194 protein-coding genes, 1 tRNA gene, 1 pseudogene and 1 riboswitch (2 of these 197 only partly in view) are annotated in these 230686 nt (G+C 68.6%); of the genes and pseudogenes, 69 read left to right on the top strand and 127 right to left on the bottom strand.

The features are described 5' to 3' along the window. Both CYFUS_RS19175 and CYFUS_RS19170 read left to right on the top strand, forming a co-directional pair. Nucleotides 1-311, top strand: partial view of a hypothetical protein gene (locus tag CYFUS_RS19175; RefSeq protein WP_095986534.1) — the end only. 2632 nt of this gene lie to the left of the window's left edge; the window shows 311 of its 2943 coding nt (coding positions 2633-2943); its start codon lies off the left edge, out of view; the stop codon is at nucleotides 309-311. 213 nt (nucleotides 312-524) lie between these two features. Next, on the top strand, nucleotides 525-1742 hold the full coding sequence (locus CYFUS_RS19170) for a sensor histidine kinase (protein WP_198316628.1): 1218 nt from the start codon (nucleotides 525-527) through the stop codon (nucleotides 1740-1742). Between the two features lie 21 nt (nucleotides 1743-1763). Here CYFUS_RS19170 and CYFUS_RS19165 read toward each other — a convergent pair whose 3' ends face one another. From CYFUS_RS19165 to CYFUS_RS19140, 6 genes are all read right to left on the bottom strand, one after another. Then, nucleotides 1764-3194, bottom strand: coding sequence for a hypothetical protein (locus CYFUS_RS19165; protein WP_157758525.1), 1431 nt, complete (start codon nucleotides 3192-3194; stop codon nucleotides 1764-1766). Beyond that, the gene (locus CYFUS_RS19160; protein ID WP_157758524.1) at nucleotides 3181-5121 is read right to left on the bottom strand and encodes a hypothetical protein; all 1941 of its coding nucleotides are present in this window, start codon (nucleotides 5119-5121) and stop codon (nucleotides 3181-3183) included. Before CYFUS_RS19160 ends, CYFUS_RS19165 begins: the two co-directional genes overlap by 14 nt. Nucleotide 5122: 1 nt before the next feature. Beyond that, on the bottom strand, nucleotides 5123-6082 hold the full coding sequence (locus tag CYFUS_RS19155) for a FecR domain-containing protein (RefSeq protein ID WP_095986530.1): 960 nt from the start codon (nucleotides 6080-6082) through the stop codon (nucleotides 5123-5125). 77 nt (nucleotides 6083-6159) lie between these two features. Next, nucleotides 6160-8007: a sensor histidine kinase gene (locus CYFUS_RS19150; protein ID WP_157758523.1), complete on the bottom strand. Its 1848-nt coding sequence runs from the start codon at nucleotides 8005-8007 to the stop codon at nucleotides 6160-6162. Nucleotides 8008-8164: 157 nt separating this feature from the next. Next, on the bottom strand, nucleotides 8165-9142 hold the full coding sequence (locus CYFUS_RS19145) for a hypothetical protein (RefSeq protein ID WP_095986528.1): 978 nt from the start codon (nucleotides 9140-9142) through the stop codon (nucleotides 8165-8167). Between the two features lie 31 nt (nucleotides 9143-9173). Further along, nucleotides 9174-9863, bottom strand: a complete 690-nt coding sequence (locus tag CYFUS_RS19140; protein ID WP_232537652.1) for a hypothetical protein — start codon at nucleotides 9861-9863, stop codon at nucleotides 9174-9176. A 216-nt stretch (nucleotides 9864-10079) separates the two neighbouring features. On the opposite strand from CYFUS_RS19140, the gene CYFUS_RS19135 reads away from it, so the two are divergent. Next, the gene (locus tag CYFUS_RS19135) at nucleotides 10080-13157 is read left to right on the top strand and encodes a cyclic nucleotide-binding domain-containing protein (RefSeq protein ID WP_095986526.1); all 3078 of its coding nucleotides are present in this window, start codon (nucleotides 10080-10082) and stop codon (nucleotides 13155-13157) included. On the opposite strand, the gene CYFUS_RS19130 is transcribed toward CYFUS_RS19135, so the two are convergent. Continuing rightward, nucleotides 13054-13962, bottom strand: coding sequence for a hypothetical protein (locus CYFUS_RS19130; RefSeq protein ID WP_095986525.1), 909 nt, complete (start codon nucleotides 13960-13962; stop codon nucleotides 13054-13056). The genes CYFUS_RS19135 and CYFUS_RS19130 overlap by 104 nt on opposite strands. 308 nt (nucleotides 13963-14270) lie before the next feature. Between CYFUS_RS19130 and CYFUS_RS19125 the strand changes: the two genes are divergently transcribed. Together CYFUS_RS19125 and CYFUS_RS19120 are read left to right on the top strand one after the other, a co-directional pair. Then, nucleotides 14271-15869 (top strand): bifunctional metallophosphatase/5'-nucleotidase, encoded by a 1599-nt coding sequence (locus CYFUS_RS19125; RefSeq protein WP_095992109.1) that lies wholly within the window; start codon nucleotides 14271-14273, stop codon nucleotides 15867-15869. An 87-nt stretch (nucleotides 15870-15956) separates the two neighbouring features. Then, nucleotides 15957-16391, top strand: a complete 435-nt coding sequence (locus tag CYFUS_RS19120; RefSeq protein ID WP_095986524.1) for a putative toxin-antitoxin system toxin component, PIN family — start codon at nucleotides 15957-15959, stop codon at nucleotides 16389-16391. A 9-nt stretch (nucleotides 16392-16400) separates the two neighbouring features. Here the strand turns inward: CYFUS_RS19120 and CYFUS_RS19115 are convergent, their stop codons facing one another. The 6 genes from CYFUS_RS19115 to CYFUS_RS19090 form a co-directional block, all read right to left on the bottom strand. Continuing rightward, entirely contained in the window at nucleotides 16401-17027 is a 627-nt protein-coding gene (locus CYFUS_RS19115; protein ID WP_095986523.1) for a DUF47 domain-containing protein, read from the bottom strand. Between the two features lie 179 nt (nucleotides 17028-17206). Next, nucleotides 17207-17755 (bottom strand): nicotinate (nicotinamide) nucleotide adenylyltransferase, encoded by a 549-nt coding sequence (gene nadD, locus CYFUS_RS19110; protein WP_420042708.1) that lies wholly within the window; start codon nucleotides 17753-17755, stop codon nucleotides 17207-17209. 8 nt (nucleotides 17756-17763) lie between these two features. After that, a complete protein-coding gene (locus CYFUS_RS19105) occupies nucleotides 17764-18447 on the bottom strand; it encodes a hypothetical protein (protein WP_095986521.1) in 684 nt (227 codons plus the stop codon). Next, complete coding sequence (locus CYFUS_RS19100) at nucleotides 18444-19637, bottom strand: exo-beta-N-acetylmuramidase NamZ domain-containing protein (RefSeq protein WP_095986520.1); 1194 nt, start codon at nucleotides 19635-19637, stop codon at nucleotides 18444-18446. The genes CYFUS_RS19105 and CYFUS_RS19100 overlap by 4 nt, the downstream gene beginning before the upstream one ends. Nucleotides 19638-19651: 14 nt before the next feature. Beyond that, nucleotides 19652-20893 carry an adenylate/guanylate cyclase domain-containing protein gene (locus CYFUS_RS19095; protein ID WP_095986519.1) on the bottom strand — a complete coding sequence of 414 codons (1242 nt, stop codon included), beginning with the start codon at nucleotides 20891-20893 and terminating at the stop codon, nucleotides 19652-19654. A gap of 60 nt (nucleotides 20894-20953) precedes the next feature. Further along, nucleotides 20954-21652, bottom strand: coding sequence for a tetratricopeptide repeat protein (locus CYFUS_RS19090; protein ID WP_095992108.1), 699 nt, complete (start codon nucleotides 21650-21652; stop codon nucleotides 20954-20956). Nucleotides 21653-21729: 77 nt separating this feature from the next. Between CYFUS_RS19090 and CYFUS_RS19085 the strand changes: the two genes are divergently transcribed. Further along, nucleotides 21730-24132 carry an endonuclease MutS2 gene (locus tag CYFUS_RS19085; RefSeq protein WP_095986518.1) on the top strand — a complete coding sequence of 801 codons (2403 nt, stop codon included), beginning with the start codon at nucleotides 21730-21732 and terminating at the stop codon, nucleotides 24130-24132. A gap of 63 nt (nucleotides 24133-24195) precedes the next feature. On the opposite strand, the gene dbpA is transcribed toward CYFUS_RS19085, so the two are convergent. The 3 genes from dbpA to CYFUS_RS19070 all read right to left on the bottom strand — a co-directional run bounded on the left by dbpA (nucleotide 24196) and on the right by CYFUS_RS19070 (nucleotide 30564). Next, nucleotides 24196-25581, bottom strand: coding sequence for an ATP-dependent RNA helicase DbpA (gene dbpA, locus CYFUS_RS19080; protein ID WP_095986517.1), 1386 nt, complete (start codon nucleotides 25579-25581; stop codon nucleotides 24196-24198). A 120-nt stretch (nucleotides 25582-25701) separates the two neighbouring features. Continuing rightward, nucleotides 25702-29046, bottom strand: coding sequence for a ribonuclease R (rnr, locus tag CYFUS_RS19075; protein ID WP_420042696.1), 3345 nt, complete (start codon nucleotides 29044-29046; stop codon nucleotides 25702-25704). 147 nt (nucleotides 29047-29193) lie between these two features. Then, the gene (locus tag CYFUS_RS19070; protein WP_095986515.1) at nucleotides 29194-30564 is read right to left on the bottom strand and encodes a protease inhibitor I42 family protein; all 1371 of its coding nucleotides are present in this window, start codon (nucleotides 30562-30564) and stop codon (nucleotides 29194-29196) included. A gap of 221 nt (nucleotides 30565-30785) precedes the next feature. Here CYFUS_RS19070 and glp point away from each other — a divergent pair, with 221 nt between their 5' ends. The 3 genes from glp to CYFUS_RS19055 all read left to right on the top strand — a co-directional run bounded on the left by glp (nucleotide 30786) and on the right by CYFUS_RS19055 (nucleotide 33613). Then, nucleotides 30786-32012: a gephyrin-like molybdotransferase Glp gene (gene glp / locus CYFUS_RS19065; RefSeq protein ID WP_095986514.1), complete on the top strand. Its 1227-nt coding sequence runs from the start codon at nucleotides 30786-30788 to the stop codon at nucleotides 32010-32012. 67 nt (nucleotides 32013-32079) lie between these two features. Next, complete coding sequence (ribA, locus tag CYFUS_RS19060; RefSeq protein WP_095986513.1) at nucleotides 32080-32745, top strand: GTP cyclohydrolase II; 666 nt, start codon at nucleotides 32080-32082, stop codon at nucleotides 32743-32745. Between the two features lie 148 nt (nucleotides 32746-32893). Beyond that, the gene (locus CYFUS_RS19055; protein ID WP_232537651.1) at nucleotides 32894-33613 is read left to right on the top strand and encodes an MBL fold metallo-hydrolase; all 720 of its coding nucleotides are present in this window, start codon (nucleotides 32894-32896) and stop codon (nucleotides 33611-33613) included. On the opposite strand, the gene lipB is transcribed toward CYFUS_RS19055, so the two are convergent. The 5 genes from lipB to lpdA form a co-directional block, all read right to left on the bottom strand. Further along, on the bottom strand, nucleotides 33603-34700 hold the full coding sequence (gene lipB, locus CYFUS_RS19050; protein WP_095986511.1) for a lipoyl(octanoyl) transferase LipB: 1098 nt from the start codon (nucleotides 34698-34700) through the stop codon (nucleotides 33603-33605). The two genes, CYFUS_RS19055 and lipB, sit on opposite strands and share 11 nt — an antisense overlap. Further along, complete coding sequence (locus CYFUS_RS51735; protein ID WP_198316626.1) at nucleotides 34697-36052, bottom strand: ClpX C4-type zinc finger protein; 1356 nt, start codon at nucleotides 36050-36052, stop codon at nucleotides 34697-34699. The genes lipB and CYFUS_RS51735 overlap by 4 nt, the downstream gene beginning before the upstream one ends. 33 nt (nucleotides 36053-36085) lie before the next feature. Beyond that, complete coding sequence (locus CYFUS_RS19040) at nucleotides 36086-37354, bottom strand: dihydrolipoamide acetyltransferase family protein (RefSeq protein WP_095986510.1); 1269 nt, start codon at nucleotides 37352-37354, stop codon at nucleotides 36086-36088. A 35-nt stretch (nucleotides 37355-37389) separates the two neighbouring features. After that, complete coding sequence (lipA, locus tag CYFUS_RS19035) at nucleotides 37390-38325, bottom strand: lipoyl synthase (RefSeq protein ID WP_002626257.1); 936 nt, start codon at nucleotides 38323-38325, stop codon at nucleotides 37390-37392. 305 nt (nucleotides 38326-38630) lie between these two features. Continuing rightward, the gene (lpdA, locus tag CYFUS_RS19030; protein WP_095986509.1) at nucleotides 38631-40028 is read right to left on the bottom strand and encodes a dihydrolipoyl dehydrogenase; all 1398 of its coding nucleotides are present in this window, start codon (nucleotides 40026-40028) and stop codon (nucleotides 38631-38633) included. 75 nt (nucleotides 40029-40103) lie between these two features. Between lpdA and CYFUS_RS19025 the strand changes: the two genes are divergently transcribed. The 3 genes from CYFUS_RS19025 to CYFUS_RS19015 are packed head-to-tail and all read left to right on the top strand — an operon-like array spanning nucleotide 40104 to nucleotide 43972. Beyond that, the gene (locus CYFUS_RS19025) at nucleotides 40104-41219 is read left to right on the top strand and encodes a hypothetical protein (protein WP_095986508.1); all 1116 of its coding nucleotides are present in this window, start codon (nucleotides 40104-40106) and stop codon (nucleotides 41217-41219) included. Nucleotides 41220-41244: 25 nt separating this feature from the next. Next, nucleotides 41245-42054 (top strand): hypothetical protein, encoded by an 810-nt coding sequence (locus tag CYFUS_RS19020; protein ID WP_095986507.1) that lies wholly within the window; start codon nucleotides 41245-41247, stop codon nucleotides 42052-42054. A 25-nt stretch (nucleotides 42055-42079) separates the two neighbouring features. Further along, nucleotides 42080-43972, top strand: coding sequence for a ribonuclease R family protein (locus CYFUS_RS19015; protein WP_095986506.1), 1893 nt, complete (start codon nucleotides 42080-42082; stop codon nucleotides 43970-43972). Between the two features lie 10 nt (nucleotides 43973-43982). Here the strand turns inward: CYFUS_RS19015 and hisIE are convergent, their stop codons facing one another. Genes hisIE through hisG form a run of 9 tightly spaced genes read right to left on the bottom strand, consistent with a single transcriptional unit; the run spans nucleotide 43983 to nucleotide 51152 of the window. After that, nucleotides 43983-44597, bottom strand: a complete 615-nt coding sequence (gene hisIE, locus CYFUS_RS19010) for a bifunctional phosphoribosyl-AMP cyclohydrolase/phosphoribosyl-ATP diphosphatase HisIE (RefSeq protein ID WP_198316914.1) — start codon at nucleotides 44595-44597, stop codon at nucleotides 43983-43985. Beyond that, on the bottom strand, nucleotides 44597-45370 hold the full coding sequence (hisN, locus tag CYFUS_RS19005; protein WP_095986504.1) for a histidinol-phosphatase: 774 nt from the start codon (nucleotides 45368-45370) through the stop codon (nucleotides 44597-44599). The genes hisIE and hisN overlap by 1 nt, the downstream gene beginning before the upstream one ends. A gap of 2 nt (nucleotides 45371-45372) precedes the next feature. Continuing rightward, nucleotides 45373-46131 (bottom strand): imidazole glycerol phosphate synthase subunit HisF, encoded by a 759-nt coding sequence (hisF, locus tag CYFUS_RS19000; protein WP_095986503.1) that lies wholly within the window; start codon nucleotides 46129-46131, stop codon nucleotides 45373-45375. 1 nt (nucleotide 46132) lies between these two features. After that, the gene (locus CYFUS_RS18995) at nucleotides 46133-46669 is read right to left on the bottom strand and encodes an imidazoleglycerol-phosphate dehydratase (RefSeq protein WP_002626268.1); all 537 of its coding nucleotides are present in this window, start codon (nucleotides 46667-46669) and stop codon (nucleotides 46133-46135) included. After that, nucleotides 46666-47379: a HisA/HisF-related TIM barrel protein gene (locus CYFUS_RS18990; RefSeq protein WP_095986502.1), complete on the bottom strand. Its 714-nt coding sequence runs from the start codon at nucleotides 47377-47379 to the stop codon at nucleotides 46666-46668. Before CYFUS_RS18990 ends, CYFUS_RS18995 begins: the two co-directional genes overlap by 4 nt. After that, entirely contained in the window at nucleotides 47376-47969 is a 594-nt protein-coding gene (gene hisH / locus CYFUS_RS18985; protein ID WP_095986501.1) for an imidazole glycerol phosphate synthase subunit HisH, read from the bottom strand. The genes CYFUS_RS18990 and hisH overlap by 4 nt, the downstream gene beginning before the upstream one ends. Beyond that, nucleotides 47966-49003, bottom strand: coding sequence for a pyridoxal phosphate-dependent aminotransferase (locus CYFUS_RS18980; RefSeq protein WP_198316625.1), 1038 nt, complete (start codon nucleotides 49001-49003; stop codon nucleotides 47966-47968). Before CYFUS_RS18980 ends, hisH begins: the two co-directional genes overlap by 4 nt. Next, complete coding sequence (gene hisD, locus CYFUS_RS18975) at nucleotides 49000-50301, bottom strand: histidinol dehydrogenase (protein ID WP_095986500.1); 1302 nt, start codon at nucleotides 50299-50301, stop codon at nucleotides 49000-49002. Before hisD ends, CYFUS_RS18980 begins: the two co-directional genes overlap by 4 nt. Continuing rightward, nucleotides 50298-51152, bottom strand: coding sequence for an ATP phosphoribosyltransferase (hisG, locus tag CYFUS_RS18970; RefSeq protein WP_095986499.1), 855 nt, complete (start codon nucleotides 51150-51152; stop codon nucleotides 50298-50300). The genes hisD and hisG overlap by 4 nt, the downstream gene beginning before the upstream one ends. Nucleotides 51153-51629: 477 nt before the next feature. Between hisG and CYFUS_RS18960 the strand changes: the two genes are divergently transcribed. Continuing rightward, nucleotides 51630-52928 carry an HD-GYP domain-containing protein gene (locus tag CYFUS_RS18960; RefSeq protein WP_095986497.1) on the top strand — a complete coding sequence of 433 codons (1299 nt, stop codon included), beginning with the start codon at nucleotides 51630-51632 and terminating at the stop codon, nucleotides 52926-52928. Between the two features lie 74 nt (nucleotides 52929-53002). Beyond that, on the top strand, nucleotides 53003-54001 hold the full coding sequence (gene moaA / locus CYFUS_RS18955) for a GTP 3',8-cyclase MoaA (RefSeq protein WP_095986496.1): 999 nt from the start codon (nucleotides 53003-53005) through the stop codon (nucleotides 53999-54001). A gap of 3 nt (nucleotides 54002-54004) precedes the next feature. Here moaA and CYFUS_RS18950 read toward each other — a convergent pair whose 3' ends face one another. The 5 genes from CYFUS_RS18950 to CYFUS_RS18930 form a co-directional block, all read right to left on the bottom strand. Beyond that, nucleotides 54005-54385, bottom strand: coding sequence for a DUF4870 domain-containing protein (locus CYFUS_RS18950; protein ID WP_095986495.1), 381 nt, complete (start codon nucleotides 54383-54385; stop codon nucleotides 54005-54007). Between the two features lie 131 nt (nucleotides 54386-54516). Then, entirely contained in the window at nucleotides 54517-56397 is a 1881-nt protein-coding gene (gene thiC / locus CYFUS_RS18945) for a phosphomethylpyrimidine synthase ThiC (protein ID WP_095986494.1), read from the bottom strand. Nucleotides 56398-56436: 39 nt separating this feature from the next. After that, a riboswitch (TPP riboswitch) is annotated at nucleotides 56437-56545 on the bottom strand. Between the two features lie 37 nt (nucleotides 56546-56582). Further along, nucleotides 56583-57683, bottom strand: a complete 1101-nt coding sequence (locus CYFUS_RS18940; RefSeq protein WP_095986493.1) for a sensor histidine kinase — start codon at nucleotides 57681-57683, stop codon at nucleotides 56583-56585. 12 nt (nucleotides 57684-57695) lie between these two features. Further along, nucleotides 57696-58340 carry a response regulator gene (locus CYFUS_RS18935; RefSeq protein ID WP_095986492.1) on the bottom strand — a complete coding sequence of 215 codons (645 nt, stop codon included), beginning with the start codon at nucleotides 58338-58340 and terminating at the stop codon, nucleotides 57696-57698. 9 nt (nucleotides 58341-58349) lie between these two features. Then, nucleotides 58350-59504, bottom strand: coding sequence for a protoglobin domain-containing protein (locus CYFUS_RS18930; protein WP_095986491.1), 1155 nt, complete (start codon nucleotides 59502-59504; stop codon nucleotides 58350-58352). A gap of 208 nt (nucleotides 59505-59712) precedes the next feature. Between CYFUS_RS18930 and CYFUS_RS18925 the strand changes: the two genes are divergently transcribed. Beyond that, the gene (locus CYFUS_RS18925) at nucleotides 59713-60612 is read left to right on the top strand and encodes a LysR family transcriptional regulator (protein ID WP_095986490.1); all 900 of its coding nucleotides are present in this window, start codon (nucleotides 59713-59715) and stop codon (nucleotides 60610-60612) included. Nucleotides 60613-60690: 78 nt separating this feature from the next. Beyond that, a complete protein-coding gene (locus tag CYFUS_RS18920; RefSeq protein ID WP_095986489.1) occupies nucleotides 60691-61386 on the top strand; it encodes a pirin family protein in 696 nt (231 codons plus the stop codon). A gap of 47 nt (nucleotides 61387-61433) precedes the next feature. Here CYFUS_RS18920 and CYFUS_RS18915 read toward each other — a convergent pair whose 3' ends face one another. The 5 genes from CYFUS_RS18915 to hmpA all read right to left on the bottom strand — a co-directional run bounded on the left by CYFUS_RS18915 (nucleotide 61434) and on the right by hmpA (nucleotide 65415). After that, complete coding sequence (locus CYFUS_RS18915; RefSeq protein WP_095992105.1) at nucleotides 61434-62003, bottom strand: imm11 family protein; 570 nt, start codon at nucleotides 62001-62003, stop codon at nucleotides 61434-61436. Nucleotides 62004-62017: 14 nt separating this feature from the next. Next, nucleotides 62018-62362: a hypothetical protein gene (locus tag CYFUS_RS50690; RefSeq protein ID WP_157758522.1), complete on the bottom strand. Its 345-nt coding sequence runs from the start codon at nucleotides 62360-62362 to the stop codon at nucleotides 62018-62020. A gap of 314 nt (nucleotides 62363-62676) precedes the next feature. Continuing rightward, complete coding sequence (locus CYFUS_RS18905; protein WP_095986487.1) at nucleotides 62677-63105, bottom strand: CBS domain-containing protein; 429 nt, start codon at nucleotides 63103-63105, stop codon at nucleotides 62677-62679. Between the two features lie 135 nt (nucleotides 63106-63240). Further along, complete coding sequence (locus CYFUS_RS18900) at nucleotides 63241-64143, bottom strand: alpha/beta fold hydrolase (RefSeq protein ID WP_269770249.1); 903 nt, start codon at nucleotides 64141-64143, stop codon at nucleotides 63241-63243. Between the two features lie 90 nt (nucleotides 64144-64233). Further along, on the bottom strand, nucleotides 64234-65415 hold the full coding sequence (gene hmpA, locus CYFUS_RS18895) for an NO-inducible flavohemoprotein (protein ID WP_095986486.1): 1182 nt from the start codon (nucleotides 65413-65415) through the stop codon (nucleotides 64234-64236). 186 nt (nucleotides 65416-65601) lie between these two features. Here hmpA and norR point away from each other — a divergent pair, with 186 nt between their 5' ends. After that, nucleotides 65602-67146 (top strand): nitric oxide reductase transcriptional regulator NorR, encoded by a 1545-nt coding sequence (gene norR, locus CYFUS_RS18890; protein ID WP_095992103.1) that lies wholly within the window; start codon nucleotides 65602-65604, stop codon nucleotides 67144-67146. A gap of 28 nt (nucleotides 67147-67174) precedes the next feature. Here the strand turns inward: norR and CYFUS_RS18885 are convergent, their stop codons facing one another. Further along, complete coding sequence (locus tag CYFUS_RS18885; protein ID WP_095986485.1) at nucleotides 67175-67708, bottom strand: flavodoxin domain-containing protein; 534 nt, start codon at nucleotides 67706-67708, stop codon at nucleotides 67175-67177. Between the two features lie 291 nt (nucleotides 67709-67999). Here CYFUS_RS18885 and CYFUS_RS18880 point away from each other — a divergent pair, with 291 nt between their 5' ends. After that, entirely contained in the window at nucleotides 68000-69292 is a 1293-nt protein-coding gene (locus CYFUS_RS18880; protein WP_095986484.1) for a universal stress protein, read from the top strand. A gap of 61 nt (nucleotides 69293-69353) precedes the next feature. Here CYFUS_RS18880 and CYFUS_RS18875 read toward each other — a convergent pair whose 3' ends face one another. Beyond that, nucleotides 69354-70283, bottom strand: coding sequence for a LysR family transcriptional regulator (locus CYFUS_RS18875; RefSeq protein ID WP_198316623.1), 930 nt, complete (start codon nucleotides 70281-70283; stop codon nucleotides 69354-69356). 103 nt (nucleotides 70284-70386) lie between these two features. Between CYFUS_RS18875 and CYFUS_RS18870 the strand changes: the two genes are divergently transcribed. The 4 genes from CYFUS_RS18870 to CYFUS_RS18855 all read left to right on the top strand — a co-directional run bounded on the left by CYFUS_RS18870 (nucleotide 70387) and on the right by CYFUS_RS18855 (nucleotide 73626). Continuing rightward, nucleotides 70387-70884: a DoxX family membrane protein gene (locus CYFUS_RS18870; protein WP_095986482.1), complete on the top strand. Its 498-nt coding sequence runs from the start codon at nucleotides 70387-70389 to the stop codon at nucleotides 70882-70884. A gap of 21 nt (nucleotides 70885-70905) precedes the next feature. Beyond that, nucleotides 70906-71940 (top strand): polysaccharide deacetylase family protein, encoded by a 1035-nt coding sequence (locus tag CYFUS_RS18865; protein WP_232537649.1) that lies wholly within the window; start codon nucleotides 70906-70908, stop codon nucleotides 71938-71940. 85 nt (nucleotides 71941-72025) lie between these two features. Then, the gene (locus CYFUS_RS18860) at nucleotides 72026-73159 is read left to right on the top strand and encodes a DUF2380 domain-containing protein (RefSeq protein WP_198316621.1); all 1134 of its coding nucleotides are present in this window, start codon (nucleotides 72026-72028) and stop codon (nucleotides 73157-73159) included. Further along, nucleotides 73156-73626: an NUDIX hydrolase gene (locus CYFUS_RS18855; RefSeq protein ID WP_095986481.1), complete on the top strand. Its 471-nt coding sequence runs from the start codon at nucleotides 73156-73158 to the stop codon at nucleotides 73624-73626. The genes CYFUS_RS18860 and CYFUS_RS18855 overlap by 4 nt, the downstream gene beginning before the upstream one ends. Nucleotides 73627-73791: 165 nt before the next feature. Here CYFUS_RS18855 and CYFUS_RS18850 read toward each other — a convergent pair whose 3' ends face one another. The 10 genes from CYFUS_RS18850 to CYFUS_RS18805 all read right to left on the bottom strand — a co-directional run bounded on the left by CYFUS_RS18850 (nucleotide 73792) and on the right by CYFUS_RS18805 (nucleotide 100796). Beyond that, nucleotides 73792-79614, bottom strand: coding sequence for a PKD domain-containing protein (locus tag CYFUS_RS18850; protein ID WP_095986480.1), 5823 nt, complete (start codon nucleotides 79612-79614; stop codon nucleotides 73792-73794). Nucleotides 79615-79774: 160 nt separating this feature from the next. Then, entirely contained in the window at nucleotides 79775-80191 is a 417-nt protein-coding gene (locus CYFUS_RS50685; RefSeq protein WP_157758521.1) for a hypothetical protein, read from the bottom strand. A 5-nt stretch (nucleotides 80192-80196) separates the two neighbouring features. After that, nucleotides 80197-84795 (bottom strand): RHS repeat-associated core domain-containing protein, encoded by a 4599-nt coding sequence (locus tag CYFUS_RS18840; RefSeq protein WP_198316620.1) that lies wholly within the window; start codon nucleotides 84793-84795, stop codon nucleotides 80197-80199. Next, nucleotides 84792-90971 (bottom strand): Ig-like domain-containing protein, encoded by a 6180-nt coding sequence (locus CYFUS_RS18835; protein ID WP_232537810.1) that lies wholly within the window; start codon nucleotides 90969-90971, stop codon nucleotides 84792-84794. Before CYFUS_RS18835 ends, CYFUS_RS18840 begins: the two co-directional genes overlap by 4 nt. 84 nt (nucleotides 90972-91055) lie before the next feature. After that, entirely contained in the window at nucleotides 91056-92531 is a 1476-nt protein-coding gene (locus CYFUS_RS18830; protein ID WP_095986476.1) for a hypothetical protein, read from the bottom strand. A gap of 17 nt (nucleotides 92532-92548) precedes the next feature. Further along, nucleotides 92549-96181 (bottom strand): hypothetical protein, encoded by a 3633-nt coding sequence (locus tag CYFUS_RS18825; protein ID WP_157758519.1) that lies wholly within the window; start codon nucleotides 96179-96181, stop codon nucleotides 92549-92551. Nucleotides 96182-96209: 28 nt separating this feature from the next. Then, nucleotides 96210-97109, bottom strand: a complete 900-nt coding sequence (locus CYFUS_RS18820; RefSeq protein WP_095986474.1) for a transglutaminase-like domain-containing protein — start codon at nucleotides 97107-97109, stop codon at nucleotides 96210-96212. Continuing rightward, nucleotides 97097-97801, bottom strand: a complete 705-nt coding sequence (locus CYFUS_RS18815; RefSeq protein WP_157758518.1) for a rhodanese-like domain-containing protein — start codon at nucleotides 97799-97801, stop codon at nucleotides 97097-97099. Before CYFUS_RS18815 ends, CYFUS_RS18820 begins: the two co-directional genes overlap by 13 nt. Before the next feature lie 555 nt (nucleotides 97802-98356). Further along, on the bottom strand, nucleotides 98357-99442 hold the full coding sequence (locus CYFUS_RS52780; protein ID WP_232537648.1) for an imm11 family protein: 1086 nt from the start codon (nucleotides 99440-99442) through the stop codon (nucleotides 98357-98359). 190 nt (nucleotides 99443-99632) lie between these two features. Beyond that, nucleotides 99633-100796 (bottom strand): AHH domain-containing protein, encoded by a 1164-nt coding sequence (locus tag CYFUS_RS18805; protein WP_232537647.1) that lies wholly within the window; start codon nucleotides 100794-100796, stop codon nucleotides 99633-99635. Between the two features lie 277 nt (nucleotides 100797-101073). Between CYFUS_RS18805 and CYFUS_RS18800 the strand changes: the two genes are divergently transcribed. Then, nucleotides 101074-102093: a LysR family transcriptional regulator gene (locus tag CYFUS_RS18800; RefSeq protein ID WP_232537646.1), complete on the top strand. Its 1020-nt coding sequence runs from the start codon at nucleotides 101074-101076 to the stop codon at nucleotides 102091-102093. A gap of 72 nt (nucleotides 102094-102165) precedes the next feature. Here CYFUS_RS18800 and CYFUS_RS18795 read toward each other — a convergent pair whose 3' ends face one another. Continuing rightward, nucleotides 102166-103071: a LysR family transcriptional regulator gene (locus CYFUS_RS18795; protein ID WP_095986471.1), complete on the bottom strand. Its 906-nt coding sequence runs from the start codon at nucleotides 103069-103071 to the stop codon at nucleotides 102166-102168. Between the two features lie 161 nt (nucleotides 103072-103232). Between CYFUS_RS18795 and CYFUS_RS50680 the strand changes: the two genes are divergently transcribed. The 5 genes from CYFUS_RS50680 (at nucleotide 103233) to CYFUS_RS18780 (ending at nucleotide 105816) form a co-directional block, all read left to right on the top strand. Further along, entirely contained in the window at nucleotides 103233-103400 is a 168-nt protein-coding gene (locus CYFUS_RS50680) for a hypothetical protein (RefSeq protein ID WP_157758517.1), read from the top strand. Next, nucleotides 103388-103516, top strand: coding sequence for a hypothetical protein (locus tag CYFUS_RS53960; RefSeq protein WP_269770248.1), 129 nt, complete (start codon nucleotides 103388-103390; stop codon nucleotides 103514-103516). Before CYFUS_RS50680 ends, CYFUS_RS53960 begins: the two co-directional genes overlap by 13 nt. Continuing rightward, nucleotides 103513-104523, top strand: a complete 1011-nt coding sequence (locus CYFUS_RS18790; protein WP_095986470.1) for an aldo/keto reductase — start codon at nucleotides 103513-103515, stop codon at nucleotides 104521-104523. The genes CYFUS_RS53960 and CYFUS_RS18790 overlap by 4 nt, the downstream gene beginning before the upstream one ends. A gap of 67 nt (nucleotides 104524-104590) precedes the next feature. Continuing rightward, nucleotides 104591-105298 (top strand): putative quinol monooxygenase, encoded by a 708-nt coding sequence (locus tag CYFUS_RS18785; protein WP_095986469.1) that lies wholly within the window; start codon nucleotides 104591-104593, stop codon nucleotides 105296-105298. A gap of 77 nt (nucleotides 105299-105375) precedes the next feature. Further along, nucleotides 105376-105816, top strand: a complete 441-nt coding sequence (locus CYFUS_RS18780) for a cyclophilin-like fold protein (RefSeq protein WP_232537645.1) — start codon at nucleotides 105376-105378, stop codon at nucleotides 105814-105816. 219 nt (nucleotides 105817-106035) lie between these two features. On the opposite strand, the gene CYFUS_RS18775 is transcribed toward CYFUS_RS18780, so the two are convergent. Next, nucleotides 106036-106111: transfer RNA gene (locus CYFUS_RS18775), tRNA-Thr, on the bottom strand. Nucleotides 106112-106408: 297 nt separating this feature from the next. Between CYFUS_RS18775 and CYFUS_RS18770 the strand changes: the two genes are divergently transcribed. Then, complete coding sequence (locus CYFUS_RS18770) at nucleotides 106409-107959, top strand: Glu/Leu/Phe/Val family dehydrogenase (protein WP_095986467.1); 1551 nt, start codon at nucleotides 106409-106411, stop codon at nucleotides 107957-107959. A gap of 111 nt (nucleotides 107960-108070) precedes the next feature. On the opposite strand, the gene CYFUS_RS18765 is transcribed toward CYFUS_RS18770, so the two are convergent. Beyond that, the gene (locus tag CYFUS_RS18765; RefSeq protein ID WP_002626313.1) at nucleotides 108071-108433 is read right to left on the bottom strand and encodes a PilZ domain-containing protein; all 363 of its coding nucleotides are present in this window, start codon (nucleotides 108431-108433) and stop codon (nucleotides 108071-108073) included. Between the two features lie 184 nt (nucleotides 108434-108617). Between CYFUS_RS18765 and CYFUS_RS18760 the strand changes: the two genes are divergently transcribed. Then, nucleotides 108618-109256, top strand: a complete 639-nt coding sequence (locus tag CYFUS_RS18760; protein ID WP_095986466.1) for a DUF6066 family protein — start codon at nucleotides 108618-108620, stop codon at nucleotides 109254-109256. Between the two features lie 14 nt (nucleotides 109257-109270). Here the strand turns inward: CYFUS_RS18760 and CYFUS_RS18755 are convergent, their stop codons facing one another. The 7 genes from CYFUS_RS18755 to CYFUS_RS53955 all read right to left on the bottom strand — a co-directional run bounded on the left by CYFUS_RS18755 (nucleotide 109271) and on the right by CYFUS_RS53955 (nucleotide 116786). Then, entirely contained in the window at nucleotides 109271-110725 is a 1455-nt protein-coding gene (locus CYFUS_RS18755; protein WP_095986465.1) for a trypsin-like peptidase domain-containing protein, read from the bottom strand. A 138-nt stretch (nucleotides 110726-110863) separates the two neighbouring features. After that, nucleotides 110864-111484, bottom strand: coding sequence for a nucleotide exchange factor GrpE (grpE, locus tag CYFUS_RS18750; RefSeq protein ID WP_095986464.1), 621 nt, complete (start codon nucleotides 111482-111484; stop codon nucleotides 110864-110866). 52 nt (nucleotides 111485-111536) lie between these two features. Then, the gene (locus CYFUS_RS18745) at nucleotides 111537-111782 is read right to left on the bottom strand and encodes a hypothetical protein (RefSeq protein ID WP_095992100.1); all 246 of its coding nucleotides are present in this window, start codon (nucleotides 111780-111782) and stop codon (nucleotides 111537-111539) included. 122 nt (nucleotides 111783-111904) lie between these two features. Continuing rightward, entirely contained in the window at nucleotides 111905-113974 is a 2070-nt protein-coding gene (gene ftsH, locus CYFUS_RS18740) for an ATP-dependent zinc metalloprotease FtsH (RefSeq protein WP_095986463.1), read from the bottom strand. A 225-nt stretch (nucleotides 113975-114199) separates the two neighbouring features. After that, entirely contained in the window at nucleotides 114200-115150 is a 951-nt protein-coding gene (locus CYFUS_RS18735; RefSeq protein ID WP_095986462.1) for a hypothetical protein, read from the bottom strand. Between the two features lies 1 nt (nucleotide 115151). Then, entirely contained in the window at nucleotides 115152-115559 is a 408-nt protein-coding gene (locus tag CYFUS_RS18730; protein WP_071904318.1) for a (deoxy)nucleoside triphosphate pyrophosphohydrolase, read from the bottom strand. A 48-nt stretch (nucleotides 115560-115607) separates the two neighbouring features. Then, on the bottom strand, nucleotides 115608-116786 hold the full coding sequence (locus CYFUS_RS53955) for a serine/threonine-protein kinase (protein ID WP_095986461.1): 1179 nt from the start codon (nucleotides 116784-116786) through the stop codon (nucleotides 115608-115610). A 244-nt stretch (nucleotides 116787-117030) separates the two neighbouring features. Here CYFUS_RS53955 and CYFUS_RS18720 point away from each other — a divergent pair, with 244 nt between their 5' ends. The 4 genes from CYFUS_RS18720 (at nucleotide 117031) to CYFUS_RS18705 (ending at nucleotide 120699) form a co-directional block, all read left to right on the top strand. Then, a complete protein-coding gene (locus tag CYFUS_RS18720; protein ID WP_095986460.1) occupies nucleotides 117031-117450 on the top strand; it encodes a helix-turn-helix transcriptional regulator in 420 nt (139 codons plus the stop codon). Nucleotides 117451-117587: 137 nt separating this feature from the next. Continuing rightward, nucleotides 117588-118076, top strand: a complete 489-nt coding sequence (locus CYFUS_RS18715; RefSeq protein WP_095986459.1) for a cytochrome c-type biogenesis protein — start codon at nucleotides 117588-117590, stop codon at nucleotides 118074-118076. Beyond that, a complete protein-coding gene (locus CYFUS_RS18710; protein WP_095986458.1) occupies nucleotides 118073-119005 on the top strand; it encodes a tetratricopeptide repeat protein in 933 nt (310 codons plus the stop codon). Before CYFUS_RS18715 ends, CYFUS_RS18710 begins: the two co-directional genes overlap by 4 nt. 107 nt (nucleotides 119006-119112) lie before the next feature. After that, a complete protein-coding gene (locus CYFUS_RS18705; RefSeq protein ID WP_095986457.1) occupies nucleotides 119113-120699 on the top strand; it encodes a chitinase in 1587 nt (528 codons plus the stop codon). Nucleotides 120700-120738: 39 nt separating this feature from the next. On the opposite strand, the gene CYFUS_RS18700 is transcribed toward CYFUS_RS18705, so the two are convergent. From CYFUS_RS18700 to CYFUS_RS18680, 5 genes are all read right to left on the bottom strand, one after another. Next, nucleotides 120739-121380 (bottom strand): response regulator, encoded by a 642-nt coding sequence (locus CYFUS_RS18700; protein WP_095986456.1) that lies wholly within the window; start codon nucleotides 121378-121380, stop codon nucleotides 120739-120741. After that, a complete protein-coding gene (locus CYFUS_RS18695; protein WP_095986455.1) occupies nucleotides 121377-122510 on the bottom strand; it encodes a sensor histidine kinase in 1134 nt (377 codons plus the stop codon). The genes CYFUS_RS18700 and CYFUS_RS18695 overlap by 4 nt, the downstream gene beginning before the upstream one ends. An 86-nt stretch (nucleotides 122511-122596) precedes the next feature. Next, a complete protein-coding gene (locus tag CYFUS_RS18690; protein ID WP_157758516.1) occupies nucleotides 122597-123256 on the bottom strand; it encodes a hypothetical protein in 660 nt (219 codons plus the stop codon). Between the two features lie 196 nt (nucleotides 123257-123452). Further along, nucleotides 123453-124187 carry a hypothetical protein gene (locus CYFUS_RS18685; protein WP_095986453.1) on the bottom strand — a complete coding sequence of 245 codons (735 nt, stop codon included), beginning with the start codon at nucleotides 124185-124187 and terminating at the stop codon, nucleotides 123453-123455. Next, nucleotides 124184-125278, bottom strand: a complete 1095-nt coding sequence (locus CYFUS_RS18680; RefSeq protein ID WP_157758514.1) for a restriction endonuclease fold toxin-2 domain-containing protein — start codon at nucleotides 125276-125278, stop codon at nucleotides 124184-124186. The genes CYFUS_RS18685 and CYFUS_RS18680 overlap by 4 nt, the downstream gene beginning before the upstream one ends. Nucleotides 125279-125761: 483 nt before the next feature. Between CYFUS_RS18680 and CYFUS_RS18675 the strand changes: the two genes are divergently transcribed. Next, a complete protein-coding gene (locus CYFUS_RS18675) occupies nucleotides 125762-127450 on the top strand; it encodes a GH3 auxin-responsive promoter family protein (RefSeq protein ID WP_157758513.1) in 1689 nt (562 codons plus the stop codon). A gap of 117 nt (nucleotides 127451-127567) precedes the next feature. Further along, a complete protein-coding gene (locus CYFUS_RS18670; RefSeq protein WP_232537643.1) occupies nucleotides 127568-129256 on the top strand; it encodes a GH3 auxin-responsive promoter family protein in 1689 nt (562 codons plus the stop codon). A 22-nt stretch (nucleotides 129257-129278) separates the two neighbouring features. Here CYFUS_RS18670 and CYFUS_RS18665 read toward each other — a convergent pair whose 3' ends face one another. From CYFUS_RS18665 to CYFUS_RS18620, 10 genes are all read right to left on the bottom strand, one after another. Next, the gene (locus CYFUS_RS18665; protein ID WP_095986449.1) at nucleotides 129279-129917 is read right to left on the bottom strand and encodes a hypothetical protein; all 639 of its coding nucleotides are present in this window, start codon (nucleotides 129915-129917) and stop codon (nucleotides 129279-129281) included. Between the two features lie 110 nt (nucleotides 129918-130027). Beyond that, nucleotides 130028-131239: a GNAT family N-acetyltransferase gene (locus CYFUS_RS18660; protein WP_232537642.1), complete on the bottom strand. Its 1212-nt coding sequence runs from the start codon at nucleotides 131237-131239 to the stop codon at nucleotides 130028-130030. Between the two features lie 31 nt (nucleotides 131240-131270). After that, the gene (locus CYFUS_RS18655) at nucleotides 131271-132446 is read right to left on the bottom strand and encodes a DegT/DnrJ/EryC1/StrS family aminotransferase (protein ID WP_095986447.1); all 1176 of its coding nucleotides are present in this window, start codon (nucleotides 132444-132446) and stop codon (nucleotides 131271-131273) included. Continuing rightward, nucleotides 132434-133552: a GNAT family N-acetyltransferase gene (locus CYFUS_RS18650; RefSeq protein WP_095986446.1), complete on the bottom strand. Its 1119-nt coding sequence runs from the start codon at nucleotides 133550-133552 to the stop codon at nucleotides 132434-132436. Before CYFUS_RS18650 ends, CYFUS_RS18655 begins: the two co-directional genes overlap by 13 nt. Before the next feature lie 142 nt (nucleotides 133553-133694). Further along, nucleotides 133695-134768, bottom strand: a complete 1074-nt coding sequence (locus CYFUS_RS18645; RefSeq protein WP_095986445.1) for a gluconeogenesis factor YvcK family protein — start codon at nucleotides 134766-134768, stop codon at nucleotides 133695-133697. A gap of 84 nt (nucleotides 134769-134852) precedes the next feature. Continuing rightward, nucleotides 134853-136238, bottom strand: coding sequence for a sugar transferase (locus tag CYFUS_RS18640; protein WP_095986444.1), 1386 nt, complete (start codon nucleotides 136236-136238; stop codon nucleotides 134853-134855). A 98-nt stretch (nucleotides 136239-136336) separates the two neighbouring features. Continuing rightward, the gene (locus CYFUS_RS18635; protein WP_095992099.1) at nucleotides 136337-137080 is read right to left on the bottom strand and encodes a CpsD/CapB family tyrosine-protein kinase; all 744 of its coding nucleotides are present in this window, start codon (nucleotides 137078-137080) and stop codon (nucleotides 136337-136339) included. A gap of 41 nt (nucleotides 137081-137121) precedes the next feature. Beyond that, a complete protein-coding gene (locus tag CYFUS_RS18630; RefSeq protein ID WP_095986443.1) occupies nucleotides 137122-138540 on the bottom strand; it encodes a GumC family protein in 1419 nt (472 codons plus the stop codon). Nucleotides 138541-138566: 26 nt separating this feature from the next. Then, nucleotides 138567-139754 carry a hypothetical protein gene (locus CYFUS_RS18625; RefSeq protein WP_095986442.1) on the bottom strand — a complete coding sequence of 396 codons (1188 nt, stop codon included), beginning with the start codon at nucleotides 139752-139754 and terminating at the stop codon, nucleotides 138567-138569. Between the two features lie 62 nt (nucleotides 139755-139816). Next, on the bottom strand, nucleotides 139817-140398 hold the full coding sequence (locus tag CYFUS_RS18620) for a polysaccharide biosynthesis/export family protein (RefSeq protein ID WP_095986441.1): 582 nt from the start codon (nucleotides 140396-140398) through the stop codon (nucleotides 139817-139819). Between the two features lie 362 nt (nucleotides 140399-140760). On the opposite strand from CYFUS_RS18620, the gene CYFUS_RS18615 reads away from it, so the two are divergent. Continuing rightward, nucleotides 140761-140958 (top strand): hypothetical protein, encoded by a 198-nt coding sequence (locus tag CYFUS_RS18615; RefSeq protein ID WP_095986440.1) that lies wholly within the window; start codon nucleotides 140761-140763, stop codon nucleotides 140956-140958. A gap of 261 nt (nucleotides 140959-141219) precedes the next feature. On the opposite strand, the gene CYFUS_RS18610 is transcribed toward CYFUS_RS18615, so the two are convergent. From CYFUS_RS18610 to CYFUS_RS18560, 11 genes and pseudogenes are all read right to left on the bottom strand, one after another. Next, nucleotides 141220-141690, bottom strand: a complete 471-nt coding sequence (locus CYFUS_RS18610) for an NUDIX hydrolase (RefSeq protein ID WP_095986439.1) — start codon at nucleotides 141688-141690, stop codon at nucleotides 141220-141222. Between the two features lie 22 nt (nucleotides 141691-141712). Further along, entirely contained in the window at nucleotides 141713-142183 is a 471-nt protein-coding gene (locus tag CYFUS_RS18605; protein ID WP_095986438.1) for an NUDIX hydrolase, read from the bottom strand. Nucleotides 142184-142280: 97 nt separating this feature from the next. Further along, on the bottom strand, nucleotides 142281-142751 hold the full coding sequence (locus tag CYFUS_RS18600) for an NUDIX hydrolase (RefSeq protein WP_095986437.1): 471 nt from the start codon (nucleotides 142749-142751) through the stop codon (nucleotides 142281-142283). Further along, nucleotides 142748-144025 carry a DUF2380 domain-containing protein gene (locus CYFUS_RS18595; protein ID WP_332468395.1) on the bottom strand — a complete coding sequence of 426 codons (1278 nt, stop codon included), beginning with the start codon at nucleotides 144023-144025 and terminating at the stop codon, nucleotides 142748-142750. The genes CYFUS_RS18600 and CYFUS_RS18595 overlap by 4 nt, the downstream gene beginning before the upstream one ends. A gap of 473 nt (nucleotides 144026-144498) precedes the next feature. Then, complete coding sequence (locus CYFUS_RS18590) at nucleotides 144499-145233, bottom strand: immunity 52 family protein (protein WP_095986436.1); 735 nt, start codon at nucleotides 145231-145233, stop codon at nucleotides 144499-144501. Then, complete coding sequence (locus CYFUS_RS18585) at nucleotides 145230-146723, bottom strand: Tox-REase-5 domain-containing protein (protein ID WP_157758512.1); 1494 nt, start codon at nucleotides 146721-146723, stop codon at nucleotides 145230-145232. Before CYFUS_RS18585 ends, CYFUS_RS18590 begins: the two co-directional genes overlap by 4 nt. 530 nt (nucleotides 146724-147253) lie before the next feature. Beyond that, nucleotides 147254-147531 (bottom strand): annotated as a pseudogene (locus CYFUS_RS52765) (hypothetical protein). A gap of 22 nt (nucleotides 147532-147553) precedes the next feature. Further along, nucleotides 147554-148024 (bottom strand): NUDIX hydrolase, encoded by a 471-nt coding sequence (locus CYFUS_RS18575; RefSeq protein WP_095986434.1) that lies wholly within the window; start codon nucleotides 148022-148024, stop codon nucleotides 147554-147556. 22 nt (nucleotides 148025-148046) lie between these two features. Further along, the gene (locus CYFUS_RS18570) at nucleotides 148047-148517 is read right to left on the bottom strand and encodes an NUDIX hydrolase (protein ID WP_095986433.1); all 471 of its coding nucleotides are present in this window, start codon (nucleotides 148515-148517) and stop codon (nucleotides 148047-148049) included. 215 nt (nucleotides 148518-148732) lie between these two features. Then, a complete protein-coding gene (locus CYFUS_RS18565; protein WP_095992097.1) occupies nucleotides 148733-149203 on the bottom strand; it encodes an NUDIX hydrolase in 471 nt (156 codons plus the stop codon). Further along, nucleotides 149200-150477: a DUF2380 domain-containing protein gene (locus CYFUS_RS18560; RefSeq protein ID WP_332468394.1), complete on the bottom strand. Its 1278-nt coding sequence runs from the start codon at nucleotides 150475-150477 to the stop codon at nucleotides 149200-149202. The genes CYFUS_RS18565 and CYFUS_RS18560 overlap by 4 nt, the downstream gene beginning before the upstream one ends. Nucleotides 150478-150786: 309 nt before the next feature. Between CYFUS_RS18560 and CYFUS_RS18555 the strand changes: the two genes are divergently transcribed. The 7 genes from CYFUS_RS18555 (at nucleotide 150787) to CYFUS_RS18525 (ending at nucleotide 159256) form a co-directional block, all read left to right on the top strand. Continuing rightward, nucleotides 150787-151437 (top strand): TetR/AcrR family transcriptional regulator, encoded by a 651-nt coding sequence (locus CYFUS_RS18555; RefSeq protein ID WP_095986432.1) that lies wholly within the window; start codon nucleotides 150787-150789, stop codon nucleotides 151435-151437. A 148-nt stretch (nucleotides 151438-151585) separates the two neighbouring features. Next, nucleotides 151586-153466, top strand: a complete 1881-nt coding sequence (treZ, locus tag CYFUS_RS18550) for a malto-oligosyltrehalose trehalohydrolase (protein WP_095986431.1) — start codon at nucleotides 151586-151588, stop codon at nucleotides 153464-153466. Continuing rightward, entirely contained in the window at nucleotides 153463-155499 is a 2037-nt protein-coding gene (locus tag CYFUS_RS18545) for an amylo-alpha-1,6-glucosidase (RefSeq protein ID WP_095986430.1), read from the top strand. Before treZ ends, CYFUS_RS18545 begins: the two co-directional genes overlap by 4 nt. Nucleotides 155500-155632: 133 nt before the next feature. Continuing rightward, nucleotides 155633-156193, top strand: coding sequence for a sugar O-acetyltransferase (locus CYFUS_RS18540; RefSeq protein WP_095992095.1), 561 nt, complete (start codon nucleotides 155633-155635; stop codon nucleotides 156191-156193). Nucleotides 156194-156202: 9 nt separating this feature from the next. Continuing rightward, nucleotides 156203-157042 (top strand): nucleotidyltransferase domain-containing protein, encoded by an 840-nt coding sequence (locus tag CYFUS_RS18535; RefSeq protein ID WP_095986429.1) that lies wholly within the window; start codon nucleotides 156203-156205, stop codon nucleotides 157040-157042. Between the two features lie 345 nt (nucleotides 157043-157387). Further along, entirely contained in the window at nucleotides 157388-158680 is a 1293-nt protein-coding gene (locus CYFUS_RS18530) for an AHH domain-containing protein (protein ID WP_095992094.1), read from the top strand. Nucleotides 158681-158683: 3 nt separating this feature from the next. After that, nucleotides 158684-159256 carry an imm11 family protein gene (locus CYFUS_RS18525; protein WP_095986428.1) on the top strand — a complete coding sequence of 191 codons (573 nt, stop codon included), beginning with the start codon at nucleotides 158684-158686 and terminating at the stop codon, nucleotides 159254-159256. 285 nt (nucleotides 159257-159541) lie between these two features. Here the strand turns inward: CYFUS_RS18525 and CYFUS_RS18520 are convergent, their stop codons facing one another. The 4 genes from CYFUS_RS18520 to CYFUS_RS18505 all read right to left on the bottom strand — a co-directional run bounded on the left by CYFUS_RS18520 (nucleotide 159542) and on the right by CYFUS_RS18505 (nucleotide 165009). Next, nucleotides 159542-160123, bottom strand: a complete 582-nt coding sequence (locus CYFUS_RS18520) for a type 1 glutamine amidotransferase domain-containing protein (RefSeq protein ID WP_095986427.1) — start codon at nucleotides 160121-160123, stop codon at nucleotides 159542-159544. A gap of 115 nt (nucleotides 160124-160238) precedes the next feature. Beyond that, nucleotides 160239-162785, bottom strand: coding sequence for a putative metal-binding motif-containing protein (locus tag CYFUS_RS18515; protein ID WP_095986426.1), 2547 nt, complete (start codon nucleotides 162783-162785; stop codon nucleotides 160239-160241). 104 nt (nucleotides 162786-162889) lie between these two features. Then, on the bottom strand, nucleotides 162890-163330 hold the full coding sequence (locus CYFUS_RS18510; protein ID WP_095986425.1) for a DUF6918 family protein: 441 nt from the start codon (nucleotides 163328-163330) through the stop codon (nucleotides 162890-162892). Between the two features lie 104 nt (nucleotides 163331-163434). Next, nucleotides 163435-165009 carry a PAS domain-containing protein gene (locus CYFUS_RS18505; protein ID WP_232537641.1) on the bottom strand — a complete coding sequence of 525 codons (1575 nt, stop codon included), beginning with the start codon at nucleotides 165007-165009 and terminating at the stop codon, nucleotides 163435-163437. Between the two features lie 416 nt (nucleotides 165010-165425). On the opposite strand from CYFUS_RS18505, the gene CYFUS_RS18500 reads away from it, so the two are divergent. Together CYFUS_RS18500 and CYFUS_RS18495 are read left to right on the top strand one after the other, a co-directional pair. Beyond that, a complete protein-coding gene (locus CYFUS_RS18500) occupies nucleotides 165426-166310 on the top strand; it encodes an RNA polymerase factor sigma-32 (protein ID WP_095986423.1) in 885 nt (294 codons plus the stop codon). Nucleotides 166311-166373: 63 nt separating this feature from the next. After that, the gene (locus CYFUS_RS18495; protein ID WP_095986422.1) at nucleotides 166374-167054 is read left to right on the top strand and encodes a hypothetical protein; all 681 of its coding nucleotides are present in this window, start codon (nucleotides 166374-166376) and stop codon (nucleotides 167052-167054) included. On the opposite strand, the gene CYFUS_RS18490 is transcribed toward CYFUS_RS18495, so the two are convergent. Further along, nucleotides 167043-168536 carry an amidase gene (locus CYFUS_RS18490; RefSeq protein ID WP_095986421.1) on the bottom strand — a complete coding sequence of 498 codons (1494 nt, stop codon included), beginning with the start codon at nucleotides 168534-168536 and terminating at the stop codon, nucleotides 167043-167045. The genes CYFUS_RS18495 and CYFUS_RS18490 overlap by 12 nt on opposite strands. Nucleotides 168537-168562: 26 nt before the next feature. On the opposite strand from CYFUS_RS18490, the gene CYFUS_RS18485 reads away from it, so the two are divergent. Continuing rightward, nucleotides 168563-169009, top strand: a complete 447-nt coding sequence (locus tag CYFUS_RS18485) for an EVE domain-containing protein (RefSeq protein WP_095986420.1) — start codon at nucleotides 168563-168565, stop codon at nucleotides 169007-169009. Nucleotides 169010-169016: 7 nt separating this feature from the next. On the opposite strand, the gene CYFUS_RS18480 is transcribed toward CYFUS_RS18485, so the two are convergent. From CYFUS_RS18480 to CYFUS_RS18450, 7 genes are all read right to left on the bottom strand, one after another. Further along, nucleotides 169017-169622, bottom strand: a complete 606-nt coding sequence (locus tag CYFUS_RS18480; RefSeq protein ID WP_095986419.1) for a hypothetical protein — start codon at nucleotides 169620-169622, stop codon at nucleotides 169017-169019. A 66-nt stretch (nucleotides 169623-169688) separates the two neighbouring features. Beyond that, entirely contained in the window at nucleotides 169689-171161 is a 1473-nt protein-coding gene (locus tag CYFUS_RS18475) for an amino acid permease (RefSeq protein WP_095986418.1), read from the bottom strand. 100 nt (nucleotides 171162-171261) lie between these two features. Further along, entirely contained in the window at nucleotides 171262-171837 is a 576-nt protein-coding gene (locus tag CYFUS_RS50665; RefSeq protein WP_157758510.1) for a hypothetical protein, read from the bottom strand. A 29-nt stretch (nucleotides 171838-171866) separates the two neighbouring features. After that, the gene (locus CYFUS_RS18465) at nucleotides 171867-172445 is read right to left on the bottom strand and encodes a hypothetical protein (RefSeq protein ID WP_095986417.1); all 579 of its coding nucleotides are present in this window, start codon (nucleotides 172443-172445) and stop codon (nucleotides 171867-171869) included. Beyond that, nucleotides 172442-172993, bottom strand: coding sequence for an RNA polymerase sigma factor (locus CYFUS_RS18460; protein ID WP_095986416.1), 552 nt, complete (start codon nucleotides 172991-172993; stop codon nucleotides 172442-172444). The genes CYFUS_RS18465 and CYFUS_RS18460 overlap by 4 nt, the downstream gene beginning before the upstream one ends. A 133-nt stretch (nucleotides 172994-173126) precedes the next feature. After that, nucleotides 173127-173714, bottom strand: a complete 588-nt coding sequence (locus CYFUS_RS18455) for a tetratricopeptide repeat protein (protein ID WP_095986415.1) — start codon at nucleotides 173712-173714, stop codon at nucleotides 173127-173129. Between the two features lie 237 nt (nucleotides 173715-173951). Beyond that, nucleotides 173952-174749, bottom strand: coding sequence for an NAD-dependent epimerase/dehydratase family protein (locus CYFUS_RS18450; protein WP_095992093.1), 798 nt, complete (start codon nucleotides 174747-174749; stop codon nucleotides 173952-173954). A gap of 160 nt (nucleotides 174750-174909) precedes the next feature. Between CYFUS_RS18450 and CYFUS_RS18445 the strand changes: the two genes are divergently transcribed. From CYFUS_RS18445 to CYFUS_RS18405, 9 genes are all read left to right on the top strand, one after another. After that, nucleotides 174910-176241, top strand: a complete 1332-nt coding sequence (locus CYFUS_RS18445; RefSeq protein WP_095986414.1) for a sensor histidine kinase — start codon at nucleotides 174910-174912, stop codon at nucleotides 176239-176241. A gap of 30 nt (nucleotides 176242-176271) precedes the next feature. Then, a complete protein-coding gene (locus CYFUS_RS18440) occupies nucleotides 176272-177996 on the top strand; it encodes a DEAD/DEAH box helicase (RefSeq protein ID WP_157758509.1) in 1725 nt (574 codons plus the stop codon). Nucleotides 177997-178178: 182 nt separating this feature from the next. Further along, nucleotides 178179-179498, top strand: coding sequence for an ABC transporter substrate-binding protein (locus tag CYFUS_RS18435; protein WP_095986413.1), 1320 nt, complete (start codon nucleotides 178179-178181; stop codon nucleotides 179496-179498). Between the two features lie 57 nt (nucleotides 179499-179555). Continuing rightward, entirely contained in the window at nucleotides 179556-180437 is an 882-nt protein-coding gene (locus CYFUS_RS18430) for a carbohydrate ABC transporter permease (RefSeq protein ID WP_095986412.1), read from the top strand. 12 nt (nucleotides 180438-180449) lie between these two features. Further along, nucleotides 180450-181283: a carbohydrate ABC transporter permease gene (locus tag CYFUS_RS18425; protein WP_095986411.1), complete on the top strand. Its 834-nt coding sequence runs from the start codon at nucleotides 180450-180452 to the stop codon at nucleotides 181281-181283. Between the two features lie 12 nt (nucleotides 181284-181295). After that, nucleotides 181296-182378 carry an ABC transporter ATP-binding protein gene (locus tag CYFUS_RS18420; protein WP_095986410.1) on the top strand — a complete coding sequence of 361 codons (1083 nt, stop codon included), beginning with the start codon at nucleotides 181296-181298 and terminating at the stop codon, nucleotides 182376-182378. 15 nt (nucleotides 182379-182393) lie between these two features. Then, entirely contained in the window at nucleotides 182394-183887 is a 1494-nt protein-coding gene (locus CYFUS_RS18415) for a mannitol dehydrogenase family protein (protein ID WP_095986409.1), read from the top strand. A gap of 14 nt (nucleotides 183888-183901) precedes the next feature. Continuing rightward, a complete protein-coding gene (locus CYFUS_RS18410) occupies nucleotides 183902-184870 on the top strand; it encodes a carbohydrate kinase family protein (RefSeq protein ID WP_095986408.1) in 969 nt (322 codons plus the stop codon). Nucleotides 184871-185092: 222 nt separating this feature from the next. Continuing rightward, on the top strand, nucleotides 185093-185791 hold the full coding sequence (locus CYFUS_RS18405; RefSeq protein WP_198316619.1) for a YcjF family protein: 699 nt from the start codon (nucleotides 185093-185095) through the stop codon (nucleotides 185789-185791). 128 nt (nucleotides 185792-185919) lie between these two features. Here CYFUS_RS18405 and CYFUS_RS18400 read toward each other — a convergent pair whose 3' ends face one another. The 4 genes from CYFUS_RS18400 to xylB form a co-directional block, all read right to left on the bottom strand. Then, nucleotides 185920-186204, bottom strand: a complete 285-nt coding sequence (locus CYFUS_RS18400; protein ID WP_095986406.1) for a hypothetical protein — start codon at nucleotides 186202-186204, stop codon at nucleotides 185920-185922. Nucleotides 186205-186312: 108 nt separating this feature from the next. Continuing rightward, nucleotides 186313-186942 carry a DUF4276 family protein gene (locus tag CYFUS_RS18395; RefSeq protein WP_095986405.1) on the bottom strand — a complete coding sequence of 210 codons (630 nt, stop codon included), beginning with the start codon at nucleotides 186940-186942 and terminating at the stop codon, nucleotides 186313-186315. After that, entirely contained in the window at nucleotides 186939-188192 is a 1254-nt protein-coding gene (locus CYFUS_RS18390; RefSeq protein WP_095986404.1) for an AAA family ATPase, read from the bottom strand. Before CYFUS_RS18390 ends, CYFUS_RS18395 begins: the two co-directional genes overlap by 4 nt. 259 nt (nucleotides 188193-188451) lie before the next feature. Further along, the gene (gene xylB, locus CYFUS_RS18385) at nucleotides 188452-189906 is read right to left on the bottom strand and encodes a xylulokinase (RefSeq protein WP_095986403.1); all 1455 of its coding nucleotides are present in this window, start codon (nucleotides 189904-189906) and stop codon (nucleotides 188452-188454) included. A gap of 128 nt (nucleotides 189907-190034) precedes the next feature. On the opposite strand from xylB, the gene CYFUS_RS18380 reads away from it, so the two are divergent. Continuing rightward, entirely contained in the window at nucleotides 190035-191048 is a 1014-nt protein-coding gene (locus CYFUS_RS18380) for a zinc-dependent alcohol dehydrogenase family protein (protein WP_095986402.1), read from the top strand. 27 nt (nucleotides 191049-191075) lie between these two features. Here CYFUS_RS18380 and CYFUS_RS18375 read toward each other — a convergent pair whose 3' ends face one another. The 3 genes from CYFUS_RS18375 to CYFUS_RS18365 all read right to left on the bottom strand — a co-directional run bounded on the left by CYFUS_RS18375 (nucleotide 191076) and on the right by CYFUS_RS18365 (nucleotide 194133). Beyond that, nucleotides 191076-192713: a sigma-54-dependent transcriptional regulator gene (locus CYFUS_RS18375; RefSeq protein ID WP_095986401.1), complete on the bottom strand. Its 1638-nt coding sequence runs from the start codon at nucleotides 192711-192713 to the stop codon at nucleotides 191076-191078. Between the two features lie 72 nt (nucleotides 192714-192785). Then, nucleotides 192786-193724, bottom strand: a complete 939-nt coding sequence (locus CYFUS_RS18370) for a GGDEF domain-containing protein (protein ID WP_332468393.1) — start codon at nucleotides 193722-193724, stop codon at nucleotides 192786-192788. 133 nt (nucleotides 193725-193857) lie between these two features. Continuing rightward, a complete protein-coding gene (locus tag CYFUS_RS18365) occupies nucleotides 193858-194133 on the bottom strand; it encodes a glutaredoxin family protein (protein ID WP_269770273.1) in 276 nt (91 codons plus the stop codon). Between the two features lie 25 nt (nucleotides 194134-194158). Between CYFUS_RS18365 and CYFUS_RS18360 the strand changes: the two genes are divergently transcribed. After that, nucleotides 194159-195334 carry a DUF4388 domain-containing protein gene (locus CYFUS_RS18360; RefSeq protein ID WP_095986398.1) on the top strand — a complete coding sequence of 392 codons (1176 nt, stop codon included), beginning with the start codon at nucleotides 194159-194161 and terminating at the stop codon, nucleotides 195332-195334. A gap of 9 nt (nucleotides 195335-195343) precedes the next feature. Here the strand turns inward: CYFUS_RS18360 and CYFUS_RS18355 are convergent, their stop codons facing one another. Beyond that, nucleotides 195344-196828, bottom strand: a complete 1485-nt coding sequence (locus CYFUS_RS18355; RefSeq protein WP_095986397.1) for a penicillin-binding transpeptidase domain-containing protein — start codon at nucleotides 196826-196828, stop codon at nucleotides 195344-195346. A gap of 139 nt (nucleotides 196829-196967) precedes the next feature. Here CYFUS_RS18355 and CYFUS_RS18350 point away from each other — a divergent pair, with 139 nt between their 5' ends. The 3 genes from CYFUS_RS18350 to CYFUS_RS18340 all read left to right on the top strand — a co-directional run bounded on the left by CYFUS_RS18350 (nucleotide 196968) and on the right by CYFUS_RS18340 (nucleotide 200968). Further along, nucleotides 196968-197759 carry an ABC transporter permease gene (locus CYFUS_RS18350; RefSeq protein ID WP_095986396.1) on the top strand — a complete coding sequence of 264 codons (792 nt, stop codon included), beginning with the start codon at nucleotides 196968-196970 and terminating at the stop codon, nucleotides 197757-197759. Further along, a complete protein-coding gene (locus tag CYFUS_RS18345) occupies nucleotides 197756-198667 on the top strand; it encodes an ABC transporter ATP-binding protein (RefSeq protein WP_095986395.1) in 912 nt (303 codons plus the stop codon). Before CYFUS_RS18350 ends, CYFUS_RS18345 begins: the two co-directional genes overlap by 4 nt. Before the next feature lie 342 nt (nucleotides 198668-199009). Beyond that, the gene (locus tag CYFUS_RS18340) at nucleotides 199010-200968 is read left to right on the top strand and encodes a DsbA family protein (protein WP_095986394.1); all 1959 of its coding nucleotides are present in this window, start codon (nucleotides 199010-199012) and stop codon (nucleotides 200966-200968) included. An 83-nt stretch (nucleotides 200969-201051) separates the two neighbouring features. Here the strand turns inward: CYFUS_RS18340 and CYFUS_RS18335 are convergent, their stop codons facing one another. Together CYFUS_RS18335 and CYFUS_RS18330 are read right to left on the bottom strand one after the other, a co-directional pair. Next, nucleotides 201052-201438: a RidA family protein gene (locus CYFUS_RS18335; protein WP_095986393.1), complete on the bottom strand. Its 387-nt coding sequence runs from the start codon at nucleotides 201436-201438 to the stop codon at nucleotides 201052-201054. Nucleotides 201439-201566: 128 nt separating this feature from the next. Then, nucleotides 201567-203789, bottom strand: a complete 2223-nt coding sequence (locus CYFUS_RS18330) for a RelA/SpoT family protein (protein ID WP_095986392.1) — start codon at nucleotides 203787-203789, stop codon at nucleotides 201567-201569. Between the two features lie 382 nt (nucleotides 203790-204171). Between CYFUS_RS18330 and CYFUS_RS18325 the strand changes: the two genes are divergently transcribed. Next, the gene (locus CYFUS_RS18325) at nucleotides 204172-204897 is read left to right on the top strand and encodes an FHA domain-containing protein (RefSeq protein ID WP_232537639.1); all 726 of its coding nucleotides are present in this window, start codon (nucleotides 204172-204174) and stop codon (nucleotides 204895-204897) included. Nucleotides 204898-204914: 17 nt separating this feature from the next. Here the strand turns inward: CYFUS_RS18325 and CYFUS_RS18320 are convergent, their stop codons facing one another. After that, a complete protein-coding gene (locus tag CYFUS_RS18320; protein WP_232537638.1) occupies nucleotides 204915-206744 on the bottom strand; it encodes a serine/threonine-protein kinase in 1830 nt (609 codons plus the stop codon). Between the two features lie 138 nt (nucleotides 206745-206882). On the opposite strand from CYFUS_RS18320, the gene CYFUS_RS18315 reads away from it, so the two are divergent. Continuing rightward, a complete protein-coding gene (locus CYFUS_RS18315; protein ID WP_043430024.1) occupies nucleotides 206883-207638 on the top strand; it encodes an FHA domain-containing protein in 756 nt (251 codons plus the stop codon). A gap of 62 nt (nucleotides 207639-207700) precedes the next feature. Here the strand turns inward: CYFUS_RS18315 and CYFUS_RS18310 are convergent, their stop codons facing one another. Further along, a complete protein-coding gene (locus tag CYFUS_RS18310; RefSeq protein WP_002629270.1) occupies nucleotides 207701-208063 on the bottom strand; it encodes a TraR/DksA family transcriptional regulator in 363 nt (120 codons plus the stop codon). A 131-nt stretch (nucleotides 208064-208194) separates the two neighbouring features. Between CYFUS_RS18310 and CYFUS_RS18305 the strand changes: the two genes are divergently transcribed. The 3 genes from CYFUS_RS18305 to CYFUS_RS18295 all read left to right on the top strand — a co-directional run bounded on the left by CYFUS_RS18305 (nucleotide 208195) and on the right by CYFUS_RS18295 (nucleotide 211924). After that, nucleotides 208195-209076 (top strand): DNA integrity scanning protein DisA nucleotide-binding domain protein, encoded by an 882-nt coding sequence (locus CYFUS_RS18305; protein WP_095986391.1) that lies wholly within the window; start codon nucleotides 208195-208197, stop codon nucleotides 209074-209076. Nucleotides 209077-209238: 162 nt separating this feature from the next. Then, nucleotides 209239-210996, top strand: a complete 1758-nt coding sequence (locus tag CYFUS_RS18300; protein ID WP_095986390.1) for a serine/threonine protein kinase — start codon at nucleotides 209239-209241, stop codon at nucleotides 210994-210996. 16 nt (nucleotides 210997-211012) lie between these two features. Then, nucleotides 211013-211924 (top strand): DUF2381 family protein, encoded by a 912-nt coding sequence (locus CYFUS_RS18295; protein WP_095986389.1) that lies wholly within the window; start codon nucleotides 211013-211015, stop codon nucleotides 211922-211924. Between the two features lie 104 nt (nucleotides 211925-212028). Here CYFUS_RS18295 and CYFUS_RS18290 read toward each other — a convergent pair whose 3' ends face one another. From CYFUS_RS18290 to CYFUS_RS18265, 5 genes are all read right to left on the bottom strand, one after another. Then, complete coding sequence (locus CYFUS_RS18290) at nucleotides 212029-212613, bottom strand: head protein (RefSeq protein WP_095986388.1); 585 nt, start codon at nucleotides 212611-212613, stop codon at nucleotides 212029-212031. Between the two features lie 36 nt (nucleotides 212614-212649). After that, nucleotides 212650-212916, bottom strand: a complete 267-nt coding sequence (locus tag CYFUS_RS18285) for a hypothetical protein (RefSeq protein WP_157758508.1) — start codon at nucleotides 212914-212916, stop codon at nucleotides 212650-212652. Nucleotides 212917-213374: 458 nt separating this feature from the next. After that, nucleotides 213375-213998: a hypothetical protein gene (locus CYFUS_RS18275; RefSeq protein ID WP_095986385.1), complete on the bottom strand. Its 624-nt coding sequence runs from the start codon at nucleotides 213996-213998 to the stop codon at nucleotides 213375-213377. Nucleotides 213999-214126: 128 nt separating this feature from the next. Then, entirely contained in the window at nucleotides 214127-214759 is a 633-nt protein-coding gene (locus tag CYFUS_RS18270) for a hypothetical protein (protein WP_095986384.1), read from the bottom strand. A gap of 11 nt (nucleotides 214760-214770) precedes the next feature. Next, nucleotides 214771-215133, bottom strand: a complete 363-nt coding sequence (locus CYFUS_RS18265) for a hypothetical protein (protein WP_095986383.1) — start codon at nucleotides 215131-215133, stop codon at nucleotides 214771-214773. Between the two features lie 217 nt (nucleotides 215134-215350). Here CYFUS_RS18265 and CYFUS_RS18260 point away from each other — a divergent pair, with 217 nt between their 5' ends. Continuing rightward, on the top strand, nucleotides 215351-215650 hold the full coding sequence (locus CYFUS_RS18260; RefSeq protein WP_043430027.1) for a hypothetical protein: 300 nt from the start codon (nucleotides 215351-215353) through the stop codon (nucleotides 215648-215650). A 69-nt stretch (nucleotides 215651-215719) separates the two neighbouring features. Here CYFUS_RS18260 and CYFUS_RS50660 read toward each other — a convergent pair whose 3' ends face one another. The 3 genes from CYFUS_RS50660 to CYFUS_RS18245 all read right to left on the bottom strand — a co-directional run bounded on the left by CYFUS_RS50660 (nucleotide 215720) and on the right by CYFUS_RS18245 (nucleotide 218165). Further along, nucleotides 215720-216298 carry a hypothetical protein gene (locus CYFUS_RS50660; RefSeq protein ID WP_157758507.1) on the bottom strand — a complete coding sequence of 193 codons (579 nt, stop codon included), beginning with the start codon at nucleotides 216296-216298 and terminating at the stop codon, nucleotides 215720-215722. Nucleotides 216299-216963: 665 nt separating this feature from the next. After that, nucleotides 216964-217410, bottom strand: coding sequence for a hypothetical protein (locus CYFUS_RS18250; RefSeq protein WP_095986381.1), 447 nt, complete (start codon nucleotides 217408-217410; stop codon nucleotides 216964-216966). A gap of 17 nt (nucleotides 217411-217427) precedes the next feature. Further along, complete coding sequence (locus tag CYFUS_RS18245; protein ID WP_332468389.1) at nucleotides 217428-218165, bottom strand: pentapeptide repeat-containing protein; 738 nt, start codon at nucleotides 218163-218165, stop codon at nucleotides 217428-217430. Nucleotides 218166-218430: 265 nt separating this feature from the next. Between CYFUS_RS18245 and CYFUS_RS18240 the strand changes: the two genes are divergently transcribed. Further along, the gene (locus CYFUS_RS18240) at nucleotides 218431-220131 is read left to right on the top strand and encodes a dihydroxyacetone kinase family protein (protein WP_095986380.1); all 1701 of its coding nucleotides are present in this window, start codon (nucleotides 218431-218433) and stop codon (nucleotides 220129-220131) included. A gap of 16 nt (nucleotides 220132-220147) precedes the next feature. On the opposite strand, the gene CYFUS_RS18235 is transcribed toward CYFUS_RS18240, so the two are convergent. The 4 genes from CYFUS_RS18235 to dnaK all read right to left on the bottom strand — a co-directional run bounded on the left by CYFUS_RS18235 (nucleotide 220148) and on the right by dnaK (nucleotide 227616). Continuing rightward, nucleotides 220148-220717: a PspA/IM30 family protein gene (locus CYFUS_RS18235; protein ID WP_095986379.1), complete on the bottom strand. Its 570-nt coding sequence runs from the start codon at nucleotides 220715-220717 to the stop codon at nucleotides 220148-220150. Nucleotides 220718-220731: 14 nt separating this feature from the next. Further along, nucleotides 220732-223035, bottom strand: coding sequence for a vWA domain-containing protein (locus CYFUS_RS18230; protein ID WP_095986378.1), 2304 nt, complete (start codon nucleotides 223033-223035; stop codon nucleotides 220732-220734). Nucleotides 223036-223049: 14 nt separating this feature from the next. Next, complete coding sequence (locus CYFUS_RS18225; protein WP_420042707.1) at nucleotides 223050-225581, bottom strand: AAA family ATPase; 2532 nt, start codon at nucleotides 225579-225581, stop codon at nucleotides 223050-223052. Between the two features lie 118 nt (nucleotides 225582-225699). Beyond that, nucleotides 225700-227616 carry a molecular chaperone DnaK gene (gene dnaK, locus CYFUS_RS18220; protein WP_095992089.1) on the bottom strand — a complete coding sequence of 639 codons (1917 nt, stop codon included), beginning with the start codon at nucleotides 227614-227616 and terminating at the stop codon, nucleotides 225700-225702. Nucleotides 227617-227967: 351 nt separating this feature from the next. Here dnaK and CYFUS_RS18215 point away from each other — a divergent pair, with 351 nt between their 5' ends. Beyond that, nucleotides 227968-229059, top strand: a complete 1092-nt coding sequence (locus tag CYFUS_RS18215) for a diacylglycerol/lipid kinase family protein (protein ID WP_095986376.1) — start codon at nucleotides 227968-227970, stop codon at nucleotides 229057-229059. 64 nt (nucleotides 229060-229123) lie between these two features. Here the strand turns inward: CYFUS_RS18215 and CYFUS_RS18210 are convergent, their stop codons facing one another. The 3 genes from CYFUS_RS18210 to CYFUS_RS18200 form a co-directional block, all read right to left on the bottom strand. Then, nucleotides 229124-229882 (bottom strand): SAM-dependent methyltransferase, encoded by a 759-nt coding sequence (locus CYFUS_RS18210; protein ID WP_095986375.1) that lies wholly within the window; start codon nucleotides 229880-229882, stop codon nucleotides 229124-229126. A gap of 79 nt (nucleotides 229883-229961) precedes the next feature. Further along, nucleotides 229962-230279 carry a YbeD family protein gene (locus CYFUS_RS18205; protein WP_095986374.1) on the bottom strand — a complete coding sequence of 106 codons (318 nt, stop codon included), beginning with the start codon at nucleotides 230277-230279 and terminating at the stop codon, nucleotides 229962-229964. A 27-nt stretch (nucleotides 230280-230306) separates the two neighbouring features. Next, nucleotides 230307-230686, bottom strand: partial view of a PhoH family protein gene (locus CYFUS_RS18200; RefSeq protein ID WP_095986373.1) — the end only. Its footprint extends 940 nt past the window's final position; 380 of the gene's 1320 nt are visible here — the last part of the coding sequence; its start codon lies off the right edge, out of view — the gene reads right to left on this strand; its stop codon occupies nucleotides 230307-230309.

Raw genomic sequence — 230686 nt, 5'->3', positions numbered from 1 at the left:
ATGAGGACTTCGCGCTCAGTGCGCGGCAGGTCCTCATCGCCACCGCGCGCTACCGCTACCGCATCATCATCGACCACGGCTGGACGTCCTTCCTCTGGCTGGCGCCGTCCTTCTTCATCAGCCAGTTGGAGGCGGAGGCCTTCGGCACCTGGGCGCGCACGGACGGACGCGCGGATCATCGGGCGGCGGGAGGCGCTCTCTTCCTGCGCACCCGCTTCGGGCAGTCCATCCCAGTGTCGCTTTTCTACCAATACGCCCGGCGCTTCGATGACGGGCTCGGTCACCTCCATTTGGTGGGTATCGCGCTTTAGGCCGGACGCCGGGGTGATTCCCCTTCCAGCAGGGGATATCTCATGTAATTCCTTGATGACATGACAGGCCGGACCGCGCCTGCTCCCTTGCAATCACGGCGGAAGAGCCGCAGCTTGCCCTACCTTCTGGATCTCCAATCCGGGACGGGGACCTCCCCTCCACCCGGGTGGGGGAATGTGATCCAGGAACCCTCGCCACCGGAGGTCCCGCAGATGAGAACGACTCCCAATCCCGCGGCCGAGTCCGTGCTGGTGGTCGATGACGAGCCGACCCTGCGCACCCTCCTGTCCTTCGTGGTGCAGCGCGCGGGAGCCCACCCGGTGCTGGCGCCGGACGCGGCCACCGCGCGCAAGCTCGCCACGGAGCAGTCCTTCGCCTGCGCGCTCATCGACAAGAACATGCCCGGGGAGAGCGGCCTGGAGTTCCTCAAGTGGCTGCGCTCGGCCCAGCCCGGCTGCAACGCGCTCATCGTCACGGCCTACGGCAACGTGGACAGCGCCGTGGAGGCGCTGCGGCTGGGGGCCTTCGACTACCTGCTCAAGCCCTTCGAGGTGGATGCCCTGGAGCACCGCCTCAAGCTCGCCCTGCAGCAGTACCAGATGCGGCAGGAGCGCGAGCGGATGCAGGCCATGCTGGTGCAGTCCGATCGCCTGGCCTCGCTGGGGCTGTTGGCCGCCGGCGTGGTGCACGAGGTGAACACGCCCCTGGCCTACATCCTGTCCAACCTGGACTGGCTGGACGAGGAGCTCCCCCTGCTGCGCCAGGCGCTGCGCGGCCCGCCGACCACGAGCGGGGAGCCGGGCTCGCTCGCGCAGCGACTGGAGATGGTGGAGAGCACCCTGCGCGACATCCGCGAGGGCGCCGAGCGCGTGCGCGACATCGCCCGGGACGTGAAGGCGTTCGCGCGGGACTCGGACGACGCGAGCATGCTCGTGGATCTGCGCGAGGTGCTCGACGCGGCGCTGAAGCTGGCGCTGGTGCACATCCGCTACCGGGCCCGCGTGGTGCGCGACTACCAGGAGGTGCCCCTGGTGATGGCCAACGAGGCGCGGCTGGCCCAGGTGTTCCTCAACCTCGTGGTGAACGCCGCCCAGGCCATCCCCGAGGACGGGGGCTCGCATCAGATCAGCGTGCGGCTGTGGACGGGCGCCAAGGGCGAGGCGTGCGCGGAGGTGGAGGACACCGGCACGGGCATCCTCGCGGAGAACATGGCGAACCTCTTCCAGCCCTTCTTCACCACCAAGCCCCGGGGCGAGGGCACGGGCCTGGGCCTCTTCATCTGCAAGTCCATCATCGAGTCCTTCGACGGCACCATCACCGTGAACAGCCGTCCGGGACAGGGCACCACGTTCCGCATCTCGCTGCCGCCCCACCTGCGCAGCGCCAACACCACCGACGCCCTGGGGCCGATGTCCATCGCGGCCTCGTGAGGCGCGTGGGCGCCCAGGCGCCTACCAGGTGACGGGCACGGCCGAGGAGGTGACGGGGGTGGCCACCACGGGCTGGTCATCCGTCGCATCCCTGCCCTGGGCGCCCACGCGGAAGGAGCACGAGCCCGGCTGTGAGACTCGCAGGTAGGCGGAGAACACCGTGCTCTTCCCCCCGGGCAGATCCACCGCGCTCGGCGTGGGCCCCGAGACGATCCACACCAGGCATCCCTGGCTGCCTTGCGCGAGGCCCGCGCCATCGAGCGCCACGCCCCGCACCTCGGACTGGCCGATGTTCTCCACCGTGGCCTCGACGCCGAACACCTCGTTCACCCGGACACTCGGGGGCAACTGGGTGAAGCGCACCGCCAGAACCCCTCGCTTCAGGACGGTGAAGGGGGACGAGGTGACCTCCGCGAAGGGCACCGCGTTGCCGGTGAGCGCATCGGCGCCGGCCGCCTGGACCTTGAAGAACCCTTCGCCGGCGGTGGTGGCGAGAACGCTCCAGACGAAGTCCCGGCTCTCCTGGGGCTCGAGGTCCACTTGATTGGGAACGGGATTGGAAGGCAGGGCCACGCTCACCCCCTCCACGGAGGGAATGGAGGGCTTCACGTCACTCAACCGCACGTCGCTGTCGTTCGTCACGCGCAGGGTGAGGGTGAAGGGCTGGTTCACGTTCACCACCTGGGACGAGACGAGGAGCGTGCTGGAGGGCCGGGCGCGGACGTCCACCTGGAGTTGCTGGAGGGGAGCCGCCTGGAGCGCCTGCCCGGTGATCTCCTCGCGGCCCTCGAGTTCCAGCGCGAAGTGGACCGTCCCCTCCGCGCGGGCCGCGAGCTTCCACGAGAAGGAGGCGTCTCCCCCCGGTTCCACGTCCAGGGGCTCCGGCTCGAGCGCGGAGAGCAGCTCCACGCCTCCCGCTTCCACCGGACGCAGCAGCGCCCGGACACCGAGCGCACGCGTGCTTCCCGAGTTGTGCACCGTCAACACCAGGTGGGTCTGCTCGTCCGGCCACAGCCGCGGCCGCTCCACGAAGGCCTGGGCGGTCAACGACGCGAGCGGCTGCTCCGAGGCGTAGTACGCCCGCGGCAGCTCCACGCGGCCCCCCAGGGGCGTCACCACCGTCAGCGGGTACCAGCCGGGAGCGAGTCCCTCGGGAATCTGGACCCTCAACGTGTGCGTGTCCGTCCACGAGACGTCGTCGAGAGAGCGCGCGCCCAGGTAGACCTCGAAGTCGGAGTCCAGGGTCACCGCCTCCTCACTCCCCAGGTGCTGGGTGGGGAGGCTCAGGAAGTTCTCGCCCTCGATGACGCCGGACACCGGCGCCGTGGTCAGCCCCCAGCCGGGCACCAGACGGTGCACCCGGGGCTCGTACCCGCCGCCCTGGGAGCAGGAGAGCCCGAGCAGCCCCAGCAGCAACACCCCTGCCCAGCGGATCCGATCAGAAGAGCTCAAGCCGGTACCCCACGTGGAACCCGGCCCCCTGGAGCACGCCCCTCAACACGGGCAGGGCCGGATCATTGAAACGGAAGAAACGCACTTCGGCGAACGGCTGCCCCGGCCCCACCCTCGCCCCCGCGCCCAAGGTCACCTGCCCTCCGAGCACCAGGGTGCTCTGCTCCAGCTCGAGTCCCTCGCCCCAGCGCGCGCGACCCCGCACCCACGCCACGCCCACGCCCGCCCCGGCCCATGCCTGAATCCCGTACTCGCGCGGCGTGCGCAACGCCACCGCCAGCGAGGTGTCGAGGATCCCATTCTCCCCGGAGAAGCCGGGCACCACCGTTCCGCCCGTGCGCGAGAACCACAGGTAACCGGTATCGAGCCACACCCCCACGGAGGGCCACGCGCGCACCGGCCACGCCTCCACGCGCAGCCCCACGGACCCCGCCCGCACGTCCGCGAGGTTCGTCATCACGCCCACGCGCGGCGCCAGGGACAGCACGCTGCGGCGCAACAGCGGCAGCGTGCCGTGTTCGATCAACCCCCCCGCGCGCACCACCACCTCGGACAGCTGATCCATGCGGGACTCGGGCGGCACGTAGCGCAGCTCGTACTGGCCCGGCGCCTTCGCCTGGAGCGTGCCCTCCAGGCCCCCGGTGAGCGAGGCCTCGGGCCGGGAGCCCACGACGGGGTTGCCGAACCGGTCCTCCAGGGAGATGTGCCAGGCCGCCTCCGACAGCCCGTCCGCCACCAGCACGGGCCGCAGCGGCGCCATCCGCACCCGGGCGAGCTCCCCCGCGCACAGCTTCAGGCGGCGTGTCGCCACCGGCTCTCCACTCCCCTCGCGCAACAGCCGCAGCTCCACGGACTCGCGTCCCGCGAAGCGCGCGGGAAGCGTCAGCCGCGTGGCGTACTCCCCCACCCGCTGCTCGACGAGCGTCAGCTCCTCCGAGAGCTCCGACGCGAGCCGCAGTCCAGCGCGCGTGGGATTGCCCACCGCGTCGCGGGCGGAGACCTCCACGAGCACACGGGCCTCCTCGGACGCCACGAACTCGTCGCGATCCAACCGCATCTCGAAGTGCTGGGCCGGACCGGGCCGCGCCTCCACCTGGACGAGCAGGGACCAGCGCGGCTCGCGGCCCACCACGCCTCGCAGCTCCAGCGGGCCCATGGGCCCCGGCGGCACGGTCCAGCTCACGAGGAAGACCCCGGGCTCCCGCTCGACGGGCGCGCTCACGCGGCCGCGCGACACGGAGAAGGAGAAGGCACGGGGCGGCCGCCGGGGCGTGCCCGAGAGGCGCGACAGATGGAGCCACACCTCCACCGTCTCCTCGCGATCGGCCCACACCTCCCGTCGGTTGGGGACGGCATGCACGTAGGGCCAGGGAGGCAGCCCGAGCTCGATGCGTCGGGAGCCGAAGACGGCCGCCCGCACCCCGGGAGGCACGGTGATGGGAACACGCGCCAGCCCCTTCTCATCCGCGGGAATCGGCCCGAAGGTCTGCTCACCCACCCGGAGGGAAACGGGAGCACGGGCCCGGGTGCGCACCTCGGCCTCGCCCTGGCCCCAGAGCGGCAGGACGGTCCACCCCTCCAGATCGCCCCGGGGCCCCCGAGCCCGCGCGACGAGGATGACCTCTCCGGGGCGGCTCTGCCGGGGCGGGACGTAGGTGGCGCGAAAGACGCCCGGTGCCACGGACGTCGGCGAGCCCACCTGCCCCGCGCTCGCGAACAGCTCGAGCCGAGTGGCCTCCGGTGGCAGCTCCACCCGCACCTCCACCTCGCCTCCCCCGCCGAGCACCACGTGCGCGGGCTGGCACACGAGACGGATGCCCTGGGAAGGGAGGCTCGCGGCGTCCGCCCGGGCGGCATGCACGGGGGCCAGCCCCGCCATCACCCCCACGAGGAGCAGCACGCATGGCACCCGGTATGCCCTCATCACGTCAGGGGGCCTCGTTCCAGCGGAACTTCACCGACTCCGCCGGGGGGCTCGCCGGGTTCCGGAAACGGCAGGTCAGGGAGACCTCCCGCGTGGCACCACCCGGCTCCCGCGCGAACACCTTCACCCGCGAGCGGCCCGGGGCCTGGGGCACGTCCGCGCGGAAGCTCCCATCCGCGGACACCTCCGCGGGCTCGTCCTCCACCCAGACCTCCGTGCCCACGCGCACCTTGCCCGAGAGCGACAGGCACAGCGTGTTCGCGGTGGGAGCCCTGGCCACCTTCAGCAGCACGTCCAGGGGAATGGGCTCGGGGTCGACTGGCCTCGCGCCGTCGAACACGATGCCCTGCTGCCCCGCGCCCACCTGGATGTGGGCGCCCGCGGACGACAGGTCCACCGCCCCGCCCCGCGTCACCACCGCCACCAGGGTGCCGCGGCGGAGCATGGTGAAGCGCGCCCCGCGCGTCTCGGCCACCGTGCCGCCCTGGCTCCGCACCCGCAGCACGCGCTCCTGGCTCTCGCGGTAGTCCACGTCGATGCGACCCCGCTCCAGGCTCAGGGTGTGCACGTCGCGCGTGAACTCGCCCACCCGAACCTCGGAGCGCTCGGGGATGGACAGCCGCGACGCCTCATCTCCCACCTCGAGATCCACCCGGGCCCCGGGGCCGGTGCGCACCGCTTCGTCCGAAGCGAGCGAGTCGCCCACCCGCAGCTCCATCCAGGCCTCGCCCCGGGTGCGCTCCACCGCGCCCACCACCTCGATCACCCGGGCGCGCGGCGCCACCTCCACGACTGGAGCCGGAGCGGGAGCGGGAGCCGTGGGCACGACCCCCCCGGGCTCTGGCGCGTCCGGCGCGGAACGGCCGAGGAAGAACCCCCCGGCGCCCAGGGCCAGCAACAGCACCAGCAGCAGGACCAGACTCCACCCGCGGGCACGTCCGAACGGCTCCTGGCGCTGGCTCACGTCCGCGCTCCCCGGAGTCTCGTGGACTGCACCCTCGGCCCTGTCCGCATCACGCCTCCTCGCTCCCGTCCGCCGGCCTACACCAGGTGGGCCTCGGCGCCCACCGCGGGAAGGATGACGGTGATGGTGGTGCCTCGCCCCTCGGCGCTCTCCACCCGGATGCGGCCGTGGTGCGCCTCGACGATGCCGTGCGCCACCGACAAACCTAGCCCGATCCGCCCGGGCTCGTCCTTCGTCGTGAAGAAGGGATCGAAGATGCGCTCGCGCAGGGACTCGGGAATGCCCTTGCCGGTGTCCTTCACCGACAGGCACACCGCGTCGCCCTCCACGGTGCCGAGCCCCACCGACAACGTGCCACCGGCCGGCATGGCGGTGACGGCGTTGCGCAACAGGTGGGACACCACGCTCTGCAACTGCTCCGCGTGTCCCAGCACCTGGGGGATGGGCTCGTTCAACGCGCACGTGAGGGTGATGCCCCGCGAGCGCAGCTCCGAGTCCACCTCATGGAGCGCGGCGCGCACGGGCTGCACCGGATTCAACGGCCGCCCCACCCCGCTGCGCTCCTGCTCCGTGATCTGCCGCATCTGCCGGATGATGGTGCACATGCGGCGCGACTGCTCGAGCGACATCTCCAGGCTCTGACGCAGGGGCGTGCCCTCGGGCACCTCCTCGCACGCCAGGGACAGCAGCCCGAGGACGCCGGTGAGCGGGTTGTTGAGCTCGTGGGCCAGCCCCGCGCTGAACGAGCCGAGCGCCGCCATCCGCCGGGTGCGGGCGATCTGATCCTGCGCCTCGCGCAACTGCCGGGTGCGCTCGTCCACGCGCTGCTGCAACTCCTCGCTCCAGCGCCGCAGCTCGGCGTCGCGCCGCTGCAGCTCGCCGGCCATGTGGTTGAAGGAGCGGGCGAGCTGTCCGAGCTCATCGCGGCCCTGCTCGACGACGCGCTGCTCGTAGCGGCCGGAGGCGAGCGCGGCCACGCCCTCGGACAGCCGGGCGACGGGCTGGCTCACGCCCCGGGCGAGCACGAAGCCGAGTCCGGCCGTGGCCCCCAGCGCCACCAGGGCCCCCAGCACCGTGGAGCGCCGCACCTGCTCGGCGGGCGCGAGGGCGGCGTGGGCCTCGCGTTCCACCACCACGCCCCAGCCCAGCTCCGGCACGGGCGCGAAGGCGGCGAGGTACTCCACCCCCTCCACGCCAGATACGGTGCGCACCATGGACGTGCCCCGGGACAGGCCCTCGCGCACGAGCTGGAGCTCCGCCTCGCTCAGCTCGTGGTGGCCGGGTGTGGCGATCACCGGCTGGCCGTCGGCGTCCACGACGAAGGCGCATCCGCCCCCCTCGGAGATCTCCTCCACGCGCTGGCCCAGCTCGGCGAGCGACAGCTCCGCGAGCAGCACGCGCGAGGCGTCCGTGCCCACGCGCACCGCGAGCGCCACGCGGCCGCCGGGAGACTCGGGGGACTGGTACGGCGGGCCGATGGCCGCGCCCGTGGCGAGCGCGGCCCGCACGGGCGCCTGGCTCGAGAAGAGCGCGAGGCTCGCCTCGGTGACGCGCTGCGGGCGCTCGTCCTCGTCCGGCGAGTACACGGCCGGGGCGAGCGCATGGCCGCGCTCATCCACCAGCACGAGCAGGTTGAAGGCCGACAGCTGGCGCATGGGGATGTCCAGCACCTGGGAGAGCTGCTCGGGTGAAAGCCCCTCGAGGGGGAGGTACCTGGAGGCCAGGCGCAGGTTGTCCACGCCGGACAGGACGAGGTGGTGGCACGAGCGCGCGAAGTCCATGGCGGCCTGCGTCTGGAGCCCGCCCACCACGCGGTGCAGCTCGCGCCGGTTGGCGTGGAAGGACAGCGCGCCGAACAGCAGCACGGGCACCACGCCCACCAGGCAGAGCACGAGCATCAATCGTGAAGCGAAACGCACGGGCACGCGGGCACCCCGGTCCTGCGAGACAGGGGGGGGATTGCACCACAGGGCCGCCCCGGGAAGGGAGACTCCAGGGCAGGATCGACGTCACACCGTGAACGTGCGCGCGCTCCCGACGTTGTGCGGTGGACAACGCCAGGGGAGGAGGGCTCGACGGGCGTCAGTAGACGACGAGCGGATGGGGCGCGTGGTAGCTGACGATGGTGAGCACGGGCAGCTTGGGCGCGTCCTCTTCCTCGTCATCGCCGCTCGAGGTGGTGCGCAACCCATCGAAGCGGGCGAGCACGACGAAGTCCTTGCCGGGAGCGAAGAAGGGATCCGCGCTCGTCAGGCGACCGAGCGCCTCGCGCCCCGTCTCGTCGGAGAGGTTGTCGTAGCGCGGCAGGCTGGAAGCCGTCTGCTCGCTCTCCCGGGTGACGAGCTGACCGCCCAGGTTGGCGCGACCGAACGTGCCCACGTCTCCACCGAGCGCGCCCGAGCGCACCTTCACCGACTCGCGGCGGGTGGTGTAGCCCACGGGCTGCTCGCGAACCACCGAGCCCACCGCCTGCTCGACGAGCCACACCGTGGGCCTGTCCTCGTCGCTGCGCACGTCGGCCACCTGGGCGCGCAGCAGCAGGTAGCGGCCCTTGTAGATGTCCGGCTGGGCGATGGCGTCCGACAACCCGAAGATGGGCACCTTGTGCTCGTGCAGGAGCGACAGCTCCCCCGGCACGCTGCCGCCGCGCAGGGCCACCACGCGGGCGATGATCCGCGCCGCGTCCGGCCGCACCCGCAGATCCTCTTCCCACGCGTCCGACAGGAGCGCGCCCAGGAGGGTGAAGTGGGTGCGCTCCACGCAGGACTTGAGCGCCGTCCAGGCCGAATCGCGGGACGAGGCCTGGAGCGCCCGTGCCGCCGCCTCGCACTGGGAGGGCGTCGCGTAGCGTGCCCCGAAGGACTTCTCCTCCGGACGCACGGGCTCGGGAACGGACGAGGAGCGCTCCGGGAGGGGGCCCGGCTCCGGGGGGATGAACGAGCGGGAGTTCTCGCGCGACACCGCGTGCGAGTGCCCGCCACAGCCCACGAGGGCCGCCGCGCACACCAGGGCCGCGCCCGAGCGCGCCAGGCCCTTCGTCATCTTCTGGAAGGCAGACATGATTGCTTGCTCCGTTGAACCGGTTGCCAACCTACAGCGAGCCCCCGGTCCGGGAGGGCCGCCGGGCCTGTTCCGTGGGCCGGAGTTCCCCGGACGAGGCCGGGCCCGCCGGCATCGTCAGCTCACACGCCGAGCCGCACTGGTTGGACAGGCACGCGAGCGCGGTGGCGCCCAGCTTCTGCTGGGACACGTTCTCATGGCAGTGATCGCCCGCCCCGGGGCAGCCCCGCTTCTGGGCGCACTGGCAGCAGGCGCTGGCCACGGTGGCCATGGTGGAGATGTCCTGCAGCACCAGCGACAACTGGCGGTAGCAGGCACGCGCCTGTGGGGCGAAGCGGCCCTTGGCGTCGATGACGGGCACCTTGCCCTCCAGGCCACAGAAGTCCTGCGCGGCCTCGGAGTAGCGACGCTCGCACTGCGCCACCAGCTCCTTGTCCGGCGCGAGCCCCGAGGACGGCCGGGCCGCCTGGGTGCACAGCGCATGGCCGATGTCCGTGAGCGTGCGCACGTTGCCCGACGCCTGCTCCTTCACGTTGGAGGAGGAGGACACCTCGGACTCGAAGATGCATTCGCGACCCGCTCGCAGCGTGTCCACGGTGCAGGCCCAGGCGGTGGGCAGGGCATTGGCTTGGGGGGGAGCCCCCAGGGCTTCGGGCGGCAGGGCGCCGCCGGAGGCCTCGGGAGTCGAACAAACGAGGGCGAGCAGGACTGCGGCGATCATGTATCCCCCAGCGTAGAACCACTGCGCCCCATACTCAATCGAGCAGGGGTCCTCCAGCAACCAGCTACCCACCTCGTGCTCGCTGGTCATCAATGGCGAGGCGCCAGCGAGCCGTCCCGGGAGGCCACGACGCTCGGCCGCTCCCCTTCCGATCGCCTCGCCCCCGGGTGCTGGCTTCTGGAAATTCCGGTATTGGACGGTTAGGATACCCGACCCGTGGCATCTCCAGAGCCGCAGTCCTGGGGCCAGCGTCTGTGGCCCGCGGCGACCTTCCAGTTCGCCCTCATCGCCGGTGTGACGCAGCTGAAGACGGCTGTGAACGCCCTCGTGTTGTCGCGCTTCGAGTCGCACGTGCTGCCCTACCTGTACCTGGCGGGCGCGCTGCTGGTGGCGACGATCGCGCTCCTGCCGCGTCCCAAGCCCGGGGAGCCGGCCGCGTCGCTGCGGCTGCTCATGGGCCTGGGGGCGCTGGTGGTGGGGGCGCTCGCGGTGGGGGTGTCGCTCGGCCACCGGCTGCCGGCGCTGGTGCTCTACCTGTTCGTGGACGTGTTCACGACCTTCATCTCCCTGCGCTTCTGGGGGCAGATGGCGGCGGCCTTCGACGCGCGCGAGGCGCGGCGGGCCTTCACCGCGCTCAACGGGGTGGGCATGGCGGGAGGCATGCTCGGAGGACTCCTGGTGCAGGGGCTCGCCGAGCGGCTGGGCACCGTGGCCATCGTCGTGGGCGGGGCGCTGTCGCTGCTCGTCGCGGGCCTGGCCTTCCACTTCCAGCCGGAAGAGGCGCCCGCCCCGGTGCGCTCGCGCCACCTCGCCCCGCCCGTGGCGGCGTGGGAGTACCTGGCCACCAGCAGCTACGCCCGGGTGCTGGCGGCCCTGGGGGTGAGCTTCGCGGTGCTCTCCGCCTTCGTCGACTACCTCTTCCGCCTGCGCGTGGAGCACACGCTGAGCGAGGACGGGCTGGCGGCGCTCTTCGGCTCGCTGCAGCTGTGGATTGGCCTGGTGTGCGTCGTCTTCCAGCTCGTCCTGGCCGAGCGGCTGCTCAAGCGGCTGGGGCTGATGGCCTACCTGGCGCTGCTGCCGGGCATCATGGCGCCCCTGGCGGTGGCCTCGCTGGTGACGCAGCAGCTCTGGCCGGTGCACCTGTTGCGGCTGCTGGAGAACGCCGTCAACTACTCGCTGCTGCCGGTGGGCGTGCAGCTGCTCTACGCGGCGGTGCCCGACAGCGAGCGCGAGTCCCTGCGCGCCGCGGTGGAGGGGCTGTTGCGCAAGGGCGGCACGGTGCTCGCGGGCGTGCTGCTCATCGGCGCGGGCCGCTCGGCCGACGGCGTCTCCATGGCGCTCGCCGTGGTGGCCCTGTGCGGCCTGCTCGGCGTGCTGCTCATGCGCCTGCGGCCCGCGTACGTGGAGGCGCTGGGCGAGCAGGTGGGGGCCTCCTCCGAGGAGGACGAGGCGCTGGGCCGCGAGGATCGCCGGCTGCTGGTGGAGGCGCTCGCCTCGAGCGCGCCGGAGCGGGTGCTCAACTCGGTGGAGCTGCTCGCGCAGGAGGGGCTGCCCCTGCGGCCGCACCTGCCCGCGCTGCTGCTCCACTCGCACGAGCGGGTGCAGGAGCGCGCCGTGGAGCTCGCCCTGGAGCTGGGGGCCACGGAGACGGCGCCCCTGCTGGAGCAACTGGTGACGCAGGGCACGCGCCGGCCCCGCGACAGCGCGGTGTGGGCGCTCTCCAAGCTCGCGCCGGAGCGGGCCGAGGTGCTGCTGCCTCCGCTTCTGCAGAGCCCGGACGTGGGGCTGCGCTGCGCGGCGATCGGCGCGCTCTTGAGCACCCGGTGGAACGCGGCGGCGCGCGTGTCCCTGGGGGCGCTGGCGGCACGGGGCTCGCAGGCCCCGGTGGCGGACCGCCGCGAGGTGGCGGGGCTCTTCGGCCGGCTCCGGGACACCACCTACCTGCCCATGCTCACGCCCTTCCTGGGCGATCCGGACAGCTCCGTGCGGCGCGTGGCGGTGCGCTCCGTGGGCCAGGGTGGCTACGTGAAGCTGGCGCCCCGGCTGCTCACCTTCCTCACCTGGCGCGAGGAGCGGCGCGAGGCGCGCGAGGCGCTCGCCGAGCTGGGTGACGCGGTGACGCCCCTCTTGGAGACGACGCTCAACGATCTCTCGGCGCCGCTGCCCATGCGGCTACAGGTGCCGCGCGTGCTGCGCCTCATCGGCACGCCGGCGGCGCTGCACGCCCTGCTCTTCTCCAACGTGCGCGATGACGCCCGCCTGCACTTCCGCATCGGCGCGGAGCTGTCGCGTCTGCGCGACGAGCACCCCGAGCACCCGGTGGATCTGGATCGCGTGCGCGAGGCGCTCATCCGCCGGCGCGACGTGTACCGGGCGCTCGTGGGGCCCTACCGCGACGTGCGCGCGGAGCTGGGAGACCAGGCGCTGCTCACGCGGGTGATGTGCGACCGGTTGGATCAGGCGCTGGAGCTGTCCTTCTTCCTGCTCGGCCTGTTGCACCCGCCCCAGGTGATGCGGCGCGTGCACCAGCACGTGGCGGGACAGGACGCGAGGCGCCGGGCCTACGCGCTGGAGCTGCTCGAGGCGCTCACGGACGACGACGACCGGTCGCTCGTGCGCGAGCAGGTGGAGACGCACCACCGGGATCTGCCGCCGGGAGAGACGGGACAGTTGGAGGCACACCTCGCGTGGTTGTGCCGGAGCGAGGACGTGGTGCTGCGCGCGTGCGCGCGCCAGGTGGCGGGCCGGATTGGCTTGGATCTGCCAGCGGCCCAGGAGTCGGACATGAGTCAGGCAACGGTGCAGAAGCTCTTCCTGCTGGAAGGGGTGCACGTCTTCTCGCAGAACGACGTGGACGACGTGGCGGCGGTGGCGGCCATCGCCCGCGAGACGCGCTTCCGCGCGGGCGAGCGCGTCTACAGCGAGGGAGATCCGGGCGACGCGCTCTACGTCATCATCGAGGGCTCCGTGGACGCCGTCAGCAACGGCGAGCACGTGATGCGCATTCGCGCCAAGGAGACCTTTGGCGACATGAGCCTGCTGGACGGCGCGCCCCGCCCCACCGACGCCGTCGCGATGGAGGACACGCGGGCGCTCGTCATCGACCGGCGCGACTTCCTCGATCTGCTGGCGGACCGGCCGGAGCTGCTCACGGGCTTCTTCCGCGCGGTGAGCCAGCAACTGCGCGCCGTCATCCAGGCGGCCGAGCCCCGGCAGCCGGGCGAGGTGGTGACGCTGGAGCAGCATCCGGCGCAAGAGCCCCCACCGCCGCCAGAGCGGAAGCAGGCGGGTTAGCGCTCCGCGCGGGATGATCCTCCGCCGCGAGCAGGTGCGCGGCGGCCACGGGAATGGTGGGGCGCAGGAAGCACCTCACCAGCGGCAGCGCCGACACGGCCCGCGCCAGCGCGAGCCCCATCAACCCCCAGGGCCGCTGCTCCACGCACGCCGCGGGGGAGAACACCGGGTGGGTGACGCGCGCCCAGCGCCTGCCATAGGCACCCAGCGGCGCGATGCGCGAGCCGAGCCAGTCCCAGGCGCGCAGGAACCAGGGCGCGCGCGCGTTCTCCTGGGTCCAGGCCCGCTCGCTCTTGCCGGCGGTGAAGACCACGAACCACCACGCGCCCCACAGCGAGGCCAGGAGCGGCATCAAGCCCGTCTCCCCGAGCGCATTGCCGTACATGATGCGGCCGAGCCGATCGGCCACCCAGAGCACCGGCACGCCCCAGGCGAACAGCCACAGCGCCCGCCAGCGCTGCTTCAGCTTCTTCTTCAGCCAGGGAATGTTGAGCCAGACCCGGGGCGTGAGCGGCTCATCCTCCGGCTCCAACCCCGTGCGCACACTCGCCTCGCGCGAGAGCACCGTGTGGTGATCCCTCGACAGGGCGATGACGATCCACTGGAAGAGCTGCAACGAGGACAGGATCGCCGCCGAGTACACGAGCCACAGCTCGACCCCCGTGCGCTTGCCCAGCTCGTGCGCGACGTCGTTCTTCCACCTCGAGAACATCACCACCAGCGCGACGATGACGACCGCCTGGGCGATGCCCACCGTCAGGTAGTGCCGCCGCGTCGTTGGATCCGCGAGCAGAACCCGGACCAACTGGAAAGGCAGACAAAACCCCTGAACGAATTGGCCCCAACGACTCGCGGGCGGGGAGGCCACCCGCCAGGGCAGATGATCCGCGTGACGTCTTACGTTGTCCCACACGCTCCACAGCATCTGTTCGTGGGAGGAGTCCTGCTCCGGTCCGCCCCGCGCCGGTGAAGCAGGAGCCTTTTGGTGATGAACGCTCACAGGGCCGACGATAGCACGTGGAGTCCGGAGGCCAGGGAGGCCCCCTTTCTGAGGCTCCGATGCGGGAGGTGTGCTATTCGCGCGATCGCAGCGTCAACCCCTTCGGAGACCGCATGCCTCCAGAGTTCGATTCCAAGCCGGTGTTTCGCGCGATGAAGCCGTGGCGCCGCGCTTCCGGTGTCCTGGCCCTCTCGCTCGTGGGCGCGCTCACCGGCTGCGACGACAAGAAGCCCAACCCGGAGCCGGCCCCGGCTCCCTCGGCTCCGGCGCCCGCCCCCGCGCCCCAGCCGACGACGGTGACGGTGCTCGTCACCGGCAGTGTCAATGGACAGCTCGCCCCCGCGCCCACCGAGGAGGGCACGACGCCGCCGGGCGCGGCGCAGCTGCTCGGCTGGTGGGAGGCCAAGGAGAAGCACTGTCCCGGCCCGCTCAAGGACGGGCAGGCCCCCTGTGAGAACGCCTCCACGCTGGCGCTGACCATCGGCGATGCGTGGAATGGCCCCGCCCTCTCCTCCTTCCTCTATGGCGAGTCCACCGCCACGGTGATGGGCCGCATGGGCTATGCCGCGTCCGCGCTGGGCAACCACGAGCTGGACTTCGGGCGGGAGCAGTTCCAGAAGAACCAGCAGCTCGGTGGCTTCCCCTTCCTCGCGGCCAACCTGAAGGTGAAGGACGCGGCGCTGGCCAAGGGCTGGGAGCTGCCGGGCTTCAAGGTGTTCGAGCGCCAGGGCCTGAAGGTGGGCGTGGTGGGCCTCACCTCGCCCAAGACGGTGTCCACGGCCATGGCCGGCCGCGCCGAGGGCCTGGAGATCATCCCCGACGAGCAGGCGCTGACGCAGGCGGTGGCCGAGGCGCAGAAGGCCGGAGCGGACACCGTGGTGGTGCTCGCGGACGAGTGCCCGAGCGACCTGAAGACCGTGGTGGGCGCGCACAAGGAGTGGAAGGTGTCGCTGGTGGCGGGCGGGCGGTGCCCGCAGCCCACGGAGACGAGCAAGGACGGCGACACCACGTACGTGTCGCTCGGCAAGGGCTTCGGCAAGTACCTGCGTGCTTCCTACACCTTCGATCCCTCCAAGCCCGAGGGCGAGCAGGTGACGGCGGTGGAGGCCACGCTCGTGGACGTGACGGGCGGCGAGGGCGCGCCGGCGGCCAACGCGGACATCACCCAGCAGCTCGCCGACTTCCAGCAGCGCCTGGACAAGGTGCTCGGCGAGGAGATCGGCTTCGTGAAGAAGGCGCTGCCCGCGGACTCCAAGCAGCTCGGGGCCTGGGTGGCGGGCGCCATCCAGAAGCAGCTCGACACGGACGGCGTGGTGCTCAACCGCAAGGGCTTCCGCGCGGGGCTGCCCGCGGGCAAGGTGACCAAGGGCAGCGTGTACTCGGTGCTGCCCTTCGAGAACTCGCTGCTGGTGGTGGAGCTCAAGGGCGAGGATCTGGCGCGCCAGCTCGCCAACCCGGAGGCGGTGTTCTCCGGCTTCACCCCGGCCGGCAAGGGCAAGTTCAAGGACGCCAAGGGCAAGCCGGTGGATCCGAAGAAGGAGTACAAGATCGCCACCGTCGAGTACCTCTACTTCGGCGGGGACGGCTTCGAGTTCGAGAAGCTGGATCCGGAGCCGGGTGAGACGGGTATGTCCTGGCAGACGCCCGTCATCGACTGGACCAAGGCCCAGGCCAGCACCGAGGCCAAGCCGCTGGACAAGGTCATCAAGTAGGCCGCCCGTCCGCGGCTCGACTCCGGGGCCCGGTGGCTCCTCCCCAGGGAGGAGTGCCGGGCCCCCCGCTTTTGGGAGCGTCCCCGAATGAGCCCGTTGCCCCTGGTGCTCGACACCAACGTGGTGCTGGATCTGCTGGTGTTCGACGACCCCGCCCTGGGGCCCCTCGCGCGCGCGCTGGCCTCGGGCGCGGCCACCGCGTGGGCGGATGAGCACACGCTCCGGGAGCTGAAGTACGTGCTCGCCTACCCCACCTTCCACCTGGACGAGGCCGCCCAGCGCTCGGTGCTCGAGCGCTACCGGAGCCTCGTGCGGGAAGTCCCGGTGGAGCCGGGCGCGCCCCTGCCGCCCCTGCCCCGCTGCCGCGACCGGGATGATCAGAAGTTCCTCGAGCTCGCCGCCCGCTCGGGAGCCCGGTGGCTCGTGAGCAAGGACAAGCGGGTGTTGTCCATGGCCGATCGCGTGGGACTGCCCTTCGGCATCCTCTCCTGCCGGCAACTGGTGGCGCGGCTGCCCGGGTGAGCCCGTGCTTCAGGCGTACGTCAGGACGATCCCCTCGATGACATCCGCGGCATCCCGGCACTTGAAGAGCGCGCTCGTGAGGGCGTCGTAGATCTCCTTCCACTTGAGCACGGAGAGGTGATCCATCCCGCTCTTGAAGAGCTGGCCCTTGCCGGCGCGCAGCACTTCCTTCGCCTCGCGTGCCAGCAGCTTGAGTTCCTTGCAGCCCGCGAGGATGGGCTCGGGGTTGCGCAGCGAGCGCAGCGCCCGCACCACCTCGCGCAGCTTCTCGGTGAGCGCCACGAGCAGGCGCGACAGGTGGGTGGCTTCCGGCAGGCTCGCGGGGATTTCGTAGAACTGCAACCGGAGCGCCGCCGCGAGGGTGAAGTCGAGCACCTCGTCGATCCGCGACAGCAGCGCGTGGATGTGCGTGCGCTCGAACGGGGCGATGAAGGCCGAGTGCAACCGCTCGAGCGCGAGGTGGTTCACCGAGTTGCCCTGGTGCTCCACCCGCTGGAGGGCCTCGACCCGGGAGGACACGTCGCGATAGTCGCTCAACAACTCATGGAACAGGCGCGCTCCGGCCAGGGTCGTGGCGCACTGGGCATCGAAGTCGTCGTGGAACCCATCCGCCGTCGGCATCAATCTCTCGAGCATGCAACCTCCGGTTCGCCTCTCCCGATGAATGGCTCAGGGGAACGCGGGGCCCATAAAGCCCTGGGCCCGTTTCGCGTTCGTTACATGTTCGTGACGAAAGATTGTGCACCCCGTTCCGGTCCGGGAAGACCCGGAGTGCGTTTTCACCTGCGGCCACCAGGGATGGGGGGCCCGCGGGCTCAGGGGGCGTACAGGTGGTGTTCGCGCGCGTAGGCGAGCACCGGGGCCGGCACGAGGTCCGCGGGAGGCTCACCCCGGACCAGGCGCTCGCGGATCTCCGTGGAGGAGACCTCGGCGAGCGGCGGCCCCACGGTGCCCTCGGCCGGGTAGCCCGCGCGGTAGAGCACCACCACGCGCGCGAGCCGCTGGATGCGCTCGAAGTCCTTCCAGTACGGCAGATCCTTGAGGATGTCCGAGCCGATGACGAGCGAGAAGTGGTGCTCGGGGTGGCGCGCCCGGAGGAAGTCCAGCGTGTCCACCGTGCGCCCGTCCTTGCCCACCTCGCTCTCCACCCGGGACGTCTTCAGCCAGCCCGAGGTGTCCTCTCCGAGCAGCTCACACATCCGCACCCGGTGCTCGAACGGGACGGACGCCTTGCCGAAGGGATGGCGGAAGGTGGGCATGAACCACACCTCGTCCACGCCCTGGGTGGCGCGGACGTAGTGGGCGGCCATCAGGTGGCCCACGTGGGGCGGATTGAAGGAGCCTCCGAGCAGGGCGATGCGCATGGGTCGCTTCACTTGACGGACATCTTCGTGCGCCGCTCGAGGGGCAGCACCCGGGGCTCCAGCACGGCCCTTCCATCCAATCGCCAGGCGGAGAAGCGCAGGTCGCGGTCCACGCGCTCCAGGAGGGCGCACGTCTGTTCCGCGGCGCCCGCGAGCCGCCCGGGCGACAGGAAGAAGCGCGGGCCGATCTGCACGAGCTTCGGCTCGGACTCGCGGCCGTGGAGGAAGAGGCTGGCGTTGATGAGATCGTCACGCTCCAGGTCGTTCTTGTCGTAGACGAGGCAGCACAGCGTGTCGCCCACCATGTCCAGCACCTTCCGGGGGATGGACGGGTCGCGGTACTGGAGGCAGTCGCGCTCGGGGGTGCGCAGGAAGTTCTCGCGCACGCGCAAGGGATCCGCCGCCTCCTTCTCGAGTTCCTCGCGACTCACCGACAGCGAGCGCGGACGGGGCTTCTTGTCGGAGACGGACAGCCAGCGCTCCACGTCCTCGAGGAAGTCCGTGCCCGAGTACTCCCGCCCGCCCCGGCTGCGCTCGCGCCGATCGAGGATCCACTCGTCCAGGTCGGTGTAGCGGCCGCCGAGAAAGACGAAGCGCTGGGCGCCCTTGGCGCGCAACAGCTCATAGGCCGCATCGAAGGCGGCCAGATCCCCATGGCTGTCGGAGACAATCCCGATGACGTCGTGGCTCACGAACCGCGAGCGTACAGCAGGTGGCGCTCCCTGCGCCGGGCGAACTCCTGGGCCTGGGCGTCGAAGCCTTCCAGCAAACGATTCAGGGGCCAACCCGCCTCGATGCCCCGACGCACCTGGTCCGTCCCACACAGCAGGTCGAAGGCGGGCACGTCGTCCACGAACTCGTAGGCGTCCTCGCGCCAGGCGAATCCCTTGCCCTGCCCCAGCTCATGGAGCGCCTGCCAGATGGCGATGCCCGTGCGCAGGGGGAGGAAGGCGGTGCGGTCCGTGACGTGGATGAAGGCACCGTTGCACGACACGCCCCGGTACTTGTCGAAGGTGGGGGTGAATCCCACCACCCGGAAACGCACTCCGGGTAGCTGCTCGCGCTCGAGCCGGGCGATGAGCGCGTCCGAGTCCACCCACGGGGCGCCGAACTGCTCGAAGGGGCGGCAGGTGCCCCGGCCCTCGGAGACGTTGGTGCCCTCGCCCTGGCACATGCCAGGGTAGACGAGCGCCGTGTCGGCCGTGGGCATGTTGGGCGAGGGCGGCATGAAGGGCAGCCCGGTGTCGCTCCAGAAGTCCTCGCGGCGCCAGCCCTGCATGGGCACCACGGTCAGCTCGCAGCCAAAGCCCTGCTCGTCGTTGAAGAGACGCGCCAGCTCGCCCGCCGTCATGCCGTGGCGGTTGGGGATGGGGTAGAGCCCCACGAAGGAGCGGTAGCGCTCGCCCACGAGGTTGCCCTCGATGGTGACGCCGTTGAGGGGGTTGGGCCGATCCAACACGTAGAAGGGGATCTTCGCCGCGCCCGCCGCCTTCATGGCCAGCGCCATGGTGTAGACGTAGGTGTAGTAGCGGCTGCCCACGTCCTGGATGTCGAAGACGAGCGCGTCCAGGCCCTCGAGCCACTCGGGGCGTGGGGAGAGCGACTCGAAGGTGGAGCCGTAGAGGCTGTGCACGGGGACACCCGTGCGCCGGTCCTTGTCCGCGTCCACGGCGACCATGTACTGGGCCTCGCCGCGCACGCCGTGCTCGGGGCCGAAGAGGGCCGCCAGGTGCACGCCCGGCGTGCGCGCCAGCAGGTCCGCCAGGTGCTGGAAGTTCGAGTCCACGCTGGTCGGGTTGACGATGGCCCCCACGCGCTTGCCCTTGAGCGGCGCGAAGCCCTGCTCCACCCACACATCCAGTCCCGTCTTCACCCGTCTCATCTCGTGCTCCCTCTTCAGCGGCCGAGCTGCGCCAGCGCCCGTTCCGCGGCCTCGCGCGAATTGCACCCGGCATCGAACAGGCTCGACTTCTTCTCTCCGGCCCCGCCCTTCTTCGCGAGCGTCTCCAGCCCCTCGCGGGCGGACGTCAACCGGAGCTCTCCCAACGTATCAGCGACCTTGACGCGCAGCTGACAGTCCGGGTTCTCGAGCATCTCGATGAGCTGCTCGCCAGCCCGCTCCTCGCCGGCCTTCACCGCGGAGCGGTACTGCACCACCGCGATCGCGGGCCGCTGCAGCGCCTCCTCGAGCCGTCCGAGCAGCCACGACCGTTCGCCCGCGGGGAGCTCCTTGTCCTCGGTGATGAGCCCACGGGCCTTTTTCCCCCACTCGGCCCGCTCGGCGGCCGGCAACTCCTTGTTGCCGGCGGCCTTGATGGCGGCCTCGACGGGCGAGTCGTGCAGGAGGAAGAAGCCGCCCACGACGAGCAACACCAGGGCCATCGCGCCGCCCACCTTCAGCGCCCGAGGCGACGGGGGCCAGCGCTGCTGTCGGTGGGTCTTCACGGCGAGGAAGGCCGTGCGGGTGCGCTGGACGATTCGCTCGCCCACCTGGGCCGCGGTGGCGGCGAGGTCCGGGACCGACAGCATCGACTCGGGGACACGCGAGAGGGCCAGGTTGCCGAATGGGGGGCGCTCCGGCGAGGGCTCGGGCGGCGCATCCTGCGCGGGGGCGCCCATGCGGTACGGCCCTCGGGGGACGCGAAAGACGCGAATCTTGCTGGGGATGCCCTTGAGCTCGAAGAGGCCCACCTCGCGCGAGGGCACCTCGGCCTTGTTCATCGCGAGGTAGACGGCCTCGGTGAAGAAGACCTCGCCCGCCTCGGTGATGGACTCCACGCGGGCGGCGATGTTGACGGGCTCGCCGAAGACGTCCTGCTCCTCCAGCCGCACCTCGCCCACGTTGATGGCCACGCGCACGTCGAGCCGCTCGGCCTCCGAGGCCGTCTGGTTGTACTGCCAGAGCCGGTCCTGGATGGCCATGCCGCTCAGGACGGCCTGGGTGGGGGACACGAAGGTGACCATGAACGCATCCCCAATGGACTTGAGGATGCGCCCGCCAAACGCCTTGAACAGGGGCACGAGCAGCTCGCTGTGTACCCGGAGCAGACGCTCGTTCTCCTCGAGCGTCTGCCGGCTGGTTCGCTCGGAGAAGCCCTGGATGTCGGTGAACACGATGGCGAGGTTGGCGGTCTTCAAGGCGGGCGCAGTGTATGCAGTGACACGATCCACGCAATCGCGGAAGCGCGCCCTGTCCTCCTAGCGACGCGACGGGCGCAGCGGACGCATTTTCTTGGGAGGTGAGGCGGGCCCCAGTTTCTCCCGGAGCTGGGCCGCCTGGCGAGGGCGGCCCGTGCGCTCGTAGAACCGGGCGAACTGTTCGACGACGAGCACGTTGCCTGGCTGTTCAGCGTGCAACTGACGCCACTCCTTCTCGGCGTCCTCCAGCCGGCCCTGCTGCTCGATGACGTGGATGAGCTGGAGACGGACCTGGATCCACTCCGGGCGGGCGCGGGCGAGCAGCCGGTAGTGCATCTCCGCCTTGAGCCAGTCGCCGAGGGAGGCCCAGACGCCGCCGAGCCGGAAGCGGGCGTCGTCGTACGAGGAGCGCAGGAAGACGGAGCGCTCGTAGGCACTCGCCGCCCGGGACAACTGGCCGCGCTCCTCCCACAGCAGCCCGCGCAGGAAGTGCAGCCGGGGGTTGTTGGGCGCCGCAGCGGAGGCCACCTCCAGGTCCTTCTCCACCAGCTCCAGGTCCCCTCCCAGCTTGAGCCTCATGCGAGCGGCCTCCAGGCGGGGAAGGGCCTCGGTGGGCCAGAACTGGATGATCTCCTGGACGGCCGCGAGCGCCCCCTCGGTGTCGCCGGCGGCCTCCTGGGTGAGGGCGGGTGTCAGGTCCCCTGAGACGGGGACGTCCGTGGCGGCCGCGAGGGCGCCCGCTACCAGGAGCCAGAGCATGGCTGGCTGATAGCAGAGCGGCACGCGCAGTCCAACCGCACTTCCTCTTGACGGCCGCCCGGCCGCGCATGAAACCCATGACCGTGCAGATCGCTCAGAGAACATTAGAGGACCTTGGCTACGCGGAAGTGCTTCGTGCGCTGGCCCACCGCTGTCGGACCGAACCTGGGAGGGAGCGCGCGCTCGCCCGGCCGTTCCTCGGGACGGAGGAAGAGGTCGCCGAGGCCCTGGCCCTCGTTGCCGAGACGCGGCGGTTGGCCCATGAGCAGTTCTCCCTGCCGCTCGGCGGGGTGACGGACCTGCGGGGGGCGCTGGAGCTGGCGTCGAAGAACGGCCTGCTCGAGCCCCGGCAGCTCATCGCCGCGGCGCAACTGCTGTTCGCCTTCGTGCGCACGCGCGAGGCGCTGGAGGAGCGGCAACACGTGGTGCCCCGGCTGGCGGCCATCTCGCGGCGGCTGCCGCTGCTCGAGCCGCTCGCGGTGCGCATCGACCGGAGTTTCGAGGCGGACGGGGAGATTTCCGACCGGGCGAGTCCGGAGCTGCGCGAGGCGCGCGACCGGGTGCGGGGCCTGCACCGGCGCATCAAGGGGCAGCTCGAGGAGATGCTCCACGACGAGGGCTTCCTGCCCAAGCTGCGCGAGAACTACTACACCATCCGCAATGGCCGGTACGTGGTGCCCGTCGTCTCCAACTACCGGGGCGAGGTGCCGGGCATCGTCCACAACGCGAGCCAGACGGGACAGACGCTGTTCGTCGAACCCGAGGGACTGGTGGGCCTGGGCAACGACCTGGCCATCGCCCAGTCGCTGGTGGCGGAGGAGGAGCGGCGCATCCTCCAGGAGCTGACGAACCAGCTCGGGCGCGAGGCGGCCAAGGCGCTCGAGGGGCTCGAGGCGGTGGCGGAGCTGGACGAGGCGGAGGCAGCAGCGGTGCTGGCCGGAGACCTGCGCGCCTACACGCCGGAGTTCCAGGGAGTGGAGGACCTGTCGCTGGTGCGGCTGCGGCATCCACGGCTGGTGCTGCGTGACACCGAGGTGGTGCCCAACGACGTGGAGATGAAGGGCCAGGCGCGGGCGCTGGTGGTGTCCGGCCCCAACGCGGGCGGCAAGACGGTGACGCTGACGGCGGTGGGCCTGTGCGCGTTGATGCTGCGCGCGGGTCTGCCCATCCCCGCGGGCGAGGGCTCGCGGATGCCGCTGTACCACACGGTGCACTCCACGGTGGGCGACGCGCAGGATCTGTCGCAGGGCCTGTCCACGTTCAGCGCGCACGTGGCGCGCCTGCGGGACATCACCCTCGCGGTGGCGAAGAACTCGCTGGTGCTCATCGACGAGATCGCCGCGGACACGGATCCACGCGAGGGAGCGGCCATCGCCATCGCCGTGCTGGAGGAGCTGCTCGGCAAGGGGGCGGTGGTGCTGGTGACGACGCACCTGGAGGAACTCAAGGCGCTCGCGCACCTGGATCCGCGCTTCCTCAACGCGCGCGTGGGCTTCGATTCCAAGCGCATGGCGCCCACGTACAAGCTGCAACTGGGCGCGGCGGGTGCGTCCTCGGCGATCGAGGTGGCCGCGCGCATGGGACTGCCGGCGCACATCTGCGAGCGGGCGCGCGACTTGTCGATGAACGCGGGTGGCGCGCTGGCCAAGGCGCTGACGGCGGCGGAGGAGGAGCGGCGCCGGCTACAGGACGAGCTGGAGCGGGCCAAGGTGGCGGCGGAGGAGAGCGAGCGGCTGCGCAAGGAGCTCGAGGAGCAGAAGGTGCAGTTCGAGCGCGAGCGCAAGGCACGGCTGATGCGCTTCAACGAGGAAGTGGCGGCGGCGAGCGAGCAGGCGGCGGCGGAGGTGCAGGAGCTGCTCAAGGTGCTCCGGGCACAGTCCAACGAGAAGGCGGCGAGCGAGGCGCGCGCGCAGTTGTTGCAGCGCATGGAGGAGGCCAACCAGCGGGCGAAGGCGGCGCGGGCGGAGCTGTTCCAGGTGGAGGCGCCGGGGCCGGCGGACTTGCGCGTGGGCGCGTGGGCACGGCACTCGGGGCTGAACAAGGACGTGGAGATCCTGGAGCTGCACGGAGATCAGGCGCTGGTGGCGGCGGGCATCATGAAGATGCGCGTACCGGTGTCGGAGCTGTCGGGGACGCGCGCGGGCAAACCCAAGGAGTCGAAGTTCCCCGAGCGCAACAAGCAGGCGCAGCAGTTGCAGCGCGCCAAGGCGGCGGCGCCCGAGGCGGTGCCGTCGACGAACTACCGCTGCGACGTGCGTGGCATGCGGGCCGAGGACGCGCTGGGCGAGCTGGAGTCCTTCCTGGACCGGGGCATGCGCAGTGGAGAGGAAGCGGCGATCATCATCCACGGGCATGGCACGGGGGCGCTGCGGCAGGCCATCCGGGACTACCTGGCGGCCTCGCCGTACATCCGCATGTTCCGCCCCGGAGAGAACCACGAGGGCGGTGACGGCGTGACGGTGGTGGCATTGAGGGCGTGAAGTGCCCTCCCCTTCCCTGTCACCGCTCGGACTCGTTCCCGGCGGTGACAGGGAGGCACGGAGTCAGCGCAACCGCTCAATGTGGTGCTTGCGCCCCTTGATGCGGCCCTGGCTCAGGCTCTGGAGTGCCACGCGCGCGACGCTCCTGGCCACGGCGACGTACGACAGCCGATCCTGGATCTCGATCTTCCCGATGTCCGTGGCCTTGAGCCCACCGGCCTCACCGGTCAGGGCTCCGAGGATGTCACCTGGCCGCATCTTGTCCTTGCGCCCGGCGGAGATGCACAGCGTCTCCCAGGCGGAGCCCAGGGAGCCCTTGCCCGCCGGGTCCTCGGGGGGCAGTGAGTCCACGCGCGCATGCTCCAGCTTGGACTTGGTGGCGTGCTCGATCTCCTCGACCTTGCGGTCATCCTTCGGGGTGACGAGCGCAATGGCGAGGCCCTGGCGTCCCGCGCGTCCCGTGCGGCCGATGCGGTGGACATAGGGCTCGGGCTGTGAGGGCAGATCGAAGTTGAAGACGGCGTCGAGCGCCTCGACGTCGATGCCCCGGCCCGCCACGTCCGTGGCGACGAGCACCCGGGTGCTGTGGTTGCGGAACTTCGCCATGACGCGGTCTCGCTCGAACTGCTCCAGGTCACCCTGGAGACCATCCGCGCTCACCCCGGCCTCGTTCAGCGCGCGGGTCACCTCGACCACCGTCGCCTTGAGGTTGCAGAACACGATGGCGGACGTGGGCTGATAGTGCCGGAGCAGCCGCAACAACACGGCGGTCTTCTCCTCGGGCGCGCAGAGGTAGGCGAGCTGCTGGATGTCGGGAGCCGTGTCGGTCGACTCGACGGTGACGCGCGCGGGCTCCTTCTGGAAGGCGCGGCTCATCGCCTCGATGGAGTCAGGGAACGTGGCCGAGAAGAGCACGGTCTGACGCGTCTTCGGGGTGGCGCCGAGGATGCGCTCCATGTCCTCGCGAAAGCCCATGTCGAGCATCCGGTCGGCCTCGTCGAGCACCACGGTGGCGAGGTGGCGGGTGTCGAGCACCTCGCGTTGGAGGAGATCCAACACGCGGCCGGGTGTGCCCACCGCGAGATGGGCACCCTTCTCGAGCGCGTCGATCTGGGGCCGGATGGGCTGGCCCCCCGCGAGCACGAGCACCTGGAGGCCGGGCAACCTCCGGCCGAGGCGGCGGATCTCTCCGGCCACCTGGGCACAGAGCTCCCGCGTCGGGCAGAGCACGAGCGCCTGGAGTCGCCGGGGTGGGAGCTGGATTTTCTGCAGGAGCGGCAGCGCGAAGGCGGCGGTCTTCCCGCTGCCCGTCTTCGCCTGACCAACGAGATCGCGGCCCTGGAGGAGCACCGGAATGCTCTGGGCCTGAATGGGCGTGGCGGTCTGGAACTTCAGCTCCGCGAGAACCTGCAACAACGGTGGGGACAGGGCGAGTGCGGAAAAGTCCATCGAGGGTCTCGAGCGGCAGAGGTGAGGAGGCGACGCCGGAGCGCCACCACGAGGGCCCCCCAGCACCACGGCTGGTGGGGCCCCCCGCGTGGCTCCGTCTGAGAGGGTCGTCGCCCGCCGCTACGACTTCCTTCCCCGGCGCGAGGCGGCCGTCTTCTTCGCGCCGCCCTTGGCGGGACGCGCCTTGGTCGCCGCCGTGGACTTCTTGGCGGCGGCCTTCCTGGCCGGGGCCTTCTTCGCGGGAGCCTTCTTGGCGGCGACCTTCTTCACGGGGGCCTTCTTGACCGCCGTGGCCTTCTTCGCCGTGACCTTCTTCGCGGGAGCCTTCTTGGTCACCGCGGCCTTCTTGGCCGGGGCCTTCTTCGCGGGAGCTTTCTTGTCGGCGGCCTTCTTCGCGGGAGCCTTCTTGGCCACCGTGGCCTTCTTGGCCGTGGGCTTCTTCGCGGCGACCTTCTTCGCGGGCTGCTTCGCCCGTGTCGGCTTCTCCTCGGCCGCGACGGCGGCCCGCTTGCGCCGCGTGGGCGGCACGGCCTTCACCTTCTCGGGAGCTGGCTGCTCGGAGGGCTGATCCAGGGCCGCGAGGGCACGGATGCGCTCGAAGCCCGCGGACGGCACGGGAACGACCTCGGCGGAAACCTCCGGAGGAGCCGCCGCGGCCACGGCGTCGATGGTCTCCGAGGGAATCTCCATCGTCTCGGGGGCATCGGAGGCCTGGCGCCGCTGGGCCTCCTCGGCCTCGGCGAGCGAGCGCTCGGAACCGGTGTCCACCCGGGGCTTGCCCCACTTCTCCTGGCGCTCGCGCTCACGCCCGATACGGGCCGCCTTCTTGCGCTCCTCCTTCGTCTGGCGACGCCGCTCTTCGTGTTCCTGGCGATCCACGGCCTGCATGGCCTTCACCGTGTGGCCGCCCACCTCGAGGGCCTCGAAGTCGATCCGCCGCAGTCCCAGGTTCACACCGGTCAGCCGCACGCGGGCCTTCTGACCCACGCGCACGCGGAAGCCTCCCGGCAGCAGCAGGGCGAGCAGCGCCTTGTCGAAGCGGGTCCCGAAGCCGAGCGAGTCGGCGCGCACGAGCCCCTCGATGTGCAAGTCATCGAGTTCCACGAAGAAGCCGAACTCGGCGATGCCGGCGACGGTGGCGGCGAACTCCTCGCCCACGCGGTCCTTCACCATGAGGGCCGCGTAGTAGGAGACCACTTCGCGCTCGGCCTGCATGGCGGCGCGCTCGCGATCCGAGCTCTGGGCGGCCATGTCCTCCAGCGCGCGCTCCTCGCGCTCGATGTGGGCCTCCAGCCGCTTCTGGCCCTTGCGGTTCCAGTGCGCCTTGAGCAGCCGGTGCACGAGCAGGTCCGGGTAGCGGCGGATGGGCGAGGTGAAGTGCAGGTAGTACTCGGCGGCCAGGCCGTAGTGGCCCCGATCGCCCGAGGTGTAGACGGCCTGCATCATGGAGCGCAGCAGGAGCTGGTTGAGGGCGCGCTCCTCGGGGTGGCCCTGCAGCTGCGTCATGAAGGTGTTGAGCGCCTTGGGAGAGATGTCCTCGGCGTTGAGCTGGAAGCCGTAGGCCTGGGCCATCTGGGCGAAGATGGCGAGCTTCTCCTCGTCCGGCTCACCGTGGTAGCGGTAGACGCTGGGCAGCTCCCGGTCCGCGAAGAACTTCGCCACCGCCTCGTTGGCGGCGAGCATGCACTCCTCGATGAGCCGGTGGCTGTCCTTGCGCTCGCGCTTCTCCATGCGGGCGGGCAGGCCGTCCTCGCCCATCACCACCTTGTGCTCGGAGAGGTTGAAGTCGATGGCGCCGCGCTCCTTGCGCATCTGGGTGAGCGTGCGCGCCAGGGCCTGGAGCCGCTCGAAGTGGGGCTTGAAGGCGTTGCGGTGCGGCACGTCCTTGCCATCGAGCACGTCCTGCACCTCGTTGTAGGTGCAGCGCGCGTGGCTGCGCATGACGGCCGGGTACATCTCGCTGGAGACGAGCAGACCCTTCCGGTCGATCACCATGTCGGCCACCATGCACAACCGGTCCTCGTCGGGACGCAGCGAGCAGATGCCGTTGCTCAGGCGCTCGGGGAGCATGGGCAGCACGCGGTCGGGCAGGTAGACGGAGGTGGCGCGGCGCAGGGCCTCGGCGTTGAGCGCGGTGCCCTCGCGCACGTAGTGCGTCACGTCGGCGATGGCCACCACGAGCCGCCAGCCGTCGCTCCGATCCTCGGCGTAGACGGCGTCGTCGAAGTCGCGCGCGTCCTCTCCGTCGATGGTGACGAGCGGCAGCGAGCGCAGGTCGCGGCGCTCCTCGCCCCGGGCCTCCTCCTCGGTGACGACGGTGTGGATGCGGTCCGCCTCGTCCATGACCTCGGGAGGGAACTCGTCGGAGAAGCCCTGCGAGTAGGCGATGGAGAGCACCTCCGCGCTCGGATCCCCGGGCTTGCCGAGAGAGCCAGCGACCTCGCCATAGAGGCCCTCGCCCGGCTCCAGCAGGCCGGCGCCGACGCCCAGCCGCACCTTCACCAGGTCTCCGTCGCGCGCCATCTGGGTAGGAGGCACGCGGATGGGGCCCTGCATCTGCAGGTTCTTGTCGGAGGGCAACACCTGGGCGCCGTGCCGGCCGCGCGTCTCGTAGGAGCCCACGACGAGCTGGCGCAGGCGGCCCACCACGCGCACGAGGCGTCCCTCCATGCGTCCGGGACGGCCCCATGCCTCCACGAGCACGCGATCGTTGTCGAGCGCGCGCGCGGCCTCCTGGGGCGGCAGGAAGATGTTGTCCCCCTGTCCCGAGCTCGGGTGGACGAAGCCGTAGCCATCCCGGTGCACGTGGAGCACGCCTTCGACGGAGAGGGTCTCCCGGCCACCGTCGCCCCCACCCCGGTCGCGAGACGCGAAGCGCTCCCCACCAAAGGAGCGCCCACCGGCCGGGGGACGGCGATCCTTGTCGAAGCGGCCCGCCGGAGCTGGCCGGCGCTCATCCCGGGCGAACCGGCCCGGAGGAGCGGAACGGCCCCCGTCCCCTGGACGCTCGGGACGGGCGAAGCGGCCACGAGCTCCGGCGCCACGGTCCTCGAAACGGCCTCGGGGCTGCTCGGCGCGGCCCTCGCGCACGAAGCGGCCGCGCGGCTCGGGGCGGCGCTCCTTGTCGAAGCGGCCCCGGGGAGCGAAGCGCGAGTCGAGCTCGGACGGGGCTCGCGTCCCCGGGCCGGATTCGCCGCGCTCTTCCCGGGGGCCGGCCCGCGAGGCCTCGGGGGGCCTCGTGTCCCGTTCGCGCCGGAAGGGAGGCTGCGGGCCGTCACCACCGGACGAAGGCGGCTGCGCGCCCCGGAGGCGGAAGCGCTTGCCCTCCTTGAGCAGGTCGCCCGCGCGCACCATGTCCCGGAGCGTCCGCTTGAGTTGGGTCTGCTGTCCGGGGTGAAGCTGGGTGAGCTTGAGCAGTTCCTTGACGCCGAGGGGATGTTTGGACTCGGCCAGGTGTCGCTTCACGTCTTGAGGAAGATCCGTCACGAGAGATCCCACGGAAGGGAGCCCAACGGGCCCTGAAAAAAATAAGCCCGGTGGATCCCACTGGGGACCCCCGGGCATGACTTGAAGAGAGAAAAATGGGGACGGAGGATGGTCAGCGGGACCCTCTCAGGCCTTGACGGTCACGTTGAGCTTGAACGAGCGCTCCACCTGACCGGGGTTGAAGGCCTTGGCGAGGAAGAACTCGATCTCCGAGACGCCCGGATTGCGGGGCGTGAAGAAGAACTCGCGCGAGGCGGGCCCCTCGGAGCTGACCTCGAAGTTGGCCTCGCGCAGGCCCAGCCGCTTGGCCGCCGTGGGCTCGATGGTCCACGAGAAGCCCGGCTGCTCCTGGAGCCGCACGGTGAAGGCGTGGTTGAGCCGCACGTCGATGCTGGTCGACTGCTCGCCTTCCACGTGTACCGTCTCCAGGCCCTCGCGGGACATGGGGCGGACTTCCGCGGGGCGCACTTCCACGTTCTCCACGTCGATGCGTCCGCCCCAGCCCGAGGACTTGTCCACCACGCCGGTGACGGACAGCGTCTGCCCGAGGTAGCGGCGCAGGCCCTTGGAGCCCTTGCCCTCGAGGATGAAGGACACCTGCTGCCGGGTGCCGGCGTTGGAGACCACCAGCACGAACTCCTCGCCGGTCATCTCCAGGTTGCCGCGCAGCGCGGCGAAGCCCTTCATGCCCGCGCCCATGCCCGCCGAGATGACCTGCGACACCTCGCCGGGCGACAGGTAGCGCAGGCGGGTCTCCGACTCCACCGGCTCGGGGACGGGCTCCTCGGCCTCCGGCTTCTTCGCGGAGAACTTCCGCACGTCCACCGTGCCGCCGTAGTTGGTGGTCTTCTTGATGAGACCACTGACGGACACCTTGTGGTCCACGTAGGCCGGCAGCACTTCCTGATCCGGTCCCTGGAGGATGAAGACCAGCTCGCGCTTGTCGCGGCCAATCACCACGAGGCCCGGCAGGCCCTCCACGAGCGTCAGGCGGCCCTTGAGGCTGCCCTCGCCCACCACGCCCCGGCCCTGGCCGGCGGTGAGCAACTGCTCCATGTCTCGCTTGTTGAGGGGCTCGCCCGGCGGGGGCAGCTTGGTGGCGCGGGGACGGGGCTTCTCGACCGGAGGCGCGGTTGGTTCGGCGCGAGCGCCCGCCTTGGCCGAGGACTCCTTGACCTTGGTCGCTTCCTTGGGCTTGACCGTCTGCTTACCCTTGGCGGCCTCCTTCACCTTCGCCGCCGCTTTGGTCACGACCTTCGTGGCCGCCTTGGCCACCTGCTTCACCTTGGCGGCGGCCTTCTTCGCGACGGGGGCCGCGGACTTCTTCTTCGCGGGGGCCTTCTTTCCCGCCTTGGACGCCTCGGTCGCTTTCGCCACCAACTTCGCGGCCGCCTTCGCCACTCGTTTGGACGCGCTCTTGAGGACACCCCCCTTCGCCGACTTGACCTTCTTCGCGGCGGGAGTCGCCTTCTTGGCCCCGGACCTGGGCTTGGCCATCGACGCTGTCTCCTTGAATTCCCGTGTCATCTCAACGGGTTGGCACACCTGACCACGACCAGATCAGGTCCTCGCGATCATCACGGCTTGTAACGGTGATCAGCAGACCTGTCAAACAAAGTCTTGAATTTCCTGGGGACTTTGATGCCAAAAGGGGCCCCTCGCTACACGTCTGTAACGGGTTGTTCCGCCCCCCACCCTCTCTCCGAGGTCGCCCCCGAATGAAGGATGACACCGAGCTGCTCGCCGTGGAGGAAGCGCGAGCCCGCACCCTCGCCCTGGTCCAACCGTTGCCCACCGAATGGGTGCGCTGGGAGGACGCGCTCGGGCGCACCCTGGCCGAGGACGTGCGGGCCCAACGCACCCTGCCGCCCTGGGACAACTCGGCCATGGATGGCTTCGCCGTGCGCAGCGCGGATCTGACGGCCCCCCCGCCCGTGCGGCTGCGGGTGGGGGAAACCATCTACGCGGGGCAGTCGCCGCGCGAGCAGGTGCGTCCCGGGACGTGCGCGCGCATCATGACGGGGGCTCCCCTGCCCGCGGGCGCCGACGCGGTGGTGATGCGCGAGCGGACGCGGCTGACGCCCGAGGGGGACGCGGTGGACATCCTCGAGGGGGTAGGTCCCGGCCACTTCGTGCGACCCCGGGGAGAGGACGCGCGCGAGGGCGAGGTGCTGCTGCCCCGGGGAACGCCCCTGGGAATCCCCGAGCTGGGCCTGCTCCTGGGCCAGGGGCGCACGAGCGTGCCGGTGCCCCGCCGGCCTCGGGTGGCCATCCTCTCCACGGGGGACGAGCTGTGCCCGGCGGACGCCCCCGCCGAGGGCCGCATCGTGGACGCCAACGCGCCCGCGCTCAGCCTCGCGGTGCTGCGCGCCGGAGGGGTGCCCTCGGTGCTCGGCATCGCCCGGGACACCCGGGAGGACGTGTCCCGCCTGCTCTCGGCCGCCGAGGGCCATGATCTGGTGCTCACGAGCGCCGGCATGTCGGTGGGCGAGCACGACTTCGTGCGCGAGGCGCTGGCGCACCTGGGCGTGGCGCAGGACTTCTGGCGCGTGGCCATCAAGCCGGGCAAGCCCCTGGCCGTGGGCCGCAAGGGGGGGACCCTCTACTGTGGGCTGCCCGGCAACCCCACCTCGTCCCTGGTGACCTTCGAGCTCTTCGTGCGCCCCGCCCTGCGCCGCATGCTGGGACACGTCGAGGTGGAGCCACCGCGGGTGCCGGGTCGGCTCGAGGGGGAGCTGAAGAAGGCCCCGGGGCTGGACCACTACATCCGGGTGACCGCCACCTGGCAGGAGGGCGAGCTGTGGGCCAGGCCCCTGGCCACCCAGACCTCGGGGGCACTGCGCTCCGCGGCCTCGGCCACTCATCTGCTTCATTTCCCTCGTTCTTCCAGTAGGTTGGCTACTGGGGACAAGGTCGAGCTGTTGCCCCTGTCCTGGAGTGCCTGAGGAACAACGGCAGCCGGCGAGCATCCATCTTGTGTCCCAAACTGTTGTAAGGGAGAAAGGTCTTCTCATGTCCGACACGCCTCAGGTCCTCCCCACCCGAAAAAGCTCTTCGCTCCTGGAGAGGTTCTCCGAAGCGGACGTCCCGACGGAGCGAGGCGTGCTGCGCACGGTCGTCTTCCGGGAGAAGCGCAATGGCCGGGAGCACGTGGCCCTCTTCGTGGGAGACATCCACGACAAGGAGGGGGTGCCGGTGCGCGTGCACTCCGAGTGCCTGACCAGCGAGGTGTTCGGCAGCCTCAAGTGCGACTGCCGGCAGCAGTTGGACCGGGCGCTGGACTTCGTCACCCAGAATGGCTGTGGCGTGGTGCTCTACCTGCGCCAGGAGGGCCGGGGCATCGGCCTGGGCAACAAGATCAAGGCCTACGCACTGCAGGCCCAGGGGCTGGACACGTACGAGTCCAACCGGAAGCTGGGGTTCGCCGACGACCTGCGCAGCTACGACGTCGCCGCGGAGATGCTGCGCTCACTGGGAGTGCGGTCCGTGGACCTCATCACGAACAACCCCCTGAAAATTGCAGGATTGGTGGAAGAGGGTATTCCCGTGCGTCGACGCATTCCCTCGCGTACGGCGCATAATCCACATAATGTGGACTACCTGAGGACAAAGCGCGAGCGAACGGGACACCTGATTGAGCTCTTCGCCGAGGACGACACAGAAGCCAAGGTGGGCTGAGGACGCGCCGGGCCAGGAGCCCGCCGGGTCGCGAGTCCCCTTTCACGTCCGGTTCTGGGGGGTGCGAGGCTCGGTTCCCTCCCCGGGACCGACAACCCAGCGCTATGGGGGCAACACGCCTTGCGTCGAGGTGCGATGCGGGGACGAGTTGCTCATCTTCGACATGGGCACGGGGGCTCGCGCGTTGGGCGAGGCGCTGAGCGCGGGGAGTGGACCGCTGCGCGCGTCCATCTTCCTGTCCCACTACCACTACGATCACCTGCAGGGGGTGCCATTCTTCACCCCGCTCTCCAGCCCCCGCTTCTCCTTCACGGTGTATGGAGCCACCCGTGAGGGGCGCTCGGTGAAGGACGTACTGACCGGGCAGATGGTGCAGCCCTACTTCCCGGTGACGATGACGCAGGTCACCAAGGCCGCGCTGGCCTACCGGGACATGGTGCCCGGACAACTGCTGGAGCTGGGACCGGCCACCGTGCGCGCCCTGGATCTGAACCATCCGGGCGGCAACCTGGGCTATCGCGTGGACTGCGATGGCCGCTCGGTGGTGTACGCGACGGACGTGGAGCACGGCTGCGACATGGACCGCGAGCTGGTGGAGTTCGCGCGGAACGCGGACGTGCTCATCATCGACGCGATGTACACCGAGGACGAGTACCGGGGCCGCAAGGGCGCCTCGAAGGTGGGCTGGGGCCACTCGACCTGGGAGGCGGCGGTGCACGTGGCCAACTCCGCCCAGGTGAAGCAACTGGTGCTCTTCCACCACGAGCCCACGCGCGATGACGAGGAGATGGATGCCTTCGTCGCCCGGGTGCGCGAGCACCGCCCCGAGGTGCTCGCCGCGCGGGAGCTGGAGACGATCACCCTCTGACGTCGTGCGCGCCACGCCGGAGGGCGCGCTCCACGCCCTCGCGCAGCCCCCGGAAGGGCAGCCGCTCGAGTGCCGTGGGAACGTCCACCCACTCGGCGGCATCGTGCTCGTCCCCCAGACGCACCTCGAAGCCGCCACCGCACCGCGCGGCGAAGGCGTTCTCCTCGACGAGCCGGGGCGGCACCGTGTTGCCCACCGCGAAGGCGTGGCGGTAGTCCAGATCCACCACGTCGGCGCGCAGTCCGGTCTCCTCGAACAGCTCACGCGCGGCGGCCTCGCGGGGAGACTCGCCCGGCTCCAGCCGTCCGGTGACGATCTGCCAGAAACCTCCCCGATGGGGACGCCGACGCAGCAGCAGCACGCGGGTGTCGGCGCCCTCGCCCTTGAGGAGCGTGACGCTCACGGTGCGCGTGGGCGGCGGACCCTCGGCGCGCTGGAGCTCGAAGACCTCGGCGAAGTGCCGCGTCACCTTGTCCTCCACCTCGGCCATGGGCACGCGGTGGCCCAGCTCGCGCTGCAGCGACGTGACGCCCGCCTCGCGGATGCCACAGGGCACGATGAGCTGGAAGTGATCCAGGTGCGTGTTCACGTTGAGCGCGAAGCCATGCGTGGTGAGCCAGCGCGCCAGGTGCACCCCGATGGCGGCGATCTTCCGGGCATCGTGCGTCGCCTCGCCGCCGAGCCACACCCCGGGCCACTTGGGGATCGTCACCGAGGACAGGCCATACTCGGCGAGCGTGCGATGCATGCACTGCTCGACATCCCGCACGTAGCGGCGCACGTCCTGGCGGTGCTCGGGCAGCAGGAAGATGGGGTAGCCCACGAGCTGCCCGGGGCCGTGGTAGGTGACGTCGCCGCCCCGATCCGTCTGGAACAGGCCGATGTGCTCCTCGGCCAGCCGCGCATCGTCCGCGACGACGTTCTCGCGTTTGGCGGCCCGGCCCAGGGTAAGCACCGGCGGGTGCTCGAGCAGCAGCAACACGTCCCCGCAGAGGCCCTGGCGCCGGGTCTCGCCGAAGAGCTTCATGAGCTGCAAGCCATCCTCGTACTCGACCTGACCGAGCCGATACACCGTCAGAGTGTTCACGTGTCTCCCTTGCCCGGCCCCGGAGTCGCCCGCCGCCAGGAGCCGGGGGGAATCCGCGCCAGGAGCGCCTTCAATTCATGTCCGGTCCGAGGTGAACGGGCGGCCTCCTCGGCGAGCGCGGTGAGCGCCTCTTCGGACAGGTGGAGCTCCTCCCGGGCGGAGAGCTGTCGCCGGGCGATCTCCCGCAGCAGCTCGACGCCGGGCGTCTCGAGCACGACGAGCAGCTGCACCTGCTCCAACAACGACAGGGAGAGCGCGCCGCGAGTGGCCTCGGAGAGCGAGGCCGTGGTGGGCACGAAGAGGCGGCCCGTGTCCGACACGAGCTCGGGTCCGGGAACCACCGCGCCCCCCCGGGCGGACATCACCACCGTGCGCTGGGGGTGACGACTCAGGAAGGCCCCGAGCGCGGCCTGCCCGGCGGAGGGCAGCCGATCCACGTCCTCCACGAGCAGCGTGGCCTCCACCGAGGCCCGATCGATCGACTCCGGAGTGACGACCTCACCCCGCCCCGCCTCCGCGAGAGCCCGCAGCCAGGTGCTCTTCCCCGAGCCCTCGGGACCGAGCACCAGCACCCGACGTCCCCCCGCCGCCAGCCCGCTCTCGAGCCGCGCCCGGGCCTCCGCTTGTCCCAGCAGTTCCTGGGTGACGGGCCGCGACGCCCGGGGCCGCGCGGACGGAGCACGCGCCGTCACGCCCCCCAGCAGCGAGCTGGACTCTCCGATGCAGGCCGCGCAGATGAACGCGCCGGCGGGACCCGCCACCAGCGGCCCCACCTCGGTCCGGGGCCGGCAGCAGAAGGAGCACCACGCCTCGAGCGCGGGATCGGCCCGGGTCGGCCCTCGCTCGATGAACATGCCCTCCCGCTCCAGCGACGGCGGGGAGGACACGGCGGACGGCGCGGGCGGTTCCTCCCGCCGCGTCCCCACGCTCTCCGCGGTGAGGACGGCCGACCGCATCACCTTCACCGCCAGACCCACCGGGTTGGCGCGGCGATCCACGGCCAGCGAGGCCTCGCGCAACGCATCCTGGAGCGTCGAGGAGTCCTCCTCGAGCACCCAGGTACTCCCCTCGTGCACGTCGTCCTCGTCATCGTCCTCATCCGAGGACACGACCGGGACGGGGAGCGAGGGCTCGCTCTCCCCCGCCTCCAACCGGCGCAGTTCTGCTTCCAGGTCGGTGCGGGAGGGATCCAACCGCAGGGCATAGCGCAGGAGCTGTTCCGCCCGGGCCCGGTTTCCCCCGCGCCGGCACAGCTCGGCGGCGCGTTGGAACAACTCGATGGCCCGGCGCTTGTCGCCGCCGAGTTCCGCCGCCTGGGCGGCACGGATGACGTCGCGGACGTTCTCGGCCATGGGCCCGTACTCCTTCGCGAAGGCCGACGGCCGTCAGGCCATGGCCAGGAACAGCATGTCCGGATGCTCCAGGTACTTGATGACCTCGTAGACGAAGTCCGCGGCCATCTGGCCGTCGATGACACGGTGATCGGCGGAGATGGAGATGTTCATCATCTCGCGCACGACCACCTGGTCGTTCTTGTCCACCACGGGCCGCTTGCGCATGCGGTGGATGCCCAGGATGGCCACCTCGGGGTGGTTGATGATGGGCGTGGCGAAGATACCGCCCGACTGCCCGAGCGAGGTGATGGTGAAGGAGCCTCCGGTCAGCTCGTCCATCTTCAGCTTGCGCTCGCGCGCCGCGGTGCTCAGGCGGAGGATCTCCTCGGCCAGCTCGCGCAGGGTGAGTCGATCCGCGTTCTTGATCACCGGGACGGTGAGCCCCTCGGGGGTGGCCACCGCGATGCCGATGTTGAACTCGCCCCGGACGACGAGCTCCTGGGCGGCCTCGTCCATCTGCGCGTTGAGGTGGGGGAACTTCTTCATCGCCGCGATGACGGCCTTCACGATGAAGGGCAGGAAGGACAGCTTCGTCTTGTCCCCCGTGGCGGCCAGGCTCTCGTTGAGCCGCTTGCGCAGGGCGACGAGCTCCGTGGCATCCGTCTCCTCGACGAAGCCGAAGTGGGGCGCGGTGAACTTCGAGCGCACCATCTTCTCGGCGATCTTCTTGCGCAGGCCACGCAGCGGGATGCGCTCGTCGGCCCGGCCCGAGACCACCGGGGGAGCGGCCGGACGCGCGGCGGCGGGGGGCGGTGACACCTCGTTGCGCGAGGAGGACGCGCCCGCGATGGCCGCCTTCACGTCCGCCTTCATCACGCGGCCCTGCGGCCCGGAACCGGCGATCTGCGAGAGATCCAACCCGTGCTCGCGCGCCATGCGGCGGGTGAGCGGCGTGGCGAGCACCTTGGACGCGGACGCGGCCTCCGGAGCCGAGCTGGCCGCCGCGGCCACGGGAGCGGAGGGAGCGGGAGCGGCCGCCGGAGCCCCATGGCCAGCCGAGGCCTGGGCGGGCGCGGAACCCTCGAGCTCGAGCGTGACGAGGAGCTGGTGCACCTTCGCCATCTCGCCTTCCTTGCCGTGCGTCTGCACGACCCGGCCGGCCTTGGGGCTGGGAACGGTCACCGTGGCCTTGTCCGTCATCACCTCGGCGAGGGTCTGGTCCTCCTTGACCAGGTCACCCGCTTTGACGTGCCACTTGACCAGTTCACCCTCCTGAACACCTTCGCCAAGATCAGGAAGCTTCAACTCGAAGATCGCCATTCGGGTTCCGTTTCGGGATGAGGAGAGGAAAGGCGTCAGGTGCCGCTGGCGAGCCCCAGGCGCTCACGCTCCATGAGGCCCTTCATGAAGAACTCGGCGGCGCGGTAGCTCGAGCGCACGAGCGGGCCGGAGGCGACGTAGAGGAAGCCGAAGGACTCGGCGAGCTGCTTGTAGGCCTCGAACTGGGGCGGGCTCACGAAGCGCTCCACGCGCAGGTGGTACTGCGAGGGCTGGAGGTACTGGCCGAGCGTCAGCACGTCCACGCCCGCCGAGCGCAGGTCGCGGAAGGTCTGCTCCAGCTCGGCGTCCGTCTCGCCCAGGCCCACCATGACGGAGCTCTTGGTGTAGAGCCGCTCGGGGCGGTTCTTGAGGTACTCGAGCACCCGGAGCGACTGGCGGTAGGTGGCGCGGCGATCGCGCACGGTGGGGGTGAGGCGCTCCACCGTCTCCACGTTGTGGGCCACCACGTGCGGCCGGGCCTGGGCCACGGTGTCCAGGTCCTGCTCCTTGCCCTTGAAGTCGGGGATGAGCACCTCGACGATCGTCTTGGGCGAGTGCTGGCGCAGCTCGCGGATGGCCGAGGCGAAGTGGCTCGCGCCCCCATCCGGCCGATCATCCCGGTTCACCGAGGTGACCACGATGTACTCCAGGTCCATCTCCTTGACGGCCTGGGCCAGGTGGATGGGCTCCATCGGATCCAACGGCGGCGGCGCGCCCACCTTCACGTGGCAGAAGCGGCACGCGCGCGTGCACACCTCGCCCATGAGCATCACCGTGGCGGTGCCACCACCCCAGCACTCGGCGATGTTCGGGCAGCGCGCTTCCTCGCACACCGTGGCCAGCTTCGTGCGGCGCACGATGGACTTCACCCGCTCGTACCCCTCCCCGTGAGGAAGACGCACCTTCAACCACTCGGGCTTCCGAGTGGATTCGGCTACCTGCGGCAGGGGAAAACGATCGGGAGTCGCCATGGGTCGCGGGCCTTCTACGGTTGGGGCGAAAGCAGGGTCAAGCGGGAAGCCTTGACGCGATATGTCAGCTCTCGCGCGGATTCAAATGCATCTCCCTTCTAACGCGTCCCACCATTCCAGGCAGCGCGCGTCCGCCCCGGAACACTCGCGCCTCCCGCACACCCGACCCGCCCGGGTGATGAGAGGCTCGGCCACCCGGCGGGCGAGCACCCCCTCCCCACCAACCAGCCCCCCGGACATGCAACGGCCGCCCGAGACGGAGTCGTCCCGGACGGCCTGAGTGAAGCGAGCGCGGAGCGCCCGGCTCAGATGTGGATCGGGTGACCCAGGGTCATCTCGGCGCCTTCCTTCATGATCTCCGAGAGCGTGGGGTGGGCGTGCATCGTGTGCGCGAGCTCCTCGGTGGTGATCTCCAGGCGGAGCGCCACGCAGGCCTCGGCGAGCAGCTCGGTGGCGTGCGGGCCCACCAGGTGGACGCCGAGCACCTCGTCGTACTTCTTGTCCGAGACCACCTTCACCAGACCGATGGCCTCGTTGGAGATGGAGGCCTTGGTGACGGCGGAGAACGGGAAGATGCCCGTCTTCACGTCGTAGCCGCGCTCCTTGGCCTTCTTCTCCGTGAGGCCCACGGATGCCACCTCGGGGTAGCAGTAGGTGGCCGACGGCGTCAGGTCGTAGTTGATGGGCGTGGGCTTCTTGCCGGCGATGTGCTCCACCGCGAGCACCGACTCGGCGCTGGCCACGTGGGCGAGCATCGGCGTGGGGATGACGTCACCGATCGCGTACACGTTCGGCTCGGTGGTGCGCATCATCTCGTCCGTCTTGATGAAGCCACGATCGGCCTTGATGGACGTGAAGTTCAGACCGATGTCCTCGGTCACCGGGGCGCGGCCCACGGCGGACAGCACGTACTCGGCCTCGATGGTGCGCGTCTCGGTGCCCACGGTCATGGTGAGCTTCACGCCGTTGGCGCTGCTCTCCACCTTCTCCACCTTGGCGCCGGTGTGCACGTCGATCTTGCGCTTCTTGAAGTGCTTCTCGAACTCCTTGGAGACGTCCACGTCCTCGATGGGCAGCAGGTTGGGCAGGTACTCCACCACGGAGACCTGGGTGCCCATGTGGTTGAAGACGGAGGCGAACTCGCAGCCCACCGCGCCCGCGCCGATGACGATGAGGCTCTTGGGAATGCGATCAATCGTGAGGATGGAGTCGCTGTTGAGCACGCGCTGGTGATCCACCTGCACGTTGGGCAGCGACTTGGGCACCGAGCCCGTCGCGATGATGATGTTCTTGGTGTCCAGCGTCTGCTTGGAGCCGTCGTCGGCGGTGACCTCGACCTTGCCCTTGCCGGCGATGCGGCCATGGCCCTTGAAGACCGAGATCTTGTTCTTCTTCATCAGGTAGTCGATGCCGTTGGCGGCCTTGGTGACCACCTTCTGCTTGTGCTCCTGGACCTTGGCCCAGTTGACCACCGGCGCCGGCACCTCGATGCCGAAGTCCGCCGCTTCCTTGATGTGATGCAGGAGCGAGGCGCTCCACAGCAGCGACTTGGTGGGGATGCAGCCCCGGTGGAGGCACGTGCCACCCAGGCGCTTGTCCTTCTCGATGAGGGCCGTCTTCAACCCGAGCTGCGCCGCCCGGATCGCACCGACATAACCCCCCGGGCCCGAACCGATGATCACCACGTCGAAAGTCTCAGCCACGAATGCCTCCGGGGTGGATGTAACCGCGCGGCGCTGATAACCACCCCTCCCGGCTGGAATCAAGGAGTTTGCACCTTGCGACGCTTCCCCGTCCGATCACTCCTCCTGATGACGCTCGCCCTGGTGGCCTTCGCGCGCCTCTATTACGTCACCCACAGGGAGCCAGAAGGAGGGCCCGCCCCCGTGCCGCCCCGCGGCATCCCGTCCACGCCCTCCCCCGGTACCCCGATCTGCCCGACTCTCGAGAAGTCCCTGGAGAACGTCCTCAAGGCGCCCGAGGACGCCACGGCCCTGGCCTCGGCTCGGCGGGAACTGGACGCCTGCCCCACCCCGCCCGTTCGGGCGTGCGAGCTGGGCCCGGCCCTGGATGCCCGCTTCCCATTGACGGCCGGAATGGCTCCCGCTCGCGAGCTGCTCGACCTGCTGTGTCAGCGCTGCCCCTCCGGCGCCAACCCCTGCGAACAAGCCGTCGTCCGCGCGGTCATGGCCGAGAGCCGGGGGGGAACGCCCCCGCCCGCCCTTCCCCTCTGGTACCTGGAGCACGCCGGCCCGGGAACCCGGGGGGCCTGCGCCGAGGTGGTGCGCACCCTACTCGCGCCCGCCGCCCTGGACGAGGAACCCCCGACGCGGGAGCGCAGGACCTGGCTCGAGCAGCTCACCCCGGTCTGTGCCCGCGAGGGACGGGTGTCCTCCCCGCTGCTGCGGGCCGTCGTGGTGCAAGGTGACGTGCCTGCCCTGGCCTCGCTCGTCCAGACGGCGATGCCCGCCACCACGACCGCCGTGCTCGAGCCGGACCGCGTCGTGGGCCCCGAGGGGGCGGAGCGAGCCTTCGATGGGCAGGAGTCCACGTCCGTCTCCCTCACGGCGGCGGAGCAGTCCCCCCGGTGGCGCAAGGACGGCGCGCTGAGCGCGGTGTTCTCGCCTCCCGTCCAAGCCCTGACGGCCCTGCGCGTGCGTGCGCGCGGCCCGGGCCTGCTGCGGGCCGTGGTCCGGGTGGAGGAAGAGGTGGGGATGAGCGATCCGGACACGCGGACGAACTTCGTGCGCCCCCGGGTCTGCCAGTTCCAGGGCACCGGGCAGTGGGAGTCCTGCGCGCTACCGGCCGCCCTCCTGAACGTCGAGGCGCTCAGTGTCTTTCCCACGAAGAGTTCACTTTCGTTGATCGACGTGGAAATCCGTGTAACGCGCTGAGGGCCGAGGCGTTGGAGCGGGCACCATGCGAACTTCCCTGCTCGTCCTGACCCTGCTCTCCATGCCCGCCCTCGCCGCGAGTCCCCTCACGGGGCTGCTCGCCGAGTACGAGACGGGCCCAGCCGCCATCTTCCAGAACGATGGCCGCTATGGTCCCTCGGGCACGTCCTATTCGGCCGAGGATCTCCAGCAGAACGCCACCCTCTACCGCACCTGGCGCGCCGCCGTGGAGGCACGCCTGGGCGCGCGTCATGGCCTCATCCTGCTGTACGCCCCGTTCGACGTGACCACGCGCGCGACGCTGTCGCGGGACATCGACTTCCGCGGAACCGTGTTCCCCGCGGGCACCGTGGTGGACAGCCGCTACCTCTTCGATGGGTTCCGCGGCAGCTACCTCTTCCGGCTCATCGATGGGGAGCGCTTCAAGTGGGACATCGGCGCGAGCGTGCAGATCCGCAACGCCCTGGTGGGATGGGGCGCGGTGGATGGCTCGCGCTACTCGCAGGAGAGCGACATCGGCGTGGTGGGCGCGCTGAAGACCCGGCTGCGCTACGAGCTGCCCTCGCGCGTGTGGGCGGGGCTGGAGGCCGACGCGCTCTCCACCTTTGGTCTGGTGGGCAACACCACGGGCGGCATCTACGACGTGGCCCTGACGTTGGGTGTTCCGCTGAACACGCGGGGCGACGTGAATGCCTACGCGCGGCTGCGGCTGCTCGGGGGCGGAGCGGACGTGACACGCCGCGACATCTACAACTGGGGCAACTTCGGCTTCGCGGTGTTGGGTGTGCAGGCGGATCTCGTGTCCCTGGTGGAGAGGGGCCTCTCGACACCGTGACGCGGCGGGAACATGGTGCGGCGCCATGGACTCGCCCACTTCCCGCACCGTCACCGGCCACATCGACGTCCACCACCGGGGTCATGGCTTCCTCATCGTGCGGCCCAGCAACACCTCCGAGGGTCTCTCCGCCTTCATCCCTCCCCCGGAGCTGAGGCACCACCTGGCCGACGACGTCGTCTCCGCGAGAATCACCCGCGCGGAGGACGGCCGGTGGCGCGCCAGCGGCTTGTCGGTCGTGCACCGGCCCCGCCAGGAGCTCTATGGCGAGGTGGTGGTGCGCGAGGAGCGTGTGCTGCTCCAACCCGACCGGGACGTGGGCGCGGGCGCCTGGCCCCTGGAAGCGGAGGGCATCGAGGTCCAGCCCGGCGACGCGGTGGTGGCCCGCATCGACGAGGACAAGGTCCGGTTGGTGCGCAAGCTCGCGCCCGGAGTGGACCGCTCCCTGGAGCGCCTCCTGCTGCGCCATGGCCTGCGCCGTGAGTTCGGTCCGGAGGCCCACGCCGAGGTCCCCCAGGTCCTCGCCCGGCCGCTCACGCGGGAGGGCCGGAGGGATCTGCGCGAGGTGCCCACGGTGACCGTGGACGCGCCCATCACCCGCATCATCGATGACGCGCTCTCCGTGCTCCCCGCGGGAGGGGATGGCGCGCTGCGGCTGTTCGTCTCCATCGCGGACGCCGCCGAGTTCATCCCCGAGGGCTCCGCCCTGGATCGCGAGGCTCGCGAGCGGGCCACCAACGTGTACCTCGGGGACACCCTGCTGCCCATGCTCCCCGAGGCGCTGGCAGCGGGCTCGCTCAGCCTCGTGCCGGGCGAGGAGCGGCTGTGCGTCACGGTGGAGCTGCGCATCGATCCGGAAGGACGGGTCACCTCGGTGGATGTCTACGAGAGCCTGCTGCGCTCCTGGGCGAGGCTGAGCTACACCGAGGTGACGGCGTACCTCGACCAGGGAGAGGTGTCCGAGCCGATGGCCCGGGTGCGCGAGGCGATGCCGTGGTTGCGCGCGGCGGCGGCGCGGCTGGCGGTGGCGCGGGCGGGACGCGGGGGCATCGACCAGACGCGCGACGAGGCCCACTTCACCTTCGATGAAGTCACGGGCGAGGTCTCGGGCATCGAGACCGAGCGACCCACTTCGGCGCATGCGCTCGTCGAGCGCTTCATGGTGGCCGCCAACGAGGCCATCGCCGGCTGGCTCGTCGAGCGGGGCCTTCCCGCCCCCTTCCGCGTCCAGGGAGAGCCCGAGCCCCAGGCCGTGGCGGACCTGGATGCCTTCGCCCTCCACTCGGGCTTCGCCGCGGGCCTGGGCCGCACGCTCACCCCGCTGTCCCTCGCCGCGTTCGCCCGGCAGCTCTCCGGTGTGCCCGAGGAGGCCGCGCTGCGCTCGGTGATGTTCAAGGCGCTCGCCTCCTCGCGCTACAGCGTGGTGCCCGCCCCCCATTTCGGCCTCGCGGCACGCGCCTATGTGCACTTCACCTCGCCGCTGCGGCGCTACGCGGACCTCGCCGTCCACCGCGCCCTCAAGCACTACCTGCGCGGCCGGCGGGACTTCCCGCACGAGGATCCCGACGTCGAGCGGCTCTCGCTCCACCTCAACGAGCGCGTCCGGCGCGCTCAGCGAGCGGAGAAGGAACGACACCGGCTGCTGGAGGCACGGGTGATGGCCGCGCACGTGGGCCAGGAATTCACCGGACACATCACCCGGGTGCGCTCCACGGGGCTGCTCGTCCAGCTCGACCAGCCGCTCGTGGAGGGACTGCTTCCCCTGGAATCGCTTCCGGGAGGCCCCTACGCCCCGGATGCCCGGGAGACCTCGCTCGTGGGGCCCACGCGTGACTTCACGCTCGGGATGCCGCTTCGGGTGCGCGTGGCCTTCACGGAGGAACACCCGGGCCGCGTCGGACTGGCGCTCGTCGAGTAGGCGCGGAGGTTCACTTCGCCGGCTTGCTGGCGCGGCGCGCGAGCACCGCCTTCACGTCCTCCAGCGTCACGCCCAATGGCCGCACCGCCACGAGCAGATGGTAGAGGACGTCGGCGGCCTCCTCGGCCGCGCGCTCCTTGTCGCCATCGGCGCAGGCCGTCACCAGTTCCACCGCTTCCTCGCCGATCTTCTTCAAGCGCAGGTTGCGGTCGTCCAGGAGCCGCCGCGTGTAGCTCGGCTTCTCACCGGGCTCCGGGGCCTTCGTGGCGCGCTCGGCGATGGTCCTGTCCAGCGCCACGAGCGCATCCACCGGACCGATGTCGAAGCACGTCTCCGCTCCGGTGTGACAGGCCGGACCCGCCTTTTCCACCCGGGCGAGCACCGCGTCCGCGTCGCAGTCGGCCGTGAGGGACACCACGCGCTGCACGTTTCCGCTCGTGCCGCCCTTGTGCCACAAGCCCCGCGAGCGCGAGCGGTAGTACATCTCGCCCGTCTCGAGCGTCTTCTCGAGCGCCTCGCGGTCCGCGTGCGCGACCATGAGCAGGTCACCCGTGTGGGCATCCTGCGTCACCACCGTCACCAGCCCGTTGCCCTTGGTGAAATCCAGCTTCGACAAGTCCAACATCATGTCCCCTTCGCCCCGAGCAGCTCGCGCACCTGCTGTGCGAGCACCGCGTTGGTGGCGATGCAGTTGCCGCCGAACGCCGTGCGCTTGCCCGTCCAGTCCGTGAAGACGCCGCCGGCCTCCTCGATGATGGGCTGCAGCGCGGCCGCGTCCCAGGGGGACATCAGCTCGTCGACCATCACCTCGGCCCGGCCGGTGGCCAACATCAGGTAGCCGTAGCAATCCCCCCAGGTCCGGGAGACGGACGCCTTGGCCGCCAGGCCCCGCCACGCCGCCCCGCGCTGGGGATACGTCAGGAAGCGCTCGTCGGTGGTCAGCACCAGGGCGCGCGACAGATCGGCCTCGGCCGACACCTTCGTCCGCTTTCCATTCCACCAGCAGCCCTGCCCCGGCGCCGCCACCAGCATCTCCCCCACGGGCGGGAAGTACGCCGCGCCCGCGAGGATCGTCTCGCCCTCGGTCACCGCCACCAGCGTGCCCCACAGCGGCACCCCGCGGATGAACGTCTTGGTGCCGTCGATGGGATCCAGGATCCATCGGCGCTTCGCTCCGGGCCGCGTCTCGCCGAACTCCTCCCCGAGGATGCCGTCCTCGGGGAAGCGCGATTCAATCCACTCGCGCGCCGTCTTCTCGGCCGTCCGGTCCGCCACCGTCACCGGAGTGCCGTCTCCCTTGGTGTCCACCGTGACGCCCTGGCGGAAGAAGCCCAGTGCCACGTCGCCCGACTTGCGGGCCACTTCCTCCGCCGCCTGCATCAACGAACGCGCATCCATGCTCAATGACTCCTGATTTCCAGACCACTGCCTCGCAGCAGCGTCTTGATGGCTCCCACCGTGGTGACGCCGTCGTGGAGGATGCCCGCCACCAGCGCCGCGTCCGCCCCACCCTCCCTCAGCGCGGCCTGGACATGCTCCGCGTTGCCAGCGCCTCCCGAGGCGATGACGGGAACCGCCACCCCCTCGGCGACGGCCCGGGTCAGCTCCAGGTCATACCCCGAACGGGCACCATCCCGATCGATGCTCGTGAGCAGGATCTCCCCCGCGCCGCGTTTCACACACTCGCGCGCCCAGGCGATGGCATCCAGGTCCGTGGGCTTCTTGCCGCCATGGGTGTACACGCGCCAGCTCGCCCCGTCGCGCTTGGCGTCGATGCTCGCCACCACGCACTGGGCACCGAAGCGCTCGGCGCACTCGGTGAGCACCTCGGGACGGGCCACCGCCGCCGAGTTGATGCTCACCTTGTCCGCGCCCGCCCGCAGGGCCCGGCCCACGTCGTCCGCCGTGCGCACGCCGCCCCCCACCGTGAGCGGGATGAACAGCCGCTCGGCGGTGCGCCGCACCAGCTCCCACAACGTGCCGCGCTCCTCCTGGGTGGCGGAGATGTCGAGGAAGGTCACCTCGTCGGCGCCCGCCTCCTCGTAGCGCAGGGCGAGCTCCACGGGATCTCCCACGTCGCGCAGGCCCTCGAACTGGACGCCCTTGACCACGCGGCCGCCCTTCACATCCAGACAGACGATGAGTCGTCGCGTGAGCATCTCACTTCACCTCCAGGGCGACGGCGCCCTTCGTGCTGAACACCACGCCCGAATCCACCATCGCATCGCGCAGCGCCATGCCGAGCGCCTTGAAGGCCGCCTCCGTCACATGGTGGCTGTCCTTGCCGCGGAGGATGCGCAGGTGCAGCGTCACCCGGGCGTGCTCGCAGAACGAGCGCATCACGTGCTCGTAGAGTTTGTTGCGCAGGGGGCCGCGGTAATAGAAGCGCCCGCCCACGTCGATGCACGCCTGCACGAGCGCGTCATCCATGGGCACGGTGCGCTCGCCGTAGCGCGCGGCCGTGGCGGGGACGACCTTCTGCACGGCGGTGCCCAGGGTGATGGCCACGTCCTCCATGAGGTGATGGCGCAGATCTCCTCGGGCGTGCAGCGTGAGGTCCAACCCCGCGTAGCGCGCGAAGGTGCCGAGCATGTGATCGAAGAAGGGCTGGCCGGTGTCCACCTGGGCGATGCCCTTGCCCAGGGCGATCTGCACCGTGACCTTCGTTTCCTTCGTTTCCCGAACGATGGTTGTCATGCGAACTCCCGCGCCACTTCGGCCGCGTCCAATCTGCCCGTGTACAGCGCCATGCCGATGACGGCCCCGCTGGCCCCCACGCGCCCGAGCGCCCGCAGGTCCTCCAGCGTCGTCACACCTCCCGAGGCCGACAGCGGATGGCGGCTCGTGCGCACCACCGACTCCACCAGTGGCAGGTCCACTCCCTCCATCTGCCCTTCCTTGTGGACAGCCGTGACGAGCAGGCCCGCCAGGGGCAGGCGCTCCAGCGACTCCAGCACGCTCCCGATGTCGCGCGAGCTGCCAGACGTCCATCCGCGCGTCACCACCTCGCGGCCCTTCACGTCCGCGGCGACCACGATCTGGCCCGGAAAGCGCTCGGCCACCTCGCGCAGCCAGTCCGCGTCCTCGATGGCCCGCGTGCCCACCACCACGGAGGTGGCGCCCAGCATGAGCAACGACTCCACCTTGACGGTGCTGCGCACGCCGCCTCCCACCGAGAAGGTGAGGCCCGGCTCGTGCGTGAGCAGCGCGCGGATGGCGTCCTCGTTGGAGCCCTTGCCCAGGGCGGCGTCCAGGTCCACCACATGGAAGGTCTTGAAGCCGTGCGAGCGCCAGCGCTTGAGGGCCTCCAGGGGATCCTTCACCCGTACGCGCTCGTCGGCATAGGAGCCGCCCACGAGTTGCACGCACGCGCCCTCGCGCAGGTCGATGGCGGGAATGGCGATCATGAGCCCACCTCCTTCAGGAAGGCGTGCACGAAGCGCACACCCGCGGCCGAGCTCTTCTCCGGATGGAACTGCACGCCGAGCACCTTGCCGCGCCGCACCGAGGCCGGGAAGCGATCCCCCTCGTGCGTCGTCCAACCCACCACCACGTCGGGGTCCTCGGCGCGGCAGGCGAAGCTGTGCGCGTAGTAGACGGTTCCCGGCTTCTCCTCGCGCAGCGCGGTGTCCTCCTCCACCGAGTTCCACCCGATGTGGGGCACGTGCTTGGACGTCAGCCGCGTCACCCGGCCCCGGAAGAAGCCCAGGCCCTGGCCCTCGCCCTCGTCGCTGCCGTCGAAGAGCAACTGCATGCCCAGGCAGATGCCCAGACACGGCAGGCCGTCGTCCAACGCGCGCCGCATCTTCTCGGCGCCCGGGGCCAGCCGCGCCATCGCGGCGCCGAACGCCCCCACACCCGGCAGCACCAGCAGGTCCGTGTCCAGGGCACGCAGGGGGTCTTCCTCCACGTGCACCTTGACTCCCGGCGCCAGCGCGAGCGCCTTGGCGAGGGAGTGCAGGTTGCCGGCGCCATAGTCGAACAGGGTCACTCTCACCGTCGCTCCTCCCGCAGCGCATCGAGCGCCGTCTGAATCACATCCCAGGGCCCGCATCCGATGCGCAACGCATCCCCGATGCCGGGCAGGCCCGCGAAAGCCCGTACGTTCACGTCCCGCGCGCGCATCCGCTCCGCCACCTCGAGCGCCCCGCGCAGCTTCACCATCACGAAGTTGGCCTCGGTGGGCAGGCAGGTGAGCCCCATTCCCTGGAGCTCGGCCACCAGCCGCTCGCGCACGGCGAGGGACTCGGCCACCTTCGCCCGCATCCACGGCACGTCCTCGCGCAGCGCCGCCACGGCCATGCGCTCGGACAGGGCCGTCACCTTGTAGGGCCCGCGGGCCTTCTCCACCTCGGCCACGAGCGACGGCGCGCCCACCGCGTAGCCCACGCGCATGGAGGCGAGCCCGAAGGCCTTGGACATCGTGCGCGACACGAGCACGTTCGGCCGGCGCGCCAGGTCCAGGTGGCTCTCCCGGGCGAACTCGGCATAGGCCTCGTCGAGCAGGACGAGTCCGGGCGCGCGCTCGATCAGCCGTTCCAGGGCGGCGCGCGAAGCCACCGTGCCCGTGGGGTTGTTGGGCGAACATACGTAGATGAGCTTCGCCTGGGTGGCGAGCAGCCCCTCCACGTCGATGTCGAAGTCCGGCCGCAGGTTCACCGGGGCGTAGCGCAGGCCGTTGACCTTGGCGAAGTAGGACATCATCACGAAGGTGGGCGAGGGAAAGGCGATGAGCTCGCCCGGCTCGAGGAAGGCGCGCAGGGTGCTGTCGATGACGTCGTCCGAGCCGCACCCGGTGGTGACGCAGGCGGTGTCCACGCCGGTGTAGTGGGCCACGGCCTCACGCAGATCGGGCGAGTAGCCCACGGGGTAGCGCGTCACCAGGGGGACGGCCACCTCGCGCAGCACGCGCTCGGCGGCGGGCGGCATGCCGAAGAGGTTGGTGTTGTCGCTCAAGTCCACCCGGCAGCGCGCCTTGGAGGGCGAGTAGAGCGGAATGTCCCGGTACGACGCACGCGAGGGCAGGCTCATGATTGCCTCCAGGCACGAGCGGCCTCGGCGTGGGCGAACAGGCCCTCGCTGTCGGCCAGGATTCCCACGTCGTCGGCGAGCCGGGAGGCCGCCTCGCGCGTCACGCGCTGGTACGTGGTCCATCGATAGAAGTCGAGCACGCTCAGTCCCGAGTACGCCCGGGCGAGGCCCGCGGTGGGCAGCACGTGGTTGGCGCCCGTCATGTAGTCGCCGTAGGCCACGGAGGCATGCTGGCCCACGAACACCGTGCCCGCGTTGCGCACCCGGGGCAGTGCCTGCGTGGGATTCTCGGTGGCGATCAGCAGGTGCTCGGGAGCGAAGTCCGCCACGAAGGGCCAGGCCTCCTCCAACGAGTCCACGCTCAACACCGCGCCGCGCTCGCTCAGGGAGCGCGAGACGATCTCCCGCCGCTGGGCCCGGGCCGCCAGACGCTCCACCGCGATGGCCACCGCCTCGGCCTGGGCCTCGCCCACCGCCACCGTGACGCAGCAGGCGTCCGGATCGTGCTCGGCCTGGGCCAGCATCTCCCGGGCCACCGCCTCGGGATCCGCCGAGCCGTCCGCCACCACGAGGATCTCACTGGGCCCCGCGGGCGCGTCGATGGCCACCGCCTCCACCACCTGGAGCTTGGCCGCGGCCACGTACGCGTTGCCGGGTCCGACGATGCGGTCCACCCGGGGCACGCTCTCGGTGCCGTAGGCCAGGGCCGCCACCGCGCCCGCGCCTCCGAGCGCGAAGACGCGATCCGCGCCCGCGAGCGCCGCCGCCGCCAGCACGCCCGCCGAGGGTACCCCATCCGGGCCGGGCGGCGAGCAGACGATGACCTCCCCCACCCCGGCCACCTTCGCCGGCACCACGCCCATCAGCACGCTGCTCGGGTAGACGGCACGGCCCCCGGGCGCGTACACGCCCACGCGTCCGAGCGGATCCGGCCGACGGCCCACGAGGATGCCGGGCTCCGTCTCCACCTCGATCGCCTGGGGCTTCTGGGCCGCGTGTGCCCGGGCGATGTTGCGCGCCGCGCGGCCGAGCGCCTCGCGCACCCCGGGGTCGAGCGACGCGAGGGCCGCCTCGCACACGGAGCGGGGAATCTCCAGGGAGCCCAGCTCGGCGCGGTCGAACTCGCGCGCCATCTCGCGCAGGGCGCGGTCCCCGTCCCGGCGCACCCGGGCGATGATCTCCGCGGTGCGCTGGGCGACACGGGCGTCCGAGCCCCCCGAGCGATCCAACAGCCGGCCGCGCGCCTCTGGGGCCAGTTCCTTCAGCCGGCCCCGGTATTTGAGAGGAGGGCTGCTCATGGCATCAGCCTCTCGATGCGGGTGACGAGGATGCCCTGACAGCCCAGGTTCTTCAGGGCGTTGATGGTGCGGTAGATGTTGCGGGCGGGCACCACGGCGTGCACGGCCACGAAGTCACCGCCCTGCACCTCCACCACGGTGGGCCCGTTGAGGCCCGGCAGCACCTCGTGCACGTTCGGCAGCACGCGGCGCGGCACGTTGGCCATGAGGTAGCGCTTGCCCCGGGCCGCGAGCACCGAGCCCAGCGCCTGCCGCAGCTCTTCCAACTGGGCCGCCGCGTCGGGCAAGTGGCCCTTGCGCGCGATGAGCCGTGCGCTCGACTGGACGACGGTGCCCACCTCGCGCAGCCCGTTCATCTTCAGCGTCGAGCCCGTGGACGTCAGGTCCACGATGATGTCCGCGATGCCCAGGTGGGGGGCGATCTCCGTGGCGCCCGACACCGGCACCACCTTCACCGACTGGCCCCTCTTGGCGAAGAACTCCTGGGTGAGGCGCGTGAAGGAGGACGCCACCCGCACGCCATCCTGGATGTCCTCCAGCTTCTGGATGCCGCTCTCCTCGCGCGCGGCCACCACGAGCCGGCATCGGCCGAACTCCAGGTCCATCAGCATCTCCAGCTCGCGGCCGGACTCGCACACGAGATCCCACCCGGTGACGCCCGCGTCCGCCGCGCCATCGGCGACGAACTCGGGGATGTCCTGGGCGCGCACGAAGATGGCCTCGAACTCGCCACCGAGCGACGCGGTGAGGGCCCGCTCCCCTCGGACGCGGACCTCGAGCCCTGCATCGTTGAATAGTTCACGAACCTCGTCGGAGAGGCGGCCTTTGTTGGGAAGGGCGATCTTCAGCATCGGAGAGAGACCTGGGGTGGGGACGGGCTCGGAAACGAAAAAAGCCCGTCCGGGGTGGGACGGGCTTTCGTTCACTGCGGCAGGTGCGGTGGGCAGTCTCTAGACATCGACCCAGGCATGCACACGGTGATCGGACCCGTCGGGGCCGAACCGATGATGATGCGCCGGATGATGGTGGACAGACACGAGGTGCACGGCTCCTTGCTAATGGAAAGCCCTTCCCCCGTCAACCGGTGGCACCAGATTGCCTTCATCCGCCCCTCCCGGGTCACGCTCGCCTGCCTGCTCACCTCCGCTCGCGCTCCTACCGCCCGCTCAACGGTTCATGACCCTGGAAGCTTTCCGCTTCGAGCGTTTCTCGTATGCTGAGGGAACGGGGCGGCGAGCGAACATCTCCGGGCCATCGAACAGCCAGGAGAGCTGAAAATCAGAGACGGGTTGGCCTTCTGTTGCCCGTTCCTCCTAGAATCACACCCCGTGGAAGCCATTCCTCCCATACCTCCCCGGATCCTCATCGTCGATGACGATGACTCCGTCCGCGACGTCATCTCCGTCCTTCTTCGGGAGGAGGGTTACAACTGCGTTGTGGCCAGTGGCTCCGAAATGGCCCTGGACCTCGCCGGCCAGGAAGAGACGCCCCTGGTCATCAGCGACATGAAGATGCCGGGCAAGGACGGCCTGTGGCTGCTCGAGCAGTTGCGCGAGCGCTACCCGGACACCTCCGTCATCATGCTCACCGGCTACGGGGACACCGAGTCGGCGGTGGACTGCCTGCGCCGGGGCGCGGTGGACTACCTGCTCAAGCCACCGAAGCTGACGGATCTCATCCGCGCCATCGAGCGCGCCCTGGCCAAGCGCCGCATCGAGCTGGCCCGCAAGCGCTACCAGAAGAAGCTCGAGCGCAAGGTGCGCGACCGCACCACCGAGCTGCGCAACGCCCTGCGCGACATCGCCCACACCTACCAGTCCACCCTGCTCGCCCTGGTGGCGGCGCTGGACGCGCGCGAGCACGAGACGTCGGACCACTCGCAGCGCGTGGTGCGCTACACGAGCGCCGTGGCCGAGCGCATGGGCATCAAGGGCCCGGAGCTGGAGGAGATCGGCCGCGGCGCGCTCCTGCATGACATCGGGAAGATTGGCGTGCCGGACGCCGTGCTGCTCAAGCCGGGCAAGCTCACGCCCGAGGAGTGGCAGGAGATGCGCAAGCATCCGGACATCGGCTTCCAGATGATCCAGAACATCCCCTTCCTCGCCACGCCCGCGCAGATCGTCCTGTCGCACCAGGAGCGTTGGGACGGCCAGGGCTATCCGCGCAACCTCCGCGGCCAGGAGATCCACATCGGCGCGCGCATCTTCGCCGTGGCGGACACCCTGGACGCGATGACGAGCGACCGGCCCTACCGCAAGGGGACCACCTTCGCCAACGCCATCGCGGAGATCCACCGCTGCGCCGGCACCCAGTTCGACCGCGAGGTCGTCCGGGCCTTCCTCGATATCGGCGAGCAGGCGCTCGTGAAGATCAAGGAGGACATGCAGAACCGGAAGCTGACGCTGGTGCAGGCCGAGGCCCACGCCCAGGAGGCCGAGGCCACGCTCGCCCGCCTGACCGAGGACATGGACGAGTTGGATCAGACCATCCCCGGCCCGGTGGGACCCACGGTGCGGCCGCCTCCGGCTCCGCCGGCGTCCAGCAGCACCACGGGCGCCAACACGCTCAACCAGGGAGTCGTCCTCTCGGTGCTCGCCGGGGGACGCCAGGGCAACCCGCGCGACTGACGCGCCTCGCACGGAGGCCCGGGCCTCCACAAGGGAGTGCCCGGAGGGGAGGCTCCGGTTTATAGAGAGCACCCATGAGCAGTCTCGCCCCCACCCAGGCCCCCTTGTCGCCCCCCCTGAAGGACGCCCAGGGGCGGACCATGACGTACCTGCGCCTGTCGGTGACCGACCGGTGCAACTTCCGCTGCACGTACTGCTCGCCGGCGAGCTGGGGTGGGAAGAAGGATCTGCTCTCGCCCGAGGAGTTCGAGCGCATCGTCTCCGTGTTCGCGGCCATGGGCATCCGCCGGGTGCGGCTCACGGGCGGCGAGCCGCTCATCCGCCCGGACATCCTCGAGGTGGCCCAGCGCATCGCCGCGGTGCCCGGCATCGGCCACGTGGCCATCACCACCAACGCGAGCCACCTGGCGCGGCTCGCCGGGCCGCTGCGCGAGGCGGGGGTGAGCCAGCTCAACATCAGCCTGGACACCCTGTCCGAGGCCACCTTCCGGCGCATCTCCAAGCAGGGAGACCTGGCGTCCGTGCTCGCGGGCATCGACGCGGCGGCGGCGGCGGGCTACGCCTCGCTCAAGCTCAACGTCGTCGTCATGCGCGGAGTGAATGACGACGAGGTGCCCCAGCTCATCGCCCACGCGCATGCGCGCGGCATGACGCCCCGGTTCATCGAGCTGATGCCCTTTGGTCAGGGCACCCCGGTGCCCACGGCGGAGCTGGTGGAGAAGCTCCGGACCGGGGGCCTGCCGCTCGTGGAGGACGAGGGGCCCCAGGGCCTGGCCGCGGGTCCGGCGCGCTACTGGCGCGCGCCCGGAGGGCTCGTGGGCTTCATCTCTCCCCTCACCCAGAACTTCTGCGGCGGCTGCAACCGCGTGCGCGTGGCCTCCAATGGAGACCTGCGCAGCTGCCTCGGGGGACGTGCCCAGGCGCCGCTGCACGCCCTCATCCGCGGCGGGGCCACCGACGAGGAGCTCGCCCTGGCCATCCGCCGGGCGCTCGGGGACAAGCCCGAGGGCCACCGCTTCACCGAGCCCGGCGCGGCGGCCAGCCTGCTGCCCATGATGGGCATTGGCGGCTGAGCGCTACTTCACCAGCCGGACGGTGGCCGGGTAGCGGTACATCTCGCCATTGTTGGCCTTGATGCCCGCGAGGATCGTCAGCACCAGCGCGACCAGTGCGACCAGCGGCGCCAGCACGAACCCGACCAGGCAGAACATGCTCAACGCGGCGATCCACAGGACCACCGTGACGGTGATCTGGAAGTTGAGCGCCTCCTTCGCGTGCTGCTCCACCCAGGCGGACTCCTTGCCCTTGGTGAGCATCACGATGAGCGGCCCGAGGAACGGGAAGCCAAACAGGCCCGCGATCAGCGCGCTCAGGTGCGCGAGCATTCCCCACGTCTTCTCGTCCGCCGTCGGCGACGGTGATCCGGTGATGAAACCCCCGCGATGCTGCGTTTCCATTTGAGCTTCCCTCTGAAGTTCGGACGGGCGCGGTCAGCGCGCCCGTCAACCCTCTCATTCTGTCATTTTCGGGACAAAAGTCACGAGGTTGGCGTCTCCTGGGGCGACGCGACTTCAAAGGTCGGGAGGACTCAGCGGTACACCTCGCCGCCGGCCTTCTTGAACTCCTCGCTCTTCTCCGCCATGCCCGCCGCGAGGGCCTGCGCTTCGTTCGTGCCCACCTTCTGGGCGTAGTCGCGCACGTCCTGGGTGATCTTCATCGAGCAGAACTGGGGGCCGCACATCGAGCAGAAGTGGGCCACCTTGGCACCTTCCGCGGGCAGGGTCTCGTCGTGGAAGGCGCGTGCGCGCTCGGGATCCAGGGAGAGGTTGAACTGATCCTCCCAGCGGAACTCGAAGCGCGCCTTGGACAGCGCGTTGTCGCGCGCCTGGGCACCGGGGTGGCCCTTGGCGAGGTCCGCGGCGTGCGCGGCGATCTTGTAGGTGATGACGCCCTCCTTCACGTCATCCCGGTCGGGCAGGCCCAGGTGCTCCTTGGGCGTGACGTAGCAGAGCATCGCCGTGCCGAACCAACCGATCATCGCCGCGCCGATGCCGCTGGTGAAGTGGTCATACCCCGGCGCGATGTCCGTGGTGAGCGGCCCCAGCGTGTAGAAGGGCGCCTCGCCACACACCGCGAGCTGCTTCGTCATGTTCTCCTGGATGAGGTGCATGGGCACATGGCCCGGCCCCTCGATCATCACCTGCACGTCGTGCTTCCAGGCCACCCGTGTCAGCTCGCCCAGCGTCTCCAGCTCGCCGAACTGCGCCGCGTCGTTGGCGTCCGCGATGGAGCCCGGCCGCAGCCCGTCTCCCAGGCTGAAGCTCACGTCGTACGCCTTGAGGATCTCGCAGATCTCCTCGAAGTGCGTGTAGAGGAAGTTCTCCTGGTGGTGCGCCAGGCACCACCTGGCCAGGATGGAGCCGCCCCGGCTGACGATGCCGGTGAGGCGTCTGGCGGTGAGCGGGATGTAGCGCAGGCGCACGCCCGCGTGGATGGTGAAGTAGTCCACCCCCTGCTCACACTGCTCGATGAGCGTGTCGCGGTAGAGCGCCCAGGTGAGCTCCTCGGCCTTGCCTCCCACCTTCTCCAGCGCCTGGTAGATGGGCACGGTGCCGATGGGTACCGGGGCATTGCGGAGGATCCACTCGCGCGTCTCGTGGATGTTGCGGCCGGTGGACAGGTCCATCACCGTGTCCGCGCCCCAGCGGATGCTCCACACCATCTTCTCCACCTCCTCCTCGATGGAGGAGCTGACGGCGGAGTTGCCGATGTTGGCGTTGATCTTCACCAGGAAGTTGCGGCCGATGATCATCGGCTCCAGCTCCGGGTGATTGATGTTGGCGGGGATGATGGCCCGGCCCCGCGCCACCTCGTCCCGGACGAACTCGGGGGTGATGTCGCGGGGAATGGCGGCGCCCCAGGAGTGGCCCGGGTGCTGGTGCGACAGCTCCACCGCGGCCTGGCGCTTCAGGTTCTCGCGCAGGGCCACGAACTCCATCTCCGGAGTGATGAGGCCCCGACGCGCGTAGTGCAGCTGGGTGACATTGGCGCCCGCCTTCGCCACCCGGGGCGCGCGGCGGTGGGCGAAGCGCAGACCGGCCAGGCGCGGATCCGTCTCTCGGGCGCGGCCATACTCGGAGGAGATACCCGGCAGTGCTCGCGTGTCCCCCCGCCGCTCGATCCACTCCTCGCGCACCGGCGGCAGGCCCCGGCGCAGATCGATCTGAGCGTCGGGGTCCGTGTACGGGCCGCTCGAGTCGTAGACGAAGACGGAGGGATTGGGCGTCTCCTTCACGTCCGGACCGTGGCCATGGCGCGTGGGCGTCTGGCTGATCTCCCGCAGGGGCACGCGCAGCTCCGGGTTCAACACGCCGGACACGTACACCTTGCGCGAGGCCGGCAGCGGCCCCCGGGTGATGCCCTGCAACACCTCGCCGTCCACCTTGAGGCTCTTCGATGCTCCGCTCACGTGACTCCTCCTCGGCACATGGCAAGAGAAGAGTCGGGCGTGGGAAGCCCGCCGCTTCCCTCCGCCGGTCCAAACCGGTTCAGGTTCCAAGGGTCGACCGCGAACACGGCCCTCTCAGCTCCTCACGGGAGCACCCCTAGCGACATGGCCCATGTAACCCGCGAGGACGTGCGGTGGCAACCGCCTCAAGCCACCAGGGGCAGCCGCAGCAGGAAGCGCGCCCCTCCGGACGGGGAGCTGGTCACCTCCAGCGAGCCCCCGTGCTGCGACACGACGGAGTGGACGATGGACAACCCCAACCCCGAGCCCTCCTCCTTCGTGGTGAAGAACGGCTCGAAGACGCGGGTGCGCAGCTCCGGAGGCACACCCGCGCCCGTGTCGTCCACGCACAGGCGCACCATGTCCTCCTCGCGTTGCGCCGACAGGCGCACGACACCCTCCTCGGGCGTGGCCTCCAGGGCGTTGAGGGTCAGGTTGATGAGCACCTGGCGCAAGCGCTCCTCCTCGCCCTTGAGCGGCGGAAGCGACTCCTCGCCCTCCAACTCCAGACGCACCCGCCGCGCCTCGGCCTTGCTGCCCAGGAAATCCACCACGCGCCGCAGCAGCGCCAGCACGTCCACCGGCTCCGGGCGGAAGCTCCGCGGCCGCGCGAACTGGAGGAAGTCCTCCAGCGCATGATCCAACCGGCGGATCTCATCGCGAACCAACAGCAGGGGATCCAACAAGGCCGGTTGCTGCTCGGTGGACAGCCGCCGCACCCGCCGCTCCAGCACGGCGAGCTGCAGGGCCGCGGCGTTGAGGGGATTGCGAATCACGTGCGACAGGCTCGCCGTGAGCGTGCCCACCGCCGCGAGCTTCTCCGTCACCTGCGCCCGGCGCGCCAGCTCGCGCTTCTCCGCCTGCAAGCGCACCTGACGCATGGTCTGCTCCAGCGTCAGCAACAACTCGTTGGGCGCGCAGGGCTTCATCAGGTAGGCGCACGCGCCCGCGCGCACCGCCGCCACCGCCGTCTCCAGCGTGGCGAAGCCGGTGAGCAACACCACCTCGCACTCGGGCACCTTCTCCTTCAAGTCCCGCGCGAGCTCCGTCCCATCCCCGTCCGGCAGACGCAAGTCCACCAGCGCCACGTCGAAGCCGTCCTGCACCCGCTCGCGCGCCTCGCGGCAACTGCTCGCACCGGACACCAGGTAGCCCGCGTCGCCGAGCAACTCCCGGAGATTGTCGAGGAAGGCCGCGTTGTCCTCGACGACGAGCACACGAGGGGGATTGAAGGAGGAGAGGCTCATGGGGCCCTGCTGTTAGCGCGAGTCGTGGGCTCGCTCCAGTGTGTCCAACAGTGTCTGGAGGTCGACAGGTTCGGAGAACACCGGCAGTGTGGGGAAGCGTGCCCGCAGCCAGCGCAACGCCTCACACTCCGACTCCCCGAGCCGCCGCGGAGGCACCAGCGCCGCGAAGAGCCGCGCCCCCGCGAGGTGCTCGGCGTCCTCCACCGAGCGCGCGGTGACACACGAGAAGCCGCGCGAGCGCAGTTGCTCGGCGAGGGTCTCGTCCCGCGCCGGCTCCCCCTCGATGAGCGCCACCAGTCCATCCCGGCGCGCGTGGGTCAACAACGAGACGAGCGGGGCGAGCGGCACGGGCTTGGGCAGCACCGCGAGCAGTCCCTCCCGGCGTACCGCTTCCAGCTCTTCCTCTCCCGGGTAGGCGGTGATGACCACGACAGCGAGACCGGGATCCACCTGGCGGATGTGGCGCACCGCCTGTGCCCCGTTCATGCCCGGCATCTTCATGTCCGTGAGCAGCGCGTCGAAGCGCCGGGTGCCCGCGAGCGACAGGGCCCGCGGCCCCTCCGTCACCACCGTGGCCTCGTCCCCCCCATCCCGGAGGATCTCCGCGAGGTTCTCCGCGAAGGCCAGATTGTCATCGAGCAGCAGGTAGCTCCTCATGGCGGACTCTCACGCGGAGTGCGGGGGAAGGGCGAGCCGGAGGACGAAGCGCGCCCCTCCCCCGCCCTGGGGGTCGTAGAGGATGGAGCCCCCATGGCGCTCGAGGATGCGCTTGACCAGGGGCAGGCCCAGGCCGATGCCCCCGGACTTGGTGGTCATCAGGGGCTCGAACATCCGGCGCCGGATGGTCTCGCTCACCCCCGGCCCCGAGTCCTCCAGGACGAGCACCACCGCGTCCGGCTCCGCCAGGCCCGACAAGCGCACCGAGCCCGTGTCTCCCACCGCCTGCACGGCGTTCTCCATCAGGTTGACGAAGACCTGACGGATCTGCCCCGGATCTCCCTCCAACGTGGGCAGCGACTCGAGCCCCTCGGCGAGCAGGGACACGCCCGCGGGCGCGTGCACCGAGGAGAGGGCATCCTTCCACACGGCCTCCAGCCGCAGCGACTCGCGCTTGAGCGGCCGGTCCCGGATCATGTCCAGCAGGTCCGAGACGATGCGGTTGGCGAGCGCCACCTGCTCGCCGATGCGCGCCAGGTGCTTGGCGGCGCGCTCCTCGCTGGCCAGGGGCCGGCCCTTGAGGATGAAGAGCGACGTCTCGATGACACCCAGCGGATTGCGCAGCTCGTGGCCGATGGAGCCCACGAGCTGGCCGAAGGTGGACAGTCGCTCGTGGCGCGCCTGCTGCGCGAGCAGATCCTCGCGAAAGGTGTGCAGCATGATGGCCAGATCCAGATCGAGGATCTTCCCCAACGCGAAGCTCATGGCCCGGAACCGCTCGGGCTGGTCCGCGTGGTGCTCGGCGATGAGGAGGTTGAACTCCTGCCTCAGCACGTTCATCGCGCCGAGCATGTAATGCTGGGGGAGCGCGACGCGCACATGCATGCGGCCGATCCGGCAGCGCGCCCGGTAGTAGTCCTCGTCCCAGGGGCCGCTGAGCAGCTGCTCCATCCAGGCGCGCAGCGACACCTTGAGATGGCCCACCTGGCTCTCGCCCGCGAGCGCCTTGCGCGCGCCCTCGTGCTCCAGGATGCGCGCATAGAAGACGTCCGCGATGGCGGGAAACCGCGGCCGCGCCACCTCGTGCAGTTCCCGGAGAAGCAGGCCATCGGCCGGCTCGAAACCCACGTAGCGCTTGAGTTCCTCGAACAAGGTTTCCGCCATGAGGAACACCTATGTAACGCATTGCTGAAAATTGAAACAACGCGGGCCCGGCCCCATAACCACCCGCCAACACTTCACCCGGGGAACGGCTCGGGCGGTCTGGAACCCGTTGGACCCGGTGGCTGGCGGTGGGCCGCGCTCCGGACTAGATGGGACGGTCCGGGCAGACCGTTCCACTCCTGGGACGGGGTCCGGCCTCGGGAGCGGCATGGATCTCAACGAACTCCTCGTCTTCGCCAAGGTCGTCCAGGCGGGCAGCTTCACGGCGGCGGCGCGTGGGCTGCACATGCCCAAGTCCACGGTAAGCCGGAAGGTGTCCGAGCTGGAGGAGCGCGTGGGCGCGCAACTGCTGCAACGCACCACGCGCCAGCTGCGTCTCACGGACGTGGGACAGGCCTACTACGAGCACTGCGCGCGCATCGTGGCCGAGGCGGAGCAGGCCGAGCTGGCGGTCACGCGCATGCAGGCCGCTCCCCATGGACTGCTGCGCGTGACGGCCCCACTCACCTTCAGCATCCTCGGGCCGATTGTCACGGAGTTCCTCCGGCGCTATCCCGACGTGCAGGTGGAGATGGTGTGCACGGATCGCACGGTGGACCTGGTGGACGAGGGGTTCGATCTGGCCGTGCGCGCGGGCAAGCTGGCCGACTCCTCGCTCATGGCCCGCCGGATCGGCAAGCTCGAGCGCGTGGTGGTGGCATCTCCGGACTACGTCCGGGCGAGAGGCGCCCCCAAGACGCCTCGAGACCTCGAGAAGCATGACTGCCTGCTCTTCGGCTCGTCCCGGGAGGCCAACCGCTGGACGCTGCACTCCGAGAGCAAATCCGTCGAGGTGCAGGTGTCCACGCGGCTCGCGGTGAACGAGCCGGACATGTTGCGCGGCATGGCCCTGGCGGGCGCGGGCATCGCCCTGCTGCCCAACATCTCCTGCGCCGAGGACGTAACGAGCGGACGTCTGCAACACCTGCTGCCCGACTGGACCGCCGCCGAGACACCCGTGCATGCCGTCTATCCCAGCAGCCGCCACCATGCGCCCAAGGTGATGGCCTTCGTGGAGCTCGCGCGCGAGCGCTGGGCCGCGACCTGGAATCCGATGTCCCGTGGATAGGACAGTGTGTCCCGGGGAGCACGTCTGGCGCGGGCCGGGTCCCACTCGCATGATGTCTGGCGAAGGAGACACGGCATCATGATCATCGTTCGGAATTCAGAAGCGCGCGGCCATGCGAACCACGGATGGTTGGACTCCCACCACACCTTCTCGTTCGGGGACTACTTCGACCCGTCCGCCATGGGCTTTCGCTCCCTGCGCGTCATCAACGAGGACCGGGTGGCCGCGCACAGCGGCTTCGGCGCGCACCCCCACCGGGACATGGAAATCATTACCTACGTGCTCAGCGGGCAGTTGGAGCACCGTGACAGCCTGGGCTCGGTGGGCGTGCTGCGCGCGGGAGAGATGCAACGGATGACGGCGGGCACGGGCGTGCTGCACAGCGAGATGAACAACTCGGACGAGGAGGTGCACCTCCTGCAGATCTGGATCCTCCCGGAGCGCAAGGGGCTGACGCCCGGCTACGAGCAGAAGGAGTTCCCACTCACGGAGCGCCAGGGCCGCTTCCGGCTGGTGGTATCCCCCGAGGGACAGGACAGCTCGTTGAAGGTGCACCAGGATCTGCGGCTGTACAGCACCGTGCTGGGCCGGGGAGAGAAGACGGAGTACACCCTGGCGCCGGGGAGGCACGCGTGGCTGCAGGTGGCGCGCGGCGCGGGCACGCTCAACGGCGTGACGCTCAAGGCCGGTGACGGCGTGGCCGTGTCCGAGGAGTCTCGGCTGGAACTCTCCGCCACCGAGCCGCTCGAGGCCCTGCTGTTCGATCTGGGCTGAGCCGTGGGTGAACGGAGGGCGAAGGCAAGGAGTCCAATGACCGCGGGTCAAACCTCCTTGAACTTCGCCCCCGTGGCGCCCATCCGCTCCAAGGCCTCCTTGAGTTCCTCGGAGACGATGAGCGCGATGGTCCACCCCCAGGTGCGAAACACCTGGGCGTCACCAATCTTCGAGGGATCGATGCGCATGCCGGACACGTCCCGATACTGTCCGACCTTCTCGGGCCGCCCATCCTCCGGCATCCAATACTCCACCTCCTCGGAGGCCTGGTCATCGATGCACTGGATGAGCCGTGTGGCAACGAGGATGCAGAACGGGTCTGGCTGCCCTGGGATGTCCACCGGAAGAAGCTGAACATCACGGGGAGCCAATTCCCTGAACAGGGCTGCCACCCTGGCGTGAACGACCGGGATGCTGAAGCCCGCGAGGGTGAAGTCGAGAGCCCTGCCCGGGCGACCAACGGGAAGCGTCAATCGTCCCGGGTCCGCGACCGGCAGGCCTTCTCTGAAGCTCCATGGGTTATCCACCTCTCGGCCCTGTGGATCCGTGGGATTGCCAAGATCCCAGCCTCCAGAGCCATCAACCTCCTGAGACAGCTTGAAATACTTCTTCGGAATGCGAGTCGTCTCCATCACTGGCTCCGGGTCACCAACTTGTTGAGTGAGGTGCCCTCGGTCGAGAGAAGCTTCGCCAAACGTCTCCAGCCCTGGATGAGCGTCCAGAACGTATCCACTCCGATGTAACAAATGAAACTGGCCGTCACGACCGTCGCGATCCCCTTGGAGAACACGGGTTCGGGTGCCATCCACATCGAAGCGTAGAGGGTCATCGTCCAGAGGATGGAGGCCTTGATCGCCTCGGGATCGGCCATGTCCTTGAACGCCTCCATCATCTCGGGAATGACGGCATCGATGGCGAAGGACATGGCGAGGGCGTAGCGGCTATCCCCGCTGAGGAGAGGGCTGTTCATCAGCACCCCCCGGCAATCTCCAGGCTTCCCGATGGCCTCGCAGAACCGCAGGTACTCCCGGGTCACTCGAGCATCCACCTCGGCCCATTGAGAAGCCGGGGGCTGCCCATCCAGGGGAACGACAGTCTGGCCTCGGCCCATGTCGAGGCGCACGACGCGTGTGGCGCTACACGCGGACAGTAGGACCAACAGCAAGAGTACGCCGATCAGACGAGGTGCCATGAGCCGCCCTCCAGATGGAGTAAGGCTCCATCCTACGGGCTCGTCACCCCATGAACCGCCCCGGAGCCCGGTCCACCCGGGCTCCGGTGTCCCGCGGCTCAGTGGCTCGCGGGCTCGGAGATGCCCTCGAGTGCCTTGCCCACGCGGCGTCCACTCTCCTCACCCGCCAGGTCGCCCAGCGCCACGATGCCCACGAGCTTCTTGTCGCGATCCACCACGATGAAGCGGCGCAACTGCAACTCCTCCATGCGCTCGAGCACGTCCTCGGCTTGATCGTCCTCGAAGCAGTATTGGATCCCCTTGGACATGATGGCGGACACGGGCGTCCGGGCCGGATCCATGTCCTCGGCGATGGCGCGCACCACGATGTCGCGGTCGGTGATCATCCCCTGCACCCGCTTGCCGTCACAGATGGGAATGGGCCCCACATCCAGGTCGCGCATCTTCCGGGCCGCCTCGCGCACGGTGTCGTTCGGACTGATGACCTCCACGTTGCGCGTCATCACTTCACGGATCAACCTCGCCATGTCCGCTCCTCCTCATGGGGGCCCGGAGCGGGCTCCCCGCGTGTTCACGCCAACGGTTGGGCGCCTCACGCGGGTCAACCAGTGGTCCGCCGGATGCTGCCTGGAAGGTAACCAGACACACATCCGCTTCGCGGCCTAACGCCCCGCGCTCGCTGCGCTCCCCGAAACGTGGCTCTCGAGCCTCGCGAGGATGTCCCGGGCCCTCGTCCAAAGGATTGATCCGCCCGCGTGGGGATCCACCGTGAGGGTCGCGTTCGGCAGGCGGGCGGCCAGGGTGGCGCCGAAGTCGGGCGAGTGGACCGTGCTCGTGTCCAGGCCGCCGTACCAGAGGTCCACCTTGACGGAGATGCGCTCCGGCTCCACCAGCCAGGGGCCCAGCGCGTTGACGAGATCCCTCGCGTACCCGCGCGCGCCCTGGGAGAAGCCCTCCCGCAGGCAGCGCTGATACGCCGCGCCGAAGGGCTCGCTCAGGTAGAGCGCCCGATCGCGCTCGCCACTCATTCCGAGGATGAGCTGCCACAGTCCGTCCGCCGTGGCCATCTCCGCGAAGGACTGCTCGAAGCCCTGGGGATCCCCCCGCGCGGCACGCACCATCGCGGCCACGTCGGGGTGCAGCCTGGGAGCCAGGGCCGGCCAGGCCAGGTCATCCTGTCCGGACACGATCGCCACGGCCTTCACGAACTCCCGGCCCGCGAGGGCCAGCGCGAACGGCGCGCCCTGGGAGAAACCCACGGCGGTGACGTCCCGCAGCGAGCCCAGCGCCAAGAGGAGCTGCCGCGTGTCCTCCACCCAGGAGGCCAGGGTCTTGCCGGGATGCGCGTCGGACGCGCCGAGGCCGGGCCGGTCGATGGCGATGAGCCTCGAGCCGAGCTCCGCGAGATGGTTCGCGCCGAAGCCGAGTGAGCCGCTCATGGCGGCTCCCGTGCAGAACAGCACGGGGAGACCCTCGGGGGGTCCCCATTCGGACCACGCGAGGACGCGGCCATCGCCCAGGCGCAGGGAGGACCGCCGCTCGGGAGGAAGGACACCGGTATTCATGCGGCGGATGATACGGGCGACCCTTCCCTCGGAAAACGCGGGAAACGCTCACCGACAAAGAAGGGTAGCCCGGCTCGACGACCCGGAGTGCTACGCCAGCGACGCCGCCGGGCCGAAGAACTCGTAGTGGCACTGCTGCTCGGGCACGCCCAGCTCCCTCAAGGAGCGCTGGATGGCCGCCATGAAGGGCTTGGGGCCGAGGAAATAGACATCGATGTCCCGCGCCTCGGGCAGCCATCGCGCGAGCAGCTCGCGATCCAGCAGTCCGACGGCATCCGGCTGGGGCGCCCCCTCGGTGACCTGGGAGTAGCAGTAGAAGCGCCGCAGGTGGGGATGCTTGCCGGCCTGCGCGTCCACCCACTCGCGGAAGGCGTGGACCCCGGCGTTGCGCGCGCAGTGGATGAAGTGGATGGGCCGCCCCTGGGGCAGGGCCGCCGTCAGCATGGCGAGCGTCGGGGTAATGCCCACGCCACCGCTGATGAGCACCAGGGGTTTGGTGCTCGGGCTCAGGGTGAACTCGCCCGCGGGAGGGAACAGCTCCAGCGAGTCCCCCACTCCCACCCGATCATGCAGGTGGTTGGACACCTTGCCGTTCGGCTCGCGCTTGACGCTGATCCGGTAGGACTCGCCATTGGGCACCGCCGACAGCGAGTAGTTGCGGCGCATCTCGACGCCGTCGATGACGAGCCGCATGCCGATGTACTGCCCCGGCACGAAGTCCATCAGCGGGCCACCATCCGCGGGCGCCAGGTAGAAGGAGATGATCTCCGCGCTCTCCTGCTCCTTGCGGATGACCCGGAACTCGCGCCCGCCGCGCCAGCCGCCGCGCGCCTGGGCCGTCTCCTCGTAGACCCGCTCCTCGCTGGAGATGAGCAGATCGGCCAGTTGCTGGTAGGCGGCGGCCCACGCGGCGATCACCTCGTCCGTCGCCACCTGTGCCCCGAGCACCTCGCGGATGGCGCGCAGCAGGCACGTGCCCACGATGGGGTAGTGCTCGGGCAGGACCCGCAGGGCCACATGCTTGTTGATGATCTGCTTCATGAGCCCGCCGAGCTGCTCCAGCTCATCGATGTGGCGGGCGTAGCGCAGCACGGCATTGGCCAGGGCTCGGGGCTGGGCACCGCTGGCCTGGTGGGCCTGATTGAAGAGCGGGCGCACCTCGGGATATTCGCCGAGCATGATGCGATAGAAGTGCGTGGTCAGGGCTTCGCCACCGGTCTCCAACAGCGGCACGGTGGCTTTGACGATGGCGCGTTGCTGAGCATTGAGCATGGGATGGGCTCCGGATTGGGGTTCACGGCACGGGTAGCGGGGAAAACCTCCACCACCGGGACGTCGTGCTTTGATAGGAGCAGCTTCCATGCCGACTTCCGGACACCAGGAAATCAAGGGGTTGGGATGGGCCCAGGTCATTTCGACCTGGGGGACGCGGAGTCGAATCGACTTCCGGTGGTCGAAATGACTCCCAATCCCCTGCTCCACGCGTTGATCCCCCTGGTGGATGACCTGTCACGGGAGCTGCCCGAGCGCGAGCGCTACCGGCGGCTGCTGCAGGCGTTGCGGGTGCTGATGCCCTGCGACGCGGTCGCGCTGCTGCGCCTGGAGGGGGAGTGGTTGGTACCGCTGTCGGTCAATGGCCTCTCCGAGGACACCCTGGGGCGACGCTTCCGGGTGAGCGAGCATCCACGCTTCCAGGTCCTGCTCGCGAGCGCGACTCCCACCCGGTTTCCCGCCGACAGCCCCTTGCCGGATCCCTACGATGGCCTGGTGCAGGGGGCCAGAGGCGATCTCCAGGTGCATGACTGCCTGGGCTGTCCCTTGCTCGTGGATGGACACGTCTGGGGCCTGCTGACCGTGGACGCACTGTCACCCGGAAGGCTGGCGCCCGTGGATCTGGCGTCCCTGCAGGCGTTCGCCAGTCTGGCGGCGGCCACCGTTCGCGTGGCCCAGCGCATCGAGCGGCTCGTGATGCGGGCCGAGGGCGAGTTCCAGCGGGCGGAGAGCTACCGTCTGGCCGCCGGGGAGCGTCCGCACTCGTTGATTGGACAGAGCCCGTCCTTCCTCAAGCTCATGGAGGACATCGCGCTGGTGGGAGCCAGTCCGCTGAGCGTGCTGATCAGTGGCGAGACGGGGGTGGGCAAGGAGCTGGTGGCGCAGGCCGTCCACGCGGCGTCCCCCCGGGCGCACCGGCCGCTCATCAGCCTCAACTGCGCGGCCCTGCCCGAGACGCTGGTGGAGAGCGAGCTGTTCGGCCATGTGGTGGGCGCCTTCTCCGGAGCGGTCAGCGACCGGCGGGGCAAGTTCGAGCTGGCCGACGGTGGCACCCTGCTGCTGGACGAGGTGGGCGAGCTGCCGCTGACGGTACAGGCCAAGCTGCTACGCGTGCTGCAGAGCGGGCAGTTGCAGCGCCTGGGCTCGGACCGGGAGCACCGCATCGACGTGCGGCTGATCGCCGCCACCAACCGGGACCTGGCCGAGGAGATGCGCCAGGGGCGCTATCGCGCCGACCTCTACCACCGGCTCAGCGTGTTTCCGTTGCATGTGCCGGCCCTGCGCGAGCGGGGCAACGACGTGCTGCTGCTGACCGGCTATTTCCTCGAGCAGAACCGCTCGCGCCTGGGACTGCGCAGCCTGCGCCTGAGCGACGATGCCGAGGCCGCCCTGCTGGCCTACTCCTGGCCCGGCAACGTGCGCGAGCTGGAGCATCTGGTGGCACGGAGCGCGCTCAAGGCCTATGGGCAGCGCCAGGATGACAGCCGCATCCTCACCCTGTTGGCGACGGACTTCGCGCTCAATGGGGACTCCCCTCCCCCGGCCCGGGCCGAACCGCCACCCGAGCCGACACCCGTGGGGGACCTGCGCGAGGCCGTGGAGCGCTTCGAACGACAGCAGATCAACACGAGCCTCCAGCGGCACCAGGGCAACTGGGCCTCGGCGGCGCGCGAGCTGGGAATGGATCGCGCCAACCTCCGGCGGCTGGCCCGGCGCCTGGGCATCGTCTAGGGCGCCGGTCACTCCCCGATATGCCCGGCTACGGCCAGGCCGGCGTGTCCTCGGCGGCGCGGGACGGAGTCCGCTCGAAGGTGAGCAGCGCATCCGCCATCCCCTCCGCCCAGGCCCGGATGATGCGCGGGTCGCGCCAGTCGCCCGCCAACGAACTGGCCATCTTGCTCGCGATGAAGCCCTTGGCGTCGGGCAGCAGGCGCCCTCCGAAGGTGATATGGCCTTGCGCTCCGATGCGCGCCATCAACCGCTGGACCTGAGCCACCGGCGGCACCTCGTTCCAGGTGGCCGAGTCATCGAGCGGCCCGCTGCTGAAGAGCCAGACCGGCCGGGCCCGCAGCGCCTGGGTGTGCTGCTTGACGAAGCGACTCGCATCGCGATGCCAGCGCGACATGTAGAGCGCGCCCCCCACCACGACGGCATCGTACCCATCGACGAACTCGACCTCGGAGGCCGGGTGCAGATCGACCTGGAAACCTCGCGCGGCGAGTGTCCGCGCGATGATGCCCGCGATCTCGGCCGTGCCCCCCCGCTTGGAACCATAGCTGACCAGGATTCTCATGATGGATTCGCCTCCGAGCGGGCTTCTCGCAAGATCCGCACTCCCCTGCGGGTTCGTCGACTCGCGAGACGAGGCATGCGTTCGCCCTCCCTGACTGAGAAGCAGGGCGAGGAAGAGGAGGGCCGCTCCCCCGTGGTCCGGGGCTTCGAACCGCGAGGGGCAGCCCCGGAGCGCACCGGGGGGCCCGGCGCTCCAGAGTCGGGCGGCCCTGGGCGTGCCTGGCGCCTTGCATCCGAGGGGAGCCGGCTGATTAGAGTAGTCCCGGTAGGAACGTGAACCCGGGGAACCGACATGACCATCCTTTGCGCCACCCACTTCTCGGACGCCGCGCAGCGAGCGGCCACTGCCGCCGCGCAGCTCGCGCGGAAATTGGATGAGCCCCTCTTCCTGGTGCACGTGCTGCCAGGCAACCTCGCGCGCGCCTTCGGGCAGACGCTGCGGGACACGGCGCAGTCGGCGCTATCGGACGAGGTGCGGCGGGTGGAGAAGCTGGGGGCACGCGCGAGCCACCAGTTGCTCACGGGAGAGCCGGCCGAGGAGCTGGCGCGCTTCGCGAAGGAGAAGGGCGCGGGGCTGGTGGTGACGGCGGGGCCCACGAGCGCCTCGCCCTTCCTGGGAGTAGGCGGCACGGTGGACCGGCTGGCCACGACGCTGCCGGTGCCGCTGCTGGTGGTGCGCGAGGCGGAGTCCTTCGAGGCCTGGGTGAAGGGGACTCGTCCCTTGAAGGTGATGCTGGGCGTGGACCGCTCGCTGCCTTTCGAGGCGGCGCGCGACTGGCTGCGGGGCCTGCGGCGCTACGGCGACGTGGAGGTGGTGGCCGGGCGCATCTACTGGCCCCACGAGGAGTACTTCCGGATGGGGCTGGAGCATCCGACGTTCTACCAGGAGGTGACGCCCGAGTTGCTGCGCGCGCTGGAGCAGGAGGTGCGCACACAGGTGGCGCCGCTGGAAGCGCAGGGCCAGCCGCCGGTGCGCATGCGGCTGGAAGCTGGGGTGGGACGCATCGCGGACCACCTGGTGGCGCTGGCGGCGGACGAGAAGGTGGACCTGCTGGTGGTGGGCTCGCACCAGCGGAAGGGTCTGGGCAAGCTGGGGAGCGTGTCGCACCACGCGCTGAGGCTGGCGGCCATGTCGGTGGTGAGCGTGCCGCTCGCGGGGGCGGCGCGGGGCTCGGAGGTGACGGTTCCCGCGCTGCGCTCGGTGCTGGTGGCCACGGACTTCTCGGAGGCGGCCAACCGGGCCATTCCGCATGCCTTTTCCCTGCTGCCCAACGGGGGCACGGTGTACCTGGTGACCGTGGCGCGGCATGCGACGGAGCAGGCGCAGGAGTTGCGGTCGCGGCTGCGCCAGTTGTTGCCCAAGGACGCGGATGCCCAGGGGCGCGAGGTGCGGGTGATGGTGCTGTCGGGCCACGACGTGGCGCCGGTGCTGCTCAAGGTCGCCGAGCGCCTGAGCGTGGACGTGATCTGCCTGGGCACCCACGGACACTCGGGGCTGAAGAAGACGGTGATGGGTACGGTGGCCAAGGAGATCATGGCGCACTCCGACCGGCCCATGCTGGTGGTCCGCCCGCCCACGGGGTGACGCCCCGGCCGCTCGCCCTACAAATCAATGACGGTGCCGGAGCCACGCGGCCAGAACTCCTCTACCCCAAGATGCGCTGGAAGTAGCGGGCAAGGAAGTCGGCGAAGGCCCGCACCTTGGGAGGCGTGAGCTGGCGGTGCGGGTACACGAGGTAGATGTGGCGCTGGGTCACCGGGTGCTCGGCGAGCAGTGACACCAGGGCCCCCGAGCGCAGCTCCTCCAACACCAGGTAGCGCGGCAGGTTGGCGATGCCCCGTCCCAGGAGCGCCGCCTGCCGGAGGACGAGGTGGTTGTTGGCCACGAAGCGCCCCTGGACCTTCACGCTCCGAGAGGCCCCCTCTCCCTGGAACTGCCACTCCCTCACCACCCGGCCGGGCTTGAAGAGCAGACACTCGTGGTGGGCCAGCTCCTCCAGGGCTCGGGGCCTGCCGGCGCGCTGGAGATAGAAGGGGCTCGCGCACAGGACGCGTTCCTCGTCCGCGAGGCGTCGCACCACCAGCGAGCTGTCCTTCAACGTGCCGGCGATCCGCACCGCCACGTCGAAGCCATCCTCCACGAGGTCCACCACCCGATCGCTCGCCTCGAGTTCCACCTGCACTTCCGGAAAGGACTCCTGGAACGCCGCCGCGGCGGCCCCGACGTGGACCTCGCCGAGCACCGCGGGCGCGGAGACACGGAGGGTGCCCCTCGGACGCTCGTCGAGGGCCGCCATCGCGAGCTGGGCCTCCTCCAACTCCCCGAGTACCCGCTGACAGTGCTGGTAGAAGATGCTTCCCGCCTCCGTGAGGCTCAGATGGTGGGTGGTCCTGCGGAGCAGCCGGGTCCCGAGTCGCTCCTCCAGGTGGGCCACCTGCTTGCTCACGGCGGACGGAGTCAATCCGAGCTGCCGTGCCGCCACCGAGAACCCCTGGTTGTCGACGGCTCGCACGAACACCATCAGGGGCATCAACCCCTCGAGCAGCACCGGACCCTGCTTTTTCCGTTCAGGCACAGCCGTCTTTCCTCGGGACCACGTTCCCAACCTGTGCGGGGAAGCGCAAGTAGAGGGTGCGAAGACGCAACACGGTCCCCCCTCTCCACATCGGGAAGACACCATGAAGCCCTCGACCTCGACAGAGGACGCCTCCCCCCTCTTCTTTGGCATCACGAACGCGGTAGCGGGTCAGCTCCTGCTGCGGCTCGCCCTCGGCATCAACCTCCTCGGGCATGGTCTGGTCCGGATCGGCAACCCCGGAGCCTTCGCCGACGCGCTCGTCCAGCTCTTCGCGAATACCTGGCTTCCCTCACCGCTGGTCCGTCTCTTCGCGCTGCTGCTGCCCTTCATCGAGCTCGTCATCGGCGTGCTGCTCACGCTCGGGTTGCTGACGCGCACCGCCCTCTTCACCGGCGGCCTCCTGATGGTGTCCCTCATCTTCGGCACCACCCTGCGCAGCGACTGGGAGACGGCGGGACTGCAGATGATCTACGCGGCCCTCTACGCCGCGCTCATGGCGACGGCCCACCTCAACCACGTCTCCGTCGATGCCTGGTGGGCCAGGACCCGAAGCCGCTCCGCCCCCGTCTCCTCGAGCAGCCCTGCCCCGGTCCCCTGAAGCACGCGAGGTCCCTTCGTCATGTCCCTCCCCGAACCGATGCCCTTCCCCTCGCCCGCCGTTCCCGAGCGCCGCGAGTTCCTGCGCCACTCCGGCTTGATCGCCGCCAGTGCACTCATCGCGGCGGCCCCTTCCTCCGACGCGCTGGCCGCGAGCCCGGCGCCCACGGCCCCGCGGGAGCCACCCCCTACGCGAGGCGGTCGATCCCCGTCCAAGCAGTTCTGGCCGGACGGTGCGCGACTGGTGATTTCCCTCTCCATGCAGTTCGAAGCGGGCGCACAGCCCGAGCGAGGGGCGAGCAGCCCCTTCCCGTCCATCGATCCGAAGTACCCGGATCTGCCCGCCGCCACGTGGTACGCGTATGGCATCAAGGAGGGCATCCCCCGGCTGCTCGATCTCTTCGAGCGCAAGCGCGTCAAGGTGACGTCCCACATGGTTGGGCAGGCGGTGGACCGCACCCCCCAGCTGGCCAAGGAGATCGTCGAGCGGGGCCACGAGGCCGCCGCCCATGGCCAGACCTGGACGCCCCAGTTCTCGATGAGTCCCGAGGAGGAGCGAGCCTCGTACGAGGCCAACGTGCGGAGCATCGAGCGCGCCACGGGCACGAAGCCGGTGGGCTTCAACGCCTTCTGGATGCGAGGGACTCCCCGGACGCTGGAGATCCTCCAGGACCTCGGGTTCACCTACCACATCGACGACGTGAGCCGGGACGAGCCATTCCTCATCCCCGTGAAAGGCAAACCCTTCACGGTCGTCCCCTATACCCTGGGCATGAATGACATCGTCCAGTTCGAGGGGCGCAACGCCTCGGCCGAGGCCTTCGGACGCGAACTCAAGGACGAGTTCGACGTGCTCTACGCCGAGGCCGCCACGCGTCGGCGCATGATGTCCATCAGCACCCACGATCGGATCGCCGGCCGTCCCTCGCGCGTCAAGGCGCTGGAGGAATTCATCACCTACGTCCAGAAACAACCGGGCGTGGTGTTCATGCGCAAGGACGAGATCGCCCGCTTCGCGCTGGAAAGCCCCCTGACGCCCCGGGAAGGTGGCATCTGAAGGAGACGAAGCCCGAAGCTCGGGTGATAGCGAAGAGCTTTCGCATGTCTTCGCCGCACCATCTCTTTCCCCGCCTGAATCCGAGGTGCCTGAGCGGCTGCACCATCGCCGCGTCGTTGGGGGTGAAGTCCGCCGCAAGGCTGAGGAGCCAGCCAAGCAGAGCGCCATCGCGGCCCATCTCGCGTTTCTCGGTATCATTCGCGAAGTGTCCGTCTCTACCCGTCGCATCTCCAGCGCACTCTCCAGACTCAATGACAGCAGGACTGGCATTTACAGACGACATGCCGACCTGTTCATCCCTTCCGTCAACCATGGCGCCCAGCAACTGCGGTGGATTGACACCGAACTCACTGCCACCACCAGGCTGGCCAACGCGGCGTCAGAGGTGGATGACCCAGACATGCAGCTTGCCCTGCTACGTCTCGGTGGCCCACGGCTCCAGTCCGCAAACAATCTCCCCGCACTGATTGGCCACCTCACCGGAGAGTTCGCCGCGACGCGTGCGGCCGTGCGCGCGGCGGCGGAGCAGTTCGAGAAGATGCTGCGAGTGCAGGAACTCATCGAGATGCTCACTACGGCCTCGGCGATGAAGATGGTACTACCCCAGTTCCCGCCAGCCGCGCCCGCCTCGCTCGGTATTAACCTCGTGATGGGCGCCAACGACGTGATGATGGGCACACGGATTGTCGTTTCCGCCGAGTGGGTGGAGATGATGCGCCGGCTCGTGCAGGCAGGCATCATCTCACTGCCCGTCGTCGGTACGGCCGTGCGGATTCATGCTGGCCAGATGATGATGGCGCAGTCGCACGACGAGCTGCCCAAGGGCGTGCGCGACGCACTCGGCGACGGGCCAGAAGTTCGTGCCATGCGCCAGACTGGCAAGGCGGGGGCCGGCATGGCCGAGACACCGCGACATCACATCCTGCCGCGCGAGTTCCGCGAGTGGTTCGAGAAGCGCGGCTTCACCGGCGAAATGAGCATCGATCAGTTCTGCGTCAAAATGGAGCAGGCGGGCCATGAGGCGATTCATGGTGGTGGCGATTGGCGCCTGGGTCGCCAATGGCCCGGCGAATGGAATCAGATGCTCATGAAGGCCCTCCGCGAAGCGGAGAGCGATGCTGGGCGGATGTTGACGCGGAACGAAATTCTCAAAATCGCCGCGTATCGGATGAGGCTCTATAAGCTCCCGATGAACTTCACCGTGTGGGGAGGACAATGAGCAGCGGACATGCCTGGCGAGGTAACTGGAAGGTCCGCCTGTACGAGCGAGTCCGCGAACTCGGTTATGAGTCGCTCACCGCCTTCGCGAATGCCCGCCCTGCCGTTCCACTGGTGGCGCTGGCGGATGAGCTTGGCGAGGATGACATCGCCGGGGTGCAGGTGTTGAGCGAGCTGCGCGCCGAGGCGGAGCGAAGCCATCAGGTCACACGATTCGTGCGCGATGTGCTCGTTCGCGAGCTTTCCGAATGTCTCCCCGAAGGCTGGCCAGACGTGATGGACGACGCCAACCGTTTCAAGGTTGCCATGGCGCTCGGTTCTTGGGCTGCGTTCACCCCAGAAACCCATGAGGAGCGCGTCAGACGGGCAAGAGAATCACTCCGTTCCACGCCGCCTCCTCCTGGCTGGCGCCCGCTCGGCCCCGACGACGAGTTGCTGCGCACGCTCTTGCCAGACAAAACCGTCTAGCTCAGCGAGTGCCGCGATCTTGAGCCATGGACTCCGCCGTGCCCGTACGGAGTCCGTTCACCCGGATTCCGGTCCTGTTCTAGCCAGACGGGAGAGAAAGCCCACGCACCCACCCGAAGCGCTGCGAGCCACCTGATCAGGAACAGCCAAGCAACGGCGCTCGGCTCACCGCCTCTGGACGTCGCGCACCATGACGTTCACGACGGAGCTCCCGGTCGAGCCCTCGTCATCGGTCACGATCACCCGGAAGGACAACGTCGTCTCTCCCGTGACCTCGGGCGCCGTGAAGCTCGGCGTCGCGCTCCGGGGACTGCTCAGCGCCACGGCCGGACCACTCGTCTGGACCCAGAGGTAGGAGCGGATCCTTCCGTCGGGGTCCTTGGAGCCACGGCCACTCAACGTGACGAGGGTGCGCTCGTCGAAGCCCTCGAGCCGCTCCACCTCGGCCACTGGCGGCTTGTTGACGTTGCGGATGGTGACATTGACCGTGTCGAACCCCGCCGCGCCCGTCTGCCCCAGAACCGTCAACTTCAGCGTCAGCACGGAGTCGGCGGTCACAGCCGGCGCGGTAAAGCTCACGACCGCCGTGTTGGCGCCATTCAGCTTGACCGCTGGACCGGGGCCCAGGGTCCACCGGTAGGTGACTCCGCTCTGGTTCGCGCGGCCCTGGATGTTGACGCGCGCGCCCTCGTTGACCGCGAAATCAGGCCCGGCGTCCACCACCGGCGAGGCGAGGACGTCGCGCACGACGACCTCGGTGTCGCTGGAGTCACTGGCGCCGCCGTTGTCGGTCGCCGTGAGTCGGAACTTGAGCACCGTCCGAGCGGACACCCCCGGCGCGGTGAAGCGGGCCACCGCGGACTGGGCGCCGGAGAGCGCGACCACCGGCCCCGCGGTCTGGGTCCACTGGAGGGAAGTGATGGTGCCGTCGGAGTCGGTGGCGCCGCCGGTGAGGATGACTGGCGTTCCCTCGTCGACCATCTGGCTTGGGCCGGCGTTCACCCGCGGCAGCTCGTTCTGGATGTTGTCCAGCACCTGGACGTTGATGTGCGCGGTGCCCGTCGCCCCCTCGTTGTCGGTGACGGTCAGCGAGAACGTCAACGTCGACGGCCCATTGATCTGCGGCGAGGTGAACGTCGCCACCGCGGTCCGGGCATTCACCAGCGCCACCGGGTGGCCAGTCGTCTGGACCCACGCGTACGAGACGACGCTGCCGTCGGGATCGGAACCGGCTCCGCTCAGGGTAACCAACGTGTTCTCGTTCACGGTCTGGCTGGGCCCGGCATTGGCGGTGGGCGGTTGATTGACGTGGTGGATCGTGACGTGCGTCGTCGCGCTGCTGCTGGCGCCCAGGTTGTCGGTCGCGGTCAACGTGAACGTGAGCACGGTGTCGGTGCTGGCCGCGGGCGCCGTGAAGTGGGCGGTGAGGAGGTTCGCGTTGGTGAGTGCCACCGAGGGACCCGCCGTCTGGGTCCACTGCACGGAGGCGATCGCGCCGTCGGCGTCGGAGGCGGCACCGGCGAGCGTCACCAGCGTCCGCTCATTCACCGTCTGAGCGGTGCCGGCACTGACCACGGGCGGCTGGTTCGGAACGACCGTGATCGAGACCGAGGCGCTGGCGCTCGCGCCCTGGTTGTCCGTCACGGTGAGTTGGAAGGTGAGCACGGTGCTGGCGGACACCACCGGGGCCGTGAAGCGCGCCGTGGCGGTGCTGGCATCGATGAGCGTCACCGTGGGCCCCGCCGTCTGGGTCCAGAGGAGGGCAACCACGGTGCCGTCCGGATCGGTGGCGCTGCCGGTGAGCGTGACCGGGGTGCCGGGAATCGCGGTCTGGTCGGCCCCGGCGTTGGCGGTGGGCGGCTGGTTGAGAAGGGGCTGGACCGTCACCGTGACCGAGGCGGTACCGCTCGCGCCGTGATCGTCGGTGACGGTGAGAGTGAAGCCCAGGCTGGCGGGAGTGCTCACCGCCGGCGCGGAGAAGGTCGCGGTCGCGCTGGTCTCACCCGAGAGCGTCACCGCGGGGCCGGAGACCTGCGCCCACGCGTAGGTGACGATCGTGCCGTCCACGTCGATGCCGGAACCCGCGAGGGTGACGAGCGCGCCGGTCGTCACCGTCTGGTCCGGACCGGCGTTGGCCACCGGCGGCTGATTCGAGGGCGCGCGGACGGTGACGGCGACGCTGTCACGGCCAGTCGCGCCGTCGTCGTCGGTAATGGTCAGCTCGAACCCGAGCACCGTGTCGGCCGCGGGCGACGGCGCGGTGAAGTGAGGCGCCGCGATGCTGGCGTTGGAGAGCGTCACCGACGGACCGGAGGTCTGCGCCCAGTGGTAGGCGACCACCGTGCCATCCACGTCGGTGCCAGAGCCAGCCAGTACGACGGTGCTCCCCGAGCCGACCGTCTGGTCCGGGCCGGCATTCGCCTGGGGCGCCTGGTTCTCCCCGCAGCCCGACGTCGAGCCCCGGTTCACGAAGGCCAGGGGCGCGGCTTGGACACCGTTGTAGTCGGGATCGGCGCTGCTGGCCCGGCCCGGGACGACCTGGTACGGCTGGTCGCCATCGTCCACGCAATCCGGGAGCCCGGTCACGGTGACCGCGCGAGGGACATTCCAGTTCGTCGGAGTGAAGGTGAGCGCGAACGGCGCGAGGCGCGCCTCGTTCGGCTGGCTCGCCGTGAAGCCGAGGGTCACCTCGCTCCGCGGAGCACTGGTGAGCGCCACGGTGAAGGTCGCGGTTCCGCCAGCCTCGGTCGTCTCCAGTTGGGTCGTCGGAGTGAGGGTGACGCCACCGCGTGGCTGCGGGACGGGGATCACGTAGGCGCCCGCGGCGTACCGGGTCGTCGTCCCCGCGCGATTGGTGGCGCTCGCGTACACGTAATACGTGCCGGGCAGAAGCGTGGAGACGTTCCAGGTGTAGCGGCCGGTGGTGGTGGCCGGATCCTGGGCGAGGTCGCGCACGATGAGGGTCCCGTCCTCGCCCTGAGCATCTCGGTCGGAGAACAGCGCCAGCGTCGACGCGTGCGTGGGGTCATCGATCTCCCAGGCGATCGGCACCGAGGAGCCACTCACGGTCACGATACCGGCCGGCTCCACCAGCACGAGCCCCGGCGGCCGGACCGTGCCGGTGTGGACTGAGAAGCGCTGCACGGCGCTCCAGGCACTGGCACCGCCGCGCGTGTCCTCGGCGCGCACGCGCCAGAAGTAGGTCGCCTCGTCCACGAGCGGCGGCTGCACCACCCAGGTACGGGTGTTCGTCAGCTTCTCGGCCACGCGGCTGGACAGCGCCTCGTCCGAGTAGATCTCCAGGCGATACACGACGGTGTCGCCGTCCGGGTCGCTCGAGGCCCCGAGTTCCAGGAGTGGCTCGCGGGTCGAGACGAAGGCGCCCTGCCCCGGGTTGAGCGGCGTCGGCACGCCGGGTGGATCATTGGCCTGATCGACGAAGAAGTCGCCGTACACCCAAGCGCTCTCCGCCACGCCGTCGCTGCTCTTCGCGCGCCAGAAGTACCGCGCGTTCTCCGCGAGGCCGGTGACGGTGAAGCTGGTCGCGTCCTGCCCCTCCGGGACCGCGCCCGAGTGCACGAGGGACGAGCTCGCGAAGCCCCGGTCGCGGTCGAGCTCGAAGAAGTAGCTCACGGCCACGCCCGGCTCGTGCGCGCCGTGGGTGACCCGGAGTGGGACGGAGGCGCTGGTCACCACCGTCCCCACGACCGGGCTGAGGATCGCGGGCACCCCGGGGGCCGGGTGGCTGGCGTCGATCGAGAAGCTGGCGGCCGGCGACGCCGTGATCGCGCCGTGCGGGTCGATCGCGAAGGCGCGCCAGTGGTACGTCGTCTGGTCGGCCAGCGGTGGCGCGACCGCCACGTGGGTGACGCCGTCGGCGCCGGCGGCGACGTTGGAGAACTCGCGCAGCTTCTGGCTCAGCGCGGCGTCGGCGTAGACCTCGAAGCGGTAGACGACCGGCTCGCCGTCGGGGTCGGTGCTGTTGGAGATCGACAGCGTGGGCGAGGGGGTGTCCACGTGCCCGCCGGGAGCGGGCGCCGCGATCGCCGGGATGGACGGGGCGTCGTTCGCGGTGTTGACGGTGAAGCGCCCGAGGGTCCAGGTGCTGTACGTGGTGCCGTCGAAGGCGCGCACGCGCCAGTGGTACAGGGTGTTGTCGGCGAGCGGCGCTGGCACCTGCCACGCCGCCCCGAGCGAAGTCCTCGGCACGACCGGGCTCTGGGCGATCCGGTCCGTGTACGAGGCGTCCCGGTAGAGCTCGAACTGGTAGCTGGCGGCGGTGTCGAGCGGGTTCGCGGTCGGGGCGACGGCCAGCTCGGGCTGCGGCGCCGTCACCGTCGAGGCCACCGCGGGGCGGGAGATGACCGGGGTATCGGGGCCCGATGGCGGAACCAGCGTGGTGACCGTGATCGTCGACGTCCTCGTCGCGGTCAGGCTGCCGTCGGAAGCGGTGAAGGTGATGGGATACTGGCCCGACTGGCCGGTGGCTGGCGTCCACTCGAACGACCCGCGGGCCGTGCCGCTCGACGGAGCCTGCGGCGTGAACCGAGCCCCCACCGGGAGCTGTGACGTCGTGATGGACGGAATCGTGCCGTCCGGATCGGAGGCCTCGACCAGGAACTCCACCCGCTCGCCTTCTCGGACGACATGGTCCGGGATGGACTGGAGCACCGGCGGGCGCGGTGTCCCCGCCAGCGCCATCAGGACCAGGGTGTAGGTGCCGGGAGTGTTGGCGTCGAACAGGTTGATCCAGTAGCTGAACGGGCCACCAGGCGTGGCACGCGACCTGGACAACCAGACGTTCTCCGGCGGAATCACCTTCCCGTCCGAACGGGTCACCGGCCCGAGCTGCTTCGTGCCCCCGGAGGGATCCGGGAGCCGCACGTACATGAAGCCAGCGGTCTGGGGCGCCAGTAGCTGGTAGGTCGCGTCACCGCCGGACGGGGACAGCGTGGAGGATTCCGATTGATCAGTCACCATCGTGTCCACACCCGTCGACTCGTAGACGCGCAACACGTCGTCGTCGCGAGCGAGGAAGTCGCGCACGGAGTCACGGCCGGGGAGATCGACCCTCACGTCGCGGACGAGCAGGTGGGCGTGGGTGGCGTCGATGAGCGAGGTCAGTGCGCCGCCCAGCGCGTCGGAGTGCGTGAACGAGGCATTGAACTCGACGAACTTGCCGGAGAGCGTCGTCGTCATCACCCAGCGGCCGGTGCTCGCGGCGGAGGGGGCGATGTTACCCAGCTCGGCGAGGAGGCTGGGGCTGGTGGGTGAGTCGTTCACGTAGCTGCCGGTGATCTGGAAGCCGACGAGCAGGCCCTGGATGTTCTCGACGATCTTCGGCTGCGCGGATTCGATCTTGACGTTGCGGGCCGCCGCCGCGCCGCCGTTGCGAACGCGGACCCCGAGGGTGAACGGCACCTGCGGCTCGATCTGCGGCGTGAACGGGTCGTCGGCGAAGACCTCCTGGGTGAGGAAATAATCGAGGGTCAGCCGCGGCATCGGCTGGACGGTGACCGTGTCGGGCGACACCTTCATTGTCTGTGCCTCGCCGCCGACGGTGTAGCTGAGGTTGGCGCCGACGAAGTAGATCTTGCCCCCCGGCACCGTCCCGCCCGCGCCCGGGCTGGGGATGATGAGCCAGTGCACCTCGGCCACGCTGGCCGGAGCGACCGTGCCGTTCCCGTTCACGTCCGAGATGCCCCCAATGGTGTCGATGCGGATGAAGAAGCTGGCGGAGGTGTCGTTCGGATCGGAGGTGGCCCGGACCGGCGCCCCGGCCTCGTCCGTGAACAGTACGTCCACGCGCACCTGCTTCAGCTCCACGGTGTCGAGCGCATTGGTGATGCGCATCATCGCGTCGAAGCCCTGGCGCTCGAGGGTGAGCTTCTGGTCGATCTGGAGCCTGACCCGCGCGCAGATGGTGTCGAGGGCCAGGGCGGTGTCCGCAAACAAGAAGCAAGCGCAGGCGAACAGGCGAATCGCCATCGACCCCACCGATGAGCAACGGAATGTCCCGGCTATTGTCATCGTACTCCGCCTCACCCACCCCCTCTACTGGGTGGACCCCGTGTTAGGACTAGTTTCAGGGCTCCGTTATTTGCATCCCAGCCGACGTGAAGTTGCCCCGATTCCGTTGGGGTCCACCTCAGGAGGCACCGCGTGACAGTGCCAGCGTTACTCCAACTTCGCTGATCTCGACCTCTCCGCAAATCGCGACGACTTCAGCACCAAATGAAGCCTCCAGCAGGAACACCGAGGAATCCGCACCCAATTTCGCTGGGTCAAAAAAAAGCCGGTCCGCCAGGATGCGTCGAACCTCCGCGTCACTCGCCACTTGGTCGGCGCGCAATAGCCGCAAGTTCAGCACGATGTTTCCCTCACGAAAGCCCTCGACATGGAACATCACAACACGCCGTAACGTCAAAACACGTCGCTCGCTGCGACTGGAGCGAAGTGCGAGATGCACTTCTGTTCCACCCGCGAGCACGCCATCGAGAAAGCCATCGTGGTAGGGGAATCCCTTCAAAAAACCGTTCTCGTCGCATGATAGTCGTGAAGTCATGGAGTCTATTGGGATGGTGGTGGAACTCCGGGTCCGCGAGGGACCGGAGGGTCATTCGGGGTCGGAAGGCGAGACAAACCACGATCAGCATCCGTAGGCGGCCCTCCACCTGGGGGTCTTCCCCAATCATGGCAGTGATCGCCGCATCCTATTCCTGCTTCATCTGGATGGCCGATGTCGCGGTCAACGGCGGGAAAACCATCATCGCCGTAGGTGCGGGACTGCGTTTGGCCACGTGCGGTACTCCCAGGAGGACCCCGGAAGGGTGGCTTGCTCCCAGGAACATCGGTGAATGGCTTGTGCCCACTACCATCGGGGACATCGGGGGGACCACCACCGCCCCCCATCGGGCAGTTGTGAACGAGCACGCCATCCTTGCCCACGAAGAACGTGCTTCCATACCTGATCGAAAGATTGACGTAGCGCCCATACCTCGGCTCACGCTCGACGCCAACGACTGCAACCTGCACTCCTTCCCGCACGTCGAGCAGGTCTCCGATAACCAGCTGGCCAGCATCTTTCCACCCCTGACCGGACAAGTGGAAGGGATGGCCATCCGTGGCCTCGATCTTCAAACCATTTGCGAGAGTGAGAACGGTGACTGGCTCAATGCCTTCATGCAAGAAGACCGCGCCAACTGGCTGGTAGCTCTTCTCCCGGGTCCACTCGGCGTAGGAGAGAACCTCGTCGCCTACCTTCACATCGCCGATCGGTACCAAGCCATCGCGGGTATGAACCAGCGTGTCGTCCGTGAAGCTGTTGCCACACCGTCCCCGAAACTTCAGCTTCGATAATCCGCAGGTCAGTGCCCCCACGCCCGCATCGATGGCCGCATCCTTGACTACGTCTTTCCAGCTGATCGCCTTGAAACACCCCTTGGTGAGCACCTGCTCGATGATGCTGGAGGCAGCCCCCGAGAGCGCACCTCCAATGGCCCCGGCGAGCAGGCATTCACCGGTCGGATCGCTGTAATTGATGGGATCGGCTTCCGCGTACAGGTAGAGATTCAGCCCACCCTCGATGCCGATGGGATCTTCCGTCAGATAGCGCCCGGTCTCCGGGTCGTAGTACCGCCGGTCGTTGTAATGCAGGCTGGTCTCGGCGTCCCAGTACTGGCCTGGAAGACGCAGATTGCTTGTCGTCTCGCCCACTCGAACAACTGCCCCACCGAATGGGTCGTAATCGGCTGACCAGACGATCCGCCCATCGGAAGCGGTCAACGCGATCGGCGTTCCCAGGTGGTCGAGGTGATAGTAGGCATAGCCAGCCGCTGTACTGACGAATAGCGGCCGGGTGCCAAAACTACTCTGAGGATGATAGCCGTAGGTTCGTACGAACGCTCCAGTCGAATCCACCTCGGCAACCATGCCCTGGTCCGAGTGAAAGAAGTATGTGTGTACCCCACTAACCTCTTTGTACAGGCGTCTGTCGAATGGATCGTAGCCGTATCGCGCGATGACGACACCGTTCTGGTCTTCGACTCGGACCAGGCGGTTCTCGTAGTCGTAGAAGTAGTCCTGCCTCACTTCGCCTTGACTCTTGCGAATGAGATTACCGTTCTCGTCGTAGGTGTAGGAGACTCCTGGACGGCTCAACAACTGGTTGTTCGCGTTGTAGGTCCAGGGCCCGCTTGCGTCGGCGACACGATTGCCCATGCCATCCAGCGTGTAACCCTGCGTACCGGTGGAGGACTGCGCGCTGGCAAGTCTGGTGGCGTCGTCATAGGTATAACTCGCCGAAACGCCGCCAATCGCTCGCTGAGTAACTGCCTGCATGCGATCATAGGTGTTACGTAAATCGAGGGCAGGAGTCTGCGCCGGAGTCTTGACCTGTAAGCTCTGCAGGTTGAGCAGGCCATCGTAGGCGTAGGTCTGAGTTGCCCCACCAGGCAGGGTCACCGTCTTCGGTTCAGTCCAGAGCGAGTCATTGATCGTCAATGCACCAGTCGGAGTCTGGACGGAGGCAAGCAGATTGTTCCCATCATACGTATATGTGTATGGAGTTCCATCTGGGCCAACGAAACTGCTTACCTCGCCGTTACCGTAATAGCCGTAGTGATCGCTCAGCGCGAAGTTGCCGTAGTTGACGGTCTCATCAGTCTTGCGTTGAAGATCGTCATAGACAAACGTGCCGCTGAACGTTCCGTCACTCCAAGCGACCATCTTGCCAGTAGCGTCGCGGGTGAAATCTACAGACTGAGAGACGACCGTGTCGGCAGCCGTCGAGAAGTATTCGCGCCTGATCAGCCGTTCCGCGTCGTCATAGAGGTAATGTGTCTTCCGCCCTTTGGGGTCGATGCGGTCGATAACGTTGTCGGCGGCATCAAAGACATATCGCATCGATTGACCGAGCGGCCGGACTTCCCTGGTCAGCCGGTTCTGGCGATCATATTCAAAGCGACTGGTGCCACCATTGGGATCCACGATGGCCACAACGTTGTTGCGATTGTCGTACTGGTATCGAGTAACGTGCCCAAACGGATCCGTCTCCTTTGTCGTGTTGCCAAAGGCGTCGTACTCGAACAGCCACGATTTACCATTCGGGTCGGTGGCCTTGATGATGTTGCCAACCGGGTCATAGCTGAAGCCCACGGTCTGCGCGTCATCCCCCACGAGAACGGTGTTGAGCGTCACCCGGTTCCGGCGATCGTATCGATACTGCTGCTCGAAGGTCGGCCAGTTGATCTTAGCTGCGTGGAGGAAACCGCCGCTTTGGGCGAGCCCCTCGTCGGCGAACGATTGGCTGGAGACATTGCCGTTGCCGTCCACTGACTTGAGCAGGCGCAGACCGAGATCGTACTGGTACGACCGGGCCTTTCCCTCTCTATCAACCGCCTTGGTCACCTCTCCGTCGATATTGTAATCGTAGGTAAATGACCTTGCGGTGGCGTCCGTGACTCGCGTCAGACGATGCTGTCGATTGTAAGCGAAATGTGTCGCCTTGCCGTTCTCATTGGTCGCCTTCGTCCGGTTGCCCGCTTTGTCGTATTCGTAGGCGCGGGTGTTCCCAAGCGGATCGATTTCGGTCAGCGTTAGGCCGTTCGCGGCATAGGTGTATGTCCATACCTTGCTACGCGGGTCCGTCAAGGTGAGCACATTACCCATGACGTCGTAGGTGTATTGGGTGACTGACCCCTCCGGAGACGTGAGCGTCTTCAGGTTGCCGCTGTCGTCGTAGGCGAACTGGTAGACCGACTCCTGCGTCCGCGCATCTCCCAGGCGCTTGGCGCTCGTGCGGTTCCCGTAGGTGTCGTACGTGTAGACAGTGATCCGCTGCTCCGGCCGACCCAACGCCTCGGTCTCCTGCGTCAGGTTGCCGTTCGGGTCGTACTCGTAGTGGGTGACGACGCCGTTCTCGTCCGTCTTCTGTATGACGAGCGAGTACAGGGGCCCGTACACGTACTTCACGCTACTGCCGTCGGGGTGCGTCCGGCTGAGCAGGTTGTCGAACTCGTCGTAGACGTTGACCGTGCGCCCGCCGTTCCGGTCGATCGACGTGCGGGTGCGCCCGTCGATGACGAGCGTGGTGAGCGTCTTGCCATTGACGTCCTGGCGGAGCCCGAGACCCTCGCTGTTGTACCAGGCCTCCGCGACCAGGCCACCCGCGGTCTTCGCCTGGATATAGGACTGCTTTTTCGACGCGTCGTAGCTGCACTTGTAGCTCGCGCCGACGCCGTCCTGGTCCTTGCCCTCCCATACCCAGCCGGAGCACCCAACGAGGTTGAGCTTGCGACCCTCGGGGTCGGTGCGGCTGCGCGGGGTGCCGTTGGACGTGTACTCGTAGGTCCATGCGTTCCCGCGCGCGTCGACGAACCGCGTCATGCGGTTGCCGGTGTACTCGTAGACGACGCGCCGGTTCGTGGAGTCGTGGATCGCCGAGAGCTGGTTGTTGGCGTACTCCAGCCACAACACCTGTCGCCCGAGCGTATCGGCGAGCCCCGTCACACGATGCTCGGCGTCACGTTGCAGGGTGACGGTCACGCCGTTCCGGTCGCGGTATGAGCGGAGGCGGCCCTCCGTGTCGTACTCCGCGAAGTGCCCGTCGCGGTCCTGCCAGCGGAATCCGGTGGCGGTCGCGCGGAGGAGGCTCCGCTTGCCGAAGGCGTACACCCCGCCGCCCAGGCCCTTGTACGAGTTGTTCATCCGGACGACCGCGCTGACCCCCACGGCGTGGGAGGGGACGTCCGGCGGAGGCGAACCACTGGTGCCGCTGCCGGCTGGCGCCATCACGATGCCGCCGACACTGACACTGCTCCCACCACTGCCTCCGCCGCTCCCCGAACTGCTCAAGACGCTCCCGCTCGAGGCGGACAGCGGCTTCACCAGCTCGAGATCGGACCAGGCGTGGTTCGGCAACCATCGAACGCCGTCGTAGGTGCGCTTCACCGTGATGCGCCCGCCCATCACCTTCACCGAGAGATCTTCGAAGGTCTCCCGGTACCGGAACGGCGGCGGCGGCGGCGGTGGCGGCGGCGGTGGCGTCACCACCACTTGCGCGTGGGCGGTGGCACCGCCGACCACGAGCGCGCCCAACAGGCACTGCAGGATCAACAGGCCGAGCGCTCCAGCGCCGAAGACCTTGTGTTCGCGGATGGCTCTCATCATTCCTCTCCCGGCGCGGAATCTTCCGACTGGGTACACTCTGGCGCGCATCCCGATTCGGGTAGCTCGCTCTCGGTGGGTGCAGCGGGCCCTGAACCGAGGTCACCGCCCCCTCCCCCCCCGCCTCCGACGTACACGGGCCCGCCGCCACCACCGCCGCCGCCGCCGCCGCCGCATTGCCCGTAGCTGTAGATGAACGGCGCCGACGACGCGCCGGTCGACAGCGTCCCGTTCATGCACAGGAAGCTCCACCTGGCGGTCGCGGCCGGCTGATACGTGCTGCAGCCTCCGCCGCTCTCCGCGCCAGACGGCTCGAAGGACTTCAGGCTGGTCAGGCGATACGCGATGCGCACGGTCTCGTGTGAGCCGATACTCGTCGGCACCTCGGTCAACAGCTCGTAGCGGAAATAGCTGTCCGTGGGAGGCAGCGCGAAGTGCACGTCGTCCGCGCGCACCAGGCCATAGTTCGAGAGCGTGAACTCGCCGTGGAACATGTCGCCCGGAGTCATCTTCGGCAGGTTGACCGCGATCGGCTCGATGACGACGACTGGCGCCGGGACGTGGGTCTCGAAGGTGGCGGAGAGGACGATCTGGTAGTCGTCCTCGATGGTCACCTGTCGCACCGACCACTCGACGCTGATCAGGTTGTAATCGAGGAACGCCTCCTGGCTCGTGGTGACGCCGGGCTTCACCGAGAGGCGGCCGTTGAGTTGCTGGTGGTTCGCGGCCTTGGCGCGGAACAGGTACCGCCCGGCCGGAAGCAGGGTGAACATCGCCTCCCCCACGCTGTCGGTGGTGAGCGTGCTCCGCACCGTCGATACCGCCTCGTTCTGCAGCTCGATCGTCACGCCCGCCAGCCCCTGTACCAGGGAGCCGTCGGGGCGCGTCATGCCGGTGAAGAGATCCGAGGCGTGGAAGACGACGCCGCCGATGCCGGACTGAGTGACCGACACGTAGACGTTGACGTCACCGGGCGCGAAGTTGCTCCCGGTCACGTGCAGCTTGAAGGGATGAATCCCGTCCGCCACCGTGCTCGCGTCCGGGGCCACGTTGATGTCGAGCGCACGCTTCCCGCCCACGGGGATGCTGCCGAGTTGGCCGTCCGACGCGAGGAAGATCCATGCCGGAGGCGCCGAGCCGTCCGGCTTGAGCAGCGTGGCGACCACTCCGTCCGCGCTCGCGAGGCCGCGATTCTCCAGCGTCACCCGCTCGGTGGCCGTACCACCCTGGACCACGCCCGTCTCGATGAAGCTGGGGCTGGAGGACAGCGCCGGCCTGGCCTCCGACAGCCGGTAGTCGACACGCACCGTGGCGAGCGGCGTGCTCCCGCGCTCGTCGTCGAGCGCCGTCAGCAGCAGCGTGCCCTGCCCATCCGCGGTGTTGTCCGCGGTCAGGGTGGCGGTGAGGTCCGCGCTCCGCTTCGGGCCCAGGGTGATCGGGTCGCCAGTCGACACCGAGACGCCCTGGGGAGCGCCGCCCGGCTGCGCCAGCGGATCGTAGACGAGGCGCAGATGGGTCGCCGTCGTCTGCTCCCCGGTGGCGACCTTGATCACGACGGGCTGCTGGAAGTTCCTCGGGAAGTTGGCGACGAACCGGGTCGGCGTGACCGTCACCTGGTTGATGACGAACTGCCCCTGGTTCGGGCGGTCGAGCACGTCCGGGTGTACCGCCGAGACCGTATAGAGGCCCGCGTCGCCCGCCTGCGGGAGGAAGTCGAAGGTGAAGGTGCCGGCCTCGTCGGTGAACACGTCGAACCGACGCTCGAAGCCGTTCACGCGCAGCGCCAGGCGGAGCTTCGCGACGGGGAGCGGCTGGTTGCCGTCGCGCGCCAGGGCTCGCCCGGTGATGGTGACCGCCTGATCGCCGTGGGACACCTGCGGCGTGATCGCACTCACCTCGCCGAAGTAGGGGGTGTCGATCAGCGTCGCGGTCGCTCGCCCGCTCTTGCCCGGGATCGCCACCGCGTCGGTCTGGCCGGTGTGGTACCGCACGCTGTCGATGTCGAGCTGGACGACGACGTGGTCGGGCGCGCTCGACGGGATCGGGACGCTGATCGGATCCGAGACGAACGTCTCGCCAGCGGCGATGCGCGCCACGGTCATCCCGTTCGGGAGGGTGGTGACGCCGTGGAACGGCTGCATCACGTCCTGGGTCGCCAGCACGTTGCCGTCCTGATCCAGGAGCTTCACCCGCAGCTCCGGCGATGGCGCGCTGCCTGTCTGTGACGCGGTGAGCACCTCGGTCTCGACGTCGCTGGTGTTCTGCAGCGCGAAGCGCACCGTGCCGGTGGCACCGCGGGTGAAGGCCTCGGTCGTGAGCGAGAGCGCCAGCGCGCCGTCCCGCGCCTCCACCGCCCGCGTCCGCACCAGCCGCACCGTCGCGCCCTCCTCGGGGAGCACCTCGATCGTGGTGGTGACGCTCGCCTGGTTCGGGATGTCGGCGAACCCACCCATCACGACGTCGACGAGCTTCGACTCGCCCGCGCCCAGGGCGAACACCTGCGACGTGTTCACGTGCGTGCCGATCTTCGCCTTGAGGGAGATGTTGGCGGCCGCGGTGGCGCCCTGGTTGGTCACCCGGTACTGGAGGCGATTCATGATCCCACGCTGGATCGGCGCGCCGGCGACGAGGGACGCGGCGAGCTTCGGCAGGATGATCGTCCGGCCAATGGTGGCGTTGGCGGCGTCGAAGCCCACCACCGTGTAGCGGCGCTCGTCTCCGGCATGGCCGGTGTCCGTGAAGGTCCGATTCGAGATCGGGCTGGCGTTCAGCTTCTCGCGAGCGTCATCCGGGCCCAGGTAGACGTCGTGCCCCACCACCGAGCCACCGCTCTGCGTCCAGGTGAGCACGGGGAACTCACTCTCGCTCTGCACCACGGTGAGGTTGCCCACTGGCACCAGCGCGAAGTCCAGGAACGCCGAGGTCGAGGGGCCGGACTCGTTCCCAGCGGCGTCAACCGCGGTGATCGCGTAGGCGTGCTCGGTGATCGAGGGCGAGGGGTCGATCGCGGCGAGCTGCCGGATGCCCGTCTTGAGCGGGGTGAGGCCCTGGACGTCCGTGATGACCGGGGCACTCGAGCGGTACAGGTTGTAGGTCGTGGCGCCACCGCCCGCGGGGCCTTGCCACGTGGCCACGATCCCGCTGCCGTGGAGCACCAGCGAGAGGCCGGTCGGGGCGCCGGGGGCCTGGGCGTCGGCCACGGCCACGACGACGTTGCCCTGCCCACTCGTCGCCTCCTGGCCGTTCGCCTGGCGGATGCTGGCGAGGGCGTAGCGGTACTCGCCATCGGCCGTGGTGGCGTCGACCCGCTCCACGGAGGGCTCGAGGCGCTGGTACGGGCTGAGGGCCGTCTCCCCCGGCGCCTGCCGGTAGAGCTGGTACCCGGCGGCGAGCTCGACGGCGTGCCAGGTCAGCCGGACCTTGCCGGCGGGGAGCGCGGTGGCGGCGAGTTGGAGCGGCGGGAGCAGCGGTGGCAGGCTGCCCTGGTAGACCTGGAAGCTGTTCGCGGCCGTGACGGCCGTGGAGACGTTGTCGAGATCGTCCTGGGCCTGGAAGGCGAAGGAGAGGTTCTCGGGCTGGGTGCCGGCGCCACTCGGGAGCGAGAACGTCGCGCGCCAGGTGAGCGGGTCGGTCGAGGTGAGACCAGCGATGGGCGTGATGCTCGCCGGAGCGCTCGAGAGCACGAAGCCGAGCTGCGGAGGCACGCCGGCCTTCGGCGCCTCGCTCAAGGTGAAGGTAGCGGTGACCGAGGTGGGGCTCGTGGCGTCGTTCTGGATGGGCGCGCCGGGTGCCAGCGCGATCGCGCTCAGCGCCGGTCCCTGGGCGTCGAGCTGGATCGAGTCCCCCTCGCCGATGTCGGTGCCGCGGTTGCCCACGAGGTCGCGCGCGGAAAAGACGGCGTAGGCCGTGCCGGACGGAGTACCGGAGGAGACGGAGAAGCCTCCGCGATACTCGGTGTCGGAGCGCCGGGTGAGATCGATCGCCATCGGCGTCCCCCCCTCGGGGATGACACTCAGGAACGGGGTGGTCAGGAGCGGCTCGCTCACCGTCACCACCAGATCCACCCGCCCCGTCGCGATGCGGCCCGTGGCGGGATCGACCTTGCCCGTGGGCGTGTACGCGATCCGCGTTGCCCTCGGGAGCGTGTTGTCGGAAACCGCGCTGGCGAGGTTCGACGGCTGACCCGGCGTCCCGAGGTTGTTCACCGCGACGATCCGGTAGAAGTACGTGCCGTCAGCGGCCGGGACGTCGTCGAGGAGCGTGGTGGCGGTCGCGATCCGGGTGGTGTTGACCTTGACCGCTTCACCGGAGGCGTTGAACGCCTGCGCCGACCGATACAGATCGTAGCCGACGACCCGGCCGTCCTGCGACCGGTTCCACGCGAGCCGGATCTTCCCGCCCGGTTGCGCGACGGCGGTCAGACCATCCGGCGACACCGGGATGGAAGTGTCGCGCGTCACCTGCACCACGGCGCTCGGAGGGCTCTCGCCCCCACGGTTGCTGGCGACCGCCCGCAGGTCGTTCAGGCCCTCGACGATGCCCACCAGGAGCGTGAACTTCCCGCTCGCGTCGACGGCGACGGGGCCCGCCACCGCCACGCCATTGTTCTGGAGCGTGACCTGGGTGTTCTTCTCCGCGCCGCCGGAGACGGCGACCTCGGACTGGTTCGTCACCAGACCGCCCGGCGGGGCGGTGATGACCGGTGCTCCAGGCGCGGCCAGCACGACGGTGATCGGAGTCGTGGGCGCGGTGAGGTTGTTGTACGAGTCGTACGCGCGCACCATCAGCGTGTGCGGGCCGTCGGCGATCGGGACGATGTCGAGGAACGCCGAGTACCCGTCGGACCCGCTGGTGTCGGTGCCCAGCGATGCTCCGTCGAGCAGGAACTCCACCCGGCTCACGCCGCTGCGGTCGCTGGCGCCGATGGTCAACGTGCCGGAGCGCGAGAGGGTGCCGTCGGGCTCGACGGGAGTGCCGGCCAGGGCCAGCGCGGTGAGCACCGGGCCGTCGGTGTCCGGCGGAGGCGGCAGTGCCTTGGCGAGCGTGACGGTGCTGGTGCGGGAGGTGCGGTGGCCGACGCCGTCGAAGGCGACCGCCCGGATCGTGTGCTGGCCATCGGAGACCTGGCTGACGTCCCAGTCGTAGGTGTACGGCGCGGTCGTGTCGCTCACGGTGAGCACGCCGTCGATGGAGAGTTCCACGCGCGCGACCCCGGCCGGGTCGGTGGCGGTCGCGGTCACCGTGATGTTCCCGTTGATGAAGCTGCCATCGGCCGGGGTGGTGAGCGCCAGCACCGGGCCGGCGGAGTCCAGGAGGATGGGCTGCGGGAGCGCCGCGGTCACCGTGTTGCCGCCCGCACCGCGATACTGAACCGAGAGGTGCTTGAGGCCGTCACCGCCCTCGAGTGTGAAGGGCACCACTGCCGCCATCGGCTGGAACGCCACGCCGGTGAAGCTCCCGTTCTCGGCGACGCGGTACTCGGTGGCATTGCGGCAGTGGAGCAGCAGCGTCACGCCGGGCTGCTCGGTGAACGTGATCCCACCCGCGACCGCCAGGGTCGGCTCGATGAGCGGGAGATGGGTGAGGAAGCCCGAGTAGTTCACGCCCGTCGAGATAGGGTCACCCTGCCCTGCCGGGTTCGCCGCCGGATCCCGCGGCCCGGTCGCGCTGCCCCACCAGTTGCCGGTCGCCTGGACAGGCGTCTCCGGCGTGAGGTTGCGCACGCCGAACGACGTGTTGCCGTGGATGTCCGAGCCGATCAGCACCGGGCTCGCGCTGTCGGTCTCCAGGCCCACCGTGTTGTCGATCAGGCTCAGCCCCTCGAACCGCGGCGCCGCGCCATCCACGACGCGGAGCCCGAGCAGCGAATGATCGACGGTCAGGAAGCGCACGACCGGCGAGCTCCGCCGCAGCGTGAGGCTCGCCTCGCCGTTCGCGCCGCCGTAGCGGAGGGTGAGCCCGTCAATCCGGAGATTGCCGCTGGACGGCTCGATGCTCACCCCACGCCAGTCTCCCGCCGCTGGCGCCTGCACCGCGGTGCCCCCGTCGCCGGAGTCATGGACGCTGGTGAACGTCGCGGCTCCGTCCACGCGCAACGCGTCCCGGACCACGACCCCGGCGTCGGCGCCGAACTTCACGGTGACTCCGTCGGAGATCGTGAGATCGGCGGCGGCCGTCACGATCGGCAAGAGCGCCGTGCCCCCCAGGAGAAGGAGCCAGCGGAGCGACGTTCGGTGATGGGCTTGGCCGGCCATGGGTCGTGACTAGTCCCGGGCCTGCGCCGCGACCCGGTACTCCTTGCCAGACACCGTCGTGAGCATGACCGCTGGCGGCCCCTGGAGGCTGGCGATTAGCGTCACCCGCTCCACCTGCTCGCCGTTCGCGTAGCGCGTGCCCAGCTCGCGGCCGAGCGCCGCGACCACGGTGTACGAGGTCGTGGCCTGCAGCACACTCGGACCGCTCGGCAGGTTGATGTTGACACTGGTGGTAGCGCTGTCGGTGGAGCCGGACAACGCCGGGCTCACGGCGCTCTCCGATGCGGCCGCGGCGGGGACCACAGTGAGGGTGACGGTGTTTCCGACTGGCACCCCCGTCGTCGTGAACGTGACCGTGACCGGGTTCGGGGTGTTCGCGGGCAGCACGATGTCGGCGTTGCCCGTCGGCACGGCGGGCGCGCTCACGCCCGCGACGCTGGTGATGCGGAGCGTGGGCAGCCCGGCGACGAACACCGTGGTCGGCGCGGTCGCCGCGGGGAACGGCGGCGTGCTGCCGGCCGTCCGGGTAAGGGTCTCCGCCTCCAGCCGGATGCGACCCACCGCTCCGCTCCCGCCATTGAAACAGCCGCTGTTCGCGTTCCCGGCGGCGGCACCGGCGGCGGCGCTGAGCGTGCCGTTGCCGGAGAGGGTCGTCGCCAGCAATCGGATGGCGCCTCCGCTGCCCCCTCCGCCCGTCCCGCCCGATTCGCCCCCGGCGGTCCCGCCCGAAGCGCCTCCATTCGCCAGGATCGAACCAGTGACATTGAGCGTCTCGGAGGAGGCGATGAGGATCGCGCCACCACCACCACCGCCGCCCGACCCACCGAGCCCGGTGTTGCCGCCACCGCCGCCGCCACCCGAGCCGCCGATCAACGGCAGGAGCTGGCTCGATCCGTAGGCGACGCCGCCCCGCGAATACGTCGTGTTCCCACTAGCGAACGCGACGGCATTCGAGCCCCCGTTACCGAAGCCAGCACCGCCGCCGCCCGTCGCATTAGTGTAGTAGCAGCCAGTGTCGGTCCCGCCCAGGGCCCCTCCCAAGCCTCCTCCGGGCCCGAGCCCATTGCCACCGCGCGAGGTCGCCGCCGCTCCGGCCGGACCTCCACGTCCGCCGTCCTGACCGCCGGGCCCACCGCGGCCGGGGATCCCGTCATCGCCCAGGTTGCCATCGCCCGCGGCGCCGACGTTGGCCGAGCTGGAGCCACTGACATCGATCGCTCCCGCGATGGTGACGTTGCCGGTAGCGAGGATGACAATCGGTGTGTTGGCGGTGTTTCTCTTGAACGTCACGGTGACACCGCTGGGGATGTTCACGGTCGTGAAGTTGAAGATGCCGTTCTCCGGGAGCTGCACCTGCGTGCTCACCGTCGGGCTGAACGCCCCATCCGCGCCGGTGCTGCCGCTGTTGAAGGCCATCGCCGTCCCCGAGATGACCAGCACCATGGATGCCATCACCCGGCCCATCTGCTTGAGTTGACTGCTCATGTCGCTCTCCGCATGGTTCAGGGACTCCGAATGGTGAAGGTGTTGACGGGTGACGGCTCGGCGGGGGTCGCCCCCGCTGGTGTGACCACCTGGATCACGCGCGGGCCAACGGGCGCGTCGGGCGCGATGCTGAAGGCGATGGTGAGCCGCCCCTGGGCGGCATCGACCGTGAAGGTGGGACTGAACGTCACGCCGGTAGAGGGCGTGATCGTCACGCCGGTCGCGTACTGCGTGTTCGTCGCGCGGATCAGCAACGAGCCCGCCTGCCCCTGGGTGCCGAGGATCGGCTCGATGGAGCTGATGACCGGGAGGGCCGGCACGATGACGAGTCGGTTCGCCGCTGGCTGGCTGAACTGCACCGAGCCGGAGGCGCCCGACAGGACGAACCGCCGCGCGTCAGCGGGGGCCGCGGCGTCCGCGGTGACGGGGATGGAGAGCTGCGTGCCGTCGGCGCTCACGGTGAACGCGCCGAGCGTCAGCCCCGTGGAAGGGACAACGGCGACCGAGGTGACGGCATCGAGGCTCGCTCCGGAGATCGTGATCGTGGCGGACTGACCGGCGAGGACGCCCGCGGGCGAGAGCGCCTGCGCCGTGGGGCCGAAGGCCACGCCCACCAGCGCACCGGTCACGAGTTGGGCCGTGCCGGTCGTCGGCGCCTCGACCGTGACATCCACACCCACCGCGGGCGACAGGAGCGGGCCGTACGGCACCGGCGACGGCGTGACCTGTTCCTGGAGGGTCACGCCCAGCGACGTCGCGAAAGGCCCGAAGCTCGTCCCGGCAGTCGACGCCACGGTGAGCGTGTTGGCCGCGCCGGGTGTGCTGGGAGTCTCACCGGCCGGGGTGGTGAGGGTCACGACGCGCGGCCCCGTCGCCGCGCCCGCGGCGGCCGCGATGGTGACCGTGATGGTCGTACCAGCGGCGTTGGTGCTCGGCGCGGAGAGCATCATCCCGTCCGGCGGGAGGACACTGACTCGCGACGCGTCCTGAAGATTGGCGCCAGCGATGGTGAGCGTGGTGGGGGCGGCGCCGATCTGCACCGACAGCGGGCTGATCCAGTCGATGCGGGGCGGCGGTGGGGTGACGCGGAAGAGCGCGTCCGCCACCGACACGAAGTCGATCCGCTGGCTACCCGCGAGCACCTGCACGGTGCGCATCGTCTGGGGCGCGTCGGCCGCGATCGCCAGGCTCACGGTCAGGGAGTTGCCATCGGGCGCGAGCTGCGGCGTCCCCACGGTGAGGCCCGTCGAGGGGCTGAGCTGCACGGCCGTGACGCCACCGAGCCCGGCGCCCTGGAGCGAAAGCGTGACGTTCGAGCCAATCTCACCCGCCTTCGGGCTGATCGACGTCACCGCGCTCCCGAAGATCACTCCCACGTTCGACGGCCACACGCCGAACGTCTGGGAGGCTGGCGGGCTCACCTGGTCGAGCACCACGCCAAGCGACGCCGCGGCCACCGGCGTGATGTCCTGTGCCGTGCCTTGGACCACCGTGAGGGTGTTGGCGGCCGATGGGATCGTGGGAGACGTTCCGCCGAGCGTGGAGACCGTCACCACCCGCGGCCCGAGCGTCGCGTCCGCCGCGACGCTGAAGTTTACCGTGAGACGGGTGCCATCCGGGGTCACGACTGGTGAGCCGACCGAGATCCCGTCGTTGGGCATGATGCCCACGCCCTGAAGGTCCTGGAAGTTGCGGCCGACCACGGTGAGGCCGACGCCGCTGGAGCCGGTCTGCACGAACAGCGGGGAGATCCAGTCGATGATCGGGACCGGCCGCACGATCTTGATCCGGTCGGCGTCTGGCCGCATGGGGAGAAGGGGGCCGCCACCGGAGAGGACGAGCCGGCGGACAGTGAGCGGCGCGTCGGCGGCGACCGTCACCGGAACCGTGAGCTGGCTGCCGTCCGGGCTCGCCGCGGGAGCGCCCAGGGTCACTCCATCCCCGGGCAAAAGGCTCACCTCGGTGACCGAGGCCAGGCCGCTACCGGAGATCACGAGCGGCACGGGGCCGGTGCCGATGGTGAACACCCGGGGGCTGACGTCGGCGAGGTGATCGCCCAGCGCGACGCCCACCAGGTTGGAGACCACCTCAACCGCCGACGAGGACGGGAGCGGAGAGGGCGTCACCACGACCCCGAGGGGGAGCGCGAAGCTGGTGTTGAGCCCGGAGAACTCGGTGGTGACGAAGACCGGCGTGGTCACCGTACCCAGGGTCGGCGACACGAGGGTGAGCACCGTCTGACCCAACACCCGGCCGGTGACCAGCAGGTTCGCCTCGGTCTGACCCGCGGAGATGGCGACGTCCGCCGGTGAGACCGTGGCGATGTTCGTGTTGCCGATGCTCACCGCGAAGGTGTGATTGACCACGTCGGGCCGTGAGAGCCGCAGCTTGATAAGACGGGCGACGTTGTCCGGCGGCACCGCGACCGGGGCCGGGCTCGTCACCACCGTCGGTGGCAGATCGACCACGGTCACCACCGCCGTGGCACTGCCCGAGGCCGAGGCTGGGTTCGTGAAGGTCAGCGTCTGGTCTCCCAACGCCGCGCTCGCCGACGCCGCCAGGGTGAAGCTCAACGACGTGGCGCTGGACGAGACGTTGCCGAGGGTGAGGCCGGTGGCGGTGGTGGTGACGTTCGCCCCCGCCAGGTTCTGCCCGGTCGCCTGGAAGGACTTGCTCTCGCCGCGGCGGAGCGAGCCCGGCGTCATGCCGTCCACGACGATCGGCGGCCTCGGCGGGACGGCCGTCACCGCGCCCTCGAGCCGAGCGTGGCCCGCGGCGACCAACACCTCGAGCGCGGTGGAACCCGTCGCCGCCTGCGCCGAGGCGGTCACGTCGACGCTGAAGGACGTGTCGCCGCCGCCCGGGAGCACGGTTCCGGAGAGGGCGGCGTTGTCGAAGCGCACGCGCTCCACGCCGCCGAGCCGCGTCCCGCTCACCGTCATCGTCACCGTCTGTCCCTGGGCGATCCGCGACGGCGCCACCGAGGTCACGGCTGGCGCGCGACCTACCGACACCAGACCCTGGCTCACGACATAGGGGATGCCGCGCAACCCCCACACCACCGCCCCCGTGATCTCCCCCGGCGGCAGCAGCACGCCGTCAACCCCGTTGCCCGTCGCCCGCAGCCCAACGCCGACCGGAGACGAGGCGAGGTCGGCGGTCACGGCCGGCCCGCTGTTGTTGATCAGCCAGACGTGGTTGAGCGTGGGCGCCGCTGACTCGATGACGACGCCCTGTCCGTAGCGGACCTCGACGTACTCCAGGACCGTGAGCGAATCATTCGTCCCGTTCGCGAACCGCAGCACGCCCCAGTTGCCGGGGACCGGCGACCCTCCGGCCGTGTCGGACTCGGCCGTGAACACGATGGGCAGGACGGCGGTACCGCGCGCGCGCAGGGTGCCCGACGAGACGCTCAGGCTCGTCCCCGGCTGCATGAGCACGGTCACGCCCGGCTCGATGACCAGGGTCGCGCCGCCCTGGACGGTGACGCTGCCGACGACCCGGTACGGGCTCTGCGCGGCCGACCAGGTGGTGGTGGAGTTGATCGGACCAGAAACGTCGAGCGCCAGCGCAATCCCAGAACAAAGCAAAGCCAGCAGGCCGAGGAGGCCCCCACCTGCATTCAGACCCCTTCCCCCCAGAGGCCTCATCGACGACTCCCCCCTACTTCAGTTCACTTCAGTTCATCGACACGTCGACACCTGGCGTCCTGATCTCGTAACGGTTGAACCCAACGGCCGGAGCGTCCTCCGCCGGCTCGGTCGAGATGATCCGCATCGCGACGTAGTCGGTCTCGTGCTCCGCGAACGACTTCTGGTGCGCGTCCACGATCAGCCAGCGGCCGTCGACCAGGACCTCCGCCCAGTTGTGGTAGTCCGCCGGCCCGACGATCGAGTTGCCGTGGAGCATGTACCCACCCATGGGCCTCGCCGGCACCTGGTTCGCTCGGGAGAGCGCCGCCACCAGGTACGCGAACTCGGTGCAATCTCCCCGGCGCTGCTCGAGCAGGTAGAGCGCACCACGATCGTCGGGGACATAGTCGGACGGCTGCACGTTGGCGGCCACCCAGTCATAGGCCTGCCGGACCGTGCGAAGGGCGGACGGGTCGCGCACTGCCCGCGCGATCTCACTCACCCGAGGGTCGCTCGATTCGATGTAACGCTCTGGCCTGGTAAAGCGCGCGACGTCGCCGCCGGACGCCTCCGTGCCGCGCTCCGCCATCTTCAGGTCGGCGGTGATGCTGATGATCCTCGATGCGTACGGGGGAAGCGTCTCGAACTCGAAGCGGAGGAGTTCGTTGCCGAGCGAATCGCGCGACACGCGGTAGGGGTGTGTCGCGGTGAGCTTCTCGAGCCACTGGTGTGACGTCCGCGGCACCGGCGCGAGCGTGAGGAATTCCACCTTCGTGATTGGCCGCGCCGTGGTGTTGCGAAGCGTGAAGCTGTAGCGAAGCTGCCTGGGGATGGCGTAATCAGCAGGCGCTCGTGAGCCAGTCTCGCTCACGGGCATGGCGACAACTCGGGGCAGGCCCACGAAGAACGCCGCCAGCATCGCGATGAGCGAGGTCAGCCGCAGCATGAGGACGCCCTCGTCTTTTCCTGACGTCCCCAGATTGCGCTCTGATCCGACACGAACTCTCGATAGCCCTCGAGCCCGGACTCCAGGTACAGCGCGTCCTGCACGCCAGCTTCCTTCATCAGGGCGGAGAGCATGGCGTGCTCGGTGTCGGTGTCGCTGGCCATGAGCACGCGCAGACCGGGAGCGGCCTGTCGCGCCCGGTCGACCGCCACCTTGATCGCGCGAATCGCCGGGGCGCTCTTGCCGGTCACCTGCTCGACGCGCGACGGGAGCCAGCAGCGCAGTGACGCGTGCTGGTCCTTCGAGAAGATCAAGACGAGCCAGTCTGTCCTCATGCGTTCGGCGAAGAGCTCCGCGGGCATGAGGCGGTCGAGGTCGTGGGCCGAACGTGCCTCTCCTTCCAGCGCGCCACGGCCCGCGAGCCAGGCACGCAGTCCTCCCTGCAGGACGGCGACGTTCGAAAAGCCCGCGCGCTTCAGCTCGGAGCAGCCGACCTCGAGTGCCGCGGTGACATGACCCTGATTCACGAGGACGATCGACTCCGGCCGCAGGAACGCCTTTGTCTTCACGGCGTGCAGCGGGATGTTGAGCGACCCCGGAATGCGATAGCGACTGAACGACTCGGCGTCGCGCACGTCCACGAGCATGACCTTGCCCTGCTCATGCTGGCGCAGGACGGTCTCCACCGGCACGAGGCACGACACGTGTTTCTCGATGGGCCGCTCACTCGGGGGCGGAGCCGCCGGGCACGTCAGGGATGAGGAGCCCGCGCCTTGCGCATGGCAGAGCCCGGCCACCACCAACAGGCCGATCCCTGCGGTGCGCGCTCCAGAGGAGGGAATCTGTATGCCGTGCGTGGTCACGATAAGCAACGTAACTCAAATTCATGACCACGGCTCATACTAAAAGGCGAAGTGGGAATTAGTATACAGTTCTATTGCAGCTCGAGCATGACTCGCACTCGGATGAAGCACTGGCCGCTGGACGGCATCATGCACCTCTTCTTCACCGGGCTGGAGTTGCTGCGTCCTATTCCTCCGTCAGGAACTCGCGGAGAACCCAGACATGGTTTGTAGGCACTCGTCAAAGCGCTCCTGATTGCAGGAGGACTCATCCTGGGCCTGCCGCCTCCGGCGGCTGCCTCCGAGCAACGAACCAGCGTGTTGGAAACCAGCTCTTGGCAACGCAGAGGCCCTACCTCATCACAATGTGCGGGAGAGCCACGTAACCGGGGCCAGTGGTCTTGACTAGATAACCGGACTCCTCTTCGTGCTCGACAGGGGCATGTCGGCGCACTTCAGGAAGAGGGGAATCAACTCATCTCCTCCGCGCTCCAGGTAAGCGACTATCTCGCTCGAGTGCATAGCCATCGTGGAAACGAGGCGCACTGGACCGGCGGGCGTGGGGAAGCTCGTCCGCAGGGTCGGCGGCTCCAACCCGATCAGCACCATTGACATCCCGTGTTCTGACACCCAGTCGTTCGGCCGGAGCTTCTTGAAGACATCTGGCGGCACCACAAGCTGTTCCGGCATTCCCTTACCAGAGAAGTTTATGAACGCTAGCCCTGTCTCCAGGAGCTTCCGAGTGTCCGCGTAGTTGGCAAAGCCATCCGAGACCCGCATCAACATATCCAACGGCCACCCGTCGTCCCCCGGCAGTTCCTCGTCCGTCTCAACTGCCAGCTCGAATCCGAATCCCAAGGACGGCGCGCTCGCGTCAGGAAAGGGGTCGGACAGCCCATCACTCACGAATAGGGTCCGCTGGCCTCTCTTGATGACCCGCCATGCCTGAACACCACCAGGCCAGTTTCCGCTCGTGGGAACGATGCGTCTGACGACATCTTCGGAGAGCTCCCCAAGCTTGCTGTACGCGGCGGCCCTCGCCTCCCGGGCTTGCTTGAGCGTAGCTGGAACCTCGCGCGGCGGTGGCAGCGGCTCATGCGGCCCCGTCACCCGCTCGAAATCAACCCCCAGATTCCCTACTCTTTCGAGCGCAGCCTTGACCTCTTCGGAGACAATGAGTGCGTGAGTGAACCTCTTCGGCCTGAAGACACGCGCACCTTCAGTCTTCGCTGGGTCAATTCGCAAGCCGTAGATCCAGCGATAAGCCCCTCTGCGCGCAGGTTCAGGGTCGTCTTGGTCATATAGGTGGACTTCCCGGCAGTTCACTTCGTCAATGCAGTCAATGGATTTGAGTGCATTAACAATGAAGTACTGCTCGGACTCGCCGCCCACCGTCACCGAAAATAGCTGCACATCATCAGGTGCCAGCGTCCTGAAAACATTGGCGACTGCTTCGTTGATGATGGGGACACTCTCAACGCCGACGAACATAAATGTGCGCCTCTCGCCCTGGTTCCTCACCGGAGCTTTGATGGGCCCAGGATCCGGAAGGAGGCGCCCTTCCCCGAACATCCAAGGCTCCTCGAACTTTCCGCCCGTTGCCGGTACAGGAGTCGTGATGTACCATTGAGGTACATCAGCAGTTCGCACCCAATAAAAATGACGTTCCACCGCGCTCCTCCTACTTCACAATGTAACTCCGCAGCGGCGAACCCGCCGTAAGCAGCTCATCCGCGATCTTCGCGAGTTCGTTCACCAACTCAACTCGACAAGCATCAGTGGTTCTGCAAGTACTTACAGCCACTTTCAGGCGCTCTGCCACCTCTCTGTGATACCGCTCGGGATGAGGTCCTTCGTGTCCATTGAGTCGCACTTTATTTGCGACATCTTCGAGGCTCATCCCTGCCTTCTCGAAGATTTCCTCGCAGATTGGTGTCCAAGGACCACCGGACACAGCGGATTTGGTGTTTTTGTTGGTGCAGATGTGATGAACTGAACCCTCTGCGTCGCCCGGCACGATCCCTTGCGAGTACATCGCAATCGCTGCAACCGCTCCGGGAGCGAGCGCGACGTTGAGTACACCGGCAGCAGGCAACGCGATCGAGCCCACCTCGCCATTCAGGGCGCTCGTAAGCTGGAAGCCCCCCTCGGCCTGCGCGCGAAGTGCGGCCTGGGAGAAACCGGGGAGTTTGGGGCCCTGGGCCGCCATCGCGCTCTTTCCGCCAAGGGCCGCAGTGACGAGCAGCACCAGGACGCGCGTGCCGTTCGTCCCCAACACCCGCCCGAACCGGTGGCCGATGTCCTGCAACTCGATGACGCTCGTCGCCTTACCCGCATCGTCCCACAGCCGGACGAAGCCACGACCAATATCCCAGACCGGAATCACACCGAGGTAGGCCACCATGGCCGCCGTCAACGCGACCGCGAGGACCTTGGTGACGGGCTCGGGCAGGGTCATCGTGAGGAGCACGGACAGGGCTACCGACGTCAACATCGCCTTGAGCACTACCGGATTCAGCATCTTGCCGACCTCCGCCTCGACGCTCTCCCAGACGGTATCGAGCGCGAAGGACAGGGCCATCAGCGTCCGATCCTTCCGCCCGAACGACAACCCCGTCCCGCCTACCAGGGTCAAGCAGTCATCCGTGTCGGGGCAGATGCGCGTGTACAACGATTCAGGTGAACTCCCCAAGCCCGAATCAGCGAGGCCCTTCGAGGATGCGAGCAGAGTCCTGGACCGCACCCACCCTCGCTCATCCGCCTCTTCAATCTCCCGGAATGCAACGTCCATCCGCATGTCGAGGAGGAGCTGCGTGAGGGCCACCTTGAACTCGGCCTCGCTCACCTCGACCGGCTCGACACCCACGGACGTGTAGGCGATTGGTTCTCCATTCCCAGTATCCAGATGGACAACACGAGTGGTCGCGCACCCCGCCCCAAGCCCAAGCAACGCGTGACCACGCTCGTCGCCCGGCGGCGGATGTCGTTCCAGCCACCATCCGCGAGGGGCGACGTCCTGACGTCCGATGGAGCCAACGACTTCCGCCGGGACCGCCTCTCCACGAGCGGGGGCTTCGCGAGGTGGTAAGCCTCGCTTCATGATGCGGGACGACTTCGAGGGGATGAGCGTCTTCCTGGCCGTGGCCGAGGTGCGGAGCCTCCGCGGCGCCGGTGACCGTCTTGGCGTGAGCGGCTCGGCGGTGAGCCAGGCCCTGCGGCGGCTGGAGGACCGGCTCGGGGTGGCGCTGGTGCAGCGGACCACGCGCAGCGTCCGGCTCACCGAGGCAGGAGAGCGCCTCTACGCCGCCGTGCGCCCCGCCGCTGAGGGGGTGCGAGCCGCGGTCGCGGCCGTGAGTGCGCTCGGGGATGCGCCACGCGGGATGCTTCGCCTTCAGGTGTCACCCGGAGCCGACTCCGTCCTGGCCAGTCCCCTCCTCGCCGAGTTCCTTGCCAGGTACCCGGACGTCCAGCTCGACGTGCACGTGAGCGAGGCGCGGGTCGACATCGTGGCCGGCGGGTACGACGCCGCAATCCAGCTTGGCGAAGTCATCGACCGGGACATGGTGGCCGTGCCGGTGGGCGGGGACATGCGATTCATCGTGGTAGGGGCGCCCTCCTACTTCAAGCGTCACGCGCCGCCGCGGCACCCGCGGGACCTCGCCGAGCACGTGTGCATCAACTGGCACTTGGAGCCCGATGCTCCCCCGTACCGGTGGGAGTTCACAGAGGGCGGCCGTGACTTCGCCGTCACGGTCCCCGCGCACGTGCTCTCCACCGACCCGGCGTTCAACCTCCGCCTTGCCCGCGCCGGGATGGGGCTGACGATGACCTTCGAGGACCGCGTGCGCGACGAACTGGCGCGCGGGGAGCTCGTGTCCGTGCTGGACGCGTTCTGCACGCCCTTCCCCGGTTACTTCCTGCACTACCCGACGCGCCGGCAGGCCTCCCCTGCCCTCCGCGCGCTCGTCGACCACCTGAACAACGAGCCCGAGACCATGAAGGCGGTCATGAAGGAGATTCCGCTGGGGCGGCTCGGGCGGGCGGAGGAAATCGCTTCCGCCGTTCTCTGGCTTTGCGGCCCTGGGGCAGGCTTTGCGATCGGTCAAGCACTCGTGGTGGATGGCGGGTACACGATTCGTTGACGCGAACGGACGAACCAGGTCGTCGGCTGGGGGGAGCACGTCACCGGCAACGCGGAGCCGACGCGAGTAACTTCACACCGCGTGCCTGACAAGCTCCCTGGCCGTATCGACGAAGAGGCGCAGGGCCGGGGAGCGCTGGGCACGGCTGGGGAAGTAGAGGAAGAAGCCGGGGACGGTGGGCGAGTAGGGCTCGAGCACCCGATGCAACCGCCCGGTGCGCAACTGCTCCGCCACCATGGGCTCGAGGGTGTACGCCAGCCCCAGGCCCTGCTCCGCCAGGGACACACTCAGCGGGTTGTCGTTGGTGACGACGCCTCCGCGCACCGGCACGCGCCAGTTCCTGCGGCCCCGCTCCAGCTCCCAAGCGTAGATCACTCCGGTGGTCCGCATGCGGAAGGTGATGCACTCGTGGCGCAGGAGATCCTCGGGGCGCTGGGGCGTGCCGTGGCGCGCCAGGTAGTCGGGCGAGCCCACCACCACGAAGCGGAAGGCGTCGGTGAGCCGCACCTGCACCATGTCGCGCTCGATGGCCTCGCTCAGCCGCACGCCCGCGTCGTAGCCCTCGGCCACGATGTCCACGAAGCGCTCCTCGATGACGACCTCCACCTCGATTCGCGGGTGACGCTCACGGAAGGTGGGGACCACCGGGGTGATGACGTAGGGCACCGCCGCCCGCGGCACCGACAGCCGGACCCGGCCCACCGTCTCTCCCGGTCGAGCGGAAACCTCGGTGAGGGTGGCGAGCGCCTGTCCCAGGGCGGGGCCCGCGCCCTCCACGAGCCGCCTGCCCGCATCCGTCAGCGACACGCTGCGCGTCGTGCGGGTGAGCAGCACCACGCTCAGTTGCTCCTCGAGATGGCGCACGGACTGACTCACCGCGGTCGTGGAGACGCCGAGCTCGCGCGCCGCGCCGCTGAAGCTGCGCAGGCGGGCCACGACGAGGAACACCTGGAGCTGGGGAAGTAGAGCCGTCTTCATCGCGAGTGTCCCTCTATCGAGCAGACCAGGGCACATTATCAAGCAGAGCTTCAAAGCCCGTTTGCTCCCGGACGCCTAGTCTTCGGCGAGTCCGGCGCATACTTCTCTTCGCAAGCCCGGCGTAACGCCCCCCGCCCTTGCGAACGGACCTCAGAGAACTCATGACCTATGGAACTGGCGAGCACTTCACACCGGAGAACCTCGCGACGAACATGCCGTTCCTGGCGCTGGTGCGCGACCGGGCCCGACGCGAGAACGCCACACCCGGACAGATCGCGCTCGCCTGGGCGATGGCGCAGAGGCCAAGGAGAAACCCATGCCCCACGTGATCGTGAAGCTCTACGATGTGTCGCCCGAGCACTGGGTCGACGTCGATGGCGGCTATACGGTGCGCTGGGTCGTGCCGCGCGAGACGCAAGCCCTTACCGAGGAGAAACAGCCATGAGCAACAACAAGCTCCCCAAACGCACGCTCGGGCGACAAGGACTCGAGGTCTCCGCCATCGGCCTCGGCTGCATGGGCATGAGCTGGAGCTACGGCCCACCGAAGGACACCAAGGAGATGATCGCGCTCATCCGCGCAGCGGTCGATCGCGGCGTCACGTTCTTCGACACGGCGGAAGTGTACGGACCGCTGACGAACGAGGAACTCCTCGGCGAAGCCCTCGCGCCATTCCGCGGGCGCGTCGTCATCGCGACGAAATTCGGGTTCGCGCCGGCGCACGAAGGGGAAGGGAGATGGAGCCTCATCAATAGTCGCCCGGAGCACATCAAGCAGGCCGCCGAAAGCTCGTTGAAGCGGCTGAAGGTCGACGCGATCGACCTCTATTACCAACACCGCGTCGACCCAGCGGTACCGATCGAAGACGTTGCGGGCGCCGTGAAGGACCTCATTCGCGAAGGGAAGGTCAAACACTTTGGCCTCTCCGAAGCGGGGGCGCGGACGATCCGTCGCGCGCACGCGGTGCAGCCCGTCACCGCGCTCCAGAGCGAGTATTCGTTGTGGTGGCGCGAGCCCGAGACGAGCGTGTTGCCGACGCTCGAGGAGCTTGGCATCGGCTTCGTGCCGTTCAGCCCGCTCGGCAAAGGCTTTCTGACCGGCAAGATCGACCCGACCACGACGTTCGATTCGAGCGATTTCCGGAGCACCATCCCGCGGTTCCAGCCCGAGAACCTTCAGGCGAACCAGGCATTCGTGGAGCTGCTCGCGCGGATCGCCAAGGAGAAGAACGCCACTCCCGGTCAGATCGCACTCGCGTGGGTGCTCGCGCAGAAGCCGTGGATCGTACCGATCCCAGGGACGACGAAGCAGGCGCGCATGCTCGAGAACGCGGGCGCCGCCGACATCGAGCTCACGGCAAGCGACCTCCGCGAGCTCGAGGATGGCGCCTCGCGTATCAAGCCGAGCGGAGACCGCTACCCGCCGCAACAGCAACGCCTGATCGATCGCTGAAGGGGTGAAGGTGCCGCGAGCGGTCTCGACGTCGGAGTTCGGCATCAATCTCTGGAAATGAATACACATGAACCTCAGGCAATTCTCGAGGGTGTGCGCGTCGGCGCTGGCGTTGTGCCTTGGCCCGCCCGCCCTGGCCCAGAAAGCGCAGGTCCCGTTCGCGCGATTGGAGGACCTGGACATCGACCCCGCGCGGTTGGAAGGCTTCAAGGCGGCGGCTCGCGAGCATGCGGTGGCGACGCTTCGGATGGAGCGGGGCGTGCTGGCCCTCCATGCCGCGGCAGAGAAAGGCAACCCGGCCCGCATCCGTGTGTTCGAGATGTACGCGGACGAAAGCGCGTATCAAGCGCATCTGCGGACGCCGCATTTCCAGAGGTTTCGCTCTGGCACGGCCAGGATGGTGTTGGCCCGCAGAATGTACGACGCGGTGCCCATCCTGCTCGGCGCGAAGCCGCGGTTGCCCGCCAAAGCGCTCGTGCGTATCGCCGAACTGGAGATCGCTCCGGCCCAACTCGAAGCCTACAAGGCCGCCGTGACGGAGGAGATCGAAACCTCGATCCGCATCGAAGCCGGCGTGCTGGCCATCTACTCGGTGGCCTTGAAAGAGAACCCGACCCATCTGCGGTTTTTCGAGCTTTACGCGGACGAGAAGGCATACCGTCAGCACCTCGAGTCGCCGCACTTCAAGAAGTACGTGGACGTCACCAGGTCCATGATCACGGCGCGCAGGCTTTTCGAGACGGAGCCGCTCTCGCTCGGAGCGAAGCCACGATGAGGCCAATGTCTGTGACTCCTTCGCCGTCGCCCATGACGACCCCTCGCGTCCGTGCGACGCGGGCGGCGAAGTCCGGGGTGGCCTTCATCACCTCTCTCGTCTTCGCGCTCGCGCTGCCGGCGCTTCCAGCCCATGCGCAGCAGCACGCCCCCACCAAGGCAAAGACCATGAAGATTCGACTGACGATTGGAGAGAAGGTCCTGACGGCCACCCTGCGCGACAACGCAACCACGCGCGACTTCGTCTCCCTGCTGCCACTGACCCTGACCCTCGAGGACTACGCGGCGACCGAGAAGATCAGCGACTTGCCGAGGAGGCTGTCCACGAAGGGCGCGCCTCCAGGCACCGATGCCTCGGCCGGCGACATCACCTACTACGCCCCCTGGGGGAATCTGGCCCTGTTCCACAGGGACTTCGGCCATTCGAGCGGGCTCGTCACGCTCGGCAAACTCGACGGTGGCGTCGAAGCCCTGAGGGAGCCCGGTCCGCTGAAGGCGAGGATCGAACTCGTCAAGTAGGTGAGCAGCACCACGCGCAAGTGCTCCTCCGGGGACGCGACGCCCGACCAGTACGCCACGCCTTCCGCGACCTGGAAACCATCCCCATATCAGGGCCAGGAGTTCCCGCGCTGGAGGCCGCTCGGAGGGAGGGCGATGGCCCAGGCAGCCGTCCGTCGGCGCTCTTCTTCGGGGAAAAGGAAAAGGGTCGGTCACTCGCGTGACCGACCCTTTATTTCCTGGAGCCGACACCCAGATTTGAACTGGGGACCTACTGATTACGAATCAGTTGCTCTACCGACTGAGCTATGTCGGCCCAACGAGGCCCTTCCGGCGTCACCGAAAGTGGGCGCGAAGTACCATGAGCATTCGGACACGGCAAGCACTTCTTTCGGGCCCCTCTCCGCCGCCTCCCGGAAATTTTCCAGGACCCCGCGCGCATACGGGCTCCGACGGTCCGTCCATGACACGCCGCGTTGGCTAACTACCTGAAAGTACTTGGGCTTTTACACCTTCACCGCGATGCGCCCAGATTGACCACCGCAAGCGCCTATGCGCATAAGGGCCTTGCTTCTCCCCACGATCGCCTCAACCCCAAGGAGCGATTTTTCCCATGGCCAATGAAGAGAACTTCATGCGCGCCCCGGCTCCCACGCCCAAGCGCACCGTCTACACGGAGGCGATGGAGATCTTCCATCGCGCCGCCGACCTCATCGGGCTGGACAAGCGCGTCCGTCTCGAGCTCGAGGAGCCCGACTACGAGCACATCTTCTACGTCACCGCGAAGCTGAAGGACCGTCTGGTGCCGCTCGCCCCGGAGCAGGCGCGCGACTTCGCGGACCTGCCGCCCACCCAGGTGCGCAACCCCGAGGGCCTCGAGCGGCTGGCCGACGGGAAGATCATCCTCAATGGCCGCGCCCTGCTCGGCTCGGACGTCTCCATCCGCCGTGGTCACCTGCGCCTTCCCGACGGCCACGTGTACCAGCTGGTTCCCGGAGAGTCCCAGCGCTTCAAGGCCTACCGCGTCCAGCACAACCAGGCGCGCGGCCCCTACAAGGGCGGCATCCGCTACCACCGGGAGGTGTCGCTGGACCTGTTCAAGGCGCTCGCCGCGGAGATGACCTGGAAGACGGCCATTTCCGAGGTGCCGTTCGGCGGTGGCAAGGGTGGCATCCAGATCGATCCGCGCTCGTACGGCCGGGAGGAGCTGGAGAACATCACCCTGCGCTTCATGTACAAGCTCAAGAGCATGATCGGCCCCAACATCGACATCCCCGCGCCCGACGTGGGGACCAACGGGGACATCATGGCGCTCATGTACCGGCAGTACTCGGACGGTGAGCGCGACCGCCACGGCATGCGCGGCATCGTCACCGGCAAGGACGTGCGCATCGGCGGCTCCGAGGGCCGCGCGGCCGCCACCGGCCAGGGCGTGGCGTTCTGCATCGAGGACTACTACGCCGAGAAGGGCGAGAACCTGCGCGGCAAGAGCTTCATCCTCCAGGGCTTCGGCAACGTGGGCAGCCACGGCGCCGCCATCCTCCAGCGCATGGGCGCGCGTCTGCTCGCGGTGAACGACGCCGACGGCACCATCTACAACGGCGATGGCATCGACGTACCCGCCCTGCTCGCCTACGTCAACGACGCCAAGAACCTGCGCCGCAGCGTGGTGGGCTTCCCCGGCGCCCAGAAGATCGACAAGAAGGACTTCTGGGAGGTGCAGGCCGACATCTGCCTGCCCGCCGCCCTGGGTGGCGAAATCACCGCCGACGTGGCCGAGCGCCTCAAGGTGAAGCTCGTGGCCGAGGGCGCCAACGGCCCCACCACCCCGGACGCCGACCGCGTCCTGCAGAAGCGCGGCATCGACATGATCCCCGACATCATCGCCAACGCCGGCGGCGTGACGGTGAGCTACTACGAGTGGATCCAGAACAAGCGCATGGAGCGCTGGAGCGAGCCCGAGGTCAACCAGCGCCTCGAGCACGCCATGAAGCGCAACTACCGCATCATCCGCGACATCTCGCGCAACCAGGCGCGCCGCTCGGACTCCCACGACAGCCGGCCGTTCTGCATCGGCAAGGAAGTGGATCCGCGCTGCGCCGCGATGATCCTCGCGCTCAAGCGCATCGAGGCCCACTACCTCCTCGAGGGCTTCTCCCAGTAGGCCCCCGCCTCCCGCCGTGAAGCACGAAGGGCACGGTCCGCACCCGACGCGGCCGTGCCCTTTGCATGTCCTCGGTTCCTCCCGGCGTGCTTCCCACCGGCCCTCCCGGGCTCAGTGCATGACGCGCTCGCGCGCCACCAGCAGCAGGGGCTGATCCTCCTGGACCTCGTAGGCCACGATGCGCAGGCCCACGCCGCGGCTGTTGCCCTCGCGCCCGTCCTTGCGCCCGTACGCCAGCGCCACCTGGTAGCGCACCTCGCACAGGCACGTCATCTCCGTGCCGTCCTCGCCCGCGAACGTCACCTTCACCCGCTCGCCCAGCGTCAGCGGCTCGCGCGTCTCCACGAACAGGCCCTGCTGGCTGATGTTGCGGCCAATCCCCCGGCTCAACCCCCCCTCCGTGGAGAGGTAGATGGTGAAGACCTTGTCGAAACGCAGATGGGCGCGGCGCTCTCGGACCTGAACCTGTGCCAACGGGTGTCTCCGGGGGAGGTGGAAGTGGGCGAGAAACTACATGGTGAGGACATGTAGTCAAAATCTCCACCGACCCATACCAACACGTACCGCTACGTACCCACATGCGGGTGTCCGGAGGCTCCCGAGAGTGGCAGCATCCGCGCGCCCCCATTTCCCGCCCCCTGCCTTTGGAGATGCCCCCATGAAACGATTCATCCTGGCCGTCGCCCTGTTGCTGCCATCGCTCGTCCTGGCGGACGCGGATCCACGCTTCGCCCGGTTGAGGGATCAGGCCGAGCCCCTGGGGAGCCTGTCGGCGTTCCTGGACAAGTACGTGGGGGAGTGCAGTGGCCTGTTCGCGGGCCTGGGCTGCCGAGACGCCGCCGAGGCCTTCCGCAAACAGTATGAGGGCAAACGGCTGTACATGATCGTCGGCGAGGACGTGGCGACGATGGTCCGCCCGGGCCCGTACCAGCCCGGCAGTGGCAACTACGTCATCGAGGTCACCCCCTCCTTCCCCGGAGGCGCCTACGTGCTCACCCAGGGGGCGCCCGGGCAGTTGACGGCGGACGACAAGCCCCTGTTGCCCCCCCTGCGCGTCACGGGCTCCACGCCGCCCGGGTGGAACGCCACCGACTTCATGCGCCTGTTCTCCTCGCGCCAGGTCCGGCTCCAGGTCATCTTCGCGCCGCAGACGCTCTGGGGACTGGAGCGCAAGCAGGGCAGCGGCAAGCAGTACGGCGTGTCCGCCCGCATCGAGGCGCTGCTCTTGACGAACGCGCGCACCGGCGAGCCGCTCGGCCTGTGGTTCGCCGACGAGGCGAAGGCGAAGAAGAAGTAGCCGCGACGGCGCGCTCAGGGATCCAGCGCGACGTACTGTTGCCGCTCGCCGCGCTGGATGCGCAGCAGCACGGCGGCGCCCGAGCCCCGCTCCAGCGCGCCCTTCACCGCCCCCACGTCCTTCACCTTGCGGCGGTTGACCTCCGTCACCACGTCCCCGGGCTGCAGGCCCGCGCGGGCCGCCGCGGAGCGCGGCACCACCCCCGATACCAGCACCCCCGCGTAGGGCTCCAGCCCCAGGGGCGCCGCCACCTCGGGGGAGACGTCGCGCAGCACCAGGCCGAAGTCGCCCAGGTTGCCGGCGCTCGACAGGGCCGACAGCACCTCCTGCGCCGGGCGGGCGGTCAGCTTCACCACCACGTCCCGCGACTCGCCCTCGCGCAGCAGCGTGAGCTTCACCTGGGTCTGCGGCGCCAGCATGGTCACCTTGCGCAGCAGTTGCTGGTAGGAGTCCACGGGCTTGCCGTTCACCCCCACCAGTTGATCCCCCGAGCGGATGCCCGCCTGCGCCGCCGGGCTGTTGCGGTACACCTGCTTGACGACCGCGGCGCGGGTGCCCACCTGGGACTGCTCGTCGATCACCACCCCCAGCCACCCGCGCTGCAGCTGGCCATTGCGGCTCAGGTTGGGCAGCAGATCCTTCACCATGTTGATGGGCACCGCGAAGCCAATGCCCTGCCCCTCGCTGATGATGGCCGTGTTCACGCCCACCACCTCGCCACGCATGTTGAAGAGCGGCCCGCCCGAGTTGCCCGGGTTGATGAGGGCGTCCGTCTGGATGAAGTCATCGAAGGGGCCCACGCCGATCACCCGCTCCTTGGCGGAGATCATCCCGTGCGACACCGAGTGATCCAACCCGAACGGGTTGCCGATGGCCACCACCCAGTCGCCCACCTCCAGCCGGTCCGAGTCCCCCAGGTACACCGCCGGCAGGCCCCGCACGTCCTGACCCAACAGCCGCAGGAGCGCCACGTCCGTGGACGCATCCCGCCCCACCACCTCGGAGAGGAACTCCCGCCCGTCGGACAGGCGCACCACGATCTCCCGGGCCTCCACGTCCCCGCGCGCCACCACGTGGTTGTTCGTCACCACCAGGCCCTCGGGGGTGAGGAGGAAGCCCGAGCCGGTCGCCGAGCGCGCCGCGCCCATGACGGGGTTGTCCGCCCCCGAGGCACTGATGTTCACCACGCCCGCCTCCACGGCCCGGATGAGCGGCGCCAGGGAGCTGGGCGGCACGAAGCCCGGCAGCATCGGCTCGCGCGAGGTCCACTCGCGCCACAGGCCCGTGGCGCCCTCCTGCCCGCGGACCGTGTCTTGCGACCAGGCCGTGTGCTCGCGCGCCCGGGCCTCGAGCCAGGGCTCCAGCGGTCCCTGCTGCGCATCGGCCACCGACGCGGCGAGCATCAGCACCAGCAGGGCGGTCCACGAGGCATGCGGCGAGAAGGGGCGGAGGTTCACGGCTCGGGTCATGTCGGGAGGAGCGAACAACCACCCGCCCCGCGTCTTCCCGGCGAATCCGGACTCGCGCGGCGGGGGGACTCACGACCCACCCTAGCCGCCCGCCCTCTCGGGAGGAACTCCTTCGAGGAACCACTCCCGGCGAACGGCTCAGGCCTTCGCGGGAGCGACGTACTTGGCCACCTTCACCCGCGCCGGGCGGATGATGCGGTCCTTCATCCGGTAGCCCGCCCGGGCCTCCGCCACCACCCGCTGATCCTCCTCGGGATTGGGGGTGATCTCCATGTCCGTGGCCTCGGCCGTGTTGGGATCGTACGGCTGACCCACCAACTGCAGCCGCTCGACGCCCGCCTGCTGCAATTTGCCGAGCAGTCCGTCGCGGATCATCTTCACGCCCTTGGCCAGGCCGGAAGAGGCATCGGCGCCACCCAGGGACAGGCTGAGATCCAGCTCGTCCACCGCCTCGAGGAGCATCGTGGCCACCTTGCCCCGCTCCACGTCGAGCATCCGCTCGCGCTCACGCGACAGGCGCTGCTTGAACTCCTCGCGATCCTTCTCCAGCTCCTGGTAGGCGCGCGCCAGCTGGTCCACGCGGCGCCGGGTCGAGGCCAGCTCCGCCTGGAGGCGCTCCACCTCGGCCGAGGCCTCGGAGGCGGCCTGGGGCGAGGAGGTCTGAGCGGACGCGTCGGGAGCCGCCTCGGGCGAGGTCACGACGGGCTCCTGCGCCTGCGTCTCCTGGGAGCGGTCGTCTGTCCGGGAATTGCCATTCATGGGGCGAACGTAACCAGCCCCCGTCCCGAGTCAACGCCCGTTCAGGGGGCTTCTAGTGTTCGGCCGGTATCGAGGGCTGTTCGGCCATGAACCCGTGGTCTACCTGGCCCGTCACCTCGTCGATGATCTCCACCTGGGCGGCCCGGAGCGAGTAGTAGAGCAGCCAGCGCTCGGCGGCCGTGAGGGTCCCCGCGGGCAGGGCCTCTTCGATTTCCTGGACCGTGAGCCGCCCATCCCGAAGGCCCCGGGCGAAGAGTGCCTTGCGCGCCGTATAGCTTTTGCCGATTCTGTTTTCCACGGACGCTCCCTCCTTCCCATGCAACATAATTTCGCCCCTTCACCACCGCAGGCCACGCGGCGAGAAGGGGCGAAGGTCCGCTCAGGGGGCGGGCGGGTGAGCGCCCACCGTGTCCACCCGCGCTACACGTCCGGGAACGAGCCCTGGGCGTGCTGGGTGCCCGAAGGTGCCGGCTCGTCACTGCTCACGGGGTGGGCGGAGATCACCTGCCGGGCCTCGGGATGCAACAGGCCCCGCTCGGCGACGGCCTTGGGCCCGAGGATGGCGCGCAGCTCGTCCTCGTCCACCACCTCGGAAGCCAGCAGCCGGGCCGCCAGCGCCTCCACCTTGTCGCGGTGGTGGGTGAGCACCTGACGCGCCCGGTCGAGCGCCTCGGTGACCATCTTGCGGATCTCCTCATCCACCATGCGCGCCGTCTGCTCGGAGTAGGTGCGCGTCTCCGGCAGGCCCGCGCCCCGCAGGAAGCCCGGCCCCTGATCCGCGCCCAGGGCGACCGGGCCCAGCGAGCTCATGCCGTAGTCGCGCACCATGAGCTTGGCGACGTCGGTGGCCTGCTTCAGGTCGTTGGAGGCGCCCGTGGACACCTCGCCGATGAAGATCTCCTCGGCGGCACGCCCACCCATCATCGCGGCCATCTTGTCGCGCAGCTCGTCGAAGGACATGAGGTAGCGGTCCTCCAGCGGCAGCGACATGGTGTAGCCCAGCGCGGCGATGCCCCGGGGGATGATGGAGACCTTCGTCACCCGCTCGGCGTGGGGCAGCATCCAGCCCACCACCGTGTGGCCCGCCTCGTGGTGCGCGACGATGTCCTTCTCGCGCTCGTTCATCCGGCGGTTCTTCTTCTGCAGGCCCGCCACCACGCGCTCGATGGCCTCCTCGAAGTCCGCCTTGAGCACGGCGTCGCGGTTCTTGCGCGCGGCGAGCAGCGCCGCCTCGTTCACCACGTTGGCCAGGTCCGCTCCCGCGAAGCCCGGGGTCCGCGAGGCAATGGACTTGAGGTCCACGTCCGGCCCCAGCTTCACGCCCTTGGAGTGGATCTCCAGCACCCGCTCGCGGCCACGCTTGTCCGGCCGGTCCACCAGCACCTGCCGGTCGAAGCGGCCCGGACGCATGAGCGCGCTGTCCAGGATCTCCGGACGGTTGGTCGCCGCCAGGATGATGAGGCCCGCGCGGCTGTCGAAGCCGTCCATCTCCGCGAGCAACTGGTTGAGCGTCTGCTCGCGCTCGTCATGGCCGCCCGCCACGCCCGCGTTGCGGCTCTTGCCGATGGCGTCCAGCTCGTCGATGAAGATGATGCACGGCGCCTTGGCCGTGGCCTGGGCGAACAGGTCGCGCACCCGCGCGGCGCCCACGCCGACGAACATCTCCACGAACTCGGAGCCGGACAGGCTGAAGAAGGGCACCCCGGCCTCGCCCGCCACCGCGCGCGCCAGCAGCGTCTTGCCCGTGCCCGGAGGGCCCACCAGGAGCACGCCCTTGGGAATGCGCCCGCCCAGACGGCGGAACTTCTCCGGTGTCTTGAGGAACTCGACGATCTCCCGCAGCTCGTCGACGGCCTCGTCCACGCCCGCCACGTCCTTGAAGCCCACGCCCGTGTCGGCCTCGGCCTGCACCTTGGCGCGCGTCTTTCCAAAGCTCATGACGCTCTGCGGCCCCTGGCCGATGCCCCCCGCCATGCGGCGCATCATGAAGCTCCAGAAGAAGAAGGCCAGGCCCAGCGGCACCAGCCACACCCACAGCACGTCGGAGAAATTCGACTGGGGCACCGCCTCGTACTGCACGCCCTTCTCCTCCAGCAGCGGCACGAGATCGTTGTCCCCCTGGACCCGGTAGGCCAGCCACGGCAGGGCGCCCGGCTCGCTGCGCAGCGGTCCTCCCGCGCCGCCGCCCTGTCCCGGGACGTCCGCCGCGGGCGCGGCGCCGTCCTTGAGGTAGCCCTTCACCCACTCCGGCGAGAGCTGCACGCGCGAGAACTTGCCTTCCGAGAGCGACTCGCGGAACCGGCTGTAGGTCACCCGCTGCACGCCCGCGTCCTGGAAGACATTGCGGAAGAGCATGAAGCCCAGAACGAGCAGAAGGATGTAACCCAGCGGGGATCCGAACCGGAACCCCTTGGGCGAAGGAGTCGGTGACTTGTCCTGCTTCTTGCCGCGTGGGCTTCCACCCGGCGGTATCGTGTTCTCGGGCTTCATCAGTGGCGCACTCCCCGTCCCCCTGCCACGCACCCCTGTGGTACGCGGTACGACTTCCGTGTGGGGCAAAGATGGCCACAGCCGCCCGGCGGTCAACCCGGTATCCCGAGTACACCCCGCCAAGAAGGCTCCCGAGGCATCACTTCCTGTCCCTTCCGCTGGGAACACTGCCGGGTGGTGGACAGTGTTCACCCCAGGACGTCCCCTGACCCCCAGACGCTCCGCTCAGCGGCAGTCCGTCCGGTACAGGCGTTGTCCGGCGAACTCGGAGCCGATCAGGTAGGAGCGGTCCACGCCCCCGTCCCCGGGCAGCCAGGTGATGGCCTCGGACTGGGCCTGGCTCGCGCCGGGCACCTCGACGACCGGGCCCTGGATCAGCTCCTCCATGCGCGAGGCTCCGGGGCGGCGCACCTCCCACACCCGGGTATAGGTGCGCAGCAGCAGGCGCTGCCCCGAGGGGTGGAGCGCCGCGGCGGTGGTGCGCCTGTCGGCATTGCCCGGCGAGTGCAACGTCCCCAGGTGCGAGGCCCTGGCCACCGAGCCCGGAGCAAGCCCCTGCAGCGCGAAGACCTCGCCCAGCGAGTCGCCCTCCTTGGTGATGAGCACCGGCCGGCCCGTGCCCGGCTCGATGACGAGGGACTCGCAGTCGTGCGCCCGGTCCGGCCAGGTGAAGGGCAGCTCTTCCACGGCCAGCGTGGCATCGGCCACCTGCTCCGGCTCGGGGAAGCGCAAGAGACGCACCTGCTCGCGGCGCTCGAAGTTGTCCCCCGTGTCGGCCAGGTACACGCACGTGCGCGCGTCTCCCGGCGCACACGGCCCCAGGGCGATGTCCTCGAGATCCATGCCCTCGGACTCGACGCCGGTGAGCGTCAGCGTGGCGAGCAGCTTGCCCGTCTCGTCGATCGCGAAGACCTGGAACGCGTTGCCCGAGTCGTTGTGCGCCCACAGCACGCCCGGATGCCGGACGCTCGCGACGAGCCCGGACATCTCGGCGAGCACGAGCGGCACGCGGCCCACGGCCTGGGGCTCGCCATAGAGGCGACACCCCGGCACGCCCTCGGCGGGGGCATAACGCGAGGAGAGCGCGGAGCCGGACGCCTCCAGGTTGGAGGGCTTGGGCGCCCTGCAGGCCGCCAGCAGCCCCCCGAGCAGGACCAGGGCGAGGGCCCGGCGCACGTCAGGCTTCCAGACCCAGCAGCTTGGCCAGCGTCTTCGCGTCCGCGTCGGGGAACTGGTACTTCGACATGTCCTCGAGCTTCACCCAACAGTGGTCATGCACGCGCAGGTGTTTGATCTCCGACTCGGGGCTGGCGAGCCGACAGCGGTACACCCGGAAGTCGATGTCATAGGAGGGATATTCGTGGTGGGTGTGCAGGGCCTGCTCCAGCACCTCCACCTCCACGCCCATCTCCTCGCGGATCTCCCGGGCGAGCGCCTCCTCATCGGACTCCGCCTCCTCGACGCGACCACCCGGGAACTCCCACAACAGCGGCAGCGTCGCCTTGGGGGGACGCTGGGTGATGAGGTAGCGCCCCTCGGCGTTTTGCAGCATCGCGCCGACGACGCGGATGTGACGGCGAGCCATCTCCCGACTCCTTCTGACACCAGTAGATTTAAAGAGGAAGGCGGCGGACTAGCACGGCCCGTACCCCGGGGCCAAGGGCTCAGGGTCCTTTAGGCCCCCCTCCCCCCGGGCGCTCCTTCCCTCCCCCCTCCCCCGGCGGGCCTCGTCCCCCGAGTCCTCCAGATCGCCCGGCACGGGCCCCTCCAGGGCCGCCACCTCGGCCACCAGCTCGGGGCGCCCATAGCGCCATCCCTTGGACCACACATGATCCCTCAGGACCCGGGCCAGCTCCGCCCCCGTGGCGAAGCGTTCCTCGCGCCGGGGAGCGAGCAGCCGGCGGAGGACGGCCCGGGGCAGCTCGGACAGCCCCTGGATGGCCTCTTCCACCTGCTCGGAGCGCAGCTCCCGCATGCGCTTGAGCAGGTCCGCGGTGCGCGGCGCGCTCAGCTCCTCCAGGCCCCCCCAACCCGACTCGCCCCGCGCGCGCAACTGGCGGCCGAGCAGCTCCGCCTCGTGGCGTTGCTCGGCGTCCAGCAGGTGCCGGCCGGTGAGCAGCTGGAGGAAGACGAGCCCCAGGGAGAAGAGATCCGAGCGCCCGTCGAGCTGATCCAGGTTGGCCCGCTCCGGCGAGCTGTAGGACACGTTGCCCAGGTCACTGTCACCCTCGGTGGAGATGCGCCCCTCCAGCCGGGACCAGGCCGCCCCGAAGTCCACCAGCTTCACCTCGCCCTCCCGGCCCAGGAGGATGCCCTGGGGCGTCACGTCCCGGTGGACGATGCCCAGGTGCCGGCCTCTGTCGTCCACCAGGGTGTGCGCGTAGTGCAGCCCCTCGGCCACCTCGGCCGTCACGTAGCAGGCGAACGCCTCGGAGAAGTCGCGGCCGGCGCGCTCGGCCCGGCGCATCACGTCTCCCAGGCGCTGGCCCTCGGTGTACTCCACGAAGAGCAGGGGCTCGGCCGCACTGCCCCCGAGCATCTGCACCGCCAGGATGTTGGGGTGGCGCAGCTGCCCCGCCAGGCGGGCCTCCTCCACCAGCCGCTGGTAGTCCTCCTGGCGCACCACGCGGTTGAGCCGCTTGACCACCGTGTAGCCCCCCAGCCCCCCCGCGTAGCGCTGACGCGTGAGCAGCAGCTCTCCATGGTGCCCCTGCCCCAGCGAACGCACGAGTTCGAAACTCGCCATTCCGGTTTCGATCACCACCGGGGGGGACGGCTTGAGGGAGGAATCCGGATTCTGCCGATTCGACATGATGACGCGCTCCTTTTTGGGGGTATCCGCCAGATGACTCCAAAGGTAAACATGCGGACCGCGAAGGACCAAGAACGATGACGCTTCCGGGGGAGCCGACCCCCACCTCCCGACCTCGAAAGTCGGGCCTGGCTCGTGGAATGACTCTTGAAGTCACTCTTTTTCCAGCTATCTTAGAAGTCACCCGAGGCCCGGATGCACCGGGCCGGACGGCTTCCACTCGTCTCAATCAGGACCGCACGGCATGGCACTCCCACGAGGACTGGCATCGACCATCGGGACCGCGGCCCGGGCGGCTCGGGTCCGCGCCAATCTCACCCAGGAAGACGTCGCCGAGCGGGTGGGACTCGCCACCGAGGTCTACGGACGGCTGGAGCGCGGCGGGATGCTGCCGAGCGTGCCCACCTTGAAGAAGCTGTGTGAGATCCTCCGCATCCCCTCGGACGTGCTGCTGGGGCTGACGCCCGCGCAGGAGAACTTCTGGACGAAGGAGGCCCCCGCCCGGCCCACCGAGGAGCCCGCGGAAATCCGCCGCCTGGTGCGCACGGTGAAGAAGCTGGAGCCCGCCGAGTTCCGCCTGCTCAGCCTGATCGCCACCGGGCTGTTGCGCCTGCGGCTCATACGCCAGGGCCGCCCCGCCGCCGGTCCCCCCCGCCCTTCTTGAGGAGGAGGGCCCCATTACCGGGGCTCGCGCCCGGGCAGCGGCCGGACGGCCAGGGGCCATGCCCGCCCGCCGTCCCCGGTTTCACTGGGCAACACCCGGTCCGGGACGATAGGTAGGCTCGGCCCCCAGGAACCGCCATGACCGCCGCCCTTCTCTCGCTCACCCTGTTGCTCGCCTCGGGCCAGTACGCGCCCCAGCAGGCTGGAAGTGAACCCCTCGAGCCGCGCCTGGAGGCGCGCGTCCAGGTGCTCGGCAAGGAGCTGCGCTGCGCGGTGTGCCAGGGCCTGTCCGTCGCCGACAGCCCCTCCTCCATGGCGCGTGCCCAGCTCGACAAGATTCGCGAGCTGGTCACCGAGGGCAAGACGGACCAGGAGGTGCGCGACTACTTCGTCGCCCGCTATGGCGAGTGGGTGCTGCTGCAGCCCAAGGCCGAGGGCGTCAACCTGCTCGTGTGGCTGGGCCCCCTCGTGCTGCTCGTGGGCGGCGGCTTCGTCATCTTCCGGCAGGTGCGGCACGCGCCTTCTCCGGCCCCCTCGCCGGCCGCGCCCGCCCCCTCCAGCCCCGCCCCCTCCGACGACTCCGTGGACCCGTACCTCGCGGCCGTGCGCCGGGAGATGGATCAATGAACCCTCCCACCAACTGGACTCCTGGCCTCGCCGTGCTCGCGGTGGGCGTCATCGCCGCGGTGCTCTTCCTCCTCACCCAGCGCCGCAAGGGCGCGCCCTCCTCCTCGCGCGATGACGTGCTCGAGGACCTGGAGCGGCGCTACCAGTCGCGCATCGAGCAGCTCAAGGAGCTCGCGGCGGACAAGCACGCCCTGGCGCCCGAGCGCTACGAGGCGGAGCGCTCCCGGCTGGAGCAGGAGGCCGTGGCCGCGCTGCGCGCCCGGGACGAGCACCTCAAGGCCCGCGACAAGGCGCCCGCTCCCTCCGCGCCCGCTCCCGCCCTCACCGGCTTCCTGTCGCAACAGTTCAAGGGCGCGCTGTGGGGCGGTGGCATCGTGCTGTTCTTCGGCGTGCTGGGCTACACGCTCGTGTCCGAGCAGCACCCGCGGGGCGAGAACGAGGCGGCCACGGGCCGCGTGCCTCCGGGGGCCATGGGCTCGGCGGACGCGCAGCAGCAGGGCGCGCCCCAGATGGACGCGGAGCTGCAACAGGCCTGGGAGAAGTTGCAGAAGAATCCCGCGGACCTGGAGTCCGCGTCCATCGTGAGCCACGAGCTCATCCGCAATCAGATGTACGAGGAGGCCGAGCGCGTCACCCTGCGCGCCCTGGCGGTGGATCCCTTCAACGTGGAGCTGCGCGTGCACCAGGGCGTGCTCCAGGCGGTGCGGGGTGACGAGTCCGGCGCGCGGCGCGAGCTGCTGCGGCTGTCGGACACCTACCCGGACGCGCAGGAGGGGCTGCTGTTCCTGGGCGCCCTCGCCATGAAGCAGGGCGACAAGGCCGCGGCCCTGGAGGCCTTCGAGCGCTTCGCGGTCGAGGTGCCCAGCAGCATGCACCCGCCGCCCCTGCTCGCCGCCATCCAGCAGCTGCGCGCCGAGCTGGGCCGCTAGGCCCGGCCAAGTCCCGATAGTCAGGACAGGACCGAGAACGGGCACTGACCCGAAAAAATAGAAGCCCGTCTCTCTCTCCTCGGTATTCCCATCCGAGGAGTGTGGACATGGCCGTATCACCCCGGGAGAGCGCCTCCCGCTCAGGGTTTCATTGTCTCGTCGCCATCGCGTTGCTGTGCCTGTTCCCCGCGCTGTCCCAGGCGGCGGATCGCGGTGCCTGGGCGGCGAACGTCAGCTACGCGGTGAGCGACATCGTGACGTATGGCGGCAAGGGTTATGACTGCCGTCAAAACCATACGTCGCTGCCCGGCTGGGAGCCGCCCAATGTCCCGGCGCTGTGGTTGGAGCGCACGGGCACCCCGCCGCCGACGGATACGCAGGCCCCCACGGCGCCCTCGGGACTGAGCTCCCCGGGCAAGACGTCCAACAGCGTGTCGCTCACGTGGACGGGCTCCACGGACAACGTGGGCGTCACCGGCTACGAGGTGTCCTTCAGCGGCGGCGGCGTGTCCGGGGCCGCCACCAGCACCACGACGAGCACGACGGTGTCCGGGCTGTCGGCCAACACCACGTACACCTTCACCGTGAAGGCCCGCGATGCCGCCGGCAACCGCTCCGCCGCCAGCTCCGCCTACAGCACGACGACGTCCCCGGTGACGGATCCCCCCCTGCCTCCCACGGGTGACGTTCCCAGCAAGATCCTCGTGGGCTACTGGCACAACTTCGACAACGGCTCGGGCTTCATCCGGCTGCGCAACGTCTCCACCAGGTGGGACGTCATCAACGTCTCCTTCGCCGAGCCGACCAATGGCTCCACCGGCGGCACCATCGGCTTCACGCCCTACGGCACCTCCGAGGCGGACTTCAAGGCGGACGTCGCCTACCTCAAGAGCCTGGGCAAGAAGGTCATCATCTCCATCGGCGGCGCCAACGGCCAGGTCCGGCTGGAGACGACCGCGGCGCGCGACGCCTTCGTCAACTCCATGCGCTCCATCATCGAGAAGTACGGCTTCGATGGCATGGACATCGACTTCGAGGGGCACTCGCTGTCCATCAACCCCGGGGACGCGGACTTCAAGAACCCGAAGACGCCCGTGGTGGTCAACCTCATCTCCGCCATCCGCACCCTGCGCAACCACTTCGGCACGAAGTTCCTGCTCACCATGGCGCCCGAGACGTTCTTCGTGCAGCTCGGCTACGCGTTCTACGGCGGCACCTGCTCCGGCTGTGACACCCGCGCCGGGGCCTACCTGCCCGTGCTCTACGCCGTGCGCGACATCCTCAGCTGGCTCCAGGTCCAGGACTACAACTCCGGCCCCATCACCGGGCTGGATGACCAGTACCACAACATGGGCAACGCGGACTTCCACGTGGCCATGACGGACATGCTGCTCACGGGCTTCCCCGTGGGGCGCAACGCGAGCAACGTCTTCCCCGCGCTCCGCCCGGATCAGGTGGTCATCGGCCTGCCCGCCAATGGCAACGCGGGCGGCGGCTACACGACGCCCGCCGAGGTCCAGCGCGCCGTGGACGCCCTCGTCAAGGGCACCTCCATCGGCACGTACACCGTGCGCAGCTCGCCCGCCAACAACAAGAGCTTCCGCGGCCTCATGTCCTGGTCGGTGAACTGGGATGCCTTCGCCAACTACGAGTTCACCAACAGCCACCGCCCCTACCTCGACTCGCTGAAGTAGGCATGGAGGGCGGGCCCGACCCCCGGGGCCCGCCCTGGCTCAAAGACAGCCCAGCTCCATGCCCCGGAGCACGGCCCGGGTGCGATCCCGGACTCCCAGCTTGGCGAGGATGTTGGACGTCTGGTTCTTCACCGTGCCCTCGGCGGTGCCCAGCGCCTCGGCGATCTCCCGGTTGCTCAGGCCCCGGGCGATGAGGCGCAGCACCTCCAGTTCCCGGCGGGTGAGGCACTCGGGTTGCTCCGCGTGCGGAAAGTCCCGCGGCAGCTCCGCGACTCCACGCGACACCTGTCCATGCAGCCCGGGCAGGGGCAACGTCTCCCCGGCCGCCACCCGATGGAGCGCCTCGGCGAGCTGATCCCGCGTCACGTCCTTGAGCAGGAAGCCCTGGACCCCCACGCGCAGCGCCTCCCGCAACACCGAGTCCTCATCGAACGTGGTGAGCAACACCACGCGCCGGTGCGGATCCGTGCGCCGCAGCGCGCGCAACGCCTCCAGTCCACTCATCCGCGGCATCCGCACGTCCATCAACACGACGTCTGGATCCAGCTCGGCCACGAGCCGCAGGGCCTCGTTCCCATCGGCCGCCTCCCCCACGATCCGCAGGTCCGGGGTGAACTCCAACAGGCTGCGAATGCCCTCGCGCACCAGCGTATGGTCATCCGCCAGGACGATGCGGATCATCCCTGGGCTCCTCGCGTGGGCAACCACGCCACCAGTTCCACGCCCCGCCGGGCCACCAGACGCCACTCCAGGCTTCCGCCGAGCTGGGTGAAGCGCTCGCGCATGCCCGTGAGCCCCGCGCCGGGCTCGAGCGCCACCGCGCCCACGCCATCATCCCTCGCATGGAGCCGGAGCGCGCCCTCTCCGGTGGAGACAACGTCGATCCACAGATGGTGCGCGGAGGCGTGGCGCAGCGTGTTGGTGATGACCTCCTGGACGCAGCGCAGCAGGCAGTGGGCCGCGGCGGGCTCGGTGATGGAGAGTCCCTCCGCCACCTGGAGGTGCACCTGGAGCCCGGGCACCTCGCGCGTCAGATCGGCCAGGGCGGGGCCGAGCTGGAGCGGTCCCTCGCGCAGGGAGGACACCACCTCGCGCACCTCGCGCAGGAGTGTCCGGGCCACCTTCTGTGCGCGGCGCACGTGCTCGAGACCCGGGCCCTCCATGGAGTGCGAGGCCGCCTCGATGTTGAGAGAAAGGGCCGTGAGGTGGTGGCCGAGCGAGTCGTGCAACTCCCGCGCGATGCGCAGCCGCTCCTGCTCGCGCTCCCGCTCGGCGAGCAGCGCCTGGGCGGCCTCCAGCCGCGCATGCAGCCGGGCCAGTTCCCGGCGCCCGTCCAACTCCCGCTGCTGGATGTGGGCCGCGGTGGCGGTGAACACCAGCAAGCCCGCGTAGCCGCCCGCCGACGCCAGCGCGTCCAGGGGCGGGTACAGGAAGAGGTAGACGGCCAGGCTCGCGAGAACCAGCCCCGCGCACCACAGGAGGGTGGAGCGCGAGGACAGGAACATGGGCACCTGTCCGGAGATGATGGCGAGCAGCGCCCCCTCGAAGCCCGAGGTGCCGGTGGCGATCACCGCCAGTGCCGCGACCGTCTGGGTGCCCAGAAGGGAGGCCCCGGGACGGCCCTCCCCGCGCACCTTGAGCCAGAAAGCCACGCCGAAGGAGACGAAGGCGACGAACCACACGAGCACGGAGGCGCTGGTCAGGTGCTGAGACGTGAGGTTCATGAACACGAGCCCCTGCACTCCCACCACGCTCCAGGTGAGGAGCGCGGAGACAAACAGGAGCGGATGGAAGGCCGTGGGCAACCGCATGGGGGGCGCCCAGTCTACGAGCCCGGCTCCCCAAGGTCATCGCGAGAAGTGTCGTCCAGGTGGGGCCGTTTTTTCCAATGCCTCCCTCAGTAGGTGACGAAGAGGGGCCGCTGCACCGTGTTGAAGATGTCAGGATAGAGGGCGATGAAGTGGCCTCCCTCGTAGAGCTCGATGGGCCCCGAGGAGGGAGCCTCCTCGGCCGTCACCCAGTTGCCCGCCAGGCGGCCCCGCACCTCGAGGTTGCCCGATTGGAGTTTGAGCCCGTCCAGGAAGAGCGAGGACGGCATTCCGCCGGAGCTGGGCGAGGCGAACTGATAGGCCACCAGCGTCGACTCCCTCGAGACCTCCAGGACATCCGGGTTCGGCGAGTAGGGGTTGAGCTGCTGGACGCTGATCCGCGTCGAGAGGCCCGTGCTCCGGCTGAACGTCGTCCAGCCGTAGGCCGCCACGATCCCGTTGAAATTGGCCGTGATCGCCAGCTCCGGCTCGTAGCCCGTGTCGAGCAGTTCCCGGGTCGCTGGCGGAAACCAGCACAGGTTGTAGGGCCCCTGCTCACGCTGAAGGATGATCTTGTAATAGACCAGGATCGCGCCTCCCGGCCCGACTCCCTCGTAGGGCTGCGACTTGATCGAGTAATTGCAGCCTTGGAAGACGGTGCTGGCTTGTTTGACGGGGGGAAGGTCGGCGAGCGCCGACGAGCCGAACAACGTGACCATTCCAATGACAATCTTTCCGAGTCCGTGCATGGATGTGACCTCGAAGAGGGTGAGCCCCGGTGACGCCGCGAACAGTAGGCCGGCCGACGCCAGGAGCGCATGTGCCGGAAGTCACGTGGGACAACGGCACCGAGTGCTGTAACGCGGCTCACGGGCCCGGGTTGAATCCCCACAGCTCGCGTGGCGGAGAACCAGATAAGGCCACGGCTCCCCTGCTCAGGTGCTGTCAGGAGGGTGGTGCACCAAGGGTCCGGAGGAAATCTTCCACCGTGGTGGTGGGATGAAGGGTGATGAAGTGGTTGTCACCGGAGACGGAGATTTGCTCGGCCACCAAGATGGAGCGGCACCAGAGCGAGAATTCAGCGCAGTCGCGCGAATCCCCCGTGAAGTCGAGGCCAGGCACCGGGCGGTAGAGGGAGCCGGTCAGGGTGGAGTGCTTCATCGGCACCTGGAAGGAGACAGGCCTGGGCTCGTGGCTCTCCGTCTTGAGTTGGACCTGGGCGCTGGGCCAACGAAGAAGCAGGAGTCGAGCGAGCTCGTGGGCGGCAAGTGTCCATTGAGGCCTGGCGATGAGAGAATAGTTCTTCCACCCTGGGGGAGGAGGGACGTAGTCGAACAGGCGGAGGATGTCGGAAGACGAGGTGTCAGGCCGCAAATCGAGCTGACCGCTCCCCCCCTCGTCACAGAAGTGGAGGCGCTCGGCCTCGGGAACAAAGGAGCGGACCCAAAGCGAGAACTCGGCGATGTCACGAATGTCCGCGCTGAAAGGGATGCACTCGCCATCCCGGTGCATGGCGCCGTGAAGCGTGGAATGAGCCATGGGTAGCTCGAACTCGAAGCAAGAGATGCTCTCGGGATTCGTCTCCTGGAAGATGGCGCCGGGCCAACGTGCGAGCATCTTCCGGGTAAGATCCTCGGCGGAGAATCGCCAATCCGAAAGAGTGATGAGGAAGTATTTCATGGAGCCGTCCCTCCCGTGATGATGCGGACTCTTCCCGGAATGTTGAACAGCTTCATGAGAGACACGAAATAGCTCGCGGCCTCCGCATTGTTGGTAATGACTTCGAGGCCCGCTGCCGGAGTCACGGGATCCTTGAGGATGGCTGCGTATCTTTCGAATTCATCGCTCACCTCTTTGCGAATCTTGGCTCGGATGACCTCGGGACACTTCGAACCTTCGATGAAGGGGCTGGTCGCGGTGTCCTTGATATACTTGACTTCGACGAGATGAGCGTCAGGGTGGCTGACGCCGTCAGCCCAGATTCGGGCACCTCCCCCTTGCACGAGAAGTTCTTCTTCCCCCGCGTGAGCCCGTTGGAATCTTCTCGCGAGATCATCGCCCGTTGCCAACCTTCTGGGTGCTTCCGCGAGCCATTTCTTGAAGGCCGTCGGGTTGATGCGCTTGACGAGGGCATTGACGGCGAAGACCTTGGAGGAAGAGGACATCACCGCTGCCTCCGCGGCGGGAACCGCTATCGGAGGCTTCACCTGCTGGGCGGCCACGGCGTCGGGATGGATGCTGGCGCCGCTGTTCCGTCCAGGCTCTACGTGTAGAGGGCCGCCCTGTGTCGAGGGTTGGAATGAAGGCTCTCTGGGTGGAGACTGTCTTCCGGCTCTCGATGAAACCTGCGTCGTCAGGATGAAGGTGACGACATTGACGCCAACGAGTGCGACGGCTCGCGCGAAATGCGCCGAGGCGGCCTTGAGTTGCTCCAGGCTCTGTGCCGTCGTGGCAAGCGAGGCATATTGCCAAAGGGCATTCGAGAGTTCCGCGACTTGCGATGACAGGAGGATGATGCCAAGGGTCGCCAGCGCAGCATCCACGCCCTCTCCCACGACAGGGACCCCCTGACTGGCCAGCCAGATGCCGGAGAGGGCACTCATGGCGGCGAGATTCTCTGGAGTGAGCAGAACCTGAGCTTCTCGGAGTGTCGCGTCGGGGACCCCCGCCAGCCCGAGAGCGAACGAGCGGCACAGCTTCTCCGAGGCAGCCATTTGTGCGACCGGGACCGACGCCGTGCCGCACAGCCCCTCCAGCAGTGAGTTGGCCAAGGCAGGGGTGGTCAGCCCAAGAGTGAGGCAAAGGAGAAGGACTCGCAAAGACGACGCCACTCATGAAGTACGCCAAGCCCCAAGCCAGGTGTCAAAGGATTTTGGGCCACGCTCCAATGCAGCTTCGGCGCGGCGCCATCCACCCTGCTGGTGCCACCGACGAACAAGGTGCTCGCTGGCCAGCCCGCCGCCAACATCATGGACAACAAGCCGATCGTGAACATCCCGCCGTTTGACACATGTGCCAGTCATTGGCCAATCCCACGGTGGCCTCGGCCACGGCGGCCCCGGGGCAGCCCTCCACCCTGGCACCCGAGCAGGTGGAGACGCGGGTGGATCGTGGCGCGGCTCGTCCTCGTGAGCCCAGGATTCCCCGGGCACGCGGTCGCGGGCACCCATCCGGGAAGTCCGTTTCTCCCACGCCTGTGGACATGGGCGAAGGCCAGGGTTGCTTCGGGCGGACGTCGTGGGTATCAGCGCGTCATGTCCTCTACCCCCTGGCTCCTCCGTCTCGCCAGCCACCTCACGAGGGCCGCGGGTCGTCGCGGTAGGCAGGACTTCACCGAGCAGGCGCACCACGCCGCGCGCGTGAACAGGGACACGCTGCACGCCATCCTCCAGCACAACCAGGACACGGACTTCGGCCGGCGTCATGGCTTCGCCTCCCTGCGCACCGTGGAGGACTTCCAGCGCGCCCTGCCCATCAGTACCTACGCGCCCTTCCATCCCTACATGGAGCGCATCGCCCGCGGCGAGCAGAACGTGCTCACCGCCGACCGGGTGGAATACCTGGGCATCACCTCGGGCACCACCGGCCAGAACAAGCTGCTCCCCGTGACCCGGCCCCACCTGCGACACCTGCAGCGCGCGAGCGCGATCGGCCTCTCCGTGGTGACCGAGCAGGTGCCCGCCGCCCAGCGTCCCGCTCGCGGCATGATCCTCATGAACGCCGAGCTGCGCGAGCGCTCCGAGGGCGGGCTGCTGACGGGCGCGCTCGCCGCCATCGCCACCCAGTCCCTGAGCCGCGCCGCTTCCTTCGCGCTCGCCTCGCCGCCAGATGCCTTCTCCATTCGCTCGCACGCCGATGCGCTCTACCTGCACCTGCTCTTCGGCCTGCGCGAGCGCAAGCTCGGCTACATCATGGCCCCCTTCGCCACGGGGCTGATGGACATGGTGCACCTGCTGGAGCAGCGCTGGCAGGACCTGATGGAAGACCTCGCCTACGGCGTGGTGCGCCCGGCACTCGACCTGGCGCCGAAGCAGCGCCGCCGCCTCCAGTCCCGCCTGCGCCCCGACCCCAAGCGCGTCGAGGAGCTGTCCCGGGCGATCGAGCAGGGCCCCCACGGCCTCTTGCGCCGGCTGTGGCCCGAGCTCGCTTATGCCACCTCCATCACCGGGGCCGGCTTCTCCCTCTACACCCAGCAGCTCGCCCCCTACCTCGAGGGCGTGCCCCTCTACCCCTCCTACTACGTCAGCACCGAGTCGACCCTGGGCGTGGCGCTCGAGTTCGAGCGCGCCGTCTACTGCCTCCTGGTGGGCGCGGCCTTCTTCGAGTTCATCCCCGAGCAGGAGCTGGACGCGGAGTCCCCCACCACCCTGTTGCCCGAGCAGCTCGTGGAGGGCGAGGCCTATGAGCTGGTGCTCACGACCCAGGCCGGCCTGTACCGCTACCGCCTGGAGGACGTGGTGCGCATCGTGGGCCGCTACCATGAAGCGCCGCTGATGGAGTTCCTCTACCGGCGTGGCACGCTGCTCAACCTCATGGGGGAGAAGACCTCGGAGCACGCCGCGCGCCTCGCCCTGGAGCAGGCGCTGGCCACCGAGGGGCTGCTGCCCGCCGACTACAGCGTGGTGGAGGAGACGGAGACCTTCCCCGGGCGCTATGCCTTCTTCGTCGAGCTCCAGGGCGCCGTACGGCCCCACAAGGAACCGGAGCGGCTGAACCGGGCCCTGGAAGAGGCGCTGTGCCAGACCAATCCCGCCTACGAGATGAACCGCCGCACCGAGCGACTGGGCCCCACCCAGTTGCACCGGGTGGCGCCCGGCACCTTCCAGGCCCTGCGCGAGGTGCTCGTGCGGCGCGGGGCCTCGCCCACCCAGGTCAAGGTGCCCCGGTTGGTGCGGGACGCGGAGCTGCGGGGCCTGCTGCACCAGCGCCGCGTCATGGGCTGAACGCCCGGGCGGCTCGCCCCTCGCTGAAGTAGTTGTTCAGGATGCCAGGAGCCCACCTGGGCTCGTGGAAAGCGACCAGGGTTGCCTCCTTTCGTGAGCCGTGGGATCAGGCGCGCCATGGCCTCACTACCCTGGATTCCCCGTCTTTTCAGCTACGTCATGCGAGCTGCTGGCCGTCGCGGCAAACAGCGGTTCATCGAGCAGACACGCCATGCCGCGCGCGTGAACGCGGACACGCTGCGCGCCATCCTCCAGCACAACCAGGACACGGACTTCGGCCGGCGCCATGGCTTCGCCTCCCTGCGCACCGTGGAGGACTTCCAGCGCGCCCTGCCCGTCAGTACCTACGAGCCCTTCCGGCCCTACATGGAGCGCATCGCCCGGGGCGAGCAGAACGTACTCACCGCCGACCGGGTGGAGTACCTGGGCATCACCTCGGGCACCACCGGTCAACGCAAGCTGCTCCCCGTGACCCGGCCCCACCTGGAGAACATGCGGCGCACCATGATGATTGGCCGCACCGTGGTGGCCGAGAAGGTGCCCGCCGCCCACCGTCCCGCTCGCGGAATGATTCTCATGAACGCCGTGCTCCGCGAGCGCTCCGAGGGCGGACTGCTGATGGGCGCGCTCACCGCCATCTCCACCCATTCGATGGGCCGCGCCGCGTCCTTCGCGTTCACCTCGCCGCCGGAAGCCTTCCGCCTGCGCAAGCACGCCGATGCGCTCTACCTGCACCTGCTCTTCGGCCTGCGCGAGCGCGAGCTCGGCACCCTCATGGCCCCCTTCGCCTCGGGGCTGCTGGACCTGGTGCACCTGCTGGAGCGGCGCGGAGCTGATCTGGTGGACGACATCGCCCGCGGGGTGCTGCGCCCGGAACTCGATCTGGAGCCGGAGCAGCGCCACCGCCTCCAGTCCCTCCTGCGCCCCGACCCCGAGCGCGCCCGTGAGGTCTCCCAGATGCTCGCGCAGGGTCCCCACGGCCTCTTGCGCCGGCTGTGGCCCGGGCTCGCCTACGTCTCCTCCATCACCGGGGCCGGCTTCTCCCTCTACACCCGACAGCTCACTCCCTACCTCGAGGGCGTGCCCTTGAATGCCGCCAGCTACGTCAGCACCGAGGGGGTCCTGGGCGTGCCACTCGAACTCGAGCAGGCCGTCTATTGCCTCATGGTGGGCGCGGCCTTCTTCGAGTTCATCCCCGAGCGGGAGCTGGACGCGGAGTCTCCCCCCACCCTGTTGCCCGAGCAGCTCGTGGAGGGCGAGGCCTATGAGCTGGTGCTCACGACCCAGGCGGGCCTGTACCGCTACCGCCTGGGGGACGTGGTGCGCATCGTGGGCCGCTACCACCAGGCGCCGCTGATGGAGTTCCTCTACCGGCGTGGCGCGCTGCTCAACCTCATGGGGGAGAAGACCTCGGAGCACGCCGCGCGCCTCGCCCTGGAGCAGGCGCTGGCCACCGAGGGGCTGCTGCCCGCCGACTACAGCGTGGTGGAGGAGACCGAGACGCTCCCCGGGCGTTATGCCCTCTTCGTCGAGCTCCAGGAAGGCGCGCGGCCCCAGGGCGCTCCGGAGCAGTTGAGCCGGGCGCTGGAAGAGGCGCTGTGCCGGACCAATCCCTTCTACGAGGTGATCCGCCGCTCCGAGCGGCTGGGCCCCGCCCAGTTGCACCGGGTGGAGTCCGGCACCTTCCAGGCCCTGCGCGACGTGCTCGTGCAACGCGGGGCCTCGCCCACCCAGGTCAAGGTGCCCCGGGTGGTGCGGGACGCGGAGCTGCAGGGCCTGCTGCGCCAGCGCCGCGTTACGGGCTGAACGCCCGGGCTGGCCGCCCCACTCAGAAGGTGACGATCTGGGGCGGCTGCTGGGTCGAGCCGAAGAAGTCAGGGTAGGTGGCGACGAAGCTATTGCCCTGCGCGATCGGGGGCGGCCAGCTGGTCGCGGGCACATTCGACTTGATCGCATTCGTCCCCCCTTCCAAGAAGCCATACACTTCGAGGGAGCCCGGGTAGAGGGTGAGTTGGTTCAGGGAGATGGGGGACGGGTTCCACCATCCTCCAGTCTCCGACAGCCTGATCCCCTCCAGCTCCGCCACCCTCACGGAGCCCAAGGTGCTCGGGTTCAAATGGTGGATGCGGAGGAGATTCCGGCCAAACGAGAACCGTTCGTACTCTTCATAGGAGTAGGCAATCGCGAGCCCCTCGGCACTGGCCGCGATCGCGATCCGCGGCTCGCGCACCGAGTCCACCAGATTGACGATCCTGGGCGTCAGCGAACAGGTGTCAGGCGAAACCACCGCGCTCTGGAGCGAGACGCTGTAGGGAGTATCGGCGTACGGATCATCCTCCAGGAGTACCTTGATCGTATAAGCACAGCCCTGCCAGGACACCTGCTTCGATTTGATGACAGAATCGGCCTGGGCCGGTGAAGCGAGCAATGCGACAATCCCAACGGCAATCGTTCCAACCATACGCATGAGTGCGGCCTCCACTGGAGTAAGGCCGCGGATTCTATACGACTCGGGGTGAGAATCGCACGCACCGAAAGTCACGTGGGCGTCACCCCCACGTGACTTCCTCCGGCGCCCTACCCGCGCACCGCGGACAGCCGGCGCCGCAGCCGGCGCACGCGCTCGACGGCGTCCTGGGGCAACAGGCTCTTGGCCACTTCACGCACCCGCCTCATCCCCTGCTCACGCCGCACGAACCACTCGCCATCCCCGCCGGGCGAGAGAATCCGCAGGGACACGGTGCGCCGCTGCTTCGTCGTCCAGTCCGACTTGTACGTCTCGGTGCCGCGCAGGAAGTCGTACTCGGTGAGCCCGGCCTCGAGGGCGTCGCGGAACGTCGCCCCCACGAGCACCAGCCCCACGCTGCGGTTGCGCCACGCCGGGTCATACCCCGACTGGAAGTAGATGAACGAGCTGCCGTGGGTAATGCCATACACCGAGGCCACCGCCTGGCCTCCCACCTTCATCGTGTACAGGCGCAGACGCCCGCGCTCGGCGAGCAGTTGCGTGGCATCCCGGTGGAAGGCCTCGACGCCCCGGCCGCGAATGCCCTGGGAGCCTCCGTCCGACTCCCAGCGCATGGCGTGCAACCGGAAGAAGTCCGTCAGCGGCCCGGCGAGCGCGCCCGGCGCCTCCGTCTTCTCGATGCGGTAGCCCTCCTGCTTCTCCAGCCACTTCTTGCGCCGCAGGTAGTTGTCCCGCCGGCTCGTGCGCTTGAGGAAGTCGTCGAAGGACTCTCCCCGCCCCAGGGACTCGTAAGGGCAGACATAGCGCTCGGTCAGCGCCGTGCCCACGCCCTGCTTCTCGAAGGTCTCGCGCAGCACGCGCACCGTCACCGAGTCCTCGCGCAGGTCCGTCAGATCGAGCACGTCCCACTGATCCCTCAGCTCCCACAGGGCGGAGGCGAAGGTGCGCGCCACCTCCTCCTCCCGGCCGCGCCGCGCCACCACGTCCAGGTAGTCGCTGCCCACGTGCGACTCGCCCAGGAAGGCCAGCCGCCGGATGGGACGCCCCATCACCCAGTGGTGGTCGAAGCCCAGTGGCAACAGCCCCACCAGCGCCCCACTCCGGTCCCTCGCCTGCAACACGAAGGGCTGGCGATCGGAGCCGATCCGCCGGCACCACGGGTACAACCACTCCCACGCGTTGAAGGGTCCCGCCTGGCTGTCGTCCAGGAGCGCGTTCCACTCGGCGCGCATCCCGGCGAGCCCGGACGTGGTCCTCACGGTGGAGACCTCCAGCCACCGCGCGGGGCTGGGAGAGGGCATCAATTCCGCTTCGCGAATCACGGTGTCGACCTCATGTCTCGAGCCTGGGGCCTCAGCCCACGTTCTTTCGCTCGGGGCGCTCCGGTACCAGCGCTTCCCGCACCACGTTGGCCACCTCCGCCATGACCTCGGACGTGAGATCCTGGTGGCAGGGCACCTCGACGATGGAGCGCCGCAGCTTCGCCACCTCGGGGAAGGCGGACGCGTCACACGCGGGGTGGAAGTACTTCCAGAAGTCGATGGCCTCGATGCCCCGCGCGCGCAGCCGCTCGAGCACCCGCTCCTTGTTGTCCACCACCAGCGGGTAGAACAGGGGGCAGACGCCCGGGGAGAGCTGGTTGAAGAGCGGCGTGGACACGTCGCGCAGCCGGCCGAGCAGGAAGAAGTAGTTGCGCCGCCGCCGCTCCACCACGGCCTCCAGGTCCTGCGCCTGGGCGATGCGGTGGGCGAAGGGGCTCATGCCCAGGTCCACGTGCCGCCGGTCGAAGTGTTGGGTACCGGTGGCGACGCGCTCGATGTCCGCGGCCTTCACCGCGCCCTTGCCGAGCCCGCGCACCATGCCGCGCACGCTCCGTCCGAACGCCCCGCCGCGCAGCTCCAGGTTCTGCAGGAGCGAGGACACGGTGTGGCTGAAGGTGGACGAGGAGGGCGGCAGGGGCGGCTCGGGCAGGCTGTACTGCCGGGCGCCATTGACGGTGAGCGCCCCGCCGTGCGGCATGGGCAGCGTCTTGTAGAGGCAGAAGATGCCGATGTCACCCGTGGTGCCGAGCGGCACCGAGCCGTCCGCGCTCAGGAGCGACAGGGCGCAGTCCTCGATGAGCGGCAGGCCGTGCTTGTCGGCGATGCGGCGCATCTCCTCGACGGGGCCGGGAAAGCCCGCGTAGTGGATGAGGTAGAGCGCCTTCGTCTTCGGACCGATGCGCTTCTCCACGTCCTCCAGGTCCACGTCCCAGCGGCTGCCCACGCGGTAGAAGCGCGGCGTGGCGCCGGCGTCCACCACGGCCTCCACCTCCACGCCGTGGTGGTAGGCGGGCATGAGCACCTCGCCCGCGTCCAGCCCCAGCATCTTCACCGTCGTCCAGATGGCGTTGCGGGCGAAGTAGAAGTAGCGCACGTTGCGCGCGCCAAAGGGCATGAAGTGGCTCGGGGCCCTGCGCCCCGTCAACATGCTCGGCCACAGCGTGGGCAGGGCGGGAACGAACAGCTTGTCGGTCTTCACCGCTTCCATCGCGCCATCACCTCCCGGGCCGCGGGGGCCCAGCGGAACTTGGCCGCGCACAACGCGCGGCCGAAAGCCGAGTCATTGAAAACGTAGAGCCAGGTGTGCCGGCGCACCCGGTCCGTCCAGTCGCGCTTCCAGCCCATGTCCGGCCCGAGGAAGTCGAACTCGCGCAGGCCACGGCCGATGCACTCGCGCAGCACCTCCTCCATGAGGAGCTGGCCCGGGCTGCAATCCCCCAGCGTCTCGTCGTAGCCGGGCTTGAGCAGGAAGTAGCGCCCGCCGTACTCCAGCGAGTACTGGAAGGCCACCGCGCGCCCGTCCAGCCGCAGGTAGTACAGCGCCAGCCGGCCGTCATACGCCGCGGTACGTGCCAGCTCCGAGTAGAAGCCCCGCGTGCGCCCGTCCTGCGCCATGGCCGTGCCACGCTGGCCCTTCCAGCCGCTCGCCTCCAGCGCGAAGCCCTCCTCCAGCTTGGCCTCCAGGCCCAGCCCGCCTTCCACGCGCTCCATCGTGACGAGGCCCTTCTCCTCCAGCTTGCGGCGTCGGCGGCGGCAGTTGGCCTTGAACTTGGACGACAGGCTCGCCTGGTACGCCTCCCACGTGGCCGGCAGCGGGATGTAGGGCGACTGCAGGGACTCCCACGTCCCCACGGGCATCCCCGCCCCCTTGGCCGCCTCGTACAAGTGCCAGCCCGCGCCCCCTTCCGGCACGTCGGTGAGCCGCAGCACGTCCCAGCCCTTGTCCGCCCGCAGGTGCGCGAAGAAGGCGGCGGCGGCCTCGGCGGGCTCGCGCGCCACCAGATCGAACCGGCACGAGTGCGTGTTGGCCGTGGCGGAGAGCTGCCGCGCCGGCACCCCGTACAAGGAGGCGCGCTCGGCCATGAGCGGCAGCACCGCCGTGAGCCGTCCCTCCCCGTCGCGCAACGTGAGCACGCGCAGGCGGGCCTCGGGGGCGAAGTCGTCGATCCAGATGCGGAAGAACTCGTGTCGGTAGAAGGGCTCGTCGGCCGTGGCCTGCACGAGCGCGTTCCACTCCGGCTCCAGCGCCATGAAGGTGGCGCGGTCCGTCACCTCGACAACACGGGGCGAGGGAGTGAGCTGTCTGGCTTCCATGGGATTGTCCGGCTCCTGACACGGCGCGGCCCGGAGGCCGTGTGCGCCGCAAGTTGGTAATGGACGCGGCGGCCCACAAGCCACGCGCGCCTGATTCATCCAGTGCTGATCGGACGGGCACGGAGTGGCCCGTCGGTCTCTCTCAGACTCCCGAGCGGGCCATCTTCAACAGGCAGCGCGTCACCTTGCGGCCGTCATGCCGGATGCGCGAGCCCTCCTTGAGCAGGTCCGCCTCCACGGGGATGACGCCGGCGTCGATGAGGGCGCGGCGATCCACCCGGACGGGGATGGAGCCCTTGCGGGCATAGCGGCGCACGGCCTCTTCACAGGGCGTGGCGGCGTTGACGAGCACCGCGTCGAGCACCGGCCCCACGTGATCGATGACGGCGCGCACGTGATCCAGGCAGTCCATACCGTCCGTCTCGCCCGGCTGGGTCATGAGGTTGGCCACCATGACCTTGAGTGCGCGCGTCTCGCGCAGGGCCTGGGCCACCCCGTCCACCAGCAGGTTGGGCATGACGCTGGAGTACAGCGAGCCCGGCCCGATGACGATCATGTCCGCGGTGCGGATGGACTCGAGCAGCCCGTCCACGGGCGCCGGGGCGCTGGGGCTGAGCTGCACCCTGCGGATGCGGCCCCGGGCGCGGCTGATGTTGCTCTCGCCCACCACCTCGGTGGAGTCCTCCATCTGGGCCACCAGGTTCACGGGGGCCAGGGTGCTCGGCAGCACGCGGCCCTTGGCGCCCAGGAGCGTGCCGGACACGCGCACCGCCTCCATGAAGTCGCCCTTGAGCTCGGCGAGCGCGGAGATGAGCAGGTTGCCCACCGCGTGGCCCGCGAGCCCCTTCTTGCCGGCGAAGCGGTATTGGAACACCTCGCTCAGAGGGCCCTTGCCCTCGGCGAGCGCCACGAGGCAGTTGCGCACGTCCCCGGGAGGCAGCGCGCCGCGCGTGCGGCGCAGGCGGCCGGAGCTGCCTCCGTCGTCGCTCATGGCCACCACCGCGGTGAGATCCAGCCCGGGCTCGCCCGGCTTCGACGTCGCGCGTCGGGCCAGGCCCTTGAGCACCATGGGCAATCCCGTTCCACCGCCCATGGCCACGATGCGCGTGCGCCGCAGCTCGAGCGCCTGCCGCAACCCGTTCTGCTCACCCGCCTGCCGCGCCGCGTCCGTCTGCGTGCTCCACGTCTCGTCGAGAACCGAATCCGACTCGATCATGTCCCTACCCCCTTCGACGCCCATCCAAGAAAACGAGCCGCCGGGCCCCCCGGCGGCGATCCAACCCGTACCACCCCGCGCGCTCTACCGCGCTCCCCGCGCGAGCAGTACGTGCCTCACGGTGTGGAAGATGATGCTCATGTCCAGGAAAAGCGAGCCGTTCTTCACGTAGTACAGATCGAATTCCAACTTGTTGCGCGCGTCCTCCACCGAGGCCCCGTAGGGGTAGCGGATCTGCGCCCACCCGGTGAGGCCCGGCTTGACGGCCTCGCGCAGCGCATAGAAGGGAATCTGCTGCTTGAGCTGCTCGATGAACACCGGGCGCTCGGGCCGCGGGCCCACGAAGCTCATGTCGCCGGTGAGGATGTTGATGACCTGGGGAATCTCGTCGATGCGCGTCTTGCGGATGAAGCGGCCCACGCGGGTGACCCGGTCATCGTTGGTGCGTGCCCACACCGCGCCGTCCTTCTCCGCGTCGGTGCGCATGCTGCGGAACTTCCACAGCCAGTAGGACTTGCCGTTGAGGCCCGTGCGCTCCTGCCGGTAGAAGAGCGGCCCCTTGGAGTCGAGCTTGATGGCGGCCATGACGAGGAGCAGGAAGGGCGCCGCGCAGAGGAGCAGCGTGCTGGCCACGAGGATGTCGAAGACGCGCTTGGCGGCGCGCCGGGCGCCCGACACCGTCAGCTCGTCGGCGAAGGCGAAGTCGCTGGTGCGCAGGTGCGTCACCGGAATCCGGCGCAGCACGCGCTCGCAGAAGCCGGCGGCCTCGTACACCCGGCGCCCGTCCAGACGGCAGCGCAACAGCGCGTCCATCCAGTTCGCCCCGCGCATGTCGTCCGCGGCCTGCACCACGAAGTCCGCCTTGAGCCGCTCGGCCGTGACGTTGACGGGCTCGAGCTCCTGGGTGCTCGCGCGCGGCCGGCGGGGATCCATCATGGCCACCACCTGGAAGCTGTCCTCGCCGCCCTGCTCGATGGCGGTGGCGAGCGCGCGCGCCTTGAGGCCGTCGCCCACGATGAGCACCCGGCTGGGTCCGCCCACCACGGCGCGCAGCGAGTAGCGCACCAGGGCCGTGCCCACCAGCGCGCCCACGGCCCCGCCCAGCAGCGCCCCGGGAGGCAGTTGGATGGGCAGCACCGCCGGCGCCACCAGCATCAGCAGCCCGACGACGGCCGTGGTCACCCCGGCCGCCTTGAGCAGCCGGGCGCCCCGGCCGCGGTCCTCCGCCGCCACCCTCAGGTCATACAAATCCATGAGGTAGAGCGAGAACTGGAACGTGGGGACGAACGTCACCCCCAGGAGCATCAGCCCCGTCATGGAGCGGGCCAGCGCGAGGCCGCCGTCCGCCGGCGCCAGCATCCGCGCACACGCCATCGCGCCCAGAACACAGGCCAGGGCGATCGCGGCTCCCTCGATGAGGAACAGGGTCAGCTTCCTGGCTGAAAAGTAGTGATGGAATACCCGAAGCACGTATCTCCTCCGTCGCCCACGCCAACGCGGTCCACACACCTCACGCACCTCCGGCCACGGGGCACACCTGCCTTCCCCGTGGCCGGAAGTCCGTGGCGCTACTTCTTGTTGCTGGAGTACTCCTTCAAGTACGGCGCCGCGCTCATCTCCGCGCCGTTGAGCACGCAGCCCAGCACCGGCGCTCCGCCCAACTGCTCCATGGCCTGGGTGACCGTCCTGGCCTGGGAGTGGTGGGCGCGCACCACCATGAGCAGGCCGTCCGTCTGGTGCCCGAGGATGGACGCGTCCGCGAAGGGCAGCGTCGGCGGCAGGTCCACGTAGACCTCATCGAAGTGGTCTCGCACCAGCTTGAGGAACTGCTTCATCCGGGCGCTCGCCAGCGCCTGGGTGGGCTCCTCGGGCGTGCCACCCGCGGTGATGACCGCCATGCGCGTGGCGTGGAAGCGGCGCACCAGCTCGCGCACCTCGCACTCGCCGGAGAGCAGCTCGGCGAGCCCGGGGCGGCCCCGGATGCCGAGCACCTGGGCCACCTGGCCCCGGCGCAGGTCCGCGTCGATGAGCAGGATGCGGCGCTCGGGGTTGGCCCGGGCGGCGGCCAGGGCGAGGTTCACCGTCGTCACCGTCTTGCCCTCGCCGGGCATGGCCGAGGTGACACCCACCACCTTCAGGGGGCGCAGCTCGCGCATGCGCTCCAGCCTGTAATAAAGACTGCGGTACTGCTCGGCCGCGATCGAGGCGGGCGCCGTGAGCGACACCACCCGATTGTCCACCGCGTTCGGTGAACCGGCGGACTCATCCACCCGGGGAAGGAAGTTCCCCGCCCGTTCCATGGTCTTTTCCATCTTGTTTCCCTCGGAGCCCGTGTTGTTCATCCGAAAATCCCCTAGTTGAGTGTCGAGTCCGTCGAGTTGGGAGGCACCACGTTGCGGGCCCCCGTGGCGGGCATCAACACCCGCTTCTCCACCTTCCCTTGCATGTTCGGGACCACCGCGAGGACAGGCAGGGGCAGGCGGTCACGCAGCTCCTGGGTGTCGCGGATGCTGTCGTCGCGCATCTCGAGCACCACACCGGTGAGGAGTCCCAGGCCCAGCGCCACCAGCAGGGCGATGAGCAGGCCGCTCATCCGGTCGGGCCTGGCGGCGAGGGCCGGCACGGAGGCCGGGGAGACGACGTGGAAGAGGTCCTCGGCGCCGCGCAGCTCCAGCTCCTGCGCCAGCTCGGCCTCCACCCGGCGCGACACCACGCTCTGGTACTTCGTGCGGGCGATCTCGTAGTCGCGCTGCAGGACACCCAGCTCGTGGGCCCACTTCGGGGTGCGATCCAGGCGCTCCTGGTAGGACTTCGCCTGCTGGTGCAGCTCCTCGATGTCCTTCTGGATGGCGGCGATGAGGCTCGTCACCCGGGTGCGCTCCTGGCGCTCGGCCCACTGGCGGCCCTCGGCGTCCTTGCGCTTGGCCGTCATGGTGGAGAGCTCCTGGTCCAGACGCTTCACCTCGGGGTGATCCGCCGTCCAGGAGGAGCGGGCGGACACCAGGTCGCGGGTGAGGCCACTCTCGGCGGCCTCGAGCCGGCCCGCCTCGCTGTCCGCGGCGTTGCGCGCCCGGGCCAGGTCGGAGCGGCGGGCCTCGGCGACGCGCAGCTCCTCGGACTTGGTCTGCAGGAGGGCGCCCACGCGCTCCAGACCGCGCATGTTCATCTCGAGCTGCTCGGGCAGCTCACCGATGTGGGCCACCTTGAACTGGGCGATCTTCTTCTCCCAGCCCGTCACCGTGGCGGACAGGGCGGTGATCTCGTCCTCGAAGAGCTTGGTGGCGCGCGCGGCCTGGGTCTGACGCGACTTGAGCGTCTCCTCGGCGAAGAGCTGCGGCAGGCGGTTGGCCACCTGGGCCGCCACGTTCGGATCCGTGCTGGCATAGACCAGCTCGAAGGCCGTCTCCCCCTCCACGCGCACGGTGATGTCCTTGCGCATGCGGACGATGGCCGCCTCGATGCCCTTCTCCGACACGATGTCCGGATAGAGGTTCATCTCCTCGATGGCCTTCTGAAGCACCGGCCGCGACATCAGCTCCTGACGCACGGTGAGCAGGCGTTGCTCGGCGAGCTCGCTCACGGTGCGCTGCACCATCTCCTCACCGGGGCGCTGCGGCTGCACACGCACCACCGCCGTCGCCTCGTACACGTTGGGCTGCACCAACACGATCGCGGCGCCCACCGCGAAAACCGCCAACACAATGGCCCCGACCAACACCTTGCGGCGCCACAGTGCCTTCAGCACCTGGTCAGCCGTCATCCCACGCTCCATGTGCGCTCCTCCTGATTCCATTGGTGTCACCACGCCGTCATGTGCAAGCGAAGCGCCGCCACATTCCGGGAAAGGTTCACATCCGCCGCGGCCTCACCCATACCCACCTGTGCGATGCGATCCACGGCGGCCTGCATCGACACGTACCGATTCACCTTGAACTCGAACCCCGCGCTCAGCGTGTAGCCCTGAGACACGTTGGTGCCCACGTTCCACCGGAAGGCGTCCTCTCCCGGAGCCCTGCCATTGCGAAAGAAGCTGGCGGCCGCGAACAGCTGCGCCCGCGGGCTGAAATGCTTGTTGAACGTCAGTCCCGCGTAGTCCGCCCACAGCGTGTTGGAGAAACCGCTGGCGCCCACCAGGTCGTGGCCCAGGATGAAGCCCATGTCGAAGGTGCCGCGCTCGTGCAGCACCTCCAGCTTCACCCGCGGCATCCACCCCCGGGTCCCGTCCTCACCGAGGAAGGACACCGGCCCGCCACGCAGCGTGGCGGTGGTATTGCGCGACAGCCGGTAGCGCAGGGCGCCGAAGAGGCCATGCGCCTGATCCATGCTGTCGCCGTAGAGGAACGCCTGGTAGCGGTACTCCGCGCCCAGCCACAGCTGCGGCGCGGTGCGCACCCACGTCTCCAGATAGGGCGTGTGGACGAACCCCGCCACGCTGCCCGCCGTGAGCACCCGCACCCCCTCGAACGAATACCCCGCCGCCACGTCCACGCGCCGGCTCACCCGGTGGGTCACCGACAGCTTGGACGCGCCGTAGAGGACGGGCTGGTTGGTGCGCGCCACGCTCTCGCGCGGCAGGGAGCGGGGATCCGTCACCCGGAAGATGCTCCCGGAGGCCTCCACCCGCAGGCGGCGCGAGAGCAGCTTGCGCACGGTCAGTCCGGCGCGGTGATCCAACGTCACCGTCCCGCTGCCATGGCGCAGCAGCAGATCCGCCGCGTAGAAGCTCTCGAGCTTCAGGGTGCGGTCCTTCACGTCGAGCCCCACCCGCGGCGTGACCTTCGACATGAGCTGACCCGTGGGCGTGGTGCCCAGGGCGCCGCCGGTGGGAGCATCGGGAGCCACCACCGGGTTCAGGCGGAAGTCATCGTCGTAGCGCTCCTCCAACGACACCCGGAGCCGAGGCTCCACCAGCGTGGCACCGAGCGCCGCCGGGGAGGTCCCCGCCACCGCCGCCACCGCCAGCCATTTCTTCCATCCTCCGCTCATGGCACCCCTCCGTCCCCTCACTCCGACCCGACCGCTTCCCACGCGCTCCACCGTCCCCTCGCCTACGGCACGACGATGGTGTCGCCAGGGCGCAGGGCCAGCGGCTCGTTGTTCTTCGCGTCCTCCACCAGCTCGCTGTAGCTCACCGGAATGGGCTCGCCCTCGGCGCCCTGGCGGCGCAGCACCACGATGCCGTCGCGATCCGCGAAGTCCGTGAAGCCGCCGGCCAGGGCGATCGCCTGGAGCACCGACACCCGGCCGCGCAGGGGATAGGCCCCCGGATGCGCCACCTCACCGGTGATGAAGACGCGGGTGCTGTTGACCTCGCGGACGATCACCGTCACGCGCGGATCCTGCACGTAGGGCTTGAGCGACTCGCGGATCTGATCCGACAGCTCGACGGGCGTGCGCCCCTCGGCCCTCACCTCACCCACCATGGGCAGGGAGATGAAACCATCCGGCCGCACCGGCAGCGTGCGCGACAGGTCCCCATCGCGCCACACCGCCACATCCAACACATCCTCCCGGCCGATGCGGTACGGCTGGTCCGAGTTGTCCACCGGCCGCGTGGCCTGGTGAGCACACCCCGACGACAGGAGGAGCATCCCCATCACCGCCCACGACTTCGCGCCCATCATTCCCATCGCTCGCCTCTCCCCGAAGTTCCCGGCCCCGCCTGGTTCAGGGGCCATGTGTTCGGGGAGGGCCTTAAGCAGGGGATGTGCCAAGGGCCGGAGGGAAGGAAAGTCCCCGGATCCTCATGGGTTACGCGCTACCCCCTTGGGGAAAGGTTTGGGATGTCCGGGAAAAAATTCCGACCTCGGCCTTCAGGACGTACGTGATTCAGGGCGCGGTTTCTGCCCAGACAGGGCAAACCCCTTCCCATCCAGTTCGGGATTTTTTCCCCTCCCCTGGGAGCGGTGCGTGGCACGCCGATTGAAATGACCTTTGGAGCGGAACACAGACCTGGAAGGGTCCAGGCTGAAGAGCACCGGTGGGGGCGACAATGAGCAAGGTGGCGGCGGGAGCGGTGATCGCGATGTTCACGGTGGGCGCGGGCGTGATGACGATGTTGGGCTCGGTGTTGGGCGCGTATGCGGAGCCGGCCACGGTGGCGATGCTGGGCGCGGGCCTGTTCGCGGGCAGCTCCATCCTCAATGGCATCAAGGACACGGCCTCCGCGGGCGTCGCGAAGGAGGCCTGAGAAGGCTGTAGGGCGGGAAAAAGTTCTGCCCCCTGGGACGAGGGAAGAGCAAGAAAGACGGCACGCGGCCCCTTCACCTGGTCCGCGGCCTCCCCGGGAGAAGACGCGCCGCGCTTCGCGGCGTGACTCCCGGGTCAGAGAGCAGGCGAGCGGACGGCGCATCGTTCGATGGCTCGCCCTTTCCGAGGGGCTGAGCTGGCGTTGCGGCTGAGGTGTCTGCGGAGCGAGGACCTCCGCACGAAGGCTTCGCGCGTGGCGGGCTCAGACTTCCTCGTCAGACAGGAGCGTGCGCAGCAACTCGTCGTCGGGCCCGAGGGGGCGCCAACCAGGAGGCGGTGGCGTGACCAGGAGTGCATCGCCGATCTTCTTGACGCGCTCCTCATGAGTTTCTGGCGTGTAGGTACTCCAACGAGCGAGCGCCACGGCAACCTTGAGACGATTCGCGTCATCGAGCACGGCCGGCCACCCGTTCGGGAGACGCTGAGACAGTTCGCGCACGAGTTGCCCGCGCACCAAACGCGTGACTCTGCGGCTTTGCTCAGCCTCGGAAACCAACCCGCTGAACACCTGCACTGCCGCAATGTCCTCCTCGCCAAGCTCATCCGCCAGTGCAAGGAGCGAAGCGGTGGGGCGCGCCTCGGCGAACGCGGTGAGCGAATCATAGCCGCGCTCGCGGACCCGCTCGTACAGACGCGCTTTCACGTTGCCCTCCCAAGCACGTCCGTCGCTCATCGTCGTCTCCAGAGGGTGAAGTTCAAACTTCCTCGTCGGGCAGGAGCATACGTAGCAATTCGTCGTCGGGCCCGCGAGGACGCCAGCCGGGCGGTGGTGGCGTAGCGCGGAGAACTGCCCGAGCCTGCTTGACGCGCTCCTTATGCGTTTCTGGAGTGTAGGCGGTCCATGTGCCAAGCGCCACGGCAACCTCTCCACGGCTTGCGTCGTCCAGAACCGCCGGCCAGCCATTGGGGAGACTCTCGGACAATTCACGAACAAGCACATCGCGAACAAAGCGCGTCACCTGCTTGCGCTGCTCGGCTTCAGCGAGCAATCCGCTCAACACCTGCACGGCTGCAACGTCGTCCTTTCCAAGCTCTTCGGCCAGCAAGTACAACGGGACAGCAGGGCGCGCCTCGGCGAAGGTGGTGAGCGAGTCATAGCCGCGCTCCCTGACCCGCCCATAAAGGCGAGCCTTGACGTTGCCCTCCCAGGAACGGTCCTTGCTCATCTTCCACTCCAAAGGGTAAAAGCGAGAAGCTACTATGCTCACACCGTCGGCGCGATGCGCCGTTCGACCGGGCCTGCCCCGGTTCCATGGCGTAGGCTCAGACTTCCTCGTCAGGTAGAAGAGAGAGAAGCAGTTCGTCATCAGGGCCGAGAGGCCGCCATCCTGGCGGAGGAGGCATGGCCAGGAGAGCTGTCCTGACCTGCCTGGCACGCTCCTTATGAGTTTCGGGGGTATAGGCAATCCACGAGCCAATCGCCTCGGCAACCTTGAAACGGTTTGCATCGTCCAGAACGGGTGGCCAACCGTCGGGAACGCTCTGGGACCACAGGCGCGTGAATACATCGCGCACAAACCGCGTGACCTGCTTGCGTCGCTCCGCCTCGGCGAGCAACCCGCTCAGTACCTGTACCCCGGCGACATCATCCTTGCCTAATTCCTCGGCCAGCAAGTATAGCGGGACGGCGGGACGCGCGTCAGCGAAGGCGGTGAGGGAATCGTAACCACGCTCGCGAACCCGCTCGTACAGGCGTGCCTTCACGTTGCCCTGCCAAGCACGTCCGTTGCTCATTGTCCTCTCCACGAGACAAAATTCATTGGAATGTAGTAGTCCTTCATACGCTGCGCGACTGTTCCCAGGACTTCGTTCCGCGTCAACATCCGGCCGGCCGTTGTCTCGGCTTCGAGCAACGCCTCCATAATCATTCGATTCCATTCGCCGGGCCATTGGCGGCCCAGCTTCCAGTGTCCACCTCCGTGGATGGCCTCATGGTGCGCCTGCTCCAGCTTGACGCAGAACTCGTCAATGCCCATCTCGCCGGTGAAGCCGCGCCTCTCGAACCACGCGCGGAACTCCTTGGGCATGACGTGGTGCCGCGGCGGCTCGGCCATGCCAGCCCCCGCTTTGCCCGTCTCGTGCATGGCCCCCACCTCGGGCCCATCTCCCAGCGCCTCGCGCACGCCCCTGGGCAGCTCGCCGTGCGCCCGCGCCAGCATCGCCTGGCCCGCCTGAATCCGCACGGCGGCGCTGACAACGGGCACGGAGAGGACGCCCGCTCGCACCAGGTGGCGCATCATCTCCACCCACTCGGCGGACACCACCATCCGCGTGCCCATCATCACGCCGTCGCCGCCCACCGCCAGGCCCATGCCCACCAGGGCGGGAGCGGACGGCGGCACCGAGGGCAGCGAGAACCTCATCGTCGAGAGCATCGTGGCCATCTCGATGGCTTCCTTGAGTACCAGCGCTTTCTGGAGGTTCTCCGCCGCCACGCGCATTCTCTCCACCGTGGCCGCGAATTCCTCCGTGAGGTGGCCCACCAGTGGGGGCACGTCGCGCGCCGCGGCCTCCACCTGCCCGTGCTCCTGGGAGGAGAGCGCCGTCATGGCGGGCTCGAGCATCTCCTGCCAGCGCCACATGTCCGCGAACATCCTCTCCACGCTGTAGAAGTGCTGGGTGAGCACGGCATCGGCGAGGTGGAGGAAGTCGACCCAGGCGGCGAGCAGGAGCGAGCCGAGCATGGCGGCCTCGAGCCGTGGGCCGGCGAGGCGCAGCAGGGCGAGTTGCATGTCCGGGTCCTCCACCTCCGAAGCAGCGTTGGCCAGCCGGGTGGCGCCGGCGAGCTGGGCGTCCATCCACCGCAGTTGCCCGACGCCGAAGTCCACGTAGCGGACGAAGGCGCCGTTGCCGTCGCCAACGCCCCGCCCACGGGCCTTGAGCCTGGAGAACTCGCCGGAGATGCGGCGGGTGGTGCCAGACACTTCGCGAAGGGCACCGCGAAACGCCAGTTGAGCCGTGAGGGCCTTCTTCCGCGCCTCGCTCTCCGCGCTGTCTGGGCCCGCCACCGCCACCTCCTCACGAGAGGCCCGGCGCCGGTACAACCGCTCTGGTATCCCGGACTCAGGTGTTGAGACGAGGTGACGCGGAGACTCGACACCCGGCCCCTGGGCCGAAGCGGGCCCCGTGGCCTCGCCCGTCGTATACCGCAAGCCCGTCCCCATGCCAGACGATGTGGAGAGTGACGCGCAGCCGGTGGACAGCAGGACCAGAGCGAGCAGAAGGCCCACCCACCAGGCCCGGAGCAAGTCAGCGCGCATCGTCCACCCCCAGGTCCATGTCGAATCCGCGCGGCTCGGCCCTCGAATGCGCCTCTGCGGGTTTAAGCTGTGGCCCGGGCACATCGCAACGGTAGCGTTGCGATTCCTCCGAGAGCCGAGTACCTTCACCGCCATGAGGAGGTGAGACCCAGGGGAGTCCAGGCCGCCACCCCGGCCCAAACAGCTTCGCGGAGAGGATCTCGAAGAGAAGGTGCTCGAGGTCATGCCGTCGGCGTGATGCACCGTTCGACCACCCTCCTGAGCAAACCCTGCTCGTCGAGCAGTTGTTGGACGCGACGACCCAGGGCGAGGTGCTCGGGGTTGCGCCCACTGATGCGCTCGGGGGAGAGAAGGACGAGCGTCCCCTTCTGTTCCACTGGCTCCACGCATACGGGCTCCGGCAACGCGGGCACCTCACCCCGTTGGCGCGAGAAGTACGTCACCCAGCCCATGAAGGTCCCGGCCGAGCCTTGTTCTGAAAGAGCATCTCGAAGGTCCCCGGAGACGATGACTCCCCAATTCGGCTCCCATGCGAGGGCCATGGCTCGCATCACCCCGGCGACCACGGATGCGGTGAGCATCCTCTCACGGCCTGGCTCCTCCACCGGAAAGTAGAGCAGCACGTGGTTCGAAGAACCTTCGTCATGTGAGCCACAGAAGATCGTGACGGCCCCCCCCTGGTCCTCTTCCTCGTGCCCCGTCCAGGCCCCGAAGGAGAAGCCGTCCAATCCATTTTGATACTTCTTCTTGCCGAAGAAGCTCACGAAGGTCTCGCGCGTGGGCTCGAATTCGAGCGGGGAGCCCCTCTTCGTCGAGTTCGTCTTCTCGTACCAGTGGGCATAGCTCGGGTGGCACTCCGCCAACAGCCGGAAGAAGATCTCTGCCCGCTGAGCGCACTTCTCGGCCGACTCCTGACGTCGCCCCCAGTAAGCGCCTGCGTAGTAGGTCTCTCTCATAGGGGGTCTGCCTCGAGCATCGGTGGCTTGTGCACGATCTCGATGCCCTCGATGTTGTTTTCCTTGAACAGCTTCTTGAGGATGGCAACCATCCGAGGCTCCGCGACGAGCCAACGAACTCGGAGCAATCCGGCCATCCTCGTCTGCCGGCGTGCCTGCTTCATCATGTCATCCACGCCCTTGTACTTGAACCGGGTCTTGAGGTCCTGGTCGAACCACTTGTCGTATCCGCGAGCCTTGGCTTCGAGCAGCGTGCCCGTGTTGAGGTCGAATCCGTCGTAGTCCACGCAATCGGCACCTCGGCAGACCCTGTAGACCCACCGTTTGGGCGCACCCGTCACCTGGGCCTGATAGGCCCGGGCCTGCTCGGACATGCTCGAGGTGTCCTCTACCCACTGCCCAGGCCCACCTACCGGAGGCCACCCACCACCAGCTCCGAGGCCCTGGGACCCCACGTTTGCCATGTGCAGCACATAGGTCGCGCTCAGCGCCTGGCCGCCAACGGCCACCGTACCTCGAACGGGCAACGCCACCAGTCGCACGGCCAGAAGACCCTCGCCCGAGAGCGATAGCAGGGGGATGGAAATACTCCCCAGGTGTCCTCCCCAGGACGCCGCTTTCGCAGCTCCCGCGCCCGAGGTGCCCACCAGCAGCACCGCGCCCGTGGCGAGCCGGGAGACGGTGCGCACCTGCTCCGCATAAGGCTTGTGACGGAACTCATTCCAGAGGCGCGGCGCGTTCTCGTACATCGCCCGCACGGCGCCCGGAAGCTGCGTCAGCCCCTCCAGTGTCTCCCCTGTGTGGAAGACGAGCCGGTAGAGACCCTCCACCGTGTCCACCACCGCCAGCGCAGCCCCTTCCGCCACCGCCAACCCCGCGTCTTCATCTGGTGTGTAGGTACCTACGGGGCGTGCCCCGTGCAGCACATCGAGCCTGGCATCCACCGGGAAGAGCCGACCGCCGTCGATCGCATAGAACGGGCCCACCTCGATGCGGTCCGCTCGCAAGATGCCGTCTCCCGCCAGCACCACCTCGCCCGCCTTCTGCACGGCCACGCCCGTGGAGGGCTTGACCAGGTAGCCGTCCGGGCGCAACACCAGCACCCGAGAGAAGCGACGCATGCGTGCATGAAGCTCGTCCCGCGACACCGCCACGTCTCCCGTGGCGACCTCCAGGAGCAGGTGCGCCGCCATTCGGCGCAGCCCGAAGTTGCCCAGTGTCACCGGCGTGGACAGCAGGTGCGGCAGCAGTTCCATCGCCTGCTGCGGGCTCAACGTGCGCCCGTCCCCAGGCAGAGCCGTGGAGGGCACCCTGGCCCGCAGGAGGAAGCCCTGGAAGTAGTCGACACTGAAGGGGACCTCGAAGGGACGCCCATCCCCCACCCCATCCGGCCACCCGACACCCTCTCCTTTCCCATCCTCCACCGAGCCAGCACGCCGGGCATGAAGCAGAGTCCGCGCCGAGTCGCCACCGCGCTCAACTGCTCGCACCTCCGCGACTCCTGGGTCGCCGAGGTACTCCGCGCCGACACCGACGGCCATAGTGTCCTCGCCGGGAGAGTCTTCTTTCTCCGCGGTTGCCATCCGAGTCCTATCGGCGCGAGCCTTCGCATCCGGACTGCTCAGGGGATCCCGTCCCCGGTAACGAGAGCTGTCTGTTACCGATCCTCCTATGGGTCGGCCCGCGGCACACGAGGATTGCAGCCCGAGAAGCAATAGCGCCAGCGCGATCAATATCCTCCACGGTGAGTCCCGTGAGGTCCACCGCGCCTCGACCTGCGCACCAACGCCCTTCTCCACCCCAGGACTCCAGTGCCCCCTCCCCATGACTGCGACCTTTCTCCAGAAGCAACAACCTTGAAGGATAATCTTGGAACTCCGTCTGTGACCAAATCCCCACTGAGTGCGAGCACGCGGGCCCCCCCTGCAGGGGAGACAAGAGGCAGGATTCCCTTCCAGACCCCATCCCTCAGCGGAAGGATTTCGTACGAAGTGCGGGAGAGCCAATAAACGGGGCAGACTCAAACTTCCTCGTCGGGCAGGAGCGTGCACAACAATTCGTCGTCGGGTCCAAGAGGGCGCCAACCGGGGGGTGGTGGCGTGGCGAGGAGCGCGTCACCAGCCCTCCTTACACGCTCCTCATGGGTTGTTGGGGTGAAGGCAGTCCACGAGCCGAGTGCCTTCGCCATGCAGTAGGGCGTGCCTCGGCGAAGGCGGTAAGCGAATCATAACCGCGCTCGCGGACCCGCTCATACAGACGAGCCTTCACGTTGCCCTCCCAAGCACGTCCGTCGCTCATCGTCGTCTCCAGAGGGTGAGGTTCAAACTTCCTCGTCAGGCAGGAGCGTGCGCAGCAACTCGTCATCGGGCCCGAGGGGGAGCCAACCGGGGGGCGGTGGGGTAGCGAGAAGCACGTCCCTGACCTTCCTGGCTCGCTCCTTATGGGTTTCTGGGGTGAAGGCAATCCACGCGCCGAGTGCATGAGCGACATCGAAACGATTTGTGTCGTCCAACACAGTCGGCCAGCCATTGGGGAGACACGCGCACAGTTCGCGAACGAGTTGTCCGCGCACAAGGCGTGTGACCTGATGGTTCCGCTCTGCTTCGGCCACCAATCCGCTGAACACCTGCACGCCTGCGACGTCGTCCGGACCAAGCTCCTCGGCCAGTTCCACCAGCGAAGCAGTAGGGCGGGCATCAGCGAAAGCAGTAAGCGAATCATAACCGCGCTCGCGGACCCGCTCATACAGGCGAGCCTTCACGTTGCCCTCCCAAGAACGGTCCTTGCTCATCTTCCACTCCAGAGGGTGAAGTTCAAACTTCCTCGTCAGGTAGAAGCGTGACCAGTAATTCGTCGTCTGGCCCGAGGGGACGCCAACCGGGAGGCGGTGGCGTGACCAGGAGTGCATCGCCGATCTTCTTGACGCGCTCCTCATGAGTTTCTGGCGTGTAGGTACTCCAACGAGCGAGCACCACGGCAACCTTGAGACGATTCGCGTCATCGAGCACGGCCGGCCACCCGTTCGGGAGACGCTGAGACAGTTCGCGCACGAGTTGCCCGCGCACCAAACGCGTGACTCTGCGGCTTTGCTCAGCCTCGGCAACCAACCCGCTGAACACCTGCACTGCCGCAATGTCCTCCTCGCCAAGCTCATCCGCCAGTGCAAGGAGCGAAGCGGTGGGGCGTGACTCAGCGAAGGCGGTGAGCGAATCGTAGCCACGTTCGCGAACCCGCTCATACAGGCGAGCCTTCACGTTGCCTTCCCAGGAGCGATCCTTGCTCATCTTCCACTCCAGAGGGTGAAGTTCACTTGCTGCCCTCGCGCACCAGTTTGACCGTCTCGACCCGGAACTCCGGGATGAAACTTCGCCTCTTCCGTCGCTCCATGGACACTACCTCTCATGTAGACGACTTATTAGGTGTGTCCACAAAATCGGCTCTCCCGCACGTTGCCCTGCCAGGCACGTCCGTCGCTCGTCACCCTCACCATCGGTGAAGTTCACACCACCTCGTCGGGCAGGAGCGAGCGCAGCAACTCGTCATCGGGCCCCAGGGGGCGCCAGCCGGGTGGCGGTGGAGTGGCGAGGAGCACATCGCCGGCCCTTCTTGCGCGTTCCTCATGAGATTCAGGGGTATAGGCAATCCACGAACCGAGTGCCTTGGCGACCTTGAAACGATTAGCGTCATCCAGCGTTGTCGGCCAGCCGTCGGGGACGCTCTGGGTCCACAGGCGCGTAAATACATCTCGCACAAACCGCGTGACCTGCCTGCGCCGCTCCGCCTCAGCGAGCAGCCCCCGCAACACCTGCACCCCAGCGATGTCGTCCCTGCCCAGCTCCTTGGCCAGTAAGTGCAGCGGCACCGCGGGGCGCGCATCAGCGAAGGCGGTGAGCGAGTCGTAACCGCGCTCACGGACCCGCTCGTACAGGCGCACTACCCAGTTGCCCTGAAAGGGATGTCCGTCGCTCATGGCCCTCTCCACGGGATTAAATTCATCGGTATGTAGTAATCCTCCATGCGCTCCGCGACGATGTTCAGGATCTCATTCCGCGTCAACATCCGGCCAGCCCTGGTTTCGGCCTCGTACAGCACTTTCATGATCATCCGGTTCCATTCACCCGGCCAGGTGCGGCCCAGCTTCCAGTGTCCACCGCCATGGATGGCCTCGTGGTGCGCTTGCTCCAGCTTGACGCAGAACTCGTCAATATCCATCTCGCCGGTGAAGCCGCGCCTCTCGAACCACGCGCGGAACTCCTTGGGCATGACGTGGTGCCGCGGCGGCTCGGCCATGCCAGCCCCCGTCTTGCCCGTCTCGTGCATGGCCCCCACCTCGGGCCCATCTCCCAGCGCCTCGCGCACGCCCCTCGGCAGCTCGCCGTGCGCCCGCGCCAACATCACCTGTCCCGCCTGAATCCGCACGGCGGCGCTGACAACGGGCACGGAGAGGACGCCCGCTCGCACCAGGTGGCGCATCATCTCCACCCACTCGGCGGACACCACCATCCGCGTGCCCATCATCACGCCGTCGCCGCCCACCGCCAGGCCCATGCCCACCAGGGCGGGAGCGGACGGCGGCACCGAGGGCAGCGAGAACCTCATCGTCGAGAGCATCGTGGCCATCTCGATGGCTTCCTTGAGCACCAGCGCTTTCTGGAGGTTCTCCGCCGCCACGCGCATTCTCTCCACCGTGGCCGCGAATTCCTCCGTGAGGTGGCCCACCAGTGGGGGCACGTCGCGCGCCGCGGCCTCCACCTGCCCGTGCTCCTGGGATGAGAGCGCTGTCATGGCGGGCTCGAGCATCTCCTGCCAGCGCCACATGTCCGCGAACATCCTCTCCACGCTGTAGAAGTGCTGGGTGAGCACGGCGTCGGAGAGGTGGAGGAAGTCGACCCAGGCGGCGAGCAGGAGCGAGCCGAGCATGGCGGCCTCGAGCCGTGGGCCGGCGAGGCGCAGCAGGGCGAGTTGCATGTCCGGGTCCTCCACCTCCGAAGCGGCGTTGGCCAGCCGGGTGGCGGCGGCGAGCTGGGCGTCCATCCACCGCAGTTGCCCGACGCCGAAGTCCACGTAGCGGACGAAGGCGCCGTTGCCGTCGCCAATACCGCGTCCACGGGCCTTGAGCCTCGAGAACTCGCCGGAGATGCTGCGGGTGGCGCCAGACACTTCGCGAAGGGCACCGCGAAACGCCAGTTGAGCCGCGAGGGCCTTCTTCCGCGCCTCGCCCTCCGCGCTGTCTGGGCCCGCCACCGCTACCTCCTCACGAGAGGCCCGGTGCAACCGCACTGGCGTCTCGGACCCAGGTGTCGAGACGACGAAGTGGGAAGATTCGACGCCCAACCCTGGCCGTGCGGAGAGTGACGCGCAGCCGGTGGACAGCAGGGCCAGGAGCGCTGCCCCTGCCCAGCGAGTTCTTGTCATGGCCACGAGCGCGCGACCTCCGAGTCCGCGACCCTACGCGATCGCTGGGAAACAAGGCGCCACCACCGAAACAGGGCACTGAACACATCGCAACGGTAGCGTTGCGATTGTTCCGGACGCCGGGTACCTTCATGGACCATGAGCAGGAGAGACCCAGAGGAGTCCAGGCCCCCACCCCGGCCCAAACAGCTTCGCGGCGAGGACCTCGAGGAGAAGGTGCTCGAGGTCGTGTTGAGCGAGCTGGACCGGGTGGGCCACGAGAAGCTCGCCTTCGAGCAGGTCGCCGCGCGCGCGGGCGTGAACAAGGTCACGCTCTACCGACACTGGCCCACGAAGCTGGAGCTCATCCGGGCCGCGGTGCAGCGTGTCGCGGAGGAGACACCCTCTCATCCAGATACCGGGACACTCCGGGGAGACCTCCTCGAGCAGTTCCGCATCCTGCGCGCACAGGCCCGCGACCCCACACTCCGCGCGGTCTTCCGGTTGCTGTTCGATGCGAGACCGGGAGATCCCGTCGGGGAACTCGTGCATGAACTGCGCAGGGAGAAGGATGCCCAGGTGATGCACATCTACGAGCGAGCCATCGAGCGCGGCGAGCTGCGGCCAGACGCCGACCCCCAGCTCATCCATGGTCTGCTCTTCGGCTCCGTGCTCAGCTTCGAGCTGTTGCGCTGGGGTGACGAGGAGGGCACGCCCCTGGAGGCCGTGATCGATCTCGTGCTCGCCGGCGCGCAGCACCCCCCCAAGGCGGAGCAGCGCCGCCCGGCCCGTGGCAAGCACGCACGCTGACCCAGGGCTCGGGCAGACAGCGAGCCAGGGTCAAGCAAAGAGCGCCCTACCCGCCCGCCCGCTGGGGTGACGTAGGGGCCGAGGATTCCCTCCGATCGTAACGAGAACCACCCTTTGGGCCGAGGGGCCATTGGGAAGGGAGGGATGCATGACATCCACGGAGAGCCGACGTCCCCTGGGGGCGCATGTCCTGGGGAAGGGCCAGACGCGATTCCGGGTCTGGGCGTCCCGCCGTCGCCGGGTGGACGTCTGCCTGCAAGAGGCCGGGGGAATGCGCCACCTGCCCCTGGAGCCTCGCGCGCAGGGGTACTTCGAGGGCACCCACCCCGTCGCTCCGGGCAGCCTCTACAAATACCGGTTGGACGGCGGCGAGTGCTTCCCCGATCCCTGCTCGCGCTTCCAGCCCGAGGGGCCCCATGGGCCCTCGCAAGTGGTGGACCCCACGGGCTACGCGTGGAAGGACGGGGACTGGAAGGGCATCACCCTCGAGGGCCAGGTCCTCTATGAGCTGCACCTGGGCACCTTCACCCCCGAGGGCACCTATGCCGCCGCGGCTCGCAAGCTGCCGCTGCTCAAGGAGCTGGGCATCACCACGCTGGAGTTGATGCCGCTGCACACGTGTCCGGGCCGCTTCAACTGGGGCTATGACGGCGCACAGCTCTTCGCCCCCCACCCCACCCATGGCAGTCCCGACGAGCTGCGGCGGTTGGTGGACGAGGCCCACCGGCTCGGGCTCGGCATCATCCTGGACGTCGTCTACAACCACCTCGGTCCGGACGGGAACTACCTGGCCCAGTACGCCCAGGGCTACTTCAATCCGAAGTACCCCAACGAGTGGGGAGACCCCACCAACTTCGATGATGGAGAGGCCGCGGGGCCCTCACGAGAGTTCTTCATCCAGAATGCCTGTTATTGGGTGACCGACTTCCACTTCGATGGGCTGCGCCTGGACGCCACCCAGAGCCTGTATGACGCCTCGCCCCGGCACATCGTGGCGGAGCTCGTCGAGCGGGTACGTGAGGCGGCCGGTAGGCGCCAGGTGCTCATCATCGGGGAGAACGAGCCCCAGGACGTGAAGCTGGTGACACCGCCGGCGAAGGGCGGCTACGGAGTGGATGCGCTCTGGGTGGATGACTTCCACCACACGGCGAAGGTGGCGGCCACGGGCCGCTCCGAGGCCTACATGCAGGACTACTGCGGCAGTGCGCAGGAATTGCTGTCGTGCGCGCTGCGCAACTCCCTGTTCCAGGGCCAGTACTACCAATGGCAGAAGAAGCCACGGGGCACGCCGCTCCTACGCACCCCGGCGCCCCACATCGTCTTCTATCTGCAGAACCACGATCAGCTCGCCAATGCGCTCAAGGGCGAGCGGATGCACCAGCAGACGGGGCTCGCGCGGGCCCGGGCGCTCACCACGCTGTTCCTGCTGCTGCCCCAGACGCCCATGCTCTTCATGGGCCAGGAATTCTTCGCCTCCTCGCCCTTCCTCTACTTCGTGGACCACAAGCCCGAGCTGCAGGAGCTGGTGCGCAAGGGGCGCAATGACTTCCTCTCCCAGTTCGCGAGCGCCCGGCACGCCCTGGAGCAGGAGGGCTACCAGGTCCCCTTCGGCGAGGAGGCCTTCCGGCGCTCCAAGCTCGACTGGAGCGAGCGGGAGCGCAACGCGGAGGCGCTCGCGCTCCACCGGGACTTGCTGAAGCTGCGGCGGGAGGATCCGGTATTCTCGGCTCGGGACACGGCGCGGCTGGCGGGCGCGGTATTGTCGAGGCAAGCGCTGGTGTTGCGCTATTTCGGAGGCGAGCGGGAGGGCGACCGGCTGCTGCTGCTCAACCTGGGCACGGAGCTGGAAATGGCCCCGTGCCCCGAGCCGCTGTTGGTTCCCCCACCGGGAAATAAGTGGCGCCCGCTCCTGGCTTCTGAGCACGTCCGCTACGGTGGCATGGGAAGCCCCCCGTTCGCGGAGGACAGCCACATCCGAATTCCCGGACAGATGGCGCTCGTGCTCACGAGCGAGGAGGAAAAGAAGTGACCGCTGCGATCGAAAGCCCCACCCTGCCCCGGTTGTCCTTCTCCTGGCCCGAGGGCGCGGAGCTCGCGGACGTGCTGCCGCGCGAGTGGCTCGTGACCAACGGGCGCGGCGGCTATGCCTCGGGCACGCTGCCCGGGTGCAACACGCGGCGCTACCACGGGTTGTTCATTCCCGGCCTGGAGAAGAAGGGCCGCACGGTGATGCTGGCGCGGCTCAACGAGGAAGCGGTGGTGGGGGGCCAGAAGTACCGCCTGGACGTGGAGGAATGCGCCAACGGCACCCAGGTGGGCGGGGGCGCGCGGCTGCTGCGCGGCTTCCACCTGGAGGGCCTGGTGCCGCACTGGCTCTACCAGGTGGGCGAGGCGCGCATCCAACGCACGCTGTCGCTCGTGCACGGAGAGAACACGCTCGTCGTGGTGTGGGAACACCTGTCGGGGCCCGAGGTGGGGCTGCGGCTGAGGCCCTTCCCAGCCCTGCGCATGCACGACGACAAGCTGCACTCCGCCCTGCTCGATCCCTCCGTGCTCCTGTTGGGGTCGCGGGTGGAGTTCCGGGCGAGCGAAGGGGCACCGCCCATGCGGATGCGCCTCTATTCATCCGCGCCAGCGCCGTTCGTGGGGTTGCGCGAGACGAGCGCGCAGCAGATCTACCGGGTGGAGAGGGCGCGCGGGTATGACCACGTGGAGACGCTGGTGAGCCCGGGCTACTTCGACTGCACGCTGCGCCCGGGCGAGTTCCTGGCGATGTGTGTCACCACGGAAGCGCCCGAGGTGTTGGAGCGCAATCCCCAGGAGACGCTGTCGCTGGAGTACGAGCGCGAGCGGCGGCTGCTGGTGAAGGTGCCCCCGGCCGCGCGCACGGGGGTGTCGGCGCGGCTGGTGCTCGCGGCGGATCAATTCATCATCGCGCCCACGCGGTCCACGGACGAGGCCTGGGCGCGCGCTGTGGGTCAGGACGTGCGCTCGGTGATCGCCGGCTACCACTGGTTCACCGACTGGGGCCGCGACACGATGATCTCCCTGGAGGGGCTGACGTTGAGCACGGGCCGCCACGCCACGGCGGCGGCCATCCTGCGCACCTTCCATCACCACGTGCGCGACGGCCTGCTGCCCAACCTCTTCCCCGAGGGCGAGTCCGAGGGCCTGTACCACACCGCGGACGCGACGATGTGGTTCTTCCACGCCGTGGACCGCTACCTCCAGCACACGAACGACGAGCAGTTGCTGCGCGACTTCTACCCGACGCTGGCGAACATCATCGCGCACCACCAGAAGGGCACGCGCCACAACATCCGCGTGGATCCGAAGGACGGGCTGTTGAGCCAGGGCGACGAGGGCTACCAGCTCACGTGGATGGACGCGAAGGTGGACGGCTGGGTGGTGACGCCCCGGCGAGGCAAGGCGGTGGAGATCAACGCGCTATGGTTCAACGCCTTGCGGCTGATGGTGGAGTGGTCCGAGCGGCTGGGCGAGGACGCGCGGCCCTTCGCCGCGGCGGCGGAGCAGGCCCACGCGAGCTTCAACCGGCGCTTCTGGAACCCGGCCACCGGGTGCCTGTTCGACGTGGTGGATGGCGAGGGCGGCAAGGAGGACCCCGCGGTGAGGCCGAACCAGGTGTTCGCGATCTCGCTGAAGAACCCGGTGCTGAGGCGGGACAAGTGGGAGCCGGTGATGGCGAAGGTCCGCGAGCAACTGCTCACGCCGGTGGGCCTGCGCAGCCTCGCGCCCGGGCACCCGGACTACAAGCCGAACTACGACGGCGACCTGAGGGCGCGCGACGCGGCGTACCACCAGGGCACCGTGTGGGGGTGGCTCATCGGCCACTACGTGGACGCGACGTTGAAGCTGAGCGAGGACAAGCGGGACGCGCGGGCCGTGCTCGAGGGCATGAAGCAGCACCTGGAGCACGCGGGTCTGGGGCAGATCAGCGAGATCTTCGACGCCACGGAGCCCTTCCGTCCCCGCGGGTGCATCGCGCAGGCCTGGAGCGTGGCGGAGACCCTGCGCGTCTTCCTGAAGACCGACATGCCCTGATGCAGCGTAACGAGGGCGGGGCTTCCGAGAAGCGTTGAACGGAAGGCCCGTCCCGGCTCCTGGCCGTCCATTAGTGGGTAGTCGCCCTGAATGTCATGAGGGAGGGTCGCGCCGCCGCGCTACCTTGGAGGGCATGGCACGGACCGAGAAGGAGAAGATGCTCGCGGGGGAGCTGTATGTCGCGGCGGACCCGGAGTTGGTGATGGGGCGCGCCCGCGCGCGCAAGCTGCTGCGCGCCTACAACCAGTCCACCGAGGAGGAGCTGGGGCAGCGAGAAAGTCTGCTCTCGCAGCTCCTGGGCGCGGCGGGCGCGGGGGTGTGGATCGAACCGCCGTTCTTCTGTGACTACGGCGAGCACATCCGGCTGGGCGCGCGCGTGTACATGAACTTCCAGTGCGTCATCCTCGACTGCAATCCGGTGACGCTGGGAGATGACGTGTTCCTGGGCCCCGGCGTGCACATCTACGCGGCCACCCACCCGCTGGACCCGGACGAGCGCATCAAGGGCCCCGAGCTGGGGCGTCCCGTCACCATTGGCGCCAAGGTGTGGATTGGCGGCGGATCCATCATCTGCCCGGGAGTAACGATCGGCGAGGGCTCCACCATTGGCGCGGGCAGCGTGGTGGTGAAGGACATTCCCCCCTACGTCTTCGCCGGGGGCAATCCCTGCCGTGTCATCCGCAACCTGCGCTGAGCACCTCACATGACAGGAATTGATTCGGAGGTTCCCCCGCTGGCGCGTGAGTGGGCGGCGCGCTTCGCCCACTTCGAGCAGGTGCGGGCGGTGGCGCTCGGTGGCTCCTGGGTGACGGGGTCCGCCGATCCGCTCTCGGACCTGGACGTGATCGTCTACGCGAGCCCTCCGCCTCCCGCCGAGGCACGGAGCGCCCTCATCCTGCCCACCGCGCGGCGGGCCGAGATCGACAACACGTTCTTCGGCACCGGCGACGAGTGGATCGACCAGAGCGGCCAGGGCGTGGACGCGGCCTACTGGAGCCCGGAGTGGATGGAGGATCAGCTGGAACGTGTCCTCGTGCGCTTCGAGGCGTCGCTCGGCTACACCACCAGCTTCTGGCACACGCTGAGGAACTCACGCGTGCTCTTCGACCGGACGGGCTGGCTCACGCGACTCCAGGAGCAAGCGCGGATGCCCTACCCGGAGCCCCTGCGCCGGGCCATCGTGGAGAAGAACCAGCCGGTGCTGCGGCGGAAGATGGCGTCGTACCTGGAGCAGATTGAACTCGCGCTGCACCGGGCGGACCTGGTGAGCGTGCAACACCGGGTGACGGCGGTGCTGGCGAGCTACTTCGACATCCTGTTCGCGGTGAACCGCGTCCCGCACCCGGGCGAGAAGCGGCTGCTGGCGCACGCGAAGCGGATATGCCCGAAGCGTCCACCCGAGCTGGAGGCCCAGATGGAACTGGTGATTCGCACGGTGGGTCGGCCCGGACAGGAACTGCTGCCCAACCTCCATGCGCTGCTGGATGGGTTGGACACGTTGCTGGAGTCCGAGGGGTTGTTACCGGGCGGCAATGTACGCTAACTCTGGGAGAACGCCACCTCATTGCCTGAAACCGATTGCCCTTCCACACTCCCCCTTCAAAACCTCCCCCCAGGACTTTGGATCAAGCCTGATCAAGCGAGGGAACCTGCGCCTGATGCACGGGCACCAGATCGCCAAGTGGCTGCCGAAGCACCACGCCGCGAAGGTCACCGAGCATACCTGCTGCGGTCGGGGCACGTCGCGGCTTACAGCATGCCACTCACCAACGCGCGTCCATATGGAGCGGAAAAGTCTATAGCCAGGAACGAGGTCGTAACCAAGATCGGGCAACCGCAGGACTTTCGCCGGATGTCGGAGGTCGCGCGGTCGCTCTGGGGGTCTGCCATGAAGGCCTGCGGGATTGTTGCGCTACTCATGCTCGCGACAGGATGCGCGACGACGAGGGTTGTCAATCTCGACACTGGACAGGGAGCGCCGATTGTCTACACGCCGATCGAGTCCGATCAGGTCGAGATAAGCGAAGAGGAGTTCAAGCGCGCAGTCACGCAGCTCGTTCTCGACATGGAACTCAACGTCGCACTGAATGAGTCCGAGCGCGACGACTCACGCTCATTGCTTGCTTCTGCTGAGGGGATTGTTGACGGCGCACAAGGCCGCACGGTGCCCCCGTCGTATGAGCGGATTTGCCAGCGACAGAGCGATCCAGGTAGCTGCCTCAGCCTGCTCACAGGTGGGTTCACGCTGGGGCCAATGGAACGGCGAATGATGGCACTCTACTTCGCGCTCGATACGGTCTGGGAAGGCGTCGAGGAAGCGATAAAGGATTTGACGAATCCTGCCGCTCTCAGGGCGATGATCTCGACAATGATAGGGACTGCGCTCGTGATGCTTGTAGCACCCGAGCCAGTCACGAAGTTCATTGCGATTGCGCTGACGGCATCCTTGATCGCGTATCTCGGCACGGGGCCAGTGTGGCACATAGGGCAGGCGTTCCTGCGGCTCATGGACGAATCAAGGGACGCGAAGAAATTCTCCCAACTGGAGGGCGCGGGGCATCGCTTCGGAAAGGTTCTCGGCGACAACGGGGCTCGCGTTCTGGTGGTCGTCGCGTTGGCAGCGCTTGGCGGAAAAAACGCCATGGCGGCGCAAGCTCCCAAGCTGCCGGGCGCGGCGCAGGCTGCGTTGAGGGCGCAGGCCGAAGGTGGGTTCCAACTATCCGCGGCTTACGCTGGCGAGGTGAAAGCGATTGCTGTCCCGGCAACCGGGGTGCTGAACATAACACTCGCGCCGACTGCTGTTGCGGCGGTTGCTATGGGACCTGGGAGCGGTGTTCAGGGCGATCCCGATGGTCCCGTTCACCACATCTGCACGGACAAGAACGAACTCTCTGAGATATCGGGCGGTCCTTGGACGCCGCAGTTTGAGAAGATTTTCAAGTTGGCCCGCATGGACCTCGACGACCCTGCAAACTTGATCCGCATCAAGGGGCATAAAGGGCCGCACCCTCGCGAGTATCATCAAGAGGTGCTCGACCGTATCACCAAAGCAACGAATAGATGCAAGGGCCCCGCGCAGTGTAGGATCGCATTGGTGGCGGAACTTTCCAAGATCGCGCGAGATATCATGACTGAGGGTTCAAGGCTGCGAAACCTCCTTACGAAGAACGCTGAGGGATAGTGCATGGAGCGCCGCTTTTTCCGTCTAGCTATCGATGTCTATGTGCCAGAGCGTTGGTATCTCTCGGATCCAACCAACACTGCGGGAGACGAGATCGACGACATCTGGCAGTTTGCCGACGGTCGCCCTGTAGAGACTCAAGATCGGATGCTTGTCCCCATTTTCCGGCCCGGCAAGCCGATTGACATTGAGTTTGCTGGAGCAGGGCAAACCCCCATCGTCAGTGAACGGGTCGCGTCCGTGTTCCGCGAGCTAGCGCCGCGCGATGTTCAACTCTTTCCTGTCGAGGTCGAGGGCGAAACTGCGCCGTACTATGTGCTTAACGTCGCTCGTGAACTCCGCTGTATCGACAACGCGGCATGTATAGAGGTTCAGCTCTACACGCCGGAGGACGGGCGGCCCGAGCAGGTAGGCGAGTACCGCGCCGTTTCCGGTTTGCGAATTGACAAGTCAAAGGTCGGTGACGCTCGCGTCTTCCGGCTATGGGGCTGGCATCCGCCGATCATCGTTGATGAAGAGATCAAGGAAGCGCTGGAGCGAACCGGCATTGTGGGCGGATTGTTCGACGAGGTGTGAACAGGTGGGTCTGTGTCAGGCAGGCTTGATTCAAAGTCCCACGAGAGAAGTCATCCCACTTGGACCTACGGGCGAGGTAAGGTGCTCGCGCAAGAGGCGAGGCGGCGCGAAGAGGCAGGTCGAGGCTGCGGCAATCGATCTCGCCACCGCCCGGCTGGCGCCCACTCGGCCCCGACGACGAGTTCCTCCGCACGCTCCTTCCAGACGAGGCCGTCTGACTTTCACGCCAGAGCGCACAGGTTCGGCGGAGCCGCTCGAGCGTCCGCCGAACTCGCTGCCCTCGGCTCAGTGGACGGACGGTTGTTGATCCGAGGCGGCCTCGGGCGCCAGCGGAGACTCGAGGCGCGCGGCGATGCCCTGGCTCACCTGACGCAGCAGCGCGGTGCAGAACGCCTTCAAGTCATCCGGCTTGCGCGACGTGATGAGTCCTCCGTCCTCCACCACCTCGCGGTCCACCCAGCGCGCCCCCGCGTTGATGAGGTCCGTCTTGATGGAGGAGAAGGACGTCACCGTGCGGCCATCCGCGATGTCCGCCTCCACCAGCATCCACGGCCCATGGCAGATGGCCGCGATGGGCTTGTCCGCCTTGAAGAAGTCACGCACGAAACCCACCATGGGGACGTTCATGCGCAGATGGTCCGGCGAGTAGCCCCCCGGAATCACCAGGGCCGCGAAGTCCTCCTCCCGCACGTCCTTCACCGACCTCTCGGTGGTGATGACCTCCCGGCCCTTCTTGCCCTTCAACTGCTTGCCCGCCTCCACGCCGATGATGACCGCCTCGTGGCCGGCCTTCTTCACCTCGTCGAAGGGGACGCGGAACTCCGAGTCCTCGAAATCATTGGCCACGATGAATGCGATGCGTGCCATGCCCCGCCTCCTTGGGATGGATGTGTCCTCGAGCAAGACAAGGTGCACACGCCCTCCCCGGAGGTAAACGCGGTCCCCGCCCGGCAGAGCACCGGACGGGCAAGGAGTCAGCCGCTCAGGGCTCGAACTGGACGGCGTAGACGGTCCATCGGGCGCTGTCCAAGGGCGCGTCCCGGGCGACCTCCAGCCGCGTGGGCGAGGTCAGCCAGAACCGTGCGGTCCCCGCCCCCGGGACGTCATTCCCGCGATACGACGTCTCCCCCGCCCCCTGTCCGCCATGCACCTGGCTGCTGGAGAGCAGCAGTGTCCGGGTTGGATCCACGTCGGAGAGGGTCTCCGTGGTGGAGAGCGCGTTGTTGTCGAGCGACACGTTCCTCGCCTGGACGCCGTAGCCCTCGGGGAACGTGAGGCGCTCGTAGGCAATCCCGGAGATCCGGGTGCTGTCGCAGGACGTGGAACCCGCCCCACGGGAAAAGCGCAACACCTCCCGGTCGACGATCTCTCCCCGAACCATGCGGTTGCAGATGACGTCGTCGTTGCCCTCCGCCCGGAAGGTGGACGTCAATACCGAGCGGCTCGCTTCCGCTGGGGGGACAGGGGCCTCCACGGACGCGGCGTCGGTCGCCCCCGTCAGACCCCGGCTCACCGAGAGGCCCTCGAGCTCCACGACCTGTACGGCGTAGTTCGCGCCATTGCAGTTCTCTTCCAGGGCGATCTCCACCTGCTGGGGGCTCGTCAGCCGCACCGTCGCGAAGTCATTGGCATTCGTCGTCGACCCCGCTTGCGAGGAACTGAAGAGGACAAAGGAACTCTCCATGCGCACGCTCGTGGGGATGTTCACGGTCAGGAGCTCCTGGTTGTTGTTGGGGCACGACTGTTCCAGGTGCTGGACACGCAGGCCGCGCGAGCGTTCCACCACCTGCCACTGGATGTGGGCGATGCCCTGCGAGCCGACGCGATCGCACGTCAGGGTGGAGGTGCTGACCAGGCGGCAGCGGACGAAGGAATGGTCCGTCCTTTCGTTGTTCGTGGTGGCCTGGAAGACGAGGAAGGACCGTTCCCGACTGCCCAGGGAAGGATCGATGGGGCAGGTCACGCTCGTCGCCCTATCGGACAGCGTGCACGTGCCTCGCCGCACCACCGGCGCCACGCGCTGGGATCGCGTCACGGGAGTCATGCCCGCGGTGGCCGCCGTCACGTCGACCGAGCCGCCCGTCCTGCCCTTGAAATAGAAGCTCCCCGAGGGGACGCGCGCAGACAGGGTGAGCGTCGAGAGGCCCGTCGTGCATCCGGCATCCGCGTGGAAGCTCAGCCCCATTCCCACGGTGGCGGACAGATCGACCGGGACCTCGGAGGAAGGGCCCGTGGGGTTGTCGAAGGCATCCAGGGTGCGGACCGTGGCCTGTGGCGAGCAGCTCCCGGCCAGCACCGTCTGCCCGGGAAGGCCCAGGGACAGCTTCGAGGCAGGCCCCGCGTTCACCCGGCGCGTGTACCGCGCATCGGCGCTCCCCGTCGTGGAGGCCACGATCGAGGCCTCGCCGGCTCGGGTCCCCCGGAAATAGAGCGGCAGCGAGACCGCGCCCTCCGGGAAGGTGGCCGAGGACAGCCGCGTGCCACAAGCCGCGTCCGAGTAGAGCGCCAGTTGCGCCGAGGGCGCGGGCGAGAACGAGACCGTCCGCCGGGGACCCGGGGCGGCGTTGTCGTACGCGTCGCGCCGCTCGAGCGTCAGGGGGACGCATTCTCCGGCGAGGCTGCTGTCCGAGGCGGCGGAGAAGGCGAGCTTCGTTGGGGTCCCCGGAAGGACGGTGTGGGCCAGCGAGGCCTCCCCCAGCTCCGAGGAGGCGGTCAGCAGTCCGCTCGTCGCGCGAGTGCCCCGGACGTAAAAGGACAGGGAGCTGGCCCGAGCGGGAATGGTGGGGACCAGGGGCGAGCGACACGCCGCATCCGCGTAGAACGTGGCCTCGAGGGACGACGAGGCGGACAGTTGGAGGGCGATGGCGTGATTCGGCACCGCCGGCTCGCCCAGGACGTCCCGGCGCTCCACGACCACGGGCCGTGGCGAGCACTCGCCCGCGAGGGTCTGGCGCTCGGGAGTGGTGAAGACGAGCGCGCTGGCGGTCCGGGAGCACGCCCGCCGCGAACACGTGCTGTCATCACAGCCCCACAGGCCATCGCAGTTGAGATCCGCGCTCCCGTCGCAGAGTTCCTGGACGCCGGGCCGGCTCTGGGGGCGTGAGTCATCGCAATCCGGACCGCCCTCGGTCTGGGAGACGAACCCGTCGCGATCCGCGTCCAGGGACGGTGGAGGCAGTCCCAGGCGAAGCGAGACGGCGCCCACCGTCGGCTCGAAGCGCGCGGTGACGGGCGCGCTCCACCCGTTGGCCAGCAGGGGCTCTTCACACGCGGCGCCCCACAGCGCCCGCGCCTGGAGCTGGATGTCCTGGGGCAGCGCCCCCTGGAAGATGGCCACGCGCAACTCCTGACGATCCAGGGGGCGGGCCAGCTTCTGGGTCTGGAGGACCGTGCCATCCACCCGGATCACATCCAGGGCGATGCAGCTCGCGAGCACCTGGGGGTCGACCTGGATGAGGGCCTGCAGGGCGACGCGCTCTCCACCGCAACCCCAGAGCACGAGGAGGAGCGCCGGAACGACTCGGTTCATGGAATCCTTCCTGGGAAACGACGACGGGGGTGGGAGCATCCGAAGGAGGAATACTCCCACCCACCACCCCGTCGTCCAGTCCCGGACCCGGATTCCGGCCGGGCTCAGCCCGCGTGTTTGGCGATGAGCGCGCCCAGGCGGGGCACCGCGGACTCCACGTTCTTCACCGCCGTCCCGCGCAGCTTCTCGTAGGTGCCCTTGATGAGGTTGCTCTTCGAGTGGCTGACCTTCGTGTCGGTGATGGCCAGCAACGCCCCGGCCACGCGCGAGGCGTTCGACGTGAAGTGCGCCGCGACCGGCTTCCCGGCCGTCTTGGCCTCCTGGTAGAGAGGATCCAGTGCCTTGGAGAACTCGGGCAGCAGATCCTCGACGGCATGCTTGATGAATCCGGGCTTGATGCCCTTCACGGCCGCGTAGCCCGCCTTGATGGCGAGCCCCGAGATGCCACCCTTGTCGGCGACCTCGGCATCGATGAGCGTGCAGCAGTCGTCGATGACCGCCGCCTTCTTGGTGTCGTTGGTCAATGTCTCGGTCAGTGACGCCATGAATCCGTGCCTTTCCCTTTCCGTCTCACCGGGCCCCACCGCCTCCGCGCGACGTGGAGGCGCGCCCGGCCCGAGCGGGCGCATAGCACACAAACCCCCGCGCCCTACGCGAACTGTTGGAGCGCGGCCTCGTGGGGGGGCTTCTCCAGGGGCCCCGTGTCCACCACGGGAAGGAAGACCCGGAAGATGCTGCCCTGCCCCACCACGCTGTCCACGGACATCGAGCCCCCGAGGCCGCGGATGATGTCGTGGCTGATGGACAGGCCCAGTCCCGTGCCCTCACCCACCGGCTTGGTGGTGAAGAACGGCTCGAAGACGCGCTCGAGGTTCTCCTGGGCGATGCCACAGCCGTTGTCCCGCACCTCCACCACCGCCTGGGAGCTGCCGTGCATGTGCGTCACCAGGTGGATCTCCCCGCCCTGCTTGGGCAGCGCATGGGCGGCGTTGATGAGCAGGTTGGTGAAGACCTGCGCGAGCTGCACGGAGTTGCCCAGCACCTGGGGCAGCTCGCCGTAGTCACGCACCAGCCGCCCCCGGCTGCGCAGCCGGCTCCAGGCCAGATGGACCGAGTTCTCCAGCACCTCGTGCAGGTCCAAGGGGTGGGTGTTCACCGGATCGCCCCGGGACAGCGCCCGCAGGCTCTGGACGATGAGCCGCATGCGCTCGGCGCCCTCGCGCGCCTCATGGAGGGCCTCCATCAGCTCGCGCGCCTCGTCCCGGGGCAGTTCCATCCGGCGCAGCTCGCCCCCAATGAAGCTCAGGTTGCTGGAGACGAAGGCCAGCGGGTTGTTGATTTCGTGCGCCACGCCCGCGGCGAGCATCCCGATGGAGGCCATGCGCTCGTTGAGCCGCAGGCGCATCTGGTTCTCGCGCTGCTCGGTGATGTCGCGCACCGTGATGGCCATGCAGTCCCCCACGGCGCTCAACTGCCGGCGGAACCAGCGGCGCCCCCGGCCGGGCAGCGCCTGCTCCACCTCGTCATCGTGAGGCATCCCCGTGCGCCAGACCTCGTCACAGAGCGAGCGCGGCGCGATGAAGGCCGCATGGGGCACGTCCGGGAGCGGATGGCCCTCCAGGTCCTCCGCCGCCCCGCCCAGCAGCCGCTCGGCGTGGGCGTTGAGCCGCAACAGCCGCAGTTGCTCCGGCTCGCCCCGCAGGAGGAAGAACGCATCGAAGTTGCTGCTGGCCGCGGCGCGGAAGAGCGCCTCGCCGCGGAGCCGGGCCTCCTCGTTGCGCCGGTCGTGCGACAGGTCGCGCGCGATGCCGAACAGCCCCACCACCTGGCCATCCTCCCGGCGGATGACGCCTTTCGTGGAGAGCCATTCGCGCGAGACGCCCGCCATCACCTCGCGCACCTCCGCGTGCAGGCTGCGTCCCGCCAGCAGGGTCTGGCGATCGAACTCGAGCGTGTTCTGGGCCTCCTCCGGCGACATCAGCTCGGCGTCCTTGCGGCCGAGGATCTCCCCCACCGGCCTGCCCAGGTAGCGCGCGCCCACCTCATTGATGAAGAGGTAGCGCCCCTGCAGATCCTTGATGAAGATCGCGTCGGGCAGCTCCTCGACGAGGGAGTGGAAGAGGTCGCGATAGGGGAAATCGGCTGGGGTCAGGGTCGACTGGGGCGCGAGACCTCCCCCGGACCCGGAGTCGCTCCCGGTCCCCGGTTCGCTTCCGTTGCTCATGCCACAATCAATACCCACAACCCCGCGCATCGAGCAGTCGTCCCTCGGCGGCTTCCGGGGGGCTTCCGTCCAGCACCCCACGCTTCCGTTCCTCCGTTTCGAGGGAGCGTCCATTGACGGACACTGACCTCGCCACGAGGGAAGATCGTTTGAAGACCACCGGAACACACCGGCAGGCGGCGAGACATGCCACGGCCCGCCCACCGGCGAGCTTTGTTCCCGACCACCCTAAAAACTGCAAACCCCCGCCTGTAAGAATGACGGTCTCCCGGGCTTAAGCACGGTGGGCGCTGGATGCAAGTGCCCGAAGTCCTTGCGAAATGCCATCCGCCCGACCATTGGCACCCGCGTTGCTAAAGGGAAGTGGCACGACGCATCGACGTGAAGCGCAACGTCTTCCACCCCCGAGAGACACCATGCAAGCTTCCTCCCTCTCTTCCGCCGACACCCTCTCCACCTACCTGGCGGACATCAACCAGTACCCGCTGCTGTCCGTGCAGGAGGAGCAGGCGCTCGCGCGGCGCTTCAAGCAGGGCGACATGGCCGCGGGCCACAAGCTGGTGACGAGCAACCTGCGCTTCGTGGTGAAGGTCTCCTACGAGTACCGCTCCTACGGCATCAAGATGTCCGACCTCATCCAGGAGGCGAACATCGGCCTGATGAAGGCGGTGCAGAAGTTCGACGCGGACAAGGGCATCCGCCTCATCTCCTACGCGGTGTGGTGGATCCGCGCCTACATCCAGAACTACATCCTCAAGAACTGGAGCCTGGTGAAGCTGGGCACCACGCAGGCCCAGCGCCGGCTGTTCTTCTCGCTGGCGCGCACGCGCCGCGAGCTGGAGAAGATGGGCCCCGGCGAGGGCAACATCGTCGACGCGGAGGAGATCGCCCGCAAGCTCAACGTGAAGGCCACCGAGGTGCGCGAGATGGAGCAGCGCATGGGCGGCCGGGACTTGTCGCTGGACGCGCCGGTGGGCGAGGACGGCGACGCCACGCACATGGACTTCGTGGAGTCCGAGTCCGTCTCCCAGGTGGACGAGGTGGCCGACCGCCAGGAGGCCGATCTGACGCGCGATCGCATCCGTCAGGCGCTCACCCGGTTGGATCCGCGCGAGCGCTTCATCATCGAGCACCGGGTGATGGGCGACTCGGAGATGACGCTGAGCGAGCTGGGTGAGCACTTCGGCTTCTCGCGCGAGCGCGCGCGCCAGCTGGAGATCCGCGCCAAGGACAAGCTCAAGGCCGAGCTGGCCTCGCTCATGGCCGAGGTGGGTCTGGACGAGGCGGCGGCCAGCCGCTAACACCCCGCCCCGAGAACGAGTCCCTTCTGGCCCCGCGGGGTGGGAGGGACGGGGACGGGGACGATGAAGCCGTGGAAGGTGATTGACCGGGCGAGCGCACCGGATGGCGGGGAGCTGGTGCTGCACCAGCGTGGCGAGGAGTTCGCCATCCGCGTGAACGGGCGCGAGCTCATGTCCAGCCGCCAGCATGGCTCCGAGGAGCGGATGGCGGAGGTGGCCTGCGCGGGACTCACGGGCGCGCGCGTGCGGGTGCTCGTGGGAGGGCTGGGCCTGGGCTACACGGTGCGCGCCACGCTGGATCGGCTGTCCTCCTCGGCCGAGGTGGTGGTGGCGGAGCTGGTGCCCGCGGTCGTCGCGTGGAACCAGGGTGTGTTGGCGCCGCTGGCCGGACGGCCGCTGGAAGATCCCCGGGTGAAGGTGGAGGCCCGGGACGTGGGCGAGCTGCTGCGCGAGGCCGAGGGCCACTACGACGCGGTGCTCCTGGACGTGGACAACGGCCCCGAGGCGCTCACCCAGGAGGACAACCGCTGGCTCTACGGCGAGCGCGGACTGGCCCGGCTGCGGCGCGCGCTCAAGCCACGCGGCGTGGTGGTGGTGTGGTCGGCCTCGCCGGATCGCGCCTTCGCCCAGCGGCTCAAGCGGATGGGCTTCGACACCGAGGTGGTGGAGACACCCGCGCGGGGCAAGGCGGGCGGTCCCCTTCACACCCTCTTCATCGGCCGCGTCCGGCCCTCAGCCGCGTGACTTCACGAGCGGCTGGCGATCCTTCCAGGGCCGGGCCTGCTCGAGCTGCGAGGCCAGGCGGATGAGCGTGGCCTCGTCGCCGAAGCGGGCGGCGAACTGCACGCCGATGGGCAACCCCGCGGGGTTCCAGTAGAGCGGCACCGACATGGCGGGCTGTCCCGTCATGTTGAAGAGCTGGGTGTTGGGCGTACGCTCCAGGGCATTGGCCCCCAGCTCGTCGATGAGCTTCGTGAAGAGCGGCTTGAGCGGCAGCTTGCGCAGGGCCGTGAGCGCGGCGAGCTCCAGGGGCTTGAGCGCGAGCTCTCCCACGCGCGAGGGCGGATAGGCGAGCGTCGCGTCCAGGAAGACGTCGTAGCGCGAGTGGAAGGCCGCGGTGATGCGGCCGGCCGCGTGGATGGCTTCCCGGGCCGCCTGGAACTCGGCCGCGGTGAGGATGTTGCCGAGCTGCCCGAGCGCCCAGGTGGCGGGCTCCACGTCCCCCGGCTCCAACGGCCGGCGCCGGTACTCACCGATGACCTTGAGGAAGTAGGCCACGCTGGCCGAGACGACGATGAAGTAGGAGCGCACCAGCTCGTCCCGGGGGAACACGGGCGCGTCCTCGACCAGCTCGTGCCCCAGTTCCTGGCACAGCTTCACCGCGTCCTGCACGGCGGCCACGCAGTCCGGGTGCACGTCACGGCCCAGCAGCGAGCGGGGGGAGAAGGCGATGCGCAACCGGCCCGGAGGCACACCCACCTCCTGGAGGAAGGGCCGGGCCACCGGCGGCGCCACATAGGGCGCGCCCGACTCCGTGCCCTGGGTGACGTCGAGCATCGCGGCGCTGTCCCGCACGCTGCGCGTGAGCACGTGTTGCTGCACGAAGCCGTTCCACCCCTCGCCGGAGTCCGGACCCACGGGGTTGCGCGCCCGCGTCGGCTTGAGACCGAAGAGGCCGCAAGCGGACGCGGGAATGCGGATGGAGCCGCCGCCGTCCCCGCCATGGGCCATGGGCACCACGCGCGCCGCCACGCACACCGCCGAGCCTCCGCTGGAGCCCCCGGGCGTGTGCTCCGGATTCCAGGGGCTGCGCGTCGGCCCTCGCAGCGCCGACTCGGTGACGCCGAGGATGCCCAGCTCGGGGGTGCTCGTCTTGGCCACGAAGTTGAGCCCGGCGCGGCGGTAGCGCGCGATGAGCTCCGCGTCGTGGTCCGGCACGAAACCCACCAGGGCCCGGCAGCCCGCCGTGAAGGGCTCGTCCTTCAGGTAGCCATCCAGGTCCTTCACGAGGAAGGGCACGCCGGCGAAGGGCCCCTCCGGCAGCGGCCCCGCGGCGGCCTTGCGCGCCTTCTCGTACATCGTGTGGACCACGGCGTTGAGGCGCGGGTTGATGGACTCGATTCGGGTGATGACCTCCTCCACCAGCTCGGAGGGGTGGACCTGCTTGGTACGGACCAGCCCGGCGAGGTCCGTGGCGTCGAATGTGTCGTATCCCTGGATGGCCATGGGCGGGCTATCTAGCATGGGCCGTCATGGCGAAACCCCAGTACTGGCTGATCAAGAGTGAGCCATCCGTCTACGCCTACGCCCAACTGGAGCGCGAGGGACGGACGGAGTGGTCGGGAGTGCGCAACTTCGAGGCCCGCAACAACCTCCGGGCGATGAAGCCCGGGGATTTGTGTCTCTACTACCACTCCAACGAGGACAAGGCCGTGGTGGGCGTGGCCCGGGTGCTCACCTCCCCCACCGAGGACCCCACGGCGCCCGGGGAGGACTGGGCCTCGGTGCAGATGGGCCCCCTGCTGGCGCTCCAGAAGCCGGTGACGCTCGCCACCGTCAAGGCCACCCCGGCGCTCGGAGACTTTCCGCTCATCACCCGGAGCCGGCTGAGCGTGGCCCCCGTCACCGCGGAGCACTTCCAGCACGTGCTGGAGCTGGGCGGCACGAAGCTGCCGAAGAAGCTGCCCAAGGCGTCCTGAGGAGGGCTCAGGCGTTCGCCGGGTGCAGCTTCTGTTGCAGGAGGTTGGCCCGGTTGAGCGCCGCCAGGAGCTGCTGGCGCAGCGACTCGGCGTCGCGGGAGATGTCCACGAAGTCCTGCTCCCGCGCGTCGTTGGCCAGCGTCTGGGCGCTCTCGGCCACCCGCGCCATGCGCTCGTTCACCCCCTGCAGCGAGCTGATGAGATCCTCGGGCTTCACCGGCTCGCCCTGCGTCCTTCCCGCCAGCCCCTGCATGGTCGCGCTGAGCGAGCCGGCTTCCTGCCCCAGACCGGCGAAGCGCTCCATGAGCGACTGGTACACCCGCGTGCGCGCCTGCAGCTCCTGCGCGCGGCTGTTCACCTCGGCGGCCAGGGCCTGCTGGCGATCCCTCCACCCATTGAGCACGCCCAGCAGCGAGCGCATGTGAGCCACCAGGCGCTCGTCGCAGTCCGCCACGGAGTTGAGCAGGTGGCCCATCTTCTCCAGGTGCTTCTGCGCGCGCAGGGGCCCGGTGCGGACCTCCTGGGCGAGGGACTCGAACTTGCGCAGCTCCTCCTCGATGGCCGCCGCGGCGGCCACCAGCTCGGAGGAGTCGGACTGCTGCCGCTTGCTCATGGGTACGGCTCCAGACGTGGCGGGGAGGATTCCCCTCTTCCTAGCTAGCACCAGACGCGGCCGGTCTCACGTCCCAGGATGGGCCGGAGCCGCCGGTGCCGGGGAGGACGCCGGGTGAAGCAGGGTCACCTTGGGTCCCACGAAGGTATGGCGCTGGAACGCCACCCAGTAGAGGACGAGCAGGGCCAGACAGCCGGCGAACGTGTAGCCCGCCAGCTCGTTGGGCGGCAGGACGAAGAGCACCATGATGGCCGCGCACCAGGCGAGCGCCACCCCGTTGACCAGCGGCGAGAAGCGCCCCAGGTCCCACGGGCCCCGATGGGACCAGGTGCCGTTGCGCCGGGCCCTCCAGCCCACCCAGATGGGCACGGCATACGAGGCGTAGAGCGCCAGCGTGCTGAGCGCCACCATGGCCGCGTAGGCCCCGCTCCAGATGGCCACCACGAAGGCCGCCACCACGGACACCCAGACGGCCACATGCGGGCTGCGGAAGCGCGGCGACACGCTCGCCAGCCGCGGCGAGGCCGGCAGCCCCCCGTCGCGCGCGAAGGCGAAGAGCATGCGCGAGTTGGACGTCACCGAGGACAGCCCGCAGAACCACATGGCCCCGATGGCGATCCACACCAGCGCCCCACCGAGCGCGGGCCCGAGTGAATCGCGCAGCACGTACAGGAAGGGGTTGGGCGCGTCGGCCGCGGCCGGCAGGTCCCGGATGGCCAGCGTCACCCCCACCAGCAGCACGTAGCCCACCACCGCGCTCACCGCCACGGACAGGAAGATGCCCCAGGGAGCGTTGCGCGTGGGATCCTTCGTCTCCTCGGACACGTGGGCGCTCGCGTCGTAGCCGGTGAACGTCCACTGCGCCTGCAACAGGCCGATGAGGAAGCCGTAGGAGTAGACGTGGTCCTCGGCGGTGAAGCGCGTGAGGAGGAAGCCCAGGTCGCGCCGGGGCGCGAAGGCCACCAGCGCGCCGATGAGCAGCGCCACCCCGGCCACGTGGTACCAGGCCGACAGGTTGTTGAGCAGCGCCACCGCGCGCACGCCCACGTGGTTGAGCACCGCGTGGGAGAAGAGGATGAGCGCGTAGAGCGGCAGCACGTAGCCGCGCTCGCGGGGCCAGCCGAGCATGTCCGCGACGAACTCCGCGAGGCCATAGTCGATGCCCGCGGTGATGGCGAACTGGCCGATGGTGTTCAGCCACGCCGTGAAGAAGCCCACCCGGGGCCCGCCCAGCATGGCGGACCAGTGGTAGAGCGCTCCCGCCGTGGGGAACGAGGAGGCGAGCTGGGCGAGGCTCGCCGCCACCATCAGCGTCATCACCGCCACCAGCGGCCAGCCCACCGCCATGACGAAGGGCCCGCCAAAGCGCAAGCCATGGCCGTAGAGCGTCACGGCTCCGGTGAGGATGGAGATGATGGAGAAGGAGACGGCGAAGTTGGAGAAACCGCCCATCTCCCGGAGGAGTTGCTGCGCATAGCCCAGGCGCTGCAACTGAGCCGCATCCGCGTCGAGCGAGGCACCCTTCGGGTCATTGTCCATGGACCGGAACTATGTCCACTGGCGCCAGCGGACGGAAAGGGCCGGTATCGTGGAATGTGGGCTCTTCACCGCTCCGGGGCGGGACGCCAGTCCCCCGGGCTCACGGGCCCGGGTTCGGCGCGGGGGCGGCCCGGGGCGCGGGGGCGGCCGGAAACGCCGGGGGCGCGGGGGGCGCGGGGGGCGCCGGAGGGATCGGGAAGGAATGGGTGTTCATCTCCGCCTCCAGCTTCCGCCAGGTGTCGGGGCCGAGGAGCTTCTTGATGGTCACCATCAACGCCACCCGGTTCTGCCGCACGGCCGTCTCGGCACGGCCCACCTTCTCCACCAGATCCTTCACGGTGGACTCATTGGGGGTGTCCTGGCGCAGCTCCCGCTCCAGCGCCAGCTGCGTGCGCTTGTGCTCCGCCTCCAGGGAGATGAGCTCCTGGTTGGAGTCGAAGATGAGATCCTGGACCTTGCTCACCGTCGCCTTGGGCAGCCCCAGCTTCTCCACCAGCTCCGGGGGAATCCCCGAGGACGCCGGCCCCAGGGGACCGCCCCGGGTGCGAACGATGCGCACGGTGCGCTCGCTCCCGGCGCCCTTCTCCGCGTTGACCGTCACCACCGTCTCCTTGTCCTGCGCGAAGGCGGGCACGGCGGCGAGGATTCCGAGGGCACACCACAGGTTCTTCAACATGGTTCCACTCTCCTTGGACTGACTGCGTTTCACTGCGACCGCGAGGGATGGATGACCCGGAGGGCCGTCCGGAAGGGCTCGGCGTCGAGCGCCGTGGAGTCCGGCGGACGCACCCAGGTGGCGAGCAGGCCGAAGGTGGCGTACGCCCTGTCCTCGACGGCCGGACGGGTGCGCGTGTAGCCGTCCACCTCTCGCACCAGGGCCTCCAGCTCGAAGTCCCCCTGGACCCGGGTGTCCGGGGGACGCTCCCCGGTGCTCGCGAGGGGCTCGACGCTCAGGACGCCCTCGAGCGGCACGCCTGGCTGAGGCACGTACTCCGGAGCCTCGTCTCGCGCCGAGAGGACGAAGGCCAGGAGCGCCGCGGCGCAGGAGGCCCCCGCGCCGGCCACCCATCGACGGCGGTACTGGCGGCGACGCACCTCCCCGCGGATGGCCTCGGGCGTGAAGGCGGGAGGAAGGGGCGGCTCGGGAAGCCGCAGCCGCCCCGCGGAGGAATGGAAGCGGGCGAGCGCGCGGCAGTCCTCGCAGTGCTCCAGGTGGGCCTGGAGCCCCGGAGGCCGGGGCAGTTGCTCGTCCACGAGGGCCGCGGCGAAGTCCTGGCAGCTCATGGGGTGTCTCCTCGCAGCGCGTCCGCGGCCTTGAGCTTCTGGAGCGCCCGGTAGAGGTGGATGCGGACCGTGCCGCGGGTGATGTTCATGGCGTCGGCGATGGCATCGAGGTCGAGCCCCTCGAGGTAGCGCAGGGAGAAGGCCGTGGCCTGCTGGGCCGGGAGCGTGCGCAAGGCCCGGCCGAACGCGTGCCAGCGCTCGGCGCCCGTGAAGGACTCCTCGGGGGAAGGTGGGGCGGAGGGACCCAGGTCCAAGGCCTCACGCAGCACGTGCCAGACCCGCCGCCGGCGCAGGTGGCCCATCGCGCGCGAGACGAGGATGCGCCGCAGCCAGGCCGGTCCCGCCCGGGGATCCCTCAAGGAGTGACGTTTCTCGTAGGCGTCGGCCAGGGCGGACTGCACCAGGTCCCTCGCCTCCTCGCCCTCCCAGACGAGCCGGCGGGCCAACCTCAGGAGCGCGGCCTGTTCACCCAGGACGAGCGCGTCGAAGTCGAGGGCGAGCCCCCTCTCTCCTCCCGGCGTCTCCTGGATGACGGCTGTGTCCTTCACGGTGGGACCTCGCGACTCGGTTTCCACACTGGAGGACGCGGGAGCCGCCCGGGCGGCATACCGCTGATTTTCTCCCCGATTTTTTTCTCCGCCGGGGACCCCCGTTCCGAAGCTCCGGACGGGGGACGTGCCCTCAGCCCGCGATGGGACGCATCAACCGGACCGCGAGCTGGTTGTAGTGGTCACGCTTCTCGGTGTCCCCGAGGTGCGCCCAGACCTCGGCCAGCGCGCGCGCCGCGTCCGTCCCACCCGGGTACAGCTCCAGCGCCACCTCCAGCACGTGGCGCGCGTGCCGGTAGCGCGCCTTGCCCGTCAACCCGATGCCCCGCGTGCGCTGCTTGCCCGACTCCTTCAGCAGCGCCTCGCCCAGCTGGGTGATCTCCACCGCCATCCCCGCACGCCAACCCTCCTCGGGGTTGAGCTCCTGGGCCTGCTCCAGCAGGGAACGGGCCTGCTCGGGCTCGTCCAGCTCGAGCTGGCAGAGCGCCGCGTTGCGGTAGTGCTCGGCCGTCTCGGGATCCAGATCGATGGCGCGCTCGAAGCATTTGAGCGCCTCGCGCGGCCGGCCCAGACTGGTGAGCACGGAGCCCTTGGCGCTGAGCGCCAGCACGTGGTGGGGATCCTGGGCCAACACTCGATTGAATACCTGAAGAGCGGCCTCGTGGCGGCCGGCGATCGAATGGCTGACACCCTCGTTGAACGCCGCTAGCAAAGTGGACATGTGGCCCCTTCTGGCCGGCTTCGCGTTCCCCCGCCCGCGCATCCGGCAACGGTCTGAAACAAACGAAGCCCGTAGCCTGACAGCATCGAGCCCCGGAAGAGAACCCGGTCCGTACGCGGTCGTAACGTTTCGGTGAATCCAGACGCCGTCATCCTGGACCTGACCTTCATCCAGCGGAAAGAGCACCTTCTGTGCTGAACGGCTGAACGGCTGAACGCTGAAAGAAGTCGCTGGACCTCAGCCGCCGCGGTCCGCCAGCAGCGCCGAGAAGCCCGCGACGAAGTCCGGGTAGCGCGGCCGCCAGCCGAGGACCTTGAGCCTGGCATTGGAGATGGCCCGATCTCCTCGGAGCGAGGGGTGCAGCGAGGCCAGGGGCACCGTGGGGGGTGGAGGCACGCCCAGCCGCGCGCACAGCCAGCCCAGGGTTTCCGCCTGGGAGGCGGGCCGGTCATCCGCCACGCAATACGTCGCGCCGGGAGTGCCCCGCGCCAACACCACGCGCAGGGCCTCCACCATGTCCTCCACATGCACCCGCGAGATGCGGCCCCCCCCACCCTCGGGGATGCGGGCCGTCCCGGCGAGGACGCGCTCGTGCATGCCCCGGCCGGGACCATAGATGCCCGCGATGCGCAGGGCGATGCCCCCGAGCGGCCGGTAGGCGGCCTCCGCGTCGAGCCGTCCCCGGGCGTTGGGCGCCTCGGGCTGCACCGGGGTGTCCTCGTCCACGTGTCCCCGCGCGCTCCCGTAGACCCCCGTGGAGGAGAGATAGACGAGGCGCGAGGGGCGCGCCCGCGCCAGCGCCTCGGCCAGGAACGCGTCGAGACCCGCATCGGGAGGAATGGAGATGACCACCTCGGCCCCCGCCGCCGACGCCACGGCCTCCTCCAGGGACACGAGCGCGACTCCCGCGCGCGCCAGGGTCTCCCGGCGGCCGGGGTCGCGCGTCACCGCCCGCACGAGGCGCCCGCGCGGCGCCTCCACGAGCGCCAGCCGCGTCAACGTGTCACCACATCCGAGCAGGACGAGAGGATTCATGGGGGCCGAGTCCACGCGTCCCCTTCGAGCGGCACTTCGCTCCCGGCAAGCGGTGTTTCAGCCAGTGTCCGAAACCAGATGTTTGCCCCGGGCGCCGCCACCGGCCCGCGCCGTATGACACCCCCCCATGGCAACCTGATCCTCCCCCCATGAATCCCCCATGAAGACCATGCTCGCCGCCCGCCGGGTCAGAAGCCGGGTCTTCTTCGTCTCCGCGGCGATCATCCTGGTGACCATGCTGGCCCGGTGCGCGCTGTCCGGCTTCGTCTGGACGGCGGTGGAGGCCACGGTGCGCGTCCAGCTCTCCTGGATCGCCAGCTTCGTCCTGCTGGGCGTGGGGGTGGGCTCGGGGCACATGAAGTCCGGGACGCCCGGACTCCTGTCCGGACTGGTGTGCCTCGTGTGCATGACCCAGCTCACCCTGCTGACCGGAGGGACCGAGAGCCCCTACCTCGTGACGCTCGTGTCCGTGCCGCTCCTGGTGTCGATGTTCACCCCCAACGCCCGGCTGCCGACGCTGGTGTCGCTCGTGGCGATGATGGGGGCGATCCTGCTCATCAACCACTTCGCGGGCATCCCGCCGCGCGGCTTCCTGCCCCAGATGCTCTCCTATGGAGCCATCGGTAGCATCGGGCTCTACGCGGGCAGGAGCTACCGGAAGCTGCGTCAGGCGGAGCAACTGGCGCAGGAGGAGCGGCTCCAGGCCCTGGAGCGGCTGGCCGAGAGCGAGCGGTTGCGGCGCCACGCCGAGAGCGAACGCGCGGACATGGAGCGGCTGATGATGGTGGGGCAGCTCGCGGCCGGCGTGGCGCACGAGGTGAACAACCCCCTGGCCTTCGTGAAGTCCAACCTGCACTACCTGCAGCACGCGCTGACGAGCACGGACAGGCCCACCGACGTGGAGGAGCTGCACGAGCTGCTGGACGAGACGCGCCAGGGCGTGCTGCGCATCCAGCGGATCATCACGGAGCTCAGGCAGTACTCGCACCCCATGGGCGCCCCCGAGCAGGAGGGCTCGCCCCGCCAGGCCATGGAGGAGGCGCGACGGCTGGCCCTGTCGCGGCTGCACTCCCGGAGCGAGGTGGTGTTGGACCTTTCCGAGGAGCTGCCCAACGTCCGGCTGGGACAGCGGCACCTGATGCAGGTGCTGCTCAACCTGCTGCTCCACGCGGCGCAGACACTGGAGGAGGCCGAGCCCGAGCGCCCCGCGCGCATCCTCTTGAAGGCCTGGCGGACCGCCCGCGACGTCCAGGTGGTGGTGGAGGACGACGGGCCGGGGATTCCCCAGGACGTGCTGCCCCGGCTCTTCGATCCCTTCTTCAGCCCCCCGTACTCCACGAGGGGTGTGGGCCTGGGGCTCGCCCTTTGCCGGGAGTACGTGCTCCGGGTGGGCGGAACGCTCTCCGTGGAAAACCGGCCCGAGGGCGGCACCCGGTTCATTCTCACATTGAACCAGTCCTCCGCGCCCCCTTCTCCGAGCCAAGAGACCTGAGCCGGAGGCGGTGCTACAAGCGGCCGCAACGTGAACACCCCCTCCGATACCATCCCCACTTTCGAACAACTGGGCCTGGATGCCCCCCTCGTGGAGGCGCTCGGCGCACTCGGCTACGAGGAGCCCACGCCCATCCAGCGCGCCGCCCTGCCCCCGTTGATCGCTGGCAAGGACTTGCTGGGCATCGCCGCCACGGGAACGGGAAAGACCGCCGCCTTCTCCCTGCCGCTGCTGCAGCGGCTCACCCCGGGCCAGCGCGCGCCCTTCTCCACGTCCGCGCTCGTGCTCGTGCCCACGCGCGAGCTGGCCATGCAGGTGGCCGAGGCCATCCACCGCTATGGTCAGAAGATGGGCGTGAGCGTGCTGCCGCTCTACGGCGGCCAGCCCATCGGCCAGCAGCTGCGCGTGCTCAAGCGCGGCGTGGACGTGGTCGTCGCCACGCCCGGACGCGCGTTGGATCACCTCAAGCGCCAGTCGCTCCTGCTCGACTCGCTGCGCACCGTGGTGCTCGACGAGGCCGACGAGATGCTCGACATGGGCTTCGCCGAGGACCTGGAAGCCATCCTCGATGCCACCCCCCAGGAGCGGCAGACGGCGCTCTTCTCGGCCACCCTGCCCCCGCGCATCGCCTCCATCGCCGAGCGGCACCTGCACTCGCCCGTGCACGTGAAGATCGCCAAGGAGAAGCTGCCCGCCGGCACCGGGCCCCGCGTGCGCCAGGTGGCCTATATCGTCCCGCGCCCCTTCAAGGCCGCCACGCTCGGGCGCGTGCTGGACGTGGAGGCTCCCACCACCGCCATCGTCTTCTGCCGCACGCGCACCGAGGTGGATGAGCTCACCGTGTCGCTCAACGGCCGGGGCTGGCGCGCCCAGGCGCTCCACGGCGGCATGGATCAGTCGCAGCGCGACCGCGTGCTCAAGCAGTTCAAGAGCCACGCGGTGGAGCTGCTCATCGCCACGGACGTGGCCGCGCGCGGACTGGACATCGAGAAGCTGTCCCACGTCGTCAACTACGACGTGCCCAACGCGCCCGAGGCGTACGTGCACCGCATCGGCCGCACGGGCCGCGCCGGACGCGAGGGCGTGGCCATCACCCTCGCCGAGCCCCGCGAGCACCGGCTGCTGCGCAACATCGAGAAGCTCACCGGCCAGAAGATCGAACTGGCTACCGTGCCCACCGTGGCCGACCTGCGCGCGCGTCGGCTGGAGCTCGTGCGCGCCTCCCTGCGCGAGGCGCTCGTCGCGGGCGAGCTCGACTCCTACCGCTCCGTCGTGGAGAGCCTCGCCTCCGAGTTCGACCTGGTGGACGTGGCGGCCGCCGCGGTGAAGCTGCTCCACGACGCACAGGTGGATGGTCAGAGCGAGGAGGAGGAGGAGATCCCCCTGGTGACCCCGCCGTCGGACAAGGGTCCTCGCGCGCCCCGGGGCCCCCGCTCCGGCGAGCGCCCCGCCGGGCCCGGCACCCGACCGGACGCGCCTCGCAGCGCCAAGCGCCGCGCGCCGCCCGACGCGTCCTTCGACATGGCGCGGCTGTTCATCGGCGTGGGCCGCCAGGCCGGCGTGCGACCCTCGGATCTCGTGGGCGCCATCGCGGGCGAGGCGGGCGTGGAAGGCAAGCGCATCGGCGCCATCCAGATTGGCGACACGTACTCGCTCGTCGAGGTCCCCGAGTCGCTCGCGGATCAAGTCATCGCCGCGTTGCGTCAGACCACGCTGCGTGGCCGCAAGGCCCAGGTGCGCCGCGATCGGGGCTGAATGCTCATCAGCTGAACTCTCGTCACCTGAGATAAGCGAGCTCGAGGTGAATCCTCTTGGATCAGGTTGAGGGGATTTGATGGACTGAGGGTGTCGAAGTCCGACACCTCGCCTCAAAGTTCCCCCGACCGTCCCGACATGCGCTCCGCGTGTGTCGTGGCGTCTGTTCCTGGAGTCGCCACATGAAGAAATCATTCGCTGCCCGCACCGCTTTTGGGCTCGGATTGTTGCTGGGTTCTGGCAGTGCCCTGGCCGCCACCACGCTGACGATTGGCACCGTCAACAACGGTGACATGGTCCGCATGCAGGCGCTGTCGAAGACCTATACGGAGCAGCATCCCGATGTGGAGCTGCGCTGGGTGGTGCTCGAGGAGAACACGCTGCGCCAGCGGCTCACCACGGACATCACCACCGGGGGCGGGCAGTTCGACATCATCACCATCGGGGCGTACGAGGCGCCCATGTGGGGGCGCAAGAACTGGCTCCTGCCGCTGGAGAAGTTCTCGCCCACGTATGACGTGGACGATCTCATGCCCAACGTGCGCAAGCAGTTGAGCGTGGACGGCAAGCTGCGCGCGCTGCCCTTCTACTCCGAGGGCTCCATCACCTACTACCGCACGGACTTGTTCGCGGCCAAGGGCCTGAAGATGCCCGAGGAGCCCACCTGGACGGAGATCCGCGGCTTCGCGGAGAAGCTGCACGATCCCTCCAAGAACGTGTACGGCATCTGTCTGCGCGGCAAGGCGGGCTGGGGCGAGAACATGGCGCTCGTCACCACCATCGTGAACGCCTACGGCGGACGCTGGTTCGACGAGAAGTGGCAACCCCAGCTCACCACGCCCGAGTGGAGCCAGGCGGTGAACTTCTACGTGGATCTGCTGAGCAAGTTCGGCCCGCCGGGGCCGAGCAGCAACGGATTCAACGAGAACCTCACGCTGTTCAACGCGGGCAAATGTGCCATGTGGGTGGACGCGAGCGTGGCGGGGGCCTTCGTCACCGACAAGACGCAGAGCCAGGTGCCGGACAAGGTGGGCTTCGTCAAGGCGCCGCGCCAGGTCACCCCCAAGGGCAGCTCCTGGCTGTGGACGTGGGCGCTGGCGGTCCCCACCAGCTCCAAGCAGCAGCAGGCCGCGTTCGACTTCATCCAGTGGGCCACGTCCAAGGAGTACGCCAACCTCGTGGCCAAGCGCCATGGCATCTCCGCGATGCCGCCGGGCACGCGCCTGTCCACCTACGCCAACGCCGAGTACATGAAGGCCACGCCCTTCGCGCGCGTCACCCAGGAGGCCATCCAGACGGCCAACCCCGACTCGCCCACGCTCAAGCCCGTGCCGTACACCGGCGTCCAGTTCGCCACCATCCCCGAGTTCCAGGCCATCGGCACGCTCGTGGGCAAGAGCATCTCCGGCGCCCTCACGGGCAGCACCAAGGTCGACGCGGAGCTGAAGACCCTGAACGAATCGGTGCAGCGCACGATGAAGCGCGCGGGCTACTTCAAGTAGTCACACACGCGCCACGCCGCCCCCTACCCCACCGCTGACCCCCCTTGGAGTACCTCGATGAGCGAAGCCGCTCGTGAATCCCGACGTGCCGGACGCCTCACGGCGTCACCCGCGATCCTCCTGCTGTTCATCTGGATGATCGTCCCGCTGGCCTTCACGGTGTATTTCTCGACGCAGAACTACCTCCTGCTCGACCCCGAGAACCGGGGCTTCGCGGGCCTGGAGAACTTCTCCTATTTCCTCTCCTCGTCGAGCTTCCTGAACAGCCTGGTCACCACACTCAAACTGGTGGGCAGCGTGCTGGTCATCACGGTGGTGCTGGGCGTGCTCATCAGCGTGCTGGTGGACGCGAAGTTTCCGGGACAGGGCGTGGTGCGCATGTTGCTCATCTCGCCCTTCTTCATCATGCCCACGGTGAGCGCGCTCATCTGGAAGAACCTGCTGATGAACCCGGTGTCGGGGCTGTTCGCGTGGCTGTTCCAGTTGGTGGGCCTCACCCCCATCAACTGGTTCTCCGACTGGCCCCTGCTGTCCATCATCATCATCGTCTCGTGGGAGTGGCTGCCTTTCGCCATCCTCATCTTCGTGACGTCCCTGCAGTCCATGGATCAGGAGCAGAAGGAAGCGGCGCAGATGGACGGCGCGACGCCGGTGTCCATCTTCCGCTACCTCACCCTGCCGCACCTGGCGCGCCCCATCGCCGTGGTCGTCATGGTGGAGGCCATCTTCCTGCTCAACATCTTCGCCGAGATCTTCACCACCACCTCCGGCGGTCCGGGGGATGCGACCACCAACCTGCCCTACCTCGTCTTCACCCAGGCCCTGCTCGAGTTCGACGTGGGCACGGCGTCCGCGGGCGGCCTCGTGGCCGTGGTGCTCGCCAACGTGGTCGCCGCCCTGCTGTTGCGCGTGTTCGGCAAATCCCTCACCCAGGCCTAGAACTCCCCCACCATGTCCGCCCTGAAACAACGCCGACAGCTCGCCGAAACGGTGCGCGCCATCTTCTCCTGGCTCATCGCCCTGCTCATCTTCTTCCCCATCTTCTGGATGGTGATCACCAGCTTCAAGACGGAGCTGGGCGCGTTCTCCATGCCCCCCGAGTTCTTCTTCAAGCCCACGCTGGAGAACTACCGGGAGATCATGGAGGCCAACGACTACCTGCACTTCGCCTGGAACTCGCTCGTCACCAGCGGCGGCGCCACGCTCGTGGGCATGCTGGTGGCGGTGCCCGCGGCGTACTCCTTCGCCTTCCACCCCACCCAGCGCACCCAGGGCATCCTCACGTGGATGCTGTCCACCAAGATGCTGCCGGCGGTGGGCGTGCTCGTGCCCATCTACCTGATGGCGCGCGACCTGGGCCTGCTCGACACGCGCCTCGTGCTCGTCATCATCTTCGCGCTCGTCAACCTGCCCATCATGGTGTGGATGATCTACACCTACTTCCGGGACGTGCCCCGGGACATCCTCGAGGCGGCGCGCATGGACGGCGCCACGCTCCTCCAGGAGATCTTCCGCGTGCTGCTGCCGGTGAGCCGGGGAGGCCTGGCGTCCACGGCCCTCCTGTCGCTCATCCTCAACTGGAACGAGGCCTTCTGGTCCATCAACCTCACCACCACCCAGGCCTCGCCGCTCAGCGCCCTGGTGGCCTCGTTCTCCAGTCCGCAAGGCCTGTTCTGGGCCAAGCTGTCCGCCATCTCCACGCTCGCGTGCGCCCCCATCGTGTTGCTGGGCTGGGGCTCGCAGAAACAACTCGTCCGCGGCCTGACCTTCGGCGCCGTCAAGTAACGGAATACGTCCATGGCACAACTCGAAATCAAATCCCTGACCAAGTCCTTCGGTGACACCCGCGTCATCAAGGGCGTGGACCTGCGCGTCGACGACCGCGACTTCTGCGTCTTCCTGGGCCCCTCCGGCTGCGGCAAGTCCACGCTCCTGCGCCTCATCGCCGGCCTGGAGTCCGTCACCTCGGGGCAGATCCTTCTCGACGGGCAGGACATCACCGAGGCGCCCTCCGCCAGGCGCAACCTCGCGATGGTGTTCCAGTCCTACGCGCTCTACCCCCACATGAGCATCCGCCAGAACATGTCCTTCGCCCTGGACCTGGCCAAGGTGGACAAGAAGATCATCGACGAGAAGGTGACGCGCGCCGCGCGCATCCTGGAGCTCGAGCCGCTGTTGGATCGCAAGCCGGCGGCGCTCTCGGGCGGACAGCGCCAGCGCGTGGCCATCGGTCGCGCCATCGTGCGCGAGCCGCGCATCTTCCTGTTCGACGAGCCCCTGTCCAACCTGGACGCGGCGCTGCGCATGCAGATGCGCCTGGAGCTCGCCCGGCTGCACCTGGATCTCAAGGCGACGATGATCTACGTCACCCACGATCAGGTGGAGGCGATGACGCTCGCCAACAAGGTGGTCATCTTCAACGGTGGCCACATCGAGCAGAGCGGCCCGCCACAGGAGCTCTACCGCCGCCCGGTGAACAAGTTCGTCGCGAGCTTCCTCGGCATGCCGCAGATGGTCTTCCTGGACGCCACGCTCGAGGGCGGTGCGCTCAAGCTGGTGAACGGGGGCGAGCTTGCCGTGCCCACGGGCCTGCCGGCGCTCGCCGCGGGCACCCGGGTCACGGTGGGCGTGCGGCCCGAGCAGATGTCACTGGCCGAGCCCGGACGCGGCACGATCCAGGGGCGCGTGCAGATGATCGAGCGGCTGGGCAGCGACGCCTATGCGTACCTCTCCCTGCCTTCCGGCGGCCGGCTCACGGTGCGCTGCGAGGGCGACGTGGGCGCCATCGAGGGCACCGACGTCTCGGCCCAGCTCAACCCCGAGCGCGTCCACGTCTTCGACGCCAACGGCGTCGCCATCCACCATCCCACCTTCCGCTGAAGCACCCCCTCGACCATGCATACCCTCGATCAGGCCCATCTCTCCACCCTGCCCGCCTCCATCGTCCGCCCCGGCCATGACCGCACCAAGGTGCGCGCCGGCATCGCCCACATCGGCGTGGGCGGGTTCCATCGCGCGCACCAGGCCATCTACACCGACCGCGCGCTGGCCCGGCCCGGCCAGGAGGGCTGGGGCATCTGCGGCATCAACCTGCTGCCCCAGGACGCCGCCATGGCCGCGGCGATGAAGAAGCAGAACGGCCTGTACACCGTGAGCGAGATGGCGCCGGACGGCTCGCACGTCTCGCGCGTCGTGGAGTGCATGGTGGAGTACCTCTACGCCCCGGACAGCGCCGAGGCGGTGCTGGCGAAGCTGAGCCATCCGGACATCCGCATCGTCTCGCTGACCATCACCGAGGGCGGCTACCTGCTCGACGAGCACGGCCGCTTCAACCTGGAGCACCCCACGGTGGCGCATGACCTGGCGCACCCGGAAGCCCCCCAGGGCGCGTTCGGCTACATCGTCGGAGCGCTGGAGCGCCGGCGCAAGGCGGGCGTGAAGCCCTTCACCGTCATGTCCTGCGACAACCTGCGCCACAACGGCGCCCAGGCCCGGCGCGCCGTGGTGGCCTTCGCCCGGGCGAGGTCCGCGGAGCTCGCGGAGTGGATCGAGCGCGAGGTGGGCTTCCCCAACGGCATGGTGGACCGAATCACTCCGGCCACGGACGCCGCCGCCAGGCAGAAGCTGCGCGAGCTGACCCAGGTGGACGACGCCGCGCCCGTCATCTGCGAGGACTTCATCCAGTGGGTGCTGGAGGATGACTTCCGCAACGGCCGCCCCGACTGGCACGAGGTGGGCGTGATGTTCACGAAGGACGTGTCCCCGTACGAGGAGGCGAAGATCCGCCTGCTCAACGCGTCCCACACGATGCTCTCCTACCCGGCCTTCCTGTCGGGCCTGCGCAAGGTGGACGACGCCCTGCACGACAAGCTCTTCTTCAGCTACCTGCGCGGCTTCCTGGATCACGACGCGGGCGTGTGGCTCAAATCGCTGCCCGGGCTCGACATCGAGTCCTACAAGGACACGCTGCTGCGCCGCTTCGGCAACCGGGCCGTGGGAGATCAGCTCGCGCGCCTGTGCATGGACGGCGGCTCGAAGATCTCCGGCTTCGTGCTGCCCACCCTGCACGAGATCCTCAAGAACGGGCGGCCCTACCACCGCATCGCCTTCTTCCTCGCCGCCTATGATCGCTACCTCAAGGGCAAGGACGAGAAGGGAGAGGCCTATCCCATCAACGAGCCCAACGCGCGCCCCCTGCTCGAGAAGGTGATGGCGAGCGACTCGCCGATGACGCTCATCCAGCTCAAGGAGGTCGTGGGCACGCAGATTCCGGCGCACCAGGGCTTCGTCGAGCTGTACCTGAAGCTGCGCCAGCAGATCGACACCCAGGGCATCGTGGCGACGCTCACGTCGCTCGATCCCGCGAGCAAGACCCCGCCCGCGGCGTGAGGAGCCAACCCACCATGACGCGCCTCATCGCCTTCGGAGAAGCCCTGGTGGACATGCTGTCCAGCCGCCTGGGCGCCTCCACCGAGAAGGAGACCTTCACGCCGTACGCCGGAGGAGCCCCCGCCAACGTGGCCGTGGCCTGCGCGCGGCTCGGAGTACCGAGCCTCTTCGTCGGCATGCTGGGTCAGGATCAATTCGGCGACTTCATCCTCGCTGAGCTGGCCTCGCACGGCGTGGACGTGCGCCACGTCGAGCGCACCCGCGCGGCGAAGACGGCCCTGGCCTTCGTGTCCCGGGATGCCTCGGGAGACCGCCGCTTCGACTTCTACCGGCCTCCCGCGGCGGACCTGCTGTACCGGCCCGAGCACCTGCCCGCGAACCTGTTCGACGCCTCGTCCATCCTCCACCTGTGCTCGAACACGCTGACGGAAGAGGCCATCACCGCCACGACCTTCGCGGTGGCGGACGAGGCCGCGAAGGCGGGAGCGATGATCAGCGTGGACGCCAACATCCGCGCCAACCTGTGGCCGGACCACCGCGTGGACGCCGCCCGGGTCACCGCGCTGCTCGACCGGGCGCAGCTGATCAAACTGGCACGCGAGGAGCTGGAGTTGCTGCGGGGGGACGAGCCCGAGGAGCGTTGGCTCCAGGCCCGTCTGGCCGCCGGGGCCGCGCTGGTCATCATCACCGATGGAGGCGAGCCGGTGACGGCGGTGACGGCGCGCACGCGCCTCCAGGTGGCGCCGCCCAAGGTCCAGGTCGTCGACACCACGGCGGCCGGGGATGCCTTCATCGGAGGGTTTCTCTCGACCGTGGTGGATGCGCGACTCAACCGGAAGACCCTGGCGGCCTGGGCCTCCGACACGGCGCTGGTGCGTCAGGCGCTGGAGTTCGCGTGCCGGTGCGGTTCGTTCACGGTCACCCGGCCGGGCTCCTACGCGGCGCTGCCCAGGCGCGAGGACCTGGCGACCCCGCGCTCCTGAGCGGGAGTGCTCCCTCGCCCTCTCGAGTGGAGGGCGAGGGGACGTCTGGCGTTGAGGCAGGCTCTCACCGGAGTCGACCGCACCGGCCGGATCGGGCGCGTTGGTGGGAGCGGCCGGGGTGCCCGGCAGGATTTCTTGAAGAACGGCCGCTCTCGATGCGCGCCGTGTTCAACGTGCAACTTGCGACGTATGCTCGGCGCTCCAGCCTACCAGGAGATGACCATGTCGTGGCTCGACACGTTGGATGACATCCGGACGCGAGACTTCAGCAAGGTGTCTTCGGAGAGCCGGGACAAGGCAGCGAGAGATGTCATCAACATGTGCTCGTACGCGGCCGCGGTGGTCTCCATCTCGCCCGTCCCGTTGTCGGATGTGGTGCTGATGTTGCCCCTCCAGACCGGCATGGTCATGACCGTGGGGCACATCTACGGACGGAAGGTCACCAAGGCGTCGGCTCGGGATCTCATCCTCGAGCTGGGGACCACCGCGGGGTTGGGCTTGCTGGCGCGGCAGGGCATCAAGGCGCTCATTCCTATCTTCGGCGCGATGCTCACGGTGGCACCGGCCTTCGCCGCCAACTGGGCCATGGGCCGCGTGGCGATGGAGTACTTCAAGAACCCGGGCCTCACCGGAGACAGCCTGAAGGAGGTGTTCCGGCGAGCCCAAGCCGAGGGCAGCTCGCTCTTCTCCAAGGATGCGTTCAACCGCTTCCGCAAGCAGAACGAAAAGAACGTTCAGGCCGTCGCGGAGGAGGCGAACGAGGAGGAAGCCGCGGAGGAAGAAGAGGCGCCGGCGCCGAAGAAGAAGGCTGCCACCAGGAAAACGGCGAAGAAGCCGCTGGGCAAGGCCGCCGCGAAGAAGACCACGGGGAAGAAGAGGACTGCCTCGAAGTCGTCGGCCCGGCGGGCCTCGGCACGGTAGGATCTCCGCAAGAGCAACCGGTGGGTCAGTCCGGGTCTGAAGGGCTCGCCCCGCGTGACGGTGCGCTGCACGGACGACGACTTCCTTTAATGCTCCCTCGCCCTCTCGAGTGGAGGGCGAGGGGACGTCTAGCGTTGAGGCAGGCTCTCACCGGAGTCGACCGCACCGGCCGGGTCGGGCGCGTTGGCGGGAGCAGCCGGGGTGCCCGGGTTGCTGAGCGGATCGCCGTCGATGCCATTGGGCGCGTTGGGGATGTTGTGGTCCGGGTTCGGATCGAGCCCCGCGCCGCCGATGCCTGGAGTCGAGGTGGGCGAGGGCGGCTCCGTGTCCCGGGTGGACGTGGTCGCACAGCCCGTGCCGAGTGCCACCGCGCCCGTGAGCAGACCCGCCAGCAGCAGTTTCGTCTTCGTCATGGCCTTCCCTCCCATGGTGGGAAGGTAAAGGTGGGGCGTTCCCGAGCCATGGGCAGCGAGCGCTTGCCTGGTGGGCTGCTATCTGGCGAACCGTCCGCCGGGGATGTCTCAGGATGAACCCGAGTTGGCGGATGCCATTTCGCTGAGTGCGGTCCGTAGAAACTGGAAACTCCGAGACAGGTTCCGAGAAGGAACCATGTGCTCGCCGACCGCTCGAGCCGCCTCTATCTTCCGGAGCCCGGTCTTGAAATAGCCTGCATTCTTGAGGACGTGCTCAAATGCTTCCCAAGTACCACCCGCGATACCATCGGGATCGCGGTATTTGGATTGGGCTGGAACGGTCGGCTTTACCCGAGGATATGCAGCTCGGACCGCATCCCAGTCGCCAAAGTACCAAGCCTCGAGCTCCTCGATCGCAACTCGATTGACAACAGAGTAGCCCTTCTGCTTGGGTGATGACCTCGTGGAGAGACCAGCCTCCAAGGCCAGACGCTCGAGTTCGCACTTGAGCGCAACACAATCATCATCGCGGTCCACTACCACTACAATACGCCACGTCTCCGGGAGCCAGCTTGCATAACCTCGCAAGCGCTCCGGGAGGCGCATCAACAACTCATCCTTGCACTGGTGAGTGTAGACCTCGAATGAGGTATCACCGAGCATTCGCGGCAAAACAAGTCGTAAGAATGCCTCCATTGATGGTTCTTCGACAAACACCTCTACATGCTCGACACTCATCCCCGCCCGCCCTTCTTCCGCGGAGCCCCCGCGTTTACAAGGGGATCGCCGACACTGAACCTGCCCTCAAGCCATAGATGACCCATGGATGCACCAGCCTGAACAAACTGGGGCACCCCCTGGATGTCCGAGGCCCGAATCGCCTGAGAGTATCCTTCCTCGTTGCGATAGAGAACACGGACCTCCTCTGGCTTCAAGGCGTTGAGGAAGAACGGCGAATGCGTGGTCACCAGGAGTTGCGAGCGCTCGGTTGCGGCCCTGCATTCCTCCGCCAGTTCGGGAAGAAGGCGTGGGTGCAAAAAGTTCTCGGGCTCCTCGATGCCCACGAACTGGGGAGGCTCGGGATCATGCAGTACCGTGAGATAGGCGAGTAGCTTGAGCGTTCCATCCGATGCGAAACGCGACAAAACCGGGCGCTCGAAAGGCGCATCCTTTATCTGAAGAAGCAGGCGACCGTCTGGCATGGGTTCAGCCAATACCTTCTCAAGGCGCGGCACCCGACGTTGGAGAATCGTGAAGATTTGCTCCAGATGACGCGGATGTTGTTCCTTGAGGTACTGGATGACGTTCGGAAGGTTATCACCGGTCTTGCTGAGGCGCTCCTGGGGCCCAGCTTCTGGTTGTCCGCGAGTGTCATCGATCGACAGGTAGGACACGTACCAATCAGTGATGAACTCGCGGAGTGCGGCGACCCGTGGATGCTCGGCAAACTGACCCAGCGTGTTGACCGCAATCAGGTCGGGCGACCGCAGCGGCGTCTCTTTGCGCAGATCAGTCTCGTCAGGAAGCTCGCCGCTAATGGCGCGTCCTTGTCCTCCCTTGTAATCGAGAAAACGGAAAGGAGCGCCATAGGACCCTCTTTTCCATTGCAACCACTCCTCGGCAACAAACGGGCCCTTGGTTCCTTCATCAATGGCCAGATGGTACGTAATGATGGGGAGTCCAGGGCGCTCCCTATACTTGATTTCGATGACGACCGGACCATCCTGCCCGCGTGTCTTCAACTCCCTGGCGCGCCCACGTCGGTCCCATGCGTGGCGCAACCCAAATTGGAAGCACTCGGAGAGAAAATTGAAAACATCAAAGACGGTCGACTTGCCGCTGCCGTTCGGACCCAGGAGAGCGGTGAGTGGAGTGACATCCTTGAACTCAACGGATTTGAGGGCGCGATAGTTCTCGACTCGCAGGTACTCAATGCGCGGCGGCCCACTAGAACGGGGCTGAATTGCAGATTTGGTTTTGCTGACCATCAGGCAGCTCCCTCCTGGACATTGGAGCGCTTGTGGAGGCAGCGCATCCGGCGCGGGTTGTTTACAAACGACAAGCGACAACTCCACCACAAATTGCCGTCAAACACCAGAATTCATCAGGGCTCGTACTCATTCCGAGAGTCGAATGAGATGCGCATCATATACGGATGACAGGCGACGTCTTCACAACCTCGCCAAAAGCCTAGATGGTCAGGGATGCATCTTCATGGGTTTGGGTCCACCGTCTCTCTTCGTTTCCTCACCGCGCCTGCCGGAGAGCGGGATACAGGCGGCGCCAGCGAGCGTATTCCTCGGCGTAGCGGGGAACGAGCGCGGCGTCGGGCTCCACCACCCGGGCCACCGGCGGCGGCACGGCGAGCGTGAACGGATCCTCCCCCGTCGCCGCGAGCCGTCCCAGCCGCGCCGCTCCGAACGCGCCTCCGAAGTCTCCCTCGGCATGCACATCCAACGGCCGGTCGAGCACGCTCGCGAGGATCTTCAACCAGAGCGGTGAGCGCGAGCCCCCGCCCACCGCCGACGCCCGCTCCACTCGCGTCCCCGCATCGGCCAGCACCCGCATGCAGTCCGCGACGGCATACGCCACGCCCTCCATCACCGCTTGCGTCAACGCCTCGCGTCCGTCCCCGTGCGCCAGTCCCACGAAGGCCCCGCGCGCCCCGGCGTCATTGTGCGGCGTGCGCTCCCCCGACAGGTAGGGAAGGAACTTCACCGGCGACGGCGCCCGCACGCGCTCCCCCACCGCCGCGATGAGCGCGGGAGCCGGCTCGCCCAGGAGCGCCGACAACCACTCCAGGCTCGCCGCCGCGGACAGGATGACGCCCATCTGGTGCCAGGTGCGAGGCACCGCGTGGCAGAACGCATGCACCGCGCCCTCGGTGTTCGGAGAGAAGCGCGCGTTGGAGACGAACAGCACCCCCGAGGTGCCCAGCGACACGAACGCCGCCCCGGGCTTCACCGCGCCAATGCCCACCGCGCTCGCCGCGTTGTCCCCTCCCCCTCCCGCGACCACCGGAGCCCGGTGCATGCCCCAGCGCCGCGCGAGTTCGGGCCGCAGCCGGCCTGAAGACTCCGAGCCCTCCACCAGGCGCGGCATGTGCTCGCGCGTGAGCCCCGTGGCCGAGAGCAGCGCGTCGGACCAGTCCCGCTTCGCCACGTCGAGCCACAGCGTTCCCGCCGCGTCCGACATGTCGGAAACGTGGTCGCCGATGAGGAACAGCCGCAGATAATCCTTGGGCAGCAACACCTTGCGCGTCCTCGCGAACACGTCCGGCTCGTGCTCGGCGACCCAGAGCAGCTTCGGCGCGGTGAAGCCCGGCATGGCGAGGTTGCCGGACAGCTCGCGCGAGCGCGGACAGCGCTCCTCCAGCAGGCGGCACTCGGCCTCCGAGCGCCCGTCGTTCCAGAGGATGGCCGGGCGCAGCGGCTTGTCATCCGCTCCGAGCAACACCGCGCCATGCATCTGTCCCGACAGCCCCATCCCCTCGACGGCCGCCAGGGCCTCCCGGTGCGTGGCGGACAGCTCGTCCAGCACGTGCTCGAGGGCACGGACCCACGCGTCCGGCTCCTGCTCGGACCAGCCGGGATGCGGCCGGGTGACCTCCAGTGCCGCGCTGGCGCTGGCGACGATGCGCTCGTGCCCATCCACGAGCACGGCCTTCACGGATGACGTCCCCACGTCGATGCCCAGGTACATGTGTCCTGCCCTCCTCCATCGACGTTCTACCCGAGACGCGGCTCGGCCTGGGGCCGCTCTGCTTGCTACTCGTCACGCCCCGTCCCAAGCGTCTCCCACCCCACGAGCGGTGCGTTAGAACCCCGGTCATGAACGCCTACGAGATTCGCGATGGATTCGGATTGGACAAGCTGGTGCGGTGCGAGCGGCCGGACCCACAGCCCGGCCCCTTCCAGGTGCGCGTGCGGGTGAAGGCCACGAGCCTCAACTACCGCGACCTGATGATGGTGCGGGGCCAGTACAACCCGAAGCAGAAGCTGCCCCTGGTGCCCAACTCGGACGGAGCCGGCGTGGTGGACGCCGTGGGTCCGGGCGTCACCCGCGTGAAGGTGGGAGATCGGGTGATGGGCCTCTTCGCGCAGAACTGGTTCGCCGGCGAGCCCACGCGCGCCTCCCATACCCAGACACTCGGCGGCCCCCTGGATGGGGCGCTCTCCGACACGATGCTGCTCCACGAGGACGGCGCGGTGCCCACGCCCGCGTACCTGTCGGACGAGGAAGCCGCCACGCTGCCGTGCGCGGCCGTCACCGCGTGGAGCGCGCTCGTCACCCAGGGCGCGCTGAAGGCCGGGGACACCGTGCTGCTCCAGGGCACCGGTGGCGTCTCGCTCTTCGCGTTGCAGATCGCCCGGATGATGGGCGCGCGGGTGCTCCTCACCTCCAGCCGGGACGACAAGCTGGAGCGTGCCCGGGCCCTGGGCGCCCACGAGGGCATCAACTACGTGAACACGCCCGACTGGGACAAGGTGGCCCGGAGCCTCACGGGAGGCGTGGGCGTGGATCATGTGGTGGAGGTGGGCGGCGCGGGCACGCTGGAGCGCTCGCTGCGCGCCGTGCGCACCGGTGGCACGGTGTCCGTCATCGGCGTGCTCAGCGGCGGCGCGGGCGCGGTGCCCGTCACGCCCATCCTCATGAACAACCTGCGCGTGCAGGGCATCTTCGTCGGCCACCGCCAATCCTTCGAGGCGCTCAACCGGGCCTTCACCCTGCACGGCATCCGCCCCGTGGTGGACCGCGTCTTCCCCTTCGCCGAGGCCCACGCCGCCTTCGAGTACCTCCAGAGCGGCGCGCACTTCGGCAAGGTCGTCATCCGGGTGGACTGACGACCCGCGGGTGCTCCAGCAAGCGGCCTAGAACTCGGCCGAGGCGCGCGGATCGATGATGCCGCACTCCTTGATCTTGTAGAGCAGCGCCTTGTAGCTGATGCGCAGCTTGCCCGCCGCGCGGCGCTTGTTCCACGCCGTGCGCTGGAGCATCGCGAGGATGGCCTCGCGCTCGGCGAGCATGGCCGCGCGCTTGCCAATCTCCTTCAGCGACATCTCCGCCTCCGGCACACTCGGCGGCGGCGGAGGCGGCTGGGGCGCGTCGAACGGATTGGCGTAGCGCACCGGCGCGGGTGCCATTGGGAGTCCCGGGGACAGCTCCACCGGAGGCATGTTGCCCCGGGCCGGCATCTCCAGCACCTGCACCGACGGGGCCACGCCCGCGAGCGGCGCCGGCGTCACGGCGCGCGGCGTGGGCGCGGGGGGCTCGACCTCGCCGTCGCCCGCGTAGGACGTGGGCAGCGACGGGGCACTCGCGGGCGTCCGGCCTCCCGCGCGCAGCTCGTCCAGCACGAGCGTGGCGTCCTTGAGTACGCACAGCCTGCGCACCATGTTCTCCAGCTCGCGCACGTTGCCGGGCCACTCGTACTCGGTGAAGGCGCGCAACACCTCGGGCGGCAGCTCCGCCACGCCGCTCATGAACCCGCGCCCGTACTTCTTGAGGAAGTGGTCCGTCAGCGGCACCACGTCCTCGGGGCGCTCGCGCAGCGCGGGCAGGCGGATGGCCACCACGTTCAGGCGGTAGAAGAGATCCTCGCGGAAGTTGCCCAGCTCGATCTCCCGCTCCAGATCGCGGTTGGTCGCCACCACCACGCGGCTGTCCACGCGGACGCTCTTCTTGCCGCCCACCCGGAAGAACTCCTCGTCCTGCAACACCTGCAGCAGCTTGGCCTGGAGGCGGATGGCCATTTCACCAATCTCGTCCAGGAAGATGGTGCCCTGATCGGCCAGCTCGAACTTGCCCGGCTTCTCCGCCGTGGCGCCGGTGAAGGCGCCGCGCTCGTGGCCGAACAGCTCGCTCTCCAGCAGCTCGCCGGGCAGCGCCGCGCAGTTCACCTTGATGAAGGGACGGTTGCGGCGGTTGCTGCGCGCGTGGACCTCGCGGGCGATGACTTCCTTGCCCGTTCCGGACTCGCCCAGCAGCAGCACCGGCACGTCCGTGTCCGCGATGCGCTCCACCAGCGCACGCACCCGGCGCATGGCGGGCGAGTGCGAGATGAGAATGCGCTCACCACCGCCATCGTCCTTCGCCGCCGGGTGGAGCACCGGAGTGCTCGCCGCGACCTGCTTCGCGGGCAGACGGTTGCCGAGCGCGCGCGCCAGGGCATCCTCCAGCTCGTCCCCGCCGAAGGGCTTGGACAGGTAGTCGCTGGCGCCCAGCTTCATGGCGCGCATGGCGTCATCCGCGCCCGAGAGCGCCGACAGGACGATGACGGGCGCGCCACCGCCCGAGGCCCGGTAGCGCCGCAGGACGTCCAGGCCGCTCATCTCCGGCATCATCACGTCCAGCAGCACCACGTCGAACGAGCCCCCGGAGAGCATCTCCAGGGCCTGCGCGCCGCTGGACGCGCAACGCACCTGATAGCCCGAGCCGCCCAGCAGCTCGGCGAGGAAGGTGCGCACCTGCTCTTCGTCGTCCACCACCAACACCGCGATCCGATCCATCCCCTCGCCTCCCCTCGCCCTATCCATCTCGATTGCACTCCGTGAGACGTCCATCGTGGATGCGTCTCCGCGTCAGACCATCATTTCCAGCTCGGCGCTCCGGCGCGTGTCGCGAGCCCTGCGCAGGGCCTGCAACGCCCCGTTGAGCAGCTGCACGGGCGAGCCCACCATGTCCGGGTAGCTCACCGCGCCCAACGTCAGCGAGGGACGCAGCACCCGTCCCTCCACCTGCAAACGCGCCAGGGCGAAACGATCGCGCACGCGCGCCATCACGTCCGGCATGCCCTCGGCGGGCGTGGCGGGCAGGAGCACCATGAACTCCTCCTCCCCCACGCGCGCCACCACATCCGCCTCGCGCACCGTCTGGCTGAACACCGCCGAGCTGTAGACCAGCAGCCGCTCGGCGATGCTTCGGCCGGACTCCTTGCGCAGCGCGCGGAAGTCCTCGAGCGAGCCCGCCACCAGCGAGAAGGTTCCGCCAAAGCGCTCGGCGCGGCGGATCTCCAGGGCGATGAACTCGAGCAGGAAGGCGCGGTTGTACAGGCCGGTGAGCGGATCGCGCAGGGCCTCGGAGGAGTGGGCCTCGGTGGGCATCATCGCCTGGCGCACCGCCGAGCGCAGCCGGAGCTGGGCGCGCAGCCGCAACACCAGCTCCTCGCCCAGGCTCGAGCGAGTCACCACATCCACCCCCTGCCCCTTGTCCAGACAGTGGCGCATGGCCGCCATGTCCAGCGAGTCCACGAGGTAGAGGATGGGCACCGTGCCGCGGCACATCTGCGACAGCCGACGCGCCGCCTGCACCGCCGCGAAGTCAGGCCCCTGGGCCGCGAGCACCACCGCGTCCGGGCGGATGGCCTCGAACAGGGGACTCGCCGCATCGAAGCGCGTCACCGGAACCACCCGGAAGCCCGCCTCGCCGAGCGTCATCCGGGTCTGCTCCAGGTCCGCCGCCCGCGGCTCCACCACCAGCACCGTGAGCGCCTGCTCGGCCTTCTTCGTGTGCCTCCACACCACCGCGACCTCCTCCGACCTGAACCTTTTTCAATGGATCCCCGGGACTAGTTCCCAGGTTTACAGCCCTACCCACCCCTGCTCGCCCGCCTCTCCGTCCATCCCCCTGTTTTTCCTGGGGGTGGGAAGGGAGTTACCTTCCCTGGCCCTTGGATTCAGCAACGTGCGTGCCACCCGCGCCCCGCCGGAGACATTCCTCGACCTCCTCTTCCCTCAGGCGGTGCTTGAAGGTGGCGATTCCCTCGAAAATGACCACCGGGATGTCATAGCGGTAGGCAGCAAGGAGTGTGGGACTGGCGCGGATGTCCTCTTCCACCAGCTCGAAGGGGATGCGGGCTCGGACGCGTTCGAGCACCTCCCTCGCCTGGTCACAGAGGTGGCAATGGGGTTTCGAGTAGATTCGGACCATCATTCGTTCGTGAGGATGTGACGCGATGCGCGGCCTGTCAGGTGACTTCTCGACGATGCCCTTGAAGGACCTCGTCGCCTACCTCGGCAGCCGGCGGGTCTCGGGAACGCTGCGCGTCATGCGCGCGGGAGTGCGCAAGTTGATCCTCCTGCGCGAGGGGCAGGTGCTCAGCGCGAGCTCCAACCAGACGCGGGAATATCTGGGCCAGTTCCTCATCCACATGGGGCACCTGAACGCGGAGCAGTTCGCCCAGGCCCATGCCCAGCAGAGCGAGGCGAACGTGCCGCTGGGGCAGATCCTCGTGCTGCTCGGGTGGGTGTCGGAGGTGACGGTGCGCAGCACGCTCCAGCTCAAGTTCCGCGAGACGCTGCTGGACATGTTCCGCTGGGAGGAGGGGGAGTTCTCCTTCGACGCGGGGGCGGTGCCGCAGATCGAGGGCGTGGAGGCGGGGGTGGATCTGATGGACATCCACCGCGAGGGGGAGTTCCGCGAGACGGCGTGGCAGTCCCTGCGGGCGGCGTTTCCCTCGGGGAGCGCCTACCTCGAGGTGAACGAGTCGCGGCTGCCGGAGATGCCCCGGGCCGGCAGTCTGGACGCGACGCTGGTGGAGCGCGTGCGCGAGGGGCTGAGCATCGACGAGCTGGTGAAGACGCTGCACACCTCGGACTTCCTCGTGTACCAGCGGCTGTACGCGCTCTACCGGCGGGAGGCGATCCGGGTGGTGAACACGCCCCCGCCAGGACGGGTGCGCCCGGCGACCTCGCCCGAACTCGAGGAGAAGGTGAAGGATCTGGAGGTGGGCGTGGTGGGAGACGAGTCCCTCACGCCCGAGCTCATCCAGGCGGCCCAGTCCCACCTGGAGAACGGCAACTTCTGGGACGGAGAGGCGCTGGCGCGCCGGGCCCATGAGCAGTCCCCCACGCCGGAGACGGAGGCGCTGCTCAACTCGGCGTCGGCGGCGCTGTTGGGGCTGTTGCGGCGGCGGATGCTGGACACGCCCCAGGTGCCCTCGCTGCGCGTGACGGCGGCGCAACTGAAGACGACCCCGCTCACCACCCCCGAGCGCTACCTGCTCTCGCGCATCGACGGCAAGCGCGACGTGGGCACCATCCTCGGCATGTCGCCGCTCGGCGAGCTGGACGCGCTGAAGTACTTCCAGTCCTTCGTGGACACGGGGCTGGTGCAGCTCAAGCCCCGGTGAGCGCTCGCCTCACGGCTGGGACATCGCCGACGCGGCTTCCGTCCCGGGAGTTGTCTCGGGAGGCGTCGCGGCGGGCGTCGTGGCCACGGCGGGGGCGGGCGGGCCGCCCTCCTGGGCCTCTTCTTCCTCGGAGTCCTCCTCCACGGGCACGTCGGGCGCGTCGTCCTTCTGGGGCGCGAGGGCGCCCGGAGGCAGGCGGGCCATGCCCAGGCGCAACCCCTCGCGGCCGAGCCACGCGGCCCGGATGCGCCAGAGCGGCTCGTTGACGATGACCGCCGCCACGGCGAGCCTGGGGTTGTCCTTGGGCGCGAAGCCCACGAACCACGAGTAGTCGCGGAAGGGCTTGTTGTCCGCCAGCGTCCCCGTCTTGCCCACCGCGCCCGGCACGCGCATGCCCCGCTCGCGGAAGACGCGGCGCGCGGTGCCCTGGGTGACCGTCGCCTCCAGCATCGTCGTCAGGCCTCGTGCCACCTCGGGCGAGAGCACCTGCTCCCCGGGGACGGAGGGCGCGTCCGCGCCGGGCTCGAAGAGGATGGGGTCCTTCCACACGCCGCCGTTGGCCGCCACGGCCGCCAGGAGCGCGCCATGCAGCGGCGAGAGGTACACGTCGCCGAAGCCCGCGCCCGTCTGCGCGAAGCGGAACCCGTCCTCCTCCGGCACGGCGGCGAGCGACACGTCCGTGGGCACGGGGAAGGGAATGTCCCGGTTGAAGTGGAAGCGCGCCGCGGCACGCCGCAACGACTCGGGCGACAGGTGGCGCTGGGTGAGCTTGGCGAAGATGACGTTGGCGCTCTTGCCCATGGCGGCGGCGAGCGAGTGGCACTGGCCGTCGCTCGTGCTGTCCTCCAGGAGCTTCGCGGAGATGCGCCGCTTGCCGCCGTGGAAGCACGTCTGCGCCTCGGGGGTCAGGCCCGCCTCGAGCAGCGCGGCGCCGGTGACGATCTTGAAGATGCTGGCCGCGGGGAACACCGCGCGCGTGGCCAGGCCGCGCAGGTCCGGCCGCGACTGCGAGTGCTCGGCCATGGCGAGCACCCGGCCCGTGGAGGGCTCGAGCACCACCACCGCGCCGAAGGGCACCTGGTACAGCTCGAGCGTGCGCTTGAGTTGCTCCTGGAGCACGGGATCGATGGTCAGCGGCACGGCCCCGTTGGGGCCCGGCACCACCAGCCGGCCCTTGGCGTCCTTCTTCGCCCGGGCGAGCACGTCCTGCCTGGCGGGGAGCGGGCGCAGGTGGGCGATGGGAGGATCCGCCTCGCGCGAGGGCACCGGCCGGGGGGGCACCAGGCCCAGCATCACCCCGGCATCACTCTCCTCCCCCGCCTCGGCCAGACCGCCGTCCGGGGTTCCGGCATCGCCCGCGCCGGCCTCCGCGAGCGCGGCGGCCTCGGGCTCCGACTCGGGGCTACCGGGCAGGGCACCGCTCTCGTCCGCGCCAATGAGCAGGAAGAACAGGGGCAGCAGCAGCGTGGCGGGGGCGACTCGGGAGAACGTCATGCGGGGGCGTCTCGCGGGGCGAGGTGGGGGAGCGAGCATGGTACCCGCCCTATTCCAGGCGTCCATTCCCTTCGCGGTGCTTCCCTGGGGGACGAGAATCCTGGCGAGCGCTCCCCGGGACCGCTAGGGTCGGGCGGCCTTGAACGGACTGAAAGAAACCGCGGTCATCTGGAGCGCCGAGTGCCAGCGCACCCTGCGCAGCACGCGCGTGCTGGCGCTGCTCGGGCTCTACAGCCTCTTCTCCCTGCTGGTCTTCGTGGTGGCGGCGTTCCTGCGCTCGTTCGTCCAGCAGATGACGCAGTCGGGGATGATGACCGTGCCGAGCGAGGGGATTCCCCTGGCGGTCGTGGTGGTCTTCTTCTTCAGCCTCTTCTTCCTGCCGCTGTACGTGGCGTTGATGGGGTTCGATCAGGTGAGCGGCGAGGTGGGCCCGCGCTCCATCCGCTACCTCACGGTGCGCGCGCGCCGCTCGTCGGTGCTGTGGGGCAAGCTGCTGGCGCAGGCCACGGTGCTGCTGAGCCTCGTGTTCGCGCTCGACCTGGGGCTGTGCGTGTACGCGTGGGTCAGCACGCCGGGCTTCGGCCTGGCGGACTTCGGCGAGAGCCTCTTGCGCTTCTGGCTGGCCTCCGCGGTCTTCTCCTCCACCTTCCTGTCGCTCACCTCGCTCTGCTCCTGTGTCACGACGAGTCCCCCCGTGAGCCTCATCCTCAACCTCGCCGTCCTCGTGTTCTCGCTCGTGCTGTGGATGACGGCCCTGGCCGACGAGGGCAATCCCGTGCGCTACCTGCGCTTCCTCTCGCCGTTGAAGTACTCGTTGGATCTGCTGGATCCGGCGCTGCGCACGGCGGCGATCAGCGTGGCGGCCTATGCCGTCTTCACGCTGTTGTTCCTCGGTTCCGCCCTGACGGCGCTGCGCACGAGGGACCTGTGAGCGAGCCCGCCATCGAACTCACGAATGTCTCGCGGCGCTTCGGCCACAAGGTCGCGGTGGATGGGGTGAGCCTGCGCATCGAGAGCGGCCAGGTGTATGGCCTCATCGGGCCCAACGGAGCCGGCAAGACGACCACCTTCTCCATGATGTGCGGCTACCTGCGGCCCACCCAGGGCCAGGTGCGGGTCATGGGCGTCACCCCCAGCGCCGAGGGCGCGCTCAAGGGCAAGCTCGGCGTGCTGCCCCAGGACGCGGTACTGCCCGGGGGATGGAAGGTGGGGCCGCTGCTCATGTACTGGGCCCGGCTGAGCGGCCTGGAGGCTCCCGAGCGCGAGGCGCGCGAGTCCCTGGAGAAGGTCGGCCTGCTGGAGGCGTGGGGCGTGGAGACGAGCGCCCTGTCCCACGGCATGGGCAAGCGCGTGGCCCTGGCCCAGGCGCTCATGGGACGTCCGCCCCTCGTCCTGCTCGACGAGCCCACCGCCGGAATGGACCCGCGCATCGCCCATCAGGTGCGGCAGGTCATCCTCGACATGCGCGGCCAGCGCACGGTGGTGGTCTCCAGCCACAATCTCCAGGAACTGGAGCAGTTGTGTGACGCGGCGGCCATCCTCGACCGGGGCCGGCTGGTGCAGGCCGGCTCGATCGCCGACCTCACGAGCCAGGGCGCCGAGTTCCGCGTCCAGGTGGCCCGGGGCACCGTCCTCCTGCCCGAACTGGAGGCGCTCCCCGGCGTCACCGCCGCGCGCATGGAGGGCGAGCACCTGCTGCACGTGCGCTTCGACGGCCAGGCGCATCGACCGGAGGAGGTCATCAGCCGCGTCGTGGGCCACCTGCTCCAGACCGGTGTGCTCATCCTGGGCGTGTCGCGGGGCCAGCGGCTCGAGGAGCGCGTGCTCCAGCTCACCTGAGTCCCGGGCGGGAAAGAATTCCCCGGAAAATCCCGGGTGAAACTCCAGGGCGGTTCCGGTCACCCATCGGGAGATGCCGCCCCACCCTTCACCCACCCGCCGTGTGCACGTCTGGCCGCCTGGCCTCGGTGTAGACCCTCCGGCGGGGGGCCACCGGGGGAATTTCCCACGAAAACCTTTGTGTTTTCGGGGACCTGAAGGCGTCATCACCCGGGCCGGAAGGGCCCGCCTCGCCTTGCGTGCCCGCAACGGGCTCTGTTATCACCCCGCGCCCTGCTGATGGACCGCATGTGCCCGGGACCGCAGTTGGACCGACGCCGTACCTAGGAGCAGAACAGACTTATGAAACCCAATGTCATCGTTGCCCTCCTCGTGGGCCTGTTGCTGGGCTTCGTGGGTGGCCGGGCCTTCACCGGCTCCTCGAAGGATTCCGCGGGAAGCAACAAGCCCACCGCGGCCGCCAACGCGGCGGCTCCCAGTGGGAAGCCTGCCGAGGCCACCATCTTCAAGGTGCCCATCGACGACTCGCCCATCAAGGGCAGCGCGGACGCGCTCGTCACGCTCGTCGAGTTCTCCGACTACCAGTGCCCGTTCTGCGCGCGCGCCAACGCCACGGTGGAGCAGTTGCAGAAGGACTACGGCAGCAAGCTGCGCGTGGTCATGAAGCAGAACCCGCTGTCCTTCCACCCGCGCGCCAAGCCCGCCGCCCTGGCCGCGCTCGCCGCTGGTGAGCAGGGCAAGTACTGGGAGTACCACGAGAAGCTCTTCGCCAACGCCAAGGCGCTCGAGGACAAGGACCTGGAGGGCTACGCCCAGGACGTGGGCCTGGACATCTCCCGCTGGAAGGCGGACCTGAACAACCCCAAGCTCTCCGCCATCATCGACCGCGATCAGGCCATGGCCGGCAAGCTCGGCGCCAATGGCACCCCGGCCTTCTTCATCAACGGCCGCTTCCTCTCGGGCGCCCAGCCGATCGGCAACTTCAAGACCATCATCGACGAGGAGCTGGGCAAGGCCGAGTCCCTCGTGCGCTCGGGCACCCCGGCCAACCAGGTGTACGCCGCCATCGTCGCCAAGGGCGTGGAGTCGGCGCCGCGCAACAACCCCTCGCAGCCCGAGGCTCCCGCGCAGGCCTACCGCAAGGTGGACGTGCCCGAGGATGCCCCGTCCTTCGGCCCCAAGGACGCCAAGGTGACGATCGTCGAGTGGTCGGACTTCGAGTGCCCCTTCTGCGGCCGCGTGGGCCCCACGCTCAAGCAGATCAAGGACACGTACGCCAAGGACGTGCGCGTGGTGTTCCGTCACCAGCCGCTGCCCTTCCACCCCAACGCCAAGACGGCCGCCGAGGCCTCGATGGCCGCGCACGAGCAGGGCAAGTTCTGGGAGTACCACGACAAGCTCTTCGCCAATCAGCGCGCCCTGGACCGCGCCTCGCTCGAGAAGTACGCCCAGGAAGTCGGGCTCGACCTGGGCAAGTTCAAGTCCGCGCTCGACTCGGGCAAGTTCCGCGCGAAGGTGGAGGCGGATTCGTCCGCTGGCGCCGCGGTGGGCGCCAATGGCACCCCGACCTTCTTCGTCAACGGCCGTGAGTTCGTGGGCGCCCAGCCCTTCGAGAGCTTCAAGCGGATCATCGACGAGGAGAAGGCGCGCGCCGAGAAGCTGCTGGCCTCCGGCACCAAGCCGGACGGGCTGTACGCCAGGCTCATCGAGGAGGGACTGAAGTCCAACGGCGCCGCCGCCGCTCCCGCCGAGCCGGCCGTGCAGAACATCGAGGTGGGCAATGCCCCGGTGACGGGCGCGAAGAACGCCCCCGTGACGATCGTGGCCTTCTCCGACTTCGAGTGCCCGTTCTGCGGCCGCGTCGTACCGACGCTCCACCAGCTCGAGCAGGAGTACAAGGGGAAGATCCGCGTGGCCTTCAAGAACCAGCCGCTGCCCATGCACCCCAACGCCAAGCCGGCCGCCGAGGCCGCGCTCGCCGCGAACGAGCAGGGCAAGTTCTGGGAGTACCACGACAAGCTCTTCGCCAATCAGCGCGCCCTGGACCGCGCCTCGCTCGAGAAGTACGCCCAGGAAGTCGGGCTCGACGTGAACAAGTTCAAGGCCGCGCTCGACTCGGGCAAGTTCACCGCCCAGGTCACCGCCGACATGGCCGAGGCGGGCCGCGTGGGCGTCACCGGCACCCCGAGCTTCTTCATCAACGGCCGCTCACTCGTGGGCGCCCAGCCCATCGACGCCTTCAAGCGCGTCATCGACGAGGAGCTGAAGAAGAAGGGCACGGTCGCCGCGGACCAGAAGTAGTCCGCACCGTGCGCTGAAGTCGGAAGGCCGCCGCCCCCCTGCTTCCCGGGGGCCGGCGGCCTTCGTGCTTGCGGGGGGAGGCTTCAGGACACGGCGATGGCGTCGATCTCCACCTTGGAGCCACGGGGCAGCGCGGACACCTGCACGGTGACGCGGGCCGGAGGCGAGCCGGGGAAGGAGCGGCCGTACACCTCGTTCACCCGGGCGAAGTCCCCCAGGTCGGTGAGGAAGATGGTGCAGCGCACCACGTGGGAGAAGTCCAGACCAGCGGCCTGGAGCACCGCGCCCAGGTTCTTCATCACCTGCTCGGTCTGCGCGACCACATCGCCCGGCACCAGCTCCATCGTCTTCGGGTCCAGGGGAATCTGTCCGGACAGGAAGGTCATCTTCCCGGCGTCCGCCTGCACCGCCTGGGAGTAGGGGCCAATCGCCTTGGGCGCGTTGTCGGAGTGCACCGTCTTGCGAGCCATGTCGTCACCTCGGGAGCGAGCGGCGGCCAGGAGTGGCCGCGCGCGTGTCCGGGGCGGGCTCTACCATCCGCCCGCCGGCCGGCCAATCCCCTGGACGGCCCCGAGGCGGGGCGGATGCGGAGAAGACGTCAGATGCGCTCGACGGAGTAGACACCCGGCAGGCGCTCGATGGTGCGCATCAAGTCGGTGAGCTGCTTGAGGTCGGTGATGGTGACCTCGAAGGTGTTCACCGCGCGCTCATCCCCGGTGGCCCGGCAGTTGGCCTGGGAGATGTTGACGCCCTTCTTGGAGAAGGTGTTGGAGATGTCCGCCAGCATGCCCGTGCGCTCGGTGGTGAGCACTCGAAGGGTGACCGGACGCTTGAAGTCGCCGCGAACATCCCAGGACACGTCGACGCGCCGCTCGGGATCCGTGGCCAGGGCCTTGTCGCAGCCCACCGTGTGCACCGTGACGCCCCGGCCCCGGGTGATGAACCCCGCGATGGGGTCCCCCGGAACCGGGTTGCAACAGCGCCCGAAGCGCACCAGCACGTCGTCCACGCCACCAATCTGCACGCCGCTGCTGTTCTGCTTGCCCACCAGCTTCTTGGCGAAGTCGGTGACCTTGGACAGGCCCGGCAGCATGCTGGCGGAGCTGGCGTGGTTGCCGGAGGTGTCCGAGGCGGGCGCGTTGCGAGCCTCGCCCGAGGACGCGGCCAGCTTCTCCGGCGGCACCACGCGCGAGAGCACCTGGTTGGGCACCACCTTGCCGTAGCCGATGGCCACCAGCAGGTCGTCCTCCACGCGGAAGCCCAGCTCCTCGCACACCTTCTTGAGCTCGCCGTTCTTGAGCAGGCGGTTGAAGTTGAGCTGGAAGCGCTTGAGCTCGCGCTCGAGCAGCTCGCGGCCCAGTTGCAGGCTCTTCTCGCGCTGCTGCTGCTTGATGAAGGCGCGGATGCGCTGCTGGGCGCGGCTCGTCTTGACGAAGGTGAGCCAGTCCTTGGACGGGTGCGCCTGGGGGCTGGTGAGCACCTCCACCGTGTCCCCGTTCTTGAGCTTGTAGCGCAGCGGGACGATCTTCCCGTTCACCTTGGAGCCCACGCACCGGCCGCCCACGTCCGAGTGGATGGCGTAGGCGAAGTCCACGGGCGTGGCGCCGCGCGGCAGGCTCTTCACGTCACCCCGGGGCGTGAAGACGAAGACCTCGTCGGTGAAGAGGTCCACCTTCACCGTCTCGAGGAACTCCTTGGGATCCTTGAGGTCCTGCTGCCACTCCATGAGCTGGCGCAGCCAGGCGAACTTCTCGTCGTCCTTGCTGACGGAGAGCGCCTTGCCCTCCTTGTACGCCCAGTGCGCCGCGATGCCTTCCTCGGCCACCTTGTGCATGTCCGGGGTGCGGATCTGCACTTCGATGCGCTCGCCCAGCGGCCCCACGACCGTCGTGTGCAGCGACTGGTACATGTTGGGCTTGGGGATGGCGATGAAGTCCTTGAAGCGCCCCGGCACGGGCTTCCACAGCTGATGCACCAGACCCAGCGCCTCGTAGCAGGCGGGCATGGAGTTGGTGATGATGCGGAAGGCGATGACGTCGTGGATCTGCTCGAACTCGATCCCCTGCGACTTCATCTTCTTGTAGATGCTGTAGGCGTGCTTGAAGCGGCCGCTCACCTCGCCCTTGAGCCCACGCTCGGCGAGCTTGCTGGTGATGAGCGTGCTCACGTCGTCGAGGTACTTCTCGCGCTCCTTCTTGCGCCGGCCGATCTTGTCCTGGAGCGCGAAGTACTCCTGGGGCTTGACGTAGCGGAAGGACAGGTCCTCCAGCTCCGTCTTCACCCAGCTGATGCCCAGGCGGTTGGCCAGCGGGGCGTAGATGTCCAGGGTCTCCTGGGCAATGCGCCGCTGCTTCTCCTCGGACATGTGGTCCAGGGTCCGCATGTTGTGGGTGCGGTCGGCCAGCTTCACCAGGATGACGCGGATGTCCTGCGCCATCGCGATGATCATCTTGCGGAAGTTCTCCGCCTGCTTCTCCTCCTGGGACAGCGTGGCCGAGGCGGAGAACTTGGACAGCTTCGTCACACCGTCGACGAGCTGGGCGACCTCGGGGCCGAACAGCTCGGTGAGTTCCTCGGCGGTGGCGAGCGTGTCCTCGATGGTGTCGTGAAGCAGTCCTGTGACGATGGAGGCCTCGTCGAGCTTCAGCTCGGCGAGCAGCCCAGCGACCTCCAGAGGATGTATCAGGTAGGGCTCACCTGATTTGCGCAACTGACCCTGGTGCACCTTGGCCGAATAGACGTAAGCCTTCTTGATGATGTCCAGGTCGGGGTCCGGGTGATAGGAGGCCACCCGTTGGAGAATGTCGTTCAGGCGAATCATCGAGGCGTCAGCAATGCTAACTGCCGCACCCAGGAGGGGCAATGTCGCGCTCTCGGGATTCGCCCGACGCTCGCTGTCGTTGACCCGGCGTTGCACCCACTTCTAGAGTCGATCCGATCATGTCACAGCTGCTGCTGTCCGTTCTCGCCGTGGTCTGCCCGAACTGTGACGGCCACAACCCCCCTCGGACCGAGGTGTGCGCCAGCTGTGGCGCCCCGCTCGCGGCCACCGCGTCGAAGTCCCCCGCCCGCCCCTCGGGTAGGCCAGGAGCCGACTCCCCCCCCGGTCTGCGGCCCTCCACCCGCACGCCGCCCCCCCATGCCGCGGCGGGAGGCGTCCCCGTCGCCGCCCGGCCTCCGCCCGGAGCCCTTCCCCGGGCCCCGTGAGCGCGCCGGCCCGTCCCGCCGTGGGAGGCGCCCCGGCGGCCCGGCCCGTCAGCGCCGCCCGGCCCGTGCCCACCGCCTCGCGCTTCGGCCTCACGGTCGTCGCCGGCTCGTCCCGGGGCCAGCGCTTCAAGCTGCCCATCACCGGCTGTACGGTAGGCCGCACCCGGGGTGCCATCCTCTTCGCGGATGACGTCTTCGTCTCCGCCCAGCACGCCACCTTCCTCATCAAGGACAACGTGCTGCACGTGCGCGACGAGGCCAGTGCCTCGGGCCTCTACGTCACCATCCCCGGCACCGAGACGCTCACCCCCTACGCCTTCTTCAGCGTGGGCCAGCGGCTCTTCCGCTTCATCGGCAAGCTCGACGCGCCGCCCCCCGTCGCCGGGCGGCCCATCGTCTATGGCGCCCCGGTGCCTCCCGGACAGGGCGTCTATGGGGTGGAAGAGGTGCTCGTCGGCGGCCGGGGAGGTCGCACGGTCGTCACCTCCGCCCCGCTGCTCACCATCGGACAGGCCAACTGCGACTTCTGCTACGCCCAGGAGGAAGGGCTCGCCGGACGGCACTGCGAGCTGAGCTTCACCGCCTCCGGGGCCCAGCTGAGGGACTTGTCCGGCGGCCTCGGCACCTACGTGCGCATCCCCTCCGGCGTGGACCGGCCGCTGCGCTCGGGAGACCGGGTGCGCATGGGCCAGCACGTCGTCCAGGTGGATTTGATGACCTGACCCGGGCGCTGGGGACGCTACGGGCTCGCGGGCTCGGCGAGGCCCGGCTCCTTGAGCAGCAACGTGGCGCGCGCCTTGGAGTCCGGCGCGTCGCGCAGGTGCCTGCGCCACCACCCCCGCGCCTCGTCGTTGATGCCCCGCGCCCAGTACACCTCGCCGAGCATCAACGACAGCTCCGGCGTCGGATCCAACACGAAGGCGTTGCGGTACTCGGTGGCCGCGAGATCCAGGTTGCCGTTCTTGTAGGCCTCGTAGCCCGCCTGCTTGCGCCGCAGCGCCTCGCGCTCGTCGCGCCGGCGGGGCGGAATGACCTGCTCGTACAGCGGCACCCCGGGCGCGGGCACGTAGGCCCCGGTGTCCTGCCCCGGAATGGGCGCGTTGCTCGGCGGGACGAAGGGCTTGGCGCGCGCCTGCTCGCTCCAGCTCGTGTACAGCCAGTAGCCCGCCAGGGCGAGCGTGCCCAGCGCCAGGGTGAGCACGAACGCCTTGAGCACCCCGAAGCCGCCTCCCGGCTCGGGCTCGGGCTCGGACTCGGGCTCGCGCGGCGGCAGGGTGAGGAGCATCGCCTCGGTCTTGTCGTTGAGCGGGGCGTTGAAGATCGGGGGAGGAGTGCGCTCGGGCGCGCGCATCACGGAGACGGACGCGGTGGAGGAGCGATCGCGTTCGGCCCGGGACGCGGGGGCGATCTGCGTACGCTCGGGCGCCGCCCGGGGCATGGGAGCGGTCGCCTGCGTGCGCTCGAGCGGGGCCTTCACGGTGGGCTCGGGCGAGCCGTTCCAGTTCGTGTCGGTGATTTCCGTGCTCAGGGTATTGGGCGGGGGCGTGCCCCGGCGCGGCAGCGGCGCGAGCCCCTGCGCCGGGCGCCGGCCGGTGGAGCCCGAGGGCGCGTGGCGGCGCTCCCGCTCCTGGGCCACCGCGAGCAGCTCCGCCCGGAAGGCCTCCGCGTCCTGGGGCCGGTCATCCGGACTCTTGGAGAGCGCCCGCATGATGAGCCGCTCCATGCCCGGCGACACGCGCACCTCCGGACGGCGGCGCGAGGGCGGAACCGGCTCCTCGGTGAGGTGCTTGGTGGCGAAGCCCACCGCGGTGTCGGACTCGAAGGGCAGCCGCCCGGTGACGAGCTGGTAGAGGATGACGCCCACCGCGTACAGGTCCGAGCGGTGATCCAACGAGCCGCCCCTGGCCTGCTCGGGCGACATGTACTCGGGGGTGCCGCACACGAAGCCGGTGCGCGTGAGCGCCGGCCCGTCGTCGTTGCCGCCGTCCTGGATCTTCGCGATGCCGAAGTCGAGCACCTTGACGCAGTCCGGCTCGTTGCGGCGCTGCTCCACCATGATGTTCTCGGGCTTCAGGTCCCGGTGGATGACGCCGGCGCCGTGCGCGTCGTTGAGGGCGGAGAGCACCTGGCTGACGATGCGCGCGATGCGCGGCTCGGACAGCGGCCCCTCCTTGCTGAGCACGGTGTGCAGATCCTGCCCCGGCACGAACTCCATCGCGATGAAGAGCGCCCCGTCCTCGGCCTGGCCGAAGTCGAGGATGCTGATGGAGTTGGGGTGGTTGAGGCGGCTGGCCGCCTTGGCCTCGCGCTTGAAGCGCGCCACGGTGCGCTCGTCGTTGAGCAGCGAGCGGCGCAGCACCTTGAGCACCACCAGCTTGTCCAACGCCTCCTGACGGGCACGGTACACCTTGCCCATGCCCCCCTCGCCAATGAGGGCCTCGACCTTGTACTTCCGGGCGAGCGTGCGGCCGATGTACTCGTCCTGATCTCCACGCGCGAGCGTGGCGCCGCAGGAGGGGCAGTAATTGGAGGCGTCACCGGTTTCGGTGCCGCAGCTGGGGCAAGGCAAGGAGGACATCCCGGATGCAGGAGGATCGGGTGTTGTCCCCCGAACTTCCCATGAGCGTCGGGTGTCCCGCAAGATGGAGGACCCCTGATCTCGTTCCGAGCAACCCCCCGCGCGGCTTGATATGTACACCCGCCCGCCATGCCACACTGTCCCCGCTGCGACGCCGAGAATCCCGATTCCGCCACCACCTGCCATGCCTGTAGCGCGCCCCTGCGCTCGGGGACCATGGTCATGGCCGCCACCAAGCCCGTGCTCCGTCCCCAGGTCTCCCTGCGGGTGGTGCGGGCCGACGGGGGCCCGGAATCCGTGGTGAAGATGACCCGGGACACCCTCACCTGCGGCCCCCAGGGGGATCTGCCGCTCGTGGACGATCCCTTCATCATGCCCGTGCAGGCGCGCTTCTTCTTCTCCGGAGGCCGGCTCGCCATGGAGGACGTGGGCGGAGCCAACGGCGTGTTCGCCCGCCTGCGCCAGGAGCGGGAGCTGCCCGTGGGCGGCGAGCTGCGGCTGGGCCGGCAGCGCCTGGTGCTCGAGCCCATTCCGGCGGCGGCCGTGGGCCCCGGCGGCGCCCACATCTGGGGCTCGGCGGATCCCGGCTACCGGCTGCGGCTGGTGCAGATTCTCGAGGGGGGCATCCGCGGGGCGGCCTTCCCGCTCAAGGAAGGGGACAACCACCTGGGACGCGAGCACGGGGAGATCACCTTCCCCACCGACGGCTTCGTCTCCGGACGCCACGCGCTCCTGCACGTGAAGCAGGACCGGCTGCGCGTCAAGGACGTGGGCTCGTCCAACGGCACCTTCCTGCGGCTGACCGGACCCGTCTTCGTGGAGAACGGGGACCACTTCCTCATCGGACGGCAGTTGCTCCGGGTGGAGATCCAACTGGCGGCGTGAGGCTCGGAGCAGGGGGATCCAGCCGGGCCCAGGCTTGGAGGGCCCCCCACTCCGTCACGGCATCAGCCGTAGGACTTCTCCTTCTTCTCCTGCTCCTCCTTGCAGCGGATGCACAGCGTGGTGACGGGCCGTGCCTCCAACCGCTTGGGGGAGATCTCCTCGTCGCACCGCTCGCAGACGCCGAAGGTGCCATCCTCGATACGGCCGAGCGCCCGGTCGATCTTCTGCAGCAAGAACTTTTCCCGATCACGCAACCGGAACACCATCGATTGCGTGTACTCGGAAGAGGCCTGATCGATCTCGTCGGGGAGATCGTCGGTGTCGAAGCTGGCCTCCTCTACCAGCGTCTTCTTGGCGCTCTCCAGCAGGCTCGTCTTGCTGTCCTCGAGCATCTTCTTGTAACGCTTGAGATCTTTCTGGTTCACAGCCGTAGGCTCCCGTGCGGCGGGGACATGGGCCCAACATCCCCGAAAAAAAGGCCGGAAAGCTTTATTCAGACGCGGACTGGTGTCAAGGAGGCCCGTCTTCCCTCCAACAAGCGGCGCGGTTGCATCTTATGAGCGAAACCTCGAAATTCGACCGGGAGTTCCTGCGAGCCGCCCTCTCGCTCGCTGGGAAGGGTGACGTCGACCACTTCCTCTACATCAGCGACGTGCTCATCGCGCCCGAGGATCTGCGGCGACAGCTCGCCAAGCGCAAGCTCGTCTACGCCGTCACCACCCCACGCCTCGCCCAGGAACTGCTCGCCAACAAGCAGCGCGCGCTCGTCATCCCCGCCTACGACTACTCGCGCACCGAGCGGGTGAAGGTGGCGCTCGTGTCCGCGCTGTCCCAGGGAGCGTTCGCCGAGGGCAACCTGGTGCTGTGCATGACGGGCAAGCTCGGCCGTCCCCCGGACACGCTGATGCAGATGCGCATCGGCGGCTCGCTGGACGATCGGCTGGCCATCGAGGGCGTGAAGCTCGGGGACGAGTTCAACTCCCAGGTGGTGGACGCCCTCATCCAGCTCGCGCTGCAGATCGGCCAGGAGGGCTTCGAGGGCCACCCCATCGGCACCATCATCACCATCGGCGACCACACGAGCGTGATGGAGAAGAGCCGGCAGATGACGATCAACCCCTTCCAGGGCATCTCCGAGTCCGAGCGCAACGTGTTGGATCCGAAGATCCGCGAGGCCATCAAGAACTTCTCGGTGCTCGACGGCTCGTTCGTCATCCGCGAGGACGGCGTGGTGCTGGCCGCGGGCCGCTACCTGTCGGCGTCCGACGAGGCGGTGAAGATTCCCCTCGGCCTGGGCGCGCGGCACGCCGCGGCGGCGAGCATCACCTCGACGACGAAGAGCATCGCGCTGGTGGTGAGCCAGACCTCCGGAGCGGTGCGGCTCTTCAAGAACGGCAACATCGTGCTGGAGCTGCACCAGACCGCGCGCCGCACCTGAACCCCGGCCCGGAGTCCACACGGCGGGACTCGTACACGAGGGCCCCGCCACCTCCGCCACGAGAAGTACTCCCTGGCGTCGTCCACTCCGCGCCCTACCTCAGACCTCCGAACGCTTCCCTCACCTCCCTGGTAGCCTGCCGGCCACTCGGAGGAGGGTGGGATGAGAATCGCGAGGGATGAGGTGCCGGACGAGCCGCTCGGGTTGAACCTGTTGCCCGGAGCGGAGGTGGCCGGCTTCATCATCGAGAGGCGGCTGGCGGCTGGCAGCTTCGGCGCGCTGTACCAGGCCCGAAGGGGTGTCAAGCGCTTCGCCATCAAGCTGGTGCCCCGGGACGCGCGGGGCGAGCGGGAGGTGGACGCGCTGCGGCGGGTGCAGGATCTGCCCGTGGTGGGCTTCCACGGCTATGGCCTGTGGCCCGAGGAGAAGCCGCGCTTCATCGTCCTGGCGCTGGAGTTGGTGGAAGGCGTCGCGCTGGACACCTGGGCGCGGGAGTTCAACCCGAGCACGTCCGAGCTGCTCACCCAGGTGATGCTGCCGCTGGTGTCCACGCTCGGCCAGCTGCATGCCGCGGGCGTGGTGCACCGGGACGTGAAGGAGGCCAACATCGTGATGCGGCGGAAGGACGGCCATCCGGTGCTGGTGGACTTCGGCGCGGCGGGGTTCGAGGGCGCGCATCGGCTCACCTTGCGGCTGCCGCCGGGCACCCCCGAGTACCGCAGCCCCGAGGTGGTGCGCTTCGCCCGCGAGTGGGAGGGAGAGCCACCGCCGGGGCGGCCCGGGGACGACTTGTGGGCGCTGGGCGTCACCCTCTACGCGCTGCTCACGCGCACCCTGCCCTTCGGCGATCGCCACGGCTCCCTGGCACAAGCCATCCTCGAGGACGCACCCGAGCCTCCCCACGTGCGCAATCCGCGCGTGCCCGCGACAGTGGGCGAGCTGTGCCTGCGCCTGCTGGCGAAGGAGCCCGCGGAGCGCCCCGCCGATGCGTCCGCGCTCGAGCTCGACTTGAAGGCCGCCCTCGCCGGAGCCGATGCCGCGTGGGACGAGCCCCTCTTCGACGGAGGCCGCAAGCCGCTGCCTCCAGCGGAGCCCTGCCTTCCCCTCATGCCGGAGCCCGAGTTCCCCCTGGCGTCCGAGTTGCGGCGGCGGCACATGGCCCTCGCGTTGGGCGCGCTCGCGGCCCTGTTCCTCGCTCCCGCGACCCCACTTCAAAAGTCCACCGTGCTGCTGCCAACGTCCCAGGAGGTTTCTCGCCATGAAATGGCGGAGGTCGACATGACGGGAGAAGTTGTGTCCAGCGCGGGACTTCAGAAGTCACCACCCCCCGCGCCCGTCGCCCAGGCGACGAACCCCGCGGAAATACCCATGCGTCCCTCTCCGAAGAATCGTCTGATCATCACCGCTGCGGCCACTGCCGCTGTCTGCACGGCTCCCGCTTGTGTGAGCGGGCCGAAGCCTGCCCCTCCGATGCCCGCTGAACCCTGCCCCGCTGGCAGCGAGAAGACCCGTGAGCGTCTGGGCCTCGGTCCGACCGAGGATGTCAAGGTGTGGTTGATGAGCTACGTGAGAGGAAATGACTTCACTTCATTCATTTACGTGAAGTCCGGTCCGGTCATCACCGAACCCAAAATCCTTCCCCTCCCAATCAGCAACGTGCCCCAGAGGACGCAGGACGCGATCCCCAGGCGCACGATCTTCAAGGGACAACTCTATACCCGGGAGAACCGTGTCTATGGTCGATTCACCGAGGTCACTCTCCCGGGCGAAAAACCCATGCCGATTTGCATGGAGATGGACGATGGCGGCCTGGATGAACCCGGTGTGGAGACATACGGAGGGACGCGCAGCAACCCATTGCTCCCTCCCGCCGTGCGGCTCAGGACCATGCCTGAATTCCGTCCGATCCCCAGCCGGTGATGGGAGAGCCTGACCCGTGCTCGCGACCGCCCTGCCGCTCATACTGACACTCTCATTGACACAGAACCCCGCCCCTCCTGGGCACATGGACTGTGAAGAGATTCAGCGTATCGAACGAACGAGAACAGCCCCTACTCCCCACGAGATCTGCGTCAGCCCTGGACGCATGACAGGAGTTGTCTTCGATGAACCCGTCTTGGTGGAACTGCAAGAAGAGTTCCGGTTCGAAGAGGTCTCTCGTGGTCGCACGAGCATCAATGTCATGCCCCCCAAGGACATGGCTCCTGGCGAACGGCTTCGCTTGTCGGCTCGCTACGTGGATGGAAACCACCCGGAGGACGCCCTCACGCTGTTCCTGGTGGCGTCTCCCGACCAGTCCACCCGACAAGTCGAGGTGTTCCGCGATACGCGAACTCGCGAATCCTTCGAACGCGAATTGGAGCAGGAACGCGTGGAAAGGCAACGCAGCCAGCAAGAGCTGGCCCGATTGCGGCTCGAACTCGAGCAACTTCGTCAGAAGTACGCGGATCCCCGCCAACTGCATTGGCTGATTTACAGCCACTCCATGACTCGAGAGGGCATCCGTGCCCGGACTTTCAAGAAGTCACTGATTGGACAAGAGGGCAACGAGCTCCGCGTCGACAAGGGGGTCAGCTATCGCTCCAAGTACCGTATAGCCATTGAACTCTGGCTGGTGAACTTGGGTTCGATCCCCTGGAACAACATCGGTATAGAAGTACGGCTCCTCCCCCACGGGGATTGGCCGATTGTCCATTCCTGGCAGCAAGCGATGCCCGAGGTGAACGTGGCGTTCATGGTCATCATCGAGATGGAAGCTCCATCCGCCTGGACATCTGTAGAATGCGAGCTGCTCCTACGGGATGACTCGGGGAAGAGACTCAGAATCAGGGGAATCGAGATCCCCTAGTCCGACCCCACCATCGAGAAGGGAGCCTCCTCGTCACCGAGCGAGGAGGTCCTCTTCGTTTCAAACCACCCGGCAATCGAGCGCGTATTGCTGGGCCGCCGCTTCTATTGTCCCGATTCCTCTTTCTTCTCTAGCCTCTTGGCCGTGGAGAAGGGGAAGATGGCGCGGTGCTTGATGTTTCGATAGTACACCGCCAGATAGTGCTCGCCCCCGATCTGAATGACCGTCTGCGCTGACGGCTCCGACTGACTTCCAAACCAAGCATCTGCCTCCTCACGGGTGTTGAATGTGACCACCACCGAAGGGAGGCCGTCTTTCGTCATCTCCTCAAGATAAAACTCAAGGGTTGGATGCGGGAGGAAGGTGCGCCAATCGCTCTCGCGACGATACGCCACCACATGGTACTCGCCCGAGATCAGGACATAAGCCATGGCCGGCGGCCTGGGGTTGTTGGCCAGCCAGGAATTCGCTTCCTCGCGCGTCTTGAAAGCGGCAACCACCGGGGGCGGCGACTCAAACTCGAGGCTCTCCCGATAGTCCATGAATTCATATGACAGCCCATTCGCCCAGATGAATCTGAGCGCGTCGGCCGCAGCACGAAGCAACTCGTGCTCCTCCGGGGACTGGGTCTTCTCGTCGACTCGTCCGAGGAGATCCACCGCGTTATTGATCAGGTCTCCGATTGCCATGGTGTCGCCGCCAAAGTGTGGAACCCGCCGCAGGGCTCATGATGCTGCCAACAACAAGACCGGAGCAAGAATCAGTGCGCCTCCACCGGAGGCAACCGCGACAAAAGCAACCCCTGCGATGACGACAACGCCTCCCAATAAAATCTCCTGATGGTATCGCTTCAACCAATCAACCGCTTTGCTCGCGGTCGAAAACTCCAGAACGCGCTCTCCCTGCGCATTCTTGCAATCTAGATAGGGTTGCATGCATCGACGCTCACAATATTCTTTTTTCCCGCCCTTCCCACGATCCGGAGTTGTCATGTGCCCGTATCCCCGGGGGACTGGGGTGCTCATACACTCACTGACGCACTGACGGTTCTCTTCATCGCAGTCGCGGCGTCTAGCAGCAGCCGCAAGCACGAGCGCCCGTGTGTTCTCTCGGTGCGGGGCTGGAACCTGAATGACGAAAGGTCAAGCTCCTCCGCAGGACGCCAACTGTGCGTGACGTGACCGCTTGGGGACTCTTGGATGACGAGAACGTACCGGTTGAGTTCTTCGATGGCGGGATAAAAAGTACCGCCGCTCATCCCTGCGGACTCATGGCTGCTCGCGTCGTCGGTCAGCTCCAGCGTAGCCGGTCCCGATGCACAGCCTAATACGAGCACCCCCAGGAGGACCCCTGTCCCGAGGACCAAGTCGTAATTCGTGCTTTTCATCTGACCGAAGCTACACCGGCGAGGTGGGCATCGCAAGAGACGTATACACGCCACACGGTTCCGTCAGTAGACGATGAAGTCGAACTGCTCAATGGCCGCTCTGAATGCGTCCTCGGTCGTCTCGCGGCGCTTGGCGAGAGATGGAGCGTAGAGCGTTACAGCTGTCGTGCAGGGAGGATCCCTGTACTGACCCTCCACGATGATGGGGCGAAAACCCCCCGGCCACTGGACGCTGTTGAGTTCGCGGGCTCGCCTGATGGGGTCCAGGATGGTGAAGCAGGGCCACTTGGGGAAGCGCAGGGTGGTGGGGTCTGCGCCCATGATGCGGCAGCCATCCAGGAGGGCCTCGGTGAAGTCGCAGTCCTCGATGGCCCCGTGCTCCCATCCTGTACCGTAGTCGGGCCAGTGCCCGAAGTCGCACCCTGTTAGCCGCCCCTTGAAGCGGCACCCCTTGAGGGAAGCCTTTACCCACTGTTGGTGATTTTTCAGCTCCTGCTTCACCTCGAAAGAGCAGTCGATGAAACGGGAGCCGGTCAGAAACAGGTTCCTCCCCGAGACCTTGACGACGACCGTGCAGTTGCGGAGCGTCAGTCCCGAGCCGAGGAAGTAGAGCGAGCCTTTGTCGGTCAGCTCCAGTCGTTCGTTCTCGATTTCCTGGCCCTGGTAGAAGACCTTGTTGTAGAGCATCCGCCGACCTCTCAGAAGGTGAGCATCCGGAAGAACTCGCCCGCCATGCGCCGACCATGCCGCGCCAGGTTCGACTCCGTTCCGGAACTGTGGGAGAGCCACTAAAACGGATCAAGCCCACCGTCCCGTCAGTAGAAGATGCAGTCGAACTTCTCGATGACGGCTCGGAGTTCCTCGGGGGTGGTCTCGAAACGCTCGGCAGCGGAGGGAGCGTAATAAGTCAAGGCCTTGGTGGACGGAGGGTGAGTATGCAGGTTGTCCACGACGATATCACCAAAGCTTCCCGGCCATTTAACGCTGCGTAGTTCGGGGGCTCGGCCAATGGGGTCAAGGAAGGTAAAGCAGGGCCACTTGGGGAAGCGAAGGGTGTTGATGTCGCAGGCGTGAAACCGACACCCTGCCAGCCGGGCCTCAGTGAAGTCGCAGTCCTCGATGGACCCGTGTTGATACCACGGCAGGTCCATGTATTCAGGCCAGTACCCAAAGTCGCACCCCGACAGCCGCCCCTTGAAGCGGCAGCCCTTCAGGGATGCTGCCACCCAGCTCTGGTAGTTCTTCAACTCCTGCTTCACCTCGAAGGTGCAGTCGATGAACCGGGGCAGCTTGAGGCTCAGGCGCCGGGCGGACACCTTTAGCACGAGGGTACAGTTCCTCATCGTCAGGCTGGGGCCGAGGATGTAGTTGGCTTTCGTATCCGTCAGCTCCAACCGCTCGTTTTCAATTTCCCGATCTTTGAAGACGATGTTCCCGAGCGAATCCATCCCCGCCCCTTTCAGAAGGTGAGCATCCGGAAGAACTCGCCCGCCATGCGCCGACCATGCCGCGCCAGGTTCGACTCCGTTCCGGAGAGCATCTCGTACTTGTAGGCCTGGTCGCGATACACTTCCAGCAGCCAGTCTCCCTTGCTTTCTACCGTCTCAACGCCATTGGGTGGCGGCAGGAGGTGGAGCAACTCCCGGGCGGCCGCGAGCACATCACCACAGGCGGCGGGAACGCACTGTAGGCGCCCCGGGGTGACCTTGCCTGGGCGATGAAAACGAAGGTAGAAGCGCGGGGCATGACGTTTCAAGTAGGAGTTTTCGGAATGACCTTCCGTGTGATGGGGCTCGGCGTGCTGGTCGCCACGGCGGTTCATGCCCAGGCAGTGGCGCCAGCTCCACCTCCTGCTCCGTCCATCCCAGTGCCTGTTCCCCGGTACGTCCCCGCAGGAGCGGGGGCACCCATGATGGGCCAGCCGGGCGAGTAAATCGCACCCATCGACCGCTCGCCGAACACGCGAGTGCTTCCTCCGACAAGGGAGCCTGGAATCTGGGTCGCGGATGGATTGAGAGACAATTCAAGAGGAGTGCCAGATGAAGACGCGAGCCAGCTCAAGGTGGTTTTTTGCGAAGATTGACGCAATTCGCGCCGAAGCGGGACATGACGCCAAGAAGCTTGAAGCGCTCTCCCAGGACCCAACAGTGGAGCGCGAGGCACGGGAACTGTTTCCCGAGGACCCAGATCTGTTCGCACAACTCAAAACGGCCATCGAGCTGGAGCTTCCACTCGCAAGGCGAGGAATCTTCCTGGTTGACGGACCGCCGACTGATGAGCAGGTCGCCGAGTTGAAGCGAATCAACCGAGAAGCCCTCCGGTTCCTGAAGAAGTCTTGAGCACCGCCTGGAGGCTACGTTCGATGAGAGCCTCCTCGTCGTCGGCTGAGGAGGCTCTCTTCGTTGAAGTCAAGGGACGTTCTCTGGTTCGTTCGTGAAGAGCGCGTGAAACAATGTGGTTTCTGGAGGCTCCTTCCATTGTACGAACAGCGAAACGGGCATTTGTGCCATCTCGCGCGGAAGCCGGGTGAATCCAAACTTAGCTTCGACTCTCCTTGCAATGACTTCAGCAGGCGCCTTTATCTCGGGTCGCTGAAGCTCAAAGTCCATCGCCCTGAAAACCCGCGTCTTCTCCCGGTCTTCGAACTGCACACCATAGACGGCATAAACCGGGGCAATAATGCTCACGCAACCAACAACGACCCAATGAAGGTCTGGCAACGGGCGTCCCTTATCGGGGTATACGACACAACGGAAACAAGCATCGGGCGTCGCGGTGGCATCGCCAATGGAAAATCCGGGCAACTCACCCCTGAGCTCATCAAGGAATGCCCACCAGCGATTTATATTTTTGATTTCCTGTTCCCACAACTCATGAAGCCGCCTGGCTTCGGGACTGATCTGCTGGCCCGGACGATAGTCGCCATTTCTATTTGATGGCCAGTATCTGCTCGCGACCGCAATCAACTGCTCAAGAGACGAAGACATGACATCACCTGACAGGCGAAACGCGAGGAGTGAGAATGACAGGCTCAACCCCTGGATAACAAATGGACGTGACGCGCGATCCCAGGATAACCTCTCTAAGAGTTAGTCCATAAAGCGTCTTGAACTGCTCGCACGCAATACCTATGGGCGTTGCAAGCGTAGCAGCCCCGAGCGTCTCCCAAGCAACTGCATTAGCGCAGCTTGCAGCTCGGCTTTGTGCCACATCTACGGGAATGAAGCCCTGCTTCTTGTTCTTGATTGGTACTTCGACGCCAAACTTGCAGTAAACCAACTCTTCCGTGATATCTCTCAAGATGCCAACGTGAAGACAAGCGGCCCGCCAGCCCCCGGCCTCCTCGTCTTGCAGAGGAACAACATCCTTGAATTGGAAGTGGCTCGGTCTCACTCCCCCTTCAACCCAAGTCCTTGTTGCTCCAGCGGCACATCCGGAGAGCAGCACGAACAAAGGCATGAATGCAAACATTCGTGCGAGTCGTCTTGAAGTGCACACGGCATCCCCCCAGTACCTGTTTGGCTATGTGTCCAGCAAGATACGGTAGCGTGCACCAGTAGAATTCCGCCAGAGCAACCAGGCCGCAGGGTCTACTTGGGAACATGGGTTGGGAACTGCTCCGAAGAGCGCGATATGCTGGGCAGGCCGAACGTCAAAGCGCGGACAGTCGATCACTCACCGCCTGGAGGAGCGCTTCACCCTCGGGAGTGGCCTTCTTGGCCTGTGCGTGCCGCGACAACGCGAGCGCATGACCCAGGCGATGTGACACACCCTCCATGTCCCCACGTTGCTCGAGCAGGTCCGCTTCCGCGCTCAGCAATCTGACCAGGGCCAGGATCTTCTCGGGAGTCCCGAGCAGTTCCGCCACCGACGCCGCATCGAAGGTGATGAGCGTGCGGTACTCCATCCCGAACAGCGACAGGCTCGTCTGCCGCACCAGTTCGAGCGCCTCGTCCGTCTTCTGACCCCTTCCCGCCTTCGCGATGGCCGCCAGCGCGGAGACGAGTTGCTTGATCATTCGCTCGATGTAGTCCTCGCGCATTCCGGCCATGACCCAATGCTCTCCGCTCCACGAGGCGAAGTCCAGTCCTCCAGGCATGCGGAGCCCGCCCCGCGTCAATAGACGATGCCCTCACATTGATCGAGGACCGCCTTGATAGCTTCCGGCGTAGTCCCACCCTCCTTCGCCAGGACCGATGCAGACCAGGTCACGGCCACGGTGGAAGGCGGCTCGCGAAGGTGCCCCTTCATCGCGATGCCAACATCCCCGGGCCACTGCCGAGCAACCAACTCAGGACCCCGGCGGAGGGGATCCAGAATGGTGAAGCACGGCCATAGGGGCAACTGGAGGGTGCTCATGTCACAGCCGTGGAACCGACAGCCGTCCAAGTGAGCCTCGGAGAAATCACAGGCGTCGATGGAGCCATGCTCCCATCCTTCCGAATAGTCGGGCCAACGGCCGAACTCACAACCCGACAGCCTCCCCTTGAACCGGCAACCCTTGAGGGAGGCAAATACCCAATCCTGATGGTTTTTCAGTTCCTTCTTCACCTCGAAGGTACAGTCTATGAAACGTGTTCCTTCGCGGATGAGGAGGCTTCTGGCAGACACCTTCAGGACGACGGTGCAATGACTCAACGTGAGTTCGGGACCGAGAAAGTAGAGCGAGCCCTTGTCGGTCAGTTCCAGTCGCTCGTTTTTGATTTCCCGGTTCTTGAGGACGGCTTTGGTAGCGAGCATCTGCTGTCCTTCCGCCGCCTCCCGAGGTGTTCCCTTCCACTTCATGTCCCGGACCAGCCGCTCGACAGCTCGTTGAAACTCGTTTGGCACCAGGGGAATGGGCTGCACAGCCACCGCACCCGGACGGAACTCCCCGCCCTCCTGCTCCCAGGAACGCGTACTGGCACACGCCGTGAGCGATATAGCAGCAGCACCGCTCCAGCTTCTCGAAGAACCACTCGCCACCTCCCGGTAAAACCTCCTTCCTCATTACCATCCCTCCGTCCCGCGCCTCCAACCGCGGCGCGATCGCGCTTGACGCGGTTCATGCCTCGCGTCCACCTTCCGTGCCCGCGCCCGATGCGGCGCGGCCCTTTCCTCCTCTGCCCTGGAGACGACAATGAAGAAGCTCATCAATGATCCCCGCGCCGTCGTGGGGGAGATGCTCGAAGGTCTCGTCTCGCTCCATCCAGGGCTCGCGCTGCTCGAGGGTGAAGCCGTCGTGATGCGCTCCGATCTTCCCGCCGACCCCGCCGCGCGCCAGGTCGCCGTGCTCTCCGGAGGCGGCAGCGGACACGAGCCCGCCCACGCCGGCTACGTGGGGCCCGGCATGCTGCACGCCGCGGTCGCCGGCGACGTGTTCACCTCCCCGAGCACCGACTCGGTCCTCGCCGCCATCCGCGCCGTCGCCGGGCCCGCCGGTGCCCTCCTCGTGGTGAAGAACTACACCGGAGACCGGCTCAACTTCGGTCTCGCCGCCGAGCTGGCCCGCGCCGAGGGCATCCCCACCGAAACCGTCATCGTCTCCGACGACGTCTCCCTGCGCGACACCGTCGAGCCCTCGCGGCGCCGGGGCATCGCGGGCACCGTCCTCGTGCACAAGGTGGCCGGCGCCGCCTCCGCTTCCGGCGCCTCGCTCGCGCAGGTCGCGCGCGAAGCCGCCGCCGCCGCCAGCGCGCTGGGCACCATGGGCGTGGGCCTCGGCGCCTGCACCGTGCCCGCCGCGGGCCGTCCCGGCTTCTCCCTCGGCGAGGACGAGATCGAGCTGGGACTCGGCATCCATGGTGAACAAGGCGTCCGCCGCGTCCCCCTCCAGCCCGCCAATGCCCTGGTGGACACCCTGCTCTCCGCCATCGTCGACGATCAACGCCTCGGCGCGGGTGACCGCGTGGCCCTGCTCATCAACGGGCTGGGAGGCACTCCGGCCCAGGAGCTGGCGATCATCGCCCGCCGCGCCCTGGCCTTCCTGCGCGAGCGGGGCCTCACCGTGGAGCGGGCCTGGAGCGGCGAGTTCCTCACCGCCCTGGAGATGCCCGGCTGTTCCCTGTCCCTGTTGAAGGTGGACGACGAGCGGTTGCACCGGCTCGACGCCGCCACCTCCGCCCCCGCCTGGCCGGGCTCCGGACGGCTCGCCCCCGCGCGCAGGATCGCGCCCGCTCGCACCGTGCCACACGCCTCCAGTCCCACCGAGTCGCGCCCGGCGGACATGGAGCACGTCCACCAGGCGCTCCTCGCCATCGCCGATGCGTTCGACGCCGCCGAGACGCGGCTGACGGAACTCGACGGCGCGGCGGGGGATGGAGATCTCGGCATCAGCCTCGTACGGGGCGCGGCGGCGATCCGGGCCCTGCCCCCGTCCTCCTGGACGAGCCCCGCGCGGGCCCTGATGGCGCTCAGCGAGGCCCTGCGCCGCGCCATTGGCGGCAGCTCGGGGCCCTTCTACGCCACCGCCCTGCTGCGCGCCTCCCGCCGGCTGGCGGAGCATCCCCTGCCCGATGCCCGCGCCTGGGCCGAGGCCTTCCAGGCGGGTGTCGAGGCAGTGGCCGAGCTCGGTGGCGCCGGTCCGGGAGATCGCACGATGATCGACGCCCTGCGCCCCGCCGCGGACATCTTCTCCCGGGAGCTCCAGGCCGGAGGCACGCCCGCCGAGGCCTGGGCGGAGGCCCTCCTCGCCGCCGAGCGGGGAGCCGAGGCCACGGCGCGGATGAAGCCCCGTCTGGGTCGTGCCAGCTACCTCGGCGAGCGCGCCCTCGGTCTGCCCGACGCGGGCGCGGAGGCGGTGGTCGTCTGGCTCCGGGCCCTCTCCCGCTTCATCCGGTGAGGGCGGGCCCGCGCGCTCAGCCCTGCTTGCCGGACTCCTCGCGCTCCTCGCGGTAGATCTCCGCGAGCGCGTGGGCCCGTTCGATCTCATCCCGGGCCGCGTCCACCGCGAGCACCTTCTCGAAGCGCTCCACCTGCTCGCGCAGGGCGCTGGACACCAGGCCGCCCACGGCGAGCCGCGCGGAGGCGCTCTCCCGCTCGGTGCGCAGCTCGGCCACCCGGTTGCCCAGGTCCGCGGCGGCCTCCAGCAGCAACTGGCCGTCCTGCTCGGCCCGGAGCAGCGACTCGCGCGTGGTGTTCAGCAGGGTTTCGGCCTGGGCGCGGTCGCGCTCGAGCGTCTGGGAGATCTTCGCGTCCCCCTGGGTGTCCGCGACGGCCTTGCGCCGGGCGAGTTCCTCCAGCCGCCGGGCATAGCGCTCCTGGGAGCGGGACAGCTCGCCCTTGAGGGCCAGCAGCGTGGCGGCCGACTTGCGCACCTCCGCGCCCTGCCGCTCCAGGTCCTCGATGAGCTGATCGAAGGCCGCGAGGGGATCCACCCCGTGCGCGGGCTTCTTGGGAGTCTTCTTGCGCAACCAGTCGAAGAACATGGCCGGGGCACAGCCTAGCCGAAGGGACGGCAGAGCAGGCGCACGCGGGCGAGGCGCTCGTGCACCTCTGGACTTCCGGTGGCGAACGCCGCGAGGTAGCGCGCGGGAGTGAGCTGGTACACGTCCAGCAGGTGACGCAGGAGCACGAGCGTCTCGGTGGCGCGGCGATCGGCGGGGGCGAGCGCGGAGGTCTCCACGAGCGCGTCGAGGATGTCCGCCACGCGTGCGACCACCTCGGGTTCGGGGACCTCCGGGGCCTGCTGCCGCGCGAGCGCCTCGGGCGCGGGGAAGAGCGCGTCGAAGGAGGCCTCGGACACGAGGGGCGCGGCGGGGGCGGAGCGTCCGGTGGCGAGCGCCTCGAGCGCGGCCAGGTGGGGGCCGAGTGCCTCGAGGGCCTCGGGGGTGACGGGTACGTCGCGGGGGAGCAAGGTGCGCCAGGGGCTGTCGAACTCGGTGCGCGCCCACTGGATCTCCCGGTCGGACAGGTGGTGGTAGAAGGCGCGGCCTCCGCGGGCGCTCTGTTCCTGGACGAGCGACTTGAGGTCCGGGTTCTCCTCGCCGAGCGACACGAAGCTCAGCGCGATGTCCAGCGAGTCCATGGGCGCGCGGGTGCGGCGGATGAGCTCCAGATCGACGCGATCCTCGCCATCGGTGATGATCACCACGGTGGCGCGCGCGAGGTAGGGATCCCGTCCACGCGCGGCGCGGATCGAGTCGAAGGCGGACATGAGCGCGAGGGTGATGTCCGTCTGGCCCTCGGCGGGAGAGTGGCGGAAGAGCTTTTCGATCTGCCGGGTGGCCTCGCGGGCCGTGTCCACGCGAGACAGCTCGGTGGGGATGTCGTTGAAGAAGGAGAAGTAGAGCGGATCGAAGGGCAGGCCCTGGCGCGCCTTGACGCGCAGGTTGTTGAGCTCGGCGATGATGAGGGCGTCGCGGAAGCGCGCGCGGGCGCCGTGCATGGAGCCCGAGGCGTCACACACGTAGACGCGCACCGCGGTGCGCTTCTTCTTCTTGGGCTCGGGAGGTGGCTCGTCCTCGAGGTAGGCGCGCACGAGCTGGCGGTGGGAAGCCAGATCGTAGAGGAGCATGCGCGGATCGGAGAGGACGAAGTTGTGCACGTCGTGCAGTCCGCCCGTGCGCTCGAAGGTCATGTTCTGGGTGGGATGGGGCACGAGCCGGGGCACCGGGCGCACCTTGCGGGGGTTCACCTCGACGACCTCGTCGGACAGCACGTCCTCCACGTCGAAGTAGCGGGCGCAGCCGGCCGCCAGCTCGAACGCGGCGCGCTGCTCGGGACGCAGGGAGAAGGCCAGGTCCGCGAGCAGCTCGTCCGCGGACGAGTCCTCCGGACGCAGCCCCTCCACCTTGTCGGCCCTCGCGGGCGGCTGTTCCTCGCCGAACCAGCGCCGCAGCTCATCGCGCTCGGCGGACTCCAGCAGGGCCCGCATCGACTCGCGTGGGGGCATGAGCCGGGTGAGCGCCGCCCGTGCCGCCGCGGCGAGCTGGGGTTGCTCGGCTTCCACCGCGCGCTCGTAGAGGCCCCGGAGCGAGCGCCAGGCCAGCTGTGGCTCGCGCACCGCGGACTGGCGCACCTGCTCGACCAGCTCCTCGAGCGAGCGTGTCGGGGGCGTGTCGCGGACGCGCTCGCGGGCCTGGGCCACCTCATGGCGCAGGGCCACACCGCGCTCGCGGTCATGCTCCATGCCGATGCGCAGCAACAGCTCGTGGGCCATGTCCAGATCCCTGCGCTTCTGCACCACGTCGTCCACGGTGGCGCGGGCCCGCTGGGCGAGGAACTCGGCCACGGCCATGCGCGCCCGGGTCGGCGCGCGCTGGGCATTCCAGGAGGGGCCGGGCCGCGGGAAGAGCTGCGCCTCGCCCGAGTCCGGAGTCGGAGCCGAGGGCGACAGGAAGAGATCCGCCACCCGCAGCACCCGCACGAGCCGGACGAAGCCCCGCTCCAGCGTCGTGCGAGCCCCCGGGGGCGTGCGGCCCGCGTGGTGCATCTTGTGCACGGCCTCCAGGGTGCGCTCGAACTCCTCCAGCGCCTCGTGCGCGCGCTCCTTCAATCCCTTGGCCAGCTCGCCCACCCGGCCCTTCTTCACGCCCAGCTCGAGCAGCAGGCGCGCGTCCGCGAGGGTATGCACCCCTACCCGCTCCAGGGCCCGATCGAGCGCCGTCACGGTGGGCAGGGACAGGTCCACCTCGGCCGGGGCGGTCATTCCCCGCCACCAGGAGCGCATGCCCTCGCCCCGGGACGGGCGCTCCTGGAGCGAATCCAACTGAAGCCGCAGATGCGCGAGCCGCGAGCCGAGCACGCGTCAGCCCCTCCTCACAATGAGGCCCGCAGCTCCAGCAACTGCTTGCTGAAGCGGGAGAAGTCGTCGTCGATGCCGAGCAGCACGCCCTGCAGCTTGCGCGCGCTCTCTCCCAACTCCCCGGGCATGCCCATCAACATGCCGAGCACGCCCTTGAGGCGCACCAGCTCGCCCTCCTTCAGGGCGAGCATCGGGAAGCGGCTGCGCACCAGGCGATCGAAGATCTGATCCGCGGCCGCCCGGGTGTTCGCGCTCTGGGGCGCGGGCAGCGAGGTGAGCAACTGGGTGAGCCAGCTGCGCAGGTACTTGAGACGCACCTGCACGAAGGACAGCTCCACCCGGGCCACGGCGTCCCGGATGGCATCGGAGAGGAAGAACGCGCTGGAGGCGGAGCGGGCGAAGGCGAGCTGTCCCTCCAGGCCGAGCAACGCGGGGAACTCTCCGTCCGGGATCTGTTTGGAGAAGGAGCCCCGGTAGAAGCTGTAGGCCTCGCCATTGACGGCGGCCTGCGGGGCGGTCGGAGGGCTCGCCACCTCGCGGCCGATTCCCTGGACGTACTCGCGCAGACGCGCCTCGAGGATGTCGCGGCACTCGACGAACACGGGCTCGGGGGCCAGGCCCTCGCGCCGCAGGTTTTCCGCCACCGCCTGCACCGTGCGCGACAACTGGTCGATGCGCTCGAAGGGCACGGTGGAGAACACGTCCCGGGCATAGTCGAAGCCGAGCGGCTCCAGTAGCTGCTGCTTGAGACCGCGCTGGGAGGGCTCCAACCGGCACAGGGACTGTTCGAGCTGGGCGAGCCGGCGCGAGTCCGCGGAGAGCGCATCGAGCGGATCCCTTCGGCCCCGAGGGCCCGGAAAGACACGCTCCGCGCGCTGACGGATCGCGGACACGGCACGTCGCCGAGTCTCGGCCTCCGCGGTCCTCAGGTGCGGGACCGAGCCCGAGGAGGACTCGGCGAGCAGCGCCAGGAGCTCGCCCACCTGGCCCAGCTCTTCGGCGAGGTTGTCCGTGAGTGCGACGAGCGGATCCAGGGACACCGACTCGTCGAAGGCGAGGCTCTCGGCCTGGAGCGCCATGACTTCCAACGCCTGGAGGACGAAGCGGTGGATCGCGTCGCATACGGCGGGCAGCCGAGGGGTCAGCTCGGGGACCTGACGGCACAGGGAGAGCGACTCCACGAGCGCGGAGAACAAGGCCTCGCCCGCGCGCGGCTCGCTGCCCTCGATGGGCCCGCGCGACAGCCGCTGCTCCACGCTCGCGAGCAGGCCGCGCGCGGCGGCCAGGAGGGCCACCCGGTTGTCGGCGTGGCGGGGGCCGGGAACGAGCTTGCCATGCAGCCTGCGCGCCGTTGAGAGCGCGATTCCCGGCTGGAAACCGCGCTCCCGGGCGAGCGCCTCGACCGTCTTGAGCTCCTCGGCGGCGCCGAGCGTCGCGGCCTCGCGCTCCGGACCCGCGCCCAGTTCCGCACGCACCTTGGCCAGGGCGGCATCGAAGGCCTTCTGCTCGATGCGGACGATCTCCAGCTGCGCGCGCTCTCGCGGATCCACGGCCACCTTGAGGAGCGCCTCGGACTCCTCGGCGGGAGGCCCCCCGAGCAGGAAGAACCAGCGCAGGGCGTCCAGGTCCTCGAGGGTGGCCTCGAGGGGACGATCCGGACGGCGGTAGAGCTGATCCCTCACCACGGCGGCCTTGAGGGCCCACAAGGCCTTCACCACCGAGCGCTGGGAGAAGTACTTGGTGGGAACGTAGTCGGGCAGCTTGGACACCTGGGCGGTGAGCGCGCGCTCCAACTCATCGGTGAGCAGCTCGATGGCCTCGAGCAGGGTGTTGGAGACCGTCACCCGCTCCACGGCCTTCTGGAGCACGTCGAGATGCTGCAGGGTGAGCACGGCGCGCAGGTCCGGCCGCAGGCCATGGGCGAAGCGGTGCAGCATGGCGGAGCGGCTGGCGGGCCGGGCGAAGCTCTTCGGTACGAAGGAGATGAAGCTCAGGCGGTCGGCGAAGGCGAGCAGCAGCTCGGGCGAGCGCGCCAGCACCTCGGAGAGGTAGCGGTTGCTCGTCATGATGGCGCACTCGATGCGGCCGCTCGTCACCCGGCGCCCGTGCTTGAGTTCGCGCTCGTGCAGGACGTTGAGGATGGAGCGCAGCAGCATGTCGCGCCCGTCGAACACCTCGTCGAGGAAGGCGTGGGTGGCGCCCAGCATGCCGTCCTCGGTGAGGTACTCGGTCCGGCCCGTCTCGGTGAGCACCTTGAAGTCCACCGGGCCGATGAGATCCGTCTGCACGGTGGACTCGGCGAGCTGCTTGGCGAAGAGCGAGGGCTGTCCGGTCTGCTCGTCCAGGATGCGGCCGAGCACCGCGGAGGCAATGGCGCTCTTGGCGGTTCCCGGGGGGCCGACCACGAGCACGTGCTCGCGACAGAGCAGCGCCAGCTCGATCTGGGTGAAGAGGGTCTCGCGCTCCAGATAGGCCTCGCGCAGCTCCTGGAAGAAGCGGCGGAAGGCCTGCGCGGCCTGGGCGGAGACGGGCGTGGGGGTATGGATCACGGTGATTCCACGAGGGACGAGAGGCCGCATCGTATCCCCCTGGCCCTGGCAACAAAAGCCGAGGGCCGGCCCCCTCGTGGGAGGAGCGCCGGCCCTCGTGGACTTCAACCGGACATCACGACTGACGGAACTCGGCGTCCACCACGTCGTCCTTCGGCTTGGCCGAGCTGCCCGGAGCCGCGCCCTGCTCGGCGCCCGGAGGAGGCGCGCCGGCCTCGCCGCCCGCGGCGCCACCCGTGGCCTTGTACATCTCCTCGGCCACCTTGTAGCTGGCCTGCTGCAGCGCATCCAGGGCGCTCTTGATGGCGTCCTTGTTGTCGCCCTCGCGCACGTCGTTGACGCCCTTGATGGCCGCCTCGATCGCGGACACGGCGTCCGCGGGGAGCTTCTCGCGGTTCTCCTTCACCAGCTTCTCGGCCGCGTACACCTGGGCCTCGGCCTGGTTCTTCACCTCCACGAGCTCGCGACGGGCCTTGTCGGCCGCCTCGTTCTCCTTGGCGGTGCGAACCATCTTCTCCACCTCGTCCTTGGCCAGACCCGAGGAGTGGGAGATGGTGACCTTCTGCTCCTTGCCCGTCGCCTTGTCCTTGGCGTTGACGTTGAGGATGCCGTTGGCGTCGATGTCGAACGTCACCTCGATCTGCGGCACGCCGCGCGGCGCCGGAGGCATGCCGGTCAGGTGGAAGCGGCCGAGGCTGCGGTTGTCCGCCGCCATCTCGCGCTCACCCTGCAGCACGTGGATCTCCACCTGCGTCTGGCCGTCCGCCGCCGTGGAGAAGGTCTCCGACTTGCGGGTGGGGATGGTGGTGTTGCGCTCGATGAGCTTGGTCATCACGCCGCCCAGCGTCTCCACGCCCAGCGACAGCGGGGTGACGTCCAGCAGCAGGATGTCCTTCACCTCGCCCGAGAGCACGCCGGCCTGCACCGCCGCGCCCACGGCCACCACCTCGTCCGGGTTCACGGAGCGGTTGGGCTCCTTGCCGAACAGCTTCTTGACGGCCTCCTGCACCATCGGGATGCGCGTGGAGCCGCCCACGAGCACCACCTCGTGCAGATCCTTCACGTCCAGGCCCGAGTCCTTGAGGCACTTGCGGCACGGCTCCAGCGAGCGCTCGACGAGGTCGCTGATCATCGACTCGAACTTGGCGCGCGTGAGCCGCACGTTGAGGTGCTTGGGGCCCGTCGCGTCCGCCGTGAGGAACGGCAGGTTGATCTCCGTCTCCATGGTGGAGGACAGCTCGATCTTCGCCTTCTCCGCGGCCTCCTTGAGGCGCTGCAGCACCATCTTGTCCTTGGCGACGTCGATGCCCGTGTCCTTCTTGAACTCGGCGATGAGCCAGTTCATCAGGGTCAGGTCGATGTTGTCGCCGCCCAGGTGCGTGTCGCCGTTGGTGGCGAGCACCTCGACCACGTTCTCACCCACCTCGAGGATGGAGATGTCGAACGTGCCGCCGCCGAAGTCATAGACGGCGATCTTCTCGTCCTTCTTCTTGTCCAGGCCGTAGGCGAGCGCCGCCGCGGTCGGCTCGTTGACGATGCGGCGCACGGTGAGGCCGGCGATCTCGCCCGCGTCCTTGGTCGCCTGGCGCTGGGCGTCGTTGAAGTAGGCCGGCACGGTGATGACCGCCTCGGTCACCTTCTCGCCCAGGTAGTTCTCCGCGGCGCGCTTGAGCTTGAGCAGCACCTGCGCGGAGATCTCCGGCGCGCTGTACTGCTTGCCGTCGAGGTCCACGCGCGCGTCGCCATTGGGGCCGCGCACCACCTTGTAGGGCACGAGCTTGGCCTCCTCGGTGGTCTCCTCGTAGCGCCGGCCCATGAAGCGCTTGATGGAGTAGATGGTGCGCTCCGGGTTGGTGATGGCCTGACGCTTGGCCACCTGCCCCACGAGCCGCTCCCCATCCTTGGCGAAGGCGACGACCGAGGGAGTCGTGCGCGTGCCCTCCTCGTTGGTGAGGACCTTGGGCTCGCGGCCCTCCATGATGGCGACCACGCTGTTGGTCGTGCCCAAGTCGATGCCGATGATCTTGCCCACGGTGTACAACCTCCGGAAATAACTGGGAAAATTACCGCGAAAGGCTGGATTGCTTCCGTCGTGTGACCAACGTAACCACCCACCCCGGGGTGTCAAACCGAGTGCTTCCCGGGTGACGGACCAGCCACGACCGGGTGCCAGGTGCGTAAACCATTCTCCACTTCCGCCACCCGCGGGTACCAATCCGCCGGACGGCTTCCGCTCGAGCCAGTGCCGCAACCCCTTGGAACTCCTGGGGAAACGGACAGCTAACGCCTCGCGTCAGCCGCTGGCGGAGAACATGCACAGACTCAAGGGGCCCCCCGCCGCGACGTCGCGGTGGGCACCTGATTTTTCGTGGAGACAGCACCCATGATGGTTCAGCCCCTGCGGTCCGTCGAAGCGCGCTCCAGCCCGTCCGTTCTCGGGGCGACCGAGCATCGACTCGCGGTCCTGCTGAATGCCAACGCCCGCCAGGTAGACGCACGGCTGGTGAAGTTCTTGTCGCACGTGGTCCCGGAGCAGGATCTCTTCCTGTCTCGCTCGGAGCTGGACTGCCGGCGCATCGTCCAGACGATCCTGGAGCGCGACTACCCGGTGGTGATGACGGGAGGAGGCGACGGGACGTTCCTGGGCGTGGTGAACGAGATGTTCCGTCAGATGGAGCCGCGCGGCCGGTTCGCCGGCAGGCAGGCACCCCGCCTGGGCGTGCTCAAGCTGGGCACGGGCAACGGACTGGCCTCGTACGTGAACTCCAGTGGGGGCACGGAGGGTATTCTCCAGGATGTGACCCGGGCGCGTGCCGGCAAGGTGTCCGGTCAGCGGTGCATGGAGCTGCTGATGGTGGACGGCACGCGCACGCCCTTCGCGGGCCTGGGCGTGGATGGGAAGCTGCTCAACGACTACCTCTGGGTGAAGGATCACCTGGGCCGGGGCCTGCTCAAGAAGCTCTTGTCGGGGCCAGGCGGTTACTTCTCGGCGGTGGCCTTCAAGACGGTGCCGCACTACCTGACGAATCCCACGCGGGTGGAGTGTGAGGTCACCAATGGCCAGGCCGGCCCGGCGTACCGCGTGGACCCGGATGGCAGGCCCGTGGGCGAGCCCTTCGCCCCCGGGGCGAGGCTCTTCAAGGGCGAGCTGATCATGGCGGCGGCGGCGACGATGCCCTACTACGGCTACGGCTTCCGCATGTTCCCCTTCGCGGGACAGCGCCCGGGGATGATGCAGCTGCGCCTGGGCCAGTTGAACCCGCCCCACGTGCTGGCGAACCTTCCGAAGCTATGGGCGGGCCGCTGGTTCCCCGAGGGCCTGCATGACTTCTACGCGCGCGAGGTGCACCTGCGCTTCAGCAGGCCGATGCCTTTCCAGATCGGTGGAGACGCGGCGGGCTACCGGCGGGAAGTGACGCTCGGGATGGCGGCCGAGTCCGTGGAGCTGCTGGACTTCCTCCCCTCGGTGCAGTGACCTGGGGGGCAGTGAACGCGGGACGACGCCTTCCCGGAGGGAGGGCGTCCACCCGAGGGGCGCGCTAGCCGCGGTCGCGCGAGGCGGGCGGCTTCTCTCCCGGCTCCCGACGACGACCCACGACGAAGGCGTAGCTGGAGGTGGCCGTCCCATTTTCACGGTGCAGGGCCATCTCCTCGCGCAGCCAGTGAATGGACTCGGCGGGCGCCTGCTCGAGGTAGGGGGCGAGTTCCCGGTAGAGCGTATCCAGCTCGGAGTCCTGGAGGGACTCGACGGACTCGGGCTCGAAGCCCGCCTGCGACAACTGCTGGAGCAACTCGCGAGGCAACAACAGGGGGCCGCCCATACGGCGCTCCCAGAACTCGAGCACCGCGCGCGGAGTCACCCGGCCCACGCGCACCGGATAGGTGAGGCCCAACCGTCCTCGGTGGGCCAGGAAGGGCCGGAGGGAGCGCAGGGCGTCGGGCAGGGCCATGACGATCGGACCCTGGCACAGGATGGCGTCGAACTCGCCCTCGCGGAAGGAGAGCCGGCCCAGGTCCACCCGCCGCACCTCCACGCGCCCGTCCAGCGCGAGCGCGTGGACACGCTCGCGCATGCGCGACAGTTGTGCCTCATCCCAGTGCGCGGCCACCACGGAGCAACCGAACTCCTGGGCGAGCACGACGCCGGCCTGGATGGAAGGACCGCACCCCAGATCCAGTACGCGCCCGCCCTCTTCCAGTTGAGCCACCTTGGCGAAGCGCCGGGTTGCCAGCTCGGAGCCGAAGGGACGCCGAGCATCACCGGGGAAGTAGAGCGGAAAGGGCTCGGCCACACTCATGACACGTCCCTTCTACACCGATGTTCGGGAATCTCCAATTCCCCACTCCACCAGGGCTCCGGGCCCCGATCGGCCACCTTCACAAGTAGTAGACGACGCGCGGCTCCTCCTTGAGCCGCACGTAGATGGAGCGTCGGTGCTCCTCGGACAGCAGGTAGACGGACACGCTGACCGACACGTACGTCCCCTTGCTGCTGGACTGCTCCTGGATGGAGTCCGGGGAAATCTCCGTGCCCATGTACGAGCGGAAGAGGTCGCGCACGTGCTCGACGAAGTCAGGGGCCCGCCGCCCCATCACCTTGAAGGTGTAGACGGTCGGGTAGTCGATGAGCGGCTTCTTCTCCTGCTCGCCGCCCGTGCCCTGGGCGGGATCCTGCTGCGTACCGTCTCCCGACATGACTGACTCCTCCCGTGGCGCAGGGCACTAGAGAAGGTTGGCGGCGAGCTCGGCCAGGGCGCTGCGCTCGCCCTTGGTCATGGTGATGTGGCCCGCGATCTTCTCGTTCTTGAACCGGTTGACCACGTGGACGAGTCCGTTGCTGGTGGCGTCCACGTAGGGGTTGTCTATCTGGAATGGGTCCCCGGTGAGAATGATTTTCGTGTTGTCCCCCACGCGCGTGATGATGGTCTTCACCTCGTGGGGCGTGAGGTTCTGGGCCTCGTCGATGATGATGTACTGGTTGGGGATGCTGCGCCCACGGATGTAGGTGAGCGCCTCGATCTCCATCAGCCCCAGGTCGATGAGCTCGTGGTAGCCCCGGCCGGCCTTCTTGTCGGCGCGGCTGAGGTTCATGAGGAACTCCA

This window comes from Cystobacter fuscus, assembly GCF_002305875.1.
In the GTDB taxonomy this organism is placed as follows: Bacteria; Myxococcota; Myxococcia; order Myxococcales; family Myxococcaceae; genus Cystobacter; species Cystobacter fuscus_A.
The sequence above is the reverse complement of the archived record's forward strand: the minus strand, read 5'-3'. Positions and strand labels throughout refer to the sequence as shown.

Coding starts and splice junctions, on each gene's coding strand:
- CYFUS_RS50685 (WP_157758521.1), bottom strand. CDS start 80,191: ATGACTTCACGACTATCATGCGACGAGAACGGTTTTTTGAAGGGATTC.
- CYFUS_RS50665 (WP_157758510.1), bottom strand. CDS start 171,837: ATGTTGAAGAACCTGTGGTGTGCCCTCGGAATCCTCGCCGCCGTGCCC.
- CYFUS_RS18330 (WP_095986392.1), bottom strand. CDS start 203,789: ATGATTCGCCTGAACGACATTCTCCAACGGGTGGCCTCCTATCACCCG.
- CYFUS_RS51735 (WP_198316626.1), bottom strand. CDS start 36,052: ATGGCCGAGAACGTCCGCGACGTCATCCGTGCCGCCCAGGCGGCGGAA.
- CYFUS_RS18795 (WP_095986471.1), bottom strand. CDS start 103,071: ATGAAGACGGCTCTACTTCCCCAGCTCCAGGTGTTCCTCGTCGTGGCC.
- CYFUS_RS18710 (WP_095986458.1), top strand. CDS start 118,073: ATGAACCCTCCCACCAACTGGACTCCTGGCCTCGCCGTGCTCGCGGTG.
- CYFUS_RS18355 (WP_095986397.1), bottom strand. CDS start 196,828: ATGACGTTCTCCCGAGTCGCCCCCGCCACGCTGCTGCTGCCCCTGTTC.
- CYFUS_RS18420 (WP_095986410.1), top strand. CDS start 181,296: ATGGCACAACTCGAAATCAAATCCCTGACCAAGTCCTTCGGTGACACC.
- CYFUS_RS19020 (WP_095986507.1), top strand. CDS start 41,245: ATGCGAACTTCCCTGCTCGTCCTGACCCTGCTCTCCATGCCCGCCCTC.
- CYFUS_RS18505 (WP_232537641.1), bottom strand. CDS start 165,009: ATGAGCAACGGAAGCGAACCGGGGACCGGGAGCGACTCCGGGTCCGGG.
- CYFUS_RS18205 (WP_095986374.1), bottom strand. CDS start 230,279: ATGTCGGGAGACGGTACGCAGCAGGATCCCGCCCAGGGCACGGGCGGC.
- xylB (WP_095986403.1), bottom strand. CDS start 189,906: ATGTACCTGGGCATCGACGTGGGGACGTCATCCGTGAAGGCCGTGCTC.
- CYFUS_RS18485 (WP_095986420.1), top strand. CDS start 168,563: ATGGCGAAACCCCAGTACTGGCTGATCAAGAGTGAGCCATCCGTCTAC.
- CYFUS_RS18360 (WP_095986398.1), top strand. CDS start 194,159: ATGCGCGGCCTGTCAGGTGACTTCTCGACGATGCCCTTGAAGGACCTC.
- CYFUS_RS18540 (WP_095992095.1), top strand. CDS start 155,633: ATGGCACGGACCGAGAAGGAGAAGATGCTCGCGGGGGAGCTGTATGTC.
- CYFUS_RS18980 (WP_198316625.1), bottom strand. CDS start 49,003: ATGAGCCTGCCCTCGCGTGCGTCGTACCGGGACATTCCGCTCTACTCG.
- CYFUS_RS18430 (WP_095986412.1), top strand. CDS start 179,556: ATGAGCGAAGCCGCTCGTGAATCCCGACGTGCCGGACGCCTCACGGCG.
- CYFUS_RS18705 (WP_095986457.1), top strand. CDS start 119,113: ATGGCCGTATCACCCCGGGAGAGCGCCTCCCGCTCAGGGTTTCATTGT.
- CYFUS_RS19040 (WP_095986510.1), bottom strand. CDS start 37,354: ATGGCGATCTTCGAGTTGAAGCTTCCTGATCTTGGCGAAGGTGTTCAG.
- CYFUS_RS18275 (WP_095986385.1), bottom strand. CDS start 213,998: ATGCTCTACAACAAGGTCTTCTACCAGGGCCAGGAAATCGAGAACGAA.
- CYFUS_RS18990 (WP_095986502.1), bottom strand. CDS start 47,379: ATGATCGCCATTCCCGCCATCGACCTGCGCGAGGGCGCGTGCGTGCAA.
- CYFUS_RS19125 (WP_095992109.1), top strand. CDS start 14,271: ATGCCTCCAGAGTTCGATTCCAAGCCGGTGTTTCGCGCGATGAAGCCG.
- CYFUS_RS19090 (WP_095992108.1), bottom strand. CDS start 21,652: ATGCTCTGGCTCCTGGTAGCGGGCGCCCTCGCGGCCGCCACGGACGTC.
- CYFUS_RS18315 (WP_043430024.1), top strand. CDS start 206,883: ATGCCACACTGTCCCCGCTGCGACGCCGAGAATCCCGATTCCGCCACC.
- CYFUS_RS19170 (WP_198316628.1), top strand. CDS start 525: ATGAGAACGACTCCCAATCCCGCGGCCGAGTCCGTGCTGGTGGTCGAT.
- CYFUS_RS18435 (WP_095986413.1), top strand. CDS start 178,179: ATGAAGAAATCATTCGCTGCCCGCACCGCTTTTGGGCTCGGATTGTTG.
- CYFUS_RS18380 (WP_095986402.1), top strand. CDS start 190,035: ATGAACGCCTACGAGATTCGCGATGGATTCGGATTGGACAAGCTGGTG.
- CYFUS_RS18215 (WP_095986376.1), top strand. CDS start 227,968: ATGATGGTTCAGCCCCTGCGGTCCGTCGAAGCGCGCTCCAGCCCGTCC.
- CYFUS_RS18525 (WP_095986428.1), top strand. CDS start 158,684: ATGGAGCGCCGCTTTTTCCGTCTAGCTATCGATGTCTATGTGCCAGAG.
- CYFUS_RS18655 (WP_095986447.1), bottom strand. CDS start 132,446: ATGGAAGCGGTGAAGACCGACAAGCTGTTCGTTCCCGCCCTGCCCACG.
- CYFUS_RS18685 (WP_095986453.1), bottom strand. CDS start 124,187: ATGAAATACTTCCTCATCACTCTTTCGGATTGGCGATTCTCCGCCGAG.
- CYFUS_RS18390 (WP_095986404.1), bottom strand. CDS start 188,192: ATGGTCAGCAAAACCAAATCTGCAATTCAGCCCCGTTCTAGTGGGCCG.
- CYFUS_RS18900 (WP_269770249.1), bottom strand. CDS start 64,143: ATGAATACCGGTGTCCTTCCTCCCGAGCGGCGGTCCTCCCTGCGCCTG.
- CYFUS_RS18865 (WP_232537649.1), top strand. CDS start 70,906: ATGTCCCTCCCCGAACCGATGCCCTTCCCCTCGCCCGCCGTTCCCGAG.
- hisN (WP_095986504.1), bottom strand. CDS start 45,370: ATGGATGCGCGTTCGTTGATGCAGGCGGCGGAGGAAGTGGCCCGCAAG.
- CYFUS_RS18415 (WP_095986409.1), top strand. CDS start 182,394: ATGCATACCCTCGATCAGGCCCATCTCTCCACCCTGCCCGCCTCCATC.
- CYFUS_RS18530 (WP_095992094.1), top strand. CDS start 157,388: ATGAAGGCCTGCGGGATTGTTGCGCTACTCATGCTCGCGACAGGATGC.
- CYFUS_RS18285 (WP_157758508.1), bottom strand. CDS start 212,916: ATGACAACTCCGGATCGTGGGAAGGGCGGGAAAAAAGAATATTGTGAG.
- nadD (WP_420042708.1), bottom strand. CDS start 17,755: ATGCGCATCGCCCTGCTCGGAGGCTCCTTCAATCCGCCCCACGTGGGC.
- CYFUS_RS19100 (WP_095986520.1), bottom strand. CDS start 19,637: ATGAGACGGGTGAAGACGGGACTGGATGTGTGGGTGGAGCAGGGCTTC.
- CYFUS_RS18695 (WP_095986455.1), bottom strand. CDS start 122,510: ATGCGGTTGCCCACGGCCTTCCATCCGCTCCTGTTTGTCTCCGCGCTC.
- CYFUS_RS18290 (WP_095986388.1), bottom strand. CDS start 212,613: ATGGCAATCGGAGACCTGATCAATAACGCGGTGGATCTCCTCGGACGA.
- CYFUS_RS19070 (WP_095986515.1), bottom strand. CDS start 30,564: ATGGCCAAGCCCAGGTCCGGGGCCAAGAAGGCGACTCCCGCCGCGAAG.
- CYFUS_RS18340 (WP_095986394.1), top strand. CDS start 199,010: ATGAAACCCAATGTCATCGTTGCCCTCCTCGTGGGCCTGTTGCTGGGC.
- ftsH (WP_095986463.1), bottom strand. CDS start 113,974: ATGAAGCCCGAGAACACGATACCGCCGGGTGGAAGCCCACGCGGCAAG.
- CYFUS_RS19120 (WP_095986524.1), top strand. CDS start 15,957: ATGAGCCCGTTGCCCCTGGTGCTCGACACCAACGTGGTGCTGGATCTG.
- CYFUS_RS18790 (WP_095986470.1), top strand. CDS start 103,513: ATGAGCAACAACAAGCTCCCCAAACGCACGCTCGGGCGACAAGGACTC.
- CYFUS_RS18555 (WP_095986432.1), top strand. CDS start 150,787: ATGAGCAGGAGAGACCCAGAGGAGTCCAGGCCCCCACCCCGGCCCAAA.
- CYFUS_RS18715 (WP_095986459.1), top strand. CDS start 117,588: ATGACCGCCGCCCTTCTCTCGCTCACCCTGTTGCTCGCCTCGGGCCAG.
- CYFUS_RS18450 (WP_095992093.1), bottom strand. CDS start 174,749: ATGAATCCTCTCGTCCTGCTCGGATGTGGTGACACGTTGACGCGGCTG.
- CYFUS_RS18755 (WP_095986465.1), bottom strand. CDS start 110,725: ATGACCCGAGCCGTGAACCTCCGCCCCTTCTCGCCGCATGCCTCGTGG.
- CYFUS_RS18260 (WP_043430027.1), top strand. CDS start 215,351: ATGAAGACGCGAGCCAGCTCAAGGTGGTTTTTTGCGAAGATTGACGCA.
- CYFUS_RS18770 (WP_095986467.1), top strand. CDS start 106,409: ATGGCCAATGAAGAGAACTTCATGCGCGCCCCGGCTCCCACGCCCAAG.
- CYFUS_RS18935 (WP_095986492.1), bottom strand. CDS start 58,340: ATGAGGAGCTACCTGCTGCTCGATGACAATCTGGCCTTCGCGGAGAAC.
- CYFUS_RS18700 (WP_095986456.1), bottom strand. CDS start 121,380: ATGATCCGCATCGTCCTGGCGGATGACCATACGCTGGTGCGCGAGGGC.
- CYFUS_RS18950 (WP_095986495.1), bottom strand. CDS start 54,385: ATGGAAACGCAGCATCGCGGGGGTTTCATCACCGGATCACCGTCGCCG.
- CYFUS_RS18445 (WP_095986414.1), top strand. CDS start 174,910: ATGAAGACCATGCTCGCCGCCCGCCGGGTCAGAAGCCGGGTCTTCTTC.
- CYFUS_RS18535 (WP_095986429.1), top strand. CDS start 156,203: ATGACAGGAATTGATTCGGAGGTTCCCCCGCTGGCGCGTGAGTGGGCG.
- CYFUS_RS18565 (WP_095992097.1), bottom strand. CDS start 149,203: ATGAGCGACGGACATCCCTTTCAGGGCAACTGGGTAGTGCGCCTGTAC.
- CYFUS_RS18670 (WP_232537643.1), top strand. CDS start 127,568: ATGGCCTCACTACCCTGGATTCCCCGTCTTTTCAGCTACGTCATGCGA.
- CYFUS_RS50660 (WP_157758507.1), bottom strand. CDS start 216,298: ATGTCTTCGTCTCTTGAGCAGTTGATTGCGGTCGCGAGCAGATACTGG.
- CYFUS_RS18720 (WP_095986460.1), top strand. CDS start 117,031: ATGGCACTCCCACGAGGACTGGCATCGACCATCGGGACCGCGGCCCGG.
- CYFUS_RS18365 (WP_269770273.1), bottom strand. CDS start 194,133: ATGGTCCGAATCTACTCGAAACCCCATTGCCACCTCTGTGACCAGGCG.
- ribA (WP_095986513.1), top strand. CDS start 32,080: ATGTCCGACACGCCTCAGGTCCTCCCCACCCGAAAAAGCTCTTCGCTC.
- CYFUS_RS18870 (WP_095986482.1), top strand. CDS start 70,387: ATGAAGCCCTCGACCTCGACAGAGGACGCCTCCCCCCTCTTCTTTGGC.
- CYFUS_RS18425 (WP_095986411.1), top strand. CDS start 180,450: ATGTCCGCCCTGAAACAACGCCGACAGCTCGCCGAAACGGTGCGCGCC.
- CYFUS_RS18250 (WP_095986381.1), bottom strand. CDS start 217,410: ATGCCTGGAGGACTGGACTTCGCCTCGTGGAGCGGAGAGCATTGGGTC.
- CYFUS_RS19085 (WP_095986518.1), top strand. CDS start 21,730: ATGACCGTGCAGATCGCTCAGAGAACATTAGAGGACCTTGGCTACGCG.
- CYFUS_RS19015 (WP_095986506.1), top strand. CDS start 42,080: ATGGACTCGCCCACTTCCCGCACCGTCACCGGCCACATCGACGTCCAC.
- CYFUS_RS18850 (WP_095986480.1), bottom strand. CDS start 79,614: ATGGCGATTCGCCTGTTCGCCTGCGCTTGCTTCTTGTTTGCGGACACC.
- CYFUS_RS53955 (WP_095986461.1), bottom strand. CDS start 116,786: ATGTCGAATCGGCAGAATCCGGATTCCTCCCTCAAGCCGTCCCCCCCG.
- CYFUS_RS18305 (WP_095986391.1), top strand. CDS start 208,195: ATGAGCGAAACCTCGAAATTCGACCGGGAGTTCCTGCGAGCCGCCCTC.
- CYFUS_RS18855 (WP_095986481.1), top strand. CDS start 73,156: ATGAGCAGCGGACATGCCTGGCGAGGTAACTGGAAGGTCCGCCTGTAC.
- hisIE (WP_198316914.1), bottom strand. CDS start 44,597: ATGTTGGACTTGTCGAAGCTGGATTTCACCAAGGGCAACGGGCTGGTG.
- CYFUS_RS18825 (WP_157758519.1), bottom strand. CDS start 96,181: ATGAGGCCTCTGGGGGGAAGGGGTCTGAATGCAGGTGGGGGCCTCCTC.
- CYFUS_RS18490 (WP_095986421.1), bottom strand. CDS start 168,536: ATGGCCATCCAGGGATACGACACATTCGACGCCACGGACCTCGCCGGG.
- CYFUS_RS18625 (WP_095986442.1), bottom strand. CDS start 139,754: ATGAGCGGAGGATGGAAGAAATGGCTGGCGGTGGCGGCGGTGGCGGGG.
- CYFUS_RS50680 (WP_157758517.1), top strand. CDS start 103,233: ATGACCTATGGAACTGGCGAGCACTTCACACCGGAGAACCTCGCGACG.
- hmpA (WP_095986486.1), bottom strand. CDS start 65,415: ATGCTCAATGCTCAGCAACGCGCCATCGTCAAAGCCACCGTGCCGCTG.
- CYFUS_RS18300 (WP_095986390.1), top strand. CDS start 209,239: ATGAGAATCGCGAGGGATGAGGTGCCGGACGAGCCGCTCGGGTTGAAC.
- CYFUS_RS18375 (WP_095986401.1), bottom strand. CDS start 192,713: ATGGATCGGATCGCGGTGTTGGTGGTGGACGACGAAGAGCAGGTGCGC.
- CYFUS_RS18240 (WP_095986380.1), top strand. CDS start 218,431: ATGAAGAAGCTCATCAATGATCCCCGCGCCGTCGTGGGGGAGATGCTC.
- norR (WP_095992103.1), top strand. CDS start 65,602: ATGACTCCCAATCCCCTGCTCCACGCGTTGATCCCCCTGGTGGATGAC.
- CYFUS_RS18630 (WP_095986443.1), bottom strand. CDS start 138,540: ATGGAGCGTGGGATGACGGCTGACCAGGTGCTGAAGGCACTGTGGCGC.
- hisF (WP_095986503.1), bottom strand. CDS start 46,131: ATGCTCACGCGACGACTCATCGTCTGTCTGGATGTGAAGGGCGGCCGC.
- CYFUS_RS18620 (WP_095986441.1), bottom strand. CDS start 140,398: ATGGGAATGATGGGCGCGAAGTCGTGGGCGGTGATGGGGATGCTCCTC.
- CYFUS_RS18880 (WP_095986484.1), top strand. CDS start 68,000: ATGACCATCCTTTGCGCCACCCACTTCTCGGACGCCGCGCAGCGAGCG.
- CYFUS_RS18925 (WP_095986490.1), top strand. CDS start 59,713: ATGGATCTCAACGAACTCCTCGTCTTCGCCAAGGTCGTCCAGGCGGGC.
- CYFUS_RS18575 (WP_095986434.1), bottom strand. CDS start 148,024: ATGAGCAAGGACCGTTCTTGGGAGGGCAACGTGAAGGCTCGCCTGTAT.
- CYFUS_RS18690 (WP_157758516.1), bottom strand. CDS start 123,256: ATGCACGGACTCGGAAAGATTGTCATTGGAATGGTCACGTTGTTCGGC.
- CYFUS_RS18905 (WP_095986487.1), bottom strand. CDS start 63,105: ATGGCGAGGTTGATCCGTGAAGTGATGACGCGCAACGTGGAGGTCATC.
- CYFUS_RS18495 (WP_095986422.1), top strand. CDS start 166,374: ATGAAGCCGTGGAAGGTGATTGACCGGGCGAGCGCACCGGATGGCGGG.
- CYFUS_RS18730 (WP_071904318.1), bottom strand. CDS start 115,559: ATGGCTCGCCGTCACATCCGCGTCGTCGGCGCGATGCTGCAAAACGCC.
- CYFUS_RS18800 (WP_232537646.1), top strand. CDS start 101,074: ATGAGCGTCTTCCTGGCCGTGGCCGAGGTGCGGAGCCTCCGCGGCGCC.
- treZ (WP_095986431.1), top strand. CDS start 151,586: ATGACATCCACGGAGAGCCGACGTCCCCTGGGGGCGCATGTCCTGGGG.
- CYFUS_RS18635 (WP_095992099.1), bottom strand. CDS start 137,080: ATGGAAAAGACCATGGAACGGGCGGGGAACTTCCTTCCCCGGGTGGAT.
- CYFUS_RS18395 (WP_095986405.1), bottom strand. CDS start 186,942: ATGAGTGTCGAGCATGTAGAGGTGTTTGTCGAAGAACCATCAATGGAG.
- CYFUS_RS18475 (WP_095986418.1), bottom strand. CDS start 171,161: ATGGACAATGACCCGAAGGGTGCCTCGCTCGACGCGGATGCGGCTCAG.
- CYFUS_RS18590 (WP_095986436.1), bottom strand. CDS start 145,233: ATGAGAGAGACCTACTACGCAGGCGCTTACTGGGGGCGACGTCAGGAG.
- CYFUS_RS18510 (WP_095986425.1), bottom strand. CDS start 163,330: ATGGCGTCACTGACCGAGACATTGACCAACGACACCAAGAAGGCGGCG.
- CYFUS_RS18210 (WP_095986375.1), bottom strand. CDS start 229,882: ATGAGTGTGGCCGAGCCCTTTCCGCTCTACTTCCCCGGTGATGCTCGG.
- CYFUS_RS18235 (WP_095986379.1), bottom strand. CDS start 220,717: ATGTTCTTCGACTGGTTGCGCAAGAAGACTCCCAAGAAGCCCGCGCAC.
- CYFUS_RS18400 (WP_095986406.1), bottom strand. CDS start 186,204: ATGACGAAGACGAAACTGCTGCTGGCGGGTCTGCTCACGGGCGCGGTG.
- CYFUS_RS18410 (WP_095986408.1), top strand. CDS start 183,902: ATGACGCGCCTCATCGCCTTCGGAGAAGCCCTGGTGGACATGCTGTCC.
- CYFUS_RS18270 (WP_095986384.1), bottom strand. CDS start 214,759: ATGGATTCGCTCGGGAACATCGTCTTCAAAGATCGGGAAATTGAAAAC.
- glp (WP_095986514.1), top strand. CDS start 30,786: ATGAAGGATGACACCGAGCTGCTCGCCGTGGAGGAAGCGCGAGCCCGC.
- CYFUS_RS18265 (WP_095986383.1), bottom strand. CDS start 215,133: ATGAACCGCCGTGGCGACCAGCACGCCGAGCCCCATCACACGGAAGGT.
- CYFUS_RS18650 (WP_095986446.1), bottom strand. CDS start 133,552: ATGGAAGCCAGACAGCTCACTCCCTCGCCCCGTGTTGTCGAGGTGACG.
- CYFUS_RS18820 (WP_095986474.1), bottom strand. CDS start 97,109: ATGCTGCGGCTGACCTCGCTCATCGCGATGCTGGCGGCGTTCTTCGTG.
- CYFUS_RS18515 (WP_095986426.1), bottom strand. CDS start 162,785: ATGAACCGAGTCGTTCCGGCGCTCCTCCTCGTGCTCTGGGGTTGCGGT.
- CYFUS_RS18605 (WP_095986438.1), bottom strand. CDS start 142,183: ATGAGCAAGGACCGTTCCTGGGAGGGCAACGTCAAGGCTCGCCTTTAT.
- CYFUS_RS19140 (WP_232537652.1), bottom strand. CDS start 9,863: ATGATCGCCGCAGTCCTGCTCGCCCTCGTTTGTTCGACTCCCGAGGCC.
- CYFUS_RS19145 (WP_095986528.1), bottom strand. CDS start 9,142: ATGTCTGCCTTCCAGAAGATGACGAAGGGCCTGGCGCGCTCGGGCGCG.
- CYFUS_RS18610 (WP_095986439.1), bottom strand. CDS start 141,690: ATGAGCGACGGACGTGCTTGGGAGGGCAACGTGAAAGCGCGTCTGTAC.
- CYFUS_RS18665 (WP_095986449.1), bottom strand. CDS start 129,917: ATGCGTATGGTTGGAACGATTGCCGTTGGGATTGTCGCATTGCTCGCT.
- moaA (WP_095986496.1), top strand. CDS start 53,003: ATGAGCAGTCTCGCCCCCACCCAGGCCCCCTTGTCGCCCCCCCTGAAG.
- CYFUS_RS18830 (WP_095986476.1), bottom strand. CDS start 92,531: ATGAGCAGTCAACTCAAGCAGATGGGCCGGGTGATGGCATCCATGGTG.
- CYFUS_RS18760 (WP_095986466.1), top strand. CDS start 108,618: ATGAAACGATTCATCCTGGCCGTCGCCCTGTTGCTGCCATCGCTCGTC.
- dbpA (WP_095986517.1), bottom strand. CDS start 25,581: ATGGACTTTTCCGCACTCGCCCTGTCCCCACCGTTGTTGCAGGTTCTC.
- CYFUS_RS18600 (WP_095986437.1), bottom strand. CDS start 142,751: ATGAGCAACGGACGTGCTTGGCAGGGCAACGTGAAGGCACGCCTGTAC.
- CYFUS_RS18615 (WP_095986440.1), top strand. CDS start 140,761: ATGAGCAAGGTGGCGGCGGGAGCGGTGATCGCGATGTTCACGGTGGGC.
- CYFUS_RS18335 (WP_095986393.1), bottom strand. CDS start 201,438: ATGGCTCGCAAGACGGTGCACTCCGACAACGCGCCCAAGGCGATTGGC.
- CYFUS_RS18675 (WP_157758513.1), top strand. CDS start 125,762: ATGTCCTCTACCCCCTGGCTCCTCCGTCTCGCCAGCCACCTCACGAGG.
- CYFUS_RS18570 (WP_095986433.1), bottom strand. CDS start 148,517: ATGAGCAAGGATCGCTCCTGGGAAGGCAACGTGAAGGCTCGCCTGTAT.
- CYFUS_RS18840 (WP_198316620.1), bottom strand. CDS start 84,795: ATGATGAGAGCCATCCGCGAACACAAGGTCTTCGGCGCTGGAGCGCTC.
- CYFUS_RS18645 (WP_095986445.1), bottom strand. CDS start 134,768: ATGATCGAGTCGGATTCGGTTCTCGACGAGACGTGGAGCACGCAGACG.
- CYFUS_RS53960 (WP_269770248.1), top strand. CDS start 103,388: ATGCCCCACGTGATCGTGAAGCTCTACGATGTGTCGCCCGAGCACTGG.
- CYFUS_RS18920 (WP_095986489.1), top strand. CDS start 60,691: ATGATCATCGTTCGGAATTCAGAAGCGCGCGGCCATGCGAACCACGGA.
- CYFUS_RS18785 (WP_095986469.1), top strand. CDS start 104,591: ATGAACCTCAGGCAATTCTCGAGGGTGTGCGCGTCGGCGCTGGCGTTG.
- CYFUS_RS52780 (WP_232537648.1), bottom strand. CDS start 99,442: ATGTTCGTCGGCGTTGAGAGTGTCCCCATCATCAACGAAGCAGTCGCC.
- grpE (WP_095986464.1), bottom strand. CDS start 111,484: ATGAATGGCAATTCCCGGACAGACGACCGCTCCCAGGAGACGCAGGCG.
- hisD (WP_095986500.1), bottom strand. CDS start 50,301: ATGAGCAGCCCTCCTCTCAAATACCGGGGCCGGCTGAAGGAACTGGCC.
- CYFUS_RS18940 (WP_095986493.1), bottom strand. CDS start 57,683: ATGAGCCTCTCCTCCTTCAATCCCCCTCGTGTGCTCGTCGTCGAGGAC.
- CYFUS_RS18500 (WP_095986423.1), top strand. CDS start 165,426: ATGCAAGCTTCCTCCCTCTCTTCCGCCGACACCCTCTCCACCTACCTG.
- hisG (WP_095986499.1), bottom strand. CDS start 51,152: ATGCTGAAGATCGCCCTTCCCAACAAAGGCCGCCTCTCCGACGAGGTT.
- CYFUS_RS18885 (WP_095986485.1), bottom strand. CDS start 67,708: ATGAGAATCCTGGTCAGCTATGGTTCCAAGCGGGGGGGCACGGCCGAG.
- CYFUS_RS18405 (WP_198316619.1), top strand. CDS start 185,093: ATGTCGTGGCTCGACACGTTGGATGACATCCGGACGCGAGACTTCAGC.
- CYFUS_RS18995 (WP_002626268.1), bottom strand. CDS start 46,669: ATGACAACCATCGTTCGGGAAACGAAGGAAACGAAGGTCACGGTGCAG.
- CYFUS_RS19115 (WP_095986523.1), bottom strand. CDS start 17,027: ATGCTCGAGAGATTGATGCCGACGGCGGATGGGTTCCACGACGACTTC.
- CYFUS_RS18930 (WP_095986491.1), bottom strand. CDS start 59,504: ATGGCGGAAACCTTGTTCGAGGAACTCAAGCGCTACGTGGGTTTCGAG.
- CYFUS_RS18480 (WP_095986419.1), bottom strand. CDS start 169,622: ATGAGCAAGCGGCAGCAGTCCGACTCCTCCGAGCTGGTGGCCGCCGCG.
- lipA (WP_002626257.1), bottom strand. CDS start 38,325: ATGGCGACTCCCGATCGTTTTCCCCTGCCGCAGGTAGCCGAATCCACT.
- CYFUS_RS18455 (WP_095986415.1), bottom strand. CDS start 173,714: ATGTCCACTTTGCTAGCGGCGTTCAACGAGGGTGTCAGCCATTCGATC.
- CYFUS_RS18465 (WP_095986417.1), bottom strand. CDS start 172,445: ATGAGCTGCCAGGACTTCGCCGCGGCCCTCGTGGACGAGCAACTGCCC.
- CYFUS_RS18520 (WP_095986427.1), bottom strand. CDS start 160,123: ATGGCACGCATCGCATTCATCGTGGCCAATGATTTCGAGGACTCGGAG.